Source organism: Bacillus sp. ISL-41 (assembly GCF_018613235.1).
GTDB lineage: Bacteria > Bacillota > Bacilli > Bacillales > Cytobacillaceae > Mesobacillus.
The window spans coordinates 1-230,686 of sequence record NZ_JAGGQP010000030.1 but is presented as its reverse complement, the minus strand read 5'-3'; the positions used below and the strand labels follow the sequence as shown (position 1 = coordinate 230,686).

Here is a 230,686-nt window from a genome sequence, read left to right as displayed (position 1 = left end):
TCATTTTTCGGATTGAATGTCTTGATCATTTTTGCCCAAATAAAGCGTGCAGCCCTCATCTTGGCCACTTCCATGAAATAATTCATACCGATTGCCCAGAAGAAGCTTAGCCGTGGTGCGAATGAGTCAATATCGATTCCAGCCTTAAGGCCAGTTCTTACATATTCAAGACCATCCGCGAGCGTGTACGCCAATTCGATATCCGCTGGAGCACCCGCTTCCTGCATATGATAGCCTGAAATACTGATTGAGTTGAATTTTGGCATATATTTTGATGTGTACTCAAAAATATCGGCAATGATCTTCATCGACATTTCCGGCGGGTAAATGTACGTGTTCCGGACCATATACTCCTTCAGGATGTCGTTTTGAATCGTCCCTGATAATTGATCCTGTGTTACGCCCTGTTCCTCGGCCGTCACGATGAAGAACGCCATGATGGGCAGCACTGCACCATTCATAGTCATGGATACAGACATCTGGTCAAGCGGGATTCCGTCGAACAGAATTTTCATATCTAAAATGGAGTCAATCGCTACTCCCGCTTTCCCGACGTCACCCTCAACCCGGGGATGGTCAGAATCATATCCCCTGTGCGTTGCCAGGTCAAAGGCAACAGACAAGCCCTTTTGGCCCATTGCAAGGTTTCGCCTGTAGAATGCGTTGCTTTCCTCCGCAGTCGAAAAACCTGCATACTGCCTTACCGTCCATGGCCGGTTGACATACATTGCTGGATATGGTCCCCTCGTATAAGGAGGGAGGCCAGGCATGCCTTCCATATGTTCTGAGTCCTTTACATCTTCTTTCGTATACACTGGTTTCACCTTGATCTGCTCATTCGTTTCAAATAACAAATCATCGATGTTCTCCTGTATGTGCTGATTCACTTGTTCCTTGCTGACTTCCTTCTCCTCAGCAAACAAACGGACTTTTCTAAAATCAGGCTTTTGCATTTTCTCCCACCTCCATTTCCTGAAGCATAGATGATAGAGTCTGCAACGCATTGCTTCTTACATGCAGGAACTCTTGTATTCCGGCAGTTTTCCATTCGCTTTGTTTTTCATCCGGGATACCTGCCAGGTAAAGCTTGACCTCGTGCTCACTTGTAATCTCCTGCGCCAGATTAGGCCCAAAAGAATTGTAGGTCTGCTGATCGCCGCATATAACAAACTGTTTCGCTTCACACGAGTTTATGAAATCAATGGCTGCTGAAATAGAGTCCACTTCCCCGCTTCTTTCAGCAAGGATTCCTCCGGCTGACAACAATCCAGAAATAAAATCTGCTCTTGCCTTATGATTCTTCAGATCACCCAGGCAAATCAAGCCGACCTTTGGCACTGAACCCTTTTCCTGCAGCTTCTTCGCCCTGAACCTCAATTCTTCATATGGCTCAGCTAATCTTTTTAAGTTCAATGGAGCAAAGCTTGGTTCCACTTCTTTAAAACTCTCAAACAGAGAGCTGCCTGACGAAATTTTATCGATGGCAGCATCAAGTGAGTCGCTCATGTAATGACTTTTAATCTCCTGGACTGCAGGTTTACTGATATTATCTGAAAGGTTGGCATAAACGTTCGTTCCGATCATGCTCTTTTTACGCGCAGCAATATCCTGTTCACGGGCTTCAGCTGTCTGGGCGATCTGCTCCTGGAGCCAACCTGAATTCAATGTTTCATATATACCGCCCTTTTGATCCATATCAAGGAATAATTCCCATGCCTTTTCAGCCAGTTCCTTTGTTAATGACTCAACATACCAGGAACCGCCTGCTGGATCGGCCACTTTTTCAAGATGGGCTTCAGATTTGAGCACCAGCTGCGTATTTCTGGCAACCCTTTCGGAAAAAGGGTTCACAGTTCCTGCAGGTTCATCAAAGCTTCCACTATGCAGGTACTGAATTCCTCCTAATACTGCAGCAAAGGATTCATTTCCAACCCTAAGCATATTCACGTATGGATCAAAAATTGTTTTTGAGAACTTCGAGGTTTCAGCTGATATGATCATTTTACGATCTTCAGACTCTGCTCCAAAAGCTTCTGCTGTTTTACTCCACAAGAGTCTGGCAGCTCTAAGCTTCGCAGTTTCCATAAAAAAGTTTGATCCGATCGCAAATTTGAATACAATCTTTGATAACGCTTTCTTTAATTCCCAACCATTGTCGAGCAGCTTTTGAAGGAGATAAGCACCTGTAGATACGGCAATAGCCAATTCCTGCACGGCATTAGCACCGCTATTATGGTATGGGACACTATTGACTAGTACAGTCTTAACTTCTGGCAATTGCTGTGCTGCTTCTTCAAGTACCTTTGCCCATTTCGTAAAAAATTCATCTTCCCCAGCTGGGAGTCCGCCAAGCAAGCCTGCTTCGGCAATTGGATCACCTGCCACGAAACCTGAAAGTCCTTCAGCACTGCCAGATTCCTTTCCGGCAACAGCCAAAGCTGCAAGCAATGGCGTCTGTAACAATCCAGCGTCCAGAGCTAGTGGATACTTATTTTTATAAGATGAAATGAAGGAAACCAATGCACGGTTATCGGAAAACAACCCCTGTTTTACGTCAAAAGCAATAGCGGTTTGTCCCTTTGATAGCGCATTGTCGAGTTTCTCTTTCAACTCGCCTATATTAGAGTAAAAAAGGCGGTTTGCAATCTGCCAGGGCTCAGACTGATATCCAAGAGAATGGATGCCTCTCCTATAATCAAGCTGACCAGGCAGTTCTCCTTCCAATTCAACTGGAAGATCCCCTTTGGTATAAAGCGGTTTTAGAGTAATATTCTCATATGTATTCGTATAAAGAGAATCAATTGGTTTGCCCTTTAATGAGGCTTCGGCTTTTTCCTGCCAATCTTCAAATGTTGCATCTTTGAACGAGGTAGCTTTCATATTATCAATCGTCATAAACCTTACTGTCCATAGTTCAGACAGCTTCCCCCCCTTCACAAAAATTGTAGTAAAATTCTAATTTTTATACTCTACTATATTTTAGTATACGAATCCTTTTCTAGCAACGAAGGACAATTTTTATGCGGTCGAGCCAAAATTAAAACGCCCAGGTTCTCCTGGGCGTTTTGCATATTTATTAATAGATGGACGTTGTCTCTTTTGATGTATTCTCTAGGATTTCCTTAACCCTTGCAAGGAAGCGGCCGCAAACCAGGCCATCGAGCACACGGTGATCAAGGGACAGACAGAGGTTCACCATATCACGGACAGCAATCATGCCATTATTCATGACGACAGGGCGCTTAACGATCGATTCTACCTGGAGAATCGCTGCCTGCGGGTAGTTGATGATTCCCATTGATTGAACGGAACCGAAGGAACCTGTGTTATTGACTGTGAATGTTCCGCCTTGCATATCCTCGGAACGAAGCTTGCCTGTGCGCACCTTTTGAGCAAGCTCATTGATTTCACGGCCAATGCCTTTGATTGTTTTTTCGTCTGCATTCTTGATGACAGGAACGAAAAGGGCATCATCGGTAGCGACTGCAATGGAAATATTGATGTCCTTTTTCTGGATGATCTTATCTCCAGCCCACATGGAATTAATCTGCGGGAATTCCTTCAATGCCTGGGCAACTGCCTTCACGAAGAAAGCAAAGAATGTAAGGTTGAAGCCTTCTTTCTTTTTAAAATCATCCCTAAGGCCATTCCTGTACTCTACAAGATTCGTAACATCCACTTCTACCATCGTCCATGCATGCGGAGCTTCGTGCTTGCTGCGAAGCATGTTAGCGGCAATCGCCTTGCGGACTCCAGTCACAGGTATCTCAATGTCACCGACAGCCACTGGTACTGAAGGTGCTGGGGCTGGTGCTGCAGACTGTGATGGGGCTGCAGCTTGAGTTTGTGTTGCTGGCTGTGATACTGCAGCTTGAGTTTGTGTATTTTCTTTTACTTCTTCTTTCTGTGCTGAAGCTTGTGGAATATTGCCAGATTCAATGATTTGCTTTATATCTTTGCGCGTAATCCTTCCGCCAGCTCCACTTCCATTGACCAGGGTTAAATCTATGTTATTCTCCTGAGCCAGCTTTAATACAGCAGGTGAATATCTAGCTTTGCTTCCTTCATCCGCTGCTTGTTCTGAAGCTGGAGCGGCACTTGCTGAAGTTGAAGCAGCTGCATCCGCTGCTGGTGCTGCATCAGAAGTTCCGCCTTCAATTTCAATCGTACAGATTATCTCACCAACTGCCAATGTATCCCCTTCACCCGCAATCAATTCTTTGATTGTACCCGAAAATGAAGATGGTACCTCAGCATTTACTTTGTCGGTCATGACTTCTGCAAGTGGATCGTATTTATTTACTTTGTCACCAACGGAAACCAGCCACTTGCTGATTGTCCCCTCAGTTACACTCTCACCTAATTGAGGCATTTTAATTTGTTCGATTGCCACAGATTGACCCTCCTTCTCCATCATTCTATATCCAATGTGACTATGTTAAAATTCGGCAAGCTCTCTCATTGCTTTTTCTACTTTATCAGGATTGATCATGAAATACTTCTCCATTGTTGGAGCGTAAGGCATAGCTGGTACATCCGGGCCAGCAAGTCTCTTGATTGGTGCATCCAATTCAAATAAGCAGTGCTCAGCAATAATCGCAGAAACTTCACTCATGATGCTGCCTTCTTTATTGTCTTCTGTCACAAGAAGGACTTTACCAGTTTTCGAAGCAGCTTCGATAATTGCTTCTTTATCCAATGGATATACTGTTCGAAGGTCAAGAATATGGGCGGAAATCCCGTCTTTTGCAAGTCTTTCAGCTGCCTGCAGCGCAAAGTGTACTGCCAGGCCGTAAGTAATGACCGTGATATCCTCGCCTTCACGCTTGACGTCAGCTTTGCCGATCGGAAGAACATAATCGTCTTCAGGAACTTCGCCTTTGATCAAGCGGTAAGCACGCTTATGTTCGAAGAATAATACAGGATCTTCATCACGGATCGCAGCTTTTAACAATCCTTTTACATCATAAGGAGTCGAAGGCATTACGATCTTCAAGCCAGGCTGGTTCGCAAAAACTGCCTCTACAGACTGTGAATGGTAAAGCGCTCCGTGGACACCGCCGCCATATGGAGCACGGATAACCATCGGACAGCTCCAGTCATTGTTTGAGCGGTAACGGATTCTTGCCGCTTCTGAAATGATCTGGTTTACAGCAGGCATGATGAAATCTGCGAATTGCATTTCAGCGATTGGGCGCATACCGTACATTGCGGCACCAATCCCGACACCTGCAATAGCGGACTCTGCCAGAGGTGCATCGATTACCCGGTCTTCACCGAACTTTTCGTACAAGCCCTGTGTCGCTTTGAATACCCCGCCTTTTTTACCAACGTCTTCACCGAGGACAAAAACTCTCGGGTCTCTTTCCATCTCTTCTTTGATTGCCAATGTAACTGCATCTATATAAGAAATTACCGCCATTTCCGTTCCCCCTTACTCTTCAGCATATACGTATTTCAGAGCATGTTCAGGCTCTGCATACGGTGCATTTTCAGCATAATCGGTTGCTTCATTGACCAGCTTCATGATTCGATCGTTAATTTCCTTTTCACTATCATCATTCATGATGCCATTTTCTTTTAAATATGCGCCGAAGGTAATGATCGGGTCCTTCGTCTTAGCCTGCGCAACCTCATCTGGAGCGCGGTAGCTTCTGTCGTCATCATCTGATGAGTGTGGAGTCAGGCGGTAGGATACAGCCTCGACAAGAGTCGGTCCTTCACCACGGCGTCCGCGGTCAGCAGCTTCCTTGACCACTTTATAAACCTCTAAAGGATCGTTTCCATCAACAGTGACGCCTGGCATGCCATAACCGATTGCACGGTCTGAAACCTTTTCAGCTGCGACCTGTCTCTCGTAAGGGATCGAAATCGCATATTTATTGTTTTCTACCATAAAAATGACTGGAAGCTTATGAACGCCGGCAAAGTTAGCACCCTCGTGGAAGTCACCTTGGTTTGATGAACCTTCTCCAAACGTAACGAATGTTACCAAATCCTTCTTCTCCATTTTGCCTGCAAGAGCGATACCGACTGCGTGAGGAACTTGAGTCGTAACAGGTGAAGATCCAGTCACGATCCGGTTCTTCTTTTGACCGAAGTGACCAGGCATCTGACGTCCCCCGGAGTTCGGGTCTTCCGCTTTGGCAAAACCGGAAAGCATCAGGTCTTTTGCAGTCATGCCAAAAGTTAAGACCACTCCCATATCACGGTAGTACGGAAGCACATAGTCCTTTTCACGATCCAGGGCAAAAGCAGCTCCTACCTGTGCCGCTTCCTGTCCCTGACAGGAAATAACGAACGGAATTTTTCCGGCACGATTCAACAGCCACATCCGCTCATCCAGCCGGCGGGCCAACAGCATTGTTTCATACATTTCCAAAACTTTTTCATCACTTAAGCCAAGTGCAGCGTGACGATTTTCTGCCATCTTTATACCTCCCAATTGTTCGTACAAGGCTCTTTTACCTGAGGTAAAAGAGCTCTTGTTCAAAATATATATTAAGAATGGATTGCTTTGCCATCCACAGCCAAGGCTGCTTCGCCGATGGCCTCAGACAATGTCGGGTGCGGATGGATTGTATGGGCAACTTCCCATGGTGTAGCGTCTAACACTTTCGCAAGTCCCGCTTCTGAGATCATATCTGTTACATGCGGGCCGATCATATGGACACCCAGAATATCATTGGTTTCCTTGTCAGCTACAATTTTCACAAAACCATCGGATTCACCATATACAAGCGCTTTTCCAATTGCCTTGAAAGAAAATTTGCCTATCTTTACATCGTGACCTTGTTCTTTTGCCTCGTCTTCAGTCAGTCCAACGCTCGCGGCCTCTGGAGAGCTGTAAATACATTTTGAGACGAGCGTATAATCGATTGGGTGTGGATTTTGATTGGCAATGTGCTCAACAGCCACTATACCCTCATGTGATGCCACGTGAGCTAGCTGCAAACCGCCAATCACGTCACCAATTCCATAGATGTGGGATTCCTTTGTCTGGAAGTATTCGTTCGTCTGGATGAAACCTCTTTCCAGCTGAATATCTGTATTTTCAAGGCCTATTCCTTCAACATTCGCCTGGCGCCCTACAGAAACAAGCAATTTTTCAGCAGTGAATTCTTTCATTTCGCCTTTAACCTCAGCACTGATCGTGACACCATCGCCTTTTTGCAGGGTCTCTGATAAGACTTTGGCGTTCGTTATGATTTTTACGCCTTTTTTCTTCATTGCGCGCTGCATTTCTCTTGAAACATCCTTGTCCTCAGTGGGAACGATACGGTCTGCGTATTCAATGACTGTAACCTGAGACCCAAAATCTGCAAGCATGGATGCCCATTCAATCCCGATTACGCCTCCGCCAACGATGATGATCGACTTAGGCAGATCCTCCATAACAAGCGCTTCATCAGAAGTCATCACGTATTGGCCATCCGCTTCAAGCCCAGGCAAAGTTCTTGGTCTTGAACCTGTCGCAACGATGACATTCTTCGGAATCAGCATCTCGTTTTCCTCGCCATTGTTCATCTCAACAGAAATGGTTCCTGGCATTGGTGAAAATATGGATGGACCTAAAATCCTTCCCAAACCTTCATAAACATCGATTTTGCCTTGTTTCATCAGGTGCTGTACACCACGGTGCAGCTGCTCGACGATTTTTTCTTTTCTTTCCTGTACCTTTGTGAAATTGACGCGAACTTCACCTGTCGTCACGCCAAAATCTTCACTTTTCTTTGCTGTGGCATAAACCTCAGCACTGCGGAGCAATGCCTTACTGGGGATACAGCCCTTATGCAGGCATGTTCCGCCAAGCTTTCCTTTTTCAACGATGGCAGTTTTCAAGCCAAGCTGAGAAGCTCTGATTGCTGCAACGTATCCGCCTGTACCGCCCCCGAGAATGACCAAATCATATTCTTGAGCCATCTAAATCCCTCCTCTATATATGGTTTATATCGTTTATTTGTTTACTGAGGTTCTGACTGATCCTTAAAGCCAGCCATCCTACCTGCCCGGATATTCTTTTACTTTTTCTTCACTTCGCAAAATACGAAGGGCTCCTTCAGCAAGGGCTTGCAATTCGTTTTCTCCCGGGTGGACAATGACGTCTGCAATCCAGTTGATCCGTTCAGAGATTTCCTGGACGAACTCTTTGCCATATGCAAGACCGCCTGTCAGAACAATCGCATCTACTTTCCCAGCAAGGACGGCACTGGCAGAACCGATTTCCTTTGCTACCTGGTAAGCCATCGCTTCGTATACAAGCTTTGCCTTCGAATTTCCTTGCTTGATCATCTTTTCGACCTTTATCGCATCATTCGTTCCAAGGTATCCTACTAGACCACCCTGGCCGACAAGTTTTTTCATGATTTCTTCCCTGAAGTAATCACCAGAAAAACATAATTCCACAAGGTCGCCTGCCGGTACTGTACCTGCACGCTCGGGACTGAAAGGACCATCGCCATGCAGACCGTTATTCACATCGACAACCCTTCCCATTTTATGGGCCCCTACAGTGATCCCTCCGCCAAGGTGAGTAATAATCAAGTTCAATTCTTCATATTTTTTACCTAGCTCTTTTGAGACCCTGCGTGCGACTGCCTTTTGATTCAAGGCATGGAAGATGCTTTTTCGTTCAATAAGGGAGAATCCTGACACTCGAGCTACCGGGTCAAGTTCATCGACCACGACCGGGTCGACGATAAAGGAAGGGATATTCAAACCAGATGCGATTTCATAGGCAAGAATACCTCCAAGATTTGAAGCATGCTGGCCAGAATAACCCGCTCGCAGGTCTTCGAGCATCTTATTATTCACTGCATATGTTCCGCCTTCGATTGGCCGTAAAAGCCCGCCGCGCCCACAAACAGCACTTAATTTTGAAATGTTGATTCCTTCCGTATCAAGCGTTTCAAGTATCGTATTCTTCCTGAATTCGTATTGGTCGATGATGGTTTCATAAGAGTTTATGACAGTTGAGTCATGCCGGATCGTTTTTTCAAATACGGATACCTCATTATCATATACTCCAATTTTCGTTGATGTAGATCCTGGATTGATGACTAGAATCCGATGTTCTGTTTGTTGCACAGTTAAACCTCCAATTAGCTTGCGGATACCCTAAAATCCGCAATACGTCAGTAGCATTTAGGAAACAGCAGAGGCGCCGAAACAAATATTCAGCGCTCTCTGCGGAACCTTTCATTAAGGCTGTTTTCGAATGTTGCTCTTTGCATAAAATTTCTTTTCACACAAGAAGCAACAAAGGTGACGAAAAAAGACTTAATTAACGGCGGCTTAGGATATGGTGGCCGTTTTGCAGGAATTGGCTGCGGGAGTTGCGCATTCTCTCAATACGCTCTTCTGCCATACGGTCAGCCGCTTTATAAGTAGGAAGTCCATCCCTCTTAGCAATTTCAATTACTTTTTCGATGTTGTTGTAAATCGTTTCAACCTTTTTCATTGCTCTCTCAGCATTATAGCCGTAAAGCTCATCTGCAACGTTGATTACACCGCCAGCGTTGATAACATAATCCGGAGCATAAACAATTCCCATTTCATGGATGATATCTCCGTGCTTTGTATCCTTGAGCTGGTTGTTAGCGGCACCAGCAATAACCTTTGCCTTTAACTGAGGAATTGTTTCGTCGTTGATTACCGCGCCTAATGCACATGGTGCGTAAATGTCACAGTCTACACTGTAGATCTCATCCGGTTCAACTGCTTTTGCACCGAATTCCTCAACCGCTCTTTGTACAGCTTCCTTGTTAATATCCGTAACAATCAGCTGGGCACCTTCCTCATGGAGGTGGCGGCAAAGATTAAATGCCACGTTGCCTACACCCTGAACAGCGATTGTTTTTCCTTCAAGCGAATCCGTTCCGAACGCTTCCTTAGCAGCTGCCTTCATCCCTCTGTACACGCCATATGCTGTTACCGGAGAAGGATTTCCTGATGAACCGAACGCTGGTGAGATACCAGTGACATAGTCTGTTTCCTCATGGATTAAGTCCATGTCTGCAACAGTTGTACCTACATCTTCAGCAGTAATATATCTTCCGTTCAAGCCCTGGATATAACGGCCGAACGCACGGAACATCTCTTCGTTCTTATCCTTGCGAGGATCTCCGATAATAACTGTTTTTCCGCCGCCAAGGTTAAGGCCAGCAGCAGCATTCTTGTATGTCATGCCTTTAGCAAGGCGAAGTGCATCCTCGATAGCCGCTTCTTCTGATGCATAAGTCCACATACGAGTTCCGCCCAATGCTGGTCCAAGAGTCGTATCATGAATCGCGATGATTGCTTTCAATCCTGATTGTTTATCCTGGCAAAATACAACCTGCTCATAATCGTACTGTTCTAGATACTTGAAAATTTCCATACCTAATTCCTCCCCTGGTTTATGTAATTATTTAGCAGCAGAGCATAACGCTAATGCAAGTGAGTATAGCTTGCTTTCAGCTGTGTCCGCCCTGGATGTTAACACGATTGGAGCTTTAGCCCCGGCAATGACAGCGCCAACCTTTGCGTTGGCAAAGTACATTAATGATTTATATAGAACATTTCCTACCTCGATTGCAGGGACTAAAAGTATATCCGCCTGGCCCGCAACCTCACTTTTGATTCCCTTGTGCTCTGCAGCAAGCTGTGACACCGCATTATCAAGGGCAAGCGGCCCATCCACAATGCAACCGGGAATTTGTCCTCTTTTGTTCATCATTGTTAATGACGCAGCATCTATTGTCGCCTGCATCGCTGGATTGACCACTTCTACGGCTGCCAGCGGTGCCACTTTCGGCATATCAATTCCGATAGAATGTGCTACCTTTACTGCATTCTTGATGATTTGTGCTTTTTGCTCAACGTCCGGTGAAATATTCATCGCTGCATCGGTTACGATTGTGAATCGATCGTAGCCTGGCACTTCAAAAACCGCCACATGTGAAAGTACCGTCCCGCTCCTCAGGCCATATTCTTTATTCAGGACAGCTTTTAAAATCACAGCAGTAGGTATATTACCTTTCATTAAGACATTGGCTTCTTTGTTCTTGACTGCTTTCACAGCCATTTCTGCTGCAGTATTATTATTTGACGCGGAAATGATTTCAATCCCCTTGCTGTCCGCAAGGTCTGGATGCTTCGCTGCGATCATCTGCTCTATTTCTTCCTTGTGTCCAAAAAGAAGAAAATGGGCAAGTTCCAGTTCGACAGCTTTGGCAACCGCTTCTAAAATCTCAGAGTCTTCTGCGGCTGCAACAGCTACTGTTTTCCTGCCACCTTGGGATGCCATGCTGATAAGTGAGTCTAGTTTCATGACTGTTTCAACCCTTTCTGTTCTTCTCGCATCACCACTAATTATATATGCAAGAACTGTGCCAACTTAAATTGTTGAAAACGCTTTACTTTTCCTGAAAAACATTGTGCAATAAATTGCAGGGTATGAAAATTATTGCATGCTATTTGCTTCAATGTTATATTTTTCGAGCTTGTAATATAAATTTCTTACCGACACCCCTAAAGCTCTGGCCGCAGCTGTTTTATTTCCTTTCACAGCCTTGAGAGTTGACTTGATTACCTTAGCCTCATACTTTTCCAGCTGGACTGCAAGAGTTTCAGCGGGGACAGCTTCGCCAAAGTGATCATCTTTTTCCTTCACTTGGCTGTTCTGCAAATCAGGTAAGTGCTCCATTCGGATAATTGTTTCGCTGTAGCTCAAGAATATGATGGCACGGCCAAGGACATTTTCGAGCTCCCTGACATTTCCGGGCCAATCATACGCCATCAGCCTCTTAATTGCTTCCTCAGAAACTCCTTCTACGTTACGACCATAATCTTGATTGATTTTTTGAATCAATCTTTCGCAGAGGAGCGGTATGTCTTCCTTCCTTCTTTTCAGAGGAGGAATATGAATCGGCATCCTGTTCAGACGATAATATAAGTCTTCTCTAAAACTGCCATTCGCAATCGCCTTTTCGAGGTTCATATTCGTTGCAGCTATGACCCTGACATTGATTGCTACAGGCTTCGTTCCTCCAACCCGGACAATCTCTCTCTCCTGCAAAACCCTGAGCAGTTTAGCCTGGGTGTTGGCAGGCAATTCACCTATTTCATCAAGGAAGATACTGCCGTTATTGGCTTCCTCGAAGAACCCTCGTTTCCCGCCGCGTTTGGCACCTGAAAATGCTCCTTCTTCATAGCCGAAGAGTTCGCTTTCGAGCAGTGATTCTGAAATCGCTGCGCAGTTTACCCGGATGAACTTGTTGAACTTCCGGTCGCTGGCATTGTGAATCGCATGGGCAAATAATTCCTTGCCTGTTCCTGACTCCCCGCGAAGGAGGACAGTCGCAGGAGTTTTTGCACCCAGCTTTGCCTGTTCAATCGGAATTGTCATTTCCTCTGATTGACCGATAATATCCTCGAACGAGTATTTCGCTTCAAGCGTCCTGATAATCTGCCTTGCTCGTGTCAGCTCCCGATTCAAGCTCTGGATCTCCGACATATCATGGATAACCCCGACACTTCCCTTTAACTTCCCATCTACTATGATAGGCGCAACATTGACAACAACCTCTTTTTTATTGGGTCCAACCCGCATCGCTGTACCACGGACCGGTCTTCTCGTCTTGAGCACCTTCATATGCATGCTCTCGCCTTCAGATATATCAGCGGTGGCCGGCTGCCCGATTACTTCCTCTTCCTGAAGTCCGGTTATCCTGGTATAAGCAGGATTGATCATGATTCCCCGTCCATCCTCATCTACTACAGAAATGGCTTCGTCACTGGAGTTTATGATGGCCTGAAGCATTGTTTGGATTTCTTTTAAGTTCGTTATCTCTTCCGCAAGATTCACAACTTCAGTTATATCCTTAAAAACAGAGAATGCTCCAATCAGTTGGTCATTTTCATCTATGATCGGTATCCTTGTCGTGATGATTTTAGACCCATTCGGAAGCATTAATTCCTGATTCGCCTCTATCTTCCTTGTATTCAGTACTCTTGGAAGCTTGCTGGTTGGTATGATTTCGGAGACATGTTTGCCTTCTGCATGTTCACTTGTTGTTCCTGTTATTTTTTCTGCGCTTTTGTTGAACAACGTTACGATTCCTTCTGTATTGATGACAACCATGCCATCACCAGAAGAATTAAATATCAAGTTATGTTCATATGTAATTTTCCTGAGAGTTTTTATCAATTCTTCTTTTTCTTCTAAAAGAGTGGCCAGTAGGAATGCGACACTACCCGGTATCAGCACAGTGTTTTTACCGCGAGCATCCCTTAATTCCTTAAAGACCTCTTCCTCACCTGTCACTTCAATGATAATATCCAACTGGTCAGACATATACGTATGCCAGTCTGTCCCGGTTTGAATGCCTTCATTTTGCGCTGCGATAATCCCTGGAGCATCAGGATTGAGATCCACCACTGCAACCACATCTGCAGTCTGCTTGAAAATGTCAAGAATGGCAGTTCCACCCTTACCCGCGCCTACAATCATTACTCTTTGCATAATATCCACCACATATCTAGAAAAATATTTCATGGAACAAATTTATAGTCTGCAAAATCTTTCACTATTATTGTAATTCTTTTTGAATGCGCTGACAAATTTCTTTGTTTTCAAACTCTTCTGCAGACAATTCCGTATGAGCATCTTATATTGCGAAAAAACACGGGGTTGAGTATACTTTTTAGATGAGGACACATAACGAGGGGAAACCAAATGATCAGGATCATAGCATTAATCATTATGTTGATACCAGGCGTCATTGCTGCTTTAGGGGTAAAACTGATGCGCGACATGGTGTTTGGGATTTTGCATGCACCTTTCCCATTCTTATGGCTCCAATTCCTGGCGGGACTTCTCTTTTTCCTGGCTGGATTGGGGTTCATCGCTGGTTTTATCCTGCATCGTGATCGAAAAAAAAATAAAGTCCAGGCATTTTTCCGAATTCCTGATAGCAATAAAAAGCAAAACAGGCCTTGAGATTATTAGGCCTGTTTTATTTTTTCTCTGATTCTTTTTGCCTTTGCTGGATCATCTGTTATGAGCGCACTGCAATTCACCATGAACAATCTTTCCAGCTCAGTCTCTTTATTTACCGTGTATGGTCTTACTTCGATTCCGCTCTCAAGTGAAGCCTTAACGATTTGATCAGGCGCAGCCCGCCAGTGCGGATGAAAGCCTTTCGCCTTGATTGACTGTGCGTAAATCCAGGGCATGTATAAGCCTTCAGAAAGCAGGGGTGCGATTTCAATCTCAGGAGCCAGTAAATAGCTATGGACAATGCTGTAGTGGTTGAAGGAGGAAATGATAATCCTGTCTGATAAATCGTACTCCCTCACCATATTGATTACCTTTTCTTCCATACCTTCATAAGGAATTATGCTGTTTTTTAATTCGATATTGCATACCATCGAGGTACCAGATAACCATTCCAGGACTTCGGCCAAAGAAGGAATCTGTTCTTTCTCTGGTGTTTCCTTAAATTTGAAACGGGCATCCAGCTTTCTTAAATCCTCGAATTTATAATCCATTACCAGTCCAGTTCCATCGGTAGTTCGATCGACCTTTTCATCATGAATCACGACCAGCTCACCGTCTCTAGTCATTTGGACATCGAGCTCCAAGCCATCTGCACCTGCTTTTTCTGCTTCTTTAAAGGCAAGCATAGTGTTTTCTGGATATTCTGCTGCATAGCCGCGATGTGCTAAAATAAGAGTCATAAACCATCACACCTATCTTTTTAAATTTGGAGGTAAAAACAATGAGACCATTACATATCTCTGCGGAAACCGCTGTTAAGCTTTCCGAAAAACTCGGTGTACCTATTGAACAAATCATGCATATGCCTCAGCATATCCTTATTCAAAAGTTAACGGAACTTGAAAAAGAGAAAGAAAAGTAGATCTCAAGACGCCTTTAAGGCGTTTTTTTAATCTACGCACCATTGTGTTATAGCAAAGCATCCTTAGTACATATACATGATAATATGCATACACAGGTTTCACCAAATTTCAAACATATAAAAACATCTTACTTTAGTACGGCAAAACCGTGATAAAGTAAGATGTTTATCCTAAAATGTTATGAATAAATAGCTAAAATGCCTAACTCTTTCAAGAAGCTTTGTGTTCAAGGCGCAGCTTGTCAGCGACCATCGCGATGAATTCCGAATTTGTTGGCTTTGCCTTCGACATTGAAACAGTATATCCAAACAACGAGGAAATGGAATCGATATTCCCTCTGCTCCACGCAACCTCAATCGCATGGCGGATGGCACGTTCTACACGGCTTGCCGTTGTATTGAATTTCTTGGCGATGTCAGGATAGAGGACTTTTGTGATCGAGCCAAGAAGTTCAATATCGTTATAAACCATGGAAATGGCCTCACGCAAATACATATAGCCTTTAATATGGGCAGGAACACCAATTTCATGGATAATGCTTGTAATGCTAGCATCAAGGTTTTTAGGCTTGTTTTCAGCATTTGCTCTGCCGTAATTGATTGATGAAGATGGTTTTCGGGCTACTGATTTTGCCTTGCCGCTTACCTGGCGGATATGTCCTGCCAGATGCTCCATATCGAAAGGCTTTAGAATGAAGTAGGATGCCCCTAGCTCTACTGCCTTCTTGGTTACATCTTCCTGGCCAAATGCTGTCAGCATGATAACATTCGGTATGATTCCCTTCTTCATATCACGAAGTCTTTCCAGGACCGCCAATCCGTCGAGGTGCGGCATAATAATATCTAAAAGCAAAACATCTGGATCTGTATCTTCCAGCATTTCTAAGCATTCCTGGCCATTATGGGCAACCCCTACAATCTCCATATCATCCTGTGAAGAAATATACTCTTCAAGAAGACCTACTAATTCTCTGTTGTCATCAACAACGCATACTTTTATTTTGTTCACTACTTGGTTCCTCCTCAATCCAATTATGATCACAAATATTATCTTCTCTAAATTCTATTCTAAATGACTAATTCGACAATGCAACAGAAATTCCTCTTATTTTTAATTTTTTCTTAAAAAAGTAATATTTTCTTATAAATGCTTCATTTTCCTTTGTTTTTCGACTAATTTCGTCAGTTGACAAAAAAAGGTTGGTGATTTTGTCGAATAATCTTCATATTCAGGGTTTCAAGATTGGTTTGTGCTGATTTCCGTTCAGGCACTTCACTTTCCTCGGAGCTGATTGTGAACCTCATAGACGAAAGCTTACCCCAGTTGTAATGGTTGCTGTCCCTCAACATAGCAGCTGATGATGGACACTTTTTCAGGATTTCCATGGGTTTTTGTCCGTCATGCCGGTGATGATGGAAACTTTTTCAGGATTCCCATGGAGTTTTGTCCGTCATGCCGGTGATGATGGACACTTTTTCAGGATTCCCATGGAGTTTTGTCCGTCATGCCGCTGATGATGGACACTTTTTCAGGATTCCCATGGAGTTTTGTCCGTCATGCCGGTGATGATGGACACTTTTTCAGGATTCCCATGGAGTTTTGTCCGTCATGCCGGTGATGGTGGACACTTTTTCAGGATTCCCATGGAGTTTTGTCCGTCATGCCGGTGATGATGGACACTTTTGCATGTTTATCATGCCATTTCTGTCCGTCATGCCCTCGAGAAAACAAAGAAAAGGCGGCTATTTGCCGCCGCCGAATTCCTGTGTTAACTTGCCTGCTCTCTTGGTTTTTCGTATATGTCGATGCCAGCTTCATTCAGCATCCACTCTATGTGAACTCCATATCCGCTTGTTGGGTCATTTACGAAGACGTGAGTTACAGCGCCTACTAGCTTGTCACCCTGGATAATAGGACTTCCACTCATCCCCTGGACAATTCCACCTGTCTTTTCCAATAACTCAGGGTCGGTTACCTTTATCACCATGCCCTTTGTTGCTGGAAACTTTTGAGGGATGGTGCTGACGATTTCTATATCAAAAAGGTTCACCTCGTCATTATTAACAACCGTCAGGATTTTCGCTGGACCTTCTTTTACTTGATGAGAAAGAGCTATAGGCAGAGGTTTATCAAATACTCCATTTGAAATATCCTTGTTCAGTTCACCAAAGATCCCAAAAGGACTGTTTCTTTTGATATTCCCAATGACTTCCCGGTCTGATGAAAAGCGAGCCAACTTTTCCCCCGGGTTCCCTTTTCCCCCTTTTTCGATCGAAGTAACAGTTGATCTCACAATTTGGCCATCCCCAACGACGATCGGTTTTTTCGTATCCATGTCAGAAATGACGTGTCCGAGTGCTCCATATTTTTTTGACTGCGGGTGATAAAATGTCATCGTTCCGATACCTGCAGCTGAATCACGTATATATAACCCTAGCTTATATGTGTTTTCATTTACGTCTTTTTCTGGCTGGAGTTTGGTTTTGACTTTTTCATTTTCCCTTTTGATTACAACATCCAAGGGCTTGCCGTTTTCTCCCGCTTGCTTTACAAACGGGCCAACATCTGCCATTTTTTCAATCTGCTGTCCATTGATTTCAGTGATAATATCACCTTTTTTTATGCCAGCTTTTTCACCTGGCGATACTCTTCCTTCATTAGCCTGCACCTGGTGATGTCCGACCACAAGGACACCTACCGTATTTAATTTTACTCCTATAGATTGACCGCCTGGCCTGACCTTGAAATCCTTCAGGACATTGACATCGACTTTTTTAACAGGGAAGCCCGCTAATTCAAGGACCATTTCATCCTTCCCATGCCTTTTCGCCTCAAGCGTCAAGGTTTCACCTTGTTGGTTCACTCCGATACTTGAGTCTTTTACTGGAGCAGTAACCTGTATTGCATTTGCCTGGAAATCAAGCTTTTGCCCCTCGAATAACGTTATATCTCCTGGAATAGACAAATATTCTTGTACTGGTTTTGCAAATCCTAAAGCAATTAATGAAACAAGGAGAATTCCACCAATAAATTTTCTGAGAAAATCTTTCTTCAATTCATTTCACTCTCCTCGCTTCTAGTCCACACACATCGAAATGGCTACATCTTTAATTTTGCCTCGACTCCCCGCATTTATAACCTGTATAAAAATAAAAAAGCTACCCTTTATGGATAGCTTTTCATGTTATAGCCTTCATATTCTGTGCAAGTCGCAGCAATTCTTCAGCATGCTGTTTCGTCAGGTCGGTAACTTCGACCCCTGAAATCATTCTGACGATCTCCTTTACCTTCTCAGATGGAGACAGCGGAGTGACGGATGTTCTGGTCCTTCCACTCTTTATCACCTTTGCGATATACAGATGAGTATCGGCCATCGCGGCAACCTGAGGCAAATGCGAAATGCAAAGAACCTGGGATCCAGTCGAGACATTGTAGATTTTCTCTGCAATTGATTGAGCCACGCGGCCGCTGACTCCTGTATCCACTTCATCGAAAATGATGGAGGTGACACCCTGATGTTTAGAGAAGATACTTTTCAGTGCAAGCATGATCCGGGAAAGTTCTCCGCCGGAAGCAATCTTTGACAAAGGTTTCAAAGGTTCGCCCGGATTTGTTGAAATATAAAATTCAACCTTATCTGCGCCGCTTTTATGGAAATGGTCTGTATTGGAGTCAATTCTCAGGTCGAATACTGTCTTCTCCATATACAGCTCTTTTAATTCTTTATGGATTAATTTCGTAAGTTTCTTAGCATATTTCCTGCGAGTTTGAGTCAAGTTATTGGCCTCGATGCGCAAATCTTTTTTAAGTGATGCTAGCTCTTTTTCCATCTGGCCAATATGTACTTCTTTATTCTGAAGTGTCTCGATTTCTTCCTCAATTTTTGAAGAATACTCCAGGATTTCTTCTATCGTACTTCCGTATTTCCGTTTCAACTGATTAATTTCGTTCAGCCTGTCCTCAATTTCATTCAAGCGCTGAGGGTCATATTCAAGAGAATCCAGTTCATTCCTGATTGTCCTTGCAGCATCTTCAAGCATATAAAAACTGTTCGCAACTGCGTCAGCAATATTCTTATAGTCAGGGTCCAATTCTGCTGCATTCTGAAGATTGTCCATGACCAGACCAATCCAATCAAGGCCCTTTTGCTCCCCCTGCAATGCTGTATAACTGGTCTGAATACTCTCAAAAATCTTTTCAAAGTTGCCAAGCTTGCGCTTCTCTTCGAAAAGCTCCTCATCCTCATTGATCCTTAAATCAGCCGTTAGGATTTCATCATGCTGGAATTGGATTAAGTCAAGTCTGTGAGCCATTTGCTGTTCATTTTCACTCAGGCTCTTCAGCTTTTTCTGTGTTTGTTCAAAAGATCGAAAGACGTGTTGATATTCCTGAAGTGCAGGCAGGATTTCCTCTGCTCCAAATTGATCAAGAAGAGTGATATGCTTCGTCTCATCCATTAATTCCTGGTGCTCATGCTGACCATGAATATCGATCAAAGTTGAGCCCACCTCACGCAAAACAGCAATCGTGACGAGCTTGCCGTTGATCCGGCAAACACTTTTCCCACTCGCTGAAATATCCCTTCTCAAGACAATCATGGCGTCTTCAATTTCAATGCCAAACTCAGATGCCTTCGCATAACTTGGATGATTTTCCCCTTCAAGATGGAACAAACCTTCAATTTCAGCCTTATCTTCACCATGGCGGACGAATTCGGCCGAGCCCCTCCCACCCACTAGAAGGTGGATGGCATCGATGATAATGGATTTTCCTGCGCCTGTCTCTCCGGTGAGTACGGTTAGTCCTTTATTAAAAGAAACGGATAATGATTCAATAATAGCAAAGTTTCGAATCGATAATTCATTTAACAAGCAAACGTCACCTCATTTACAACATTTCGAGAAAACGATTTGTGACTTGCTCAGTATCCTCTGGAGTACGGCAAATAATCAAGATGGTATCGTCCCCACAAATCGTGCCAAGAATATCTTCCCAATCGAGATTATCAATCAATGCCCCGATCGCATTGGCATTGCCAGGCAAGGTTTTCATCACTAGCAGGTGGCCTGCCTGATCGATGCGGATAAAAGCATCCATTAATGACCTTTTTAGTTTTTGCAAAGGATTGAAACGCTGGTCTGCCGGGAGGCTGTATTTGTATCTGCCATCGATCAAAGGAACCTTCACAAGATGGAGCTCCTTGATATCACGGGAAACTGTTGCCTGTGTAACATTAAAGCCGGCAGCTTTCAGCCTGTCCACCAGTTCATCCTGCGTCTCGATATCCTTGCTCGCGATCAGCTCGCGGATTTTTATATGTCGCTGTCCTTTATTCATTAATATCACCCCTGGATATATCCGAAACATTCATATACTCATATGTTAGCCGATTTCAACAGAATGTACAATCATTCGTGGACTTTCGGCAAAAGTTATCGGCGGAATTGACGAAGTGGTGAACTTCCTATAACGAGAAATTCAAGAAAAAAATGACACTTGTTATTTGGCTGTTGATTTTCGTTCCAGGCGCTTCGCTTTCCGCGGGCAGAATTATGAAAAAGCCCAACTGCCGGCTTTTTCAAACAGCAAATTCTTCCTTGCAGTCGGGGAGCCTTCTCGGCTCTTTATGCGTCTGCGGGTTCTCCCCATGTCTAGCTCTTCCCGTAGGACATTGATTGTGCTTCCTCGAACCTGCCCACGCACGATGGAAATGCGTTTGCATTTTCGGAGGAGTCTACGCGCCTTCCACTACAATCAACAGGAGCTTAAAAAAACATTGGGCTCTAAGAGAGCCCCCAAAACAACTATTAAGGTTTTTTAAACTGGAAAATTCTTTGGTGTATAGAATACCATTCCAGTAACTATTTAAATCACACAAAAAAGAACAGGCTGATCCAACCTATTCTTCCTCGCTAGTTTGCTTTGATTTTAGTTCATTATGCGCTGCGGTAACGACTGCTTCAGGCTGCGTATTCAGCAGCAGTTTCCCTTTTTCTTCTCCGATGCCGTTCCACTGCAGGTGAAGCAGGAATTCAATATTGCCATCTCCGCCGGTGATTGGCGAAAAGCTCAAATTGATCACATCATAGCCCTCTGCAATCGAAAAAGAAATGATCCTGTCCAGGACTTGTTCATGAACTTTCCTGTCACGCACGATTCCTTTTTTGCCGACCTGTTCTCTTCCCGCCTCAAATTGCGGCTTGACAAGAGCGACGATATCGCTGCCTGCTGTCAGCAGTGTTTTGAGCACGGGCAAAATAAGACGAAGGGATATGAAAGATACATCAATGCTTGCGAAATTCGGCATCCCTTTAATTAGATCCTCCGGTTTCACATAACGGAAATTTGTTCGCTCCATCACGACGACACGTTCGTCCTGACGCAGCTTCCAGGCAAGCTGATTGTAGCCAACATCCAAAGCATAGCTCATCTCAGCTCCGTTTTGAAGGGCACAATCGGTAAAGCCGCCGGTCGAAGCCCCGATATCCAGCAGTGTTTTCCCTTGGACATCAAGGTCAAAAACCTTTAATGCCTTTTCAAGCTTCAGTCCTCCACGGCTAACATATGGAAGGACATTCCCTTTTACCGTCAGGGGAATGTCACTGCTAACCTTTTCTCCCGGTTTGTCCAACCGATTTTCATTCGTGTAGACGAGCCCTGCCATGATTGTCCGTTTAGCTTTCTCCCTTGTCTCCGCAAGGCCGCGTTCAACAAGCAGTACATCTAATCTTTCCTTTTTGATTTTCATTTGCTACGCCCTTTTTTGTTTCTGTCTCGCAAGCTTTTGCATCCGCAAGACGACATCCTCTGTTGTCATTCCAATTTCATCAAGAAGCTTATCGACACTGCCATGCTCAATGAATTGATCCGGAATACCCATCCTGTCTATCTCTACATGCTGGTAACCCAGGTCATGCGACGTCTCGAGCACGAAGCTTCCAAATCCACCCTGCAGGACAGCTTCCTCGATTGTCAGGATCGGCATGTTTTTATTCAGGATGCCCACCAGCATCTCTTCGTCGAGAGGCTTGATAAAGCGGGTATTGACTACTTTTACTGATACGCCCTGCCTTGCAAGTATTTCTGCTGCTTCCATAGCCATCGGGATTGTTGTGCCAAATGTCAGGATGGCCGCGTCTTCACCTTCACGAAGTACTTCCCAGGTACCAATCGGGATTTCTTTCAGCTCTTCATCCATCGGTACACCTAGTCCATTGCCTCGAGGATAACGCATTGCAATCGGGCCCTCATCGTATTTTATTGCAGTGTATACCATATGCTGTCCTTCATTTTCATCCTTTGGCATCATCAATACCATATTAGGCAAGTGCCTTAAAAAGGCAATGTCAAATACGCCTTGGTGTGTTTCCCCGTCAGCGCCCACAAGTCCTGCGCGGTCAATACCAATGAACACATTTAAGTTCTGGCGGCAAATATCGTGGACCACCTGATCATATGCGCGCTGCAGGAAGGTTGAATAAATCGCCAGGAATGGCTTCATATTTTGCGTCGCCAGACCGGCTGCAAAAGTTGTCGCATGCTGCTCAGCAATCCCGACATCAATCATCCGGTCAGGGAATTCGCTGGCAAAACCCTCAAGCTTAGAACCGACAGGCATCGCCGGTGTCACAGCCACAATCCGTTCATCGGTCCTCGCGATTTTCCTTACTGTCTCACTAACCAGCTTACTCCAGGCTGGTGGTGAGAATTCTGGCTTGACAAAATCACCGGTTTCCATCTTATAAGGTCCGGTTCCATGCCATGTGCCAATTTTATCATTTTCAGCCGGGTTATACCCTTTGCCCTTTTTCGTAATGACATGCAATAATACAGGTCCTTCCTGCTTTTTTGCATATGCAAGGTTTTCAAACAGATCATCATAATCATGTCCATCTACTGGCCCAAGATATGTAAACCCTAATTCCTCGAAAAAGATTCCTGATACAAAGAGATACTTTAAGCTGTCCTTTATTCTTTCAGCAGTCGCCGCGAGCTGACCGCCAATAGCAGGCACCTTTTTTAACAAATATTCGAGTTCATCTTTTACCCAATGGTACTTACCGGCAGTCCGAAGGCGGCCGAGCACACTATGCAATGCGCCCACATTAGGGGCAATCGACATTTCATTATCATTCAAAATGACAATAAGCTTCTTTTTTTCATGACCGATATGATTTAACGCCTCTAAAGCCATGCCTCCTGTAAGGGCACCATCACCGATAATCGGAACGATGTGGGAGTTTTCGCCCTTCAGGTCCCGGGCAATTGCCATCCCCATTGCAGCTGAAAGTGAAGTCGAACTATGTCCCGTTTCCCAGACATCATGCTCACTTTCAACCATTTTTGGAAAACCGCACAGTCCTTTATGCTGCCTTAACGTGTCAAACTGACACGCTCTTCCAGTCAGGATTTTATGTACGTATGATTGGTGCCCAACATCCCAAAGAAACTTATCCTTCGGGCTGTCAAAACACTTATGGAGCGCAATCGTCAGTTCGACAACACCCAGATTAGGTCCGATGTGCCCGCCCGTAACTGATAACTTTTCAATCAAAAACTGCCGAATCTCCCCGCTTAACTCTTCCAATTCCTTAGTCGAAAGATTTTTCAAGAAGGAAGGGTCTTTTATTGATAAAAGATCCATTTCGGACCACTCACTTTCATTTCTGACTTATTATTCCGCACTTTTTATCCTATAACTAAAAAAGTTGTTAGTAATAACATATATTAAGTAAAGAATGGTTTTCAAGCTATACATAGAAATATCGCTTATTTATGTAGTGTTCTTTTCGTAATCTCTTATTTTGGACGGATTTGATCATTATTCCAGTTCAGAACTGTCCATATAAGTCTCGATTACCATTTAATAAACGGAGATGTATATGCTCGAAAAGCATGCTCAATGCGAATACAGCTTTATGTAAAAAAGCTGCCAACACTACCGTGCTAACAGCCAATTATAGCACACTATCGAACTATTCTCAATGACTGCTCTAATGATTACGCAGTCCGATTAAATCTGTGATCTGTTCAAGAATTCCCACCTCTAAACCGCTTTTGCTCAGGGATTCTTTCGCGCTCCGCAAATGGTAATCAAGTGCTTCTTTTGCCCCAGCCAATCCAAGCAACGCAGGATACGTGCTTTTTTCGTTTGCTGTATCGCTCCCAACAGGCTTGCCGATCATTTCCTCATTGCCCTCAAGATCGAGGATATCATCACGTATTTGGAATGCAAGGCCAATATGGTAGGCAAACTTGGACAATACTTCCTTTTGTCCGGCAGTCGCTCCGGCAATTTCAGCTCCGGCAAGGATACTGTATTCCAGTAGTCTTCCTGTTTTATTAATATGGATATATTCAAGCTGCTCAAGTGTGAGCTTCTTATTTTCCCCTTCCATATCTGCAACCTGCCCGCCCACCATACCGGGTGCACCAGCAGCAACAGATAATCCCTTGATCAATGCCAGTTTAACGTTAGCTGATGCCGATGCCTCAGGAATGTCTGCCAGCATATTGAAACTTAATGTCAAAAGAGCATCCCCTGCCAGGATGGCAGTCGCTTCCCCGAATACTTTATGGTTCGTCGGCTTGCCCCTTCTTAGATCATCATCGTCCATGCTTGGCAGGTCATCATGAATCAGCGAATACGTATGGACCATTTCGATCGCCGCGGCAGCATCGACTCCATTTTGCGGGTCTTTTCCAAATGCATCGATTACAGCGAATACCAGCAGCGGTCGAATCCTTTTTCCTCCAGCCTCCAGCGAATAAAGCATCGCCTTCGCAAGATTCTCCGGTGTCTCAAGGGCACCAACCGCTTCCCTTAACCGTTCCTCGACGAGAGTTTTATATTTTATGGTAAAAGAGTCAAGTGAAACAGGATGCAATACTATTCCTCCTCATTTATGGAGAATCCTTCAGTCCGTCCATCTTCTGTAATGATCTGGGCTAGCTGTTCTTCCACATTCTTTAGCTTATCATGGCAAAGTTTGGATAATTCCATTCCTTCTTTATAAAAAGAGATCGCTTCTTCCAAAGGAACATCGCCCTCTTCCAGCTTCTCAACAATGCTTTCAAGTTGGTCCATTGCCTGTTCAAAACTTAGTTTTTTTTCATCTGCCATCGTTATCACTCTCCTCGATATCTGTCACAATACATTGAATGCTTCCGTCAGAAAGCTTTACATTAATTTTCCGTTCGGGTTTTACCTGGGTGACTGTCTTAATCAGTTCCCCGTCGTCTGTATATGCCAGGCTATAGCCGCGGTCCATGATCTTCAGCGGGCTTAATGCTTCAAGTGTAGAAACGATCCCGTTGAACTCTTTTCGCTTTTCAGACAAAACGGAAGTCATCGCCCGGTTTAAAGCTCTAGTTGTCCTTATCTGTCTTTCAGCGGACAGCTTCCTCAGTTCTTCCGGGTGGCTTCGATCCAATCTCCTCTTCAGCTGAACAAGAGCATCATTTTTTGAAGCATATAGTTTCCCGGCTCCTCGGGTCAGAGATTCTGTCAGCTTGTCGACTTGTTCAAGCTTTTGCTCATACAGCTTCCTTGGATAGCGGAAAGCGTAAGACCTGATCAACCGCTGGTAGCGTTCCTGCTGGAAGAACACTTTCTCCCTCATCGCCCTCATCAGTCTGGTTTCCCTGTTCATTACCCTTTCGACCAGTTCCTGGATATGAGGGACAGCCAATTCAGCCGCACCAGTTGGCGTTGGAGCTCTCATATCTGCAACGAAATCAGCGATGGTGAAGTCTGTTTCATGGCCCACAGCAGAAATAATCGGGATTTTCGAGGCAAAAATCGCTCTTGCTACAGTTTCCTCATTGAAGTTCCAGAGTTCCTCAATCGATCCGCCTCCGCGTCCGATGATCAGAACATCAATGTCTGCCCTTTCATTCGCCTTCTCGATTGCCCTCACGATGGAAGGCCCTCCCTGGTCTCCCTGTACCAGTGCCGGGAAAATAAGCACCTTGGTAATGGGGTATCTTCTCTTGATTGTCGTTAATATATCGCGGATTGCAGCTCCCGTTGGCGAAGTAACAATGCCGACAGCTTTTGGATATTTCGGAATAGGCTGCTTGTACTTTGGTGAAAAAAGGCCTTCCTGCTCAAGCTTTTTCTTCAGCTGCTCATAAGCAACAAATAAGTCGCCCACTCCATCGGTTTTCATTTCTTTTATGTATACCTGGTACTGGCCACTGCCTTCGTACACTGAGATATCTCCCCTGACCAAGACTTTCATACCATTTTCAGGCTTGAACTTCATGGATCTGGCGGCTCCCGCGAACATGACCGCAAGGATTCTGGCTTTCTCATCCTTGAGAGTAAAATACATATGGCCGCTTGAATGCCTTTTGAAGTTGGAGATTTCCCCTTTAATATAAACGCCCTGAAGATGAGGGTCGGCATCAAATTTTCGCTTTATGTATTTGGTTAACGCGTTGATGGTTAGATAACGCTGATTATCCATTGGTAAACTCCTTTTGTGGAACATGTCAGTATCAAAAAAACTGCCCATATCCATTATAAATTTAGAATCCCGATTCGTCACTTAACATAAGTGGATTTTCAGTTTCTAACTTATAACAGATATGGACAGAATCACGCCTTATAGATTTGAATTTTGAAGTCTATTCATATGGTTCTTTGCAGACTTCAGAGTGTTGTACATCAGCATGGCGATGGTCATCGGACCAACACCGCCAGGCACAGGAGTGATATACCCGGCTTTTTCTTTGACTTCATCATAGGATACATCACCGCAAAGCTTGCCTAGGGCATTCCGGTTCATGCCAACATCGATGACCACAGCGCCTGGCTTGATATGGTCAGCTGTAATCAAGTCCGCCTTCCCGACTGCGGCTACGATGACATCCGCCTGTTTCGTGTGTTCCTTTAAGTCTTTTGTCCTCGAGTGACAATATGTAACGGTTGCGTTTTCGTTCAGGAAAAGTTGGCCTGCCGGTTTTCCGACAATATTGCTCCTGCCAACCACGACCACATGCTTCCCGGCAAGATCCATCTCTATCTCCTTCATCATGACCATTACACCATATGGCGTGCATGGTAAAAAAGCATCCTGGCCAGTCATCATCCTGCCGATATTGATTGGATGGAAGCCATCAACATCTTTTTCAGGGGAAATAGCTTCAATCAGGTTCTTTTCACTGATATGCTCTGGAAGCGGAAGCTGAACTAAAATCCCGTGAATATCTTCATCCTTGTTGAGTTCGTCTATTTTTGCCAGCAGCTCTTGCTCAGTAATGGAGACAGGATACTCAATCAGGACATTATGCATACCAAGTTCCCTTGCCGTTTTTTGCTTACTGGTGACATACGTTCTCGATGCCTGGTTATCACCGACAAGAATCACTGCCAGGCCTGGAATTACTCCCTGCTTTTTCAGCTCCTGGACCTGGTCAGCGATTTCTAGTTTTTTCTTTTTGGCAATTTCTTTTCCATCAATAATAATAGCAGCCATACTTTCTCCCCCTATATGATCAGGGAAGGTCCAACCTGCCTGCTTCCAATGGTTTTAGGAAATGCTCTGCTTTACTTTAGACAGAACACCATTAATAAATCGGCTTGATTGGTCATCCCCATATAATTTAGCTATTTCGATCGCTTCATCAAGAACGACATTCATCGGTATCTCTTCGTTGCAATACTTCAATTCGTATACAGCCAGACGAAGAAGATTCCGGTCAACAGCTGCTAATCGGTCGAGGGACCATTTTTCCAGGTACACCTTGATCTCCTCATCAATTTCCTGCATGTGCTGGACAGTGCCGTTCACAAGCTTGTTCAGATAATCATCCCCGGCTTCTTCTTCAAGCACATGCTCAATCGCGTCTGAAACTTCCACCTTGCTTATATCAATCTGGAATAAGGCTTGTAATGCCTTTTCTCGTGCTGTTCTTCTTTTCATTGAATTCCTTAGCTCCTTTATGGCTTGTCTGATTCTAACAAAATAATAGCATATCATATCTATTTACGCATGATTTCCTATTATTTTTCACTTTTTAGAAAAAAGTTAATCAAAACAAAAGAAAATATCTCATATAAGCTAAGAATTTCAGATGTAAGAATTGGTGCAGGAAGTGTTTTTGACAGATTTTGCTGGAGAGCTCGGGATTTTGTCCGAAACTGGGTCTACTTCGGCCAACTTTTCCTCTTCTGCACGAGTTTTTGTCCGAACCTGGGGCGTACTAAGGACAACTTCTGTTTAGCCCCATGAAATTTTGTCCGAACCTTTATCTACTTAGAACAACTGCACCATCTGCACTTGAGAAAACAGTACAAAAAAAACCAAAGGCATGCATATTTATGCCTTTGGTTTGATGATTAAACTTCTTGTTCGATTTCCGGTTCCACTTTTTGGTTTTCAAATTGGACGCCGACTACGTGGATATTGACTTCTGTTGCATCAAGTGCCGTCATGTTCAATAATGCCTGGCGGATATTGTCCTGGATTTTTTGCGCAACCACAGGAATCGATACGCCAAACTTCATGACACAATACACGTCAACCTTGATCCCTTCTTCTGCAAGCTCGACTTTGACACCTTTGCCGTGGTTCTTCTTACCAAGTCTTTCGACTACTCCAGCTGCAAAGCTGCCGCGCATTTGCGTGACACCTTCTACTTCGGATGCAGCGATGCTGGCAATGACTTCAATTACTTCAGGTGCGATTTCAACTTTTCCCAGACCATTCTCATCATGGCTCATTTCAAGTAAATGTTGCTGTTCGCTCATGGCTAGACCCTCCTATTATTCTTCTGACATTACATCATACATTTCCAGGAATTTCGTATTGAACTGCCCTTCCACGAATTTTTCATGGTTCAGCAGCTTAAGGTGGAACGGGATGGTGGTATGGATTCCTTCAACCACAAACTCACCAAGCGCTCTCTTCATGCGGTCAATCGCTTCTTCCCGGCTGCTTCCATAAGTAATGACCTTCGCGATCATTGAATCATAGTAAGGCGGGATTGTATAACCAGGATATGCCGCTGAATCTATTCTAACACCAAAACCGCCTGGAGGGAGATACATTTTGATTTTGCCTGCCGATGGCATGAAATTTTTCGCTGGATTTTCTGCGTTGATCCGGCATTCGATTGCCCAGCCGTTGAACTGCACGTCCTCCTGCTTAAGGCTAAGCCTTTCGCCGGATGCAATCTTGATCTGTTCCTTGATCAAATCGACGCCGGTAACCATTTCAGTTACAGGATGTTCAACCTGGATGCGGGTATTCATCTCCATGAAATAAAATTTGCGATTGCGGTAGTCATATATGAATTCTACCGTGCCCGCACCGGTATAATCAACTGCTTCTGCAGCCTTGACCGCAGCTTCGCCCATTTCTGCCCTGATTTCTCCGTCAAGCGCCGGAGAAGGTGTTTCCTCAAGCAGCTTTTGCAGGCGCCTCTGGATTGAGCAATCACGCTCTCCCAGGTGAATTGTGTGGCCATAACTGTCAGCAAGCACCTGAATTTCAACATGGCGGAAATCTTCAATATATTTTTCAATATAAACCCCAGGGTTCCCAAATGCTGTCATCGCTTCCTGCTGGGTAATATTGATACCTTTAATCATCTCTTGTTCAGTCCTGGCAACACGGATTCCTTTTCCGCCTCCGCCAGCCGTTGCCTTGATGATCACCGGATAACCGATGTCATTTGCCAGACTGACCGCATCCTCGGTACTTTCAATGATTCCCTGTGAACCCGGTACAATTGGTACATTGGCCTGCTTCATCGTTTCCCTGGCAACATCCTTCGTCCCCATCTTCTGGATTGCTTCAGGGGATGGACCGACAAACGTAATATTGCACTCCCTGCAAAGCTCCGCAAAATCGGCATTCTCAGCAAGGAAGCCGTAACCTGGATGGATTGCGTCACACCCAGTTAGCTTGGCTACGCTGATAATGTTGGTGAAATTCAAATAGCTGTCCTTTGAAGCCTTTGGTCCGATGCAGTATGCCTCATCAGCAAGCTGCACATGTAGTGATTCCTTGTCAGCTTCTGAATAAACAGCTACGGATTCAACACCCAATTCCCTGCAGGCACGGATGACCCGGACTGCTATTTCTCCTCTGTTGGCTATAAGTAATTTTTTTATCATCAATATCGCTCCTTATTCGGGCTTAACCAGGAATAAAGGCTGGCCGTATTCTACAAGCTGTCCATCTTTAACGAGAACTTCAACGATTTCTCCATTGACTTCTGCCTCAATTTCGTTGAAGAGCTTCATTGCTTCGACGATACATACAATCGAATCTTTGCTTACTTTTGAACCTGTCTTGACATATGCATCTGCTTCAGGTGAAGAAGATTGATAGAAAGTCCCGACCATCGGAGAAACAATCTTATGTAAGTTTGATGTATCCTGAACTTCCTCCTGCTTCACTTCCTGGACCGCTGCTGCCTCCATCTTTGGCTCAGGTTTCGGAGCTTCCTGTACGACTGGCGCTGGCTGCGGCGCTGGTGCAGATGCTGCAGGTTGTACATGCTCAACTACAGACTTCGCTGCTCCGTGCTTCTTCATTTTGATTTTTGATCCTTCATACTCATATGAAAATTCGTCAATGCTTGATTGATCTACTAGTTTGATTAACTCTCTGATTTCTTGTACTTTTAACATCTTTGGGCACCCCTTGTCCATTTCGATTATTAAGACTAGATACTAATACTATACGATAATACCATGTAAAACTTCAATATGTAACAATGTTTCTTGTCTTCCTTCTCTATTTTAATATTTTCTGAAAAAAAAGTGAATTCATACGACAGGAATCCCAAAATTTCTAGCGAATATTACATTAGCTGAATATGAGGAGAATACATTTCATGAAAAATATTGAAGAAATTAAAAAAGAGGATTTGGAAAGGAAAAATTCACTAATCGTCAAAGCCACTCTTGTATCTGTCGTGCTGGCAGCAGTAGTTGATATTACCATGCAAAAGGAACTTGCCGTAATCCTTTCAATCATCGTCGGCGGCGGCGCTGGCGTTGCAGCTGTCGCATTGCTCCACTATACCAAAAGGTTAACAACATTCATTCCTTACCTTTCCGTTATCATTGTATCTGCTGTTCTGTTCCTGATTATGGAAACAAGCGTTTCGCCGACTGCCTATACCCTTCTTTATTTTATCCTTGCTGCCGCAGCAATCTACATGAACAGGAGATTGCTTTTCATGGCATCCGGTCTTGGATTTATGCTTATTTCACTTTTCACTTGGCTGCATCATGATACACTGCCACTGGAAACAAAAAACTATGTAACGATCTATCTATTGTACATGCTGGTCACAGTCATGCTTAGTTTCCAGTTTTCTATTGCAAAAAAACTGGCTCAGACAATTGAGTCAGCAAAACAGGAAACGGAGGAACTCTTAATCAAGGATTTAGAGACAAGGAAAGTCATTGAAAGTAACACAAAGAGCATTGCAAAGCTGATTGATGAGGTGAAATTCAAGAGTAAGGAAAATTATCAATCTTCGAAGGAAATGACCCAGTCTGTGGCAGAGATATCTGCAGGGATCAATATCCAGTCAGATTCAGTCGTTGACATTACTCAATCTCTGGAAAAAACAAATCAGGTCATCACGAGAACATCGTCCCTTGTCGAAAAGCTGCACCAGGACGCAATGGCCGCCGAAAACGTTTCAGATAAAGGCGATGAGCTGATGTCCAGTCTAATTTCAGAATTGACAGCTTCCTATGAAAATATGCAGAATGTCAATTCACATATCTTATCTCTTTCCGCACTGATCAAGGAAACAGCCAGGTTTGCATCAGATATCCAGGGAATTGCTTCCCAGACCAATCTGCTGGCATTGAATGCATCCATCGAGGCAGCCCGTGCCGGGGACAGCGGCAAGGGGTTCGCTGTCGTTGCGGAAGAAGTAAGAAAGCTTGCTGACATCACCAGTCATACAGCGACACAGATTACCGAAAACTTAACAAGCGTTATGAGTGACACTTCCAAAACAAAAGATGGAGTCAACCTGACAGCTGAAAAACTTACAGACAACCTCGAATTAGCAGCAGAAACAATGGAAGCATTCGAAACGATTCATCAAACTTTCAGAGTTTTAAAGAGTGACATATCAGAGCAGGATGCATTAACAAGGACGATTCTGGAATCGTCCATGGCGATTGAAAGTTCAATTACCGGATTCAGCTCTGTCATCCAGCAGGCAAGCGCTGCATTGGAGGAAATATCATCAGCTGCAATTTCGCAAAGTGAACATCATGAGCAATTATTTAAATCTGTGGAAGCGGCGCATCATTCCTTAGATAACTTAATCAGGCTGCAGGAAAAATAAAGGGAAGGCCACCGCCTTCCCTTTAGTACTTCCCTCTTATTTTACAGGCTCAAATTGTACTGCTACATGCTGCATTGAGCCTAGCTCTGTACGGACCATCTGGATGATTTCGTTTGCGGCTGATGCTGAATGTTCCTTAGCTTTTACTGTGATTCTGACATTCTCTCCGTCCGCACGGACAAGCGCGTCATCATAGCCCATTGACTTGATCAATGTTTCAAGAGTGAATTCCTTTTGAGTTACTTCATCTAACTCGTTCATCTTTTCAATTGCATCGCTGCGGTCTTGAGCAGGCAGGTCTGTAGATGCTACAATTGCCTGAAGGTCTTCCTTCATTTTAGTGCGCTGTTCTTCCAGCTTCATGCGAAGTGCCTCGAACTTTTCATCGCTTGCGATGCCAGAGATAACTGTTTTGCCATCTTCGGATTCAGTTGCTGCCGTTTCTTTATCTTCAGCCTTCTGCTCCTCAACTCCTGCCAGATCCGCTTTTTGCTGTTCAGGTGAAGTGATATAGTAAACCGACAGCACCACTACAAGACTTAACATTGTTAACAACCACACTGTTTGCTTTTTCAATAACATCCATTATTCCCCCTTAGATTTTTTAGGCATGACTGCCACCCGATGGTTTGGTACATCCAAAGCCCTGGTGACGGCCTCGATAATCCATTTTTTCACTTGTATATTTTCCGCTCCCTTTGCTACAACAAGGACACCCCTGATTCCTGGCTTCTTTGTCTCAAGAACGATAGGACCCTCTTTTTCACCGTTGCGGATGATGACCAGCTGCTCATCCTGTGAAGCATCCTGGACATTGCGTTTGCCGCCTTCACGATCGGTTTCATCCGTCGTCTGTGACTGGATGACCGTGTTCTTCTCAAGAACCTTCTTATCAGTAGCATCCACGTTTACAAAAACGGTGACATCGCCGACGCCATTGATGCCTTCCAGCATCTCGGTCAATTGTGCTTCATAAGCCTCTTCATACTCGGAAATGACGTCATTCCCTGCCGATTTCTTTTGCCCGAACACTTCAGCATCCTCTTGAGTCTCTGCCTCCTTAGTGGCTGTAACCGCCATTTCAGGATTTTGGTCTCCTAGGATATTGCCTATGAGCATGATTGCGGCCCCGAACAGGACGACAATTATTAAGTATTGGTATTTGCCAGATTTCTTCTCTGGCGGCCCGTCTTTGCTGCTTATTTGTTTCTTAAGCCAGCTAAGTGGACCCTTCTCATTGTCCATGCTCGTCACTCCCCCCTTCTATCATGATTTGAATTGACTTTTCAGGAACATTCCATTTCTCTGACAGAAGAGAAGATATTTGATCTGTATTCTGAGAGGTTTGTTTTGATGGAAGGGGTGCGTTCGTATCAATTTCTACTTCTCTTACTACTGCCACAGTCTCTCCCTCATCTTCGGCTTTCTTCAGATGCACGATGACATACTCCAGGTTTTCAGGGAAAGGCCGCTGATCCTGATTATTTACTTCAAGCTCGATATTAGCAATCTCCATTCCTTGCTGCTCCATCAACTCCTCCTCTGCGGCTGTTTTCAGTTGGACAGCCATTGTTTCTAAAATATATGCATGCTGGGATGCTTGTATTTCTTTTTTCTGAAATTCTATTGAATTTTTTATCTTTTCATCCTCAAAACTACTGAATTGCCCCATCGATGCGATCGCTGTTTCAAAGTCTGAAGTGAATAATTTCAGTACTGGAGACAGGATGATGGCGATCAAAATCAAACCTGTGACGATTTTTGTGTATTTCTGGAAGCTCGAATTTGGCAGGAGCATGTCAAGGACAGTTGCCAGGAGTATGAAGATAATAATGTTGGTAATCCATTCTTTTAGAAAATCCACTTCTTCTCCCCCCTTACCTCACCATCATTGTTAGATTTCCAGCGGCAATAATGACCGTGATTGTCAGGAAAAACATCAAGGAAACAATCCCGAGCGCGGCAAAAACATAGATGATGCTTTTGCTGATGATATCGAGACAATTTATGACCGGTCCGCCACCAAGCGGCTGGAGAATCGCTGCTGCAAATTTATAGATAAAAGCAACCATCAGGATTTTCACTGCAGGAAAAGCTGCGATGATCAGCAGAATGGCAACTCCCGCGATACCGACCGTGTTCTTAAGCAGCATCGAGGCACTGATGACCGTGTCCGTCGCATCCGTGAACACCCGGCCAATGACCGGAACAAAGTTGCCAGTGATGAATTTAGCCGTCTTGACAGTGACTCCATCTGTCACCGCGGAGGATGCCCCCTGAACCGAAATGACACCAAGGAATACGGTCAGCAAAATTCCAAGCAGTCCGACGCTCCAGTTACGGAGCATGCTGGCCAACTGTGTGACCTTGTATTGCTCTGACAATATGCTGACGATGCTCAAGAGGGTGGAAAGGAATAAGAGCGGCAGCACGACATATTGGATGAACATTCCGCTAGTGTTCATCATGAAAATGATGACTGGATGGAAAAACGCAGCCGATATCAGACCGCCGGATGTTGCCATCAGCGCCAGCAGCAGCGGGATCAAGGCCAGAATGAATTGAATCATCGTTCCAATTGCATCATTTGTGTAATCAACGACCACATGAAAGCTATTGAGCGCAATAATAATGAGGACCATGAACACAATGGAATAGGCTACCTTGCTGATGGTGCTTTTTTCAAAAGAATTTTGCAGCGCCTGAAGAAACATGCTAAAAACGGTAAGCAAAATCAAGGAACCTAGTAATTTTCCATTGACGATAAACTCGTGGAAAGCGAAATTCATAATCCCTTTAAACCATTCCTTCAACGAAAACTTTTTTTCACCACTGATGAAATCATATAAACTGCCTTTCTGGCTTTCTGGTAGATAACCATCATATTTGTTGATAATGTCCTCCCAGAAACCTTTGAGTTCATCAATATTCAAGTCCTCAAGCTGAGCTGAGGCGATTTTATCCGGATTGATCATTGTGTTTGTTTTCTCCTCGTCACCAACAGCTTGTACAACCGGAAGGAAAAAAAATAACTGGATTAATACAATGCCAAGTATGAACTGCAAACGCTGCTTCAACTAAAGTCACCTCTTTAAAAAAGGCCCGCGATCAGCCCGGAATCAAGCGAATGATTGTTTCGATCATGACAGTGAGAATCGGAATGGCCATGGCGAGAATAAGAATTTTTCCGCCTAATTCAATTTTTGAAGCAATCGCCCCCTGACCTGCATCTTTTGTGATTTGGGCTGCGAATTCAGCAATATAGGCGATTCCGATGATTTTCAGGATCGTTTCTACATAGACGAGATTTACCTTGGCATTTGCTGCCAGCTTCTGGATCATTGAAATGATTTGATATATTTGGTCAACCAGAAATAAAAAGATAGCTGAACCTGTGAACACGATCAGCAAGAAAGCAAAGTTTGGCTTTTGTTCCTTGACAATAAGGGCCAGGAAAGTCGCGATCAGTGCTACACCTGTTATTTGAAGGATCTCAATGGCAAAGCCCTCCCCTACCCTTGAAATAGGAATACTGATTTAATTTTTTGAAAGAGGTCATCGACAATGGAGGCTACCATGAAAAGGATGTATATGAACCCAAATAAGGTTACCCACTGTGCATATTCTTTCTTTCCCACCTGATCGAGAATGGTGTGTAAAAATGCAACGACGATGCCTACCCCTGCGATTTTAAAAATAATATCCACTTCAAGACCCATCTTGTCCTCCTCCTAAACGCTACATCAATAAGATGATTAATAATAAGCCTGATAAAAAGCCAATACTTTTCACCATTTTTTCGTATTTCATTTGTTTTTCGCAGGCATCTGCTTCTTCTCTTTCCAGATGGGAGATAGTCAGCAGGATTTGTTTTTGCTGGGAATGACGGTCATGCCTGCCGAGCGTCTCACCAAATTGTTTCATGATTTCAAACTCACCCTGTTTAAAGGCCGTCATTTTCCAGACCTCTTTCAGGCTGTCTTCCCACGCTTCTTTCACCGTTGTATCAGTTTCTGTCAGCTTTTTTGAAAAAGCTTCGAAAAACCAGGATAAAGGCTTGGACATCTGGGCAGCGAGCTTTCTTGAGGCATCATGAAGCGGTGTATGCCCGTACATGATTTCGGCCTCCAATGATTGCAGAGCGGACTTCAGAAGCCTAAGCTGCCTGGGCCGCTCACTAAGGTGCCTGGATGCTTCGAAACCTGTCCAAGTCGTGGCCAGGATAATCAATATCGCACCGATTATTTTGATCATTTATGTCACTCTCACTTTATGGCGAACTTCTTTGCCGTTTGCTTCCCTTATTGAGGTGATGGTTCCCGGGCCAGAACTTCTTCCAAGCTCCACAAATCTATCGAATATCCCCATCTCCAAAATTGGTTTCAAAGTTGGCCTTTTTCGAATATCTTCCAGCGAATCTCCATGTGTGGTCATGATTAATTTAATACCTGCGTTAACCGCTTCAAGAATCGCTTCTCCATCTTCTTTTCGGCCTATTTCATCTACAACCAGGACATCCGGGCTCATCGAGCGGATCATCATCATCATCCCCTCGGCCTTCGGGCATGAATCCAGGATATCTACTCTAGGTCCGAATGTTAGCTGCGGGACTCCTTTTACGCATCCTGCTATTTCCGACCTCTCATCTACAATGCCTGCCTTAAGCGGGGGCAGTTTTTTTTCAGGAACCCCGCTGGATATCATCCTTGCTATATCCCTGAGCAGCGTGGTTTTTCCTGTCTGGGGCGGACCAATAATTATCGTATGTTTCCAGCCATTCTCGTAAATATAAGGAAGCAATGGTTCTGCAATCCCGATTTTTTCCCTCGCAATCCTAAAATTAAAGGATGAAATATCCCTGATTGCTTTAACAAAGCCATTTTCCAGGATCACCTTGCCTGCCAGTCCGACTCGATGACCTCCAGCAATGGTGATATAACCACGCTTTAATTCTTCCTCCAACGTATACATTGAAAAATGCCCAAGCTTGTTCAACAGCTGGACAGCATCCTCAGGCGGAATGATATACGGCAGGAATTGAGGCTTTCCTCTTACCGTTATTTCAAGCGGCCTGTTAATCCGTATCCGCACTTCTTCCATCCCTTCTTGATCATTAGGAGGCACTGCATCCAGCAATTCGGCAATTCGTTTCGGCAAAAAAGATAAGATATCCTCCATCATTAATCCTCCTGACAATACGCTTACTTAATATGTATGCCTGCTTGGACACTTTATGACCGGCAGATTCGCGAATGGCTGATAGACGGAATTTGTTTTGTGTTTATTTACGGATGGATTTTACATTTTGAAATGTTAGGAACTGAAATCGAGAGGAAATAATATCGCTTTTAAACGAAAAGAATAGTAAGGAAAGGAGTTGATAAATTTGAATGAGGATCACCAGAAGTTCCAAAAAGACCAAAAGGAAGATAGGGCAGTTTATCTTGGAGGCGGAAGAAGTCCAAAGGAATCACCGATGACTGACACAAAATACAACAATAAGAATGACACTGATAAAGCACCGGGAGCTGGCGAATAATCTCTAGTATTCCTTTTATCCTTTCTTTGCTTTTTTCTATGACCGTTATTTGTTCTTCAATGCCAACATAGTTATAGGTAATAGAAAAAGCAGTCTGGAGGGATAATGGATGGTAAATGGATTGTATACAGGCTACCGTGGCAACGGTACCGGGAATGGAAGGAAAATTACCGTTAGTGGAGAAGGTTCTGTGTTCGCTGCGCCAAACCGGGCGACAGCAACGATTGGGGTTCGCACCGAAAATCAAAACCTGCAAAGTGCCCAGGCCGAAAATGCAGAAAAATCTAATGCGATGTTAGCAGCCTTACGTAATCTTGGGATTGCAAAGGATGATATTAAAACGGCAGATTATCGGATTGATCCAATTTATACCTATGAAGACGGCAAGCAGTTATTCCAGGGATATCGCGTTACACACCTGTACAATATCACGATCAGGAATATTGCCCGGGCAGGATTGATCATCGACACCGCTGTTGAAAATGGTGCAAACGAAATCATGAACATACAATTTTCAGTTGCAGAGCCTCAGGAGTTGTACAATAGGGCACTTTCAATGGCAGTGGTCGATTCATACAACAAAGCTCAAACAGTAGCCCGGACCTTAGGAATCCAAACCTCCATTTCCCCTCTTACGATTACAGAAGAAACCCAGAAAGGTTCGCCCGGCCCATTCCTGGTCGCATCTTTAGATACTAGCAGCGGGAGCGGGACGCCGATAGAACCGGGGAAACTGGAAATCAAGGCGACTGTCACTGGGACATATATAAGTTCATAATTTTTCAAAAGTCAGGCGGATAGCCTGGCTTTTTTCTGGTATAAAGAAAGAGAGGGATTGAGTACCGATTATGTAAGCTTCTCCTGACACAATTTGTCTATATCCACTTGAATACTTTTAAGTTAAAATACCTATATAAGTATTATAAGGAGAGATCATCATGAAGAAATTATTTGCGGCATTTATGTTTATATTGTTGATTACCGGCTGTTCCGGCGGCGGTTCTTATACTGATGTTTCGGTCGATGAAGCAAAAGAATTGATCGATAGTGGAGAAGTCCAGGTTTTGGATGTACGTACTCCTGATGAATTCGCAGCTGGACATATTCCAGGAGCGAAACTAGTTCCATTGCAGGTCATTGAGAGCATGCTATCCGAGCTTGATCAAGACCAAAAATATCTAGTGGTCTGCCGCAGCGGCAACCGCTCCACACAGGCTAGCGGAATCCTCGTGGAAAATGGATTCAAGAATATTTACAATATGACCGGCGGAATGAATGAGTGGAAATATGAGATAGAGCAATAAGCAAATTATTTAAGCATCTCGGTCTTCGAGATGCTTTTTTCCCATATAAAAAACCTGCTTTTCAGCAGGTTTTTTTATTATCGATTACGCACGGGATACATAAGATGCATCTGTTGTGTTGATAACAAGTTTGTCGCCCTGGTTTATGAAGAATGGAACCTGTACTGTAAGGCCGGTTTCCAATGTCGCAGACTTAGTACCGCCAGAAGACGTGTCACCTTTGATACCAGGTTCTGTTTCTGTTACTTCAAGTTCTACAGAGTTTGGAAGCTCAACACCTAGAGTTTCGTGGCCGAATTGCATAATGTATACTTCCATGTTTTCCTTAAGGAATTTCAACTCATATTCAATAGAAGAGCCTGGCAATTCGATTTGCTCGTAAGACTCATTGTCCATGAATACGTGCTGGTCGCCGCTTGCATATAAGTATTGCATTTTGCGGTTCTCGATTTGTGCTTTTGCTACTTTTTCACCGGCGCGGAAAGTTTTTTCCTGGATCGCCCCAGTACGAAGGTTGCGAAGCTTTGAGCGCACAAACGCAGCTCCTTTTCCTGGCTTAACGTGTTGGAAATCAAGTACACGCCAGATGCCATTGTCCACTTCAATTGTTAAACCTGTACGGAAATCGTTAACTGAAATCATTATTTGTCCTCCTAATGTGTCCTATAATATGATGAGTTCCTTAGTAGAATGTGTCAGTGACTCATTATGGTCTTTTGTTATAACAGTATCGTCCTCTATTCTTACTCCGCCAAGGCCAGCTATGTAGATCCCCGGCTCGACAGTCACAACCATACCAGGTTCAAGAACAGTATCAGAACGGAAAGACAGACCAGGTCCTTCATGTACTTCGAGTCCGATACCATGGCCTGTGGAGTGGCCAAAATACTCTCCGTACCCTTTTTCGGTGATTAAGTTGCGGGTAAGCGCATCAGCTTCCCTTCCTGTCATGCCCGGCTTAATGCCTGCCATCCCGCGAAGCTGGGCTTCTAAGACGATATCATAGATTTCCCTAAGCTTGTCTGAAGGGCTGCCTACAGCTAATGTACGGGTAATATCCGATACATACCCATTATAATAGGCACCATAATCAAGGGTGACGAAGTCTCCTGTTTCAATCACCTTGTCACTTGCTACTCCGTGCGGAAGTGCTGAACGATAGCCTGAAGCTACAATAATATCGAATGAAGAAGATGTTGCACCCTGTTTTCTCATGAAGAATTCCAGTTCATTAGATACTTCCAGCTCTGTCCTGCCCGGACGGATAAACTCAATTATATGTGTAAACGCAGCATCTGCGATGGCTGCTGCTTCCTTTAATATCTTAATCTCTGAATCAGTCTTAATCAAGCGTAACTTTTCAATTTCGCCTGATACGGGCACTAGTTCTGCTTCCACGCCTTTATCAAAGGTTTTATAAGCAGAATATGTAACATGATTTTCTTCAAAGCCAAGCTTGTTGATCCCCAACTTTTTAGCCTGCTCTGCAACCTCGTCCTGAATCAGCCCTTTGTGCAGGACTACTTCATAGCCTTCGCATTGTTTCGCAGCCTGCTCAGTATACCTGAAATCCGTGATGAATAATGCTTTTTCGGCACTGATCAGCACCATGCCTGCAGAACCAGTGAACCCTGTCATATATCTGCGGTTGAAATCACTAGTGACCAGCATTCCATCGATTCCGAGTCTTTGAAAGCTCTCACGTAATTTTTGAATTTTCTCCATAAACCTATTCCTCCCCTTCTGCACCTCTTTTGAATGCTTCAAGCGCCAATTCATAGCCAAGAAAGCCTAGACCGGCAATCTGCCCAGCAGATACTGGAGCAATCACTGATTTGTGCCTGAATTCCTCTCTTTGATAAACATTTGAAATATGTACTTCGATAACGGGACAATCAATTCCTGCAATCGCATCCCTGATACCATAACTATAATGCGTGAAAGCCCCGGGGTTAAAAATAATGCCATCGATATCAGTGTCTTCAGCCTCATGGAGTTTGTCAATCAGTTCTCCTTCATGATTCGATTGAAAGCAAATAACCTCAACCTGGCTTTCCGCACCAAGATGGATCATCCGTTCTTCCAAATCCTTCAAAGTTCTGGCACCGTAAATCCCTGGCTCTCTTTTTCCCAAACGATTCAAATTTGGACCGTTGAGCATAAGTATTTTTTTCATGGCAGGCTCCCGTAAAAAAAGAATGTTCAATAAGAACATTCTATCATAATTGATTTCCTTAAAACTACCTTGAGAGCCTTAAGAGGTAACTTCCTCCTGATTTTTTTCACTGTTGCGATTTTCATTTTCCTCATATGATATTGAATAACCAACAAACACACCATACAAAACATAAAAGCAAATCGATGTAATTAACGTGTTCCTTGACAGGTCCCAGAATGGTTTAATTCCAGGAAAAAGCGGATTGAGAACATAAAAAACAAGGAAGAACAGCGCCAGCCCAAATGCTGCACCAGCCCAAATGGATTTTAGCTTTCTCATTGCAGCATAGTACACAAGTGCCGCACCAGTTGAAAAAAGACCAATCGCGATAATGGAAATTACTGTACCCAGCCATTGCTCCTTCCAATCTCCCAATGCCCATGGCTCAAGAATGACATTTGGACGGATTTCTGTAAAGTTGAAGATATAAGCTAAATAGGCAAGCGCACTCCAAAAAATCCCTCCAAATAACCCGGTGATTATGCTCATCGTAATGAAAGACATTGGTTTTTCCCTTTGATTTTGTTCAAGGTTTTCATGATTTTCTGCCATTAGTTGCACCTCCACCGTTAGTATGTCCCGGACGGACCAATCAATTGCACATCAGGAAAAATTGTTCAGGAAGCAACCTTCATATAGAGGTTTGTGCTAATTTTTAGTAAAATGAAACTAACAGAACAAATGGACCGAATAATCTTGAAAATGCAAATCACTCGTTTAAAGCACTTTTAAAAAGGAAAAAGTAGCAGGAGAAGAGTATAAAATCGGAGAATTTGTATAAAGTAATCGTTGGCAAGTTTAAAAGCTGGAATAATTGCTCATGATGCTAGTAGGGAGGTGGCTTTCAATGAATCGTGCTTCTAAATATATTGTTTCAGGACTGATCGTTCTTGCAATCTTTGGTTTTGCCTTTCAGTTATTTACCGATCCTTTAAGTATCCTTACCATGCTTGCAACAATCGCCCTGGTCGGTGCCTTAATTTATTTCCTCGTGACCCGCTTGACAAGTTCAAGCTCAGGACGGCAGCAGCAGCGTGCATTTCAAAAAGCAGCAAAGCGGTCTAAAAAACGGTTCCAGACAAAAGACACTAATGTCTCCTCTAAACGTTCTAAAATAAGGTCGCTCGCATCCGCGCGCAACAAAAAAAAGAATGCGTCACATTTAACGGTCATAGACGGTAAAAAAGGCAGAAAAAAAAATCGGGCTTCGTTCTAAGCTCGATTTTTGTGTTTTATTAAGATTCTTTTCGGATTAGGGCTCTTTTCGAGAAGACTTCTGAATAAAGGTAGCCTTGGAACTCGTAAAAACTCAGGTGATGGTTTTTACTTTTGGTTGAGGAAGCAACAAAGTTTACGAAAAGAGCCTTAGTTAATAACACCAGGATTTAAAAAACTTCTCCGCGCTCTTTTGGCCCAGGTCGATCAGTTCTTGTTTCTTTTCATCCGAAAGCTGGAATTCAGTAGTCAAGTTCCCTTCCGTCGGAATGAAAATGATATTCTTTTCATGTTTCCTTGAGATATACCGGGAGTCATGGGCATCCTTCATCGTTTCAAACAAAGCTTCGAACATATTAAGTGCGTTCTTGATTTTGTTGGTAGGCTGCTGGATCAAATTCTGGCTGAGCTTGACACCAAGTACAGGCCGGACTTTTTTAACATTATCCTTATCAAATAACCACATTGGAAAATTACTTAACACTCCTCCATCAACTACGATATTCACGCCGACCCTGTCACGCAGCTTTACCGGTTCGAAAAAGAATGGGAGACTGCAGCTCATTCTGATTGCTCTTGCTACAGGAAATGTTCTCGGGTCAACACCATATTTCGGTAGATCATCAGGGAGGATCAGCAGCCTGCCGTTGGTGAGGTCTGACGCGATAATTCTTAATGCATCAGGGGCGAGGTCACCAAAAGTGCGCAAACCTCTGGCAGCAAGTTTTTCACCGATCCAGCACTCCAATTCGTCCCCTTTATAGAGTCCCAGCCGCCAGTATACAAAAAGCCATTTCGTCAAGGCTGATGGGATGATTGTTTTCCTTGAGTCGAGAAATTTTTTTAGGTCAAGATCATCCAAGATGCCGGCCATTTCAGCGCTGGTATATCCAGCTGCAAGCAAGCCAGCAATCAATGAACCCGCACTGGTCCCTGCGACCCTCTTAAAACGGAACCCCCGCTCCTCAATTGCCGCACATGCACCTACCAATGCTAATCCCTTAATTCCTCCGCCGGAAAAAACGCCGTCAATGTACATATGAGCCACTCCCGTCGATGTAATCCCATCTTTACATCTTTAAGCGCTTCATTTGTAAAATAGTACGGCGTACAAGTTAAAAAATTTGTGCTTATGTGAAATATTGAATCTCTGCTTCTGGAAAAAACGAATGAATATATCCTCGAATCGTTTCTTCAAGATCCTTCGCTTCATCCTTCTGGTAGACGTACTTACCAATGCCGTAACGTCCCCATTTATATTTTCGTTTTTCTTCATCCATCTCGAGCTTGGACTTAGGATATCTTTTTTGGATCACATTTTTAGCCGGCTTGGTAAAACGGTGCTGGATGAGCTCGAAGCTTAAGCCTGTCAGGTCGATTCCTTCAAGGGAATGGCTCAGTCTCTCAAATAACTCATGATAGCCCTCCCTCCAGCCTTCATGGATATAAATTGGCGCTACGATGAAGCCAAGCGGGTATCCGGCTTTTGCTACCTTTCTCGCCGCCTCCAGCCTCTCATCAAAGGATGATGTACCAGGCTCGAAATTTTTAATAACATAACGGGCATTGACGCTGAAACGGAATCTGGTTTTGCCATTATGCTTTGCATCGAGAAGGTGATCGACATGATGGTACTTTGTTACAAACCTTAATTGCCCATATTCCGACTCCCCGAAAAATTCGATTGTTTTCTTTAGTGCGTGGGTTAAATGGTCAATCCCGACGATATCCGATGTACAGGCAGCTTCGAACCGGGTGATTTCTGGTTTTCTTTCATCCATATATTTTTGCGCCTGGTCGAAAATTTCATCCAGGTTCACATAAGTACGGATATAAGGCTTGCTTCCAAGCGTAGTCTGCAGGTAACAATAATGGCAATGTCCCATGCACCCGGTCGCAAGCGGGATTGCATATTCAGCGGACGGCTTGGAGGTATCAAATTTAAGTGTCTTTCTTATGCCTACAACAAGTGTCGATTTAGCATTCCGGTATTGCTGAAGTTCATTGTCACCAGGGATACCGCGAACCTGATTATGCGAAGTCGTCTCCCGTATCTCCAGTCCCATTTTTTCAAACTTTTCCTTTAGTTCCCGGCCCAGCGGGTATTCCAGAGCCCTCGGCTCAATATATACAAGCTGTGGTACAAAAGCTTTCATAAGTCATTTCCTCATTTCATTCCATTAGTCAGTATTGTTAGTATGGGCAGAAATGAAAAAAGAGGATGGAAAAAATATTTCCATCCTGGACTGTTACTGTACCTATAAATATATTTGGTTAAGAGGAGAGATGGGTCTGTTGATTTCCGTTCCAGTCGCTTCGCTTTCCGCGGGGCTGGAGGTGAGCCTCCTCGTCGCCGTTTGCGCCTGCGGGGTCTCACCTGTCCAGCTGATCCGGCAGGACATTGATTATGCTTCCTCGATTTTGCCCACGCAGGATGAAAATGCGTTAGCATTTTCGGAGGAGTCTACGCAACTTCCACTCCAATCAACAGGTCTTCAAAACTTAATTCATTTTATCTAAGCAAGGACCCCTCCTAATTTTTATAATCCACACTTGAGCTGTGCGTTACAGTTTGTGCATGTATTGCAGCCGCCGATTTCTTTTACCTCGCCTTTGCGGCAGACAGGGCATGTATTGCCCACTTCAGAGCCGATCGTTACGTTGGTAGAACGCAATTCATTAATCGTGTCGACAAGGACAACATGCTGCTTTTGTCTTTCTTTCTTGTCGACTTCCTCTTCCATCGTGTTTTCTTCCGCTTTAAGCGTCAATACTTGAGAATCGCGGGAGCCGTCAACATAAACGGTACCGCCCTTCGCTCCGCCTTTATACAGGCGCTCATATACCTTTTCAACCTGCTCTACGCTGTAGCCCTTCGGTGCGTTGACCGTCTTGCTGATCGAGCTGTCAATCCAGCGCTGGATGACACATTGGACATCAGCATGTGCCTCAGGTGCCAATTCCATTGCTGATACGAACCAGTTAGGAAGGTTCTCAGGATCAGCATCCGGATTGCGGTCAAGATATTCCTGGACGATATCAGCCTTCACTTCAATGAACTTGCCAAGACGGCCGCTGCGGAAGTAAGAGAAGCTGAAGTAAGGCTCAAGGCCTGTTGAAACGCCAACCATTGTTCCAGTTGAGCCCGTCGGAGCAACAGTCAGCAAGTGTGAGTTGCGAATTCCGTTTTCAAGAATTGACTCGCGAATATCTTCAGGCATTTTTTTCATGAAACCAGTGTTCGTGAATGCCTGGCGAAGTCTGTTGGTTTCTTCTTCTGTACCGCCTTGAAGGAATGGGAAGCTTCCTTTTTCCTTCCCAAGTTCAACAGATGCACGGTAAGCAGAAGTCGCAATTGTTTCAAATACTTTATCTACAAGCTGGTTTCCTTCTTCAGAACCGTATTCTGTTTCACAGTAGATCAGAAGGTCATGAAGTCCCATTACTCCAAGACCAACACGGCGTTCACCCAGTGCTTGTCTCTTATTATCTTCAAGGAAGTAAGGAGTCGCATCGATGACATTGTCCTGCATACGCACGCCGACTTCTACTGTACGCTTCAATTTTTCAAAGTTAACTGTCTTTGTATCCTTGTCCGCCATTTCAGCAAGGTTCACTGCAGCGAGGTTGCAGACAGAATTTGGTGCGAGAGGCTGTTCCCCACATGGGTTTGTAGCAACGACCTTCTGCCCATATGCCTGTGCGTTTGTCATGTCGTTGGCATTGTCGATGAAGAAGATGCCTGGTTCTGCTGAGTATGTCGCACAGATATTGATTAGGTTCCATAGCTCTTTTGCTTTGATTTTTCTATAGGTACGCACTTTATAGCCGAGCTTTTCCCACTCGCGAACGTCACCGATTTTATGCCATTCTTCGTTATACACCTTCATTGTCTCAGCATCATAGCTTTCCACATCAGGGAAACGAAGTTCATACTCAGCATCTTTTTCAACTGCGTCCATGAAATCCTTTGTCAGAGTAACTGAAATATTTGCACCCGTAAGGAATTCTGAGTTATGGACGGTATACGTTCCGCCTGTTGCAAGTTTTTCTTCAGCTGCTTTGATGATATCTGCGCTGAATCCACCGTAACCCGGGATGCTCTTATAGTTAACGATTCCCTGGTACATTGCTTCTTCCTGCAACGTCAGAGGAGTGAATTTCAATTTTTCCTTCGCCATTTTCTTGATTGACTCATCGTTTGTGTTTTCAATCAAGAAGCGAAGGATCCTTGGGTTTTGCATCTTTGAAATGATGAATTCTACAATGTCAGGATGCCACGTACATACCGTTCCTTTCGGAATATTTCGCTGCTATGCAGCCGGACTAGACTATATCATCACCCTCAGCATTATCTGTTAGGGGCCGGGCGCTTGTGAGAGTTTATTGTTGGGACTCACTCTCTAGTCGTTGAACCTTCGCCATTACCTTTGCCCAATGACGCTTGGCTGCAGATTGTCCAATGCAAGCAATTTTTAGGCCATCACGCTCACCGTTTCCAGTCACGTTGTGGCTTGCCTGCCTCTAAGGAGTTCCCTGCAATTCACCCGATTTTCTAGCCGTTCATTTTCTGAACGACGCGGACTAGTGCATCTTTCAATCCGCTAACATTATCATTTGTGCTCCACGCTTTTTGTTACTCGTTCAAAGAACGGGCCTGGTCATTTCTGCCAGACTCTCACACTTTCATGCGAGATCAGACTATATCATCAAAGAAGAAAATTTTTCGAATTTGCGATTAAGTTTTAAATTTCCATTGCGATAAAGGTAACCATAAATCTCTTTCGCATCACCAATGCTCGAAAAGTATAAATCATAACAACCCTGTTTAGGACAAATTGCATTAACTTTTAAGCCAATATTATGAGATTTTATAAAACCCAAGATCGACTCCATCATATATATGGATCCAGTAAAGCCTATTCTTACTTTAAGAAACCCATTCCGTCGATAAACTCTTATATGTCCATCTGCATCAAAGAAACCTCTTAGAAAAGCCCATTGAAGATTAATATTGTTGAAGTCTATCCATTTCTCATTACCTGTTTTTCTAGGTGTTATACCAAGATTTATTAAGTCGTTACAAATCTGGGTAGAACTTATTGGTAATGAATATTTATTTTGTTCTCTTAATGTGTTAGACTTCCGGAACTTAACTTGATTTACCATGTTTAGTTCCTTAGCTATATCAAAAATCAATTGTTTATCTACTTCAGCTAAGCTTAATACTAATCGTTTAGATTTCTTTCGATCAATTAGAGTACCATCGCCCAAAATGTATCCAATAAGATAAGCTTGATTAGGAGTACTTATATAAGAAAAATAATTTTCATCATAATGATGAATTTTATTTTTCAACTTCCCCGCATCCCCAGGTGATCTTGGTGTTAAAAAATTCAACTCTTTGTTCCATCTCAAAATTGTTCCACGGCTTAAATTAAGTTTTTTTGCAATTTCGACTTGGCTATACCCTTTATCGTGATAATTAGTAATCGCTCTTATCAATTCTTCCTTGTCTCGTGCCCCATAAGGTCGTTGCCGACTCTCATGGTTTACTCTCACCATAGATTCCATTAAAGCTACCTTCCCTCATATTGTTTATGAAATTAGCTGTTTATCCTTAGGTGATTTCAATAGTCGTTGAACGTTCATCTTTGTTTCCAAAGATGCTTCGCTGCTGATTGCCCAATCCATATTATTTTTCAACATTCACGCTCACCGTTGCCAGTCACGTTTTAGTTAATATGGCTCTAAGGGTGTTCCAGCAATTCACGAGATTTTAATCCCGCCATGGTTTTAACGGGACCCGCCCTGCTCAACTAAATGTGTCAGCTTGGCGATGTCATCTAGCCATGAGACGGAGCCGGATGATTTTCCGTTTACTCCCTTGGCAAGTGTGTTGCGGGGTCTTAGTGTGGAACCGTTCGTTCCGACTCCGCCGCCGCGGCTCATGATTTCCATGACCTGTTTTCGGTGCTCGGAGATTCCTTCGCGTGAATCTTTTACAAAAGGCATGACGTAACAGTTGAAGTAGGTTACATCTGTTTCCGCGCCTGCTCCGTAAAGAACACGGCCTGCAGGAATGAAGTTCATCGATACTAGCTCCTGGTAGAACTTCTCAAACCATTCCTGGCGCTTTTCCTCTGTTTTTTCAACAGCTGCAAGCCCCGTCGCATTCCGCTTTGCGATTTGCTCATAAAATACTTCTAGCGGCTTTTCGATGACGTCCAGTGACTTTGTGATCACGCCGGTTGCTGCTTCTTCCGGGTCATCCAGCACACCGCGGAATTCTTCATCTACAAGCACTTTAGCTGTTTTGTTCTCCCAATCAATATCTAGTATGAATCCAAGTCCACGGGCAGGAAACTTTGGATCTTCTTTGATGGTGAGAACGACGAAATCACCATTTGATAGAGTGATTTTTTCAGTGTCTTTAAAAGTATAGCGGTCCAGCATGACTAATCGGGAAACGCCTTTGTGTGTAATTTTCATGTCAGAGGTAATCGGGTGAACCTGCGGGAACAGCTTAATATCCTTGTTCAGGCTTTCTACATCCAGGCTCATTTTTTGTCCAATAGTTACAGACATTTCTACAACTCCTTCTAAGGTTTTAAATCTTTCTCTAATGTTTTACTAGAAGTATGTAATTCTAGCTGCATTTTTGAATTACCCTTACGTTATCATATCGAAACATCAAAAATCAATATATAGTGTATTTTAAATTTTCGACAATACTATATATGGTGTTAAGGTCAAGTGATAAAGATTTTGTCAAACATGAAAACTATTAAAAAATCGAGTTATAGAGAGAGAACGATAGAATATCTCCAGTAAATGATAAAAAACAACAAATTTCGAGGGTTGCACTTTTTTTAAATCTTAAGAACCTAGAAAATACTGGATAAAAATAAAAAAAGCGGAAAATCCGCTTTAAAATATTTTTCATCTTTTAAAATTCCACTCATCAGATTCGTACTTATTTTTGGCCAGTGTATTTACATAATCCAATTCTTCCTGGCTCAATGTGTATGGTTCTAAAATAATTCCCAGGCCATCCTCAAAACCTTCCTTGAATGCTTTCTTCGCTTCCTCAAGGTTAATTTTGCGGCTGCTGATCTCATTGATTGCTACCGCCTTAGTCTTGAAGGCTCTCTGCATTCTTTCCTTGACTCTGTCATTCGGATACTTGAACAGGCTGAAAAGCTTATCCTCATCCAAATCAAGCAGAATGGAACCATGCTGAAGGATAACACCTTTTTGCCTGGTTTGGGCACTTCCCGCCACTTTTCGGCCCTCAACAACAAGCTCATACCAGCTTGGTGCATCGAAACAAACTGCTGACCGCGGGTTTTTCAAGGCTTCTTTATCAGCAGAGGTTTTAGGCACAGCAAAATAAGCTTCGAGACCCAACTTCTGGAAACCCTGTAATATGCCTTCAGATATAACCCTGTAAGCTTCTGTTACCGTCTTTGGCATTTCCGGGTGCTCTTCAGTAACGATAACGCTGTATGTAAGTTCATGTTCATGCAGAACGCCCCGTCCGCCAGTAGGTCTCCTTACAAAACCAAGACCGTGCTGCTTCACAGCCTCCATATCAATTTCTCTTTCAATCTTTTGGAAATAGCCAACTGAAAGTGTCGCCGGGTTCCATCCATAAAAACGGACCACCGGAGGAATCTTTCCTGCACCATGCCAATCAAGCAAGGCCTCATCAAGTGCCATATTGAACGAAGGTGAACAGTCTCCAGAATCAATAAATCCCCATACCTCTTTATTCATAAAAATTTAACCCCATTTAAAAGCTAAGATTTTTTTAGTCTAACAAAATAAATTTCAAAAGCAAAGCAAGTTGATTTAAAGAAATTTACTAATTTCCTTTGCTCTCTGACATGAAGGCTTATATAATTATAAGTGGCTCAGCTAAGCTTGAAAGGAGAAATATGTTTTGGATACACTTATCTTTTTAATCGTCCTGACAGTTGCGGTAATTCTATACTCTGTGTTTATGTATTTCCGCCAGAAAAAAATCCTCAATACCCTTACAGAGGAAGAATTCAAAGCTGGTTATCGTAAAGCGCAATTAATTGATGTCCGTGAACCGAATGAATTCGCCGGTGGACACATTTTAGGCGCCAGAAATATCCCGCTTACCCAACTAAAGACTCGCCTGAAGGAAATCAGGCCGGACAAGCCGGTCTACCTCTATTGCCAGAGCGGTTCCCGCAGCGGACGTGCTGCACAGCTGCTTTACAAAAAAGGCTATAAGGACCTTAATCAACTGCAAGGCGGCTTCAAAAAATGGGGCGGCAAAGTAAAAGCTAAGTAAGCAATATTCCCATAAAATTACCCCTCAGCATAACTGCTGAGGGGTTTAGCATTTTAAATAATGAATTTTGGGTTTGCACCAGGTTCAGACAGAGTTTCATTAATTCCCTCCAAACCTTTCCGAAGCCACCCTAAAAAGAATCAACACAAAACAAAGTCCTGCCAATAACAAACCGGCAGGACTTCTATGTTTCTATTCAGCTTTCTGATAGCGCAGGATTGGCTTCCTTGCAGCTGTTGTTTCATCCAGACGGCCTACAACTGTGGAGTGTGGAGCTTCCTGGACGATTTCAGGATTCTCTTCCGCTTCTCGAGCAATTTGGATCATTGCGTCGATGAAAGCATCGAGTGTTTCCTTCGATTCTGTTTCTGTCGGCTCGATCATGATCGCTTCTTCTACATTCAATGGGAAGTAGATGGTTGGCGGATGATAGCCAAAATCAAGCAGACGTTTTGCGATGTCTAATGTACGGACGCCAAGCTTCTTCTGACGCTTGCCGCTTAGGACGAATTCGTGCTTGCAGTGTCTGTTGAATGGCAGGTCATAGTACTCTGCAAGTCTTCTCATCATATAGTTCGCGTTCAGTACAGCGTACTCCGTAACAGCTTTCAAACCATCTGGACCCATTGTGCGGATATACGTATAAGCACGGACATTGATGCCGAAGTTGCCGTAGAAAGGCTTAACCCTTCCGATTGACTGTGGACGGTCGTAATCGAACTTATAGACGCCATCCTGCTTTGTCACGATTGGCTTTGGCAGGAATGGAATCAAATCTGCTTTTACACCGACTGGTCCTGAACCAGGTCCGCCGCCGCCGTGAGGGCCTGTGAATGTCTTATGAAGGTTCAAGTGGACGACATCGAAGCCCATATCGCCAGGGCGTGCCTTGGACATAACAGCATTAAGGTTCGCTCCATCATAGTAAAGCTTGCCGCCTGCGCCGTGGACAATCTCAGCCATCTCGAGAATGTTTTCTTCGAATAAGCCGAGTGTGTTCGGGTTGGTCAGCATTAGTGCAGCTGTATCTTCCCCAACAACCTTCTTAAGGTCTTCTAAATCAACCAGACCGTTCTCATCCGATTTTACAGTGATTGTTTCAAAGCCAGCCACTGTTGCTGAAGCTGGATTGGTTCCGTGCGCTGAGTCAGGGACGATGACTTTCGTACGGTTGTGATCGCCGTTTGCTTCATGATATGCACGGATCATCATCAAACCCGTCCATTCACCGTGTGCACCGGCTGCCGGCTGAAGGGTAACTTCATCCATACCAGTGATTTCAATCAGGTGTTCCTGCAGATCGTACATCAATTCAAGAGCACCCTGGACAGAGCTTTCATCCTGCAATGGATGCAAATGGGCAAAACCGTTGAATCGTGCTACATTTTCATTCATCTTAGGATTGTATTTCATCGTACAAGATCCAAGCGGATAGAACCCGGAATCCACACCGTGGTTGCGCTTCGACAATGCTGTGTAATGGCGCATGATATCAAGCTCGGAAGCTTCAGGAAGTTCTGGCTCTTCTTCGCGCAGGAAACCTTCTGGCAAAAGTTCTGATAAATCGGTTTCCGGAACATCCATTTCCGGAAGGCTGTAGCCGACACGACCTGGTGTGCTTAATTCAAAAATGAGTGGCTGATCTTCCTTATGCATTGATATCCCCCATTTCCTTTACAAAAGTATCGATTTCTTCTTTTGTTCTTAACTCCGTTACGGCAACAAGCATATGGTTTCCGAGGTTGGAATCATCACGTCCAAGATCATAACCGCCGATGATGCCCTTTTCCAGCAGCTTTTGATTCACTTCTTTTACTGGTTTATTCAGCTTGACGACGAACTCATTAAAGATTGGACCTTCAAATGCGATTTCAAAGCCATTCTCTTTAAAAGCCTTTTTCGCATAATTTGCTTTTTGGATATTGGCAACAGCCATTTCACGAACGCCTTTTTTGCCAAGAGCTGTCATTGCTACTGAGGCAGCAAGAGCATTCAGGGCCTGGTTTGAACAGATATTGGATGTCGCTTTGTCGCGGCGGATATGCTGTTCCCTCGCCTGGAGCGTCAATACGAAACCGCGGCGTCCCTGGTCATCCTTCGTCTGGCCGACAAGTCTGCCTGGAACCTTTCTCATTAGCTTTCCAGAAACAGCGAAGTATCCACAGTGAGGACCGCCGAAAGCAGTCGGGATACCGAATGGCTGGGCGTCTCCGGCCACGATATCAGCACCGAACTTGCCTGGAGGTGTCAATGCCCCTAATGCAAGAGGGTTGCTGGAAACAACAAACAATGATTTATTTTCATGGGCGATCTCTTCGATTTCCTTCATCGATTCGATGCCGCCGAAGAAGTTTGGATACTGGACAATAACAGCAGCAACTTCTTCACTGGCCATATCCTTAAGTGCTTCAAGATCAGTAACGCCATCCTTGTGAGGTACTTCCACCACATCGATATACTGGCCCTTCGCATAAGCTTTGACTACATCCTTGTATTCAGGATGAACAGCACTTGAAATCAATACTTTCTTTCTTCTTGTATGTCCTGCACTAAGCATTGCCGCTTCAGCCAAAGCAGTGCCGCCGTCATACATGGAGGAATTCGCAACTTCCATGCCAGTCAGTTCACAAATCATTGTCTGGAATTCAAAGATAGCCTGAAGTTCACCCTGAGAGATTTCTGGCTGATATGGTGTATAGGCAGTGTAAAACTCTGAACGCGAAAGGACATGGTCAACAATTACGGGAATGTAATGGTCATAGACACCTGCACCGATAAATGAAGAATTCATTTTCAAATCAGCATTTTTCGCAGCCATCTGTGCCAGCTCTTTCATTAATGCTGTTTCAGACTTGGCTGGTTTAATGTTGTATTCTCCGGCAAAACGGACTTTTTCAGGAATATCGCTGAACAATTCATCAATCGATGAAACGCCGATGCTTTCCAACATTGCGTTTTTATCACTTTCAGTCAGCGGTAAATAGCGATGCTTCATAACTTTAACCCCTCTCCGGCTTTTACTTTTTATCTCTTTTATAAAAAGGTGTAGCTGAAACGGCAGCTTTTAAGCGCTTTCCGCGGATTTCAACTTCCACTTCATTACCTAACTCAGTTTCTTTTGCATCAATCAGCGCAAGCCCGATATTTTTCTTAAGGGTCGGGGATTGCGTGCCTGTAGTGACTTCACCAATCTGAGTGTCCCCTTTATAAACAGGATACCCATGGCGCGGGATTCCTCGGTCGATCATCTCGATGCCGACAAGTTTTCTAGGCAGGCCATCTTCTTTTTGCTGCTTGAGTGCTTCTTTTCCAATAAAGTCTGCTTCTTTATTCAGCTTTACCGCGAAGCCTATTCCAGCTTCAAGCGGGCTGATTTCTGATGAAAGCTCCTGGCCGTACAATGCCAGATTCGCTTCAAAACGTAATGTATCCCTGGCACCAAGGCCACATGGGATAACTCCATCATCTTTGCCTGCTTCAAGGATTTCCTTCCAGAGGCTTACAGCATCCCCGGCATCGCAATAGACTTCAAATCCATCTTCTCCTGTATACCCTGTTCGTGATACAAGCGCTTTCTTGCCGTTCAGGTCGACTTCTTCACTGAACTTGAAAAATCCGATTGTGCTCAGGTCATGATCCTTTGCCAGTTTTTGTAGGACTCCCTCAGCAAGCGGGCCCTGTAATGCAAGCTGTGCCATGCCTTCTGACAGGTTTTCGATTTTCACATTGCCCTCAAGATGATCCTGCATCCATTCAAAATCTTTTTCGATATTGGAGGCATTCACAACAAGCAGGTAATGCTCTTCCTCAAGTTTATATATCAATAAATCATCAACAGTGCCGCCTGTCTCGTAACACATGGCAGTGTATTGGGCGCCGCCGTTCTTAAGCTTTGAAACATCATTCGTCATCATCTTTTGTAGATAGTCCAGACTATCGGGGCCTTTCACTTCGACTTCTCCCATATGAGAAACATCGAATAGACCAGCTTTTGTCCTAACTGCTTCGTGCTCTTCCTTGATGCTCGAAAACTGGACAGGAAGTTCCCAGCCTCCAAAATCAACCGTTTTCCCACCGTATTCCTTGTACACTTCAAAAAGCGGTGTTCGTTTTAACTCAGTCATTATGTATCCCCCTTCGTCCTATAGCTAAAAAATCAGTTTGCGATTCACCTTTTAGGCAGACAAACTCTCTGTCAATGAAGCCATAAAAAAGGACAGAGCACCCCCTCTGAATCTGAGAAGGTCTCTGTCCTTTCACCTGAAAGTTTACCTGTAAAGGCTTTCCCCTTTGGTGGCTCCCACTAAAAAAGCGCTCTCCAGAGATGCGTCAAACAAGAGTTCTTTTGCCTGAGAGATTCACAAAGCCTGCTTGCTCCTTCGGCGCTACTAAAGTAGTCTCTCCCCTTGTTGTCATCCGCATTTATATTATTTTCACAATTGGGCATGCTAGACGTTATTACACATGTCTGCAAACTGACTATTTAAGACTATAAAATGACAAATTTCAAAACATTCAAAAGCTAACTTCATCCTACCATTAGAGAGCTAATTTCGGCAATATATTTATACTTTAAAAGAGGTGGATAAAATGACTCTGCAAATCAACTTTGATTCTTCCTGGCAGGACGAAATGGCTGAGAGAATTGAAAATGACGGACCCTGGGGAAATTGGGAGCTGTACAAGCTTGCCGTGGAGATAGAAAAACATACCATCATACCGGAATTTGAGGGTCTTCAGGCACCGGCGCATCTCCCAGAACTTACTCCTCTGCCGCATCAGCTGGAGGTAGCAAAGCAGGTTGTTGAAAACATGAACGGAAAAGCCATACTTGCCGATGAGGTGGGCTTAGGAAAAACGATCGAGGCTGGCTTGATTTTAAAAGAATACATGATCAGGGGCCTGGTCAAAAAAGTATTGATACTTGTTCCTGCTTCCCTAGTATCACAGTGGGCCATGGAACTTAATACAAAATTCCATATCCCCGCCATTGCTCAGAAGAAGAGTTATGTATGGGAGCAATGTGATGTTGTCGTCTCCTCAATCGACACAGCTAAACGGGCGCCCCACAGGGATATCATCAACAACTTAAATTATGACCTTATCATAATTGATGAAGCTCATAAGCTAAAAAATAACAAAACAAAAAACTATGAATTTGTCCAAAATCTCAAGAAGAGATTTTGTCTGCTGCTGACGGCCACTCCGATACAAAATCGGATTGAAGAAATTTTCAACCTTGTATCCCTTTTGAAACCAGGACATCTTGGCTCTGAAACGGCATTTTTTGATAAATATAAAAAGGACGCCAGATCAGTAAATGATGACGAACACCTTAAAGAACTAGTCAATAAAGTAATGATTCGCAACAGGCGCTCTGATACTGGTATCGAATGGACGAAGCGCCATGTAGAAACCATTCCTATTCAGTTTTCCGATCAAGAACGGGCACTGTACGATTCGATTCAGTCATTAAGAGGTTCCGAAAGCGGTCTCAGCTCCAGTCAATTCTCTTTAATGACGCTTCAGCGGGAAGCTTGCAGCAGCAGGGAAGCAGTTTTCTACACACTCAGAAACATGCTTCAAAGACAGGAGAATCCCTCAGTCGGTTTCCAGAATACGATCGCAAAGCTGATCAAACGTGTAGAGGCAGTAACAAAGAATTCCAAGGCTGAAAAAGCGCTTGAACTAATTCAGCAGATTGATGACAAGGTCATCATTTTTACCGAATACAGGGCCACCCAGCTATACCTTCAATGGTTCCTTAAGCAGCATGGCATCACCTCTGTGCCGTTCCGGGGAGGATTCAAACGCGGCAAAAAGGACTGGATGCGGGAACTGTTCCAGAAGAATGTCCAGGTCCTGATTGCAACGGAGGCAGGAGGCGAAGGGATCAACCTGCAATTCTGCAGCCACATCATCAATTTTGACCTGCCCTGGAATCCTATGCGGCTTGAACAGAGAATCGGAAGGATTCACCGCCTCGGCCAGGAGAAGGATGTAAAAATATATAATTTCGCAACAAAAGATACAGTCGAGGAACATGTACTGAAGCTGCTATACGAAAAGATCAATCTGTTCGAGAAAGTCATCGGTGAACTTGATGATATCCTGACAAAATTGGAGTTTGGCAATATCGAGGACCATTTGACCGATATTTTTGGAAAGTCGGCATCTGAAGGCGAAATTCGGATCAAGATGGAAAACCTGACCTCGATGATCCAGTTCGCAGAGGAAATGAAGGAGGGAAATCAGCGTGCAGCAACAGGAAATCCATAACTTTCTCGAAAAATATTTCACCGCGAATAACTGTGAATTGCTTGAAAATGACAAGGGGTATATGACAGTCCAGCTGACGATCGATCTTGACAAGGAGCTGATGAACCGTCCGTTTTACTGGCATTACCTTGAGAAGACAGGCGGCGTTCCCAATCCGATGAAGCTGACCTTGATCACGAATAAACAGCAGGCGCCAGAAGATATGAAAGGTGAGGTCATCCACTTTGGCTCACCACGGCTTCATCAAATCTTTGCATCGACTAAGAACCTGGCCGGTTATATCCGGTTATATCAAAATAATCAATTTCCTGCCCAGACACCGCTTATACCCTGGATAGGGCTGAATATGAAAATATCGTATCAATGTGACAGGAAACGCGATGTTTTCCATTCAATCGGGCTGCAGCTGATCAACGGAAGGATGGAAGAAGACTTTCATGATAAATTATTGAAGCTACCATTGAGTACAAAAATACCAGATTACGCCTATACACTTTCTCCATTAATCAAGCCAAAAAGCGGTGTTAACAGAATCCAGTCTTTTTTGAATGCAAGGGTTGAACAAGAGGACCATACCTGGGCAGAAGATGCAAGAAAACGCTGGCAGAAGGATTTGCAATTGCTGCATCATTTCTATGAGAATGAAGAAGAAGAATCTGATAGCTATAAAACCGAAAAATCTGCACTGCAGGAGCAATATGAACCAAAAATAAAAATCGAAATCGTCAACGGCGGATTGTTTTATTTAACAGAAAATGCTTTATGATTCTGAACAAAAAAACAAACCCGGCTCCTATTAAAGCCGGGTTTGCTTGTTATTTCTTTTTCTTTTTGATACTCGACATCAGCATGAATGGCAGAATGCCAAACCACCTGAACATAAAAGTGGCTTCTGCGTCTTTTTTTTCCTGCTTCATTCTCTGTCGTTCTTCTTTGGGCTGATCAATATATTTTACTACGGTCTGGGTTAGGTATTTTACGTAATCATTTGTTTTCATGGCTACACCATCCTTCGTTCCTTATCAAGTATAACCATGAGTTATTTTTTCATACGCTGGATGATTTCATCGACAATCCTTGAAACAGCTTTCCCGGAGGTATCTATTTCGATAGTAGCGGTCTCTCGGTATAACGGCAGCCTGCTATTGTATAGTTTTTCTGCAGCTTCTCTACTGTCTTTCCTTAATAATGGCCTGGTATCGTCATCTTTGAGCCTATCCATGATGACACGGACCTCAGCATGAAGGAAGACAACCACTTTTTCCTTTAAGAACAACCTGTTCTTTTCTGACCCAATAATTCCACCACCAGTAGCGACAACGACATCTGCTTCCGGCATCGAATACAATACCTCGGTCTCCAAGCGTCGGAATCCATCTTCACCATCAATGGCAAAGATTTCAATGATCGTCTTTCCGGCCTTTTGGACAATTTCCCGATCTGTATCGTACACTGGTACTTCCAGTTTATTGGCCAATTCCTGTGAAACGGTTGTCTTTCCCGAACCCATAAACCCAATTAGATAGATAGCATTCATTTCTTTAAATCACCTGTCACTTCTTTTCCCTCCATCTTACCATTGCGCCGGTATCCTTGTCATATTGGGCTATACCAAGAGTCTTTTCCCCGCTGGTGAGATTAAGGGTGAAGATGACTTCTTCCACACTCGCTGATACATCCCGTGTTTGAAAGGAAACATCTCCTGACCGATACTTCAATATACCTGAAGCCGGCAAGGAACCTTCACTCCTCATGGATTCAGTCTGTTTGACCGAACATAGCAAATAATACTCCTGCAGCAGTATCGTATCTGTTTCTTTTGTGAATTTTTTTCCGGCAATATAATTCTCAGTCAATATAAGCAAAGAAAATGACATCAATAGTAAAAAAATCATCGTCAGCGGATAGACAAAACCTTCTTGATTTATGGTTCCACACCCCCAGTTTGATAAAATTGATGGACCCTGACCTGATAATCCCTTCCTTTTAAATCCCTTGCCTTTATCTCTACTCCATCAGCTATTTTGCCAAAACTGAAGCTTGAAAGGTTTTGTACCAAGATTTCATGTCCCTGGAAATCCACCCTTCTCCGCATGCTGGAATTATACTTTTCATAAAGTATAATTTGACCATCAATCTTCATAAACAGCCTGTCAGGCTGGACAGTCATTTGCTGTGCTGAACGGATTTCTCTTTTTACCTGGCTGCTGAAGACCTCCCACTCCATTTGCCGCTCTAACGTCTCAGCAACACGATGTTCAAGGATGATTTTCATACCTAATGGCAGCATGGAGGCAATCATCAAAAATAGCATGACTGATAAAAGCATCTCAGCCATAGTGAAGCCTCTTTCACTCTGAAGAAGCACATTTTTTTTGGTCATCATAATGGACACAAACCTCCCACAAAGAATCTCCCCCATTCTTTGTGACATTAATATAATACCGGTCGCCATTCTGAGTAATATTTCCTCTGCCTGAACCGGTCCCAGTAATTTTTAAGTACATCAGTTCGTCATATAATAAATGGCTGGCTATCACATTTCTTTCGGACTCCATTGTCTGGTTGATGACATGTATGGCAATCGGAAGCAATACCGCAGCACCCATGAAAAACGCGGCCAATGATAGCAGCATCTCACTGAGAAAAAACCCATCATTCCTCCATAACATAAAATCTGCCCTTTCCAATCTGGATCATCATCTTATATTTTCTTGATCCTGCAGTGATATAAATAGATCCAAAGCTATCGATATTCCCATCAGGCTTATATTGGAACATTAAATTCAACGTCCCTCTTTCCACTTTGATGTCAGAAGAGTAATGTCTTTCGGCCAGAAATGGAGCATAATAATCCATTCTGTGGATATGGTAGGAATTATTTTCAGGCGTGAAATGGAAAGTAACCGTCTCTTGATGGGACATCGCGTATTGCTGGCTGTACAGAAGGTCGGATTTTAATTGTGAAAAGAATAGCTCTTTTTCGAGCATATCTTTTTGGGGTGTAAACAGGAAAGCAGATGTGAAGGAGAGCATCAAGAATGCCGAAAGCACAATCAGCATTTCGACCATCGTAAAACCGCCAGAGTGGTTCATTGGGTGGTTGCAGTGATCTCTTCTTTCCTAATCACCGCACCTTCAGGAGTAATCACAATGTCAGTACCGTCTGGACATTTGGAGCCTGTGTTTTTCAGGTATTTGCCCGTTTGAAGCTGTTCAAAGGTAGGAATTGCATTGTTGTCGATTTTATATGCCTGCACCTGTGCCTCGACCATTTTTATATAACCTTCACAACCCTTCGTATTTATTTTTGAACTATGTGAAGAGATATTCGGGACTGTAATAATCAGAAGAACAGAGATCACGAGCAAAACTATCATCATTTCAATTAAAGTGAAACCCTTTTGATTTTTCATTGTTCATTCTCCTTTATTTCTCATCTTTAATAAATGCTTATATGCCTTTCATCATCTGAAACATCGGTAGCAATATGGCTAGGTACAGTGAAACGACAAGCAGGCCAATGAAGCTGTACAAAATCGGCTGCACTGTTTTCATCGCACTTTCCGTTTTTTCTTCGAGTTCTTTCAGGCAATGCCTGCTGTAAAAATAAAGTTCCTGATCCAGCTTGCCGTTCTTCTGCCCATGCCTGATGATCCTCGGCAGCTCTGCTTCTAAAAACAAATACTCTCCAGCTGCCTTGTCAAAATCCTGGCCTGCAGCCAATTTTGAAATCATATCTTTCCCCAATTCCCTTGAAAAAGGTTCATGAAGGTTTTGTTCAAACACCTTCAATGCAGCTAGAACGGAAAGGCCTCCAGAAAACAAATAACTCAACTGTACTGAGAAATAGTGCGAGTAAAGAAGCCTGACAAATTTGCCGGCAACCGGAAGCTTCACAAGCATCGTTATTTGTTTTAGAGGATGGATGTTCTTAAAACTGATGAAGTAGTATAAAACGAGAAGTGTAATGGTACCAAGAAGGCCATATAGCAAGTATGGAAGAATAAAGGCTGCCGCCCCGATGGATTGCATGAATATATTCGGAGCCAGATTCATGTCTAAAAATAGGGAGTTGAATTTCGGAAGCAAAATCCTGTTGACGAAAAAGAATAAACTGAATGTAAGCATCAAGAGCACTACTGGGTATCCAGCAAGTCTTTTTAACCTCTGGTAGTCAGCGTCCCTCTTTATGACCATGTCACTGCCCTCAGTCAGGGTACGGGCCAGCCCGCCATGCTGTTCGGCAAAATAAACATAGCTGACTAGGTCCCTTTTAAAATTTAATTCTTCAAGAATCAGATATAGAGGAAATCCTTCACGCAGCTTTTCAAGGCTTCTTTTGACCTCCGCTTTTCTTTTCTTCTCTAAATAAAAGGTCATCGACTCAATCGCTTCTGCGAGAGAATAACCGCGCGACAGCAATTCTCCCGTCCTTTTGAGGAACCTGGCCTGTTCGGCGACAGGCCACTTACTCTCCATCATTGAGAACCCACCTCTGGTACTCTGACTCCTTGATGTACCCCAGTGCGATTCCTTTCCGGATTGCATCTTTGAGCGTCTTGTATCGATAGTTTTGCTGCTCCCCCTTTGCTTCCTTTAGAACAGCGGATAAATCCTTCCCCGTAAGGATTTCGAAGATATTTCCTCTTTTGCCGCTGCCTGATGAATAGCAAAACGGCGAGCAAGTTCCTTCGCAATACGGACACGTCAGTTCAACGAGCCTTTGTGCCGTTACTGCAATCAGTGTCTGTTCAATCTCAAGCCAATTGATCCCGAATTCAATCAGCCTGTAAATCGCTCCTCTTGCATCCCTTGTATGCATCGTTGTCAGGACGAGATGTCCTGTCAGCGAAGCTCTTATCGCCGTTTCGGCAGTTTCTTTATCCCGAATTTCCCCAACCATGATAATATCCGGATCATGCCGTAAAATGGCCTTTAAGCCAGCGGAATATGAAATTCCAGCCCGTTCATTGACCTGGACCTGCAGTACTGTGTCGCTCGGTTTTTCAATCGGATCTTCAAGGGTGATGACATTGCGATTGACTAAACCCGAGGTTTCAGAAAGCATGGAATAAAGGGTAGTCGTCTTGCCGCTGCCCGTCGGTCCAGTAAAAATGATCAAACCATGTGCGTGTTTTAAAAGGGAAATCAGTTTTTTTGATGTGGATGGAAATAATGAAATTTGGAAAGAAGGAGATTGATTTTGTTCGGGAAGGAGTCGAATGACCATGCTTTCACTCTGGTAGGCTGGAAGCGTGGATATCCTTAAGCCAATCTTCATTTCTTGGTATCGATAGGTAAAAGCACCGCTTTGGGGCCGTCTTTTTTCACCAATATCCATCGAAGCTGTGAATTTAAAGTGGGAAATGAGCCGCTCACAATCAGCCTGTTCAAGCGTATACCGGGGGAGAAGCTGATTGCCTAGCCTGAATTTAATCAGTGTGTCTTTCTCGCGAGGAATAATATGGATATCCGACGCGCCGCTTCGTAAAGCATCTTTCAAGACATTTTCCACTAACTGTTCAATTGATTTGACAATAATCATGCACCACCTTTTAAGTTATAGAAAAGGAATTCGCCAAACCCCCTTCTCTTCCTGCAAAAAATCGAACTTAAATATGTATAAAAAGTGACAAATCTATTTATAATAACTACCGTAACGTCAGCAAGTCATATCAATGGGCTATAGCCAAGCGGTAAGGCAACGGACTTTGACTCCGTCATGCGTTGGTTCGAATCCAGCTAGCCCAGCTAACCAAAAAAACGGAAGCGCGTGCTTCCGTTTTTTTGTTGACTATGGTTGTATTAACCCAACTCAAGCACTTGTCGGGGCTGACCAAGGCGCTTGCGCTTTTTGTTGTCCAGCTACAGCGCCTAGCCCCTCGAGTCACTTCGGTCCGCCCAATGAAGTCAAAGAGCGACTTCACCGATCGGCCCTCCAGCGCTTGTCGGGGCTGACCAAGGCGCTTGCGCTTTTCTTCTTATTTCGTTATTTTTTTTAAAGCATCAGGGTTAAAACCAACAATTAGCTTTTTCCCGTCTGTCAAAATCGGTCGTCTAAGCAGCTTCGGCTCCTCAATGACAAGCTTGATTACCTCTGAAAGGGGCAGTTCTTCCATATCCATCCCCAGATTTTTATAGGTTTCTCCTCTTGTGGCAAGCAGTTCATCCAAGCCTTCTGTCGTCAGTGCTAAAATCTGCAGTAATTCTTTTTTTGATGGAGTATCTTTGAACATATGACGTTCATTGAATTTCACGCTGTTTGAAACCAGCCACTTTTTTGTTTTACGGCATGATGTACAGCTAGGATAAGAATAAAACGTCAGCTCTTCCATTTAAGTTACCTCCTGGCGAACAAAATTATCTTATATACATATTGTATAACTTTTGTATAACATTTGTACACTACTTTGTCATCATTTCGCCATTTAGTTGTGAACATTTTCTAAACATATAGTGTAAACAGTGTAAACCTTATTTTCCTCTGTATTATAATGAAGGCAAATTAGTGGTCTGAGGTGAACTAAGGTGGAGCAAACATTAAAAATTACAAGTGTATTGTCTGACCCAACGCGTTATTATATTTATCAATACATCACAAAAAGGCATAAGGATGTTACTGTACAGGAAATCGCCGATAATTTTGATATCCATCCAAATGTAGCAAGGTTGCATTTATCAAAACTTGAAGATGTGAACATGCTGATATCCGAAACTAAAAAAACCGGCAAGGGCGGCCGCCCAAGCAGATTGTACCGCCTTTCAGATGAAGTGATCCAGCTGCACTTCCCATTCCGTGATTATCAGCTATTGTCAAAAATCGCAATGACAACAATGATGTCACTAGGAGAAGCTGGTAAAAAGGCATTATACATGACAGGAAAACGCTTTGGTGAAGAACTGATGGACCAAGAAATATCCCGCCATCCACAAATGTCTGCTGAAATGACGTTTGAACATAAATTGAATTCAATTAAGAATGCTGCGACTCTTGCTGGATTTTACCCCGAATTCGAACCTAACAGCGAAAAGACAAGGATTTACTTCCAGATCTTCAATTGTCCTTTTAAGGAAGTAGCAATGGAGCATACAGAAACAGTCTGCAATATGCACTATGAATTCTTGCGCGGAATGTTCGAATCCCTCTTTGGTGAAATCGAGCTGATCGAAAAAGAGAATATGTTCACAGGCTGTGACTCTTGTTCATATCAAGCTGTTATTGCACAATAATCAATCCTTGTTTACTTTTCACTCCACTTTACTTTATAATATGATAGTGATGGACTTGTAGGGTAAAGGAGGGATATCTTTGGATCGTATGTACAGAGTTTTAGGATTCTGGACGGGAATCTTTGCTGTCATGTTTTTCTTGGGTGACATGTATACGACGTCCTTGATTTTCTTTGGTCAAACTGGATTTTTCTTGTTATTAAGTTACTTGAAACTGTCTGAGCGTATGTACATTTACGTCTTCGGCGCATACTTAACGATTTTCTTTGCTGGATTTACTTACTGGTCAACATTTATGATGCCATTAGGTGGAACTGGACATTGATCAATTGTTACGCTCAAGTAAGAAAAGCGCAAGCGCCTTGGTCAGCCCCGACAAGCGTTGGAGGGCCGACCGGGGAAGTCGCTCTTTGACTTCATCGGGCGGAACGAAACGTCGCGAGGGGCTAGGCGCTAGAGCTAGACACTAATCTAAGTGGAAAAAATTATACTTTCTTATGCAGTAAAAAAGCGATGGATATCCATCGCTTTTTTTATTTTCTTTCGTGTATATTAAAATAGTTTTTCATTCAGGCTGCCCATTCCCTTTTCCTGGATGAGGACATCAAACGACTGGCTGATCCCTCCTGGCAGGATCAGGCTTCGGATTGCGCGATTGCGCTTGCTAGCTTCAGAAAACGGATTAGTATCGTGGTGTTCCGCCAGCTCATCCAATATCCCTGCAGCCATCAGGAACTCATCCTGTCTCATCTTCCGCACGAAATTCAGGCCGTATTCTTCACCAATGATTTTAAGCGCGTCAAAATGTACATGACTTGTCAGATCCATCTCCCCTGGATGCTGCAAAACATCATGAATCATCTGGTGCTGGTAATATCCCCTCAAGCTGCCGCGCCTGCGCGTTGTGTGCATCCACTCTTCCTTCGTATAACCGTAATCCACAGTCACCATGATTCCCTTCAAGAAGTGCTCTGCGATCGATTTCATGAATGGTTCATACGTAAGGGGTATCTCCATCCTTTGACCTTCAGTCAGTTCAATTTCCTGGTCGTTTAAGAAAGCGGTAATTCGATTATCCATTACCGGAATCATGATCTCTTTTAATTGACCATTATCATGGCCAATGAAAACTTCTTTTACAACACTCTGGCTTTTTTCGACGACATGAACAGGAAAAGCATCAAATAATTCATTTGAGAAAATCAGCCCTTGTTCCATCCCTGTTTCTTCATATGTATCTGCATGAAGGATGTCCACATTTTCCAAGCCGTCCAATTCAGCTGCCTGAAGCTTTCGATGATATGGACTCGCTTCAACAATCCAATAGCTAAGGCGTTCATCATTCAATTCACTCCAGCCTTGTATAAATGCCCGGGCAAAGCGTCCATTACCAGCTCCTATTTCACAAACAGACGGCGGCAAGCCTAGCGTTCCAGAATTTTTCGCAAACCATTTCCCGATCAACTTGCCAAATATATCAGCTACATTGCTCGATGTATAAAAGTCTCCCTTTTTGCCGATTTTCTGGCGTTCTTTTATGTAATATCCTTCCTCCGGATGATAAAGGGCAAGCTCCATATACTGTGCATAAGAAATCATTTTTTCCGGGGAGGCTTCAATAAACTCTTTGATTATTTCTTTCATAATAACTCCTTGAAAAAAAGTTTTCACTATTGACATAGTGTTTTCGATATTATATTGTTTTAGTAGTAGCTTAACTATATCCCCTCCCATGATATGAATAGAACATCCCCCAGGAAAGCCCTTCTCTTTGAGAAGGGCTTTCCTAGTTTCTCTTTAAATCATTCTGTCCTTTAAAATCCGTTTAAAAAAGGATTAGAATCCATCTCTAAACCAATAGTGGTTGTCGGTCCGTGTCCGGGAAGCACCTCTGTTTGTTCCGGCAATGTCAGGAGCTTATCATGAATGCTTTTGATTAATTGATTATGATTGCCGCCCGGCAAATCCGTCCTTCCGATGCTTCCATTAAATAGAGCGTCTCCCGCCAGGACAAACTCCGCATCAGAAAAATGAATCGATATGCTGCCAGGAGAATGCCCCGGTGTTTCAAACACTTCGAATTTAAAGCTGCCAAGTGACATGACACCTTCGTCTTTGATCAAGTGGTCAGCAGGACGCGCTTTGATCGGCTGGTTTAGCATGAAATGCCTGGAACCATTTAAGGCAGGGTCCGATAGCCAGTCCTTTTCTTTTTCATGGATATATACCTTGATTCCGTATTTATCCCTAATTCTATCCACCGCGCCGATATGATCGAAATGAGCGTGTGTCAGCACAATTGCTTCCGGTTTTAATTCAAGCTGTTCAATCACTGTTGCCAGCTTTTTCGGATTGTCACCTGGATCGACAATCAGGCAAGATTTATTTTCATCATACACAATATAGCAATTTGTTTGTAAAGGACCTAAGGGAATCTGTTTCCATTTCATTAAAAATAGCCTCCAGCTTCTAGTGGTATTATTCATATATTTATTTTACACTATTGTCAGGCAGGTTTTCAGTATTTGCGGATGAAAAGCTTATAAGCCTTGATAAAACTCAAGGCAGGGGCTGGAGTCGGAAAACCGGTTTCAAATAAAAAATGGAGGAGAGTGTAAATTGCAAACTTTCATTGGGGTTGAGGCAAACTCTATACTTTCTGAACTGCCTGAATTTGAACAGTTTCTTCAGTCAGCAGTCCCTCCTCATTTTGTCCATGGAAATATATATATTTACGGACAGCAGCAAATGGCAGATGCAGCTTCAGGATTGCTGTCAGAAGCCGATCTCTTTGAAGAAACGCATCAAATGATAAAAGTGGAAGGAACATCTGGAGCCGATTTTTACGATTATGGGTTCTCTGCTGGACCTGATACTTATTTGTACACTACTGATTTGTCAGCCTTCAGGTTGACAACAGGCGATAACACCCAGCTTGAAATGGCTCTTATTCAGCTGGAAGAACATCTTGTTTATACGTCTGCAGAAGGGATTTATTTTACATTAGACCATTATACTGACCTTGTAATGGGTATAGTAAAGGCATATAAGGTGAAAGTTGAGTTTTTAGACCTCGACAAATGGTGTAAAAAAATATAAAATATAAAACGAGTGTATGCTTGTCATTACATAACAGGCTGCCGCCTAAATTTCAATCAACTTATTCAACAAACAGGCTTAATGTCTGCCTAATTATGAAGGGGGCTTTATCATGGGATTGGCAATTATCTTCGCTTTAGTCACACTGCTTGCCGGTTATGCAACTTTCTCGGCGCTTAAAAACAAAAACATTCTTGGAATCGTTTTTGGTGGAGGAACTTTCTTGGTTATTGGCTGGTTCACAGTCATGACGGTCCTTAACTCTGGATTCCCAGTAGCGCATTAATTTTAGACACAGAAAAAGACCACCCGTTATAGGTGGTCTTTTTCATTTAGTCCTTTTTCAATAATTCATTTACCCTGTCTACCTTATCCTCCATCCTTCTTTTCACGTCACGCCTGTCGTCAATCCGGATATTTGTAGCTACTCTCTGGATCCCGGCATTGAAGGGCGCTTCGTGGATGGCCTGGATTACCTCAAACAAGACGGGCAGTTCTCCTTCAATCAAAGTGTTCATTGGCGTAAGTTGGTAATGGATTTCTCCTCGTTCCTCATACTGCTTAAGAATTTTTTGGATATCTGCTACATATGAACTCACACTTGGCGTCTGAGTTCCGATTGGTATAACTGTTACATCAACGATTGCCATCAAAATCTCTCCTTGGAAACTCAATTAGTTAACTAGACTAAAAATCTCGTTTGTCTCGATATTCAAGACTTTTTCGAGCTGGAAACCATACAGGCACATCTCTCCGGAAGGTGAGCAGGAAAGTGGTTCATTGGCCAACTCGTTAAACACAACTTCCTCTTTTTCGGTATCTATATGATAACGCATCAAGTTAAATCCACCTTCATAAAGGTCAGCATCTCCCTGACTGTTTGCTCTCAAATAGATAAAATCCTTCCCATTTTCCATTAAATCATAAAAAGGAACGACCCATCCAGAAAAAGAGGTTAATAGCGGCGCTGTAAATTCAGCGACCGGTTTGCCGCCATCCCTGATGAATGTATACAATCCCTCTTCATTATCATTGACTTTGACAGTCATTAAATACGGCCCAAAGGAATCGAACTGGTATACATTTTCATATAAGGTTTCAATCTTTTTTCCCTTAAAAGAAAACGAATTTAATGGTGCCGTAAGAGACATCCCTTCTTCTTCCCATTCCTGATAGACAAGGACATCCTCAGATATCCATCTTACAAATGGTTCGGGAAGTTTGACTTCATTGAGCTTATTGTTCCTTAAATCAAGTAAGTAACTGATGAAATCCCAATCTGCTGTAAAAGCAGAGATCGCTAATAAATTCTCATCGAATGGGTTCCACTCGAAAGTTATTTCATAGGATTGAATGCTGGTAGAATACATCTCTTCACCTGACAAGTCAATAATAGTCAGGTGTCCTTCTTCTGATGCCCCGCTATGGATCAGCACCTTGGTTCTTTCTGGACTTGGTACCGCGTTTATGATTGGCTGCGCACTTGTATATAGTAATGTCGCTTTTCCTGTTCCAAGATTGTAGGAATATAATAAGGAGGTACTTTCTCCTTTATTTGTAACATAGAGGATTTCTGAATCACTAAGCCAGCCTGCTGATTTATAGAATTCCTCCTGCTCGCCAATACGAATCGGAAAAATATCCGCTCCCAAAAACGAAGGACCTGGGTGTTCCTTCACCCTTTTCAAACTATGACCAGCTCTTTCGTGCAATGAACCTTCAAGTTGTTGAGAGCAGCCAGAAAAGATTGATGCAGAAGTGATGATGATCATCATCGCCCATATAACATAAGGTGTATGATATGTACTTACCTTATTGCCCTTCACCTCTACACCCCCATTTTTAACCATGTATATATCTGTACGTTATAAACCAATAAATGTTTCAATGAATTATGAAAAATCAGCAAAAACATTGCCCGGTATTTTTAAAGCCGGAAACCAGCTATTGCGCACTATGTAATATCTCATTGATTCAGGCAAATTACTACTCTTATTTTGTATCTTCCATAATAAAAATCCTGCACCCATAATATTAAGGTGCAGGTTTTAAAGAATTTCACTTATTGGATTTAGGGGAACCATTTTCTTTGTTTGCATCTTGCTCGTCATAAAATCTCAGCAAGTCTCCATAAATGATTTTATCGGAGAACTCAAGCTCGTTCTTTGCTTGTTCAAAGAAAGGCTCACAAGCTGCTTTGTCGGTCGGCTCGCCAGTTGTCTTATCGTAGCAAGTTTCTCTTGTGAATACATAATCCTTAGTGATGAAACTGCCATCTCGCAGAACAGCGAAATCACGTCGGTTCTTCGAGAATAGATCGGAACCAAAATCGATGTTATTCTTAGTGTCGATTCCCAGCAGGTGAAGGATCGTCGGCTTAAGGTCAATCTGTCCGCCAACCGTAGGCATTGTCTTGCCCTCATGGCCAGGAATGTGGACGATCAACGGCACTTGTTGCAGCTGAGTGCTTTCAAAAGGGGTAATTTCCTTGCCTAGATATTCACCCATCGCCTTATTATGATTCTCCGAGATCCCATAATGATCACCATATAAAATGATGATTGAGTCTTCGTAAAGTCCTTCATCTTTCAATTCTTGTATAAACAGTTTAAGAGCCTCATCCTGATAACGAACAGTTGGGAAATAATTATTGACTGTCTTATCATTTGACGTATATGGTTCGATAAGGCGGTCTTCCTCATTCAGTTCGAAAGGGAAATGGTTCGTCAATGTAATGAACTTAGAATAGAATGGCTTCGGCATAGCCTTCAAATGATCAACTGATTGTTGGAAGAACTCAATATCTTTCATGCCCCAGCCTACTGAATTTCCTTCTTTCACTTCATAATCAGGAAGCGAATAGAAGCGCTCGTATCCCAGTGATTGATACATGATATCACGGTTCCAGAAACTCTTGTTATTCGCATGCAGAGAAGCAGTGAAATATCCGTTTTCATTCAAAATTTCAGGTGTTGCTGTATATTCATTTCCGGAATGCGTAAAGAATACTGCTCCTCTGCTTAGTGGATACAGTGAATTCTCAACCAGGAATTCGGAATCTGAAGTCTTTCCCTGACCGGTCTGGTGATAGAAATTGTTGAAGTAATAACTTTCTTTTATGAAATCGTTCAGGAAAGGCGTAATTTCTTCTCCATTTACAGTTTGGTCTATGACAAAATCCTGTGTGGATTCCATGGAGATGAGTATCACATTTTTGCCTTTAGCAGCACCAAACATCTCATCGTCCGGCGGTAAATAATTTGCACGAACATAGTTGTCGATGTCAGCGAGCTCACTGCCATCAGCCATTGCTCTCTGTGCGGATGACTTCGATTGCAGGAAAGCATCATATAAGTGGTAATTGTAAGTCCCGATATTTTTTACCAGCATTTCTCTGTCGAAAGTTCTAGTCAACAGCTGTGGACGCTCAGTTTCAGCCATTCCAAGATTAAAGAATGCAATCGCGATCGCCACAAGGAAGAACGCTCTGCGGTCCACTTTGGAATACTCGCGGAATGTGATGACATTTGGCTTGATTTTTAATAAAATGGCCAACGCGAGCAAATCAGCAAAATAAAACAAGTCACTGATGTTGATTAATTCGGTGACGCTGCTGCCCAAATCACTCATATTACTCGTCTGGAAAAGCACGGGAATCGTCAGGAAGTCATTGAAGAAACGGTAAAACACAACATTAGCGAACAAGACTGCTGAAACTATGAAACTTGTTATCAGAATGTAGCGTTTCTGGGCCTTTTCCTTCATGAACATGCTGATTCCAAGGATGACCATCAGGAAACTTAAGGGATTCATGAGCAGGATAATTTCCTGTCTCCAGTTCTCAATTTTTATATCAAAGCTAGTTTTATAGGCAATATAAGTCTTTAGCCAAAGCAGGATTGTCGCAATCGCAACAATAGATGCTTTAGTCCAGGTATTCTTCTTCATTTGCTTGTTACCTCCCTGTCAAAAATAACAGATATGGGGATTTTTAGGTTATTTTTTCCACTTGCTCAAGAATCAAAGATAATCTTAATACTTTTTTTTCTAAAAAGCAAACAAAATCAAAGTAACAAAGCATAGACCAATTACTGTGATTTTCCACTATTTTAGACGAAATAAACCTATAAAAGTTTCAGGAATGTCCAAATTCCGAAAATTGAAACTTTATACACATAAAAAAACAGGGAGTTTTCTCACAGAAAGCTCCCTGTTACCAGTTATTCTTGCCCAATTTTGTTCTTGACCAGCCATGCTGCGCCAATCACACCTGCATCATTACCCAATGTGGCGATACTGATTTCAGTTGATTGCGCTACTCGAGGAAAAGAGTTGCGCAAAAATTGTTCTTTTATTGGATTGAGAAGGATGTCACCAGCTTTTGAAACTCCGCCGCCAAGCACGATTTTTTCCGGATTCAGGGTATTGGCGATATTTGCAAGTGCAATTCCCAAGTGCAAAGCCACTGAATCAATGACCTTCATAGCCAATTGATCGTTTCTTTTTGCAGAATCGAAAACATCTTTAGCTGTAACATAGCCAGTTTCCTTATATACTGCTGCCATTTCTCCGGTTGAGGCTCCATCGTTCAATGCTTCAGTGGCAATCCTGACAATTCCAGTTGCGGAAGCAATAGTTTCAAGGCACCCTGTTTTACCGCAGTTACACGGCGCTCCACCTTCAGCCAGTGAAGTGATATGGCCGATTTCACCAGCAGCACCGCTTACCCCATGAACGATATCCCCATTCGTGATCACACCGCCGCCTACCCCTGTTCCCAGGGTGACACATACAAGATCCTTGGCGCCGTTTCCTGCACCTTTCCACATTTCTCCCAATGCCGCACAGTTAGCATCATTATCAATTACGGCCGGAAGCGAGGTTTCTACTTCAAGCAAGTCTTTCAAAGGATAAGGTTCTCTCCATCCAAGGTTCACTGCTTCAAAAATCACACCAGTCGTAAGATCCACTGGACCAGGAGCACCCATGCCGATTCCGATGATTTCACTCTTTGAATGACCTAATTCCTCAAGTTTCGCATCAATCGCCTTAGCAATATTGACGGTTATATTCTTCCCTTCGTCTGAAACATCTGTTGGGATCTCCCATTTATGCATAATTTCACCGTACATGCTTATGAAAGCAAGTTTGGTTGTTGTACCTCCTAAATCTACACCTACAAGCCATTTCTCAGCCATTTTCTGTCACCTTTTCTTATTTACGTTTTTTTCTGTTTCCATCCGGATCTCCTGCCGTAAAAGCAAAATCGCAGTCTGGTAATCTTTTGTCTCAATCAATTGGGAATTATAAAGTTCTTTCAGTTCGGCGGTCATGAGTTCTAAATCCGCCACTCTGTCACCTATGTAAATAATTGTCCCGAATTTTTTCAGGAACTGCTGGATGTCATAAATCGTTTTCAAAGTAATCCCCTCAATGTTTGTGAAAATAAGAGCATGTTTCCATTACTTAAGTATAAAGGATACTCCATGCCTCCTCAAGTATACTGGAGAAGATTTTATGACAAATACGAAAGCGTTTTATCCATTTTCAAGCTTTTCTATATCAAGCTAAATACGATTAGCACCAAATGTACCCTTATGGGAGGCGATGAGTCTTCAAAAGGGTACGATTCTTGCCTTATTGTACCCTTATAGACTGGGATTGCCCTTCATAAGGGTACGATTCTTGCCTTATTGTACCCTTATAGACTGGGACTGCCCTTCATAAGGGTACGATTCCCGACTAATTGTACCCTTATATACTGCTATTCCCCTTCATAAGGGTACGATTTCCGCTTAATTGTACCCTTATCGAAGGCTATGACCCTTCATAAGGATACGATTCCCGCCAATAAGCTCTTTTATAGATAAATAAACACCTGACAATGATGTCAGGTGTTCAGGCTGTAGTTGATTTCGATGAGAATCTTATTGCCATAAGGTAAAAATCCGTAAGCGCTGTTTTTATCTTACCGATCTGGATCCTGAGGTTTCAGGATCCGCGGCCGCCTGTTCTTTAGCGGAATGGGTGACCGGACGAGGACGTCACGGAACGCTCTTGGGTTGAACGGAATGAATGGCCACAGGTAAGGTACACCGAAGGATTTCATTCTTGCGAGCAATATGATGAACAACACGATCCCGATCAGGAATCCGTAAAGCTGGAATGCTGCAGTCAATATAAGCAGGAATATCCTTACAAGCCGGTTTGCCAGGCTCATTTCATAACTTGGAGTTACGAAGGTTCCAATTGCCGCGATTGCAAGGTAAAGGATGACTTCATTTGTAAGAAGGCCAACTTCTACCGCCACTTGCCCAATCATCAAAGCAGCGACAAGTCCAAGCGCCGTTGCCAGGGAGGTCGGTGTATGGATCGCGGCCATCCTGAGTATATCGATTCCAATTTCAATCAGGAAAAACTGTAAAAACAAAGGAATTTGACCAGGATCATTCGGTCCAATAAAGGCCATTTTTTCTGGCAGCAATTCGGGTTTGACTGCGAACAGGTACCATAAAGGAAGCAAAAACAAAGATGCCCAGACAGCCATAAACCGCACCATTCTCAGATAAGCGCCGACAAGCGGCTTATTTCGGTACTCCTCGGCATGCTGTAAATGATGCCAAAAGGTTGTCGGAGTAATCAGGACACTGGGTGATCCATCAACAATGATGCAGACATGCCCTTCATACAAATGTGTTGCCGCAGTATCTGGACGCTCTGTATACCTCACTGTGGGAAATGGATTCCAATGCTGGCCCGAGATAAACTCCTCGATTGTTTTCTCCCCCATTGGCAATCCGTCCGTATCAATCTTACTGATGGAGTCCTTTACTTTCTTAACCATTTCAGGATCGGCAATATCTTCTATGTAACAGACAACTATATCCGTTTGCGACCTCCTGCCTACCTGCTGGTACTCCATTCTTAAAGTGCGGTCACGGATTCTCCTTCTTGTAAGTGCAGTATTGAAGACCAATGTCTCGACGAATCCGTCTCTCGAACCTCTTACTACCCTTTCTGTATCTGGTTCCTGCGGTCCCCGGACAGGATAGGTTCTCGCATCAATCAAGATGATTTCCGCAACTCCATCTACCGCCAGTGCCGTAGGGCCAGCCAACACCATATCCGCCACCTTATCAAGATCGTCAGTTGTTTCTACCTCTACATAAGGTATGTACGTCTTGACTAGCTTCTTGAGGGTTTCCACGTCCAAAGCTCCTGGCTCAAGCTTCGCCAGTAATTGCATGATATAGAGCAGGATATCATCTTTTACAAATCCATCGACAAGAAACAATGCCATTTCTCTGCCAGCGTACTCGACGTCCAGCTGGATGACATCAAAACTTTTGCCAATTCCGAGTTCTTCTCTTAAAAACTTAATATTTTCTTTCAGATTCTCATGTACGGGATGCTTCACTTTTTCTGACATATTAACCAAACACCTTTCATTAAGGCTCATCTATAAACTTTGTTGTTATATTCAAAGAGCTTATCGCAACTGGATCAGGAACGAATCGAAAAAATAATTGCGCGAGCAGTCAGTTTATAAATGCTGCCCATTATTTTCCTGTCCACTTCTTTCACCATCTTAGACAAATAAAGAGAAAATCATACTTAATTGCATGTGTTCCGGACAAGTATCATATAGTGGTTATACCGACTCCTGACAATATGAAAAGGGTGAGCTAATGAAAAAGTATTTATTTTTGGGGATTAGTGCACTGGCTATAGCAGTCTCTGCTTTGATGATCCAGCTCCAGAATACAAACAGTACGGAGGAGACCATCACTTTCTTCCCATTGAATGATGCAGTAAAGTATAAAAGCGCAAGCACGTCGTTAGCGTTACAAAAAGATAAAAAGAATAATAAACATGTAGTTGATTGGAAGGTACAGTCAACTTTGGACCAGGATGCATACTTGAGACAGGATATGGGGCTCTTGTTTGTAAATGGTCTATTGAAAGGAAAGTTTGCCAAGTGGGAGCAGGAGACAGCGGATTTAGAGCAGCAAGATTCCATTTCACGCGGGGAAAGCGCAAAATATGACGCCATCACTTTTCATTATTCGGAACTTCATGGTGACGGGGATAGAATCACAAGCTCGCAGAGGATGTCTGATGATATGCTATATGTAATTGATTCTCCTTTTAGCCCACTTCAGTCCTTTTCGGTCGCTAAAAGCAAACAGGAGAAAGAATGGAAGAAAGTTCTTGACCAGAGCGTAAGTAACACCCTTTATAAAAGCTTAAGCAAGGCTGAAAAAACGTATGATTTTAAAGCTGTGAATTATATAACTGTACCACTCGATACAATCAGACAGTACGAAGACCAGCCTCTAAAAGGTTTTACACAAAAGGAAACTGCCAATATCCTCGGGAAGCTCTGGGAAGGATTGTATAAGAATTATTACCTGGGCATAAAAAAAAGCAATGGCACTGTCGTTGATCCGATTGACAGTACCATGCCTATGATTCTGGTTTCAAGAGATAAAAGCCATCTGCTTGTTGTAACGCAAACTGCTTCTGGTGAGGGCATCGTGCTTAAGCAGCTTCTTCAAGGTAGCGATTGATCTGCTCAAGTGTTGTACGGTAACTTTCTTGCCCTGGATTTAACTCTACCGCTTTTTCAGCATAAGTTTTGGCTTCCTTCAGGCTCTTTTCATCAAAATAAATCAAGGCCAGATTATAATAAGCTTCGTGGAAATCAGGAGCCAATTCAATAACCTTTAGAAGATTACTTTCTGCTTCTTCAAGCTGGCCCAGCTTTATTTCTGTATAAGAAAGCATAAATAATGATTCTGCCGAAAGTGTTTCCTGCTGGCGAAAATCTGTCAGCAGCTTATTGGCCTGCTCATACTCTTCCGCTTTTACATGCTGTTGTGCAAGAACCAATATGGATCTTTCATCTACTAAATTTGCTTTTCCGCTGAAACCAAACTGCAATGATAAAAAAATGGCCGCAACGGAAATAACCAGGAATGCTCCTTGAAGCATTGGGCGTTTCTTTTTAGGAAGGTGAAAAATGCCAGCTGTTGCGAATCCGCCAACAAGTCCCCCTATATGTCCTGCATTATCGATTCCAGGAATGGTAAAGCCAAAAGCAAGGTTGATGCCAAGAACAACAAGAATATTCAGTCCCAATGTCCTCCAAAAAAGCCTTGGCTTGGCGACACCAAAATAAAGTAAAGCGCCAAAGCAGCCAAAAATCGCGCCGCTCGCTCCTGCAGAAAGATTCGGACTGAAGATGAAGCTGGCCAGCACACCGCTGAAGCCAGAAATAATATATATAAACAAAAATCTCATATTGCCGTATAGCCGTTCAACCATCATCCCTAAATAGTATAAAGCGAGGGTATTCATGAACAAGTGGAGGAATCCAATGTGGATGATAATCGGTGTGAAAAAGCGCCACCACTCTCCCTCAAGTATCAGCGGGTTGAACTTTGCGCCGAATTTTATCAACGTTGATGTATCCGTGCTTCCTCCTGCTGCCTCAAGAACCAGGAACATCAGCACCTGGACAGCAATAAATAGATAGGTGAAAAAGGGTTTTCCATAATTAAATACAGATTGTTCTTCTTTAGCTCGGCCAACCGCTTTGGAGAGGGCATTTCTCTTAGTAGACTCTACATCATCCACAGTAAATTCCTCTGCCAGCTCAATCTCGATTTGGCCGTCAAACCTATTTTCTATTTTAATTAATGCTTCTGACGCATTGGCCCTATCCACTAAAATAGACTCAACCGTTACCTTGCCATTATCAGAAAGTGCCGGTTCGGCGATCCTGAACTCATAGTCATCAACTGGGGGATAGACACTAAAATAAAGATTGAGAATCTTCAAGTCCCCTTTAGCCAGTTTCCTGCGGATTCTGTCTCCATTCTCCGCAGTCATTCCAATATCGCGAAGCAGCCAGTTGCTCCAATCAAGATTATAATGCAGCAGGCGAACAACCTGCGAATGCTTGTTTTCTGTCTTTTCCAGCCACAGCTCTCCGTGTTCCTGAGATATCTGGAGGATACGATACTCCTTCTTCACAATCAGGAATTCCGCGACCTTCCATAACAAATACTCTTCCAAAAAAGCCAACTTCTCCCCTACTTTCCTGCTCCGGTCCCAGCCGTTAATATGTATTTTCTTTTTCCTCTATTTAATTATTATAAACTAAAGCTTCAATACCCAGATATTAATAGCCCTCCGAAACAGAAAAAGACCCGACAAGGTCTTTTTACTGATACTCTGAAGGTCCTGAGAACAATGAATCCATCATTCTGCTCCTAATACCAGGCATGCCCATGATTGAACCCACAGCCACCCGGCGTAAAAACCTGTTGCCAAGAAGCATATTCATGAGCCTGTACCTATTCTCAAAAACAAAATATCCTGCCAGTCCAAGCATGAAGATTGAGAGCATTTTCCTTGCCATATATATCCCTCCCTTTTTATTTTGGTAATAAACCCATTTTTTTATCCACTCAACTTTAAAATCCACTGTAACAAAATGTGTATATATAATAGAAGAAAGCGGTTGCAAAGTATTGAATATGAAAAAATAGGCTGCAGTAATCAGCAGCCCATTTTTCTATCCTTTTATGACCGGTTCCATCACTTTCCTTAAAACTTCTACAGAATGGTCAAATTTCTTTTGTTCATCTTCATCCAGAGACAGTTCGACTATTTCCCGGATGCCGTTGCGATTGACGATAGCTGGAACTCCGATATAGATATCTTCATGGCCATATTCACCGCTTAGGTGTGCTGAAACGGTTAATATTGAATTTTCATCCTGGAGAATCGCTTTAGTCAGTCTGACAAGCCCCATGGCAATTCCATAGTAGGTAGCACCTTTACGCTGGATGATATGATAGGCAGCATCACGTACATTCGTAAAAATTTCCTCGAGGTCATCGTGCTTATAATGTTCCTGATCTTTCATCATTTTGGCGATCGGCTTACCGCCTATATCAGCATGACTCCATACAGGCAATTCTGTATCACCATGCTCTCCTATGATATAGGCATGGACGTTCCGAGTATCTACCTTGAAATAGTCTCCTAGCAGGAAACGGAATCTTGCGGTATCGAGTATTGTCCCTGAACCTATTACGCGTTCCTTTGGCAGGCCGGAGTATTTCCATACAGCATAAGTAAGGATATCGACAGGGTTTGTTGCAACAAGGAAAATCCCGTCAAAACCGCTGGCCATGATTTCATCGACAATGCTTTTAAATATTCTTGCGTTCTTTTCCACAAGGTCGAGCCTTGTTTCTCCAGGTTTTTGATTGGCCCCTGCACAAAGTACAACCAAATCTGCATCTTTGCAATCAGCATACGAACCAAACCAGATTTTCGTCTGGGAAGGAGCGAACGCCATGCCATGATTTAAGTCCATGGCGTCCCCTTCTGACTTTTCCTTGTTAAGGTCAACAAGCACTAACTCTTCCGTTACTCCCTGATTAACCATCGCAAATGCATAACTTGAACCAACGAAGCCTGTTCCAACCAGGACAACCCTGTTTACATGATTTTTCATCCAGATACCACCTTGTTTAATTTACTCTTTAATTAGATTGTACTTTTTCTTAGCAACTGAATATATGGCTAATATTCTTAGTAAACGTTATCATTATAAACATTTTGTTACATTTCAATTCTATTAGTTTTCCTTGATTGCAGCTTCTACGCCTGAATCACTTGACTTCTAATAAACCAGATGAAAGAAATTAAAGAATGTTATATAAAGACATTCCCATAATAGCCACTGTAAAACCTGAGATGAAATTCACAGCGTCGTTGTTTATTCTGCTAAAACCTGATATCTGCTTAGTTGGAGTGGAGCAATGGATCATTTTTTCAGTAGGCAAATGACAGCGTACACATTGGAATCCTGCCTGAAGGTAGGCACCAAGCAATGTATCCAGCAGCGACCCTGCCACCCCGAATAAAAACACCAAGAACACCCATCCAGATTCCATACCGAATAGATATCCAGCGGTTAAGGCAATCACCAGAGACCCTGCGGCAGTAGCTGCTGTTCCAAATCCTGAAACTGCACCCGAGGTTCCACTCGGCACCCTTTTAAAGGATTTGATCGATACTGGCTGTTGTTTGCTTAACACGCCCAGTTCTGATGCCCATGTATCTGCATTGGCACTGGCGATGGAAATTGCAAGGACAATGAGCCAAACCGGGTCGGGTGAAATAAAATTGGCCAGACCCGCTAATGCTGCGGTTCCCCCATTTGCAGCTACCTGGGCCCAATCCCTTGCCGAGTCCTTTTCATGTATTTCTACGAGGTGTTCCTTCCTAATACTGTTATACCTGGACAGGAGGCTGGAGGTGAGAAAGAAAACCCCCAATAAGATAAGTCCCTTTAAATCGAAGCCAGCCCATATTAACAGCCCTGTCAAAAAGGCGGCAACAGCTCCCGATGGTTTCAAAAATTTAAAATATCCTGAAGCTGCCGAGAATATTGCAATAAATCCAATTACCAAGAGCTGGTCAGTCTCCAATGATGATAACTCCCTCGCTGGTGATTATTTTCGCGACCGCAATATCATGGTTTTCAACGGGAACCTTAGAAAGAATCTGGTCTTTAAACGCCAGAGAAACCGTTTTTCCCTGATAGTTTGCCAGAAAACGATCATAGTATCCTCCCCCGAATCCAAGCCTATAGCCGTTCTTTGAAAAAGCGAGTCCTGGGACGACCACTAAGTCTATCTCATCAGGGTTCACTGCATTCGTTTCGGAAACAATTGGCTCCAATAAACCATAATAGACTGATTCAAGTTCAGAAAATCGCTTCAGTTCCCTGAAATCCAATTTCCGCGGATTTGGTTCGCACTTTGGGACGACGATCCTTTTTCCCTGCTCCCAGCCCTTCCGGATAATTTGGAAGGTATCTACTTCTGGAGCTTTCGAAACAGTTACCGCTACTGTTGAAGCTTCCATCCATTCGTCAGTTTTAAATAGCTGCTGCGCAACCTTGTAAGACAGGTCTTCGTATTGAGGCAGGCTAATCTCTGATAACTTTGCTTTAATGCTCTTTCTCAGATCTTTTTTTGCATCCATTCATGCTTCCTCCAAACGTTATAGTCTATTTTATGTATTTGATCTCTGCACATCTGTATGAATTATATATATTAACATTACCATTCCTGCCAGCATCGGAGAAATGATTTATAGGTTTTTAGACAAACAAAAAAGCAGCTGGGAAAAATCCCGCTGCTTATTTTGTTTCGCGATGTGTAGTTGCGCGCTTATCTCTAGAGCAGTATTTCTTAAGCTCAAGACGATCTGGGTTGTTACGCTTATTTTTTTTAGAAATATAGTTGCGCTCTCCGCATTCTGTGCAAGCTAATGTAATATTTACACGCATGTAATTTCCCTCCAAACTATTCGAGCTAGGTTCGTGCATACGACTTTTCTATAATATCACTTTTTGTCGGGAATTGCTAGTGTGTTTTTTAAAAGCATTGCATTCAAATGAACAACTGTGTTTTTTTCACTTCCTTCGATCATCCAGCAGCTGCTTTTTTGTGTTTCACGGGGGTTCATTTTCAGATCGAGCGAAAACAGGCTGGCTGCAGATCCCTTTGCCATTGGCTGATAATTAAGTTTCCCCGACTTCCGGCAATTCCAAAGCCGTTCAGTGCTAACATTCCATATCGGCTGAACTGTACACTGTTTCATCCTCCCATTGCTATTCAAACCATTTACGAGGTAAACCCTTTTATCTGCAAAATGGAAAATGACATTTTCATTTGGTGAAACAAAGCTGAATTGTTCATTGGCACTTTCTGCATGGCGCTGCATCAGTATTAATCTCGCTTCTTTGCCAACTTTGGAATGGTTCGTCACATAAAGATCGAAAAAATCAACCTTAGAATGAACATTTGCCTGTTTGATTCTTATCGATAAATCTTCCTGCGGCAGGAGTTTCTCCGTCATATTCCCAAGCCAATACACTTTTCCATTCACCCATATGCCTGGACTAAAAATCAATGGTTTCCTGCTCCGTCCGAAGTCCTCTTCATTGTCGATCTGGAGATAAGCATTCGTCTTCATTTAATACCCTCCTTTTGGCAATTGTTTGATAGCGCTCTTATATACAGTGTATCTGTTGCCTTTGCATTTTGTGACCAACTGAATTTCTCATTGATGGATTCCATAGCGTTTCGGGCGATTTCCTGAGACCAAGCTTCATTTTCAAGAATCCCTTCGATAATGCGGACAAGATTTTTTTCATCCCCTGGCTGCATATAGAAACCCGTTTTATAATCTTCTATCAAAGTTTGCATGCCTCCGGTTTTCGCGACGACAGTCGGGACACCTGCAGCAAGTGTCTCAGCAGCAGCAAGTCCAAATGGTTCATAACTGCTGGCAAAAACAGCGATATCGGCCCTCATCATCAAGCTGTTCCGTATTTCTTCATTAACGAAACCGATAAAATGGACAAACCCTTCCAGCTCTAGCTCCCTAACCTTTTCCCTGTACCAATCTAGTAAAGGCCCATTACCTGCAACCACAAAGCATATATCCTCGGCTTTCGTCTTCAACAGGTTGGCTGCGGCAATCAGAGTTTGAAATCCTTTTTCCTTAACAATTCTTCCTATGGAGTAAACCATTTTCTTTCCTTTTAAAAACGGAAATAACTCTTCAATATCGAAATGGGTTTGCTCCACTTTTTCTGACACTGCCCCATTCGTAATGACCGAAATCTTTTCATTGGGGACTTTAAATAATGAGAGGATCTCAGCTTCCATAAAGTCACTGCATACGATAATTTCATCAGCACAATGGCAAAGTTCATTCTCTTTCTTTGAAATAAATTGCTGAAGCTCGGTAAAAACTCCTTTATTACGGCCAAATTCCGTACCATGCACTGTTGCAATCAGTGGTATCTCCAATTTTCTGCTGAGAAACTTTGCAGCGGGACCTGTCATCCAGTCATGGGTGTGGACAAGATCAAATTCAATATGGTTGGCGATCTTCAATGCTTCTTCAATGATTGCTAGATTCAACCCGGCCATCCAGGAGAGGAAGTCCGTATCCTGGTCATTAATTGGATTTACCCGGTGGATATGTACATTTCCTTGTTGTTCATATTCTCGGCTTTCATTAGGTCTGCTCGTTAAAACGTGAATTTGCTGATTTATTTTGCCAAGTTCAGTTGCCAGTGCATGTACATGTCTGGCAAGCCCGCCTATTATATGGGGGGGATATTCCCATGAGAGCATCAAAATAGTTTTCTCATTAAGATTCTCGATGTCTTTCACTTGCGGATGCTCCCTTCCAGATTCTCATAATAGGTGTAGGTGCTCACCTTTCCAGCCCAACGTGGCGAAGGCGGCTGGTCCGACGTTAACTGGAAATCGTCATCCTGAATAATCGAGTTTGATCTTAGTAATGGCACAAATGTCTCTGGACTGCGTTTAACTCCCAACTCAACATAATAATTAACGTCTGGCTTGATTCCTTTGAATATCCAGTTTGACACTCCTTGAGGAAGAACGGCCTCATGGAGGACTCTGCTGGAACCATGCTCAATTAAGCGCAGGCTCTTTATGGCCTGATCTTCCGGCATATAAAAGTATTCGCAAATGAACCGAACTTTTTCATCCTGCAGCTGCCAGTAAACCAGCAGCTTTCCAGTCGAAAGGATTCTCGCAACTAACTTGTCCTGAAGCTTGTATATATTATGTTTCTTCTCCGTCACGATGCACCCCCAAATGAACCATTATATGAATAGAATGGAAAATATATTCGTTAAATTTATGTTAGCACGTTCCTCTTCCAGCCACAATGAACGCAAATTGTCGCAATTTGCAGCTTGCTGGATACTCTGTGCCGAACTCTTCAATTATTTTTCAATAGTCTTATTGGATTACAAATATGGCGGGGATTCGACAGCCTTTACAACCATTGGAAATCATAATAAGACAAAACTATCATTTTTTTTCAGGAAAAAAATATAAATCGAATTTTCCTGCCTTGAATGGTAAACTAATTCTATGTGTTCTAATAACAGCTCGGGAGGAATATCAGATGGGCTACATAATCATCAGCCTTTTTGTCCTGGCCGCGCTTCTTTTCGCACTTTCTTTCTTTTTGAAAGATCCATACAAAGAATTGCGCGAAGAAATCGACCAGCTGACAATCCAGCAAATCCAGGATTTATACCAGATCAAGAAGAAGCTTAAGGTACTGGAGGAAGAACTGCTCGTAAACGATTCAACTCTGGAAAAGCAATCTTCTTTCAGTACTGGCAAAAAGCAAATCCACGATATCATAAAAAATCAGGTATGGTCGCTTGCCCAGCAAGGGATGGATATAAACCAAATTGCAAAGCAATCATCCCTTACGAACCAGGAAGTTCAGGAGATCATTAATGAATTTGTTGATAAAGGACAGATCGTATGAATAAACGAACAGCGCAAGCATTCGCATTAGGACTCATTTTTGCAGCGATTTTTCTCTGGGCAGGCAGCAGCGTGATCGCTGAAAAAGAACCAAAGAAGAAAGTTGTTGCGGTGTCAGATGCAACGAAGATACTTGAAGAAAAGGGCTATAAGGTGTTGAGCAGCGCCGAGTTTGCCGAACTAAACGAGAAAAAAGCAGAAGTTGTGAAAGAAGAAAAGCCGAAAGAAGAAGCCACTGAAGAAAAGGTCGAGGAAGTTAAAGAGGAGAAGCCATTTACCCTCATTATCGCTGGAGGCATGTCACCTGGTGATGTCGCAACGATGCTGGAAAGTCAAGGGATTATCGATGACGAAGCCAAATTCGAGCGATTCCTTATTGATAAGGGTTACCATACAAAGGTACAAATCGGCAAGTATGAATTGAAAAGCGGCCTTGATTACCACCAAATCGCGAAAATCATAACGAAAAATAGATAATGATAATGAACTGTAGGCCCTCTTTTGGAGGGTCTTTTTTTGTGCACAAAAAAAGAGAGGGGATTCCCCTCTCCTTCAAATGGCTTATTGATTCAGATCGTAACGCTTGCCTTTTACAAGGTAAAATACATTTTCAGCGATATTCGTAACGTGATCTGCTGAGCGCTCAAGGTAACGGCTGATAAATGAAAGCTGAGTGATTTGCGCCAGCTGTTCTGGCTTCGTTTGGGCAAGGCTCAAAAGTTCCTTTATTGTCTCTCCATAAAGGTCGTCAACCTGGTCATCCATTTGCGCCACCTGTCTTGCTTTACCAAGATCCTCTTCATTATAGGCTTCTAACGATAACTTTAGCATCTCAACTGAGATATTGTGCATCTGCTTGATATGGACAATGGGTTTAACAAGCGGTTCTTTACCAATCCTGATTGTAGACTTGGCGATATTGACGGCAAAGTCCGCCATTCTCTCGATATCAGTCGCAATTTTAATCGCAACAATCAAACGTCTTAAATCTACAGCAACTGGCTGCTGTTTAGCGATCAATAAAATCGCAAAATCATTGATTTCTTCTTCCAGTATATTAGCTTCCGCATCATCTTCAAGGATTTTCAAAGCAAGTTCAATATCCTTGTTTTCAAGAGCTTCCAACGAATGGTTAAGTGCGTTGACCGCAAAGTTTCCGAGCTCCAGCAATTTTTCGTGCAATGTCTTCAAGTCTTCTTCAAACTTCCCTCTAACTACCATGCATCCTCATCCTTCCAATGAAATTTCAAGATAAAAAATCAACCGAATCGTCCAGTAATATAATCTTCTGTCCTCTTGTCCGATGGATTGGAGAAGATCTTATCCGTCTCGGCAAATTCAATGACTTCTCCATTCAGGAAGAATGCAGTCTTGTCAGAAATTCGGGCAGCCTGCTGCATATTATGTGTAACGATAATGATACTATAGTCTTTCTTCAATTCCTGTACCAGTTCTTCGACCTTCAAAGTTGAGATCGGGTCAAGTGCTGATGTAGGTTCGTCCATCAGGATGACATCTGGTTCAATAGCGAGGGCACGTGCGATACAGACACGCTGCTGCTGTCCGCCTGACAAGCCGTATGCATTCTGGTTCAAACGGTCTTTAACATCATCCCAGATTGCAGCACCTCTTAAGCTCTTTTCAACAATTTCATCAAGGATTTTCTTATCGCGGATTCCATGGATCTTAGGGCCATAAGCAATATTGTCATAAATGGATTTAGGGAATGGATTCGGTTTTTGGAACACCATGCCGACACTTGTTCTTAAATCCTCAACCTGATAGGACTTTTCAAGGATATTTCTCCCTCTGTATAAAATCTCTCCGGAAATCTTAACAGTAGGAACCAGCTCAACCATTCTGTTCAATGTTTTGATGTATGTCGATTTACCACAGCCGGAAGGCCCAATAATTGCTGTTACTTCATTCTCATTAATCGCCAGGTTAATATTTTTCAACGCGTGACCTTCTCCATACCATAGGTTAAGATCCTTTGTTTCATATACCACCTTTTGAGAATCCTCTTTCGCCAAGTTTACATTTACAGTCGTTTTCGCCTTATCTGTTACTAATGATGACATAAGTTAAAACCTCCCAGACTAATATCTCTTTTGGAATTTATTACGGATCAAAATGGCAATTGAGTTCATCACAAACAAAACGAGCAACAGAATGACAATTGTTGCAGCTGCCAGGTTAGCATACTCAGCAACTAGTGCAGAGTCAATTGTCCAGTAATAAATTTGCACTGGCAATATCGTGAATTTATCAAAGATTCCGTCTGGAATAGGTATTAAGAGTGCAGGAATGCCTATAACGACAAGTGGTGCAGTTTCCCCAATAGCACGTGACAGTGCAAGAATAACGCCAGTAAGAATCCCAGGCAATGCAGCTGGCAGAACGACATTTTTGATTGTCTGCCATTTAGTAGCGCCCATGCCAAAAGATGCTTCCCGGAGGAATTGGGGTACAGCCCGAATCGCTTCCTGACTTGCGACTACAACAACTGGCAGTACAAGCAATGCCATCGTCAATCCGCCGGCCAGTACAACTGAACCTAAATCAAGGGTCCTTGCAAACACAGTCAAACCAAGGATTCCAAAAACAACGGAAGGAACCCCAGCCAGATTAGAAATGTTAGTCTTAATAAAAGAAGAAATACGGCCTTTTGTTGCGTATTCTTCTAGATAAATGGCTGTTCCGATTCCAAGGAGCATCGTTACAGGAGCTACTACAACCATTAACCATAGGGTTCCGGTAATCGCTCCCCATATACCGGCTCTTTCTGGGTCAGTCGATAGTCTATTCATCAGAAAATCCACGTTGATCCATGGTAATCCATCTTTTAATACACGATAGATTAAGACAACCAAAACGATCAGGCCAAAAAGAGTGGCAAGCAGGAATAGTCCTTTTGCAAGGTTGTTTGCCATTAACCTGGAACCCATTTTTTTCTGGACTTGATTCGTATCTACATATTTCATCCTAATATTCCTCCCTGAACTTGCGAGAGATATACTGAGCGATAAGGTTCATGATCAGCGTGAACACAAATAATGTCATGGCAACAGCATAAAGACTGTAGTATAAGGTTGTGCCGGCAGCAGCCTCGCCGCCAGTTACTTCAACAATATACGCCGTCATTGTCTGCATCGATTGTGTTACGTCAAAGGTAAAGTTCTTTGAGCTGCCGCTGGCAATCGCAACAATCATCGTTTCGCCAATTGCCCTGGAAATTCCAAGCACAAATGAGGCAATGATTCCTGAAATGGCTGCCGGGATGACAACCTTCCATGTTACCTCAAGCTTTGTCGCACCGAGAGCCAATGCACCTTCCCTCATAGCGTTCGGTACAGAACTCATTGCATCCTCCGATAAAGAAGCAACCATCGGAATGATCATGATTCCCATTACGATACCCGGGCTCAATATATTTGTCGGTTCCAGGCCGGGAATAAATGATCTCAATAGCGGTGTTACAAAAGTAAAAGCAAAGAAACCATAAACGATGGTCGGAATCCCTGCCAAAATTTCAAGGATTGGCTTTAAGAACCTGCGAGTCTTCTCAGAAGCATACTCACTCAAGAAGATCGCTGTCATCAGTCCAACCGGAATAGCTACAAGCATCGCAATGACAGTAGAAATGAGGGTACCCGTAAGCAAAGGTAATACGCCAAAGACTGCATTTTCACCAAGAGGCTTCAATTTAGTGCCTGTAAAGAAGTCTATAAAAGGAACAGCCCTGAAAAAGGCGATTGTTTCGGTCAATAATGTAAGTACAATTCCAATTGTCGTAAAAACTGAGATTGCAGCAATTCCAAATAATATTTTTGGTATTAATTTTTCAGTTGTATTTGTGATGCTTTTGGTTCTTTTCTTTTCCTGTATGATTTCACGAACATTCAACTCTTGACCGTGATTTCGAACAACGCTTTTTGCCACGCGAATAACCCCTTTCATCCTTCTCATCCAAGGAAGGACTTTTCCTTATAGTACCCAAGGGTAAATAAAGTAACATATTCACACGCAAGAAGATGAGAAGCTTAGACCCCTCATCTCCTCATGTGCCTGGTTTTACTTCTTCATGCCATTCAATGTATCAAGAACAGCTTTTACATCTTCGTCAGCTAAAGGCGCGAAGCCAGTTTCTTTGGCAACATCCTGTGCATTGTTCATTGTGTAAATAGCATAATCAAGTACTTGCGGTTTTTCTTTAGCATTGTTCACGTTTAGATAAGTGAACACCGGACGTGTGAATGGAGCATAGTCACCATCTTCCTTGATTGTGTCCAGGGACGGCTCTACAGGGCCATTGCCGAAGTCCACTTTTACCGCAGAAAGCTTGTCTTGGTTGCTTTCATAGTAGCCATAACCAAAGAAACCAATTGCATTCTTATCTTTAGAAACAAGGTCCACTAGAGTTGAGTAGTCTTGCTGAAGGTTAATGTCTTCCGGAAGATCTTGTTCTTCAAGGATTGTTTCAAACATGAACTCGTAAGTTCCATGGTTTTCGTTAGGGCCGTATGTCTTGATTTCTTCATCCGGGAAATCAGCACGGACATCAGACCATTTTTTCTTTCCTGCGCTAGCAAGGAAAATATCTTTTACTTCTTGTTCAGTAAGTTCAGCAGCCCAGTCATTATCTTTATTGATGACAATTGTAATCCCATCAAGTGCAACTTTCATTTCTTGTACTTCAATACCAAGTTTTTCAGCTTCCGCTTTTTCTTCTTCCTTAATCTGGCGTGAAGCATTGTTGAAGTCTGTTCCATCTTCTGCAAGGAATTTCTTGAAACCAGCAGATGTTCCCGAGCGGCTTACTTCAACTGAGACATTTTCTTGTTCTCCCATATAGTTTTCAGCCATACGTGCCATCAATGGATAAACTGTTCCAGAACCGTCGATGACTACGCTGCCCTCAAGCTCCTCACCGTTTCCACCTTCGTTATCTCCACCGCCACAAGCTGCAGCGAATACCATAACAGCTGACAGCATTAAAAACATGCTCATCTTTTTAAGACTTTTCATTTTTGAATTCCCCCTACGAGATGTGGATGTTATGTCCTACAGAAATAAGAATACTTTTTTTCTTTTAACGTTGTTTTAACTTAATGTAAAGGTTTTGTAAATTCGGATGAATTTTGTGTAATTCTGTCGATTTACATTAACAGATTGTCCAGTTGCTGATAGTATACCCAGTATAAAAAAAAAAAACTGCCTCAAAAGAGACAGTTAAAATCTTTCATTATTGTTCTGTTTCATCTTCTATTTCCTCTAACAGCTCCGTTCCTTCTTCTTTTTCTTCAATTTCCTGGATCGGCTGCTCAGGATTCATGTTTCCTTCAAGACGTTTCTTTTTCAATTCAAAATAGGTATCAAGGACTCGTCGTCCAATATCATTATTCGCATGGTGCCCCTGGTTGCCTTCATATGCCCACGGAACCATGACAGCCATCGCAATTTCCGGGTTTTCATATGGTGCATACGCAACAAGACTCAAATTCATTACTTCCGGCGGCTTATCATAATTCTTTCTTTTCGGACCATCATAAAAAGCTTGTGCCGTACCCGTTTTGCCAGCCGGTTTGTAATCGGCAGTATAAAATGCCCCGTAGGCTGTACCGCCCTTCTCCTGCATGACCCTTCTGAAACCCTCCTGGACTCTGTCAAACCATTCTGGTTTCGCGTCCACTTTATTGAGGATGACTGGCTCCATTTCATTCAGTACAGGACCTACCTCATTATTTTTCATAACAGGTTCCCGAATTTCCTTTACAACCCTTGGCTGAAGTCGCGTACCGCCATTCGCAATGGTTGAAACATATTGTGCCAATTGCAGTGTTGTATACGTATCATACTGGCCAATCGCAAAGTCAAGCAAGAGACCAGGTCCTCGATCTGCCCCTTTGAAACCGACCATTTCATTTGGCAGGTCTATGCCTGTCCTTGCACCAAGGCCAAACTGACTGAAATAGTTCCTCATCGTGTCAAAGGCTTGTGGCTCAAGGTACAATGGCTGATCATATCTGTAATTCCCTTTTCCGATATTGATTGCTGTCATGAACATATATACGTTAGATGACACCTTAAGGGCATTGCGGTCGTCAAGGGTACCCAATCCAGCTTTCCAGGACTTTTTTGGATTGGTTTTTGCTATCTTAACCGGTGTATCATAAAACTGCGTGCCCGGACTGATTGCCCCGGTGCTGAATCCTGTTAAAACGGTTGCTCCTTTAACAGCAGACCCAACATTATAAGAAGTTGTAAAGTTACCGCTGGCAAAATCCTGCATCGAGGTTTTACCTGTTTCTTCATCTTTAACGATCTGCTTTCCAGCAAGTGTTAAGACCTCTCCAGTATTAGGATCCATCAATACAACAAATGCCCTGTCCAGGAGTCCTGTTCTAGGCTGCTGCTTCGCATTCGCCAACTCTTCTTCAATAATTTTTTCAACAGCCAGCTGGAGGTCCATATCAATTGTCAGGACCAGGTCCTTGCCTCGCTGTCCTTCGGTAATTATCTGTGTATCCAGGACGTTTCCGCCCTTGTCAGTAATGTTTTTCACCTTTGCCTTCTGACCGTGCAGCACATCTTCATATTGCTGCTCGATATAACTTAAACCAACCCTGTCATTCCGGCTGTACCCGCGTGCCAGATAATACTCCAGCTTTTCTCTCGGAAGCCCCTTCTCGGAATCACTTACTTTTCCCAAGATTGATCCTAGTGTCTTATCGAAGGCATATTGTCGCTCCCAGTCGGTGGTAGTGTCGACGCCTGGAAGCATATCCAGGTTTTCACTGACAATCGCGAACTCTTCAGGGGTTACATTTTTTTTGACGATTTGCGGCGATAGTGCGTATCCGCTCATCATTTCACGCAAGATAGCGAGTATTTCCAAATCCGCTTTTGATAATTCTTTCAGTTCTTTTTCGGTAATTCGTTCAAGCTGGAGATTATAAAGAGCCTTATCATCCAGCTTTTTCTCATCATACTGTGCCCATTCAGTTTCTTTGATTTTTTCTCTGGCACGTTCTTCATTTCTTAATATCCAGTAATCCTTTTTATCCCTTTCCCTGACTTTCTTTAAATCATCTTTTGAATCCTTTGAGATCAGTTTTGCGAGTCGTTCTGCGACCATGAGCATTTCCTTTGTATCAGTACTCTGGCTCTTTGTATACGTTATAGCCTTACTAGCTATATTATCTACGATTGTTTTCATGTTCCTGTCATACATTTTCCCTCTTGGAACAGGATTGTTCACGGTCACATCTTCCGTTCGCTCAATTTCCCGTTTAAAATCCTCTCCATAAACAATCTGAACAATCCCAAGTCTTAATATCAGCATTGAAAATAACACAAAGACCGCGAAAAACAACATATTCAGCCTGAATGGCACATGCGTCTTCTTTTTCTTCTTATTCAAGCCTCTCCCACCTCTTCAGTCTGTATGTCTAAAATATGCACTATATATTATATTATCGAAAATGGACATCTTTTTCTATCAATAAACTAATACAGAAATATTTTCCATTAGATTTATATTAATAATGGAAAGCTTGAACTCCTCGGTCAGCCTACTAATGCGCTGAACTGAATTACGGAATGTAATTTTCCACAGCTAAACCATTTTTCTTATCAAAGAAAAAACCGGGAGTCATCCCGGTTATGTTGGAGCTTTCAACTGAATTTTCCTGATAAAAAGGTAAATCAAAGTATGTCCGCTCCCAAGAATGACGAGGAGGACTGGTATTGCCTGTTCTTCGTTGAAAATATGGATCGCTGCCAGGAATAATAATATAGAAGCAACTCGGCCAAGATTCAAAAATAATTCACGGACAACTATATATTCGATTCTCATTTCAGCCGCCTTCCAGCCGCGTCCTATAACATCATAGGTCATTGAAGCATACGGGACTAGAAGCAAAGGATAAGCGACTGCAATCAGAGCCGCATACAGCAGCAGACGGAAATAGCTAACCTGGAAAACAATCAGGAATATGGCCAGGAAAAGAATGATTCCTCCCACCAGGATCGCTTTTTTCCTGTGTTCCTTTTTCAGCATTCTCGAGACAAAATAATAAGCCAGAAATGATATCCCTGAATTGATCAGTCCGTAAGTGCCCAACGCCATTTCACTGTCTGTGGCAATGAATACAAAAACCGAAACAATGAAAACAAATACGCCCTCTCTCATGCCTTGAAAAAAATGAGCATTTGTAACCATTCGCCAATTTTTATCATACTTTCTTTCAGCTATAATCCGCTGAAACCAGTACTTCCCGTGGGCAGGTCTGCGTTTCAGGAAGAAACTCAGCAATACCGCGATTGAAAAAAGCCCCAACGAAAGTCCAAATACTACTGTATAGCCAGTCAACTTTTCAAGCCTGGATATGATAAACCCAGCGGCTATCGGTCCAATCATGCCGCCGACGGAACCGAGGATGCCAAGAAAGCCATTAAAGAAATCACGTGTTTCCGGTTCAGTTATTTCAAAAGTGAGGACGTTGTAAGCAAGCCAATAAAAACCATAGCCAATTCCCAGGAGCACACCTAATAGGAGTAAAAAATCGGAAGCTTTCGTTCCTACCAGCAAAACTGTTACATAAAACAACGCCAGAAAAATGACACCGATTCGAAGGACAATGACCCTGTCTACCTTCTTAGCCCACCTTCCCGCAAGGATAAAGGTGAGCGGCTGGGCCACGACAATCGATAAATTATACATGGCGAGATCGGCAAGTTCGCCGGATTGCTTCCATAAATAAATGTTAACAAAGGTATTCGAAAGGGCAATGCTCAATGAGTACAATCCCCCAATAATCAATAGGAGCGCTAAATCCTTTGTCAGTTCAATGTCTCCTAATAATTTGTTTACTTTGCTCATGATCGACTCCCCTTTTCTCTTGGGTAGTTTCTAACAAAGTAAAGGGGGTTATTCAGTTTTTCCCGAGGGTCTTTTCAAGATAGAGCAGCCGAAACAAAAAAAGAGAGGCTGCATTCAATTGCAGCCCCTCTAACGATCATTGATTATTTTGCAGAAGCGTAACGCTTGCTGACTTCTTCCCAGTTAACAACGTTCCAGAATGCACCAATGTATTCCGGTCTTCTGTTTTGGTAGTTCAGGTAGTATGCGTGCTCCCAAACATCAAGTCCAAGAATTGGAGTCTTGCCTTCCATTAATGGAGAGTCCTGGTTTGGAGTGCTAGTCACTTCAAGTTCACCATTATTAACAACAAGCCAAGCCCAGCCAGAGCCGAAACGAGTAGTTGCTGCTTTAGAGAACTCTTCTTTGAAGCCTTCGAAGCCGCCGAACTTAGAGTTGATCGCATCAGCTAATTCACCAGTAGGCTCGCCGCCTCCGTTTGGAGAAATGACTTGCCAGAATAGTGAGTGGTTAGCATGTCCGCCGCCGTTGTTGCGTACAGCAGTGCGTGCTGCTTCAGGAACAGCATCCAGGTTAGAAACTACTTCCTCAACTGTCTTTGACAGAAGTTCTTCGTTTCCTTCCAGTGCATTGTTAAGATTTGTTACATAAGTGTTGTGGTGCTTTGTGTGGTGAATATTCATTGTTTCTTTGTCGATGTGTGGCTCAAGTGCATCATATGCATAAGGTAATTGTGGTAATTCAAATGCCATTTTTAACATCCTCCTATGTATCGTGTTTCACTCCCAGAACAAGACCTTTCACATAATTCTGTTATTAGAATTGTTCTAAAAGTGCTTCTTGTTTAGATTACCAAAGAACGGTAATCGTTTCAAATAAAATGCTTTCATATAACGTGTTTAAAATCCCCTTTTCTTCGACGTTATATACATTTTATTTTCAATAAGTGCATCATCAACGAAAAAAGCTTCAAAAATTGGGTTGGGGTCAAGCTGATAAAATACCGAAAGTGACCTTTCGAGAAAGTTTCAGAAAATCGTCAATATTGCTCAAATGCAGTCCTGTCAACGATATAAGTCGCATCCAAATCACAACTGTTCCAATTATTCCCAATGTACCGTTGACACAGTAACAACAATTCTTTTAAATCAAAAGTATAGAAAGGCTTAATAAGGAGACGACCTTGATGGACAAAAATATATCATTATACAGCTTAATACTGCAAAATTTTATTGACCGGGAAACAATTCAAAAAATCAAGCCGGATACGATCCTTTTTCAAGAGGATGAAAATGTAGAGAATGTTTATATCATCCTGAGTGGAAGTGTTTCAGTTGGCCGTATCCATATGAAAGGAAAGGAATTCATCCTAAAAATCCTGAATGGCGAAGAAATGGTCATAGAATATGAACTGTTCAAACATAATCCTCGGTATCACTTTTCAGCCAAGACACTAACAGAATGTGAAATCCTCATGATTAAGAGAGAGCAATTCGAGGAATTCATTATCAATGACAGAACCGCTATGAATGCAATGGTCAACTGGCTCAGTACCAGATATCTCAAAGCCCAGATGAAGTGTCAGGACCTGATTATGAACGGGAAGAAAGGCGGTTTGTACTCCATTTTGATCAGGTTATGCAATAGCTATGGCGTGATGACAGATGAAGGGATCCTGATCGATTTGCCCCTCACCCATCAGGAGCTGGCGAATCTCACGTATGGAACGCGTGAAGTTATCCAAAGGATGCTCAAGGAACTGCGCGAGAAAGACATCATTGCTTATGATCAGCTTAAATTCACGGTAAAGAACCTCGCTTATCTAAAAAGAGAAGTCGATTGCCAGAATTGTTCATTTGAAATTTGCGGGCTAAATTAAAGAAACGTTCTATAGATAATAAATGTTCCCATATGACAGGCCGGAACACGGCATAAGGGTACAATTAGCTCCTAAATGTATCCTTATCGAAGGCGATACTGCCACATAAGAGCACGATTAGCCCCTAAATGTACCCTTATCGAAGGCGATACTGCCACATAAGGGCACGATTAGCCCCTAAATGTACCCTTATCGAAGGCGATACTGCCACATAAGGGTACGATTAGCTCCTAAATGTATCCTTATCGAAGGAGATACTGCCACATAAGGGTACGATTAGCTCCTAAATGTATCCTTATCGAAGGCGATACTTCTGCATAAGGATATGATTAGCCCCTAAATGTACCCTTATCGAAGGAGATACTGCCACATAAGGGTACGATTAGCTCCTAAATGTATCCTTATCGAAGGAGAAAATTGCCACATAAGGTGATGTAAATACCCTTAAGGCCGAAACAGCCGTCCTTATAAAAAATCGTGCTCCAGCAGCACGATTTTTTTATACAAGGATGAAGAAATATACGAGCATGATTGTCATGATGATTCCTTTTGTCACCACACTGCTGACGAAACCGACGACAGAACCAAAGCCAACCTTGACCGCTTCATTTAGATTTTTTTTATTAACCAGCAATTCAGCTAGGGCCGCTCCTAAAAATGGACCAATCAGAATTCCAATGATCGGGATGACAAAGGGACCGACAAGTAAACCGATAGTGCTCCCCCACATTCCTGCCTTGCTGCCGCCATATTTCTTTACTCCTATTATATTGGCTATATAATCAGCCCCAAACAGCAGGGCAACAAAAAGCCCTTGGATTGTCCAAAATAGCCAGTTAAAAGGCTCGAATGAAAAAAACAAACCGTAAAGAATAAAACCGCCAAACATTAAAAGTACCCCTGGCAAGATTGGAACAACCAGACTGGCAAAAGCTCCAACGAATAATAACCCAATGATTACCCAATAAACTACATCCATCTAATCCATCCTTTTTACCTTAGAATACAAAAAAAATAAGCAAAGGTTTCCCTTTGCTTATTTTACCACTATTTCTGTTCTCCTAAAACGTACTCAGCGATGTTTACTGCATGATCGCCGATTCGCTCCAGGTTACTGATGATGTCGACGAACACAATACCCGCCTGTCCAGTACACTGTCCCTCATTCATGCGAAGAATGTGCTGCTTTCTAAGCGTCCGTTCCATGCTGTCAATCTCATCTTCTTTTGTTACTACTGCTCTTGCAGCGTCAAAATTCTTCTGATCTAATGCTTGAAGTGCCTCTTCTACTGTACTTACAGTCAGGTTGAACATAACTTCCAGATCTTCCATTGCTGTGTCAGTTATCTTCACTTTATTGGCCTGCTGGTACTCGATTAGTTCAATAATATTTTCGAAGTGGTCTCCGATTCTTTCAATATCTCGTACTGTATCGATCAGCATACTATGCTCTTCAGATTCATGCTCTGACAACGAGCTTGTTGCCAGGTTTACAAGATAATCTGTAATCTTGCGGTCAAGATTATTGATTGCTTCCTCGAGCTGATAAGCATTGTTGGAATGCTTTGTATTTTTGGTCTTTAAGAATTCATTCGTTTCTTCAAGTCCTTTTAGCGCGAACTTACCCATGCGCAGGACTTCTTCCTTCGCCTGTCCAAGCGCAATGGACGGAGATTGCTCGATGAAAACAGGGTCAAGATGTTGAGCCTTGTAATCAACGATAGAATCTTCACCAGGAATCAATTTAGTCACAATCAATGCCAAAATAGCGATGAAAGGTAACTGGATTAATGTATTAGTTGTGTTAAAGATACCATGAGCGAAAGCGATAGTCATCTCAGGATTCAAGTTAAGGTTATCTTTAATGATCTCAATTAGTGATGTAAATGGTCCCAGGATTATTAAAAACAGGGTAGTTCCTATAAGATTGAACAAAACATGTGTTGCAGCTGCTCTCTTAGCCGCTACTGAAGTACCAATCGCAGCCAAAACAGCTGTAATGGTTGTACCGATATTGTCACCGAACAGAATTGGCAATGCTCCCTGTATATTAATCATCGACTCAGCATGCAAGCTTTGTAAAATACCAATCGTTGCACTTGAGCTCTGGACAATTACAGTAAACACAGTACCAACTACTACACCAAGAATAGGGTTTGAACTCATTTCCACTGTAAGGTCATGGAATGATTCAAGGCTTCTCAGTGGTTTCATACCACCGCTCATAAGTTCAAGGCCAAAGAACAATGCCCCGAAACCAAAAACGATTTGTCCAATATTATGGACTTTTTTGCTCTTGAAGAAAAATAACATAATGGAACCAACTGCAATAATCGGCAGAGCATACTCGCCTATGTCGATCCCAATGATAAAGGCAGTGACAGTTGTACCGATATTGGCACCCATAATGACCCCAATTGCCTGCCTTAGCGTCATAAACCCGGCACTTACAAGCCCTACAGTAATAACAGTGGTCCCACTACTTGTTTGTAAAAGGACTGTAACAAAAATACCTGCTAGTACACCCATAAGTGGATTAGTGGTAAAGCGGTCCAGAATATCACGAAGTCGGTCACCAGCTGACTTCTGCAAACCATCACCCATGAATTTAATGCCGTATAAGAAGATACCAAGTCCCCCAAAGAACTCAAACAGCATTTCTTGTAAATTCAATTCCATTTTTTCAACCCCTAGATTTATTTCGACAAACATCTACAAACATGATTATTATGAAGGAATTATTAATCAAAAGTAAACAATTTAAGCTTCGAATTTACAATACCTTAACATTTCTAAGTTATATTACAGAAATGTTACAAGACGAACATGAAATGGTTGTTATTCTACTATCTGAACAGCTAAAATAGAGATTGTAACTCTATCAAAGGACGTGTATTCATGAATATTTTTGCTCAAATTGGAAAAAGCATCTATTCGCCCAAGGATATAGCAGATACAAGGTTCCAGGGAATAGGCAAAACCATCTTGTTTTTATTCACGCTGACCCTTATATCCATTCTGCCTGTAGTCTACTATATGTTTATTGGGATATCTGAAGCTGTCGGTACAGCAAAGCAATCTATCCAAACCGATCTTCCCTCCTTTACGATTGAAGATGGAGTTCTGCATTCAGACATTAAAGCACCTTTAACCATCAAGAATGGAAGTTTCACGTTAATTTTTGACCCTACCGGCGCGATTGACCAGGAAGATATGACTGGCATGGATGCGAACTTTGCTATGCTCCAGAATGAAATCGTTCTTGCTGCCGGCGGAGAAACCAACGCTGTTCCTTACTCACTATTCTCAAATGAATCTATGACGAAGGATGATATCATCTCACTGATCGATACGGCTGAATCCTCGCTTCCTGTATTGCTGGGACTGCTATTTATTGTCGTCTATGTTTTTTCCAGCGGAATGAAATTCATCGAGGTTTCTCTAATAGCTCTATTTGGCCTGCTATTGAAAAGGCTCGCCGGCAGAAATCTTCAATACAGACACTTATGGAGAATGGCTGCATATAGTACAACACTCCCTACTATATTTTTTACGATTATGGCCTTCTTGAGAACAGAAGTGCCCTTCAGTTTCTCCGTTAATTGGTTCGTTGCCTCTATGATGCTTCTGTTAGCTATTAAAGAACTGCCAGGCAAGACTCCTGCCGAAAGTTAAAAATACGCCGCCTTTGGCGTATTTTTTTCGCTTTCATGCCTTACTTTATGGTTTTCTCTTTTTCTGCCCCATTATGTACCTTCATAAACAAATACATTCTCTCAAATTGAAACGACCCTTTTTAAAATTCCTTTTTAAAAATATTTTCTCTATCAAAATTGTTCTTAATTCTATTTCAGCTGCATAAATAATGATATAAGCATTAAAGGAGGAAGGTCCTATGAAAAAACTGGCAGGTTTATTAGTTTTTTTGATAGTAGCTTACGCAGTGTACAATGATTTGAGCATCGGGACTCTTCCAGCGGCAAAAATGCAGGAGCCAGAAATATCGAATGAACAAAAGGAAGAGAAGGATGCAAAACAAACCACACAGGAAATCCCCTTTTTTGAGCACGAAGTACTGCCGGGAGATACAGTACTGTCCGTCATTGACAGGTATTTGGACAGCCCGCTGGACGTTCCTGTCTCACAGGCAGTGGAAGACTTTAAAAGGTTGAACGATGGAATAGATCCCCAGAAGATCAAATTCGGCAACATCTATAAATTCCCGGACTACAGCAGCCAAAATTAGCAAAGGCTAACAATTGAAGTCTTTCCTTGTCAATTTGAGCAAAAGATTGATAAAATGGGGTTATGCATCTTTAGGAACATATTCATGAATTCCATTTTTCAAAGGAGCGAATCACTGTTGAGTGAAATTATACATCGTACCAAAACCCGCCCAATTAAGGTTGGGAATTTAACCATTGGAGGCAACAATGAAGTTGTCATCCAGAGTATGACGACAACGAAGACGCATGATGTCGAAGCGACTGTTGCTGAAATCAAGCGCCTTGAAGAAGCAGGATGCCAGGTTGTCCGTGTTGCTTGTCCGGATGAAAGAGCGGCAAATGCCATTTCTGAGATCAAAAAAAGAATAAACATACCACTTGTTGTTGATATCCATTTTGATTACCGCCTTGCCCTAAAAGCAATTGAGGGCGGAGCTGATAAAATCAGGATCAATCCAGGTAATATCGGCAAGCGTGAAAAGGTAGAGGCTGTTGTAAAGGCCGCAAAAGAACGCGGTATTCCTATCCGAATCGGTGTAAATGCTGGTTCTCTCGAGAGAAGGATCCTAGAAAAATACGGCTATCCAACAGCGGACGGAATGGTAGAGAGTGCTCTGCACCACATCAAAATCCTTGAGGACCTTGATTTCCATAATATCATCGTTTCCATGAAAGCATCTGATGTTAACCTGGCAATTGAGGCTTATGAAAAAGCTGCAAAGGCTTTTGATTATCCGCTACATCTTGGAATTACCGAATCAGGGACTTTATTTGCAGGTACTGTTAAAAGTGCTGCTGGACTTGGAGCGATTCTCAGCAAGGGAATCGGCAATACTGTCAGGGTATCATTAAGCGCCGACCCAGTTGAGGAAGTCAAGGTCGCAAGAGAGCTGTTAAAGTCGTTTGGACTTGCAGCAAATGCTGCGACTTTAATTTCTTGCCCAACATGCGGACGAATCGAAATTGATTTGATCAGCATTGCCAATGAGGTTGAAGAGTATATTTCAACGATTAAGGCGCCGATCAAGGTTGCTGTCCTTGGATGTGCTGTAAACGGACCTGGCGAAGCACGTGAAGCTGATATCGGCATAGCAGGTGCAAGAGGGGAAGGTCTTCTTTTCAGAAAAGGAGAGATCGTCCGTAAAGTGCCGGAAGAAACAATGGTAGAAGAACTTAAAAAAGAAATCGATAAAATTGCTGAAGAAAAGATTCGTGAAGCTGCTCTTCAGAAGTAACCATTCAAAATGCCCGGGATATCATCCCGGGCATTTCTTATTGGCTATCTCTGTTCACCGTCAGAAGAACGGCAATATAAAGATGCCGACTAAAATGGAGATTGTCCCTATCCCAATTGCCCAGCTTCCGATAGCGGATCCTCTTCTGCGAGCCATGAAGCCAAGGACAATTCCGGCGGCTCCGAAAAGAACAGGTAAAATAAACAGCGACAAGATCGATAGGGCAAGAGCTGAGTATGCAAGCCCTCGTCCACCAGTTGTACTTTCCTCTTCTGACCTTCTTGTTATCGCAGGCGGGGCAGGAGCAGCAATTTCGGCCGCAGTTTCTTCCTGGTACTGTTCATTACTTCCAGGTCGGGCAATTGCAGTCATCTCCTGGTAGTGCTCGTCACGTCCAGGTCCAGCGATTGCCGTCATTTCCTGATAGTGATCCTCGCGTTCAGGTCGGGCTATCGCCGTCATATCCTGGTAATGCTCATCACGTGCAGGAGAGTACAGTTCTGTTGCTGTTTCTTCCTGGTATATTTCATCACGCGCATCCCTGATCGTGATGACATCCTGCTTAGGTTCAGTAATATATTCGGTACCTCTCTGATTTCGTTCTTGGTCTGCCACTTTAATCCCTCGCTTTCTTAAGTGGAGCATTTATTATTGTTTACGAGTGAGAAGGATTTCATCATGGCAATGTTTGTCTAAGACTTTTTTGGATACTTAGAACCATGAGTGACACTTATACCAAGAGGAAATATTCAAGAACGCAGATTGAGAAAAGTAAATCTTTTGCGGTCATTCACTATTTGGTAAGATTAAATAAAGATTATGTTGAAGGAGCAGATTGATGAAAAAACGTTTTGGCATAGACATCGATGGTACAGTCACTTGTCCCACTACATTTGTACCTTATTTAAATGAAGGCTTCAATTTGAATATTACACTGGATGATATCAAGCAATATGACTTTATGCCCCTTGTATCCGTATCTGAAAAAGAGTTTGCTGCCTGGTTCAAAAAAATGGAGCCTGAAATTTATTCTAATTCACCATTAGCAGAAGGTGCCAGGGATATTTTAAAGAGCTGGGAGAATGAACATGAATTATATTTCATTAGTGCCAGAGGAACACATTTACTAGACCTGACTAAAGAATGGTTTTCTGTCAATGAACTTAACTATCATGACATCCATCTGATCGGCTCACATGATAAAATTGAGGCAGCACGGAAATACGAAGTGGATATATTTTTCGAGGACAAACACGATAATGCAGTCAATTTGCACGAGGAGTTAAGGATTCCAGTGATCCTTTTCAATACTCCTTATAACCAGGAACCGATTCCTGAAGGAGTTATACGCGTGAATAATTGGAAAGAAGCAAATAAATGGGTAGAAAATTGGATTAAAGATAATTAAAACGGCCATTTGCATGGCCGTTTTTCAGTTTTACTCGTCTATAGTTTCTTTCCGTTTATTGAACACAATCCGGGCAGCGGCCATATATTTCAAATTTATGTCCGGAAATATCATAGCCTTTGAAGCTTGCCTCGATATTCCTCATCGGACAGGTCTCAATTTCCTTCGTTTTGCCGCAGTCAAGGCAAATGAAGTGATGATGATGCTCTTTATGTGAGCAGGTAAAGCGGAAGTGCTTTTCACCCGAGAGCTCTGTCATTTCAAGAATCCCCAGTTCAGCAAACACGCTCAAATTCCGGTAGATTGTATCGAAGCTTAAGCCCGGATAATTGCCCTTCATCTGTTCAAGTACATCGCGAGCAGTCAAATATTTGTCATTATCGGAAAATAGCTGGAGCATATCTTCGCGTTTTCCGGTATGTTTGTAACCCTGTTCCTTCAGCAGGCTCATTGCTTCATTCACATTCATGAAATCACCCCGTTAGATGGATCTAGTTGCTGCACGTTTTCTAAGCCAAATGGCCAGCACAAGGATAAGTACCGCAATCATCACAATCGTTCCGCCAGGAGCAAGGTCCAGATAGTAGGAAAGGAACAAACCGCCCAGTACTGATACCTCACCAAACAGGATGGAATAGAAAATGGTTTGCTTGAAACCCTTCGCGAAACGGATGCTCGCTGCAACTGGCAGTGTCATCAGGGAAGAGACCAGTAAGATTCCAACGATTCTCATCGATGCCGCAATCACCAGTGCCACCATGACGATGAATATAAAGTGAAGCGTCTTTGCGGCAATTCCAGTTGCCCTTGCATATTCTTCATCAAATGATAATAGGAAAAGTTCTTTATACAATAACACAACAAGCGCTATTACAAGAATGCTGATAACCAGGATTGTCCAAAGGTCAGTCCTGCTCACCGCACTAACGCTGCCGAATAAATAGCTGAACAAGTCAGTATTGAAGCCATCAGCAAGTGAAATGAAGATGACCCCAAGTCCGATTCCCCCGGAAAGGATAATCGGAATAGCCAATTCCTGATAATGTTTATACACGGAACGCAGCTTTTCAATAAATAGTGATCCGCCTACTGAGAACGCCATTCCCATGTAAAGTGGATTCAAGCCGCTGAACAGCATAAACTTTTTCTCTAGCAGAAGGCTTGCGGCAATTCCCGCCAATGTGACATGGCTGAGAGCATCTGCTATGAGGGACAGCCGTCTTACTACGATGAAAACGCCTAGAAGCGGGGCAATCACCCCAATGATCATGCCGGTTAAAAAAGCATTCTGCAAAAATTCATATTGCAACAGTCCGCTAATCATGAAGGTGCCCTCCTCCGTGATGATGGTGATCGTGAGTCAGGACATGGACATCATGACCGTAGATTTCTGAAACATCATTAATCTTCAGCTGTTCGAATTCCTCTGCACTTCCATGGAAATGCATATTTTTATTCAAGCAGGCTACATTTGTAACCTTTTCTGAAATTGTACCAATGTCGTGGGTTACCAGGAGCAAAGTAATCCCTTTCTCCTTATTGAGTGTTTCGAGCATCTCGTAAAAGGAATTGACATTCTGAACATCTACCCCTACCGTTGGTTCATCCAGAATCAGCAATTCCGGTTCACTGACAAGTGCCCTTGCAATGAAAACCCTCTGCTGCTGACCTCCGGATAGTTCTCCAATGTTCCTGTCGAGGAATTTTCCCATCCCTACGGAGTCGATTGCTTGCTTTATTTTTGCATGGTCACTCTTCTTCAGAAAATTAAATAGGCCAAGCTTCTTTGTCAGTCCGCTGGCCACTACCTCAAAAACGGTAGCAGGGAAGCCAGTGTTGAAAGAATTGGCTTTTTGAGATACAAAGCCAATTTTGTGCTGTTCTCTAAACTTGCTGATATCCTGTCCGAACAGACGGATTGAGCCTTGCTGCGGCTTGATCAGACCAAGCATCAGCTTAAGAAGTGTTGACTTGCCGGAACCGTTCGGGCCGACAATCGCTAAAAAACTGCCCTTTTCGATAGACAGATTTATATTTTCAAGAACATTTTCTTTATCATATCGATAATAAAGGTCCTGTACCTGGACGATGTAATTATTAGTGTCCATTTTATCACCCGCAAAATAAGAATCATTCCGATTTACTTTTAGTAGTATATCTCTTACTGACGATAATGTAAATAAAAGAACTCACAATCCAAGAAAATTGTCACGAATCCAGAACTGGGCACATACCCTACTATGAAGGAGTGATGATCTTTTGGCTATTTTCGAAAACATCATTAATCATAAGATAGGCAACATCACGGCTGATGAACTGCTGAAGTACGCCTCTCAATTTAATATTTCCATTACAAAGGCACAGGCAGAGAAAATCGCCGGATACTTACGCGGTAAAAAAGTAAACATCTTTATTGATTCAGAGAGAACGGCATTGATCAAACAAATAGCAAGAATCACCAGCCCTGAGACAGCAAAAGAAGTTAACAAGCTGTTCGTGAAATTCACCAAATAAGAGATGTGTCCGTCATGATTCCTATGACGGACACTTTTTTCTTTTTCCAGATCATTTCTGTCCGTCATGCCCCTTATGAGGGACACTTTTTCCTTTTCCCCGATCATTTCTGTCCGTCATGATATTTATGACGGACACTTCTACCTTTTTCTCAGTTATTTCTGTCCGTCATGACCCTTATGACGGACACTTTCTTCTTTTGCCCCGCCAATTCTGTCCGTCATGACACCTATGACGGACACTTCTACCTTTTTCTCAGTTATTTCTGTCCGTCATAACCCTTATGACGGACACTTTCTTCTTTTGCCCCGCCAATACTGTCCGTCATGACACCTATGACGGACACTTCTACCTTTTTCTCAGTCATTTCTGTCCGTCATGCCTGTTATTATCATTCCACCTTGTGAATCCCCTATAACCGGCAGCTATCTTTATCCACAAAAAAAGCTGTGGAACTCGTCCACAGCTTTCGTTTAGCCATTCCTGATGATATCAAGCAGGTTTTCTTCGAATTGTTTGCTTTTCAGCATGTCAATTTCATATTTGTAAGGCGCTTTTTTACTGTTCTTGTCCTCACCGACAAATGGAGTTTCGAGGATTTTAGGAACATGTGTCAACTGCGGATGGTGGACAATGTAGCTTAATGCCTCAAAGCCGATATGTCCAAACCCGATATTCTCGTGGCGGTCTTTCCTCATCCCGACCTCATTTTTGCTGTCATTGATGTGAAGTACTTTCAGTCTGTCAAGACCGATGATTTTGTCAAATTCATTCAGGACACCATCAAAATCTTCAACGATTGCATAACCAGCATCATGTGTATGGCAAGTATCGAAGCAGACAGACAGCTTGTCGTTATGGGTTACTCCCTCGATGATCATCGCGAGTTCTTCGAAGGATTTTCCGCACTCGGATCCTTTTCCAGCCATCGTTTCAAGAGCGATTTGAACCTTATCATCGCTTGTAAGAACTTCATTCAGTCCTTCGATGATTTTTTCAATGCCCTTTTCTGTTCCGGCTCCAACATGCGCACCTGGGTGCAGCACGATTTGCCTGGCTCCGATTGCTTCTGTTCGGTCGATTTCGCTCCGCAAGAACCTTACTCCTAAATCAAATGTATCAGGATTCTGCGTGTTCCCGATATTGATGATATAAGGAGCATGGACGACGATTTCATTAATGCCGTTTTGCTCCATATGCAGGCGGCCTGCTTCAATATTCAGGTCCTCGATTTTCTTTCTTCTTGTGTTCTGAGGTGCCCCTGTATAGATCATAAAAGTATTTGCACCATATGAGACAGCTTCCTCACTGGCAGCTAGCAGCATTTTTTTGCCGCTCATGGAAACATGTGATCCAATCAACATCTTGATCTCTCCCTAAACATTTACAGTTTGATTACTTTTTCTTATTCAAACGATTTTCACGTTTTTTTATTTTGTCCATTTCCCACTGCATCTTTTTCTTGTATCCTGGTTTTACCTTCTTAGGCTTGGAAACGAGCGACTTTGCCTTCGCCTCGCCAGTAGTTTCTTTTTTCTTTCTGTTCTGGCGTCTGTTCCGCTCTTCGATTTCGGTGAATTCACCTTTTTTTAGATCAATGTTTTTAAAAGTGATGCCCATCTTTTCAAGGCGGACCAATGCATCTTCATCACGCTGCTCATAAACCGTCAAGGCAATACCTGATGAGCCGGCACGTGCCGTCCTTCCTACCCTGTGGATATAAAAGTCTAAATCAGTAGGCAGCTCATAATTGATGATATGGCTGATTCCCTGAATATCAATTCCTCTTGCAGCCAGGTCAGTAGCGACAAGATACTGGAACTCAAGGTCCTTGATTTGCTTCATGACACGCTTACGTTCGCGTGGGCTCAGGTCTCCATGGATACGGCCAACCTTCAGTCCTTTTTGGATTAAACCATCGGCTACTTCGTCAACTTTCTTCTTCGTGTTAGCAAATACAATTCCCAAATATGGGTTGAATGCAACAAGAGCCGAATGAACAAGCCCGATTTTATCACGATGCCTTGCTGGCAGAAGAATATGTTCAATCTTCTCTGCCGTAGCCTGTTTAGGATCGATTTGTACAAATTTTGGGTTTTCCATGTACTTTTTCAGGAATGGTTTTAATTTTTCAGGAATCGTTGCTGAAAACACAAGCATTTGCAGCTTTTCTGGCATACGGGACGCAAACTGGTCGATATCCTCGATAAAGCCCATATCCAGCATTAAGTCTGCCTCATCGATCACGAGCATGTTCGCTGTATGCACAAATAGCGCGTTTTCCTTGACCAGGTCGTTAATCCTCCCCGGTGTGCCAATGACGATTTGTGGCTGTGTCTTAAGCTTCTCAATCGTTCTTTGCTTGTCCGTTCCGCCAATATAGCAGCGGGCTGTAATCTGTTCTCCCTGAGGAGCGTGTTCAGCAATCTTAAGAACTTCATGGTAAATTTGATTGGCAAGCTCACGTGTTGGGGCAGCGATTACTGCTTGCACCTCATTGCGTGATGGATCAAGCTTATCCATAATTGGCAGTACATAGGCATGCGTCTTTCCTGTACCGGTCTGGGATTGCCCAATGGCACTCTCACCCTTCAGGATTGTAGGAATAAGACGTTCCTGGATTTCAGTCGGCTCATGAAAACCTAGTTTATTGATCGCATCTATAATGAACGGTTTCAATTCATAACGATTAAATTTTGTTTCACTCATTGAAAATCTCCTTCTTTCGTCCTGTTCCCTGGATAATCGGGGATTACAGCTCGTTCCGTAAGCTGATTTCTTCAGGTTCATCCTGTAATTATAATAAAGATTGCAGAAAATCTCCAATCAGTACTATCTTAACCTTTCCTTATAAAAAAACAAACCTGTTTCATCAATATCCTAATTTCTTAAACCAAACCTGACTTCCTGCATACTCTAATAGGAGATGAAATATTGGGAAAGGAGGGGTCACGATGCTACAAGGACCCCGTATGAATACCCGCGGAATGCATAATCCCTTTCAGGGCCCCAGTATGATGGGAGGTCCCCGAATGGGCCAGCACCAGATGTATTCGAATCGATTTGGTCCTGGACCTATGATGCCACAGAGCCAGATGCCGCGGATGTCAGGAAGGAATCCCCGCTCAAGACAAGGCGGCGGACTTCTTTCGAAGATACTGGGCAAAGGCAATAGCCAGCGGAATAGTCCATCCGGTTTATTATCTGGAGGAAATACAGCAGCACGAGGAGCAGGCTCAGGCGGCGGTATCCTGAAAACTCTCGCTGATCCATCTGCTTTGAATGGATTTCTCACCAACACTCAAAAAGTTCTTAACACTGCACAGCAATTCGGACCAATGATCCAGCAATATGGTCCTCTCGTCCGAAATTTGCCTTCAATGTGGAAACTGTACAGAGGATTGAAAGACCTCCCGGATGCTGAAGAGCAAACGGCTGAAACAGAAACGAATGAAAAAACAGAGAAAAAGCAAAAGACAAAAAAATCCAAAAGGGCTGGCCAAACTTCCCCGACACAAAAAAAGTCCGCGCAAAAACAAAGCAATAATGCAGCTTCTACTCCTAAATTATTCATATAAATAGGCTCTTTTCTCATACTTTGTTGCTATTGACTACAAAATAGGATTGAATTTCCTAAGTTTCTACACAAAATTAACGCTTATTATGAGAAGAGTGCTTGTAAACTTAGAACTGACTTACAAAATGGCTTTTTAATCGGCTTAAGGATTTTAACAACAATTTTTACGAAAACAGCCTATAAATACGACAACAGTTAATTCATTCCTTCTGGAAAGTCGCTTTTGTATTCTTTCTGCAAGTCTTATATAATAAAAGAAAGAATCAGAGGTACTCTTAGGAGGATGACTCAATGAATGTAATTAAAATATCGCCACGCGGTTATTGCTATGGTGTAGTGGATGCCATGGTCATTGCACGCAATGCTGCATTGGATAAAAGCCTGCCGCGTCCAATATATATACTCGGGATGATTGTCCATAATAAGCATGTCACTGATGCGTTTGAAGAGGAAGGCATCATTACATTGGATGGAAACAACCGAAAGGAAATCCTTGAAAAAGTTGAAGGCGGAACAGTTATCTTCACAGCCCATGGCATTTCACCGGAAGTCAGGGAGCTTGCCAAGGAAAAGGGGCTTGTTTCGATTGACGCAACATGCCCTGACGTGACAAACACCCATAACCTGATCAGGGAAAAAGAAAAAGAAGGTTTTGAGGTTATTTATATCGGCAAAAAAGGGCATCCCGAACCTGAAGGAGCTGTAGGTGTCGCACCAGGGATCGTTCATCTTGTGGAAACGCCAGCGGATGTAGAGGCATTGGATCTGCAGGCTGAAAAATTAATCGTAACCAACCAGACAACGATGAGCCAGTGGGACGTTGCCGACATCATGAAGAACGTAAAGGAAAAGTACCCTCATGCGGAAGTCCATAGAGAAATTTGCATGGCTACACAAGTCCGCCAGGAGGCTGTCGCCGAGCAGGCTAAAGAGGCAGATGTGCTAATTGTGGTTGGCGACCCTAAAAGCAATAACTCAAATCGTCTCGCACAGGTATCAGAAGAAATAGCCGGAACAAAAGCATATCGAATTGCCGATATCACCGAGCTTGATATCGAATGGATAAAAGAGGCTGATACAGTCGCAGTCACATCTGGAGCATCGACTCCAACTCCTATTACAAAAGAGGTCATTACCTTCCTCGGACAGTTTGACAAAGAAAACGAAGAAACCTGGGTAAAAGAGAAAAAGGTACCTCTTCATAAAATCCTGCCAAAGGTCAAAAAAACCGAGGCCAACGTAAAATAGGAAAGCAGCCTGAATTAACTTCAGGCTGCTTTCTTGTTTCCTTCAAAACCTTATACCGCACTCGATTTCTTGCTAGATAAAGGTGAACGGATCTGTTCCTATCTCAGATGGAATGAATTTAACATCAAACCCTTTTTCTTTACATAATCCCTCCATCACCGTGGCGACTCCCTTTTTCATGATTTTTTCGACATTATGTCCAGGATCAATCATATTCAATCCGGCCATCAGGGCATCGTGTGCTGTGTGATAGTAGATATCCCCGGTAATATAAACGTCTGCTCCGCGGAATTTCGCCTGTGAGTAATACTTATTTCCGTCACCGCCAAGGACAGCCACTTTTTTCACCCTCGCGTTCAAGTCCCCGACGACTCGGACTTTATCGACTCCCAAAGCTTCCTTTACTACTTTAGCATATTCAGAAAGGGTCGTCTCTTCGACTTGCCCGATTCTTCCAAGTCCAAGTTGTTCTCCCGTATTATCAAGTCGATATATATCATAGGCGACCTCCTCATAAGGATGGGCCTTGATCATAGCCTGGATGACTTTCTTTTCAATACTCTGCGGAAAAATCGTTTCTACTCGCACTTCATTGACTGCTTCAAGCTTCCCTTGTTCGCCGATATGAGGATTTGTATTTTCTCCAGGCAGGAAACGTCCTTCCCCGGCCCCGGAGAACGAACAATGGCTATAATTGCCGATTGCTCCGGCTCCTGCATTTCCTAATGCATCTCGCAATCGCTCTGCATCTTCCTCAGGCACGAAAACGACAAGCTTTTTCAGTTGATCCTCATAGGTAGGTACAAGCACTTGAGGGTTCTTTAAACCAAGAGCAGCAGCCAGGAGGTCGTTTACGCCTCCCTTTGCCACATCCAGGTTTGTGTGTGCCGCATAAACTGCGATGTCATGCTTGATTAGCCTGGCAATCATTCGTCCGGCAGGAGTGTCCGTAGCGATGTTTTTCAATGGCCGGAATATCGGCGGATGGTGGGCGATGATTAATTGAGCGTTCCGGTTAATCGCCTCCTCCACCACTTCCTCTGTTACATCAAGAGCCACGAGAACGTTCTCGACCGGTTGGTTCAGGGCCCCGATTTGCAGGCCGACCTTATCGCCTTCCACTGCAAATGCCTTGGGTGAAAATTGTTCAAAAACCTGAATTACTTCATGTCCATTCACTTTTTTCACTGTAACGCCTCCTCTGCCATCTTTAGTTTCGTTTTCAGTTCCTGTCTCTTGCTTCCTGTCTCATCATTCTGCACAGCCTCATCCAGCTGCTTTAAGATTCGCTCCCAATTTCTCTTCTCTGCACTCCACTTTTCTTTGAACACTGCAGTCTTTTCCTTTAGTAAAAATGGACCAAACAATATTCCAAGTTCCACATCGAGATCCTGATAAGGCTTCAGCGGTTCACCCTTTTCTGCAACAAGGACCTCATAAATTTTCTTGTCTTCTTCAAGGATTTCTTCTTTAACCAGTTCCCACCCATTGTCAATCAGCCATCTGCGCACTGAAAAGCTGCCAACATTAGGCTGGAGGACAAGCCTGCTTATTCCTTCTAGTTTCGATTTTCCTTGTTCCAGGATTGTGGAAATCAATGTACCGCCCATGCCGGCAATGGTTATACAATCTACCTCTCCAGCTTCAATAACTTCAAGGCCGTTCCCTTTTCTGACGGAAATCTTGTCTGTCAGGTTTTCCTCCTGAACTTGCTCAAGGGCAGATTGAAACGGCCCTTCTGCGACCTCACCAGCAATCGCCGTCGGGACGGTTCCTTTTTTCACAACATTACAAGGAAGATAGGCATGATCAGAACCGATATCGGCCAGTCTCGCCGCCAGAGGAATATTATTTGCAACGGCTTCAAGCCGGTCTGAGAGTTTTTCAGTATTCATAAACGTCACCCACTAAATCGTATTTTGCTTTTTTAAGTATATGAAACACCATGCCTATTGTCCAATTATCCTAAAAAAAGCAAAGGCCCTTTGCGGATGCAAAGAGCCTTTACAAAAATTACTTCAATTCATTGACAATCCATTCTGCCATTTCTGCTTCCTTGCCAGCAGCCAGACCAGGAGGCATAGCTCCTTTACCATTAGTTAAAATGTCCTGGATTTCTTCTTTGGAGTACTTGCTGCCTACACCTTTCAATGAAGGACCTGAAACGCCTTCATACTGGTTTCCGTGGCACATCGCGCAGGATTGCTGGTAAAAATCCTCTGGGTTTGCTTCAGCAGTTTCTTCTGTCTTTTCACCGCCGCCTTCTTTTTCCTTAGCAAGATCCTTGGAATCCCCAATACCTTTAAAAGAAAGCAGGAACATCAAGCCGATCCCCATCACCATGATCAACACGAACGGGATAATTGGATTACGATTCATCATATACCCTCCTTTATGTACAACATCAAATCTTAAATAATGATTTCACACAGATATTATTTTACTTGAAAAACGTTTACAGGGAAAGTAAAAAAGCAAACTTTGTCACACTTGTTCACAATTTAGACAAAAAACTCCATCGTTAGATGAAGTTTTTCTGTACAAAGCATATTTAGGATACCCTTTTAGCAGCCAATTAATCTGGCAATCACCATTCTTTGGACTTCTGAAGTGCCTTCACCAATCTCCAGTAGCTTCGCATCCCTCATGTATCTTTCTACTTCGTACTCTCTCATATAGCCATAGCCGCCATGGATCTGAACAGCCTGGTCAGCCACTTCCATCGCGATCTCTGAAGCATAAAGCTTGCACATTGAAGCTTCCTTGGAGAATGGGCGCCCTTGGTCCTTCAGCCAGGCAGCCTTATAAACCATATTGCGGGCAAGTTCAACTTTCATTGCCATATCGGCAAGCTTGAACTGGATAGCCTGGAACTGTGAGATCGGTCTGCCAAACTGCTGTCTTTCCTTAGCATACTGGAGTGCTTTTTCATAAGCAGCCTGAGCCACTCCAACAGCCATCGCGCCTATGCCGATTCTGCCGCCGTCCAAGGTTACAAGGAATTGCTTGAAGCCTTCCCCTTTCTTGCCAAGCAGGTTCTCAACGGGAACTTGAACATCCTCCATCACCAGCTGAGTGGTATTCGATGCATTCAACCCCATCTTTTCATAATTGTCAATGACAGAAAAACCTGGTGCATCAGTTGGTACGATAATCGCACTGATTTCCTTTTTACCATCCACATTGCCAGTGATCGCCGTCATTGCGAGATGTTTGGCATAACTGGCATTTGTGATAAAGTTCTTGCTGCCATTGATGATGTATTCTCCATCCACTTCCTTGGCTGTTGTCTGTGTTCCTCCTGCATCCGAGCCTGCATTTGGTTCTGTCAGTCCGAAAGCTCCCAGTGACTCGCCTGTACAGATTGGTGCCAGGTATTTCTGTTTCTGCTCCTCTGTACCAAATAGATTGATAGGAGCGCCTCCAAGAGATATGTGGGCAGAGTATGTAATCCCAGTTGAGGCGCATGCTTTACTTAATTCCTCGGTCACAATCGCAAAACTGACCGTATCAGCTCCTGCTCCGCCGTATTCCTCCGGGAATGGCAAGCCCAGCATCCCAAGCTCCCCAAGCTTTTTGAAAATTTCTGTCGGGAATTGTTTTGTTTTATCTCTTTCAATCGCTCCAGGAGCAACTTCTTCCTCCGCAAATTCTCTGATTGTCCTTTTAATCATTGCCTGTTCTGATGTTAAATCGAAATTCATTTCCATCCCCCTTAAAACATTGAATGCGTTTACATTCTTCATTATAAAGGTGAATAAACAATTTTCTCAACATTTAAAAACTTTTAAATTATTAAAAATTATATAAATATAGTAATTAGCAGGACAATTAACCCGATGATTCCTGATAATTTGAAGCTTACCATCTTCCACCTCGTCCCTGCTGTAATCCACAATAAGCAGTTAAGACCAGCTATGATGTAAAGCATGACGGAATGGTCTGGAAATATTATTTCAGCTGCCTGAACAGATGTGATTAATAAAAGAAGTGCAGAAGCGAGTAATGGGATCAAATCAAAAAAAGATTTTTTCACCATGTAAATGGCTGCTGAAAGGGTACTAATACCAAAAAAAATAATGAAGGCAGTTTGCAAAAAGAGCGACAATTCAGTAAAATAAAATAAAAAAACTGAAAGCGATAACAAGCCAGCCAAAATAAAACTAATCAATCCTGTCATGCCTTTCGGTCCTTTTCCTTGAGGCAATTCGACTTCAGTGCCTCCTTCTGTATATAAGTTCAATAGAAAGTCACAGTAGTGCTCCGGCAGCATCCTGTTTTGTTTCCAGTACTTAATCTCATTGGTGATAATTTTCCTGCGATGATCATCCATAGTTGGGCACATCCTGTCTGATTGGTTTCCTTGATAAAAGTTCATAAAAAAAGGAATAATTTACTTTTATTTTAAAAAGTAAATTATTCCTTGGCAATCCTATTCTAAAAAGTCTTTCAAACGTTTGCTGCGGCTTGGGTGCCTTAGCTTGCGAAGTGCTTTAGCTTCGATTTGACGAATACGCTCGCGTGTAACGCCAAATACCTTGCCCACTTCTTCCAGAGTGCGTGTACGTCCATCATCAAGACCGAAACGGAGTCTAAGGACATTCTCTTCACGGTCAGTAAGAGTATCAAGGACATCCTCCAGCTGTTCCTTCAAAAGCTCATAAGCAGCATGTTCTGAAGGAGATGTAGCATCCTGGTCCTCGATGAAATCCCCAAGGTGAGAATCATCTTCTTCCCCAATTGGCGTTTCGAGGGATACCGGCTCCTGGGCAATCTTCAGGATTTCACGTACTTTTTCAGGGGACAGGTCCATGTCTTCACCGATCTCTTCAGGTGTCGGTTCGCGTCCTAAGTCTTGAAGGAGCTGCCTTTGAACACGAATCAATTTATTGATTGTTTCCACCATATGGACAGGAATCCTGATTGTCCTTGCCTGGTCAGCGATGGCACGAGTGATGGCCTGACGAATCCACCAGGTAGCATAGGTACTGAATTTAAATCCTTTGCGGTAATCGAACTTTTCGACAGCCTTGATCAAGCCCATGTTTCCTTCCTGAATCAGGTCAAGGAATAACATGCCACGGCCAACATAACGTTTCGCGATACTTACTACAAGTCGAAGGTTGGCTTCGGCGAGTCGTCTTTTGGCTTCCTCATCGCCTTGTTCAATTCGTTCTGCCAGATTGATCTCTTCTTCTGCAGAAAGCAGGTCAACTCGGCCAATCTCTTTTAGGTACATCCTTACCGGGTCATTAATCTTTACTCCCGGCGGGACACTTAAGTCATTCAAGTCGAATTCTTCATCGTCTTTGGCAAGCTGTTTGATATCAGGGTCTTCTGCTTCATCGCTTTCGCCTACGAGTTCAATCCCTTGTTCACCAAGGAACTCATAGTATTCATCCATCTGATCGGAATCAAGGTCGAAGCTTGATAGCCTTTCTGCGATATCATCATAAGCAAGGACACCTGTTTTCTTGCCAATTGCCGTTAACTGGTCTTTTACTTGTTCAACTGTCACTTCATTTTCGGTGACTTCTTTAGAACGGGCTGACTTTTCAGCCATATGTCCCCCTCCTTCCAAAAATCAAAAACAATCAGCATAAGCTCTATAAGGTCTTGCGCAAGTGTATTATTTCCGTGGCGATTGCCGCAGCGCGCAAGAAATCGTTTTGTCGTTCTGCCTGTTTTTGTTCTGCCATTTTTTCCTTTATTTTTAACATTTTTTGATAATTCAAGACCTGCTTGATATAATCAGATAATTCCTGGTCACTGATCTCCTCGTTAAGAGGCATCATTTCTATATCAGCAACGACCCTTTTTAGCTTATTATCCTGGAGATAATTTAAGAACGCTCCCGGGTCAGGATCATGTCCTTTTTCATAGTATGCAAATAAATAAGTAATAATAGCCTGGTGTTCGTCAATGTTTAATGAACTTCCTGCAAGCATTTCCTGTACCTTATAGGCGATATCGGCATCTCTCATCATATGATAGATCATTCGCCTTTCGGCCGTATGGTAGGCAGGCTTTAAGTCTGACTTCCTTGTATAGCTCACAGGTCTTGATTCTGGCCGCGGTTGATTTTGCCTTTTTGGCGCGGATACCTGAATCAGCTGATTGAGCTGTTGGACCAGTGCATCAAGCGAAAGCGAAAACTCATTCGCAAGCTGTCTCAAGTACAGATCCTTTTCTACTGCTTTCTCGAGAGTGCTGATTTCTTTAAGTACTTCTTCGATATATTGCAGGCGATCTCCTTCATTCTGAAGGTTTTTCCCACGGCGATAATATATTAATTTAAATGCCATCAAAGTGGCACTGGAACCAATTATATCGTTCCGGAATTTTCCCTCGCCATGTATCTTTATGAAATCGTCTGGATCCATTCCATCAGGCATCGTTGCAACCCTGACATTCACCCCTGCTTTGGAAAGCATGCTTGATGCCCTAAAGGCTGCTTCAATGCCGGCTTTATCCGAGTCGTAACAAACCGTTACAGCTTGAACATTTCTTTTCAGCAAGGAGATATGTTCCTCTGTCAAGGATGTTCCCATCGTGGCGACACCATTTTCAACGCCTGCACGATTAGCGGAAATAACATCCGCAAAGCCTTCAAAAAGTACAGCCTGCTGCTGTTTCCGAATCGAGCCGCGGGCGAGATGAAAATTATATAAAGTTTTACTTTTATTGAAGATTTGCGTTTCGGGACTGTTCAGATATTTGGGCTCTTCGTCCCCCATTGCTCTCCCTGAAAACGCAATCGTATTACCCTGATGATCCAGGATCGGAAACATGATCCTGTTCCGGAACCTGTCAAAGTAGGTACCATCGTTTTCCCGCTGAATGACCAATCCTGCTTTCACAATCAGTTCCAGCGAAAACCCCCGTTTTTCGAGCAGCTTAACCGCAAAATCCCATGAAGGCAGTGCATAGCCTATTTGGAAGCGGTCAATTGACTCCTGGGTGAACCCTCTGTTAAGAAGGTATTCCAGGGCATCCTGACCCTCTTTTGTGTTTACAAGCAAATGATGGTAGAATTTACGCAATAGTTCATGCGCTTCAATCATTTGCTTTGATCCTTCAGGTAGCTGTGTATTTCTGCCTGCAGCCTGCCCTTCAAGCTTCAGTTCAATGTTAGCCCGATCAGCTAGCTTCACTGCAGCTTCTTGAAAAGACAGTCCGTCAATATCCATCAGGAATGAAAATACATTCCCGCCGGCTCCACAACCAAAGCAGTGATAAATCTGCTTATCAGGTGAAACGGAAAATGACGGAGAGTTTTCCCCATGAAATGGACAAAGCCCAAAGTAGTTCCGGCCTTGTTTTTTCAATTGGACATAATCACCAATGACATCGACTATTTCAACCGCTTGCCGGATTTCATTTACTTTTTCCTCGGCAATCCTCTCTGCCATAAGCATGACCTCTAACTAGTTGTGATTCGTTGAACATACCTTACAATTCAATAAAAGCATGTTCAATCCCTTTATAAACTTTTCCCTGTCTTTTTCAGTAAAGGGTTTTGGCCCTTTTCCGTAGGATCCCTGCCTTCTAGCTTTGGCAGAAAGATATCTTAAGTCAAGAGCAGTCTGAATGTCCTTTTCTTCAAATAAATTTCCCCTTGGAGAGATGGCATAAACCCCTTTCGCAATAAGGGTAGAGGCAAGACCAATGTCCTGCGTCACCGCAAAATCACCTTTTTTTACGTGATTCATTAAATAAAGGTCTACAGCCTCCTTATGAGAATCGACAAAAACCCAGTTTTGCCCTTGAAGATCATTCTTCATATGGGCATATGAAGCCACAAAAACAGCTTCGATGGAAAACTTCGAAGCGATTTCGACAATTTCCTTAATGACCGGGCAAGAGTCTGCATCAACAAAAAGGGTCTGACTGTTGATTTTACTAGTATTAATTCTACATCACTCCGCATATTCCTTCTAAAGGAATGGATTTTTTCAAGGGAATTTTGTCGAATTTTTTCGCGGTCAATATCTTGACAACTGATAGTAAATAGTTTATTCGTAATCTGTCCAGTCTAAACCTAAACAGATACATTTTTATCACAATTTTTTATTATAGTATAAGAAAGGCTATTTTTCCATTATTTTTTCTTGGTTAATGCATTAATCCGGTAAAGAGAACTGTCAAAAAGAAAAGCACATAAAAATATGTGCTACTCGTCCATCTTCTTGTTACGGACCATATTCAGGATGACATTTGCCGTTTCTTCAACCGCTTTGTTTGTTACATCAATGACTGGACACCCTATCTTTTCGACAATCCCATCGAAATATTCGATCTCTTCCTTGATTCTTTCGATATTGGCATAAATCGCCTGATCGTTCAATCCGAGTGAAATTAATCTCTCACGGCGGATTTGGTTCAACTTATCCGGGGTGATCCTAAGGCCGAAACATTTTTCCTTTGGCACAAGAAACAATTCTTCAGGCGGGTCGACTTCCGGGACCAGTGGTACATTCGCGACTTTGTAGCGCTTATGGGCCAGGTATTGAGATAGTGGGGTTTTGGATGTTCTCGAGACTCCCACGAGAACAATATCCGCTTTCAGTATTCCTCTTGGGTCGCGGCCATCATCGTATTTTACTGCAAATTCTATTGCTTCAACTTTTTTGAAATAATCTTCGTCAAGTTTCCGGACAAGACCAGGTTCGTATAACGGGGTCTCACCGCTAAGGGTTTGAATTTGCTTCATGAGCGGGCCGATGATGTCACAAGCATATATCCCCTCTCTAGCAGCAGACTCCTGAAGATAATCGCTGATATCAGGCTTGACCAGTGTATAAGCGATCATCCCTCCATCATGCTTCGCCATCGAAATAACTTCATCAATATGTACCTTATCCTCAACGTAAGGGAACCTTTTAAGTGAAACATCCAAGTGTTCGAATTGGCTGATGGCAGCCTTCGTAACGAGCTCTGCTGTTTCTCCGACTGAATCAGAAACCACATAAATAATAGGTGTTTTACTCATCTTTGATCAACCCCTTCTATTTGCTTCATTATTCCTCAGCCAAGGCCACAAAAGCCTTTGTAATGTTTGTCTTGGTCAGCCTTCCTACCAGCTCGTAGCCATCATCTGTATCTTTGATGATTGGAAGTGCATCTATCTGCTTTTCAATTAATTCCTTGGCAGCATCAATAAGCAGGTCATCACGGCGGCAAACAGTTATATTTGGCATTCTTGTCATGATGATATTGACTGGCAATGTCGTCAGCTCCTGCTTCCCAATGCTTGCTCTTAATAAATCTTTGCGAGAAAGGACACCTACCAGCTTTGAAACTTTATCGACAACAAATAAAGTGCCTACATCTTCAAGGAACATCGTTACGATCGCATCGTATACAGATACATTTTCAGGAACAACTACAGGGATGGACTGATAATCCCTGACGAGAATTTTTTTCAGGTTCTCTGAAAGCAGCTGATTTCCAGATTTGCCTGTGTAAAAATAACCTACACGTGGTCTGGCATCCAAATATCCCGACATCGTCAGGATGGCAAGGTCTGGCCTGAGGGTAGCCCTTGTCAGATTTAATTTTTCAGCTATATGCTCTCCAGTGATTGGTCCGTTATCCTTTACGATTTGCAGAATCTGTTCCTGGCGTTTATTCAGTTCGATTGTCCTCACCACCCATCGGGAGATTTTAATAAATGCTGTTTCCGATCGTTATTAAGCACCAAGCTATCTATCTGTTTTTACTGGATTAATGTATTTAGCAAGGTTGTATTGGTCCATGGACTCAGCAGTAGACAGACGATACAGTGCCTCAGTGCTAAAAAGCCTGATAAAATCATTATATACTACACTAGGTAATAAACAGGGAATAATTATTCTGAACTAATTAACATTTCATGACGATTTTTTCTTCCCCTAGCACAATGTACTTGTTAAAGTGCCTTCCTGTGCAGGAAGGCACCCAATAAAATCAGTTTATTTATGCAATGTTTTACTTTACGACAATATCATTTACTTTCGCGAGCTTCATGATCAGCACTGCCAATGCAGCCATTTGATTCAAACGGTTATCGCGGACATCCTGGTTATCAGACATGACCATTGTATGCTCAAAATAGTCATTGATTTCAGGTTTAATGTTAACCAAAAGCTGATAATATGAAGCGGCATCCATTCCATCCTCAGCCTTCTTTCCTAGCTCCAGATACTTTTCATACAGCCGCTGTTCATATTCATTTTCAAAACGATCCGGATCGATATCACCAAGTACCTCTTTCTTGCTTGCTATGTTAAGAACCCGGCTCAATGCTTCCATGCTTTCTTTAAAGCCCTCACTGCTGCTTGCAGCCTGCAGTGCTTCTGCCTTTTCGATCAGTCCGGATACAATACCGATCTCTCCTCCAAGTACGGCATCAATTAAATCGTAGCGGATTGCCCGCTCCTGTAACAAATGCTTGACTCGTAATTTAAAGAATTGGATAAGGTCATGGTAAACTTCTTCGTCAGTGCGCTTTGTAATTCCTGCTTCCGAAACGAGATTCAGAGAAAGGCCGACAAGATTTTCAAGTGAAATGTTCCACTTCTTCTCAATCAGGGTCTGCACGATTCCCGTCGCCTGTCTTCTCAATGCATAGGGATCCTGAGATCCGCTAGGAATGATGCCAAGCGAGAAGAACGCAACGATTGTATCGAGTTTATCCGCTATTGCCACCAACGCTCCCGCAGGAGATGCAGGAACTGAATCATCAGCATTGCGAGGCATATAATGCTCATTGATTGCTGCTGCTACTTCTGGGCTTTCGCCTTTTTGCAAGGCGTACTTTTCACCCATTATTCCTTGCAACTCAGGGAACTCATAGACCATTTGTGAAACCAGATCGAATTTGCTGATTTTGGCAGCTCGGTCCGCAAACCTTGTGACATCCGGCGAAAACTCCAGTCTATCAGCAATCAAGCCAACAAGCTTGCGCACTCGTTCTGACTTTTCAGCAATTGATCCGATTTCTTCATGGTATACAACATTTTTTAACTTTTCCAATGCGGCATCAATCTGCATTCTTTGATCTTCTTTATAGAAAAATGCAGCATCCGCCAATCGTGCTCTTAGAACTTTTTCGTTTCCGCGGGCAACCTTTTCAATATGAAGGTGGTCACCGTTCCTGACTGTGATGAAATGAGGCAGCAAGTCTCCGCTCTTGGATTTCACAGGAAAATACCTTTGGTGCTCTTTCATCGAAGTTATCAGGACTTCTCCTGGGATTTCCAGGAACTCCTCCTCAAATCGTCCATATAATGCAGTTGGATATTCGACCAGGTTATTGACTTCCTCCAGCAGGCCTTCATCAACAGGAACGAGCCAGCCGTTCTCTTCCTCAATTTTTTCAAGCTGGGAAGTTATAGCATCCTTCCGCTTTTGTGCATCAGCAACAACGTACTGCCCCAACAATGCTTCTTCATATTCCTGGGGATCGGATAATTGAATGTCACCTTCACCAAGGAATCGATGGCCTCTTGTTACGTTACCAGTTTGGACACCAGCTATATCAAATGGAATGATTTCATTTCCGAACATCGCAACAAGCCATTTGATCGGCCGGACGTAACGAAGCTCAAGGTCTGCCCAGCGCATGTTTTTCGGGAAAGCCAATCCGGACATGATCGCTTTCATTTCAACGAGCAAGTCAGAGGTTTCCTGTCCTTTAATGAATTTTTTAACATGGGCATACTCAACACCGTTGATTTCTTTAAAATATATATCCTCTACCGTTAACCCCTGGCCGCGTGTGAAGCCAATCGCTGCTTTGGACCACTCACCCTCCTCATTAAGGGCAATTTTTTTAGCAGGGCCCTTTGCTTCTTCCTCGCTGTCTTCCTGACGCTCATCAACATTCAGGACAAGTAACGCTAGCCTGCGCGGAGTGGAATAAAGCTTGATTGTATCAAAACCAATATTGTTCGTGTTCAGCCAATTCTCCACCTTGGAAGCCAGCTGGTTAATGGAGTCGGTAATAAACCTAGCAGGCATTTCTTCCAAACCGATTTCAAGCAATAAATTCCGTTTAGTCATTTTCCACCTGCTCCTTCCTTTTAATGATTGGGAAGCCCAACTTTTCTCTTTCTTCATAGAACGTTTTCGCTACTTTCTTAGCAAGGTTTCGAATTCGGGCAATATAGCCGGTCCTTTCAGTCACAGAAATCGCTCCGCGTGCATCAAGGATATTAAATGTATGGGAACACTTGAGAACATAGTCATATGCGGGATGGACAAGGCCTTCATCCATCTGGCGATTTGCTTCTTTTTCATAAATATTGAAAAGGTTAAATAGCATGTCTTTGTCAGATGTTTCAAATGTATACTTAGAATGCTCGTATTCCGGCTGTCCAAATATGTCCCTTACTGTAAAACCGTTTGTCCACTCAAGATCAAAGACATTTTCTTTATCCTGAATATAGGACGCCAGTCGTTCGATTCCGTATGTAATTTCCACGGAAACTGGTTTGCAGTCTAGTCCGCCTACTTGCTGGAAATAAGTGAATTGCGTGATTTCCATGCCATCAAGCCATACTTCCCAACCCAGGCCTGCACAGCCCAGGGATGGATTTTCCCAGTTATCTTCCACAAAACGGATATCATGTTCAAGAGGATCAATACCCAATGCTTTTAGCGAATCAAGGTAAAGTTCCTGAATATTGTCCGGTGAAGGCTTCATGATTACCTGGAATTGATGATGCTGATAAAGCCTGTTTGGATTTTCTCCGTAGCGGCCGTCAGCCGGACGTCGGGATGGCTCTACGTACGCGACATTCCATGGTTCAGGGCCAATTGCCCTTAAAAACGTGTAAGGACTCATCGTACCTGCACCCTTTTCGGTGTCATATGCCTGCATAAGGACGCATCCTTGTTCAGACCAGTGTTTTTGCAATGTTAAAATCATATTCTGGATATTCATCTTTACACCTCCGAGTTTTTTTAATCTTGTTTTTTACCTTTCAAAAGTTCTTGCTTTGCTGCACAAGGGCTTCTTAGCATAAAATTATCGAATAATAGACTGAATTGAAATAAAAAAAACTCTCGCCCCCTATGCATCCATTCATGCATAGGGACGAGAGTTTACCCGCGGTTCCACCCTATTTGCTGCAAAAAGCAGCCTCTTTAAAAGTGATGTCGCTCCGGAACGCCTTCCTTAATTTCTGCAATCCGGCTCACACCGTACCCGGACTCGCTAATACAGAGGGATTTAAGTACTCTTTTCCTTCACTGCAACATATGTAATTATCATGAGATCTTCTCCTTGATGATGGATTACGCTTACCATCGGAAAACAGGAAAAGCTTTTGATTTGAATAATAGCGAAATCAAGAAACAATGTCAATAGTTATAGTTGGTCCCTGAATGAATCCATTTGGTCGAGGAATTTCCTTGTTTTCAAATAAAGTCCGGAATATTCATCATAATAAGCGGAAATGACTTTTTTCAGCTCGGCTTTTGTCTCTGGCTTAACTGAAATATTGCCAAGACGGCTTAGATCTAACAAGTAGAATAAGCGAAGCAGCCTCACAGTACCTGGCAAGGTTCTGATCCTGTATGGATCGATTTCAAAACAGCGATGGCAAAGCAGACCGCCTTCCCTGATTGAAAAATGAAAATCCCCCTCTGTATTGCCGCAGTTTGCACACTTGTCCAATATCGGATATAGCCCCTGGACATTCAGCATTTTCATTTCATATATGAAAGTCAGAATCTCCATATCGTAGCCTTCATTCATATAGTTGAGCGACTGAAGAAGCAATTCAAACAAAAAAGGATTGGATTTCTTTTCCTCTGTCACTTTATCAGTCAAATCAACAATATAGCTGGCATGCGCAGTAAGGAAAATATCCTCCCGGATTGACCGCATTGAAGAAATCATTTCCCCCTGCTGCAGACTGCCCAGCCCTGAACTGGCCTGAAAAAGAAACTGTCCGTAAGTAAAAAGCTGGGTGACAGCAGCAAGCCTGCTATTAGGCTTTTTAGCACCTCTTGCCATCACACCAACTTTACCAAATTCCCTTGTATATAGGGTAACTATTTTATTGTTCTCGCCATAATTTGTCGTTCTAATGACAATGCCTTCACATTTCTGCAGCATTTGTTGTCACCATCCATTACTACAGACAAACCTATGAGATTGGAAAATCAATTTCTGCTAGTTCATCCTCCTGATAACCGGGTATTTCTTGATTGTCTTTCTCTAATTCCTTAAAGAGAAGATATGTGTCAATGTTACCTGTCTGAGAAAACACCTTCCAGGTAAAATCCAACATCGAAAACCCCACCTTTCGTTTTTTCACTAGCAACTTTATCTATCCCAAATCCTTATGAATATCATAGCCTGTCAATCAGATTTTCATGTCACGTAAAAATTGTAAATCCTATTTATGAATAATATTTGCTTCCCGTTAATATGTTAATGAGGGAGCATTTGCCAAACAGGCTTAATACTCATCTTCCCTGAACCCAAAATCACGAAGCTGAGTGGCTTTGTTTCTCCAATCCTTCTGTACCTTTACCCACAATTCCAGAAACACTTTAGTACCGAGCAGATTCTCGATATCAAGACGTGCCCTTTTGCCGATTTCCTTCAGCATACCGCCCTGCTTGCCGATGATGATGCCCTTCTGAGAGTCCCTTTCCACAATGATTGTAGCCATGACATGCACCATTTCCTTTTCAGGCTGGCGTTCCATTTTTTCAATTACTACAGCAAGTGAATGAGGAATTTCTTCCCTTGTCAAATGCAGCGCTTTTTCCCTGATCAGTTCGGAAACAATAAAACGTTCGGGATGGTCCGTGACCTGGTCTGCAGGATAAAACTGTGGCCCTTCCGGCATTTTCTCCTTGATTTGCTCAAGGAGCTTTTCAACATTGTTGCCTTCTAATGCAGATATCGGGACAATTTCAGCGAAATTGAACTTTTCATTGTAGGACTCGATTAGTTTGAACAACTCATCCGGATGGATTAGGTCGATTTTATTGATGACTAGGAAAACTGGTGTTTTTACATTCTGAAGTTTCTCAATGATAAATTCCTCGCCGCGGCCATATCCTTCCTGGGCATTGACCATAAACAATACCAGATCGACTTCTTTTAGAGTATTCTGTGCTACCTTCATCATGAAATCGCCCAGACGATGTTTCGGTTTATGGATTCCTGGTGTGTCTATGAATATCAGTTGTGAATCTTCAAGCGTAAGGACACCCTGCACCTTATTCCGGGTCGTTTGCGGTTTATCGCTCATGATCGCAATCTTTTGCCCGATTACCCTGTTAAGAAAGGTCGACTTGCCTACATTTGGCCTTCCAATGATGGAAATGAAGCCGGATTTGTGAGATTTGCTGTTACTGCCTTGATTATTAAAGTTCATACTGTATTTCCCTTCTCCACTTTATTTTAACTTATTTTCAGTGTGATTTCATCGTTTGTAGCAAAAATGAAATATAAAATTTTAAATTTTCTAAAAACATACAAGCACTGTTTTTACACTGTGATGATATTTTACTTAAGTTTTTCCCTGTTTTCAAATTGGTTCAAACATATTGGTCAGACCTGCAAGGTTTTTTTAGAGGTGATGCGCGTGCTAATGCTGTTTTTCACAGAAGAATCATGCCAAAAAAAAGTTGCCCTGAACGGACAACTAACTAAACCATGTTAATAATCTTGGCAGAAAAATAATTAATCCGATCATGACACTGGCAATCGCAAAAACCAGGACAGCACCGGCCGCGATATCTTTTGCCTGTTTGGCAAGCGGGTGGTATTCTTTCGTATACAAATCAACTGTTCTTTCAATTGCCGTATTCATCAGTTCCATCGAAATCATCCCGCCTATGGATAAAATGATGGCGATCCATTCGTACTTGCTTATCGAAAAAATAAACCCAGCTAAAATTACAAAAATTGAAATCCCTATATGGATTTGGACATTTCGCTCTTTTGCTGCCGCTGCTGCGATTCCCTCGAAACCAAATTTGAAGGAGGAAGCAAGTGGATGCTTCCTCTGTTTATCAGCGTCCAAGCCCATACCCATCAAGGATTTCTTTTTGTCTGTCAAACATCTGTTTTTCATCCTGCTCATTCATATGGTCATAACCTAATAAATGCAGGAGGCCATGGACCGCAAGGAAACCAAGTTCCCGCATGAATGAATGGTTATATTCTTCTGCCTGTTCCCTTGCTTTCGGAATGGAAATGATGATGTCACCAAGGATCCTCGGAATACCTTCCCCGACAATCTCCAGTTCTCCTTCTCCCATTTCCTCGAGGGCAAAAGAAATGACATCTGTCGGGCGATCCTTGTCACGATATTCTCGGTTTATTTCCTGGATTCTTTCATTCGACACGAATGTAACGGAAAGTTCACTGCCTTCCTGGACATTCTCCTTCTCGGCCGTATAGTTTAGCAATTTTTCAATTTCATTTATTTCATGCTCTGACAATTCATTTGTTTCATCCAAAAAATCAATTTCTAAACTCATGCCTGCTTCACCTTCTGCTTATTCATTTCTGGATATTCAATTCTCGAGTGGAATATTCCCTTTAGCGTTTCACAAAGTGTATCAGCGACGGTATCCAGCTCCTTCAACGTGATATCACACTCACCCAGCTGGCCATCCTGCAGCCGGTCTCCAATAATATTGTGTACCAGATTTTCAATTTGTTCATGTGTAGGGTGCGCCATCGATCTCACAGCGGCTTCCACACTATCCGCGATGCCAATGACAGCAGACTCTTTTGTTTGCGGCTTAGGCCCAGGATAACGGAAATCCTCTTCTTTAACCTCATGCCCGCTTTGCATCGCCTTATGATAAAAGAATTTCAATAATGTTGTACCATGGTGCTGTTCTGCGATATCAATGATTTCTTTTGGCATCCTGTGCTTACGGAGCATCTCTGCTCCATCGGTAGCATGGGCGATTATAATGTTCTTACTGGTCAACGCCGGCAATTTATCGTGTGGGTTATCCATATTAATCTGATTTTCAATAAAGAATTGAGGCCGTTTCGTCTTCCCGATGTCATGATAATAACAGCCGACCCTGGCCAAAAGCCCGTTAGCTCCAATCGCTTCACATGCCGCTTCTGATAAATTGGCCACCATGACACTGTGATGGTAAGTACCAGGAGCTTCTGTGAGAATTTTTCTTAAGAGCGGGTGGTTTGGATTGGAAAGCTCGATAAGCCTTAATGTAGACAGGATGCCAAACCCTGCTTCAAAAAACGGCAATAATCCGATCGTCAATACAGCTGAAACGATACCGGAAACAAATGCAGCAATAAAATAAAAACCGTATTCCAGACCTGAATATTGGCTGTTCCTTAAAAACAGAATCGAAAGGATCACAACCAGGTTAACCACCGATACAAACATCCCCGCCTGGAGGATTTTTGAACGTCGATTCTGTTTCTGCAGGAACAAAATGGCTGCCAGACCGCTGATTAAAATATAGATCCCGATTGTCACATTCAGTGTTCCAGTAATGCCTTCATTAAAGATGATGGAACCTGTAACAGCCAGGATAGCCATTTGAAACAGTGCCAGTCTTTCATTAATCAGCATCTTGATTAGCATTGCTCCCATTGCCGCCGGGAAAAGGTAACCAATCTCCGAGTATTCGAATTCATCGAACAGACTGACCAGCTTCATCAATAAGATAGATGTAATGAATATGATGCTGAAAATCAACAGATTCTTCTGCTTTTTATCGGCGTTTTCCATTTCGTTGAAGATGACATACAAGGAAAAAAGGATCAATGCTACAAGCATAGCCAGCCCGATAAAAGGCTTATAGGAATTTTCACTCTCTAAAAGCCCTACAAGCTGGAGCTTTTTATAGACATCCCTGCTGATAAGCTGACCTTCATCCACAAGAATTTGCCCCTCGAGGATTCTTACGGGTTCAACACTGTCCATGGCTTGCTGGCGCTGATCCTCAGTTGCTTCAGGATCGTAGAACTCATTCTGGACTACTGCATAGCGGCCGAGTTCGATAGCAGATCTCTTTAAACCGCTGCTCAAACTTGTATACTTCAATTCTTCCTCTACATTTAATTTTGCATTCTCCACTTCATCCGCGGGGACACTGTGCTTCATCGTATTATTTATAGCCGTAACCGTGAGGTCCTTGGCAACCAGCAGCTCTTCCTTCGGTGCTTGGAGCAGAGCAATGAATACTTCATCAGATAAGCTTTTTGTTTCACTCTCGGTCAACTTCGTTTTTAACATGGCCAGTTTTTCTTCCTTCGAAGGACCTTCAGGAACAGGCTTATCTTCCACATCTGCCTCTTCAGCTGCTTTTTTCTTCTGGTCTATTTCTGCCTGCACTTCCTCATTGACTTCTGAAACCGAACCGAAAATGGAAGTGACTAAATCAACCCTGTTCTGGGCATATTCCCTTTTGACCCTGTATACATCGTTGACACGCTCGACCGCTTCCCTGCGGTTCGCTTCCGTGCTCTCTTTATCCTCAATTGTAATAGGAGACCGGATGGTTTTCTCCGCCAAAGAGTGTAACTCCAAATTAAGCTTTTCAGGTTTTACATTGCTGTACATCGCTGAATACATCACAACACCTATCAGCAAAAATAACAAAACCCGGAAAATCTTTATATTCAACAAATTCAATATGGCAGTTAATTGGACCTGCAGCTTATCCATATACAGCCCCTCCTACTAGAAAAGCGTAAGCGCCTTGACCAGACACTTCTTAAAAGCCGAAATATAGACTTGATTATTAAAAAGAACCAGTTTGAGAATAACTGGGAAATATACTAACTTTATGTACCATCATATCAGTTTTCACCGTAAGTTTCACCTCTATTTGAAATTACTGCTTTCAATATCAGTTCTGAAGCAGTTTCATCCTCAGTAAAGGCAAAAGCCCGCCCTTGTTTTACCAAGAGCGGACTGAGATGTTATTCAGTTTTACCATAGGCCTCGATGATCCGGCCGACAAGTGGATGTCGCACTACATCGGCCTGTTCAAGGTGCACAAAAGATAGTCCGGAGACATCCTTCAGGACTTTTTCTGCTTCAACCAACCCTGATTTAGCACCTTTTGGCAAATCAATCTGTGAAGTATCCCCAGTTATGATCATTTTAGATCCAAATCCCAATCGAGTCAGGAACATCTTCATCTGGGCTTGAGTCGTATTCTGCGCCTCGTCCAGGATTACAAATGCATCATCTAGAGTTCTTCCTCTCATATAGGCAAGAGGCGCAATTTCAATTGTGCCTCTTTCAATCAAACGCGAAGTATGTTCCGTGCCAAGGATATCGTGAAGGGCATCATATAATGGGCGAAGATAAGGATCCACCTTCTCCTTCAAGTCTCCCGGAAGGAAGCCAAGGCTTTCTCCTGCCTCTACAGCCGGTCTTGTAAGAATGATTTTTGACACAGTACCATTTTTAAGTGCCGTGACTGCCATTACGACTGCAAGATACGTCTTACCAGTACCAGCTGGTCCAATACCGAAAACCAGGTCGCGGCTTTTGATGGCATTAACATAGTGTCTTTGGCCAAGAGTCTTGACTCTGATCGATTTACCCTTTACATTTTTGCTGATTTCTTCATCATATAGATCCTTGAAGTATTCCAAGGTACCTTTTTCAGCCATTTGTATAGCGTAAACAGCTTCTCTCTGGCTAATGCTGATTCCTTTGCGGATCACGGCCAGCAGATTCACCAGAACAGCCTGGGCCAACTCCACCTTGTCCTCAGGTCCGGAGATTCCTACTGACTCTCCCCTGGTTACAATCGAGACACCAAGCTCATGTTCAATCAGCTTTAGGTTCATATCTGCATTGCCGAATAATGAAATTGCTTCAGTTGGGTTCGCTAGTTGTATTTCCATCGTTTTTAAGTCTTCTGTCATTCTCAGTCTCCTTGATAATTGGTTGTCCTTCTGCTATATCTTCAATAATCGTAAAATGTGTGGTTAGCTTTACTTTATCATTCTCGATTGACTGATGTAAAATTTTTTCCCCTTTAATGATAGCATTTTCAGGAAGGTAGTTTTTTATATCCTTTCTCGCCAAATCTTTTGCACTTTCGACCGCTTCCTGCCTCGAATAAATACGTGTTACCTGTTCCCGCTCCCGAATGGTCTTTTTTTCGACCTTTAAAGGGAGTTCCCACTTGAAGAATCTCACCGGCTGTTCAGTCACTTCGGTTTCATATTCACTGAAGTCAGCTTTTCCGAATCCCCATACAGGCAAACTCCTGCCGGCGACTACTAGTGAATATTTCTTTTTTTCATTCCCGTTATAAACCTGAAATGTACTCTTCAACGGTAATTCCACCTTCGTTGAATACCAAGTTTCACCGAGAATTTCTCCTGTGGCTGCCACAACTTTCATATCATCTTCCTTGCCATAAAGACCGGAAACAAGAAGCTGGCCTGGCATAACGTAGTCATTCACTTCAACCACCGGTTCGCCTTTTTCCACAAATATTTTGACAATGGCAGCCTTTCTTTTAGCTACAAGGTGCCTCGGCCCTATTACTTCGGCTTTTTCCGGCTCACTCTTTTCTACAGCCTGAAAATGATAGGTCGTCCCTTTTAGCTCCACACCAATCCAGGTCAGGGCCCCAACTTTATCTGTCAGTTCCTTTTGGATACTTTCCACACTATCTATAGATAACTGCAATTTACCGATTCCAATCCCCATTCTGTCCAATTCCTTGCGAATCTGGTGTTCAGTTGCCGGGCTTGCTCCTTTAATCTCTATACCCCATACCATGTTCGAAAGAAGCATCATCAAACCTAAGAATAAGAATGCCCCGGCCAAAAACCCACTGTTTGTCCATAATTTCTTTAAAAAGAAAGGGCCCCCAGCCCTCTCTAAAAACCTGATTTTACAGTTGCTGTCTCTTGCTGGAATCCTTAGTTTTTTTACATCCTTAAGATCGACATAAAAGGTGACGGCCTCTGATCCATGTTTTTTGACGTTCCATATCGAAACACCATTACGTGTCAGCTGATTTAAAAATCTTTCTATTCCCTTTCCAGTCAACTTTACTTTTACTGTACCAGAAAAGGTGTGTATCCATTGGTTTTTCATTGTGCTCCCCCTCAATCAATCGTTTATATAAATAACCTGATCTATTTTTCCTTCGAGCAAGATTTCCTCAGGTAATATTGTCTTGATCACAAACGCTTTTCCCTTGACGAGAAGCTGGCCCCCTTTAATCATCAGGCGCACTTCGCCATCAGAAAATGCCAGCAAACCCCGGTGATTCTCTATATAAATATGGACATGCCCAATCATCGTGATTCTAGGGAGATCCATCATGACATCTTGAGGAAGATCCATTTTTTGTGTCATCCATTTGCGTACATACTGGCCCCATTTTTTTGCCATAAAAAAAAGAACCCCCTTTCATCTCATATGTATGAGAAAAAGGGAGGTTCTAGCACCATTTTTAACTTTATGGATATGCATTCTTTCAAAACCATTGCAGGAAGGCAAATTCTTTGCCTAATTTCTCCTGACAGGGTTGTATGGCCTTTTCGCCCTTGGTTTGCCAAGGACTTCGGCCCAAATAATTCCTTCTACCAGAGTGTCCCTGTCTGGCTCGAAGACAACTTCAGGTTCTTCTTGCTCTCTCTTTTGCTTCAAACGGCCTGATGATTCACCAGCAGACATCCTGCCTTTACTTGCTCTCTCTTTGTTCATCTGCTCCTCAGACTGAAGCTTTCTTTCCAGATAAACCTTCTGGAGATCATTAATGATTTCCGCACCAGTTTCACCAGAGACCTGTTTTTCTGAATCCCTGCTTCTAGTTGATTCTCTGCGATTATCCTTTTCAATTTCAGATCGAGACTCAACCCTGGCCTCTGCCGGCTGTCTCCTGGCAGGGGCAGGACGAGGCTGCCTTGCTGGTCCAGGCTGTTGCATCGGACCGGGCGGCCTGACCGGACGGCGCTGTGGCGGCTGGCCGTCCGACTTCTTTTTGTTGAAAAGACTGGAGATGACCCCGATCAGAATAAACAGGGCTATAGGATTACTGAACAATTCAAATAAAATTTCCATGATGAGCCCCCCTTTCTTTTAACGGGTTCTCGCATCAATTATTATTTTTGTCATCTTTTTTATTATTGTTTGAAAGCTTGCCAATGGAACCTCTCATATCTGTGTCTGCCTCGATATTCTGGATATTCATATAATCCATCACGCCGATGTTGCCTTCACGCAGTGCTTCTGCCATTGCCAACGGTACAGTTGCTTCCGCCTCGACAACTTTCGCTCTCATTTCCTCGACTCGGGCCTTCATTTCCTGCTCTTGTGCTACAGCCATAGCGCGGCGCTCTTCAGCCTTCGCCTGGGCAATCTTCTTATCAGCTTCCGCCTGCTCTGTCTGGAGCTCGGCACCGATGTTTTTGCCGATATCAACGTCCGCAATATCAATCGATAAGATTTCGAACGCTGTACCTGCATCCAGACCTTTTGAAAGGACTGTTTGCGAAATCATATCCGGATTTTCCAGCACTTTTTTATGGTTGTCAGAAGAACCGATTGTCGATACAATCCCCTCACCAACACGGGCAACGATTGTCTCTTCACCAGCACCCCCGACAAGTCGGTCGATGTTCGCTCTTACTGTGATTCTTGCTTTAGCTTTTACCTCGATACCATCCATAGCCACACCAGCGATGAATGGCGTTTCAATTACCTTCGGATTAACACTCATTTGTACCGCTTCCAGTACATCACGGCCTGCAAGGTCAATCGCTGCCGCTCTTTCGAATGAAAGCTCAATATTCGCACGGTGCGCAGCAATCAGGGCATTTACTACCCTGTCAACATTACCGCCGGCAAGATAGTGGCTTTCAAGCTGGTTCGTTGTTACACTTAGGCCTGCTTTGTGCGCCTTGATCATCGGATTGATGACCCTGCTTGGGATAACCCTTCTTAATCTCATACCAATCAGCGTGAAAATGCTGACCCTGACACCTGCTGCTAATGCTGAAATCCAGAGCATTACCGGTACGAATGTCAGCAACACACCAAGGAAAATGATCCCGAGTGCAATAGCTACTAAAACAAATGCTGTACTTGCATCCATATGAACTGCCTCCTAAAAATATTTTTCCAAGGTCCTTGAATCTTCTTCATTTTACAAATTCAATTCAAAGACCTGGTGTTTATCTCTACTTGTTGCTTCACCGATTCGTCGTGGCAAGAATACCTCAATGAACAATACAATGAAAGAACAAATTAGATATCTTTAATCTCCCTGACCACAATTCTAGAACCTTCCGTTTTTACAATCCTAACTCTCTTGTCCTTTGCAATAAATCCACCCTCACTGACTGCATCAATGCGCTCATCATCAACAATGATCGTTCCAGAAGGTCTGAGGGGAGTGAGCGTAATTCCTTCTACCCCAATAAGTTCCAGGCGGTTTTTATTGGATACATAACCCTTTTCAGTGCTTGTTGAATCTGTCAGTATGATTCTTCTGAAAAATTTCATCTTTTTTCCAAACACCCTTATCATTAAAATAGATAAAACGATGGACGCAGTCAAGGCTATCAATAACGATATTCCCATATGGACCACATTATCTGATGCCATAAAAAAGCTTGCAATAATTGCTAATAACCCGATTATGCCGGCTATTCCTCCAGGGATGAATAACTCGAGCAATATTAGCCCAACACCAAGCGCGAACAGAATCAATGTCTCGAAACCTGCCAGGCCGGCAACCATATGCCCATAGAAGAATAAAAGCAAAGCAGACAAGCCGGCAATTCCCGGCAGACCAAACCCTGGAGAATACAGCTCAAGAACCAGCCCTAAACTGCCGATTGTCATCAAAATCGGGATAACGACTGGATGCGTGATGAATCTCGCCAGTTTTTCAGCGAAAGTCTCGTTCACATTTCGGATTTCCGCATCCTCATAGCCTAGTTTTTTCAATAACTCATCGAGATTTTTGACAGTCCCCTCGGAATACCCAACCTCGAGAGCCTGCTCCGCCGTCAGGGTAAGCAGCTCCCCTTTGCCTGCACCAAGCTCCGGAAGGTCGATGCTGTCATCTGCCATTGCCTGGGCATATATCGGATCCCGCCCGCTTTCAACCGCTGCTGCTTTCATGGCAGCAAACCAATAGGACTCCGCTTTTTTTCCAGCGGTATTGCCTTGCTGGTCAATGATTGCAGCTGATCCCATTGTAGAACCGGGAACCATATAAATTTCATCAGTATTCAGGGAAATATATGCACCTGCGGATAATGCCTGCTTATTGACGAATGCTACAGTTTTTAGGTCAGTGCCTGTCAGCAGCTTGCCAATACCGCCAGCCGCGTCAACCGCCCCGCCAGGTGTATTCACATCAAAGATGATTGCTTCCGCACCAGCCTCTTCTGCCTCCTCAACCGCCCTCTCCAGGAAGGCAAGCAGGCCCTTCTCCACAGTTTCTTCAATCGGCACCACATAGACCACTTTTTGATCAGCATCTGCAGTGAACGGGTAGATCCAGCTGGCCAGTGACAAGAGGATGATGATGCTCGCAACCACTGATTTTATTTTCAATTCGGCACCTCCATTCATTAAAATAAGGCCATAGTGGTAATACGCATTCGCGCACCAAAAGGTTTCATAGATTTTTTACAGATTTCCGAAAAAATTCATGTAGTGAATTTTTAGTTTTGCTTTATTAAAATCTAGGGAATCTACCATTCGGGCGGAGTCTCGTTTTGTGGCTCATAAATTTTTTCTATGGGACCTTTTGCAGGGGTGTGCCCTCTTTGTGCTTATAGAATCTTTCTATGTGACCTTTTGCAGCGGCGGGCCCTCTTTTTGGGCTTATAGAATATCTTTTATGCAACCGTTTGTGGACCAACGGCCTCTTTCTGGCTTATAGAACGAGGTAAACCGATTGGGTTATCACCAATATGTATATTAATCAACATAACACAAAGCATCATCCCAGGACACATTTTAGTATGAGCTAAAAAGGCCGCAAGAATATCCTGCGGCCTTCGAGCTTTTTATGAAAGGTGTTGTTGTACAAGTTTATTAACGAGAGATCCGTCTGCTTTACCTTTTACTTTAGGCATAAGGACAGCCATTACTCTACCCATATCGGCTTTAGATGCCGCACCGGTCTCTGCGATAGCTTCTTTGACGATTGCCGTCACTTCTTCTTCGCTAAGCTGCTGTGGCATGTAAATTTCGACATGCTTTAATTCTGTTTGTATCTTTTCAACGAGGTCTTGACGACCAGCTTTTTCAAATTCCTGGAGGGAATCTTTGCGTTGTTTCACTTCACGAGAAAGTACAGTTAACTCTTCTTCTTCGGATAATTCCTGCTTGCCGAACTTGATTGCTTCGTTTTGCAGGGATGCTTTGACCATCCGAATCGTCGTGAGTCTGTCCTTTTCTTTGTTCTTCATCGCTTGTTTCATATCATTATTTAAACGCTCGAGCAGGCTCAAGTTGATTCCACCCTCTCTTAGAACTTGCGTTTTCTAGCAGCTTCAGACTTTTTCTTACGCTTTACACTAGGTTTTTCGTAGAATTCGCGCTTTCTAGCTTCTTGGATAGTACCTGATTTAGATACAGTACGTTTGAAGCGTCGAAGAGCATCTTCAAGCGATTCGTTTTTACGAACGACAGTTTTAGACATTCTCTTTCCCTCCCTCCGAGCACAACACACTAACACCAAAACACATGGAAACCATGTACCTTGCAATTATAATATATCACTGGCAGGAGGTCAACTGTAATTAGCCCTTGTTTTTACATTATGTACTTTTGCAGGATATCATTCAGACTAAAAAATTTATTAGCATGTCCTGCACTCCTTTTCATACATTTAAATGGGAGGGGGTGTCCTATGGTCTATCTATTATTTTTCCTATTGTTTCTCGCTGTTTTCATCGGCGGAATGACATTGCTTCGGAAAGGCTTGTTCGAACTTTCCGCAAGCAGAATGAAGAACTGGCTGACCATCATGACTGATACACCACTTAAAGGATTGTTGGCCGGTACCATAGTTACGGCCCTTTTGCATAGCAGTTCAGCTGTCATGGTGATTACGATTGGATTGATTTCTGCCGGACTGCTGAAATTCTCACAATCAATCGGGATTATCCTTGGATCAAATATAGGAACAACCTTCACCCTTGAAATCATCACTTTCAACATCGATGCATTTATCGTGCCTTTCGCTGTTATTGGTGCGATTTTAATGGTAGCGCGAAATAAAACATGGCAAAACATCGGTGCTATTTCTTTTGGGATTGCTGCAGTTTTCGCTGCAATGCGCGGCTTCACTTTCCTTGCTGATCCTGTGACCAGCTTGCCAATTGTTGAGGCTGCGCTCGTAAATTTGAACAACAGCCATTTGATCAGCATTCTGACAGGCACGGTTGTAACTGCCATGATCCAATCAAGCACAGCGATGACAGGGATCATCATGGGATTTTTGTCTGAAGGCACATTAAGCATGAATTCAGCAATTGCGGCGATGCTCGGTGCGAATATAGGCACTTGCATTACTGCCATGCTGGCGTCGATTGGTGCCGGCAAAGAGGCCAGGCTTACAGCGTTTGCACACGTATGGCTGAATATTGCTGGAGCAGCAGTCTTCTATCCCTTCATCGATCAAGTTGCTTCACTTGCTCCAATGACAGCCGCAAGACCCGAAGTTCAGCTGGCGCATGTCAGTGTCGTTTACAACATCATCGCTTCATTGCTCGTTCTTCCTGTTGCCGAGAAATTCGGCAGGATGATTGAATTCATTCATGGGAAAGAAGAATCTAGTTAGTAAACTTCATTTGGACGAAAAAATCGGAAATGCTACGATATGCTTTATTTTCCGCTTATATATTCTTAAATATGGTCGATATACGCTAAAAACATGGTCGATAACTTACTAAATCGGTCCTTACATTCAAAGAAAGAGCTGGCATTTTGCCAGCTCTTTCACATTGACTATATAACAGCTTGTTCAGCTAAAATTTCATCTTCAAGTACTCGGACAAATTGCCCTTCATTGTAAGGATAGCCTGCTTTCGCAATCTTGACCTTCACAATTTTACCGATCATCTCTTCAGTAGCAGGGAAAACAACTTTCAAATAGTTGTCTGTATAACCTACATATAGTCCGCTGTCTGGCTCTTCCTTATAGATTTCTTCAGGAATCACTTCAAGCACTTCATTCTCAAAATGTGAGGCATATTCCTTAGCAAGCTGATTGGAAAGCTCAATCAATCTGTGAACGCGTTCGTTTTTCACGTCTTCATCCACCTGGTCTTCCATTCTTGCAGCAGGAGTGCCTGTCCGTTTTGAATAAGGGAAAACATGCAGCTCTGAGAATTGATGCTTTTTGATGAAACTATAGGTTTCCATGAACTCTTCTTCTGTTTCACCTGGGAAACCGACAATGATATCAGAGGTAACTGCAAGACCTGGCAATACTTCCTTAAGCCGGTCTAGACGCTCTCCAAAAAATTCCATTGTGTATTTACGGCGCATACGCTTCAATACTGTGTCAGATCCTGATTGGAGCGGGATGTGCAAGTGACGGACAATAATATTCGATTGATCGATTACCTCAATCACTTCGTCTGTGATCTGACTCGCTTCAATAGAAGAAATACGCAGGCGCTTAATGCCTTTAACTTGTGCCTCAAGGTCTCTAAGCAGTGCAGCAAGGTTGTAGTCCTTCATGTCTTCACCGTAGCCGCCTGTATGGATACCAGTAAGGACGATTTCCTTGTATCCAGCATCAACAAGCTGCTGAGCCTGGCGAATGACCTCCTGTGGATCACGGGATCTCATCAAACCGCGTGCCCATGGAATGATACAGAAGGTGCAGAAGTTATTGCATCCTTCCTGGATTTTCAAAGAGGCTCTTGTGCGGTCAGTAAATGCCGGTACATCAAGTTCCTCATAAACTCGGTTCTTCATGATATTGCCAACAGCATTAATCGGCTGGCGCTCTTGCTTGTACTGTTCAATATACTCTAGCATTTTTACGCGGTCCTGGGTTCCGACAACGATATCAACTCCAGGAATCGCCATGATTTCTGCCGGCGATGTTTGCGCGTAGCAGCCGGTAACACAAATAACAGCATCCGGATTCTTTCGCACAGCCCGGCGGATGACCTGACGGCTTTTCTTGTCCCCTGTATTCGTTACCGTACAGGTGTTGATGACATAAACATCTGAAGTAGACTCAAATTCTACTCTATCGTACCCTTGTTCCTTAAATAATTGCCAAATGGCTTCTGTTTCGTAATGGTTAACCTTACAACCTAATGTATGAAAAGCAACTGTAGGCATTATCTTCACCCCAATAATTCAAAATGATAAGAAACAGCAGACAAGGCATATAGCGGCGCTGTTTCTGTACGCAAGATGCGCGGCCCGAGACCACAAGCTAAAAATCCATTCCTATTTAAAAGGTCAACTTCAGCAGAGGTAAGTCCTCCCTCTGGCCCAAATACAATCAGGAGGCTGTCGCCTTCCCCCAATTTCGCCAGAGTAGAAGAAAGGACCGAAGCTTCACCTTCCCTCGCTTCTTCCTCATAAGCAACTAGCTTATAAGTATACTCACCGCTTGCTTTGATCAGTTCTTTAAGACTGACCGGTTCTTTCACTTCTGGAACATAACTGCGGTGCGACTGCTCAGCAGCTTCCTTGGCAATCTTCTGCCAGCGTTCAACCTTTTTGGCAGCCTTCTTGCCGTCCCATTTAACGATTGAGCGGGATGCGGTAAAAGGGACAAATTCATAGGCACCGAGTTCGGTACCCTTCTGAATAATTAATTCGAGCTTATCCCCTTTGGGCAGACCGCTCGCAATCACGACATGGACCGGGAGCTCAGTAGTCCCTTCCTCCCATTTTACAACGTTTGCCACAACGATTTCATCGGTAATTTCTGCAATCTGGCAAACCGCGCTTTTTCCCGCGGGCGTGACACAGATGATTTCGTCACCTGCCTTCATCCTCATAACACGTACAATGTGATGATAATCATCGCCGCTAATATGGAACTGTTCCATATTACCTTGTCCATCAATAAAATATCGCTGCATCACAACACCTGCTTTCTGAAAAGCGTGAGCGCCTGGATCAGCCTCGACAAGCTTACGGGGAACTAGGCGCTGGAGCTAGACATTTCTCAGAGTAAAATAGACAGAAAAAAGGGGATTTACTTTCCCCCTTTTCCACATTATTTCTTTTTGCTGATGATCGCAGCCCAGTCTTCCATAGAAATTATCTCTTCTATTTCAAACCCTGCGTTGATCATTGCATCCTTGACGACTTCTTTCTTCTGCTGGATGATGCCAGAAGTAATGAAGTATCCGCCATTTTTTACGACCTTGCCTGCATCATCAGCAAAGCGCAGAATGACTTCTGCGAGGATATTCGCCACTACAATATCCGCTCCTTCTTCAACACCGTCAAGAAGGTTGTTTTGTGAGATGGTTGCGACATCGTGGACTTTGTTGAGCTTGAGATTGAGTTTTGCAACCTGCACGGCTACATCATCAAGGTCCATCGCTTCTACTTTTCCTGCACCGAGTTTAGCTGCTGCAATACTGAGAACACCTGAACCTGTTCCAACATCCACGACTCGGTCGCCAGGCTGGACAGTTCTTTCCAGCGCCTGGATACACATGACCGTTGTCGGGTGTGTTCCAGTGCCGAATGCCATGCCTGGATCAAGCTCGATGATCAATTCGTCCGTGTTGACGGGAGTGTAATCCTCCCAGGTCGGGACAATTGTGAATTTCTCGGAAATTTTAACAGGATTGTAGTACTTCTTCCAGGCAGTTGCCCACTCTTCCTCATTCACTTCACTGATTGATACTTTATTCAACCCGATATCAATATTGTAGATTATCAGGTTATTGATCGCTTCTTTTATCTCATCAACCGTTTCTCCAAGGAAACTGTTTACCGGCAGATAAGCTTTTACAATGACTCCTTCTTCCGGATAATCGTCTGGATTAAGCTGGTATATTTCTCCGAACTGGTCCTCTCTCTCCTTCTCAAGCTCCAGCGGATCTTCAATAACCACTCCGCTCGCGCCTGCTTCGTGCAGGATATTGGAAATCGGCTCAACCGCTTCATTTGTAGTTAAAATGCTGATTTCAGACCATTTCATTTATACCAACTCCATTCGATTAATCACCTTTAAAGGCACGTTTTACTTTTGAAAAAAAGCTTTCCTCCTGCTCCCCAAGTGGAGACTGTCCGCTTACTTCAGCAAACTCACGGAGAAGCTGCTTTTGCTTTTCAGACAGTTTTGTCGGGGTCACGATTCGAACAAGGACATGCTGGTCTCCCGTACCATATCCGCGGACATTTGGGACACCTTTGCCCTTCAGGCGGAACTTTGTGCCCGTCTGTGTTCCAGCAGGAACTTTCAATTTAACTTTGCCGTGCAGTGTAGGGACTTCGACTTCATCACCCAGTGCTGCCTGGACAAATGTAATCGGCATTTCGCAATAAATATCATCGCCGTCACGCTCAAAGAATTCATGCGACCTGATGTGGAATACAATGTAAAGGTCGCCTGCAGGGCCGCCATTGATACCGGCTTCGCCTTTTCCTGCTACTCTCAGCTGCTGGCCATCATCGACACCAGCCGGGATTTTAACATGAATTTTATTCCTTCTGGTAACCTTCCCGGTGCCAGAGCAAGTTGAACATTTTTCTTTGATTTCCTTACCTGTTCCATTACAGTAATGACACACACGGCGGTTAACGATACGTCCAAATGGCGTGTTTTGTTCCACGCTGATTTGTCCGCTGCCATGACAGTGTTTACATGTATCAACTTTCGTCCCAGGCTTTGCACCAGTTCCGTCACACGTATCGCACTCTTCTTCACGAGGGATCTCGATATCTGTTTCCTTGCCAAATACAGCTTCCTCGAACTTCAAGGTCATTGTGTACTGAAGATCGGCACCCTGTCTTGGCGCGTTTGGATCACGGCGTCTGCCGCCTCCGCCGCCGAAGAAGGAATTGAAAATATCTTCGAAACCTCCAAAACCGCCGCCGAAATCACCGCCGCCGCCAAATCCCTGGTTAGGGTCGACATGGCCAAACTGGTCATAATGAGCTCGCTTTTGATCGTCGCTCAATACCTCATACGCTTCTTTTACTTCTTTAAACTTTTCATCTGCTCCCGGCTCTTTATTGATGTCCGGATGGAATTGTTTAGAAAGCTTGCGGTAAGCCTTCTTTATTTCATCCTTCGAAGCCGAATTACTGACTCCGAGGACTTCATAGTAATCCCGTTTACTCATGATTACCACTCCCGAATCTTTTCACATAAAGATAATTCTAACATTCCCGTACATTCATACGCAATATTTAAAATATCTGGTTATGCGGTATTTTGTGTCTTTTTATTAATTCATTGGCTGTGTTTAATTAGCCAGTTGGCATTAAAAAAGCCAAAGCCAAGTATGACCTGACTTTGACTTTTTGGGTGGCTTGTTATACAAGGCTGTTGATTTTCGTTCCAGGCGCTTCGCTTTCCGCGGGCAGTCCGCGAGCCTGCTCGGCGCTTTCAGCACCTGCGGGGTCTCCCGTGACTTACTAATCCCGCAGGACTTTGAAAAGCTTCTTCGAGTTCGCCCACGCACGATGGAAATGCGTTAGCATTTTCGGAGGAGTCTTCGCGCCTTCCACTACAATCAACAGAGGTGTAAGAATCAATATCGAAATATAACAGCCTTTGATTATTTATTGCATTTTATTTATCGTCATTTACTTCTTCGAATTCTGCGTCTACGACATTGTCGTCGTTCTTTCCTTCTTGACCTTCTGCGCCTTGTTGTGCCTGCTGTTGCTTGGCAGCTTCTTCGTAAAGCTTGACGCTTAGGTTTGTAACGATTTCTTGAAGAGCATCCTTCTTAGTACGGATTTCTTCAATTTCGCCTTTTTCGATTGCAGCCTTCAGCTCATCTTTAGCTTCGTTTGCCTTCTTGACTTCTTCTTCATCTACCTTGCCTTCAAGGTCCTTCAAAGTCTTTTCAGCAGTGAATACTAACTGATCCGCTTCGTTGCGAAGTTCCACTTCTTCTTTAAGCTTCTTGTCAGCTTCAGCGTTTTCTTCCGCCTCTCTTACCATGCGGTCGATTTCTTCATCAGATAGTCCTGTAGAAGACTTGATTGTGATTTGCTGTTCTTTGTTTGTACCAAGATCCTTCGCGCGTACGTTTACGATACCATTCTTGTCGATATCGAATGTTACTTCGATTTGAGGTACTCCGCGTGGTGCTGGCGGGATATCAGCCAACTGGAAACGGCCAAGTGTCTTGTTGGCAGAAGCCATTGAACGCTCACCTTGAAGCACGTGGATATCAACGGCAGTCTGGTTGTCAGCGGCTGTTGAGAATACCTGTGATTTTGAAGTAGGAATTGTTGTATTGCGATCGATCAGCTTTGTGAATACGCCGCCCATTGTTTCAATACCAAGTGAAAGCGGAGTAACGTCAAGAAGAACGACATCCTTTACATCACCAGAGATAACGCCGCCCTGGATCGCTGCACCCATTGCTACAACTTCATCAGGGTTTACGCCTCTGTGTGGATCTTTTCCAGTTTCTTTTTTGATTGCTTCTTGTACAGCCGGGATACGTGTAGATCCGCCGACAAGGATAACTTTATCCAGTTCAGATGGGCTTAAGCCAGCATCTTTAAGCGCCTGGCGAGTTGGTCCCATTGTACGCTCTACCAAATCTGCAGATAGCTCTTCGAATTTAGCGCGAGTCATGTTCACTTCAAGGTGAAGCGGTCCAGCTTCCCCAGCCGTGATGAACGGAAGTGAAATCTGTGTAGAAGTTACCCCGGAAAGGTCCTTCTTCGCTTTTTCTGCAGCATCCTTCAAGCGCTGAAGAGCCATTTTATCTTTTGAAAGGTCAATGCCATTTTCTTTCTTGAATTGTTCTACCAAGTAGTCAATGATTACCTGGTCAAAGTCGTCACCGCCTAGACGGTTGTCACCTGCAGTAGATTTTACTTCGAACACGCCATCGCCAAGTTCCAGGATGGAAACGTCGAATGTACCTCCGCCAAGGTCATAAACAAGGATCGTCTGGTCTTCATCCATTTTATCAAGACCGTAAGCAAGTGCAGCAGCCGTTGGCTCGTTGATGATACGCTCAACTTCAAGGCCTGCAATTCTTCCAGCATCCTTAGTTGCCTGGCGTTCTGCATCGTTGAAGTATGCAGGAACTGTAATAACTGCTTTTGTTACAGGCTCACCAAGATAATCTTCAGCATAAGACTTCAAATATTGAAGTATAACAGCCGATAGCTCCTGTGGGGAGTACTCTTTGCCTTCAGCTTCAACTTTATGGTCTGTTCCCATGTGACGCTTGATTGAAATAATTGTATTAGGGTTAGTGATTGCCTGGCGCTTTGCCACTTCACCAACCTGGCGCTCGCCATTTTTGAACGCGATGACAGAAGGAGTCGTTCTGTTGCCTTCTGGATTTGGGATTACCTTTGGTTCGCCGCCTTCTAGTACGGCAACACAAGAGTTAGTTGTTCCTAAGTCAATACCAATGATTTTACTCATTTTCAAATACCTCCTGGTTCTTTTATGTAGGCTCTTTTCGTAAACTTTATTGCTTTCTGAAGCAAAAGTAAAAAACGGCACCTGGTTTTTTACGAGTATGAATTCAATCTTTATTCAGAAGTCTCTTCGAAAAGAGCCCTGATACCAATGTTATTGGTTCACTTTCACCATTGCTGGACGAATGATGCGGTCCTTGAGCATATAGCCTTTTTGGAACTCTTCAACAACAATGTTAGGACCGAAATTTTCATCTTCAGCCTGCATAACAGCCTGGTGAAGATGCGGATCAAATTCCTTGCCAACAGCTTCTATTACCTCAACGCCTTCATTTTTAAGCGCATCAAGCAAGCTGCGGTACACCATTTCCACTCCCTGCTTAAGGGATTTCGCCTGTTCATTATCCACGTCCATCTTTAAAGCACGCTCGAAATTGTCAATAGCGGGCAGAAGATCCGTAATAATGCTCTGGGCTCTATATTTAGCGCTCGCTTCAAGTTCAATCCTTGAACGGCGGCGGAAGTTATCAAAATCAGCCTGAAGGCGCAAGTAACGGTTTTCGGCTTCATCAAGCTTCCCTTGCAGTTCAGCCACTTTCTTCACCATCGGATCTTGTTCTTCCTCTTGAGCTGGCATCTCTTCAGTTTTTTCAGAAGCTTCATTTTCAGCAAAAACTTCCTCAACCGTTTCTTCATCCATCTGGCTGTTCAATTCTTGCTCAGTATTTCTCTCTTCTGTCACGTTAACTCACCTCCCTCAAAGTATCGCGGCCATGTAGTGCCGCTGTTCCAGGTGGTCTGGATTGGTTTATATTTCAACGAAGCAAACATGCTTCAGTAGAAAACACATGAATTCAGGATGGAACAGGCTGCTCCACCCTTAATCAATATTTCCATGCTTATTTATTTTGATACAACTGTGTCAGTACCTTGGACAAATCGGTACTGATCAATTGGAGCAAGCTGATGACTCTCGAATACTCCATTCGTGTCGGTCCCAAAACCGCGATGGACCCTAACTTTTCTTCACCCATGGAATAAGTCGCAGTAATCAGGCTGCAATTTTCCATTGCAGAGTTATCATTTTCTGTTCCAATCTTGACATTGATTCCAGCCGGGTTTTGCCTGATCAGATGGTATAAACCATCTTCGTGTTCAATCATATTCATCAGGTTACGGATCTTCTCGACATCATTGAACTCTGGCTGGCTGAGGATATTCGTCTTCCCGCCAAAGAACACCTTCTCACTGGCCGGCATGTTCAATGTATCCATGATGGTATTCAGGAGTGTGTCATAACTGCTGATATGCTGTCGGAGCAGCATGGCGATCTCCTTGTAGATCTTGGAATTCAGATTGGTAAGCGGAACGCCTGCCAACCGTTCATTCAGTATATTGACCATTTTTTCAACATCTGATGGATCAATGCTGGTTGGGAAATGGAACATTCTGTTTTCTACATGACCTGTATCCGTTATGATGATGGCGATTGCCGTATCCTTGTTCAAGGGAACGATCTGCAATTTTTTCAGTCTGTTATCCTTCACAGCAGGTCCTAAAACAATTGACGTATAATTCGTCATTTCAGATAAAATTCTCGCTGATTTTTGGACGATTTTTTCCAATTCGTAGATCCGTTCAGCAAAAATCGATTTTATAGCAGCCATATCTGAATGATTCACTTTTTGTGGCAGCAGAAGGTTATCCACATAAAATCGATACCCCTTCTCGGATGGAATCCTTCCAGAGGATGTATGGGTTTTTTCAATGAATCCCATATCCTCCAAATCCGCCATTTCATTCCGGATTGTCGCCGAACTGAAATTTATTTCTTCCTTTTTCGACAAGCTCCTTGAACCTATCGGTTGAGCTGAACGAATAAAGTCATCAACAATCACCTGCAAAATGAGCACCTGACGATCTGTTAACAACATCATCACCTCTGTTAGCACTCTATAAGAACGAGTGCTAATTCTAAAAATAATTTATCAATAAATGCTGAGGATGTCAATGATTTGATACCCCGATGAAGGATTGAAAAACTTCATTACCGAGAAGGCGCCCCTGTCTTGTTAGACAGATGGTGTCATTATCGGTTTTCAGCAGGCCTTTCTTCGTCCAATCGTCAATTTGACTGGAGAATATTTGCATTGGATTTGTGCCGAATTTTTCTTCGAATCGTCGAACACTGACACCTTTTGTCTTTCTGAGACCCAGGAACATTTCTTCTTCCATCGACTCTTCAAGCGTTACCTTATGGGAGTCCATGATCGGCAGTTCACCCACCGAAATAGGTTCCATATACTTTTTAAGCGGTCCATAGTTCGACTGCCTCATCCCTTTTACGTAACTATGGGCTCCTGCACCAAAGCCATAGTATTCATCATTATTCCAATAGGTTAAATTATGTCTGCTTTCGTATCCAGCAACTGCAAAATTGCTGATTTCATATTGATGGAGACCGCTTTTTTCCATATGCTCCATGAGTGTTTCATACATTTCTGCTTCGGCATCCTCACCTGGAAGTGGCAGCTTGCCTTTTTGCATTAAATTATAAAACACTGTCTTTGGTTCAATGATCAATGAATATCCAGAATAATGAACTAACCCGAGGGAAAGAGCAGTATTGATCGATTCGATGAAATCATGCTTTGTCTGGCCGGGAAGGCTGTAGATCAGATCAATGCTGATATTTTCAAAGCCCGCTGTTTTCGCATTTTCAATTGATTCAAACACATCTTTAGCCCGGTGGCTGCGTCCTATTTTTTTCAAAAGCTCATCATTAAAAGTCTGGACTCCGAAACTCAGGCGATTGACACCAGCATCTTTCAGGATGGCCAGCTTGTCTTTTGACAGGTCTCCTGGATTCGCTTCAAATGTATACTCCGTTTCACGGTTGAAGTTCAGCTTATCCTGGATTGACTGAACCAATTTTCCTAATTGTCTTTCATCCAGCGCAGTCGGAGTCCCGCCGCCTACAAAAATCGTATCGAGGAGATCCTGATCGCCTTGCACAGTCAGTTCCATTTCTTTTGCGAGAGCATCAAGGTAATCATCGACAGGCTGGCCTTTCATAAAAACTTTATTAAAATCGCAATAATGGCAGATATGATGGCAGAAGGGTATATGGATATATGCTGATTTCATCATTGATTCACTTCCTATGAGGCAACTTTGCCTTGATTATTGAAAAAAGAGGCCAGAATCGCTTGGTTTAACAAGCACATCCAGCCTCCCCTGCTATTTTATTATTTTATTTCTTCGTATTGTTATCGTCCATCTTGAGGACTGCCATGAAGGCTTCCTGCGGCACTTCGACAGAACCAACCTGCTTCATGCGCTTTTTACCTTCTTTTTGTTTCTCAAGAAGCTTACGTTTACGTGAGATATCCCCACCATAACATTTTGCCAATACGTTTTTGCGCATTGCCTTGATTGTCGAACGGGCAACGATTTTCTGGCCGATGGCCGCCTGGATTGGCACCTCGAATTGCTGGCGAGGGATTAGGTCCTTCAATTTTTCAACAATGACCTTACCTCTTTCATAGGCAAAATCATTATGAACGATGAAACTCAAAGCATCAACTTTTTCAGCATTCAGCAAGATATCCATCTTCACAAGCTTGGAAGGTTTGTAGCCAATCAGCTCATAATCGAAGGAAGCATAGCCTTTCGTGCTTGATTTCAGCTGGTCGAAGAAGTCATAAACGATTTCTGATAACGGAATTTCATAGACAATGCTGACACGCGTTTCATCCATATATTGCATATCGATGAAGATGCCGCGCTTTTCCTGGCAAAGCTCCATGATCGCGCCGACATAATCATTCGGGGCCATCATTGTTGCTTTTACATAAGGCTCTTCAACACGGTCGATCTTCTGAGGATCCGGCATGTTAGACGGGTTGTCTACCTTCAATTCAGTTCCATCTGTCATGATGACATCATAGATAACACTTGGCGCAGTCGTAATCAGATCAATCTTGAATTCACGCTCGATACGCTCCTGAATGATTTCCATGTGCAGAAGTCCGAGGAATCCGCAGCGGAAACCGAAGCCTAACGCCTGTGAAGTTTCCGGTTCGAACTGAAGCGCTGAATCGTTTAGCTCCAGCTTTTCAAGAGCTTCCCTTAGATCATTGAATTTCGCTGAGTCAATTGGGTACAGACCGCAATATACCATTGGGTTCAAACGGCGGTAACCAGGAAGCGGCTCAGCAGCTCCATTCTTCGCGTTTGTAATCGTATCACCAACACGTGTGTCGCCAACGTTTTTGATCGCAGCAGTCAAGAAACCTACATCTCCGACAGTCAGTTCTTCTGAAGGAGTGGCTTTCGGAGTAAACACTCCAACCTCTGTTACTTCAAACTCTTTGCCTGTTGCCATCATCCTGACTTTGTCGCCAACTTTTACCGTTCCATCGACGACTCGGATATAAGCAACTACGCCGCGGTATGCGTCGTATAATGAGTCAAAAATCAAAGCCTTCAAAGGTGCGTCCGGGTTCCCTTGCGGCGCCGGAACCTTTTCAACGATTTGTTCTAGGATTTCCTCAATTCCGATTCCTGCTTTTGCAGACGCAAGAACAGCTTCAGAAGCATCCAGACCAATTACTTCTTCAATTTCATTTCTTACACGCTCAGGATCCGCACTCGGCAAATCAATTTTATTGATGACCGGCACAATTTCAAGATCATTGTCGATTGCAAGGTAAACGTTCGCCAATGTCTGCGCCTCGATTCCCTGGGCAGCATCGACAACAAGGACCGCTCCCTCACATGCTGCAAGGCTTCGGGAAACCTCGTACGTGAAGTCTACGTGACCAGGAGTATCAATTAAATGGAATGTATAAACTTCTCCATCCTTTGCCTGATACTTCAATTGTACTGAATTCAGCTTTATCGTGATTCCTCGCTCACGCTCGAGGTCCATGGAGTCCAAAAGCTGATCCTTCATTTCACGGGCAGTCAATGCATTCGTCTTTTCAAGGATACGGTCAGCCAGCGTTGACTTACCATGGTCAATATGGGCGATGATCGAAAAATTTCGTATTTTACTTTGTCTATTAAGTCTATCTTCTCTGTTCATTGCGTTCACTCCTACTTTACTCGCGCATGTACACTATTGTTGATTATATCAGCAGGAATATCAAGATTCAATAAATAATAGAGGAAGTCTCGCGGACAGCAGCCTGAACTGGGCTGGACTTGGAGTCCACAGAACGTTCACAGAATATTGGGAACTTATTAGGTAAAATGAACTGTAGAAAGGATGTGGATTATGTTTATTAAGAATCGCTCTGAATCCGAAGAGTTGAGAATGCTGAAGGCGCTGAATCCAAGAATGGAGTTAGCAGCGAAGGAGAAACAATATTATTTCAATCTAAAAAAAGGATTTGAAGGAGAGGTGATATTTGATGGGTATCTGAAACGTATCGTCATTCAATCATTAATTCTGAATGATTTGCTGTTTGAACAGAATCAGTCACATTTCCAAATAGACTCACTGATGATTTCACAAAGTCTCACCTATTTATTTGAAGTGAAAAATTTTGAAGGTGAGTATTATTTTGACGGTGATACATTCAGGAAAATTAACGGGACCGAAGTTAAGAATCCACTGCTTCAACTCGAAAGGAACGTATCTCTGTTAAGACAATTTTTCAATAGTATCGGATTTAAAATCCTCATTGAACCCTATCTAATTTTTGTAAACCCAGATTTCACATTGTACCAGGCTCCCCTCAACAGGCGAATCATCCTTCCGACCAACCTTAATCGGTTTATCCACCATATCAATAACCAGAAGTCTGATTTAAATTATCAACATTCCAGACTGTCCGAAACATTACTATCCTCTCATTTGACGAAATCTCCATTCTCGAAAATACCACGATATGAATATGCACAGCTGCGGAAGGGAGTGTTTTGCCATTCTTGTGGGGCGGTTATGGAGGAGTATAGTGGGGTTATACTAACTTGCAAGAAATGCGGGAGACATGAAAATACCAAAGAAGCTTTATCACGAAGTATTGAAGATCATCGAATCTTAAGTCCGACTAAAAAGATTTCTACGAATACCATCTATGAATGGTGTGGTGAAATATTACCTAAACCAGTAATAAGGCAGGTTTTAAAGGAGAATTACAGCGTTTCAGGGTATGGTCAATGGTCGTATTATGAATAAGTATCTTATAAATCACTAATGCCTTAGTCGTTAGTGATTTTCTTTTTTGTTTTTTTAGGAAGCTTTAATCTCTTTACCACCAATTGAAGAAAATTAATGTCAATCAACTATACTTTGGCAAAAGTTCCTTAATATGGATCCTACTGTTACCAATACTCCTTATTGGTGCCCAGGTTTCCCTTATTCTGGATTTTATTGCTACCAATACACCTTATTGGTGATGAGATTTCCCTTAATCTGGATTTTACTGCTACCAATACACCTTATTGGTGACGATATTTCCCTTAATCTGGATTTTACTATTACCAATACGCCTTATTGGTGATGGGGATTTCCTTATTCTGGTTTTTACTGTTACCAATACACCTTATTGGTGCCAATATTTCCCTTATTCTGGATTTTGCTGTTACCAATACACCTTATTGGTGATGGTAATTTTCTTAATCTGGATTTTACTGCTACCAATACACCTTATTGGTGATGAGATTTCCCTTAATCTGGATTTTACTGCTACCAATACGCCTTATTGGTGATGGTAATTTCCTTAATCTGGATTTTACTGTTACCAATACGCCTTATTGGTGATGGTAATTTCCTTAATCTGGATTTTACTGCTACCAATACACCTTATTGGTGACGATATTTCCCTTAATCTGGATTTCGCTGTTACCAATACGCCTTATTGGTGATGGTAATTTCCTTAATCTGGATTTTACTGTTACCAATACGCCTTATTGGTAATGAGATTTCCCTTATTCTGGATTTTATTGCTACCAATACGACTTATTGGTGATGAGATTTCCCTTATTCTGGTTTTTACTGTTACCAATACGCCTTATTGGTAATGAGATTTCCCTTATTCTGGATTTTATTGCTACCAATACGACTTATTGGTGATGAGATTTCCCTTATTCTGGTTTTTACTGCTACCAATACGCCTTAATGGTGATGGTAATTTCCTTAATCTGGATTTTACTTCTACCAATACGCCTTATTAGGGCCATCTTTATTGGAATATCCCAATAACCTCTAAACAAAAAACAGCGGGCCAAAGCCCGCTGCTCTACTCACTTCCCTGCAATCAATTCAACTGTTTTCTCGACGATAGTGGATACTCCATCAGCGAGTTGTTTTCCTAGTGATGAAAAGAGGTTGAATGCTTTCATTTCTTCTAGTTTTTTCCGTTTTTGTTCGAGGTCATGGCTGGAAATGTCATTTCCTAGAATGGCGGTTTCAAAGCTCCCGTTTTCGTTTTCGTTGATGCTGAATGCACTTTTGAATTCAGGGTCTTCGTAGCCTTTCATTTTATGGATGCCTTCATTTGCCTGCTGCATGCCAAACAATACGGATATGAACATTAAAGAAGCAAGCATGAAGCTTTTAAGCATGAACATTTTCATCTCGATCACCTTACCGATTTTTTATTGTTTGTCAGGAGGTTCCTGTTTTGGGGCATCTACTTTTTCCGCCTGCCAGTAGAATTCGCTGAAAACATCTGCAAGTGCGTCGGCGGACCGGTTCAGCTCTTCGAAGGTGTTGTCAACTCCGCCAAACTCTATTAACAATGCATTCCCGGACAAGTCCTGATTGAACTTTCCATTTGTCGAGGCACCCTTTTTCTCGATAATCCCCCTGCTTAAGCCCTTGCCGTATTTTTTATCAAGGAGACTGTGCAGTTCCCTTGCGAGAGCAAGGTTTTTTTCATAATTGGCATTTTCCCCGCCAATGACAAATGCCAGTTTTGCGTATGGCTTGCCGTTGATCTGAATCGTCGTTTTGTCTTTGCGGTAACCGTCTCGATGGATATCAATAAAGTACTGAAGGTTCCGGTCCCCAGCCATCGCGGCTTGCACAACCGGTCGTGATTCCTGATAGGCTTTTCCAAACCCAAGACCTTTTTTGCTGAGATTAGCCATTACATCGGTTTTATCTACCGTTGTTCCAATACCGCGCTGCTCCAGGCTCGACTTCAGCTGGTCGCCGATCTTCGTGACATTCACCTGCGAGTGGTACGCCTTATTCGGATCGGTCACTCCCTTTAAATATGGAAGGTATGATTCTCTAGTATGTGTAAAGTAAATATAGACTGATTTGCGGTCTCCAGTTGATAGCGGAGGTGCCGCTGTAATTCCCGGGGACCCTGATGTAAGGTCTTCAGTATTTTGCAAGGCTGCTTCCTGCTCTGCCATCAATACATCTACTGGAGGCGCCGATTCCATTGGCATATTGGTATAATTCGTTCCTTCACCGGCTACTAGAATCTTTCCGTCAAAAAGTGAAAAACCGGGGAGCTCCCTGCCAAGCAGGCTCCGTGGATCATCCAGATTAATATTGGTTGAAAGCTTGAACATGACGTTCGACAGCTTCGGTGTCTCATAGTCCTCTGGCAGCGCCTGAAGGAATTGATGGTTTTCCCAGCCCATCAGGCTGAATAGCAGCTGGCCATTCAGGTTGGTCGCGGCCTGATTAACAGAATCTGAGGTGATTCGATATTCAGGCCGCAGTGAAGTCATCGCTCCGCTTATTGAAAAAATCCCAATGAGAAAAAACACAAATGCTAAAGCCGCTTTTACAACTTGAGTCCCTTGGACAGCTACAATTATTCCGGGTCGTTTACTAAGTCTCATTGTTCCACCTCTCTAGTGCAAGTCTAGTAAATGTTATGACTTTACTAGAGAAGATAGAACATCGAATCCATTCGTAATATATTTGAAACAAACCTATCAAATGAAATAGCCCTAGTGCGTGTACATCCCCGTATTATCCTGGTCAATATTCGAATGAAGCGCAGAATTGAGCCCGCTGGCAATCAAATTTGCCATGTCATCTATGAACACATCCACTTCTTTAGGAGTCACCATCAGGTTGTGGCCCAATGGAGACAGAACCTCATAAATCAGCTTCCGCTTTTCTTCGTCATCCAGCGTTCCTATCATTCCGAGGAAGGTTTGACGTTGCTCTGCTTCCGGCAGGTCCTCTTCTGTCAGTTTCTTTCTTTTGCCGAAACTCATCCCGGCCGGCACAAGTGATCTCGAAGGCTTATCACCTTCTCTCATTTCCTTTCCAAAATGTTTCAAAATGAAGTCAATCGTATCACTTGTAATCGAAACAGCATCTACTACTGTCGGAACTCCGATAGCAATTACTGGAATACCCAGCGTCTCTTTGCTTATTTCCTTCCTTTTATTACCTACGCCCGACCCAGGGTGAATACCAGTATCTGAAATCTGGATTGTCGAATTGACTCTTTCGATTGAACGGGAAGCGAGCGCATCGATTGCAATGACAAAGTCAGGCTTCGTTTTCTCGACGACCCCAAAAATAATATCAGAGGTTTCAATACCCGTTAAACCCATTACCCCTGGAGAAAGTGCACTGACCGAGCGATAGCCTTCTTCTACGCTTTCAGGCTGAAGATCGAACAGGTGCTTAGTCACCAATAAATTTTCACATACAAGCGGCCCTAAAGCATCAGGAGTAACATTCCAGTTCCCCAAACCAACTACAAGACAGGATGCATCTTCCTTAATCCCGGATTGTTTGATAAAATGGGCAAATTCGTTAGCGAATACTTTCTCCACTTTTCCTTGCAGCTCGGTGTCCTGCTGGCGTATGCCGACTACTTCGATTGTCAAATACTGCCCCTGCTTTTTGCCAAGGCTCTTTTCTCCTTCAGCGGTCACCTCAACCAGGGAAATTTTTATATCATTTTCTTCTTTTTCCTTTATGATGACGCCTTCAATATGGGAGAGATTTTCTTGGGTATGGACAGTTGCCGCCTGGTCTGCCAGCACCATCTCCCTCGCTTCCACAGCCAGGTCAGTCCTGATTGAATACATGCTCAAGTCTACCGGTTCCTTCATTGTCGCATTCCTCCCAACACAGTTTGGCTGCTAAACAGCATACTATTGCCTATCTTTTCCTTTTACATAAAAAAACATTCACGATACACTAGACTTAAATTAATGCAGAGTATTGCATTATTACCCCCTGTTTGATAAAATATCATTTGTTCTTAATAAATAAGAAATGTACTGGAAATGTCGAGTTCCATAAAATCTCGATGCTTTTTAGGAGGTGAACGGAATGCCAAACATTAAATCTGCAATCAAACGTGTGAAAACTAGTGAAGCGAGCAAAGCTCAAAACATTACTGTAAAATCTTCTATGCGTACAGCAGTTAAAAAAGCTGAATCAGCAATCGTAAACAACGATACTGATGCAAAGGCTTCATATGCTCAAGCAGCTAGCAAGCTTGATAAAGCAGCAGCTAAAGGTCTTATCCACAAAAACGCAGCTGCCCGCAAAAAAGCCCGTTTAATGAAAAAATTACAAGCTAATGGCTAATTTTTTTTCATACTGCTAATAAAAAAACGACCTTTTCGGGTCGTTTTTTTATTTTGCCTCCTATGTAAAGGCTGTTTTTGTATAGATGTTGTTAAAATCCTAAAGCCGATTTTAACGTAATATAAGGCATTTTGCTGGTTTGCATGCTCTTTTCTCATTAGAAGCGTCAACTTTACGAAGATATACAGGTAAACCAATCCAATCTTGTATTCAATAACAACCAAATCTGAGAAAAGAGCCTATGTAAATAATCATTTCCTGCCATTGATCTGGAACAAAATCATTTCAATCAGCATTTCTTTTTTCATGCCGCCGGTTTTCATCTGGTAATCAGCGCCTGCCAGAAGCTTCATAATCCTGGTCAATTCCTCATCAGAAAATGCACCTGCCTGTCCGGCTGCCAGTTTTACCCTAAACGGATGGATCTTCAAAGCCCCTGCGATCTGCTGCTGCCCATAACCCTTTCGAGCCAGCTCCTTCACCTGATAAATCAGCCTGAATTGGCCCGTAATCACGGCCAGAATCTTAATCGGTTCCTCGTTTTGTTTTAACAGATCATAATAAATCCTCAAGGCAGACTCAACATTTCGGTGGACAACCTTGTCGACGAGTGAGAATATATTCTGTTCCAACGATCTTGCAGTCAGACGATCGACAATCTCCCTGCTGATTGGCTGGTTTTCTCCGGCATAAAGTGCCAATTTATCAATTTCAGAAGTCAGCATGAACAAATTCGTCCCTGCAAGCGTCAATAGAAGCTCGATTGCATCGCTATTGATCACAGCTCCATTTGCCTCAGCGCGTTCTTTTACCCAGGCTTTTGTTTCTTGTTCACTCAGCTTCTTGGCTTCTATGACCGTTGCTTTCCGCTTTAACTCCTTCGTTACCTTCTTTCGTTCATCCAGTTTTTCGTATGGGGCAGAGAAAACAACGATTGAATAGGGCGCAGGCTGGGAAAGATATTCCTCCAGCTTCGCTAAGTTATGTTCGACCTTACTTTTCGACTTTTCCGAAGTCAAAAACACTGGATTTTGCAGGATGACCAATCTTTTTTCTCCCATAAACGGGAAAGTTTCAGCATCTTCCAGCGCTGCCTCAATTGGCGTTTCTTCTAAGTCGTAAACTGAGAAATTAAAATCTTTTTCTTCTTCATTCAATACATGGTCCACAAGCATCTGCTTTGTTTCATTTATCAGGAAGCTTTCTGTTCCAAACATTAAGTAAACAGGGTCAACCTGTTTTTTGCTGATTTTTTTCCAAATGTCCAATACCACTTTTTTCGCTCCGTTCAATCCAGTTTTGCCATATATCTATCGTAAAGAAGCTTGGACATTTTGACAAGCATTCTAAGGGAATTGACCCCAGGTCCGGGCCAATTCCCCTATTTATATTGAACGCTGAGATATAAGGCCTAGGATACTTAAATCTCAGCGGTGCATCGAAGTTAAGATTATTTTAGCCGCAGGCGGGAAAAGTATTTGTGACAACTCTTGGTACATGGCACAAAATAGAGGAAAGCCTGCAGAATTGTTCTTATCTCTTCATTTCGAATGCTAAGCAGACAAACACTGGATTTTTTAATTTGAATCGCTTATACTATTATAGAATTAATAGGGGGGATTGACTGTGAATCAATTCGAAGAAAATGTCCAAAGCAATCGTAATGACGCTGTTGACTCAGGTGTTGGATTCATCGTTTCTTTTGGATTCTTTGCAACAATGTTCATTATTGCGACAGTCGTGCAGTTAATCGGGAGTTAATCACGGCTACATAGGATAAACTTTTGGAGACTGCATTTACTTAAATGCAGTCTCTTTTCATGTTTCGTGATTATCAGGGGAGAAAACTTTTTGTTCCTGCTATATACTATGGAAATTGAGTCGTAAACGTTCCTGAATTGCCTGTAAACTTATAAATGATGGCGCCATCTTTATCGGTCCTGAAAATCAGGATGCCACGCTCTTCTAACCTTTTGATGACTTCCTCACCAGGATGCCCATACCTATTTTTCTCTCCAACGGAAATGACTGCAAAGTCCGGGTTTGTCCTCTCCAGGAAAAGATCCGAACTGGAATATTTGCTGCCATGATGCCCTACCTTCAAAACGTCGATGTCAAAATCAGTGATTTTCCGGGCCATTGCGTTTTCTCCTTCAATGCCCAGATCGCCTGTAAAAAGCCATTTCTTTCCTCCAATTGCTGCTTGAAGAACAATTGACTGGTCGTTTCGATCTCCCATGCTTTCACTGGGGTTAAGAATCAAGAAATCTCCTTGGGCAGTTTTCCATCCAGTGCCCATCCCTGCTAAATACACATCTATACCTTTCTCCCTGGCAATATTAATTATACTTTGCTCTAAATCAGATCGGTCCGATATACGCGGTATGATCAGCTGCTTTACCCCTATTTCCTCCAATATAGCATTAGCTCCCCCTATATGGTCCGCGTCTCCGTGGGTTAAAATCATTTTGTCCAAAGTCCTGATCCCTTCACTTTTTAAAAATGGAACGACAATTTTTTTACCGGGGTCAAAAGAACTTCCCCTCTGCTGCCAGTTTTCCTTTTCAAAAGGCATGACACCGCCTGTATCGATAAGGTAATTTCCCTGATTATATGGCATCTTAATGAAAATGCTGTCACCCTGACCGACATCCAGGAATACAATCTGCCCATAAGGGTTCAAATAGGGCAAGACGCCTTGGATTAAAAGCGGTATAACCGGAATTGCAAAAATCCAGAGAGGTGGCTTTAATTTTTTCATCACAAATCCTTCCCAAATGAAAAAAAAGAATGGAATCAAAATGATTAGCAAAATCTGCAAAATTGGTTCCAGCTTACCGATTATGATTGTCGACACCGGAAGCTTTGATAATTGAATGGCCACAAAATTCACCAGGTGGATAAGATTCTCCAGAAGGTTTAAGAAGAATACAGGCAGCTCTCCCAAAATTGACAAAATAATATAGGATAATAACAAAATCGGCAGCAGAACAAATGAGAATAGCGGCACAAAAAGGAGATTGGCGAAAATCGAAATCGCAGAAACTTCATAAAAGGCGGCAAGGATGACCGGAAGACTTGAGAGCTGGGCTATAAAAGAAGCCCCGGCTGTTTGTTTTAGAAATGATGATGAGGATTTGAGTATAACCGGTGCTGAAATGATAAGGGAGAAGCTGACAGCGAAAGAAAGCTGAAATCCGGCATCAAATACAATGAGGGGCTGGAAGAGCACCATGATCATGAAGGCTGCCGATACTGCGTCGAGCGGAGTCATTCGCAGCGCTAAACGCCTTGAGCCGATCAGCATCATTAACATGGCTGCCGCCCTGACAACAGGCGGAGCAAGGCCGGTCATAATAGAATAAATTGGCAGGAATATCATTAGCAGTATTTCCGTTTTTTCCTTCGTCACTCCCACCCTGATTAAAATGAAATAAATCATACCTGTAAGCAACCCAACATGAAGGCCGGAGATCGCCAGTAAATGCACGATTCCGATTTTCTGATATGAACGTTCTGTTTCGGGATTGAAGAGAATCCTTTCACCAAATATCAACGCTGCTGTTAGAGCAGAGGTTTCCTCAGGCATGGAATATTTGATCCTGGCAATTTCTCTATGCCTGAAAGCTTTTAGTGCTGTTATAATACCTGTTTGTTGAGAGCAGGTTTCCAGTGAAAGTGTATCGACATTTAAAATCCAGGAAATTTTGTTTCGTTGAAGATACTGATTGTAATCAAACGCATTGGGATTTCGCGCAGGTGATGGACGATTAAGGGTCCCTGAAGCTTGACAGTATATCCCGGGGATGAGGAGTTCTTGAATTGATTGTTGTTCCGTTAATGACTTGATTTTATATCTTACGGAAAGCCTTTCATGGGTGGGCATTGCTAGAGCGTAAGCAAAAAGGAGGTCGCCATCCACTTGGATTTCATCATCAAAAAAAATGAGGAAGCCTTTTTCCCTGCCGGTAAATTGTGTTTCAAATTGAACGGAATCAAAGTATCCTGCAGCTAAAAATAAGAAATAGCAGACGGTCATCAACATCAGATGGGTAGCAGGAAGTTTTTCCAACTTTCTTAACAGGATGATGCCGAACAGAAACAATGCCATGTATGCGAGCTGTTTTTCAGTGATTGTCAGCAGACCCAATAAGGAGACAGCCGCCAAGAAAAACAGCTGCCCTTTCATTGGCCCAAATCGAATTGGCTTCATATTTTTTTAGTCCTTAATCTCATTATTTAGATAAGTGGACAACCTCTACATCCCTTAAGAACAGTTCATTATACTTGTTAGGATAGGCGCTGCGGTACACGATCCTTGAAACCCCTGATTGCGCAAGTGTCTTGGAGCATTTTTCGCAAGGCTCATGAGTCACAAAGGCTGTTGCACCCTTTAGAAGACCTCTGTCTGCATGGATGACTGCGTTCTCTTCCGCGTGCAGGGTCCTGATGCATCTTCCTTGCTCGTTGATCAGGCAGCCGACGTCCTCACAGTGGTCATGCCCATGTATAGAACCGTTGTAGCCAGTTGACACAATGTGCTTGTCCTTTACAATGACACACCCAACATGCAGCCTCGGGCAGGTAGAGCGCGTGCCTACTTCTTCTGCGATATCCAAAAAGTATTGATCCCAACTCTTTCGTTCCATGCTGTTTTCCCCCTTCAAAGACTCAAAATATGTAAAGGCATTATTAATAAGCCCTTTCCCTGTCTCTAATTTTAATACTTATCATCAAAGAGTCAATTTCCATGCAGTTACTTAACTGAAATCAGGTCCTTCAGTTTTTCGAATGTTTTATCCCCTATCCCGCTGATTTCCTTTAAGTCTTCGATTGATTTGAACGGACCGTTGGTTTCCCGGTGCTTAATAATTGCGTCTGCTTTTGCAGGTCCTATCCCGGGTAAAGTCTGCAGATCGCTGGATTCGGCAGAATTAAGGTTTACTGTCCCTTTCCCTGCACTCTCCTCCAACTGGGCTGGCAAAACTGCCTTAACCTCCTCGCCGATCCTCGGTATGTATATCGCCATTTCATCATGGACATACAGCGCAAAATTGATGGCAGCCGTATCAGCATCCTGTTCAAGGCCTCCAGCCAGTTCGATCAGGTCAATTACCCTTCCCCCTTCATTGATCTGATAGACGCCCGGATTGACGACAGCTCCTTTGATATCAGCCATCATCGGTTTTGCTTCTTCATCGACTATGGTTTTGTTGTTTTCAATTGTGTCAGTTTCTTCGTTGACAGCCACAGCCAAAGCTTTTTCATTCATTTCGGTCATCTCTGCTTCTTTATCGAAGGAGGAATAGAGAAAAAATAATAAAGCGCTCATTCCTGCTATAATATAGATTTTGTTTTCCTTGATCCAGTCCATTAAATGTCAACACCTTTCTATATGTCATAAACTGAAATTTGAAATCATATGGATATAGGAGAATAAATGTGTGAAGGAGGGAAGGGTTATGAAAATAGGGATTATAGGCACAGGGAATATGGGGAGAATTCTCGCCGAAGCTCTCATTGATGGGAATGCCGTTTCCCCTTCTTCAATGATGATTACAAACAGGACCTTATCAAAAGCGATAGAGATTCAAAAAATATATCCAGGCTTATCAGTTGGAAAGAATGCTGCAGAAGTTGCTGAATACGCTGACGTCATTTTCGTCTGCGTGAAGCCTCATCATGTTTTGGGAGTCCTCGAGACCATTAATCCTGTGCTTACAAGGGATAAATGCGTAATCTCGATAACAAGCCCAATCAGTGTGGAACAAATTGAAAGCATTGTGGATTGTTCTGTCATGAGAATAATACCAAGCATCACGAACAGGGCGCTGGCCGGTGTTTCACTATTCTCATTTGGAACCCGATGCAAGACAGAATGGAGGGAAGCACTGTTTACCCTATTTAAAAAGGTTTCTGTTCCTCTGGAGATCGAGGAGAATATTACAAGAGTGGCGTCCGATATTGTCAGCTGCGGTCCAGCATTCTTCAGTCATCTCGTGCAGAGTTTTATCAATGCAGCTGTCAAGGAAACGGAAATTGACCAGGAAACTGCCACCAAGCTTTCAAGTGAGATGCTAATCGGTTTAGGAGAACTTCTGAGCCAAAATCATTATACTTTACAAACATTGCAGGAAAAGGTTTGCGTTAAAGGCGGTATAACAGGAGAAGGAATCAAGGTATTGGAAAGTGAAACGGGAGATATGTTTGAACAACTGTTTCAAGCCACACATAAAAAATTCGCAAAAGAACTGGAGAAAACGAAGGAACAATTCGGTCCTTAAAAGATTTCTCTGTCGGTCTTAATAATCCTCCTATATAAATGTGACAAATTTAGTACAGAAAGGCTCCCGAAGAATCGGGAGCCTTTTAAATTCACTTCTTGATCATAGCAATAAACAATCGCTCAGCTGTTGGCTCGGGGGCTTTCATAGAGTAGTCCCCGGTGACCTCGATACTCGCAAAGCCTGCCTGTTCCAGCCATTTCACATAAGAATTCTCTGGATATGTACGCTGGTAATGAGCTTCATCGACTCGGTCATATTTACCTGATGATTCATCACGGACGAAGAAAGTGAGCTCATGTTCAACACTGTGCGCACCTTCTCCTTTGAAGCTATTCCAAATATAAGTGATGTCTTCATCATCCCAGGTAAATGTCGCGTCGGCAAAAATTTGTTCCATTTTATAGACAGAATGGACATCAAACAGAAATAAGCCCCCTTTTTTCAAGAGGCGGTGCACCCCTTCAAGGGTCTGCCGGACTGCCTGTTCATCCTCCAAATAATTCAGGGAATCACAAAAGATGCCAATGATATCAAATTCACCTAATTCATCAAGTTCCGTCATGTCCTGCTGGAAAAATTGAATTGGCAATGACATCTCCTGAGCTTTTGCCTGGGCTACTGAGAGCATATCCGTTGATAAATCCGCGCCGGTGACATCAAAGCCTTTTTGCGCAAATCTTACAGATAGCTCCCCGGTGCCGCATGCGAGATCGAGGAGCTTCATTCCGTTCACTTGAAATTTCTCTTTGTATGCCTCTACTATTGAAACCCATTCATCATAGGGAACGTCCTGCATAAGCTCATCATACAAATAAGCGAAACGTTCGTAAGACATTAATTCAACTCACTCTGTACGTTTTCGATCGGAGCATCTCCCCATAGGCGCTCGAGATTATAGTAGCTTCGCTCTTCTCTGTGGAAGACATGGACAACCACATCACCGATATCAATCAGCACCCATCTTGCTTCATCAAAACCTTCCATCCTCTTCAGGCTATGTCCCTGTTCTTCAGCCTTCTCCCTGATTTCTCGGGCAATCGCCTGTACCTGCTTATCAGAATTCCCGTGGCAAATGATGAAATAATCGGCTATCAATGATATGCCTTTCATGTTCAGTACCATAATATCTTCTGCTCTTTTATCATCCGCTGCTTTTACCGCTGTCATTAATAATTCGCGATCACTCATTAAATCAACCTCCTGAATTTTGTACGATGTTGTTGTATGCATTGAAAGTATCCGGAAAGACCGGCTGGTTTTTCTTCATTAAAAATTGAATGGTATTTTTCATCGATTGGACCAATGCAATGTCCAAATCATCTTCTGCCATCTTCCTGACTTCGTCCACTCCAGGAAAATGACGGCCTGGTTCAATATAATCAGCCAGATAGATGACCTTATCAAGAAGCGTCATACCAATCCTTCCTGATGTATGATACCGGATTGCATCAAGGATTTCCTTGTCATTGATGCCCGCTTCTTTTTCTGCAAGATACGCTCCTACTGGCGCATGCCAGAGTTCACTGTTAAACTCGAGCAGGATTGCCGGCATTTTTTGTTCCTCGATGATCTGCCTCATTTCATCCTTTGGGCGAAATTTAGCGTAATCATGAAAAATAGCAGCCAGTTCCGCTTTCTTTGTATCTGCTCCATATTTCCCGGCAAGCTTGATGGCTGTCTCCATCACGCCAAGAGTATGCTGGTAACGGTGTTCAGTTAGTTGCGGCTTCACAATCTGAAGTGCTTGTTCACGTTCCATATAAGCCATGCTCCTCTATATAAACCCTGACAGAATCGGGCAGCAGATAGCGAATGCTCTTTCCACCCTTTACTCTTTCTCTAATCATACTTGATGAAATGTCCATTTGCGGTGTTTCTGCATAAAGAATATCGTAAGAGGTTTCTGTACTGTAAGAAGGTCTGCTGACACCGACAAACTTGACCATTTTCACTAATTCATCAATTTTATGCCATTTTGGCAGATATTCAACCATGTCTCCGCCAATGATAAAATGAAAGTCAATTTCTTTATACATATCTTTTAATATTTTCATCGTTTCATACGTGTAAGATGGACCACTTCTGTCGAGCTCTGCTTTTTCAACCCTGAATTGCTGGTTATCAGCTACGGCAAGATCGAGCATAGCCAGCCTGTCTGATTGGCTGATTGGCTCATCCACTGTTTTATGAGGCGGCACCTGATTCGGCATGAACCAAACCTCATCCAGCCCATAGGCATGCAGCACTTCATTTGCAATCACTAAATGTCCGGTATGCGGCGGGTTGAAGGTTCCGCCTAAAATGCCAACCTTTTTCAAACAGGCACCTCCCAGTAATTATCTTGGAAGAACGATTTGCTTATTTTCTCGGGACTCTTTATATAAAACAATTGTATTGCCGATTACCTGGACAAGCTCTGCTTTGGCACCGCGGGAAAGCTGTTCAGCCACAGTGTCCCTGTCCTCATCACAGTTCTGCAGGATGCTAACCTTGATCAATTCTCTCGCTTCAAGCACATCTGCGATTTGCTTGACCATATTTTCATTTACCCCACCTTTTCCAACTTGAAAAATCGGAGTGAGATGATGGGCTTTCGATCTTAAAAAACGTTTTTGCTTACCTGTTAACATATGTTAACCTCCTAAATTTCTTAAAACATTCATTTCCATTCTATAAACGTCAGGAAAAATCCCTGTCCATTTTTCAAAAGCCAGCGCTCCCTGGAAAACAAACATTCCTACACCATTCTGGATTTCAGCTCCCTTTTTGGAAGCTTCTTTTAAAAACTCTGTTTGCAATGGATTATAAATTATATCACTAACTATCGTATTTTGGGCTATGTTTTCAGGAGACAGCGGCAAACTTTTTGTATCTGGCACCATACCTATAGAAGTTGTCTGTATGATCAGCTGGTATTCAGCCAGTGATTTTTCAGCTTCTTTGCGGCCAAGAACATTTGTATTCACCTTGAAAGGGCAGGATGCTGCAAGTTCCTCAGCTTTTTCAGGTGTGCGATTATAAAGGTCTATTCGCTCAACTCCTGCCTGGGCCATCGAAAAGTAAATCGCCCTCGAAGCTCCACCTGCACCAATAATCAAAGCTGATCTTGAACCAAGATCAGCAGCCATATATTCAAGCCCTTTAACAAAGCCAGGACCATCCGTATTATAGCCTACCAGAAGGCCATTTTCGTTTTTGACAGTGTTGACCGCTCCTATTGCTTTTGCCAGTGGATCAACTTTATCAAGGTGCGCCATGATCTCTGTTTTATGCGGAATGGTTACATTGAATCCGTTCACACCCAGCGCTTTCAAACCTTTTACAGCATCTGCCAGATTCCCTTTGCTTACATGGAAAGGCAGGTAAACAGCATCGATTCCATAAAGCCCGAATAAATCATTGTGCATGGCAGGAGACATCGAATGCGCAATAGGATCACCGATGACACCGAACAATTTTTTCAATTCCTCTCCCGCCCTTTCTATTTAAGTTGGATCGCGTAACATTTTAATGACGGCCATTACATGGCTCTAAATAAGTGACCTTCTCAGCATAACATGAACGCCTTTAGGGACGTGCGCGGCGATTTTGGCGCCTGCGTCATTGACCGTTACCCAGCCAAGCCCCGAAAAAACAACATCCGTTTTTGCTTCCTTGATGGTGAACTCATGACGGACAAGTTCAGGGAATTCATCCATCTGCTCACGGCGCGGCGGTGTCAGCAGCTCACCAGCATGATTCTTATACAGCTCATCCGCCTTTTCAAGCTTAGTCCGGTGTATGTCGATTTCATTCGGCACATAACAGGAGAAGGATCTCCTGCCGCCGGATATATAATCAAAACGGGCCAGACCGCCAAAAAACAGGGTTTGCTGTTCATTTAACTGGTATACCTTCGGCTTGATCTCTTTTTTAGGTGTAATGAACTTTAAATCACGCTTATCCACGTAGTGCGCCATCTGATGATGGTTTATGATACCTGGTGTATCAACAATCGCTTTACCATCCTCTAGCGGAATTTCTATCATATCAAGGGTAGTTCCCGGAAAGTGAGAAGTCGTGATGATATCTCCTTCCCCTGTCACTTCCTTGATGATCCTGTTAATAAACGTAGATTTCCCTACATTTGTACAGCCTACAATATAAACATCCTTGCCATTGCGATATTCATCTATTGCCGCAGCAGCTTCCCTGATATTATATCCTTTTGCAGCACTGACGAGGGATACATCAATCGGATTGAGCCCCAGTTCCCTGGATTCCTTCTTCATCCAGTCAATCAATTTCCGCTGCTTGACCGATTTAGGAACAAGATCGGCCTTATTGCCAATCAGTAATACTGGGTTTTTTCCGGCAAAACGCTGGATTCCTGGCAGCCAGCTCCCATTGAAGTCGAAAATATCAACAATCTTGACAATCAGGGCATCCTTGCTGCCCAGTTCATTCAATATTTTTAAAAAGTCGTCATCCGTCAGGCTAACATCCTGAATTTCATTATAATTTTTCAAACGGAAGCATCTCTGGCAGACGACAACCTCTTTTTCCAATGAAGATGCCGGGGCATATCCCAATTCCTCTGGTTTCTCCGTCTGTATTTTTACTCCACAACCTGTACAGTTAAATTGCTCACTCAAATCTTAGTCCTCCCAATTAAGCTTTCCTTGTTTCCTGAACCAATTTAAAATTCTTCTTTCTACTTTCCTGTTGAACCTGGTCACAAACCCATCCGTCTGTGCAACCGGAACAACGAGAATCGTATGAAAACCGCTTCTGTTTCCGCCAAGTACATCGGTTAAAAGCTGGTCACCAATCACGACAGTTTCTTCTTTGCGTAACCCCATTTGTTTTAATGCTTTATTAAATGCACGGGTCATTGGTTTTCTAGCCTGAAAGATAAACGGTATTTGCAAGGGATCCGAAAATGCCCTGACTCTTTTTTCATTATTGTTCGAGACAATCGTTACGAGAATTTCATGTTTCCTCATATTATCAAACCACTCGATAAGCTTTGGGGTCGCACTCGGTCGGTCCCATTCAACGAGTGTATTGTCGAGATCTGTTATGATGCCCTTTACGCCCTTTTCCTTTAAGCTCTCAGGCTGGATTTCAAATATACTTTTCACATGCTGGTCCGGCAAAAAATGCTTTAGCAATTTCATTACACCTCATTAAATAAATTCCTATCATACCGTTAACATCATACCCAATTTTATCCTCGTATTCAAAACAAACATATAAATAGATTAGAAATAAAGAATTTAACCCGCTAAAGGTCGACAAAAACACTATCTATTCGCCAGTATTCAAAATCTTTTAAAAAAATCTCAAAAAACTTTTCGACAAAATCCAACCATTTCCAGTCCTGTGGATAACCTTATACACAAAATACACATTGATTTTATTAATAATTTCCCATTTATAAACAAATTAATCACAGGTTATCCACTGCCGTTTGTGGATAATTAGAACAGTTGTTCTCTAAGTTTCATTCTGATAAAGTAAGGGTAGAACAAAACAACTTACAATTATATGCAATTCGCATCTGTTTTAGAAGATCCTTTTGGGGGTGAATGACTGGAATGCGTAAACTGTCGGACGAGCTGTTGATCGAGTCATATTTTAAAGCAAGAGAGTTGAATTTAAGCTACGAGTTTATTCGTTTGATTGAAACCGAAATACACCGGCGTTCATTATCTAACCGAATTAAAGCCTCATCCTGACAGCCCCTAAAAGGGCTTTTTTTTTGCAATTTTAGCAGCCGTATACATTAATATTTTAAATGGCTAAAGGCACAGATTCATTCTGTGCCCTCGCCTTTTAGTCTTGTCCTTTTTTTAATGTGCCTATTTTCTCTCCATACTTAATATGATAGGGAGGCGTGATTTCCGGCAGCAGATCAATGGAATTTTTCTCGAACAATAAGACTACAGTTGAACCAAAGGTGAAGTATGCCATTTGTTGACCTTTCTCCAGCTTCTGCCCGTCGTGGGTTGTTTCAATCGAATTGACGAACATGGCGCCTACTTTGATTACAGCTGCCATACCCGCTTCATGTTTGATTTCAGTTATCTTCCGATAGTTTTTAGACAATGGATAGTTTCCATATTTCAATCCCATTTTATTAACAGGGTGAGACTTCTTTCCCAATGTCCACTGATTAACGACCTCACCAGTCACTGGGCTATGAATTTGATGGTAATGGCTCGGGCTAAGGTAAAAAATCATATAAGTTCCCTGCTCATACCTGGCCATCGCTTCGTCATTACCGAGCATTTCGGATATAGAATAGACCTTCCCTTTTACCGTGATCGTATGATCAGCATCAATTTGGCCCACTTCTTCGATTACCGAATCTACTGGACTAACTACTGAAAGAGAATCCTGATCTATCTTCCTTGAGCCCTCTTTCAGGTTCCGGATGAAAAATTGATGGAGACTTTCATACTCCCCAATCGGCTTTTCCATTTCCTCCTGGTTGATATTATACGTTTTAGCAAAGGAAGAAATAATCCTTTTGCTGCTTTTGGATTTTGCGAATTTATGAAGAATGGCTGAAGTCCACTTCCCATTTGTCAATTCGATGAGCAGACGATATATAGATTGTAACAATGCTATTACCTCCGATAATTATCTATGCGCTTGCACCGAATAGATTGTTTGTTTTGCTTAAATTGATTAAAATTTCCGAAAAGTATTATAAAGAAATCTTTACGAAAAAGCATAATGAGCTTAGAATTATATATTATTATATAATAACCCAATGTGCCAGTTCCCTTTTCTGATTATGAGGAGTGAAAATATGTTTTTGCATGATGTACTTGACACTACTGTTAAGAAAGTAAAATCCCAGACAGCCAATCTACTGACACTGACCAATCTTTCTTTAGGCGGATTCGCGATTATCTTTGCCATCAATGGCAACCTGAATTTAAGCCTTTTACTGATTTTCATAGCTGCCCTGGCTGACCGTTTTGATGGCATGGTCGCAAGAAAGCTCAATATCGAATCCGATCTTGGAAAACAGTTGGATTCCATGAGTGATATTATATCATTCGGGGTCGCGCCTGCACTATTAATCTATCAGGGAATTTTATCCGATTTTGGTGCTCCCGGAGCTTTCTTCATCGTTTTCTATATAGGCTGCGGTGCCTTCCGCCTGGCACGATTCAATATCACCGAGAATACCGGGTATTTCACAGGATTGCCGATTACAGCAGCAGGAGTGCTGGCAACACTGAGCTTCCTGGCCATCCCCCTTCTTCCACCGCAGACATTCCTGTTCATTATGATGACCCTCAGCCTGCTGATGGTCAGTCCCTTCAACCTGAAAAAAGTATAAAAACCCAGCCTGACAAAGGCTGGGTTTTTGTATGTTTTATAGCTTTAGACGCGATTCCTCTCAAAAAGGCTATATCAATTGCCAGTTTGGAAATCTGCTCAGGCAGCAAAATTACTCCTCAATCAGAGCCATAAACTCCTCGACATCCTCCACACACATACGGACAGCTTTTTCCCAGAAATCCTTTTTCGTGAGATCGACGTTCAGGTGTTTTTGTGCCAGGTCCTCGACCGTCATGGAAGCAGAGTCCTTCAACAGAGCGATATATTTTTCTTCATATCCCTTGCCTTCTTCCTGGGCCATCGCATAAATGCCAAGAGAGAATAAGTAACCGAATGTATACGGGAAGTTATAAAACGGTACTCCAGTGATAAAGAAGTGCAGCTTTGAAGCCCAGAATAATGGGTGATACTGATCCAGCGCGCCGCCGTATGCTTCTGTCTGTGCATTTTCCATCAATTCACCCAGTCTTTCTGCAGTGACAACTCCTTGCTTGCGTTCTTCGTAGAATTTTGTCTCAAACAGGAACCTCGAATGAATATTCATTAAAAGTGCAACAGAACGCTGGATTTTATCCTCCAACAGACTGAGTTTCTCTTCTTTTGTTTTTGCGTTTTTGACAGATGCATCAGAAACAATCATTTCTGCAAAAGTAGAGGCAGTTTCGGCAACGTTCATCGCATAATTACGATTCAGCAAGTGTAAATCCCTCATCGCATATGTGTGGAATCCATGTCCAAGCTCATGTGCAAGTGTAGAAACATTTGATGGAGTTCCTGAGTAAGTCATGAAAATACGGGATTGGCTGCTCTCAGGGAAGAAGGTATGGAATCCGCCTGGAGCCTTTCCAGGGCGATCCTCCGCCTCAATCCAGTTGTTTTCAAATGCCATCTTAGCAAAGTCTGCCTTCTCCTTGCCAAATTGCTCAAAATTCTCGATGATAAACTCTGCGCCTTCCTGATAGGACATTTTAGACTCGGTACCGCCAATCGGGGCATCTAAATCATACCAGCTCAGCTTTTCAAGTCCAAGAAGCTTTGCTTTCCGATTCAGGAATTGAACAAATGGCTCCTTATTGTCGGAAATGACCTCCCACATGGCATCAAGTGTTTCTTTTTTCATCCGGTTAATATCAAGCGGCTCTTTCAATACATCTTCCCAGCCGCGAAGTTTATAGACATTCAAACGAAAGCCTGCAAGATGGTTAAGAGTTTTTGCAAAGGCGTCCTCATTCTCTCCCCAGGCTTTTTCCCATTGAGCAAAAATTCCCTTACGGACAGAGCGGTCAGCATCGGAAAGCTTATTGGCTGCCTGGCCGACAGATAAACTTTCCTCTTTATAATTGATTTTCGTATTTCCAACAAGTAGGTCATACATCTGGCCCCAGCTATGGTATCCGTCTACACTCAAGGCATTGATTGCGGATTCTTCTTTTTCGGAAAGTTTTTCCGCAGCACGCTCGCGTCGCTCTGTCAGTACAAAACGCAGCTCCTGCAGCAATCCTTCCTGGACAAGCTCCTCCCAAATACTTTCAGAAAAGCTGGATAGCTTCTGGTCAAAGATCGTCAGCGCTGTTTGCAATGAAGCACTCAGTTCTGTGACTGCCGATTTTAATTGTCCGGCTTTTTTATCAGCAGTATTCTGAGCATGCAAACAGCTTACAAAAGCCCCAGCCTGCCTTACCTTCCTGGCTGCTCCATCAAACATTTCAACAAGACTCGCAAGCCTTTCTCCCTCGCTTTTCTTGTCGGCTGGCTGCCAGTTCTCAACTTCCTTCTTAAAACTTGCGATATCTTTACCTGCAGACTTAAGGTGCTCAGCAAATGCGGGTGAATCACTTCCCCCTTCAAAAAACACGTCTAAGTCCCAAACTTCAGAGTATGTATTGGACATTGAATAGTACCCCCTTTTTTTTCTATTATATTATTATAATGTTATTTTTCTAAAATTTCTATTTTTTCAAATGTTTTTCAAGATATGATTCTAAAGGATGCTGCAGAAAATGTGTTTATGCTTATGAACCTGATTAAAAATTAAATTATTCGTAGGGAGATAATGAAAGCAAGAATCAAAATAATAAAGGCTTACCCTTGATTGCAGGATAAACCTTTCTGCCTTCTATCCGTAGAAGTACCACCAGCCGCCAAAGATCAGGACTATGACTAGCAGGATGATGAACAGTGCAAACCATACACCACTTCCGCCGTAATATCCCGGATAACCCCCATAAGGTGCACCGTATGGTGGATAGTAACCGTAAGGCATACTTTCACACTCCTTTTCTATATCCTATTATTACTTTATGGGATTCTGTCCATTTTGGTTTGGGCTTTTGGCTAACCTTTTCAAAAATGTTATGTAAAACTCGTTATACGTGCACAGTTTTTCCAAACTTTTAGGGTAGGATTAACCTAACAATTATATTTTCAAGGAGTTTTTTATATGGCTACGATTTTGTTAGTAGACGATGAAACACGAATGCTTGATTTGCTTGCACTGTATTTAACACCATTAGGATATAACTGCATAAAAAAAACTTCAGGCAGTGAAGCCATCAGCTTTCTCGAGGACGACAACGCTGATCTCGTGTTGCTTGATGTCATGATGCCTGAGATGGATGGCTGGGAGACATGCAATGAAATTCGCAAACATTGGGATATTCCCGTCATCATGCTTACTGCCAGGAGTGAAAAGCCTGACATTGTCCGAGGCTTGAAAATTGGAGCTGATGATTATATCACCAAACCGTTCGATGAAGGTGAATTAGTTGCTAGGATTGAGGCAGTGCTGCGGAGACAAACTGCCCAAAGTCCCCTTCTCTCTTTCAATGGTTTAAAACTTAATATAGATTCCTATGATGTACAGTTTAACGGAACTTTAATTCCGCTAACCCCAAAGGAATTTGCCCTGCTCAGCCTTTTCCTGCAAAACGTCAACAAGGTCTTTACAAGGGAACACCTAATTACCACAATATGGGGATATGGTGTTGATACAGAAGACCGTACGATCGATTCACATGTAAGGAACCTTAGAGATAAACTTCGGAAATCCGGTTTTGCCGCGGACAATCATTTGTCTACCGTTTGGGGTGTAGGGTATAAGTGGACTGATTGATTGAATTTTTGCTATAAATGGTTTCATTCATAACCCTTTGGATAAAGAGAGATAATAGTGACGTTAACTTTTAGTCAGGAGGAATATAGAATGGAAACATTATACGATCGTCTGGGCGGACAGGCTGCCATTTCAAAAGTAGTGGATGTATTTTACGAAAAGGTACTGGCTGATGAAACAGTCAACAAGTTTTTCGAGGAAACGGACATGGAAAAACAGCGCCGGCACCAATCATTGTTCATAAGCTGGGCATTAGGCGGTCCTAACCAATATTCCGGAAGAAGCATGGAACTTGCGCATAAAGGCATGAATCTTAATGATGAGCATTTTGGAGCCATCGCCAATCATCTTGCAGCAAGCCTGAGGGAATTCAATGTATCGGAAGAAGACATCAATCAAGTTCTGGCAAAGCTGACAGAAATGAAAAATGATATTCTCTATAAATAAGAAGAAGAAAGGAGAAGGGAAATCCCCTCTCCTTTTCTATTTATTCAATTGTCGAGGCAGATTTTGCAGGAAAGAAATCATCAAGGTCATGCCTTCCCTGGTTTCTTTCTGTGTAACTGCCTTCATCAGCTGCATGGACGACAACGGTTCTTTATCCTTTGTTTGCTCTTGAGCATCATGGAACGCAGTGAGCATACCGTCTACCAAGTCAATAGCACCAAGCTGGACGAAGGAGTCTGCAAGTTCTACACCTTTGATTGCCTTCTCGGCCATCTCCGTCACCATCGGACCAGTCATCGCACCCTTCATGGCAGCTGCCATATCTGCAAGCTGCATCAAGGATTTCAAGACGCCTGTTTCTTCCATGCGTTTTACTTCCATTAAAGTACGCTCCAGGTTTTCTGCCACCTCAGGAAGGGCCTTTAATAGGGAAAGTGTTTCAGGCTGAAGCAGATCATCAGCCATCTCGACCATCTTTACGCCTGTTTCGGCAATCGTCGAGACCATTTCACCGGTTACCGCATTCATGGCTGCATCGGTGAAACTGACGAGTTTATGTTGTTCTTTTTGTTGAGCTTGAGGTGTTTCTGTAGCCATCTCAACCACCCCTTCTATAAAATCCCTTTGGCATTTAACCAGTAAAGCTCATTGTATACAGCTTTGAACCAGTGCAGCAGGTCAGAAGTTTCTGCAGGCTGCGGCGGGTTGTTGTAATCAAATGTAATCATGCTCGCATCTTCAAGACTGTTTTCAAGGAAGCAAGCGACCTTGCCATTGTATACAGCAGTTTCCGGACGTCCTGTCAGTCTGCTGATGATGTTGGCAACAAGTGATTCAGACTGGTAGTGCGCTGTTGATCCAGCTTTGCTGATTGGAAGATTCGTAGCATCACCAATTACATATACATCATCCTGGCCAATCATTTTCAATGTTGAACGGTTTGTCGGAATGAAGCCTGATTCATCGCCGATGCCAGAATCAATCACTGCTTTTGCTCCTGTATGTGCAGGAATCGTGATGAGCATATCATACTCGTGTTCCGAGCCGTCCATTGTAATCGCGACTTTGCGCTTTGGATCCACTTCTTCAAGATTGAAGAATGTCTCGTATTTGATATCGCGCTTTTCGAATTGAGGAAGTCCCCATTCTGCAACTGGAACCAATGAATGGATACGGCCGATAGGATAAGCGTATTTGATTTCGATGTCCTTGCGGCGGCCATTCTTGCGGTAATAATCATCCAGCATCAATGCCAGCTCAAGTGGTGCAGCAGGACATTTATGCGGCACATCGATGGTGATCAGGATTTTTCCTTTTTCCATCGCTGCCAGATCATCACGCAGGCGTTCAGCGCCATCAAGCGTATAGAAATTGTGCGCTCCTTCTCTTAAACCAGGCACGCTGTCGAGGTCAGGATGTGATCCAGTTGCGATGACAAGGTAGTCATACTGGTACTGCTTCTTGCCTTTGACCGTCTTCTTCTCGACATCGATTTTTTCTACATCATCGTATACGAGGTCCACATGACGATGAACGAGTGCTTCCTGTTTTCTAATGAAGTGCTCAGATGGCTTTTCATTGAAAGCGATGAATAAGTATCCTGGCTGGTAGATATGCTTTTCTGTATTGGAAATCAAAGTGATTTCGACTTCACGCTTCTTGATTTCTTCCCCAAGCTGGCGGGCTAGTCTGTTTGCGACCATTGTACCCGCGCTGCCGGCACCAAGAATAACAATTTTCTTTGTCATTTGGTCCACACCTCTTTACTGGATTCTTTGATGAAGGCTGTTATCTGAACAAACAGCGATCGATTACTTAACCTTTTTAACTGCGATTTTGAATTCATCGCCTTCATTTTCAAGGTAGGCAATTTCGTGGCCCATTTTGTTTACCCATTCAGGAATATCGACTGCTGAACCTTTATCAGTTGAAAGAACTTCTACAACATCGCCAACTTGAGCTGTCTTGATTCCTTTTACCAATTCCATTAAAGGACCTGGGCAATATGCTCCTCTTGCATCGATTGATTTAGTTACTTGTACTTCACTCATGATTTTTTCCTCCTGTATAGTTAAGTTCTATGTTAAAATTAGAAAAGATTTTTTATTTTTGCATGAAGGGGAAAAGGTTGAAAGGCCTGCACGCCGTACCACTTTTTCCTGCTTCTGCAGCTTACATTGTAATTACTGTTGCTCCTTGAGTCATTCCAAGGAATTTTGTAACCCCAATTACTCCATCGAATACATCAATCATGTCTTCTTCTTGCCAATCCATGATGTCCATCGCCAATGCGCAGCCGTAAATATTAAGTTCTCCCATGTCCTTTCCTTCTTGTAAAAGTGAATCAAATAATGGGATCTTTTTAGCCAGCATTTCCTTTCCGATTGTACCAGTAATGAAATCAGTAGTTTCAAAGCTGTCTTTGCGGAAAGATTTCAAAGCGTTCATTGTGACGAAAACATTCACAGTCATGCCTGACATTGATGCAACTGATCCGACCAATGCACCAGCATGCAGTTTCTCAAGATCTTCTGATAATAAAATAACGGCTAAAGATGGAGCTTGTTGTTCCATAATTTATTTCCTCCTAATAAATTCGAATGATTTACCTTACACCTGAATTATACCTATACCCCTATGTCTATGTCTGTTTCTTTTATGTGAACGTTCTTAGTCTAAAAAGTGACAAAACAAGGTGTTCATAGAAATATCTCTTGCTTCTTCAGAATATTATTCTGGATTAAATTTCCAAATAAAATATTTAAGCGGACAGACACAATCGTCCCCCTTCAGACATAGGAATTTATTATAGGCGAAAGCCTAAAAAAGCGGGGGTGGAAACATGTCGGGCATACTAACAGCACTCGGGTACTTAGTTAAAGAAGTGATCCTTCTTGTTTCGTATGTTAAAAACAATGCATTTCCTCAACCGTTATCTGCAGCTGATGAGCGAAAGTACTTAAGGTTGATGGCTAATGGAGATCCACACGCAAGAAACATGCTGATTGAGCACAATTTGAGGCTTGTCGCACATATCGTGAAAAAATTCGAAAACACCGGCGAGGATTCGGAGGATTTGATTTCTATCGGAACAATCGGCCTGATCAAGGCTATTGAAAGCTATTCGGAAGGCAAAGGCACCAAACTGGCAACATATGCTGCCAGATGCATAGAAAATGAAATCCTCATGCATTTAAGAGCATTGAAAAAAACCAAGAAGGATGTATCATTGCACGATCCCATCGGCCAGGACAAAGAAGGAAATGAAATTTCGCTCATCGATGTCCTGAAGTCAGAATCCGAAGATGTCATTGATACCATCCAGCTCAATATGGAGCTTGAAAAAGTAAAAGAATATATCGATGTCCTCGATGAGCGTGAAAAAGAGGTCATTGTTGGCCGATTTGGCCTTGATTTAAAGAAGGAAAAAACACAGCGTGAAATTGCGAAAGAACTCGGCATCTCAAGAAGCTATGTTTCCAGGATCGAGAAGAGGGCATTGATGAAGATGTTTCATGAATTTTATCGGGCCGAAAAAGAAAAGAAGAAGAATAAAGGGAAGTAACGCAGAAACCCGGGCCTACGCTCCGGGTTTTCGCTTTTTTACAAGGCTCTTTTCTCATACTTTGTAGCTATTGACTACAAAGTATGATTGAATGACCTATGTTTCTTCACAAAATTAAAGCTTATTAATGAGAAAAGAGCTTGCACACTTAATACCGAACTGCAAAATGGCTTTTTATCACGTTAAAATCGGCTTTAGGATTTTAACAACAATCTTTACGAAAACAGCCTTTAACAAAAAAAAAGGCATCAACCAATATTGGTTGATACCTTTTTAACACTCTATTCCACGCTTACTTCTGCAGCAACAACGAGACCGACAGCGCCGCAGATTACCAATCCCATGACAATCAAGAACATGCCTATCACCCCTTCAGCATTCACCCGTGTTTACACCAAATTTACCATATAATGACGGTGCTAAAAGGAAGAGGTTGTGAACATTTTGTTAACGATGGGATTTCTTTTTCCTGAATATTAATGTTAACAGCAATACGTGCAGTGACATACAGATTACCTCCCGACTCCGTCGTTAGGTGGTGTCCTTCTCCACCCATAAGCTAGCCAGTCTTCTTTGAATTAGATAAATCATTTTTATTCATTCCACCTTTCTTTAGTTGATTATTCAAATGAATTAAAACGGGCGCAGCATTGTTTGACGAGTTTTATTGTCTTCCACCATTTTTTCTACCATTTCGTTATGGCGAATTTCTTCTAAAGACATCTGGCGTTTGTTAATTGTAATTGTAAAGAACAAGATATTTAAGGTCATGATCGGTTCACCTCCTTTTTATTTCCACCCCAAAAAGCCGCAAGGATTCCTCCCCTGCGGCAAAATGGGCACAAAAAAGCCACAGGGCACGATTCTCCCTGCGGCCATGGATGTATAAGTGTCAAAAAAACAGCTTAAATAATCCAGTCCGATCCGGTCGAATGCGTATTGCAATATGAAGTTTGTGCGTTATTCCAGTATCCATTCATGATCATTTCACTCGACCTCCTTTTGAATTATTTAACCACATTGGTAAGTATATCCACTTTACTTTAATTTGTAAACCTTTTTATGGCCGATTTTTCCAAAAAAGTATTCGTCAAAATCCAACAAAAAAAACGCCCCTAAGGACGTTTTTATTTCTTCATCAATAATTCCTGGCCTTCTTCTGACTCAATCAGCTCGTTGCGGTATTTTTTCGCAAAAGAAAAGAATACGATTGAACCAGCAAGAAACACGATGGACGCACCAGTAGCAATATATATATCTGTCATCACTTTCGTTTCAGACGGAAGGATCGTACCAAGATAAAAGAAAACTCCTACAGCAAGCAGGACTGTCGCAAACTGTTTAAAATCAACCATTTTCTCATAGAGTTGCTTAGCCTTCATTAATATCACCTGCATTTTAATAGACTTAACCACAACCCTACTGTAACATCTTTTAAACATGTTTTATTCATGTAATATTTGGAAAAAGGGTGGGAGTTGAGATATTATGTGAGGTGATTAAGGTCTTTTCAGATGTACCAGAGCTGCTGCTTCAGACAAAACTAGCTGATTCCCTGTGATTTTGTTCGAGCTTGTGGCTACTTAGGACAAAACTAGCGGGTAGGTATGTGATTTTGTCTGAACCTGGGACTACTTCGGACAAGTCTGGCTGCTCCAGCTGTGTTTTTGTCCGAACCTGCGCCTAATCTACTGTTTCTTCCTCCAGACCAGTTACTACTCTTAACCTTATATCCCAACAAAAATAAATAGCGTGGAATAAATTCCACGCTAAAAAAGCTTCGCTTTTCACATGAATTATATCTTCCAGTTCTTGACCATCTCATTGACGATCTCGAAAGAATTTTTTGAAGCGAGTTTCGTAAATTCCAGGAAGTTAACGTCTGCTGAGCCATCTGCCTGGTCAGACATCGACCGGATGATCACGAATGGGATGCTGTTCATGCTGCATACTTGTCCTACTGCTGCCCCTTCCATTTCTGTACAATACCCATTAAGTTCCTCATATAGAAACTTTACTTTATCTCGGTCGGCGATGAACTGATCACCTGATAGAATCCTGCCGCTGATAATTTTCTTATCCTCAACAATTTCTTTGCTTGCTGAAATCGCCAAATCCACCAATCGCTCGTCGGCTTTAAATACAGAGACATCCGTATAAGGGATTTCCCCTAGTTTGAAACCCAGTGCACGAACATCCATATCATGCTGCAAACAATCAGTGGAGATGACGATATCTCCAATTCTCAGGTCAGGGTTCACAGCACCCGCTACGCCTGTAAAAACAATCTGTGATGCAGAGAATTCATCAATCAGGATTTGAGTACATACACTCGCATTCACTTTTCCTACCCCAGATTTACATAGCACAACGTCATACCCATGGAAGGTGCCGACATAGAAAGTAATGCCTGCTTTCTTTTTTTCATCATAATCCTTCATAGCGTCGAGGATATGCTGTATTTCTTCATCCATTGCACCAATAATACCGATTCTGCTCATCATTGTGTCCTCCAATTTATAATAAGTTCTAATCTAACTTCCGGTTTATTCTCTCCTGGCTTCAGGCGACTGATTTTCTTCCGATCCCCTATGCCCATTTACTAGAATGAAAAATTTTACGACAGGAGTTTCGACATTCGATTTCCCTCATAAAGCACTCTTTCTTCATCTATCGTTGTAAACTGTCCGCTGGCAAGAATTTGTTTTCCCTGTACATAGACATCCTTCACATCACGTCCAGACCCAGAATAAACAAGGTGGGAAACTGGATTATGCTTAGGATAAAAGAAAGACTGATTGGAATTTACGACAATAAAATCTGCGTCTTTGCCTGCTTCAAGAGATCCAATCCGATCATCCAGCCAGAGGGATTCTGCTCCATGGATCGTAGCCATCCTCAAAGCTTCCTGAGCGGTAATGATTGTCGCATCCTGGGCGAATCCTTTATGGATCGTCGCCGCAGCTTTCAGCTCTTCAAATAAGTCGAGATTATTGTTGGAAGCTGCACTGTCTGTCCCAAGGCTGACGGTCACTCCCTTTGCCAGCATTTTGCCAACCGGGGCAATGCCGCTCCCCAATTTGAGGTTACTAATGACATTATGAGATACTTTCACATCTTTTTCCGCGAGGATTTGAATATCTTCGTCATTCACATGCACCGCATGGGCGACAAGTGAAGGCCGGTCAAAGAATCCTAGCTTTTCCAGGTGGCGTACCGGTGTAGCGCCGTATTCCTCAATATTCTTCTCAACTTCAAATTTCGTTTCGGACATATGAGTATGCAGCGGAACATTCAGCTCAGCTGATTTATCAATGATCTGGGAGATATACTCTGGTGAGCAGGTATACGGAGAATGAGGCGACAGCATTGTCGTAATCCTTCCATTAGCGCCGTTATTCCAGCTCCTCGCAAAATCTGCCGCTTCCTTAAGCTTGCTCTGTCGAACTTCCTCCGAACCAAAGCCTATCACACCCCGGGTCAGTACTCCACGGATGCCAGCTTCGTCAACAGCCATTGCGATTTCATCCATATTGTCATACATATCAACAAAAGTAGTTGTACCCGTTCGGATCATTTCAAGGATAGAAAGCTTTGCACCCCATCTTGCATGCTCTTGTGTATATTTAGCTTCAAGCGGCCAAATTTTGTCTTCCAGCCATGTCTGCAAAGGCAAATCATCACCATAGCCTCTCAGCAGTGACATCGGGGTGTGTCCATGGGTATTGACCAGGCCGGGGAGCAGGATGTTCCCTTTTAAATCTACTTTTTCCACATAAGAGGTTAAATCATCAGGCGTGATGCCCACATAGATAATTTTCTCCCCTTCAATGCCAATAGCCCCATTCTCGATCACTTCATGATCTGTGTTACTCGTAACAATCGTTCCATTATAAAATATCTTTCTTGTCATATTGATCTCTCCTATGTAAGAACACTTACTTACTAGAATCTGGTGCTTGTCCTTAAAATATGCCTGCCGTTTTAATTTATCAAAATTAGTTTCATTTTTATAGAGAATTTGCTATTTTATTTTGTGTAGATACAGTTGAATGCAAAAGGAGAACGATTCTATGGATTTCCAATTTGAACTAATAGAAGACAAAGTTGAATTTTTTGAAGCGGTCGATTTGAAAACTCTTGAACAAAAAATCAATAAGCAAATCGAAATCAATAAAGCGATCATGCTGTCCGTCCATCATGTGTCCCATCAGATGCATCTAGACGATAAAGGCAGGCTGTTCTATTCGGCGGTTGTTCACTTCAAGGCAAAAAAATAAAAGGGGGACGCTGCTTCATCCCCCTTCCAACTTTACGATGGTTTTTGATCATTTTGAATCAGTTCTTCCACTTTTACCGGTTTCCAGCCTTCGCCGTCCACCCACTGAATCCAAACCCTGAATGTCTGGTCACTGCCCTTCTCAGAGATTGTTCCAACCGCTGTATTAGGCGCACCGCCATTTCCATTAAACCATACTGTCATGTTATCTTTATCGATTCCTGTAGCATAAGAATAGGCCAGAATCATTTCCTGCCAATCCACTGCATTTTGGTCGAATACAGTATTATGTTCGCCGGATTGGGTCGTACCAACCGGTTTCCATTCAGGATTCTCGATCGTTTGTTTCACGTTGGCATCACTGCCGCCTTCTGTCACGATTGGATCGGACAATTCTTCCTGTTCTTCAGACTCATCAGCAGCCTCTTCTGACTCTGATTCATCTGCTTCCTTTTTATCGGATTCCTGGCTATCGTCTTTTTTGCCAGCACCCTTGCTGTCCTCTTTTTTATCCGGAGAGGCTGCGTCCTGATTCTTCTCAGCCGCTACACCGTTTTGGTCGGCTGCCCCTTCATCATTGCTGAAGAAAATGTTAAATGAGACAATTCCAATCAACAAAACGACGACAACAATCAAGCTATTTAAAATAAGGTTCGTTTTTCTGCGCTTAGCCCTTATTCGTGAACGTGTCCCCTCATTTAGGTTATCATAATCATCGTGCTTCAAGATCTTTCCCTCCCTTATAAGGTTGTCAACATTCTACCATGACTGGGGGCAAACTTGAAGGATTTTATATTCATCTAATGATGGCTCAATTGTTTTCAGGACCATCAGCATGGTTAAATGCATAAACCTCTTTTACTATATCTGCAAAAAGGGGATTCACCCCGCCCTCATCTTCAAAAACACCTAAGTTGACAGTTACAAGCGCATACTTTGGGTTTTCGTAGGGAAAATATCCGGAGAACCATTTATTGTGCAGCTGTTTGTCACCTTTGTATATCCCGGTTTCGGCCGTACCTGACTTTCCAGCCACAGCATATGGCAAGTCCCTGAACCACCTCCCCGTACCCTTCTCATTCACGACAACCTCCCGTAAAAGCTTTTGCAGTTTCATCGCGGTGAATGGAGATATTTTGTCTCCTTCAAGCTTCTGACTAGGGAATTCAGTCATTTCAGCACCATTTTGATACTGAATGGACAGAACAGCCCTGACCATGTCTTTTTCTCCGCCCCTGGCAATCGCAGCCATCATGTTCGCAACAGCAAGGGGAGACACCCTTACTTCATGCTGGCCTATCCCCGATAAACCTGCAAAATTTTTATCCTTCCGTGCTTCATCCGATAAAAAGACCCTTCCCTTTTCCTCGTCCTGTAGCTGTTTGAAATCTTCAAGATGAAAAATATCCCCCTGCCAACCCACACCCCCGGTAATTGACAGCTTCTCTGCGTATTTTTCGAGCTTATTGGGGTCTTGCTCCTGAAGCTCCCTGGCCAGTTCTCCAAAAGCCCTGTTGCAGCTTACTGCAAAGCTATCAGTGAAATTGAGCATTCCATAGTCATATTTCAAATCTGGAGCACCGCTGATCGTCTTGCTGCAATCAAATTTCCTGGCAGGATCATCCAGCCCCTGCTCAATCGCTGCCGCCGCGACAACCGTTTTAAAGACGGATCCGGGGATATGCTGCTTGACCATCATATTTTCTATTCCTTCATCATCGAAGGGTTTTGCCTGATTTATGGCAGGCCTAGACACCATTGCCAGTATACTATTCGTTTCAATATCGAGAAGCACCACACCGCCCCTGTTGATGTTGTGCTGATCAACTTGATCCTCTAAGAGCAATTGCAGGTCTTTGTCTATCGATGTCTGGAGGTTGATTGGATAAAATGGATTTGCGGGATCTATGTATTTCACATTAATCCCAAATAATGGTGCTCCTTCTCCGTCAACATGATAAACCAGCTTTGATTTCCCTTCGGCAACAAGGAACTCGTCAAAGCTCTTTTCCAATCCGGAGAGACCAATCAAGGTTCTTGGGAAGAAATCTTTCTCACCATACCTTGATTTCAGAAGTGCTTCATTCTCGCCTATGATACCCAGAAGCTGGGCAGCCGGCACTTTTTCCATTGGATACTTCCGCTCAACAGCAAATACTCCCGGTATTTCCAGCTCATTAATGATTTCCATCTGACTCTTTGTCAAAATCACCGGATCCGGGTCGCCAAAAGCAAATGGTTCCTTCGACTTTTCCACTGCTTTTTGCAAAGAGTATTCAGATATGCCTAAAGTACTCGCGACCTTATTTGCTTTCCAGTCCATCTTCTTTAAAAAAGGGAACAGGACGAGAACGGATGAAGTTTCATAGGAAAGAGGGTCTCCTGAGCGGTCTAGGAAGTTACCTCTCCCATTATCTACCACCATTTCCTGCGACCTTTGCTTGACGCTTGCCTCTATAAGATTTATTTCATGCCTGGAAAAGGATTCCGTTTCAAATAACTGCAGCTGGGCCAGCCTTAACAGCAGCAGACCAAAGGCAGCTATACAAATGGAGATCCACGCCACCATTCTTTTTTTACGCATAAAAAACACCTCGTCAAAAGTGTTGACGAGGTGCTCATGTTTCAAACATATGGTATTTACTTTATTGTCGTGATGCGAACGTTCATTTCACCGCCAGGAGTCTGGACAGTCACTTCGTCGCCTACTTTTTTGCCCATCAGGCTTTTCGCAATCGGAGAATCGTTCGAGATTTTGCCCTCAAACGGGTCAGCTTCAGCGCTTCCTACTATTGTATAAGATTCTTCATCGCCATCAGGAAGCTCGACGAAAGTCACTGTTCGGCCAAGGCTGACTGCATCTGTGCTCACTTCATCTTCCTGAATGATTTTTGCATTGCGGATCATATTTTCAAGAGTCGTGATACGTCCTTCTACAAAGGCTTGTTCCTCTTTTGCGGAATCGTACTCAGAGTTCTCTGAAAGGTCGCCAAAGCTGCGAGCGATCTTGATTCTCTCAACAACTTCTTTTCGTTTGACAGTCTTTAATTGTTCCAATTCTTGTTCCAGCTTTTCTTTTCCTGCCTGTGTCATAGGAAACACTTTTTCTGTAGCCAAAATACTTCACTCCTTCTAGTCTTCACAAATCCCCAATAAAATAGATTGTGTAATATTATATTATGTATCCTGAAAAATATACAGGAGCGCGTCCTTGGGCAGGGCGCGCGAATTAAATAGAGCCATTTCAGGCCATTTATTTCTCATTGGACAAAAGGAAGCACTTTATTCAAGTACTTCCATGTCCACATTATCTATGCTATTGTGTCACAAAAATGATTTTTGTTCAAGAATTGTTTGAATTTTTGTTACCATCAGGTCGATCGCAACATGGTTGTGGCCGCCTTCCGGAATGATCACATCTGCGTATCGCTTGGTCGGCTCGATGAACTGGTTGTGCATCGGCCTGACTACATTAACATACTGTTCGATGACCGAGTCCATTGAACGGCCGCGCTCCTTGATGTCACGCAGCAGCCTGCGGATGATGCGCAGATCGGCATCTGTATCGACATAGAGCTTGATATCCATCAAATCGCGCAATCTTTCGTCCTCAAGGATCAGGATCCCTTCAAGGATGATAACATCCTTCGGTTCAACATGGACCACTTCGTTAGAACGAGTATGGATGGCATAATCATAAACTGGCTTCTCAATCGCCTCATGGCGGAGCAGCTTTTGGATATGCTGGATCAACAGATCATTGTCAAATGCCAACGGATGGTCATAATTTGTCTTTAGACGTTCTTCCATTGGCAGATGGCTTTGGTCCTTGTAATAGTAGTCTTGCTCAATCATCAGGATTGATTGACTCTTAAAGCTATCATATATTGCTTTTGTAACGCTTGTCTTTCCTGAGCCGGAGCCGCCGGCTACACCAATTACAACAGGTTTGCGGTCCATTGATTTACTTCTCCTTCCGCATCATGTTATTTGGGTAGACAGGCTTGTCCATCTTGAACTTGACGATTTGCAGCGGGTGGCGGGCAACATCCAGTTCATTGCCATCTTCATCCCAAATCTTATCGACAACATGAGTGAAGTTCTCGATTTCCGGTCCAAAGAATTCAACCTCGTCGCCAGGCTTGAAGTAGTTCCTTTGCTGAAGTGTCACCATTTGTGTCTCAGCATTGTAATCAAGCACAAGGCCGGCAAAATCGAAAGTTGTCTTTTTGCTATGGTTTCCAAACATTTGCTCTTTATACCCAGGAACTCCTTCAAAGAAGGCAGTTGCTGTCTCACGGTTCGCACATTTGTCCAATTCCTCAAGCCATTCCTGCTTGATGACGAAGTTTTCAGGGTCCGCGCAATAAGCATCAATTACTTTGCGGTATACACTTACTACCGTTGCGATATAGTGGATCGACTTCATGCGGCCTTCGATCTTAAGGCTGTCGATGCCAAGCTCGATCATGCGAGGGATAGACTCGATCAGCTTAAGGTCCTTAGGGCTCATCGCGAAAGGTGAGTCGCCTTCTGTAAACAATGCGTTCTCGTCATTTCCTTCAAGTGTATACAAATCATAATCCCAGCGGCAGGACTGGCAGCAGCCGCCACGGTTAGAATCACGTGCTGTCATGTGATTGCTCAATGTACAACGTCCTGAGTAGGCAATACACATTGCGCCGTGGATGAAGGTTTCGATTTCGATGTCGACTTTTTCCTTCATTTCCTTGATTTCATCTGCACTAGTTTCACGAGCAAGAACAACACGCTCAAGTCCTTCTTCCTTCCAGAACTGGACAGCCTTCCAGTTTGAAAGGGACTGCTGTGTGCTTAGGTGAACTTCGATCTCTGGAGCGACCCTGCGGCATGTTTCGATAATCAGAGGATCAGCGACGATGATACCGTGCACGCCTGCTCCCTTCAAGCCTAATAGATAGTCTTCAAGACCATCGATATTTTCGTTGTGGGCAAAAATGTTTGTTGTAACATATATTTTTGCTCCGTATTTCTTGGCGAACTCAACGCCTTCCTTCATTTCTTCAAACGTGAAATTATCTGCGTTCGAGCGCAGGCCATACTCCTGCCCGCCAATAAAAACGGCATCTGCACCATATTGGACGGCAATCTTCAACTTCTCAAGATTTCCGGCTGGCGCAAGCAGTTCTGGCTTTTTCACGATAACACGCTTACCGTCAACAATCTGCGAGATATTATCTGCTACTGCTGTCATTACGCAACCTCCTTATAGTTCTTACTGTTAATAAACCGTCTCTTTGAAAAAGAATCCTGTATCAAGCGGGCGGTTTGGCGGCTGCAGTTCTTCTGCTGCTTCCAGCAAGCCGTCTTTTTCTTCGTCGTATTGGTCTGGATCTTCAACAGCCAGGTCAATGGCTTTTCGGTAAAGTTTCGTGACTTCAAGAATATATTCAGGGCTCTTCAGGATGCCGTCAATTTTAAAAGAATCGATCCCTGCTTCCACTAGCTCCGTAAGTTCATCAATGATGCAAATATCATTAGGACTCATGATATGAGTTCCATTTTCATCCTCGAAGATAGGATATTTATTCTCGCGTTCTTTATCGTGAAGGAACATATTGCGTTCTTGTTTGCGGTTCTCCACTTCAAGCGCTTTGCCTTGATATTCAAAGTAATGTCCGAGCAATGGACGTTTAGACTGGAACATGTTCATCATTCCGTGAACCTGCACCTCGATTTCCACCTCGGCATTTTCCTTGATTTCAACAATAGCGTCCATATTGATTTCCCTTGCAAGAACGGCTCGTTTTGCACCTTTTCTGCCCCAGTAGTTGCAAGTATACCAGTTCGTGCCTGTTGTTTCCGTGCTCCAGTGAAGCTTCATTTCCGGAGCATATTCCTTTGCGGCCATCAATACAGCAGGGTCGCCGAATGTGACTCCGTCCGCATTGGCATCCTTAAGGAAAGTCAGGTAATCACCAAGCAAGTCCACTTTTTCATTGTGGAATAACGCATTCATAGCGACATACACTTTTTTGCCTTTTGAATGGGCCAGTTCGATCGCCTGCTTTACGTCCTCACGGTTAAATTCGCCAGCTAAGCGCAGCCCGAATTTCTGTTCACCAATCAAGAAAGCATCTGCTCCTGCCTCCGCCAGTGGAATAATATCCTCAACACTCTTTGGAGTTACCAATAATTCAGGTTTATTCATTCCGTTCACCTCTTCTTACTAATCGCTATTCCATCGCCAATCGGCAGGATGACCGTATCATACTCCTGATTGGCTGCAAGCCAGCGATTGAATTCGTCAATTTTTTTTACCAGGCTACGAAGTCTTCTGCTATCAGCTTCCTGATTATATACAAGCCCTTTAAAAAGGACGTTATCCGTAATGATCATTCCTCCCGGTTTCAAGTACCTGGAGTACATTTCGAAAAAGCGCTTATACTGCCCCTTGGCAGCATCAATAAAAATGGCATCAAACGGAGCATGGCCGGCAACTTCCTCTTCCAGCTCAAGCGCATCACCACTGATTTGGATGATCTGCTGCTGCCTGTCTGCCCTTTTAATGTAATCAACAGCAAGCTTAAACCGTTCCTCATCACGTTCCAAAGTGACGATCTTTGTTTTCGGCAGAGCGAATGCCATCCTTAGTGCGGAATAGCCAATTGCCGTTCCTACCTCAAGGATCGCTTCCGGCTGCTGTATCCTCAAGAGCTGGAGCATGGTTTCAATACCTGCCGGCTCCATGATCGGGACACCATTTCGATCTGCATATTCCTCCATCTCTAAAAGGAGGCCATTCCTGGGTTGTATTAAAGAATCTATATAACTTTGCAGCTCTTGACTCAGCAAGCTGCTTCACCTCTATTCAAAGACTTTCTCTCAGCCAGAGTAGGTATATGGATGACTGTCCGAGCATGAAAAAAATAGCGTTCACAGGTTAAGAGGAACACCTTCAGGCAATGCTGCCTTACAGGTTCATAAGCTAAAAGCCACAACTCCTACATCTGCAATACACGCTATCAAATGAATCTGAGCCCCCATCGAGAGCCCACACTGGACAGTAATATTACTACAAAAAAACACTTGTATTATTTTATCACAATAAGAAGGGAAATGCTAACCTTTATGCATTTCCCTTTAATTTACTGCTATTTTTTATTTGTGATATGTTCATTTACTTTGCGATTGTGCTCTGCCAGTGTCTTGGAGAATAGCACATCCCCTGTCGAAGTAGCAAGGAAATACATATCATCTGTATCAGCCGGAGCGAGAGCCGCTTCGATTGACATTACCCCGGGATTGGCGATCGGGCCCGGAGGCAATCCCTGTATCTTATAGGTATTATATGGATCATCGATTTCAAGATCCTTGTAAAATACCCGATCTTTATGTTCACCATGCGCATACAGAACAGTTGGGTCTGTCTGCAGCATCATTCCGTCTTCAAGTCGATTGTAGAACACGCTGGCGATTTTATCGCGGTCTACTTTCTCAGTGGCTTCCTCTTCGATGAGCGATGCCATAGTCATCAATTCATGTGTCGTCATTTCCTTTTCTTCCATCTGGCCCCTGAATTCACCTAGAACTTCTTTAGTTTTAGTCAGCATGACAGTAACGATCTCCTCGACTGTCGGCTTTTCAGAATAAAACGGATAAGTTGCCGGGAACAGATAGCCTTCAAGTGGATACTTCACATTTTCTTTCAGGATATCCTCTGTAAGTACATCCGGATATTTGCCCATCAATTTATTGATGAACTCTTTATCGTTCAGCTGTTTGAAAATCTCTTCCTCGTCCTGCTGTGTCTTTTCGGCAATAATTCCAGCGATTTGCTTTAATTGCTTACCCTCAGGAATCGTTATTTTCATGACAACTTCCTGCATGACTTTTCCTGTCTTCAAGCTAGTGATGATTTCAGGAAGTGTCATGGATGGCTTCATTTTATAATCGCCCGCCATAAAGCCCGCTTCGTTTTTAAACTTCACGTAATATTTAAAGACTCTCGCATCCCTGATGATCCCCTGATCCTCGAGAATCTGTCCGATTCCAGTCGTTGACGAGCCTATCGGTATATTGACATTCACAGTTTTTTTGCTGTTCTCATCCACTGGTTTCAGGGCTTCCTTGACATAATAATAGCCGCCCCCGCCAATTGCCCCAATGAGCAGAATCGCCACGATTGAGGTGATGAAAACAATCTTCCTAACGATTCTCGCTTCCTTCTGCTGTTCAACCAGCTTTTCAGAAATCAGTTGCTTTTTATCTGTTTTCGAATCTTTTATATTCTTCTCGTCTGACATAGTTCCCCCTCCAGTTAACAAAAAACTTCCTTCCTGGATACTCTCTAATATCACATCTCGAACCATTATACTATATTTTCTATTTCTATTTGCAAATAATTACGAAAAAATACCGCAGACGACAAATATACTAAAAATTCGACAACTGAACTTGTAGGATAAAATACTAGTTATTGCTTTTTTCGTGGGAGAGAGCCATCCCTGTATTATTGGAGTTGATCTATCGGGCACATCGCGGGGATTCTTCACTCAATTTGGGTCGATAGAGCCCTTCTATCAGACACTTCCACGTACTTCTTCCCCCTGTTTGTCCGATAGAGCCCTTCTATCGGACATTTCCACGTACTTCTTCCCCCTGTTTGGTCGATAGAGCCCTTCTATCGGCAATTTCCAAGGAATATTCTATTTTCACGGCCAATAGGTGATCCATTGAAAAATAAAAAGACCAGGCGTCATTCGCCTGGTCCCAGTTCGTCTATTTTATTCTTCGTCTTGCTCAGCAAGGAATGTTTCTAGCATTTCTTCGATCATGTCCCATTCTGCGTCAGTTTCGATTGGCATTAGTTCGCCATCTTCATTGTCTTCTGAAGGGTTGAATGCGGAAGCGTGGATTTCGATTTCTTCGTCATCGTTTTCCTCTGCACCTACTGGATAATACAGCACATATGACTTGCCGAATTCTTCTGAGTCAAATGTGAAAAGTACTTCGCATAATTGTTCATTGCCGTTTTCGTCTACTACTGTGATGTTGTTTTCGCCGTGGTCCATTATAGTCACCTCAATTTAATTTTGGCTGTTTAAATAGCCTTGTAAAATCATTACTGCAGCCATCTTATCAATGACCTTTTTCCTTTTTTTTCGGCTCATGTCCGCTTCGAGCAAAACACGCTCTGCAGCCACTGTCGTCAGACGCTCGTCCCAAAGGATGGCGGGGATGCCGAACCTTTCTTCCAATTCACGGGCATAGAATTGGCTCGCCTCTGCGCGAGGGCCGATTGTGCCATTCATGTTTTTAGGCAGCCCGACGACAACTTTGCCGACTTCATACTCTTTTATTATTTTACCAATTTCATCAAAACCAAACACATTTTCTTCTTCGTTGATTTTCAATGTTTCAAGCCCCTGAGCTGTCCATCCGAGTTCATCGCTCAGTGCAATGCCGACTGTTTTCGAGCCGACATCGAGTCCCATGATCCGCAATTTATTTCCCCTCTCGATGGTTCCTTAAATAGGATTTAACCAGTTCCTCGATAATTTCATCCCGCTCCAGCTTGCGGATGATGTTGCGGGCATCCCGATGGCGTGGAATATAGGCCGGGTCGCCGGAGAGCAAATAACCGACAATCTGATTGATCGGGTTATATCCCTTTTCCTGCAATGCTTCATACACCTGCAGCAGGACTTCGTTGGCATCATGCTCAAAAGGCTCTTCGGGAAAATTAAATCTCATCGTCTTGTCAAACGAGCTCATCGAATGCACCTCACTTTTAAAAAATGGCCGGTAAAATTTTCTTCAAGATACCTTCATTCTACACTACTTTACTTTTATATCAAATTGATTTTACCCATTCTTCGGCAAATTGAAGCGCATTGTCGAGTTTTGAAGGGTCTTTTCCGCCAGCCTGGGCCATATCCGGACGGCCTCCGCCGCCTCCGCCGCAAATTGCCGCTGCTTCCTTGATCAGTTTCCCAGCCTGATAGCCTTTCTTGATCAGGTCATCCGTCACTGCTGCAATCAGATTCACTTTACTGCCGTCGGTCATGCCAAGGAGGATGACTGCTGAACCAAGCTTCTGCTTCAAGTCATCAGCCATATTTCGCAGGCTGTTCATATCAGCTGCTTCGACACGCGCTGCCAGCAGTTGGACACCATTCACTTCTTTGACCTTGGAAGTCAGGCTTCCTGCTTCAATATTACCCAATTTTGCCGAAAGGGATTCATTTTCGCGCTGAATCTGCTTCATTTCAGCAAGCATGGAGTCAATTCTGTTCGCAACTTCTTTAGGAGATGTCTTCAATTTGGCTGCAGCATCTTTCAGTATGCCGATTTGATCATTCAGCACTTTGTAAGCTGCTTCGCCTGTTACTGCTTCAATCCTTCTTGTTCCTGCTCCGATGCCGCCTTCAGAAACAATCTTGAACAGTCCGATGACGGATGTGTTTGGAACATGGCAGCCGCCGCAAAGCTCCAGGCTGTAATCGCCGACTTTTACGACACGGACAATATCGCCGTATTTTTCACCGAATAATGCCATCGCGCCCATAGCTTTTGCTTCAGCAATCGGCTTGAAGCTGGTCTCAACCTGAATGCTTCTCCAGATTTTTTCGTTGACGATTGTTTCTACTTGCTCAAGCTCTTCTGCAGTCACCTGACCAAAATGAGAGAAGTCGAATCGCAGTCTGTCAGGCTCGACAAGAGATCCTGCCTGGTTTACGTGACCTCCGAGCACATCCTTCAATGCCTGGTGGAGCAAGTGTGTCGCTGTATGGTTCTTGATGATTCGAGCACGATTTTCCTGGTCAACCTTAGCTGTCACTTCAAGGCCTTTGGTTACCTTGCCTTCTTCTACAACTGCATGGTGAAGATTTTGCCCGTTCGGAGCTTTCTTTACATCCTTTACAGATACCTTAATTCCATTCGCTGTAAGGGTTCCTTTATCGGCAATCTGGCCGCCGCTTTCTGCGTAGAAAGGTGTAACATCAAGGATGAAATGGATCTCATCGCCGGCATTCGCTTCTTCAACTAGCTCGCCTTCCTTGACCAATGCAACAATCTTGCTGTTTGTTTCAAAATTATCATAGCCGACGAATTCACTGCTCTCTTTAATTTCGCCAAGAATACCGCCTTGAACCTGCATGGAACCTACGTCCTGACGTGCAGCACGTGCTCTTTCACGCTGCAGCTCCATCTCTTTTTCAAAGCCTTCATGGTCGACTTTCAAGCCTTCTTCCTCAGCATACTCTTCTGTCAATTCGACAGGGAAACCATAAGTGTCATAAAGGCGGAATACATCCTCTCCCTGAACCATGCCGCTGCCTTTTTCCTTCTCCTTCTTGATCAGCTCAGAAAGAATCGCAAGTCCTTCATGAAGTGTTTCATGGAAACGGTCTTCTTCATTCTTGATGACCTTCTGGATGAAGTCTGTCTTTTCTTTTACTTCCGGATAGAAGTCGTGCATGATTTCACCAACCACTGGTACAAGCTCGTACATGAATGGACGATTTATGTTCAGCTTTTTCGCATAACGTACAGCGCGGCGCAATAGTCTGCGAAGTACATAACCGCGGCCTTCGTTTGAAGGAAGTGCACCATCGCCGACAGCAAAAGCTACCGTACGGATGTGGTCAGCAATAACTTTAAACGCCTCATCCTTCTCCTTGGACTTTCCGTATTTTTCACCGGAGATTTCTTCAGTCGCATTGATGATTGGCATGAACAAATCTGTTTCAAAGTTAGTCGGAACGTCCTGAACAACAGAAGCCATACGCTCAAGCCCCATACCTGTATCAATATTTTTCTTCGGCAGCGGAGTATATGTTCCGTCAGGATTATGGTTGAATTCAGAAAACACAAGGTTCCAGACTTCTAAATAACGGTCATTTTCTCCTCCAGGATACAATTCCGGATCTTCAGGATCATTGCCGTACTCAGGTCCTCTGTCGTAGAAGATTTCTGTGTTCGGACCACTTGGACCTTCACCGATATCCCAGAAGTTTCCTTCAAGGCGGATGATACGCTCTTCAGGAACACCGATTTTCTCTCTCCAGATATTGAAGGCTTCGTCATCTTCCGGATGAATTGTCACCGAAAGCTTTTCAGGATCAAAACCAATCCATTTTTCATCAGTAAGGAATTCCCAAGCGAATTCAATTGCTTCCACCTTGAAATAATCACCGATCGAGAAGTTTCCAAGCATCTCAAAGAAAGTGTGGTGGCGCGCTGTTTTGCCGACATTTTCGATATCGTTCGTACGGATCGATTTCTGCGCATTTGTGATACGCGGATTTGCCGGGATCACACGGCCGTCGAAATACTTTTTCAATGTGGCTACACCACTGTTGATCCAAAGAAGGGAAGGATCATCGTGAGGTACAAGCGATGCGCTCGGCTCGATTGCGTGGCCCTTTTCCTTGAAAAAATCAAGATACATTTTTCTAATTTCAGCACCTGTCAGTTTTTTCATAAAACTAACCTCCTAAACCCAAGTGAAATTTAAGCTTTCAGGGATTTTAGGCAACAAAAAAAGCCCTCATCCCTGGACAGGGACGAGAGCTTGCTCGCGGTACCACCCTGATTATGGACGCAAAAACGCACGCCCATCTCTCAAAAACGCTTTAACGCAGCTGCTACGGCAGGTTTTGCCTGCACTCCGGAATAGCCTTCTGTTATCCTTCACCGGGAATTCTTTCAGCCTGGGAATCCCTCTCTTGACGATGGTCTATAACATACTCGTTCCTTCTACATTTTTCGAATTATTAATCTATAGCCGAATTATATATAGCCTGTTGCGGTTTGTCAAACGACTTGGCAAAAATTATGAATGGTGTTCTTTCTTTCTCTCAAGGATGATATGGTCTTTTGCATGAATCAATGCAGCCCTCAATACAACCAGGACGGGAACCGCAAGAATCAATCCAAGGATGCCGCCAACCTCTTCCCCCGCCAGGAGCGCAAACATGATCATCAGCGGATGCATATGCAGGCTTTTGCCGACAATCAGCGGGGACAGGATATTTCCCTCAAGGAATTGCAGAGAAAAAACAATTACAAGTGAAAGAATCACCATCTTCACCGACATGGTCGCTGCAATGATCACGGCTGGAATAGCTCCAATGATTGGGCCAAAATAAGGGATTACATTGGTTATCCCAACGATTGCTCCTAACAGCAGCGAATACTTGATGCCCGCCATCCAAAAAAACAATGAAGACAGGACACCAATGATAAGACATATGAGCAGCTGGCCCCGGATATAACTCCCGAGCGACTTGTCGACTTCGTGCAGGAACTTTGTGCCTGGCTGTCTCCACTGCCGCGGTGTCAGATACCATGCTGCTTTTTTCATGACATCGAAATCCTTCAGCATGTAAAAAGCGATAAACGGAATAACCGCTATCGTCAAAATTGAATTTATGATATCCATCAGGAATGTCATCGTACCTGCGAGCACACCATCAAGCCATTGCTCCATCCGGGTAATCCCATCCTCGATTCTTTCGTGGATACCTGCCGGCCAAGTCGAGGTCTGGTCAACAATATTATTGACCATTTGCCTATATTGCTCAGCAAAATACGGAGCATTCTCCGCCAGGTCGCCCAGCTGGCGGATCAGCGCTGGTACGCCTTTGTAAAAAGCAAATCCAGCTCCGCCAAAGAACAAAATATAGATGATCAGGATCGAAACCCCTCGGTGAAGCCCCTTTTGATGAAGGGCCTCAACAATAGGATTGAGCAAATATGTAATAAACGCTGCAACGGAAAAAGGTACAAGCAATGATATCAATACTTCCAAAAAAGGGACCCAAATGGACTGCAATTTAATAAAAACAAATAGCACAATTAATAAAAGGAGAAGAAATCCGAGCCGGTAATACCATTTCATCTGGATATTCAATATCTTCACCCACCTTCCTGTTTATTCTTGAAAGAAAGGTGGAGGATTATGCATTTTTTGGCCTTTTGAGGATATTTTACAAGCTTATTGAGATTTTTTTGGAGATTATGTAGGTATTTATCTTATCTGTTAGGTTATTTTTTCCTGCGTAATGGTTTTCGTTTTGTTTTTTTGTAAAATGAATCCAGAAAAGTGCAATTGGAAAAATCATTCTCTTAATAATCGAACATAATTAAGCAAAAAAAAACAGATAATCTCCCAAATATAATCCCTATTTGAGCAATAAAAGCTGATAATCATGCCGTCTGCATAAATTTAGAAAAAACAAAGCTTTTTTCCTGCTAAGCAGTAAAGAAACCCCTGCAAAAAATTACAGGGGTTTATCGATAAGACTGTTGCAGCATATTAAAATAAAGCTTTCGTCATTTTCCTGCCAAGCTTCTTCATTTTTCTGCCTGACATCATATTATTGTTGGACGTATAGTTGTAAGCTGCCATGCCAGCACCAAAAGCGATTATGGAGGTTAACATTTTATTCAATGTGCTTCACCTCTTCTATTTATTTTATATGCCGTATTGACGTTGATCTTCTTCAAATAAATCATCAAGTGAGCTCAATGTTCCATCTTCTTCGACTTGATGGGTATGAATCAAGCCTTTGTTCAGAGACAGTTCGATGAAGCAATTCCAGCAGTAATATTGGTTGATGCCAATTTTACCGATATCCTTGCTCCTGCAATTGGGACAACTTAACATAAGGACACCTCATCTCGATTTGACAGTGACGACGATGGCATCCTTTCCGATTGCAGGCGGACCAGTGGTCTTAATGACACGCTTCCCATTCGCGATATCCGAAAAAAAGCCATCCGTTAATTCGTACCCTACAATCGTGCCCACTTCTTCCATAAAATATACATCCTCCAGCAAGCCGAGCTGCTCCCCTTCCTTCGAAAGAAGCTTTTTCCCAGCGAGGCTTTCATTATGCTCGAATGTATATTCAGGCTCTGTCTCCAATCGCTCCAAGGCTGACTTGTCTTTCACCATGACCCCATCTTCACCAAATGATGAAACCTGGTTCACTTTGACCTGAAACGTTTTCTTGATGAACGCACCCTTTTTTACAAGTAAGCCTACTACGCTTCCATTGCCTGAAATGCTCACATCACAAACTTCGCCCAGTTTTTGACCACTCGCCAATTCATATACAGGCAGTCCCTTTAAAAGTGAAAATGTCCGCAAAAGAGTGTCCCGCCTTTCCGAACACTCTTAGTTTCCACTGACTGCAGGCAATTCATGAGGTGTAAGGTTTTCCATGGAAAATTAAAAAAGAATCCGCAAATAATTGCAGATTCTTAAGCCTCATTTTCCTCCATGAAATCATAAGGAGTCAGGTTTCCCATTCCAATCATCGGATCAGCTTTTTTGATGATGTCGATATAATCCACTTCATCATCTTTACCGGTAAGTTGTTCACTTTGAATTACCGACCGCTGCTTGCTTTGTTCCTTTGCCGCTTCACCATTCAATTCAGGCAGCATTTGTACAAGCTTCTCAACGAGTGTAGTATTCCTTGCTGTATCACTACCGCGTTCAATCCCCATTTTCAATGCTTCTTCTTCACCAACAAGAATAAGGAATTGCTTACTTCTGGTGATCGCTGTATAAATCAAATTCCGGCGCAGCATCCTGTAGTAGCTTTTTACCACTGGAAGGACAACAATCGGAAATTCACTTCCCTGGGACTTATGCACTGAACAGCAATAAGCATGTGTGATTTGCGACAGGTCCGGCCTGTTGTAAGTGACTTCGATGCCGTCAAAGGAAACAATCAGCTGATCTTGTTTTTCCGTGTTTTCCTTTGCGTAAAAAATCGCGACTACCTCACCCATATCCCCATTGAATACATTGGCTTCCGGCTGATTAACTAGCTGGAGGACTTTATCGCCGATACGGTATTTCACATCGCCAAACGCCAGCTCTTTCCTGGTGCCATCCGCATTCGCATTGAATAACTCCTGCAGCAGCTCGTTCAAACGGTCGATACCGGCAGGACCTCTGTACATCGGTGCCAGCACCTGGATGTTCCTAGGCGAATACCCTTTCTTTTTGGCATTTGCGACTACCTTTTCAACTACCTGTGGTATCTGGCTGGTCGTACATTTTATAAACGATCGGTCTGGCTGTTGTGCGGAAATATCGTCTGGCATATAGCCATTCTTAATCTGGTGGGCTAGTTCAATGATCGAAGAACCTTCAGCCTGCCTGTAGATATCCGTCAGCCTGACGGTCGGGACCCTTCCTGAATCCAACAAATCCTTCAGTACCTGGCCGGGACCTACTGATGGGAGCTGGTCTTCATCTCCCACTACGATGACCTGTATATTGTCAGGGAGCGACTTGAACAATTGATGAGCCAGCCATATATCAACCATCGAGGTTTCATCGATGATCAAAATCTTCCCTTCAAGTGGCTGGTCTTCGTTATGGTCAAAGCCTTCTGCCCCATTCCAGCGCAGCAGCCTGTGGATGGTCACGGCAGGCAGGCCGGTTGATTCCGTCATCCTCTTAGCCGCACGACCGGTCGGAGCCGCAAGCAAGAACGGATATGGCTCTTCTTTTTTATAATCCTTCGGGTCCAGGGAACAGCCATGCAGCTCTGCATATAGCTCAACAATTCCCTTGATGACTGTTGTTTTCCCGGTGCCGGGTCCGCCTGTCAGGATCATCATTGGTGACATGAGCGCAGTCTGGATCGCTTCCTTCTGACTTGGCCCGTACTGGACACCCAGGCGCTCCTCTAGATTACCGAGAGCCAGCAAAAACTCTGACTCAGGAAATTGATTTTCATATTCATCCTGGTCGAGAATCCTTTTTATGTTCATAACCAGGCCTTTTTCGGAGTAATAAAGGGACGGCAGATAGATCCTCTGTTCTTCGGGAACCAGTTTTCCTTCTTCACCGAGCTTGATGATTTCGTTGGAGATATCAGTGAATTCAATCTCGATATTCTGATTGTCTTCAAGGAGCTTTTTTACCTCGACAAGCAAATTCTCCGCATCCATGAAAACATGCCCGCCCTGGATGCTTGAACTCTCGAGAGTAAAGAGACAGGCCGCCTTGATCCGGTCAGGATGATTACCTGTCAGACCAAGCTGGCTTCCCAGTTCATCCGCCCTTCCGAATCCAATGCCTTCGATATCCTCCACCAGCTTATAAGGGTTTTTCTGGATGATGTCGATCGCTGATTCTTTGTAGACCTGATATATTTTCATCGACAACTGAGGGCCAAAGCCATATTCGTTCAATGCGACCATGACTTGTTCAAGGCCTTGATGCTCCATCAATGTGTCATATAGTTCCTTCGCTTTTTCAGGAGCAAGCTTTGGAATCTGGTCAAGTACTGAAGGGGTCTCAATGATTCGCGTTATCGCCTTTTCACCAAGTGTATCAACGATTTTCTCAGCCGTTTTTTTTCCGATTCCTTTAAAGAGATCACTTGATAGGTAACTGATGATCCCCTGCTTCGACTGTGGCAAATCCTTGCGGAAATGTGTGGCATGGAATTGGGCGCCGAATTTAGGATGCTCTTTTACCTCACCAAAGAAAATATAAGTCTCCTGCTCATGAATCCGGGGGAAATAGCCTGTTATGACTGCTTCCTTATCCTCGTACTGCTCATTCGTTTCCTCAACCCTGATCCTCAGGACTGTGTAAAGATTTTGTTCATTATGAAAAATAGTGACAAGATGCTTTCCTTTCATGAACTTACCCTGTTCTGAAAACAAATCAAGCGAGTCCTGTTTGTCCAAAGCACTTCCCCCTTCCGTCCAATGACTTTTAATTGATGACTGTTTTCGCATTGAATCTTGCTTCAGCCGGATGCTGTAAGACATAAAAATCATAAAGGATCAACAGCAAATGTTTCTCAAAGCAATAAAATTTACGAAAACAGGCTAATTAATGGAGATCCTGACCCTCAATCAATTTTTTGCCGTGTCCTGCAAGCAAGTGATCTGGCTGGACTTCCAATGCACGATTGAACATTGCGAGTGCCTTGTCGCCATCTTCTTTGTACCCATAAGCTACCCCAAGATTATAAAGTGCGTCCGCATGCTCCGGGTCTAGTTGGATTGCCTGTTCAAGCGCAATAATCGCTTCATCGATAAAAGCTTCCCTGGCCAGGCATAGGCCATATTGGAAATGGGCTTCAGCATCATATTCGAGTAGCTCCGTGCTGCGCTGTAAATATGGCAGAGCCAGCTTGCTGCTGCCCAACTGCGCGAGACTCATACCCAGCATAAAAAAATTGTCTCCATTGTCCAGCCCTTTTTTCATAGCCAGCTCAAACATCTTTCTGGCTTCATCGAAATCCTGGTTATCGTAATAAACACTGCCCTTGCTGTAGTATGCTGCTGTAGCATATTCATCAAGGCCGATCGCCTTATCGTAAAAATTCATCGCTCTTTCCGTATCGCCTACCGCGGTAAGAACATTTCCAAAGTTTATGTATGCAACGGGATCCTCAGGATGGTCGTCGATCGCTTCAGCAAATGCCTTGGCAGCCTCTTCCCATTTGCCTTCTCTCATAAAATCAATACCAATCTGGTTTTTATCCATAATTAACACTCCATTCTCCATGAAAGTATACCATATTAAGGGGTATTTTAGGCTCTCTTCTAGTACTGCTGAACTTTACTCTTGGTTTGTAAAAGCGAAAGTTTTCAAAAAGAGCCAAATCCAAAACAATCCCCGGCGAAGCTGGCCCGCCGGGGATTTGATCAGGATTAGCCGACATATGTCAGTTTGCTTCCGTTCTTGAAAATCTCGTCAATCGTTCCACCGCCAAGACATTCATCACCATCATAGAAAACGACGGCTTGTCCTGGTGTCACGGCACGGATTGGTTCTTTGAACAGGACTTTTGCGGTTCCATCGTCCTGGAGTTCGACCGTAACAGCATTATCTGGCTGGCGGTAACGGAATTTTGCTGTACATTCGAAAGTCTTAGGCTTTTCCCTGTCAGATACAAAGCCGACATTAACCGCCGTGATGCTGTCTGAATACAGCAGTTCGTTGTGGAAACCTTGTTCAACAAGCAAGACATTGCGTTCAAGATCTTTGCCGACAACAAACCAGGGTTCACCTGAACCGCCAATGCCAAGACCCTGGCGCTGGCCGATTGTGTAATACATCAGACCGTCATGTTTTCCTTTTACCACACCGTCCATTGTCTCCATATTGCCTGGCTGGGCCGGCAGGTAATTCCCAAGGAACTCCTTGAAATTCCTTTCACCTATGAAGCAGATGCCTGTACTGTCTTTTTTGGTTGCCGTGGCAAGGTCTGCCTCCCTGGCAAGCTCCCTGACCCGGGATTTTTCCAGATTCCCGATCGGAAACAATACTTTTTCAATCTGGCTTTGACTCAATTGGTTCAAGAAATAGGTCTGATCTTTATTCTCGTCCAGTCCGCGAAGCATTTTTCGCTCCCCATCCCGGTCCTCCACTCGTGCATAATGGCCTGTCGCCAAATAGTCAGCTCCAAGGTTCATCGCATGCTCAAGGAATGCTTTGAATTTGATTTCCTTATTGCACATGACATCTGGATTTGGCGTCCTGCCTGCTTTATATTCATCTAGGAAATAAGTGAAAACCTTATCCCAATATTGTTTTTCAAAATTGACCGCATAATATGGAATGCCAATCTGGTTGCAGACTCGGATCACATCCTCGTAATCCTCGGTCGCCGTACAGACTCCGTTTTCGTCGGTGTCATCCCAGTTCTTCATGAAGATGCCGATCACATCATATCCCTGCTCTTTTAATATGAGCGCAGCAACTGATGAGTCAACACCACCGGACATCCCTACCACCACTCTTGTATCCTTAGGTGATTTTTCCATTATGCTTCACCTCTTTTCTCTTCCTTTAAAACTTATTCTTCCCTTAAACCTGGCTATTTTTCTAAAACAAGCTATTTTTCGCAAGCCGGCTGACAATTTTCGCAGTATCCTCAGCTGCTTTTTCAATCTGTTCCTTCGTATTGTGCAGCCCAAAGCTAAAACGGATGGAATTGGTCAGCTTATCATCTTCTTTTCCGAACATCGCCACCAGCACATGCGAAGGATCGATTGATCCAGCCGTGCATGCTGAACCGCTTGAAGCAGCAATGCCAGATAGGTCAAGGTTGACCAGCATCGCTTCGACATTCGTGCCCGGAAAGCTTAAGTTTAAAATATGAGGAAGTGATTTATCAAGCAATCCGTTCAGCTGGAAAGAGATTCCGCTGCTTTTAAGTTGTTCGATAAACAAATTCCTTAAATCATTATAGAAGCTTCGCTTTGTTTCAAGCTCCGTTTGGGATAGCTGAACAGCTTTGCGGAACCCGGCAATCGCCGCGACATTCTCGGTTCCGGCACGGCGTTTCCGTTCTTGTTCACCACCGAATATCTGCCTGGACAGCTTGATTCCATCCCGGATATAAAGAAAACCAATCCCCTTAGGACCATTGATTTTATGGGCTGAAACAGAAAGCATATCAACCTTCAGTTCTTCGACATCCAATTTTTCAATGCCATAAGCCTGGACAGCATCTGTATGGAAAACAGCTTGATGCTCAGCTAGCATTTCACCAATCTCTTTGATCGGCTGGATGGTGCCAATCTCATTGTTTCCGTACATGATTGTCACAAGGATCGTATCATCACGTAATGCCTCATCCAATTTTCCCAAAGAAACCAGGCCATTTTCATCGACCGGGAGATAAGTGACCTCAAATCCACGCTTCTCCAATTCCTCACAGCTGTGCAGGACAGCATGATGTTCAATCTGTGTCGTGATGATATGTTGACCTATAGAGCGATTGCTTTCCGCATAACCGATGATGGCCAGGTTATCTGCTTCAGTGCCGCCGCTCGTAAAAATAATATTATTTCCCTTCGTCCCGATGCTTTTCGCTAGTTCATCGCGGGTATCGTCGAGGATCTTCCTTGCCTCACGACCGAAATGATGGATGCTAGAAGGGTTGCCGAATTCTGCTTCCATTACCTTGACCATTTCGGTCAGTACGTCCGGATGCATTGGTGTAGTGGCTGCATGGTCCAAATAGATTCTTTCCAAAGTCTTACCCTCTCTTCAGAAGTTTTTTTTGAATTGACTCTGTAAAATTCGGCTGTTGATTTCCGTTCCAGGCGCTTCGCTTTCCGCGGGAAGTCGGGGAGCCTCCTCGGCGCTTTAAGCGCCTGCGGGGTCTCCCCATGACTTTCTCATCCCGCAGGACATTGATTGTGCATCCTCGAACCTGCCCACGCACGATGAAAATGCGTTAGCATTTTCGGAGGAGTCTTCGCGCCTTACACTACAATCAACAGGTTATAAAAACCTCGATGGGATATAACAGAGCCACTAACTTTCATAAACTATGCTGCTTAATCATCCGAAAATTTCTGAACCAGAACAAGCAGCATTCTATACTACAGGCTTTATATATAAAACATATAAGCGTCGGACTCGCCAAAGTTGTCGGAATGATTGGCGAGATCTTCGATTGTTGTATTGTCAAGTACGTCCTTCACGGCATCCCTGATTCTTGTCCAGAGCTCGCGCTTGGCAGGTTCCTCATCCTCGATACCCTCGACGATGCTGATCGGGCCCTCGAGTACACGGATAATGTCTCCAGCCGAGATGGTTGATGGTTCTGAACTGAGAATATACCCTCCATATGCTCCTCTGATGCTTTTCACCAGGCCGGCATTTCTGAGCGGAGCAACCAATTGCTCCAGGTAATGCTCTGATAAATCATTCGTTTGCGCAATGGACTTTAGTGATATCGGACCTTCACCATATTTTTTGGCCAGCTCGATCATGATCGTCAATCCGTAGCGTCCTTTCGTCGATATTTTCATATTGCACCTCTATTCCAATTTTCTTAAAAAGTTAGCTATTATTTTCAGATATATTCATAATGCCCCATATGGCATTCTCTCACTATAAATAGTACCAAAATCCTCAGTCAATAGGTAGGCTTTTGCAATTATAGCACAAATTGCGTGTCCCATGCGCAAGTCCCCCGTTCGTGTTATTGTATATATACGAAATATGCGTTATTGGAGCGATGAGCATGAATCTTAAACCTCTTGCTTTCAGGATGCGGCCGAGGACGATCGAGGAAGTGATCGGCCAGTCACATCTAGTAGCTGAAGGAAAAATCATAAACCGGATGGTCAAGGCTCGGCAATTATCATCGATGATCCTTTACGGCCCGCCTGGCATTGGAAAAACATCGATTGCCAGCGCCATTGCGGGAAGCACGAATTTCGCGTTCAGGACACTGAATGCTGTTACGAATAATAAAAAGGATATGGAAGTAGTCGCCGCTGAGGCAAAAATGTCCGGAAAGGTGATTCTGCTTCTAGATGAGGTTCACCGTCTCGACAAGGCGAAACAAGACTTCCTGCTCCCTTATCTTGAAAACGGAATGATTGTCTTAATTGGAGCGACGACAAGCAATCCTTACCACGCAATCAATCCTGCAATCCGGTCAAGATGCCAGATTTTCGAACTGAAGCCGCTTGAACCAGATGATATTAAAACCGCATTGCGCCGGGCTATTGCCGATGAAGAAAGAGGCCTTGGAGACTTGAAGATCGAGATTACCGATGAGGCGCTTACCCATTTTGCGACAGCTTCAGGCGGTGATGTCAGAAGCTCATTGAATGCTCTTGAACTCGCAGTACTGTCCACTGAACCAGATGGAGCCGGGGTCATCCATATAGATGAAGCCGCTGCAGAAGAATGCATGCAGAAAAAAAGTCTCTCGCATGATAAAGACGGTGATGCTCATTACGATGTACTGTCAGGTTTCCAAAAATCCATCCGGGGCAGCGACGTGAATGCCGCCCTCCACTATCTTGGCAGATTGATAGAAGCAGGCGACCTTGTCAGCATTAACCGCAGGCTCCTTGTCATTGCCTATGAAGATATTGGACTGGCTAGCCCGCAGGCAGGACAAAGGACTCTGGCAGCCATCGAAGCAGCGGAAAGGGTTGGCTTTCCGGAAGCAAGGATCCCACTGGCCAATGCAGTTATAGAATTATGTCTGTCACCGAAGTCCAATTCTGCTTATGTTGCTCTTGATTTGGCACTGGCTGACATCCGTTCCGGAATCAGCGGGGAAGTTCCCGACCACTTAAAGGATGCCCATTATAAAGGGGCAAAAGACCTGGGAAGAGGCGTTGATTATCTATATCCGCATGATTATGAAGGCGGGTGGGTCAAACAGCAGTATCTCCCGGACAGGATCAAGAACAAGGTCTATTACAAGCCCAAGAAAACCGGTAAATTCGAACAGGCCATTGCTGCAATCTATGAAAAGATTACAGGGCAAAAAAAATAACGGAAGGGCCGACTTCGGCTCTTCCGCTTTTTTAGCTATTCACACGTTCAATTTCAATATCCTTTAACAGCTCCCTGACAACATGACTTGCCATGATGAGCCCTGCTACTGACGGAACAAAGGCATTGGAAGATGGCGGCATCTTCGCTTTCCGGATTTCCGCATTATCATTGCCGACCTCTTTTCGGACATCTTCCCGGATCACGATCGGGCTTTCATCTGAAAATACGACCGGTATCCCCTTTTTGACTCCTTCTTTGCGCAAACGGGTACGAATGACTTTAGCAAGCGGGTCAGTGTGTGTTTTGAAAATATCAGCAATCTGGAAACGTGTCGGATCCATTTTGTTAGCTGCTCCCATGCTCGAGATCATTGGGATGTCACGCTTGATTGCTTCTTTGATCAAATGGATTTTGTAAGAGATTGTATCCGATGCATCAACAATAAAATCCAGATCATAGCCAAAAATTTCTTCATATGTTTCTTCTGTATAGAACATTTTCAACGCAATGACTTCGCATTCAGGATTTATATCCATGATTCTGTCACGCATCACTTCTACCTTCTGCTTGCCGACAGTGGAAAGAAGAGCAATAAGCTGTCGGTTGACATTCGTGATATCCACATCATCCTTGTCAATCAAGATCAACTTGCCAACTCCCGACCTCGCCAGGGCTTCTGCCGCAAACGAACCAACTCCGCCTATTCCCAAAACAGCGACGGTACTGTTCTTCATTATATCAAGGCCTTCCTTGCCAATGGCCAATTCATTACGAGAAAATTGATGAAGCATCCATACTCACTCCAAATTTAAGATTAATGTTACTATCTATACCCGCTTTTGAATATAACATACCCTTCATTAATTTCAAGTATTTTTATAGGAATTAAAGTATATATTAGCGCTGACTGTGCCGATATACTGAATGAACGCCTAGTATAAGAGTTTTTTCGGATAACAGAAGCGGGAAATTCTGAAATGTGGCCGTTAGAAGGCTCTATCGGAAAAACTGAAGGAGTAAATCCTTAAAAGTGTCCGTTAGAAGAGCTCTATCGGACAAACTGAAGGAGAAAATCACCAAAAGTGTCCGTTAGAAGAGCTCTATCGGACAAACTGAAGGAGAAAATCACCAAAAGTGTCCGTTAGAAGGCTCTATCGGAAAAACTGAAGGAGAAAATCACCAAAAGTGTCCGTTAGAAGAGCTCTATCGGACAATAAGAAGACCAAGATTACAAAAGCTGTCCTTTAACATTTAGTCTCGTATATGCCCGAATATCCCTTTATAAGAATGATCTTTAAGGCATCAAAAAAACCATGCATTTCCGCATGGTTTTTGGTTACGTATGTAGGAAGAGTCCCAATCGTGCCGTCGTGTTGGTTGCCTTCGTCTTGAACCCGCTCTCAGCAGGTGGGTGCCCTGTTCCGGATTTCTGTAAGTCCTCTAGCCAGAGGCATTTACGCGGCCCGGAAACGCGAACTCCCGAAGGATAGATGTTAGGTCAAAACTTCAGGTTAAACAACGAACACATCAGGACTCTTCATCTGTTGTTATTATATTACCACAGGCCTGAATGAACTTCAAGGATATGACTAATGGATATTACTGGTCTTTTTTAACATTTAATGACAAGTGAAGTTCGTCCAGCTGAGATCCGCTTACCTCGCCAGGAGCGTCTGTCAGCAGGTCGCTTGCGCTTGCTGTTTTCGGGAAAGCAATCGTATCGCGCAGGTTTGATCTGCCAGCAAGGAGCATTACCATTCTGTCCAAGCCAAGCGCTATTCCGCCATGTGGAGGCGTTCCATATTCGAATGCCTCAAGAAGGAATCCAAACTGCTCGACTGCCTGTTCCTTTGTGAAGCCCAGAACGGAGAACATTTTTTCCTGGACATCTCTTTCAAAAATCCTTAGTGATCCGCCCCCAAGTTCATAGCCGTTCAGGACAAGGTCATACGCTTGTGCCTTGACACTTGCCGGATCGCTCTCGAGTAAAGCCAGGTCTTCGCGCGCTGGCATCGTGAATGGATGGTGAGCGGCGAAATAGCGATCTGCTTCCTCGTCGAACTCCAATAGCGGCCAGTCTGTAATCCAAAGGAAATTGAATTTGCTCTGGTCAATCAACCCAAGCTCTTTTCCAAGCTTTAAGCGTAAAGCACCAAGCGCATCTGCTACAACAGACTTCTTATCGGCAACGAACAAAAGGAGGTCTCCAGCTGAAACTTCCAGCTTGTCCTTAAGTGCCGCTTGTTCTTCTTCCCCAAAGAACTTGGAGATTGGCCCTTTAAGTCCATCTTCTTCTGCTTTCAGCCAGGCAAGGCCTTTGGCACCGTACACAGAAACAAACTCTGTCAAAGCATCAATATCTTTGCGGGAGTAGTTAGCTGCAGCACCTTTTACATTGATGGCCTTTACCTGCCCGTCGTTTGCGACTGCAGAAGCAAATACCTTGAAGCCAGAGTCCTTAACCGTTTCCGATAGATCGACAAGCTCCATCCCAAAACGAGTATCCGGCTTGTCAGATCCAAAGCGGCTCATTGCTTCTTCATAGCTCATACGCGGGAATTGCGCAGGAACATCTATGCCTTTTACATCCTTCATGACCTTTTGCATCATTTGTTCAGTAAGGCCCATGATTTCTTCCTGGCTCATGAAGCTTGTTTCAATATCGATTTGCGTGAATTCGGGCTGGCGGTCAGCTCGCAAATCCTCATCACGGAAGCAGCGGGCAATCTGGTAATAACGCTCAAAGCCGCCAACCATCATCAACTGCTTAAAAATTTGTGGTGATTGAGGAAGAGCATAGAACTCACCTGGATGGACACGGCTTGGTACTAGATAGTCACGCGCTCCCTCAGGTGTACTTTTCGTTAAAATCGGCGTCTCTACATCAAGGAAGCCTTCTCCATCAAGGAAGTCACGAATCGCTTTTGTAACCTGGTGCCTCATCTTGAATGTTTCGAACATGACCGGACGACGGAGATCAAGATAACGGTATTTCAAGCGCACATCTTCTGATACATCCGTTTTATCAGCAATCACGAAAGGAGTTGTTTTCGCTTCATTTATGATTGTAAGCTCTTCAGCCTGGACTTCAATTCTGCCAGTCTTTAAATTTTCATTGATGCTTCCTTCACTGCGGGCGATAACCGTCCCTTTCACATCAAGAACGTATTCCGTACGAACTTTTTCAGCAAGCGCCAGCGCCTCTGGGGACACATCAGGATTGAAGACAATCTGTACAAGTCCTGTCCTGTCACGCAAGTCGATGAAAATCAGCCCGCCTAGATCCCGGCGCTTCTGCACCCAGCCTTTCAGCGTTACCTTTTCACCGATTGCTTCTTCTGTTACTTCACCGCAAAAATATGATCTCCCAAACATCGAAACTCCCCCTCTACTTACAAATATCCTTGAATTTTTCAACAAAGCTCTCAAGCGGCAGTTGAATTTGCTCCCCATCCGCCATTGATTTCAGGTTAATCTTCTTCTCTTTTAATTCGTCTTCTCCCAGCACTGCTACATATCTAGCATTCATCCTGTCAGCAGCCTTGAACTGGGCTTTGATTTTGCGGTCTTGATAATCTCTTTCCGCAGAGAAACCTGCCATTCTCAAGTTGTGGAGCAAGCCGACAGTATAATCCTTTGCTTCGTCCCCCAATGAAACGAGGTAGCAATCAATTTCTTCTTTTACAGGAAGCTCAATCCCTTCCGCCTCCAGTGCTGCAAGCAATCTTTCAACGCTTAACGCAAAACCAATACCCGGTGTTTCCGGTCCGCCGATTTCTTCGACAAGGCCATTGTATCTGCCGCCGCCGCAAAGAGTCGTAATTGCCCCAAACCCTTCAGCATCACTCATGATTTCAAATGCTGTGTGGTTATAGTAGTCCAGTCCGCGTACTAGATTGGCGTCAACCTCGAATTCAATCCCGAGATCAGTCAAATACTTCGTCACTTTACTAAAATATTGAGCAGAGTCATCAGTCAGGTAATCAATGATCGATGGTGCCGACTTCATCAGTTCATGGTCCCGGTCGGCTTTGCAGTCCAGAATGCGCATTGGATTCTTTTCAAGGCGGTTCTGACAATCGCTGCAGAATTCCCCGATTCTAGGCTGGAAATGGCTCACTAAAGCATCCCTGTGAGCTTTTCTGCTTTCCTTATCACCGAGACTGTTCACGACAAGCTTGAGCTTTTTCAATCCAAGTTCCTGATAAAGGGACATGGCAAGGGAGATCACCTCAGCGTCAATCGCCGGGTCTGCACTGCCCATTGCCTCGACACCGAACTGGACAAACTGGCGGAAACGTCCAGCCTGCGGGCGTTCGTAGCGGAACATCGGTCCCATGTAGTAAAGCTTCACTGGCTGATTAGGACTTCCGAACATTTTATTCTCGACAAAAGAGCGAACAGCCGCTGCCGTACCTTCAGGACGGAGCGTCAGGCTGCGGTCACCTCTGTCAGTGAACGTGTACATTTCTTTTTGGACGATATCTGTTGTATCACCAACGCTTCGCTTGAAAAGGTCTGTATGCTCAAAAATCGGAGTCCTTAATTCCCGATATTGATATCTTTCACAAAGTTCTCTCGCCTTCGCTTCTATAAGCTGCCATTTCTCTGTCTGGCCTGGCAAAATGTCCTGTGTACCGCGTGGGATATTGATTTGATTAGCCACAGTGCATCCTCCTCCATTCATTTCAAATCATTACTTTATAGGCGTTTTCACCTTTTCGTTACTTTTAACGGGTTCGGGAATTTTTCGAATAAAAAACCCTTACTGAAAGCAACATTCCAATGCAAAACCGGCCTTATGTAAAAAAAAGAATACAAAAAAGCCCCCAATCCCTTGCTATAATAACAAGGGACGAGAGCTTTGAATTCCCGTGGTGCCACCCTAATTGAAGCGCTTGAATGCACTTCCTCTTTAACAGTTAACGCCTGATTACGTCTCCTCCTAATGATGGGGCAGCCCATGTTCAGAGAAAATCCTACGGAGTGTTCATTCACCAGGTCATCGTGCAGAAATGCTTTCAGCCAGGGCATTCCCTCTCTTTTCACTTGTTTCTTGGCTACTATGCTCCATCAACGGTATGTTTTCTATATAACATTTTATTTATATTATAATACGGAGTCCAAATGGCCTTGTCAAGCACAATTCAAGAACGTTCAATCTGTTTTTTCAGTTTTCGGACATCACGGAGAGAAAGCCCAAATTCCGAAGCTAATTCTACCGTGTTGGAGCTTTGTTCCTTTTGGATAAAATCGTGAAAATCCACTCCAAATAATTGATTCTCCCCGAATGATGCAGAATTTCCTTTGTCACTGAACCGCATGGTATCACCTTCCAATGTTTATTGCTAACTATTCTGCCCACCTCTGAGAAAACTTTTCATGATTTTAAGATATTCTTCAACACTTGAATTTTTTTCGTTCTTTACCGATATAAGAGAAAAGTCCTCGTGATTTTACCGGAAAAATCCGGTAATATATTTTTTAGAGAGAGTAAGAGAGGGAGGGAGAGCATTGCCCAGAAATAAAGTGGTTCCGATCATCCTTTGCTTGATGCTCATTTTCGGGAGCCTTCCAGCTTTAGATTCGGCTCGGGCGGATAATGGAAGTGTCTCGATTACTGCCACAAGCTTGAATGTAAGGTCGGGACCGGGACTAAGTTACCCGGTAACAGGAACAGTCAAAAAGGGAGAAAAGTTTTCAATCGTAAAGGAAGAAGGCGATTGGATACAAATCAGCATTGACGGCAGTAAAAACGTATGGGTCGCTGAATGGTTTACTGCTAAGGAATCTCCCAAGACAGCAGTTTCACCAGCTGTATCGGCAAATTCCAGTGGCACAGGCAGCATCACCGTCAATGGGTTAAGAGTAAGAAAAGGACCAGGCACCAACCACCAGGTCATTGGATCTTTTAACAGTGGACAAGCTGTCGAAATTCTTGGATACAATGGAAATTGGGCGGAAGTGCGCACTAGTAACATAAGCGGCTGGGTCTCAAAGGAATACATATCGGTAAAAGAAAGCAAGGCTTCAGAAGCACCGACAGCAAGCACTAAAACAAGCGGGACGGTCACAGCTACTTCCTTGAATGTTAGAGAAAAGCCTTCATTGAACTCTAGCAAAGTGGGGCAATTAAGTTATGGAGCTGCAGTGACTGTTCATTCACAGTCCAATGGCTGGGCCGAAATTACATACGAAGGGAAAAATGCCTGGATAAGCGCTGAGTATGTGAAAATCGGAGGAAAACCAACGGCTGACAGCAGCAAGCCCTCAACCCCTGCTGATCAGTTCACAGGCACAGTAACTGCCTCACAGCTCAATATCCGGGATAAGAATTCACTGGATGGCAGCGTCATAGGTTCTGTATCAAAGGGACAAAGCTTCAGGATTCTCGATGAACAAAACAATTGGGTCCAGATTGAATACCAGCCTGGCAAAACAGGCTGGGCAGCCGGCTGGTTTTTCGAAAAAAAGAAAAATGGACCAGCAGCAGCACCCAGCCAGTCAGTTCAAAACAGCAGCGTCTCTATGCTTCACAACGGGACAAATATACGTAAAGGACCAAGCACAGGCACACCAGTCATTTACCGTGCCAATCAGGGTGACAGCTTTGAAGTTATAAGCGTCGAGAAAGATTGGTATAAGATTGCGCTGCCCAATGGGACTAGCGGGTTTGTTGCCGGCTGGATTGTTTCGGTAAAGGGTACTGCGCCGCAAATAGAAAGACCGGGAGCGGAAAAGCACACCAAAAACAAAACAATCGTCATTGATCCTGGGCACGGAGGCAGGGATAATGGGACAACAGGTGTAAGAGGAACCCTGGAGAAGACGCTTACCCTGAAAACAGCCCAGCTTTTATATGACAAACTAAGAGCTGCCGGCACAAACGTCATCCTGACCAGGAACAATGATCAATATATTTCACTAGGTTCAAGAGTCAGCAGCTCCCATTACCATAATGCCGACGCGTTTATCAGTATCCATTACGACAGCATTAACGATCGGACCGTCAGAGGCATGACGACTTACTATTACAATTCAAAGCAAAAGCCTTTGGGTGAACAAATCCACTCTTCGGCCATAAGCAAAACGATGTTGAAGGATCGGGGCACTCGGTTTGGCGACTATCACGTCATCAGGGAAAACAAGCAAACAGCCGTCCTCCTGGAATTAGGCTATTTGAGCAACCCTGCCGAAGAGATGCTAGTCAATACACCTCAATATCAGGAAGCAGTAGCAAACGGGATATTTGAAGGACTTGCACGCTATTTTAAGAATAATTAAGCAGACCGACTGAAGACATCCAAACTGTCTTCAGTTTTTTTGTGTTGTAAAAGTGCCTTTATGACTTCGAATCCTTTTCCATAAGAGAATCTATAGGCATGACAAGTCCCCTATATACTAAAAAAAGGAATCCCGCTATTGGGATTCCTTCTTTGAATTATTTGCTGTCAATGATTAATGTAACCGGACCGTCATTTGTCAATTGAACGTCCATCATGGCGCCGAACACACCAGTTTCAACCTTGATTCCCTTTTCGGAAAGGAAACGGTTGAATGCTTCATAGACAGCTTCTGCGTGGTCTGGCTTTGCTGCGTCCATGAAGTTTGGACGGCGTCCCTTGCGGCAATCACCATACAGGGTAAACTGTGAAACGGAAAGAATCTCTCCTCCTACATCGAGGAGGGACAAGTTCATCTTTCCTGCATCATCTTCGAATACCCGTAAATTCGCAGATTTCTCGGCAAGAAAGGCTGCATCTTTTTCTGTATCCTCATGTGTAACTCCGACAAGAATCACAAATCCCTTATTAATGGAGCCTGTTACTTCCCCATCAACCGTCACTTTTGCTTCTTTGCTTCTCTGTATCACTAAACGCATCGGTAATCTCCTTACACATCGGTTTCACCATTTGTTGCTGCATGACTACTAAGTATGCTTAACTCATTACCCTTCTAACCGCATAGATATCAGGGATTTGCTTAATCCTGTCGACGACTCTCTGCAGATGGCTGACATTATGGATGGCGATGGACATATTGATGGTTGCCATTTTATTTTTGTCAGATTTTCCGGAAACGGCTGTAATGTTCGTCTTTGTTTCATTTACCGCCTGCAGGACTTCGTTCAGCAAGCCCCTTCGGTCATAGCCGCTGATCTCGATATCCACATTATATTCTTTGCGGTCATTCAAGCCGGTCTCCCATTCTACCGGAATCAATCTTGCCTGCGCATCCTCAGTGTGGATGTTTGTGCAGTCAGAACGGTGAACAGATACACCCCTGCCTTTTGTGATAAAACCTACAATATCATCCCCAGGTACAGGGTTACAGCAGCGGGATAGCCTGATCAGCAAATTATCGATACCCGACACTCGGACTCCAGACTCTCGCTTTTTAGCAGGTGAAAATGATTTAAGCTCGGAAACAGCATTCGAAATATCCTTTTCCTGTTCCAGGTCACGCTGCTTGCGGAGCTTTTCTGTCAGCCTGTTCGCTACCTGGAGAGCTGTTATTCCGTTGTACCCGATTGAAGCAAACAAATCTTCATCATTGGTAAAATTATATTTCTCAGAAACCTTTTTCAGGTTTTCGGTTGTCAAAATCTCTTTAACATCAAAATCCATATTGCGGATTTCTTTTTCCAGAAGCTCACGGCCCTTTTCAACATTTTCATCCTTCTGCTGCTTCTTGAAGAATTGGCGAATCTTGTTTTTAGCCTGGGAGGTCTGTGCAAGCTTTAACCAATCTTTGCTCGGTCCATAAGAATGTTTTGAAGTAAGGATTTCGATGATATCCCCAGTTTTCAATTGATAATCCAGAGTCACCATCTTGCCATTGACCTTGGCACCGATTGTCTTATTGCCGATTTCAGAGTGAATTCGATAGGCAAAATCGATTGGCACTGAACCAGCTGGCAACTCGATGACATCGCCTTTCGGTGTGAAAATAAACACCATATCCGAGAAAAGATCAATTTTTAGAGACTCCATGAACTCTTCTGCATTTGCAGTATCATTCTGGAATTCAAGAATTTCACGGAACCATGATAGCTTTGTTTCAAAATTGGATCCGTCAGTTGGTTTGCCCTCTTTATATGCCCAGTGGGCCGCAACCCCGAATTCCGCGATCCTGTGCATTTCATCTGTCCTGATCTGGACTTCCAGCGGATCACCTTTAGGGCCGATCACTGTAGTGTGCAGGGACTGATACATATTAGGCTTTGGCATCGCGATGTAGTCTTTGAATCTGCCTGGCATCGGTTTCCAGCATGTATGGATGATTCCCAGGATTGCATAGCAGTCCTTGATGCTGTTGACGACAATACGGACAGCCAGCAAATCGTAGATTTCATTGAACTGCTTGTTTTGCAGTACCATTTTCCGATAGATGCTATATATGTGCTTTGGCCTTCCTGAAATTTCAGCCTTGATTGAAACCTCATTCAGCCTTTCCTTTACTTCATCGATGACTTCATCAAGATATTGCTCGCGTTCTGCCCGTTTCTTTTTCATCAGGTTGACGATACGGTAATATTGCTGGGGATTAAGATAGCGTAAAGCAGTATCTTCAAGTTCCCATTTGATTTTTGAAATACCGAGCCTGTGAGCCAACGGCGCAAAAATCTCCAGCGTTTCATTCGAAATCCTCCGCTGTTTTTCACTCGGCAAATGCTTCAAAGTCCTCATGTTATGAAGGCGGTCAGCAAGCTTGATCAAGATGACACGAATATCCTGTGCCATTGCAACAAACATCTTCCGGTGGTTCTCTGCCTGTTGCTCTTCATGCGACTTATACTTGATTTTACCAAGCTTCGTGACTCCATCAACAAGCATGGCCACTTCGTCATTGAACGCCTTTCTTATATCATCAAGAGTCACGTCCGTATCCTCGACGACATCATGAAGAAAACCAGCTGCGACCGTCGCCGGATCCATCTCCAGGTCAGCGAGAATCCCCGCTACTTGGATTGGGTGGATGATGTACGGTTCCCCGGATTTCCTGAATTGATCATGATGAGCCTGTCTGGCGAACTCATATGCCTCTTTTACCATTTCAACATGTTCATCATTCAAATATGATTTTGTACAGTCAATGACTTGTTCTGCGGTCATTACCTGGTCATTCGCCATAGGATCACCTAATTTAATTTCTTTATATTAACCCGCATTTTCTCTCCAGCGGGAACCAAGGAAAAGTGGACATCAAAAAAATTAAACCTTTATATACAATAATTATTCTTATAAAGGATTGTTACTATTATCAAAGAAAAAATCGAAGATGTAAAGAGAAAGGAAGAGATTTTACAGCAGAAATTAAAAAAATTGTCGAAAGATATTTAATTTCATTCAATTATAGGTTTATTTTAGCAAACCTGCCTGCGATTGGATGTGTTTCTTCTTATAAAGAGCTGTTTTTGTAAAGCTTGTTGTTAAAATCCTAAAACCGATTTTAACGTAATAGATGGCCATTTTGCAGGTCGGTATAAAGTTTGTAAAAGAGTTAACCTTTCGAAAGAAAGTCATTCAACCTATTTTTTAGTCAATAGCAACAAGGCTCGAGAAAAGAGCCTTATAAAAAAAGGGCACTTCGCAATGAAGCACCCTGTCCGTTTAATATTGCATCAAGGTTAAAACATCATAGCCATCCAGCTTTTGACGGCCATCGAGATAAGTAAGTTCAATCAGGAAGGCGATTCCTGCCACAACTCCACCTAGTTCTTCAACTAGCTTGATCGTTGCTTCAATCGTTCCGCCAGTTGCCAGCAGGTCATCGGTGATCAGGACTCTTTGTCCTGGCTTGATCGCATCTTTATGGATCGTCAAGACGTCACTGCCATATTCAAGACCGTAATTGACCTTGATTGTCTCGCGCGGAAGCTTCCCTTCTTTTCTTACAGGAGCAAAACCTACTCCATGTGCGTAAGCAACCGGGCAGCCGATAATGAAGCCGCGAGCTTCAGGTCCGACAACAAGATCTATTTGTTTTTCACGGGCATAGGCCACGATTTGGTCTGTTGCATATCTATAAGCATCGCCATTGTCCATTAAGGTTGTGATGTCCTTAAATTTAATGCCGGGCTTTGGCCAATCGGGAACGATTGTTACAAATTGTTTCAAATCCATTGAATAATTGCCTCCTCATTTTTCACCGACTCTTGAATGAATTGGTCAAACCAGTTCTTCAATTGCTCATACGATGAGTAGAGCAATTCATTTTCAAGAGTGAATGCTTGCACCTTGTGCTGATATGTTTTGGATTCAGTCAGATCCCTTTTGGGGACATTTTCTTCTAGTGAAATAAACCCATTGTTTATTTTAACAAAATCCAGTTCAAAAAACACCTTCGACATGAAATCTATTGTTTCTTTTGTCCACCCTCGATGCTTGGCCAAATCGTCGCCATACCGTTTAAGATCAAATGGCCCTTTCTTGGCGAGGAATGCGTAAAACCATTTGAAATGCTCCCTCGTTGGCATCGTCGTGAAGAAATCGCTGCTTTCTTTATAAAAATGGACATAGACCCTTCCCGGATTTTTTTCGGAAAATAACTTCTCCAGGATTTCTTTGGATGGCGGCAGGTCCAATAGAACAACATACGAATGATCGAGATTCAGCTGTTCAGCTTGTTCATCGGTGGTTACCAGTTCCAATGAGTCTCCGATAATAGGAGAAAACTTATTTTTCAAATCAGCGTTAAAGAGAACCCATTTAATATGATCCCCTGGAATCATTTCAGGAAGCTTTTCCAGTCTTTTAAGACCGCGGAAATCGAATAGCTGCCAGGACTTGACCGCGACATCCCTGAGAAAAATTTGCGGCTTCCTGATATTGTTCCATTCGTTAATGGACAGTTCACCGATGACTGACAGCTTCGAGCTCGGCGAGATATGGTCATGGAGATGGCCAAACCCGAATCCAATTCCATCAATAACCTTACCTTCCTCTTCCAGTGCCAGCTTAAGATGGGACTGATCTGCCCCAATCTTTCTGAGGGTTGATATATTAGCTCCATCAATCAGGACCTTGGGTTTTGGGTTGCTGACTCCATATGGAGATAGGAGCCCTAGTTCGTTTATGGTCTCAATCGTAATCTCTTTAACATCTATTCTCGCATCGATGTGGGAGACAGGAATTAAGTCTTCTTCTTTCAGCTGCTCTTTTGCCAGTGCATTCAATCTTGACCTTAATTCATCCATATTATTAAGATTCAACGTCATGCCCGCAGCCATCGGATGCCCGCCAAAATGCGGAAGAATTTCTCTGCAGGTTGATAGATTTTTGAAAAGATCGAAACCAGCGATACTACGTGCCGACCCTTTCGCAAGCCCCTTTTCTTTGTCAAAACTAAGAACGATTGTTGGCCGGTAATATTTTTCTACAAGCTTGGATGCTACGATGCCGATGACCCCTGCGTTCCAGCCTTCCTTACCAACAACAAGGACTGAATTTTCATGGATTGGATAATTCATTTCCACTTCAGAAACAGCTTCTTCGGCAATTTGTGAAACGATGTTTTGCCGCTCTTTATTGATAGAATCTATTTCTTCCGCAAGCATCATCGCTTCTTCCGGATCATCTGTCATCATTAATTGCACAGCTGGATCTGCACTGCCAAGTCTCCCTGCTGCATTGACCCTCGGTCCAATCATAAAACCTATTGTTTCTTCATCAATGGACGATCTGTCCGTTTTCGCGAGTTTAAGCAGCGCATTCAAGCCAGGCGTCTGGCTCGACTTCAACTTCTCGATTCCCCTCAGGGCAATCAGCCTGTTCTCTCCCATCAGGGGGACAAGGTCGGCAATGGTTCCGATAGCCGCGAACTCTAGCAAATGCTCTGGGACTCTCCCCAGCAGGGCATGGGCAACCTTAAAAGCGACACCCACACCAGCTAAATCCTTGAAAGGGTATACACTGTCGTCCAGCTTTGGATGGATGATCGCAAATGCATCTGGCAGGACCGGTCCAGGTTCATGGTGGTCTGTAATGATCAGGTCAATACCCACCTCTTTGGCAACATCTGCCTCATGGAGAGCAGAAATACCCGTATCGACAGTGATGATCAAGCCTACTCCGCTGTCTGCGACACTCCGGAATGCTTTTTCATTAGGACCATATCCTTCTGTAAAACGGTTCGGTATGTAATAGTCGGCGTTCGCCCCAAGTTCAGCCAGGGCTTTCATCATGACCGTCGTACTGCTCACACCGTCTGCATCATAGTCACCAAACACCAGAATGGGCTCTTGCGTTTCTATTGCTTTATTGATCCGCTCAACTGCCTTATCCATGTCCTTCAGCAAGTAGGGGTCGTGAAATTCGCTTTTTTGCCCAAACAAAAAATACCGGGCATCTTCCACGGTATCCAGTCCGCGATTGACTAGCAGTGAAGCAGTCAGATGATTGATGTTCAATTCCTTGGCGAGTGAATCTATTACTGTCTGGTCGGATTTTTTTACAATCCACCTTGATTTTGGCTTTAACATACGTTCACCTCTCAGCTTATTCATTATACAAAAGCGGAGAGTGTGTTTCAATGACAATGAATGTTAATAAGGGACTTTCGAGTAAGGAAATGTGATGAATTAAAATGGCAGCATAATTGTATGCTGCCATGAGTGCTGGATTAATGGATATCTTCGATTTGTTGTTCGTTCGCTGTTTCTTCCTGGGCTGTATCTTTTTGGGCCAGCTGCTCTTCTAATGAATTGTTTTTCTTCCTCAAAGATTTTACTTCTCTTTGAAGCACAAACATCCTGAACAGACCGACAGAGCCAACGATAATCCCGCCCATCAATACAGAACCTAATATGACCAAGATTAACGGCCATTCTGACTCCCCAAATAAATAGTTCACTGTTACTGGATCAACATTGATGACGGCGAAAACAGCCACAATCAATGCAAAAGCAAGTCCCAGCAGCAATGTCCATTGAAACTTCATTCTATCTCCTCCCCTGAGACTTATTGAATATCTACACCATCCTCGGAATTTCCACTCTCATTGAACGGATTTATATGGACCAGAACATTTTGGACATTTTTATTTTCCATCAGTTTCTTTTTCACACTTTTTCCAATCCGGTGGCCCTGTTCCACGGTGATATGTGGATCGACAGATATTTTCAAATCAATGATAACATAGTGACCATGCTCTCTGGCATGTAATTCATCCAGTTTTTTCACTTCTGCAATTGACTGCACAACAGTCTTGAATTCTTCTGTATCCTCATCATGAAGCACATGGTCAAGTGTGTTATGGATTGACTCCTTGCCAAGCTTCCATGCCATCCTGATGACCAGTAAGGCTACTAGCAGTCCCGTCACCGGGTCGGCGTATTCCAGCCATCCAATTCCAAATATACCGCCAAGCACAGCCGCGCTGATTCCTATTAGTGCTGCTATGGAGGAATAGACATCCGATCTATGCTCATATGCATTGACGATCAGCGCATCACTATTCAATTGCTTTCCCAATTTGTATTTGTACCTGAACATTCCCTCTTTTACTATGATTGAAACGACAACAGCCACAATCGCCACTGATTTGGGAGGTTCAATAGGATGAAAAAATGCTTCGAACGATGATCTGCCGATTTCGACTCCCACAAGCATTAATAATACTGCCACGATGATGGCAGCAATTGATTCAGCCTTACCATGACCATAAGGGTGATCTTCATCCGGCGGAGCTTTCGCCGCCTTGAGACCTATGTATACAGCTAATGAACCCACTACATCAGAAGCAGAATGGACAGCATCGGCTACAAGCGCTTTACTGTTAGCATAGATGCCGACCCCCCACTTCAAGCCAGCAAGTATAATATTGCCAACAACGCCTACCATTGCGGCAAATTCAGCTTTCTTAAAACGAACATCTTTTTCCAATAGCAAAACACCTCTCTGTAAAGAGCTTTTATTCCGTGTTTTTATTTTTCAACCATAATTAGTCTGTCGGCATTCCTTTTATTTTATCCTGAAAAATGGTTGTTCTAACCAGAAATAAAAAATACCACGAAAAATTCCGTGGTATTTTGAATGCACTTATTATTAAACTTGCGGCTCATCTGAGTAGACTTTCTTTTCCTTGTAAGTCTTGATGGTGCCTTTTTTCTTAAGCTCTTTATTTTTCCATACATACCACAGCTGTGCTGCGATGAAAATGGAGGAATACGTACCGGCAATCAGGCCGATCAGGAGAGCAAAAGAGAAATTCCAGATTGATGCACTGCCGAAGATCAACAGAGCCACGACTGTTATGACAACAGTCAGAATGGTGTTGACTGAACGACCGAGCGTCTGGCGAAGAGCAGTATTTACTACATCTGCAATGTCTTGTGGCGTTTTCAAGCGTTTCTTCTTCACCATATTCTCACGCATCCTGTCAAAAGTAACAATCGTATCATTGATTGAATAACCAACAATTGTCAGGACGGCTGCGATGAAGGTAATATCTACTTCAAGCCTTGTGATACTGAATAAGACAATGATGAAGAATGCATCGTGAAGCAATGCGATAATGGCAGCAAGCGCCATGTAAATCTCAAATCGAACCGTTACGTAAATAATGATCCCGACTGAAGCAATCGCAACAGCAATCATGGCATTCTTCGCCAGTTCTTTACCGATTGTTGGTGAAACTGTTCCAACATTCGGCTCGGCACCGAATTCTTCCTTGAAGTGTGATTTAAGCTCAGAGATCTCATCTTTGGATAGAACTGTTTTAAATCTAGCAACGCCAATTTCACCATTATCGCCAGAAATGACAATATCGTTCGTTTCCAAATCAACTTGCTTAAGCTCAGCTTTTAACTGTTCGGCTGTAAGCTTGTTGTTAGACATGACTTCTACCCTTGTCCCAGCCGCAAAATCGATTCCCAGATTCAGGCGGAACACGAGGATTGTAATCAGTCCAACACCGACAAGAACGGCTGATGCAATAAAGAACTTTTTACGGCTTTTGATGAAATCGAATCGATCGAATTTAGTTTTTAAATCCAGCGAATCTAAACCTTCAGAGATATCATGGACTTCACTAGGTTTTACGCCAAACAAGCCTGGTTTGTTTTTGAACAATCCGCTGTTCACGAGCAATCCAAGGAACAAGCGTGCACCAAAGACTGCTGTGATAAAGCTCGCAAGGATACTGATGATCAGCATGGTCGCGAAGCCTTTTACTGAGCTTGTCCCATACGCGAATAATACGATTGCCGCAAGCAATGTCGTGATGTTGGCATCAAAGATCGTAGACAGGGAGCCTTTGCTGCCCGCGTCAAATGCTGCTTTGATATTACGGCCAACCTTCAGTTCTTCTTTAATCCGCTCATACGTGATAATATTCGCATCGACCGCCATACCGACACCGAGGATCAAGGCAGCGATTCCAGGAAGTGTGAGTACACCGTTCATCCAATCAAATACAAGAAGGATGAGGTAAACGTAAATAGATAACGTAATAACGGCAACAATTCCAGGGATACGATATAAAGCAAGCATGAATACGAAAACAGCAAGAATACCGAGGATTCCGGCAAAGATCGTTTCATTTAATGCCTGTTCACCGAACTTAGCCCCTACTGAAGTAGAGTAGGTTTCTTCAAGATTAACAGGCAATGATCCCGCATTAAGAAGTGAAGCAAGCTGCTGGGCTTCTTCAATTGTAAAATTACCAGTAATCTCAACATTCTTTTGGTTCAGGATCTTATCAACATTAGGATTGGAAAGGAATTTAGGTTCAGGCTTCATCCTTTCTTCCTTATAGGAATCTACCCCTTCTTCGAAATCAAGCCAGATGATTAGCTGATTCTCCGGGTACATATCACGGATTTCCTTTGTGATTTCCCCGAATTGATCCCCATCTTTAAGTGTGATTGAAATGCTCGGCTTGTTTTGCTGGTCGAAGCTTTGTTTAGCGCCATTTTCTTCGAGGTCACTGCCGTCCATCATGACGCGGTCGTTCACGTCACGGAAAGTAAGATTCGCTTCTGTAGAAAGAATTTCACGCGCTTTGTTCTGGTCTTTTACGCCAGCCAGCTGTACGCGAATCCGGTCATCTCCTTCAATCTGGATGTTCGGTTCACTGACACCGAGGACGTTGACCCTGCGCTCAAGAGCCTCAGCAGTACTCTTCAGTGTTTCACGGTCAACTTTCTCGCCCTTTTTTCCATTTAGAGGCGTGACTTCATAAAGAACCTCAAAACCACCCTGCAGGTCTAGGCCGAGCTTGATATCTTTCAATATATTCTGGGTTGTTGCACCCATGGCACTTCCGATTAAAATAACCAGCAAAAAGAAGGCCACGATGCGGCTGCGTTTTACCATTATGTATAAATCCTCCTTATTCTTCGCGCAAACATGCTGCCAGACAAATAAAACATAAGACTAAGAAATTAAACAGTAGCCAATTTATAGCATTCTAATTATGTAACAGTTTAAAAAAACTGTCAATTAAGCATTTCCGTTATCTGCATATAGAAAGTCTTTCACTCTAGAAAAAAGCGGTTCTGGATTTTTTCGGGTATCATTATCCGATATAGACATTTCAAGGGTGTTATCTGTTCAAAATGTCTATTAAAGACCTCTTTTTAGACATTTCTCAGGGGTACCTCGCTCAAAATGTCCAATAAACCATATAAAGGAGATATCAGCAATACCTATGAACTTTTAAGGTAAAAAGCTTCATTATTTAAACAGTGCTTTTCGTTCCTCTTCGTCATCCATCGTAAAATCGCCTAATTTGAAGGCTTCAACGGTGGTGAAATTCATTACGTCTCCGATTTTCGCGGATAAAATATCAGCGACGATTTCATACATTTGTATTTCTTCTTTCGGTTTCTTCCACTTTTTCTTCGTGAGATAATCCCATAATTCTTTTTCTCTAACTTGTTCATACCCGAATATTTTGAATTCTTCGATTTTACTTTCCAGAGCGGGCTTTACTTGCTTGTAAAACCGTCCATATTGATGGCTTTGATTCATTACCTGGCCTCCTCGTCCAATTTTCCAGTCTTTTAATGTCTTAACCTTGTCATGCTTTGTCCACTTTCTTGCATATAGTTAATTGTATATGAAATATGCATTTTTGAGAAGGCAGGGAGCGGAATGTCGAAGTTTTTAAAAGGAACATTTATTTTGTTAATGGCCGGGCTCGTCACGAGGGTGCTTGGTTTCATAAATCGGATTTTCATTGCCCGTTTCATTGGCGAGGAAGGTGTTGGCCTTTACATGATGGCCTTCCCCACCATGGTGCTTGTCGTTACGATTACTCAGCTAGGTCTCCCAGTTGCGATTTCAAAAAATGTGGCTGAAGCTGAGGCAAGAGGCGACTTCCGAAAAATCAAGAAAATCCTTGTCGTTTCCCTTGCCACCACAATATCTCTATCGATTGTCTTTACACCGGCACTCATTCTCCTTGCTCCATACCTGTCCGAGACATTGTTCACGGATCCAAGAACACAATGGCCGCTGCTTGCCATTGCACCAATTGTTCCAATCGTTGCAGTATCATCGGTTCTCCGCGGCTACTTCCAGGGAAGACAGAATATGCGGCCATCCGCGATTTCACAAGTGATCGAACAGCTTGTCAGAATCACGTTGATTGCTGTTTTGACAAAGGCCTTCATGCCGTATGGAATTGAGTATGCGGCAGCAGGTGCCATGATTGCGTCAGTGATAGGGGAACTTATCTCATTGATTTATTTAATGACGACCTTTAAGCTTAGAAAAAAATTCAGGCTGCGAAAAAACTTCTTTCAGTTCGTCCATTCTGGAAAATCGACTTTCAATGATTTAATGGGGATTGCACTGCCAACAACGGGTTCAAGACTGATTGGATCTGTTTCCTGGTTTTTTGAACCGATCGTCGTTGCTCATAGTCTAGCGCTTGCCGGTGTAGCTGCCGTCGCTGCCACCAAACAATATGGGGCATTGACTGGCTTTGCCATGCCCTTGCTGTTATTGCCTTCCTTCATCACCTATTCTTTGTCCACTTCACTTGTACCTGCTATTAGTGAAGCGAACTCCCGTAAAAACATGAAGGTGATAGAACATCTTCTGCAGCAATCTTTGCGATTTTCCCTGTTGACCGGGGGCCTGGCGATCGTCGTTTTATATGTACTGGCTGAACCATTAATGACGTTGATGTACGGGACTTCCAATGGTGCACAATTCATCAAGCTGATGGCTCCATTCTTCCTTTTCTACTATTTGCAGGGGCCCCTGCAGGCAGCACTGCAGGCTCTTGATTTGGCCAGGGCTGCGATGATCAACAGCCTGATCGGAAATCTTGCTAAGACCGCTGTGATCTTCCTGTTGGCAAGCCAGCCTGCTTTCGGCATAAACGGCGTAGCCCTCGGAATGGTCATGGGGATCGTCCTGATCACTCTCCTCCATTTCGCGACCATGCTGAAGGCTGTTTCGTTCACCTTTTATGTAAAAGATTATGTGAAGGTTTTGGCTGTAATCATACTCACGGGATCTCTGGGTTTCCTACTATGGGATAGGCTTGATGAAAATCTCTCATTGGCACTCAGGATTCTTTTAAATGCAGGGACTGTAAGCATACTATACGTATCGCTATCTGTTGCCCTTGGATTGATCAGGCAAAATGAGCTTTCAAAAATACGATCCTTACTAACTTCCTTCTTAAAAAAAGGCAAGTAAAAAAACGTGGGCGTTGGTTCCACGTTTTTATTTATCCTTTAAATCGATATAGAATTTTCCATTTTGAAAGCTGCAAAAAGAAATCTCTCCTGGATCTTCGTACCCTTGTTCCCTCAGCTGCATTAACAGCCAGGAACGCGATTTGTCTATCATACCTAAATTATCTTCCTGGATTTCCCCATCAATGATTAACGGTAGTGCAAGGCTGCTGCTGTCCTGCTGTCCTTCCTGCTCACCCTGTTTCTTTTGAAAAATGGACAAGGTCCCTGATGGCTCCAAGATGGCATACTCCACATCTGCAATATCCCCTACATCCTTTTCACGCAATTGAAGCAGCAAATCGTCAAAATTATATCTTTGCGATCGCATGGCTTTTTCATCGATTTTCCCATCATTAATAATGATTGTCGGCTTCCCATCGACGAGATCCCTGAACTTTTTGCTTTTAAGTGAGAGCATCGCCAAGGTGATTTGAATGATGACAAAAATACCGATTGGGAGAAGAGTGTTAATCAAAGGATCTTTCGTATTTTCAATCGCCAACGATGCCATTTCAGCGATCATGATATAGACAACCAAGTCCAGTATACTCAATTCACCAATTTCCCTTTTTCCCATTAAACGAAAAATCAACAGGATCAATAAGTAAAGAAAAACTGTCCTAAAAAGGATGATGAAATATTGTTCCACTTTTCCCCCGCCCTTCACACAGCATTCTTCTTTAGTCTTTTACTTACAACTAAATTAATACTTATTGTTTCAGCATTTTTTAAAGGAAATTCCCGAATAAAAACTGATTCTATTTGTCCTTTTTCGTGAATATGCTTGTACTAGGCAATTCCCGTTTAAAGGGATTAGATCAGAGAGGAGAGGGGTTAATGGAATCCAAAAGTTTAGGAAGGGCCGTCCTGTACGGGGTAATCGCAATATTTCTACTGGCAATCGTGAGCAGTTTGATATTTTCTCTTCTTTTAAAATTCACTTCCGTCCAAGAATCTTCACTTCAGTACGTCATGACATCTATTTCTTTTTTATCCATTTTCATCGGCGGCTTTATTACTGGCGGGAACGGAAAAGAAAAAGGATGGATGATCGGAGGAGCAACAGGCCTGGTTTATTCTTTAATTATATTCCTGTTCCAATACCTGGGTTATGACAGCTTATTTTCACTCGAACAAATCATCTACCACATTTGCTATATTCTCACAGCTATGATGGGCGGCATACTCGGTGTGAACATCGTTGGCGGTCCTTCAAAGGCATAAAAAAGAAGCGAACCGAGAGTTCGCTTCTTTTTCGTTTGGATTATACTCCTGCTGCTGATTCTTTCACGTCGCGGATTGCCGCGCGATCATATGTAAGACGGCTTCCGTCTCCACATTTGATGACAACAGTACCTTCATCAAGTGCATCGACAATTCCATGCAAACCGCCGATTGTTACTACTTTATCACCTTTTTGCAGGTCGCCTTGCATTTGCTGAACCGCTTTCTGCCTCTTTTGCTGAGGGCGGATCAACAAGAAGTAGAATAGTACAAACATCAGCAATAGCGGGAATACTGTACCTACTAATCCTTCCATTCATTTCCCCTCCTTTCATGTTTAAGGCTAATGACGCTATGCGAGAGCAGCCTTATTAAAAAGCAGTTTATTTAGAAGTTTTTGGCATTCGGCTTATTGTAGCCATATTGCTCAAAGAACTCTTCTCTAAAATCCCCCAGACGGTCTTCACGGATCGCCTGTCTGACCTGCTCCATTAATTTTAGCAGAAAATAGAGATTATGGTAAGAAGTAAGTCGAATTCCAAACGATTCATCCGTTTTAATCAGGTGACGAATATAGGCTCTGCTGTAATTTTTGCATGTATAGCAATCGCAGTTAGGATCCAATGGTCCGAAGTCTCGCGCAAATTTCGCATTCTTGACCACCAGTCTTCCCTCACTTGTCATCAATGTGCCATTTCGGGCGATACGAGTAGGCAATACACAGTCAAACATATCAATACCGCGGATGGCACCATCGATCAAGGAATCCGGAGAACCAACCCCCATCAAGTAACGAGGCTTATCGGATGGCAGCCATGGTGTGGTGAATTCCAGCACTCTGTCCATGACATCCTTCGGTTCGCCGACTGAAAGGCCGCCGACAGCATAGCCAGGGAAGTCCATAGAAACCAGGTCTTTTGCGCTTTGCTTTCTTAATTCCTCATATTCTCCGCCCTGGACGATCCCGAATAATCCCTGGTCCTGTGGACGCTGATGGGCTGTAAGGCAGCGCTCTGCCCAGCGGGAGGTCCGCTCGACCGATTTTTTCATGTAATCATATTCAGCAGGGTATGGCGGACATTCATCGAATGCCATCATGATATCTGAACCAAGCGCGTTCTGGATTTCCATTGCCTTTTCTGGTGATAGGAAAAGCTTGTCTCCATTTAAGTGATTGCGGAAATGCACGCCTTCTTCTTCGATTTTCCTGAACTCGCTCAAGGAAAATACCTGAAAACCGCCTGAATCGGTGAGAATGGCACGGTCCCAGTTCATGAATTTATGCAGGCCGCCTGCCTCCTTGACAATCTCATGGCCTGGCCTCAGCCAAAGATGATAGGTGTTGCTCAGGATGATCCCTGCACCCATTTGGACCAATTCCTCGGGTGACATCGTTTTGACGGTTGCCAGTGTACCAACGGGCATGAAGACTGGAGTTTCAAAAGAGCCGTGCGGTGTATGCACACGCCCAAGTCTTGCTCCTGTCTGCTTACAGGTTTTGATTAATTCGTAACGGATTGCTGACAATGTATAAGCTCCTTCCAGAAGTCCAATTTCAATTAAGTGTATATTTTACAATGATAGAACTATAAGATCAGCATCGCATCGCCGAAACTGAAAAAGCGATACCTTTCCTCTACAGCTTTATTATAGGCATTAAGGACATTTTCTCGTCCAGCCAGGGCACTTACAAGCATAATCAATGTCGACTTTGGCAAGTGGAAATTCGTAATCATCCCATCGATCGCCTTAAACTCATATCCAGGATAAATGAAGATGTTTGTCCAGCCATTTTCAGCGACAAACTTACCATCATTGGCTGTCGCAATCGTCTCGAGGGTACGTGTCGAAGTCGTTCCAACAGTGATGACCCTGCCGCCCTGCTCACGAACGGTGTTCAGCAGCAAGGCCGTTCCTTCAGTCACCTGGTAAAATTCAGAGTGCATATCGTGTTCTTCAATCGAATCCACGCTGACAGGCCTGAAAGTTCCCAGCCCGACATGAAGGGTAATGAAGGCGATATGGACGCCCATCTCCTTGATTTCTTCCAGCAGTTCCTCGGTAAAATGCAACCCGGCAGTCGGTGCCGCCGCCGAACCTCTTTCCCTTGCGAACACAGTCTGGTATCTGTCCTTATCCTCCAGCTGCTCCTTTATATAAGGTGGAAGCGGCATTTCACCCAGCTGTTCCAGCACTTCATAGAAGATGCCTTCATATGTAAACTTGAGATTCCTCCCGCCGTGTTCCGCTTCCCCGGTGCATTCTGCTGTCAAAAGGCCGTCTCCAAAGATAATTTTCGTGCCTTCCTTCACTCTTTTTGCCGGTTTCACAAGTGTTTCCCACTCATCCCCCTCAAGCTGCTTCAGGAGAAGGACTTCAACTTTAGCTCCCGTGTCCTCTTTCATGCCAAAAAGCCTTGCCGGAAGAACTTTCGTGTCATTCAGGACGAGGCAGTCACCCGGCTCCAGATGGCTTTTGATGTTCTTGAAAACATCATGTTCTATATTGCCCGATTCTTTATTCAGGACCATCACCCTGCTTTCCGCTCTTTGTTCAAGCGGAGTCTGGGCAATCAGTTCCTCAGGTAAATGGAAATCAAACAAATCTACTTTCATGTTGTCACCCTTACTAAGTTTCTATTTATTTTGTTCATGGGCCGGTCATCTGAATCGGCCGATAAAGTAAAAGATCGCAGATAAGATAATACTTGCCAATATGGATGTCACAATTGGGAAGTAAAAGGTCGTGTTGCCTTTTTTAATGACGATGTCTCCTGGCAGCCTTCCCAAATTGACAAACTGCATGATAAAGCCAATGATGAAAATGACTGCCCCGGCGATCATCACGAATTTAGCTGCACCTGTCATCGTTCAGGCGCCTCCATTTCAAAATGCCGGTATACTGCCTCCGTTACAATTCTTCCCCTTGGTGTCCTCTGTAAAAAACCGATCTGCAATAAATATGGCTCATACACATCTTCAATTGTCTGCGATTCCTCTCCGATGGTTGCGGAAATCGTCTCTAGTCCAACCGGTCCGCCGCGGTATTTTTCAATGATGCCTTTGAGCAATTTATGGTCTATATGGTCAAGTCCCAGGCGGTCTACTTGCATCAGTTCCAATGCCTCCTGGGCAAGAGTTTCCTCAACAGCGCCATTGCCACGCACCTGCGCAAAGTCGCGTACTCGCTTCAATAGGCGGTTGGCGATTCTCGGCGTCCCTCTCGATCTCCTCGCAAGCTCCTGAGCGGCAGGCCAGTCGATGTCAGTTTCCAGAAGCTCAGCTGTCCTGACGACAATATCAGTAAGCTGGTTCTCATTATAGTATTCCAAACGACTCAAAACTCCAAACCTGTCTCTTAATGGAGCTGACAACGAACCAGCGCGGGTTGTCGCACCAACAAGCGTGAACGGCGGGAGATCAAGCCTGACAGATCGGGCACTTGGCCCTTTCCCTATGACGATATCAAGGCAAAAGTCTTCCATAGCAGGATAGAGTACTTCCTCAATCGTCCTTGGGAGTCTGTGAATTTCATCAATGAACAGGACATCTCCAGGTTCCAACGCCGTCAGGATGGCTGCCAGGTCCCCAGGCCTTTCGATCGCCGGTCCGGATGTCGTCCTGAGGTTGACTCCCATTTCATTGGCGATGATTGCTGCCAGTGTCGTCTTGCCCAAACCAGGCGGTCCGTAGAGCAGCACATGGTCCAGCGTTTCACGCCTCATTTTGGCCGCTTCAATAAATACCTCAAGATTTGCTTTCACTTTATCCTGGCCGATATATTGCCTGAGTGTCTGCGGACGCAGGCTCTGCTCAAATGAAACATCCTGGTCGCCCGCTTCACTGGAGATGATTCGCTCTTCCATCAGTTTCTCACCCTTCTAATAAGCTGGTTGACCGATCTCCTCAATGGTATCGGTCTATTTTAACTCAGCATTACTTTAATAGCTTCTGTAAGGCTTTCTTTATATATTGATCTGTCGTCAATGTTTCCTTCTTCAAATCTGGAGTAATTTTGCGGATTTCCTTTTCAGAATAACCCAGCGCCTTAAGTGCCAAAACCGCCTCATCAAATTCGGCTGACTGGCTTATTGTGGCAGTAACCTCGTCCGAATTGAAAAGATTTGGAAAGTAATCTGGCACAAGGTCATGCAGCTTTCCCTTCAGATCGAGGATCATTTGTCTGGCGGTCTTCTTCCCTACCCCAGGGAATTTGACCAGGAACGACTCATCTTCATTTTCAATTGCCTGAACCACCTGACCAGGCTCACCCGATGCCAGGATGGCCAGAGCCCCTTTCGGACCAATTCCCGAAACATTCAAGAGCCTTGTGAAAAGCCCCTTTTCTTCTCTATTCTTGAATCCGTATAGAGCAATGAGGTCTTCTCTGACATAATGATATGTAAAAATACAAATCTCTTTACCTGCTTCTTTTGTAAATACGAATGGGTTTGGTGTCATGATTTGATACCCAATCCCGCCATTTTCAATCACTATATATTCAGGACCGACGAAATCGACGGTACCCTTTATGAATTCATACAATTCTCTCGCTCCTCTGCTTTGCTGTAACTCATTTTAACATACTCCTTTTAAAGGTATGAATAAAAATATGCAAAAAGGCGAACGTATGATCATTTTTATAAGAAAAGCGCAAGCGCCTTGGTCAGCCCCGACAAGCGTTGCCCCCCTATAACGCCACGCCACGTCCTGTGGCTGGCGGGTCTAGCACATCGTGTGTCTCAGAGGGCCGATCGGTGAAGTCGCTCTTTAACTTCATTGGGCGGACCGAAATCGAAAAGTATAGCCGCCTGTCCAGAAACGCAGAAACTGGAGACTCCGACAAAGAAGCGCTTTTTGCTTCTGCCGGCGGAGTTAAAGTTTCGAAGTTTCTAGGAGGCGACACTAGACAAACGTCTCGAGGAGTTAGGAGCCTCAGCTAGACAAGCGACTAGAGCTGCTTAAAGCTAACGCTTCTCGCAAGATACTCGGGGAGCGAATTCAGGGATGAAAACTGGTAGGCGCTAGAGCTAGACACTAATCTAAGTGGATAAATTAATAATTTCTTATCCAGTAATAAAATCTCTCCGAAACCTCGGAAAACACAAATAAGAGCCAGTCAGCCCGGCTCTTCACTGTTTTCTCTTACTGTATATGGTTTAAAAGTCTCCAATACCTCTTCATAACATTGTTTATTCCGGATTGGTATGCCTTTTTTCAATTGATCACGCTTAATACTTTCAAGTCTGCCAAGGTCAATCTGAAAGAAGGATTGGATAATATTCGAACCATCCGGCCTTCCATTAAAAATAGTAAGAACTCCTTCATCTGACAGCCCAAAATATCCATTTGCCTTCAATAGCGGCGAAATATCATCATATTCCTGCCTGAATACTGCCTTATTCGCTTCCATATCTACTAGCTGCCATTCGTCATATTTTGCCCAAAAGTCCTCCATAGACCAAATCGTTTCCTGAATCCGTTCCTCACTCATTTCACCATCAAGATAGACTCTTTGCAAAATGATGGTGACCTTAAGAGGTTCGTTGATTTCATAAACTGCTTCTTCAGGCTTCTCAGCAAAAACTGGCTCTGTCTGAAGTACTAAACTGTATCCCGATAGACTGATTAGGAGCATAACAGCTGAGCTTAATACTTTTAATAATTTGTTTGAAGCCATTGCTGTCCACCTCTCTTATTTGCTAAAATTTGTTTCTTTTTCACTAATAGTGTAGCCAAAATGTTCTTATTTATCCTTTCTAAAAAAGGATGTTTTCGAATGGACTGTTGCTATTCGAATAATAGTACTTAGCCGCATATCACTAGGCTTCAGGGTTCTTTTCTTATTGCTCCTTACCGACGAAGACAAGAAACTCGTAAAAATCCAGCAGCCATATTTTACTTTTGGGTAAAGAAGCGACAAAGTTACGAAAAGAGCTTTAAATAAACATAAAAATAGAAGGCTAGAGGTTACTCTCTGCCTTCTATCTTGCTTACGGATTGAAGTTGATGCTTTCCCTTGGATTTCCATTCTTCCGGTCATAATCAATATTCCTTGATCTGCTGAAAGTTCCTTCATCCTCGATGATTCGAAGTTCTCTGTCTTCGGTATATGGAAGGACAGCCTGTTTGATTTTCTTGTCTGTCTGTTTTTTCTGTGACTTGTCCTTATAGGTCACGGCAATTTCTACTTTCCTGCCAAATAAAACCGATCTTACCTTATCAACATTATCGACAGACTCAGCAGCAATTCCTACTTTGCGGGCCAATCTGTTATCTTGTTCAGAATTATTGTAGATTCTTGCCTGACCGCTTCCCCTGTTCTCACTCAGGTGTCCATGGTAATTTAAATCACCACGGCTGTATTTATTATCTCTTTGGAAAAAGTTATGGTCATGGTCAGAACGCGGGACGGTTGGATTCGGAGGATTGCCATTTTCATCTCTGGATTGAAGCATCCTCCGTTGCTCGTTTTCTGCAGCTATTCCCTCTTTTCCAAAATTATGGTCAAAAATTTCCGTGATCGCACCCTCTCTGTCATCCATCACGTCAATTTCATTCCCTTTTTCGTTCGAGTAATAGCCAAGTGGCTGCCCACCGTTGGCATTCCTGTCCTGTACAGCGGCTTCCTCATTTCCATTACAAGCCGTCAGCCCGATTGTGAGCAAGGAAGCTATAGGTAAGAACAACATCCTTTTGTTCAATCGAAAAACCCCCATCCTAGCTAAAATGAGCAATGTTATATGCTCATTATTAGAGTGCGGATGGGGCTGGATTTTCATTCTGACAGATACGTCCAAAAACCTAATCATCCAGTCTGGATTTAACCTCTTCCTGAAATCGTTTCCTTTGCTGATACTGGCTGACAGTCATTTCAACGATTGGTGCCAGACTATATGGATTGGACTGATTTCTGTCTCTCAACAAGCGGTTCCACTCCCTTAGAATATCAGCAGGGTACAATAGCCCGCATAAGAAAGCATCAAAGTGCAACCATTTATTTAAATGATTTATTTTTTCCAGTGACTCAAACTGCCAATCCAGGAATGGCAGAATCCGATTTGCGTACTGCAGCATATCATATGCTCTCGATCCAGTGCTGATCAAATCGAAATCAATTATGATCAGCTTCCCAGCCTTCGAACGCAGAAAATTGTGATGGGCTACATCCCCATGTAGGATGACTGGCGGCTCTGTTTCAAGCTCATTTTTCAACTTCACAAAATTCGTCAGGGAAAAATCCGCCCATTCGAGCAGCTCATTGGTCAAGCTTTTATTTACATAGCGATTAACTGCAGGGAGGTTTTTCGTGAATTCATTCGTTCGATGCCGCCACTTTCTCGCTAAATCCGTTTTCGGCAGCATAGCAGCATACGAAGGAACAAGAACGGAAGTATGATCATGGAACCTATTCAGCAGTTCAACGCCTTCCTCTCTGTCCTTTTGGACTCCATAATCAAAACGCTGTTCATGGTGGTCAATAAACTCAATACAACCATAGTATGACCCATGGAAATGAAGCGGATCTTTATTTTGATTATAAAATCGGTAGGATTGGTCAAAACCCGATTTTCGTAAAGATGAAGCAAATGTTTCTTGAATTTTTAATTTTCGCAGATCCTTATATCCTTTTATAATAATTTTTTTGCTGACCGTTTCAATAAGATAGACATTCCCTCTCAGATGGGTCATACCTTTGATTTCCACATCTAGTTCTCTGGATAAATAAGAGAAGAGACGATTGAAAAAGAAATCGTCTCCACCCCTCTTGATGTTAATATTCATTGCTCTCTTCATCATTGAAGCGAGGCATTGGCATTCCGTATCCTCCACCCATTGGACCAGCTCCATAAGGATTCATGAACCCCTGCGGACCCATGCCCATTTGATATCCATGGTGCGGGTGAGGATGCATACCCGGAGCACCGGCGAAGCCGTGGTGCATCATATGCTGAGGATGGTGCATGCCTGCTCCCATCATACCGTAAGGATTACCCATTTGACCTCCGCAGCCACAATCATTGCCGGCACCCTGGACTGCCTGCTTAGGCATCATCGGAGGCTGCATCATGCCGCCTACTTGAGGCATTTGGTTATCCATCATTCCACCAACCTGCGGAAATTGGTTATCCATCATTCCGCCCACCTGTGGCATTTGATTTTCCATCATTCCGCCTACCTGCGGCATCATTGGCATCTGGCCCTGCATCATTCCTCCAACCTGCGGCATTTGATGCGGCATCTGGCCCTGCATCATCCCTCCGACCTGTGGCGGCATTTGATATGGCATCTGATTATCCATCATTCCGCCTGCCTGCGGCATCATTGGCATCTGCCCCTGCATCATTCCTCCGACCTGCGGCATTTGATGCGGCATTTGGCCTTGCATCATTCCGCCTACTTGTGGCGGCATTTGATATGGCATCTGATCATCCATCATTCCGCCGACCTGCGGCATTTGATTATTTTCCATCATTCCGCCTACCTG

At 43.3% G+C, this 230,686-nt stretch carries 233 protein-coding genes, 1 tRNA gene, 1 other RNA gene, 2 pseudogenes, 1 riboswitch and 3 other annotated features (1 of these 241 cut by a window edge); of the genes and pseudogenes, 43 read left to right on the top strand and 194 right to left on the bottom strand.

Translation table 11 applies throughout. The features are described from left to right. The 10 genes from scpA to J7I80_RS16610 all read right to left on the bottom strand — a co-directional run. On the bottom strand, nt 1-953 hold the start of the coding sequence (gene scpA, locus J7I80_RS16655; protein ID WP_214739576.1) for a methylmalonyl-CoA mutase. The gene continues 1,228 nt to the left of window position 1, outside the view; 953 of the gene's 2,181 nt are visible here — the first part of the coding sequence; its start codon is at nt 951-953; its stop codon lies off the left edge, out of view. Then, complete coding sequence (locus J7I80_RS16650) at nt 940-2,895, bottom strand: methylmalonyl-CoA mutase subunit beta (RefSeq protein ID WP_214739574.1); 1,956 nt, start codon at nt 2,893-2,895, stop codon at nt 940-942. The genes scpA and J7I80_RS16650 overlap by 14 nt, the downstream gene beginning before the upstream one ends. Nucleotides 2,896-3,076: 181 nt before the next feature. Then, nucleotides 3,077-4,393, bottom strand: a complete 1,317-nt coding sequence (locus J7I80_RS16645) for a dihydrolipoamide acetyltransferase family protein (RefSeq protein ID WP_214739572.1) — start codon at nt 4,391-4,393, stop codon at nt 3,077-3,079. A 45-nt stretch (nt 4,394-4,438) separates the two neighbouring features. Then, nucleotides 4,439-5,422, bottom strand: a complete 984-nt coding sequence (locus J7I80_RS16640; RefSeq protein WP_144476445.1) for an alpha-ketoacid dehydrogenase subunit beta — start codon at nt 5,420-5,422, stop codon at nt 4,439-4,441. A 12-nt stretch (nt 5,423-5,434) separates the two neighbouring features. Further along, complete coding sequence (locus tag J7I80_RS16635; protein WP_214739570.1) at nt 5,435-6,430, bottom strand: thiamine pyrophosphate-dependent dehydrogenase E1 component subunit alpha; 996 nt, start codon at nt 6,428-6,430, stop codon at nt 5,435-5,437. Between the two features lie 71 nt (nt 6,431-6,501). Beyond that, nucleotides 6,502-7,923 carry a dihydrolipoyl dehydrogenase gene (gene lpdA / locus J7I80_RS16630; protein WP_214739568.1) on the bottom strand — a complete coding sequence of 474 codons (1,422 nt, stop codon included), beginning with the start codon at nt 7,921-7,923 and terminating at the stop codon, nt 6,502-6,504. A gap of 78 nt (nt 7,924-8,001) precedes the next feature. Next, nucleotides 8,002-9,087, bottom strand: a complete 1,086-nt coding sequence (buk, locus tag J7I80_RS16625) for a butyrate kinase (RefSeq protein WP_214739566.1) — start codon at nt 9,085-9,087, stop codon at nt 8,002-8,004. Between the two features lie 196 nt (nt 9,088-9,283). Continuing rightward, the gene (gene bcd, locus J7I80_RS16620; RefSeq protein WP_192470720.1) at nt 9,284-10,378 is read right to left on the bottom strand and encodes a branched-chain amino acid dehydrogenase; all 1,095 of its coding nucleotides are present in this window, start codon (nt 10,376-10,378) and stop codon (nt 9,284-9,286) included. A 27-nt stretch (nt 10,379-10,405) separates the two neighbouring features. Continuing rightward, nucleotides 10,406-11,311, bottom strand: coding sequence for a phosphate butyryltransferase (gene yqiS, locus J7I80_RS16615; RefSeq protein WP_214739564.1), 906 nt, complete (start codon nt 11,309-11,311; stop codon nt 10,406-10,408). 132 nt (nt 11,312-11,443) lie between these two features. After that, nucleotides 11,444-13,504, bottom strand: a complete 2,061-nt coding sequence (locus J7I80_RS16610) for a sigma-54 interaction domain-containing protein (RefSeq protein ID WP_214739562.1) — start codon at nt 13,502-13,504, stop codon at nt 11,444-11,446. A 213-nt stretch (nt 13,505-13,717) separates the two neighbouring features. On the opposite strand from J7I80_RS16610, the gene J7I80_RS16605 reads away from it, so the two are divergent. Then, nucleotides 13,718-13,981, top strand: a complete 264-nt coding sequence (locus J7I80_RS16605; protein WP_214739560.1) for a DUF2627 domain-containing protein — start codon at nt 13,718-13,720, stop codon at nt 13,979-13,981. A gap of 5 nt (nt 13,982-13,986) precedes the next feature. On the opposite strand, the gene J7I80_RS16600 is transcribed toward J7I80_RS16605, so the two are convergent. Then, entirely contained in the window at nt 13,987-14,721 is a 735-nt protein-coding gene (locus J7I80_RS16600; RefSeq protein WP_214739558.1) for a glycerophosphodiester phosphodiesterase, read from the bottom strand. A gap of 41 nt (nt 14,722-14,762) precedes the next feature. Here J7I80_RS16600 and J7I80_RS16595 point away from each other — a divergent pair, with 41 nt between their 5' ends. Beyond that, the gene (locus tag J7I80_RS16595) at nt 14,763-14,903 is read left to right on the top strand and encodes a YycC family protein (RefSeq protein ID WP_023627393.1); all 141 of its coding nucleotides are present in this window, start codon (nt 14,763-14,765) and stop codon (nt 14,901-14,903) included. A gap of 211 nt (nt 14,904-15,114) precedes the next feature. Here J7I80_RS16595 and spo0A read toward each other — a convergent pair whose 3' ends face one another. The 14 genes from spo0A to accB form a co-directional block, all read right to left on the bottom strand. Then, on the bottom strand, nt 15,115-15,912 hold the full coding sequence (spo0A, locus tag J7I80_RS16590; RefSeq protein WP_214739556.1) for a sporulation transcription factor Spo0A: 798 nt from the start codon (nt 15,910-15,912) through the stop codon (nt 15,115-15,117). A gap of 760 nt (nt 15,913-16,672) precedes the next feature. Continuing rightward, the gene (gene spoIVB, locus J7I80_RS16585) at nt 16,673-17,959 is read right to left on the bottom strand and encodes a SpoIVB peptidase (protein ID WP_214739554.1); all 1,287 of its coding nucleotides are present in this window, start codon (nt 17,957-17,959) and stop codon (nt 16,673-16,675) included. Nucleotides 17,960-18,083: 124 nt separating this feature from the next. Beyond that, complete coding sequence (gene recN / locus J7I80_RS16580) at nt 18,084-19,775, bottom strand: DNA repair protein RecN (RefSeq protein WP_214739552.1); 1,692 nt, start codon at nt 19,773-19,775, stop codon at nt 18,084-18,086. Between the two features lie 16 nt (nt 19,776-19,791). Next, nucleotides 19,792-20,241 carry a transcriptional regulator AhrC/ArgR gene (gene ahrC / locus J7I80_RS16575; protein ID WP_041967930.1) on the bottom strand — a complete coding sequence of 150 codons (450 nt, stop codon included), beginning with the start codon at nt 20,239-20,241 and terminating at the stop codon, nt 19,792-19,794. Between the two features lie 562 nt (nt 20,242-20,803). Next, the gene (locus J7I80_RS16570) at nt 20,804-21,652 is read right to left on the bottom strand and encodes a TlyA family RNA methyltransferase (protein ID WP_214739550.1); all 849 of its coding nucleotides are present in this window, start codon (nt 21,650-21,652) and stop codon (nt 20,804-20,806) included. 3 nt (nt 21,653-21,655) lie between these two features. Then, on the bottom strand, nt 21,656-23,548 hold the full coding sequence (dxs, locus tag J7I80_RS16565; RefSeq protein ID WP_214739548.1) for a 1-deoxy-D-xylulose-5-phosphate synthase: 1,893 nt from the start codon (nt 23,546-23,548) through the stop codon (nt 21,656-21,658). Nucleotides 23,549-23,897: 349 nt separating this feature from the next. Continuing rightward, nucleotides 23,898-24,791 (bottom strand): polyprenyl synthetase family protein, encoded by an 894-nt coding sequence (locus J7I80_RS16560; protein ID WP_214739546.1) that lies wholly within the window; start codon nt 24,789-24,791, stop codon nt 23,898-23,900. A 2-nt stretch (nt 24,792-24,793) separates the two neighbouring features. Next, nucleotides 24,794-25,027 carry an exodeoxyribonuclease VII small subunit gene (locus J7I80_RS16555; RefSeq protein WP_167831504.1) on the bottom strand — a complete coding sequence of 78 codons (234 nt, stop codon included), beginning with the start codon at nt 25,025-25,027 and terminating at the stop codon, nt 24,794-24,796. Further along, nucleotides 25,017-26,375: an exodeoxyribonuclease VII large subunit gene (gene xseA / locus J7I80_RS16550; protein WP_214739544.1), complete on the bottom strand. Its 1,359-nt coding sequence runs from the start codon at nt 26,373-26,375 to the stop codon at nt 25,017-25,019. The genes J7I80_RS16555 and xseA overlap by 11 nt, the downstream gene beginning before the upstream one ends. A gap of 138 nt (nt 26,376-26,513) precedes the next feature. Further along, nucleotides 26,514-27,386: a bifunctional methylenetetrahydrofolate dehydrogenase/methenyltetrahydrofolate cyclohydrolase FolD gene (gene folD, locus J7I80_RS16545; RefSeq protein ID WP_214739541.1), complete on the bottom strand. Its 873-nt coding sequence runs from the start codon at nt 27,384-27,386 to the stop codon at nt 26,514-26,516. 54 nt (nt 27,387-27,440) lie between these two features. Then, on the bottom strand, nt 27,441-27,833 hold the full coding sequence (nusB, locus tag J7I80_RS16540) for a transcription antitermination factor NusB (RefSeq protein ID WP_214739539.1): 393 nt from the start codon (nt 27,831-27,833) through the stop codon (nt 27,441-27,443). 416 nt (nt 27,834-28,249) lie between these two features. After that, nucleotides 28,250-28,660, bottom strand: coding sequence for an Asp23/Gls24 family envelope stress response protein (locus J7I80_RS16535; RefSeq protein WP_192470733.1), 411 nt, complete (start codon nt 28,658-28,660; stop codon nt 28,250-28,252). Nucleotides 28,661-28,675: 15 nt separating this feature from the next. Further along, the gene (gene accC / locus J7I80_RS16530) at nt 28,676-30,031 is read right to left on the bottom strand and encodes an acetyl-CoA carboxylase biotin carboxylase subunit (protein ID WP_214739537.1); all 1,356 of its coding nucleotides are present in this window, start codon (nt 30,029-30,031) and stop codon (nt 28,676-28,678) included. 12 nt (nt 30,032-30,043) lie between these two features. Next, nucleotides 30,044-30,550, bottom strand: a complete 507-nt coding sequence (accB, locus tag J7I80_RS16525; protein ID WP_214739535.1) for an acetyl-CoA carboxylase biotin carboxyl carrier protein — start codon at nt 30,548-30,550, stop codon at nt 30,044-30,046. A 188-nt stretch (nt 30,551-30,738) separates the two neighbouring features. On the opposite strand from accB, the gene J7I80_RS23545 reads away from it, so the two are divergent. Further along, nucleotides 30,739-32,238: a methyl-accepting chemotaxis protein gene (locus tag J7I80_RS23545; RefSeq protein WP_483297710.1), complete on the top strand. Its 1,500-nt coding sequence runs from the start codon at nt 30,739-30,741 to the stop codon at nt 32,236-32,238. Between the two features lie 36 nt (nt 32,239-32,274). Here the strand turns inward: J7I80_RS23545 and J7I80_RS16515 are convergent, their stop codons facing one another. The 8 genes from J7I80_RS16515 to spoIIIAA are packed head-to-tail and all read right to left on the bottom strand — an operon-like array spanning nt 32,275 to nt 37,416. Next, nucleotides 32,275-32,820, bottom strand: a complete 546-nt coding sequence (locus J7I80_RS16515; protein ID WP_214739531.1) for a SpoIIIAH-like family protein — start codon at nt 32,818-32,820, stop codon at nt 32,275-32,277. 3 nt (nt 32,821-32,823) lie between these two features. After that, nucleotides 32,824-33,483 (bottom strand): stage III sporulation protein AG, encoded by a 660-nt coding sequence (spoIIIAG, locus tag J7I80_RS16510; RefSeq protein ID WP_214739529.1) that lies wholly within the window; start codon nt 33,481-33,483, stop codon nt 32,824-32,826. Then, a complete protein-coding gene (spoIIIAF, locus tag J7I80_RS16505; protein WP_214739527.1) occupies nt 33,473-34,102 on the bottom strand; it encodes a stage III sporulation protein AF in 630 nt (209 codons plus the stop codon). Before spoIIIAF ends, spoIIIAG begins: the two co-directional genes overlap by 11 nt. A gap of 13 nt (nt 34,103-34,115) precedes the next feature. Continuing rightward, on the bottom strand, nt 34,116-35,315 hold the full coding sequence (gene spoIIIAE, locus J7I80_RS16500) for a stage III sporulation protein AE (RefSeq protein ID WP_214739525.1): 1,200 nt from the start codon (nt 35,313-35,315) through the stop codon (nt 34,116-34,118). A gap of 31 nt (nt 35,316-35,346) precedes the next feature. After that, nucleotides 35,347-35,736: a stage III sporulation protein AD gene (gene spoIIIAD / locus J7I80_RS16495; RefSeq protein ID WP_173401223.1), complete on the bottom strand. Its 390-nt coding sequence runs from the start codon at nt 35,734-35,736 to the stop codon at nt 35,347-35,349. Nucleotides 35,737-35,750: 14 nt separating this feature from the next. Then, a complete protein-coding gene (gene spoIIIAC, locus J7I80_RS16490; protein WP_009794945.1) occupies nt 35,751-35,957 on the bottom strand; it encodes a stage III sporulation protein AC in 207 nt (68 codons plus the stop codon). A gap of 19 nt (nt 35,958-35,976) precedes the next feature. Next, nucleotides 35,977-36,492 (bottom strand): stage III sporulation protein SpoIIIAB, encoded by a 516-nt coding sequence (gene spoIIIAB / locus J7I80_RS16485; RefSeq protein WP_214739523.1) that lies wholly within the window; start codon nt 36,490-36,492, stop codon nt 35,977-35,979. Beyond that, a complete protein-coding gene (gene spoIIIAA, locus J7I80_RS16480) occupies nt 36,493-37,416 on the bottom strand; it encodes a stage III sporulation protein AA (RefSeq protein ID WP_214739521.1) in 924 nt (307 codons plus the stop codon). A 208-nt stretch (nt 37,417-37,624) separates the two neighbouring features. On the opposite strand from spoIIIAA, the gene J7I80_RS16475 reads away from it, so the two are divergent. The 3 genes from J7I80_RS16475 to J7I80_RS16465 all read left to right on the top strand — a co-directional run bounded on the left by J7I80_RS16475 (nt 37,625) and on the right by J7I80_RS16465 (nt 39,081). Further along, nucleotides 37,625-37,777, top strand: coding sequence for a hypothetical protein (locus J7I80_RS16475; RefSeq protein ID WP_214739519.1), 153 nt, complete (start codon nt 37,625-37,627; stop codon nt 37,775-37,777). Between the two features lie 109 nt (nt 37,778-37,886). Further along, a complete protein-coding gene (locus J7I80_RS16470; protein ID WP_214739517.1) occupies nt 37,887-38,555 on the top strand; it encodes an SIMPL domain-containing protein in 669 nt (222 codons plus the stop codon). Between the two features lie 160 nt (nt 38,556-38,715). After that, nucleotides 38,716-39,081, top strand: coding sequence for a rhodanese-like domain-containing protein (locus J7I80_RS16465; protein ID WP_214739515.1), 366 nt, complete (start codon nt 38,716-38,718; stop codon nt 39,079-39,081). A gap of 84 nt (nt 39,082-39,165) precedes the next feature. Here J7I80_RS16465 and efp read toward each other — a convergent pair whose 3' ends face one another. The 4 genes from efp to J7I80_RS16445 all read right to left on the bottom strand — a co-directional run bounded on the left by efp (nt 39,166) and on the right by J7I80_RS16445 (nt 41,851). Then, a complete protein-coding gene (efp, locus tag J7I80_RS16460) occupies nt 39,166-39,723 on the bottom strand; it encodes an elongation factor P (RefSeq protein ID WP_192470745.1) in 558 nt (185 codons plus the stop codon). 21 nt (nt 39,724-39,744) lie between these two features. Continuing rightward, nucleotides 39,745-40,806 carry a M24 family metallopeptidase gene (locus J7I80_RS16455; protein ID WP_214739513.1) on the bottom strand — a complete coding sequence of 354 codons (1,062 nt, stop codon included), beginning with the start codon at nt 40,804-40,806 and terminating at the stop codon, nt 39,745-39,747. 4 nt (nt 40,807-40,810) lie between these two features. Next, nucleotides 40,811-41,257 (bottom strand): type II 3-dehydroquinate dehydratase, encoded by a 447-nt coding sequence (gene aroQ, locus J7I80_RS16450; protein ID WP_214739511.1) that lies wholly within the window; start codon nt 41,255-41,257, stop codon nt 40,811-40,813. 78 nt (nt 41,258-41,335) lie between these two features. Next, nucleotides 41,336-41,851: a YqhR family membrane protein gene (locus tag J7I80_RS16445; protein WP_214739509.1), complete on the bottom strand. Its 516-nt coding sequence runs from the start codon at nt 41,849-41,851 to the stop codon at nt 41,336-41,338. 295 nt (nt 41,852-42,146) lie between these two features. Between J7I80_RS16445 and J7I80_RS16440 the strand changes: the two genes are divergently transcribed. Beyond that, nucleotides 42,147-42,515: an SA1362 family protein gene (locus tag J7I80_RS16440; RefSeq protein ID WP_214739507.1), complete on the top strand. Its 369-nt coding sequence runs from the start codon at nt 42,147-42,149 to the stop codon at nt 42,513-42,515. 153 nt (nt 42,516-42,668) lie between these two features. Here the strand turns inward: J7I80_RS16440 and J7I80_RS16435 are convergent, their stop codons facing one another. Together J7I80_RS16435 and splB are read right to left on the bottom strand one after the other, a co-directional pair. Then, complete coding sequence (locus J7I80_RS16435; protein WP_214739504.1) at nt 42,669-43,553, bottom strand: patatin-like phospholipase family protein; 885 nt, start codon at nt 43,551-43,553, stop codon at nt 42,669-42,671. Nucleotides 43,554-43,644: 91 nt separating this feature from the next. Then, nucleotides 43,645-44,670 carry a spore photoproduct lyase gene (splB, locus tag J7I80_RS16430; protein WP_214739502.1) on the bottom strand — a complete coding sequence of 342 codons (1,026 nt, stop codon included), beginning with the start codon at nt 44,668-44,670 and terminating at the stop codon, nt 43,645-43,647. Between the two features lie 52 nt (nt 44,671-44,722). Between splB and J7I80_RS16425 the strand changes: the two genes are divergently transcribed. Further along, nucleotides 44,723-45,034 carry a hypothetical protein gene (locus J7I80_RS16425; protein WP_214739500.1) on the top strand — a complete coding sequence of 104 codons (312 nt, stop codon included), beginning with the start codon at nt 44,723-44,725 and terminating at the stop codon, nt 45,032-45,034. A gap of 20 nt (nt 45,035-45,054) precedes the next feature. Here J7I80_RS16425 and J7I80_RS16420 read toward each other — a convergent pair. The 4 genes and pseudogenes from J7I80_RS16420 to J7I80_RS16405 form a co-directional block, all read right to left on the bottom strand. After that, nucleotides 45,055-46,803, bottom strand: a pseudogene (locus J7I80_RS16420) (vitamin B12-dependent ribonucleotide reductase); the annotation flags it as partial. Between the two features lie 412 nt (nt 46,804-47,215). Next, entirely contained in the window at nt 47,216-48,088 is an 873-nt protein-coding gene (locus tag J7I80_RS16415; RefSeq protein WP_214739498.1) for an LAGLIDADG family homing endonuclease, read from the bottom strand. 225 nt (nt 48,089-48,313) lie between these two features. Further along, nucleotides 48,314-49,102, bottom strand: a pseudogene (locus J7I80_RS16410) (ribonucleotide reductase N-terminal alpha domain-containing protein); the annotation flags it as partial. Between the two features lie 354 nt (nt 49,103-49,456). Beyond that, nucleotides 49,457-50,293, bottom strand: a complete 837-nt coding sequence (locus J7I80_RS16405) for a lipoate--protein ligase family protein (protein ID WP_214739494.1) — start codon at nt 50,291-50,293, stop codon at nt 49,457-49,459. A 166-nt stretch (nt 50,294-50,459) separates the two neighbouring features. Between J7I80_RS16405 and J7I80_RS16400 the strand changes: the two genes are divergently transcribed. Then, nucleotides 50,460-50,840 (top strand): rhodanese-like domain-containing protein, encoded by a 381-nt coding sequence (locus J7I80_RS16400; RefSeq protein WP_214739492.1) that lies wholly within the window; start codon nt 50,460-50,462, stop codon nt 50,838-50,840. A gap of 192 nt (nt 50,841-51,032) precedes the next feature. Here J7I80_RS16400 and gcvPB read toward each other — a convergent pair whose 3' ends face one another. Genes gcvPB through gcvT form a run of 3 tightly spaced genes read right to left on the bottom strand, consistent with a single transcriptional unit; the run spans nt 51,033 to nt 54,964 of the window. Beyond that, entirely contained in the window at nt 51,033-52,496 is a 1,464-nt protein-coding gene (gene gcvPB, locus J7I80_RS16395) for an aminomethyl-transferring glycine dehydrogenase subunit GcvPB (RefSeq protein ID WP_214739490.1), read from the bottom strand. After that, nucleotides 52,489-53,835: an aminomethyl-transferring glycine dehydrogenase subunit GcvPA gene (gcvPA, locus tag J7I80_RS16390; protein ID WP_214739489.1), complete on the bottom strand. Its 1,347-nt coding sequence runs from the start codon at nt 53,833-53,835 to the stop codon at nt 52,489-52,491. Before gcvPA ends, gcvPB begins: the two co-directional genes overlap by 8 nt. Nucleotides 53,836-53,857: 22 nt before the next feature. Beyond that, nucleotides 53,858-54,964 carry a glycine cleavage system aminomethyltransferase GcvT gene (gene gcvT, locus J7I80_RS16385; RefSeq protein ID WP_214739488.1) on the bottom strand — a complete coding sequence of 369 codons (1,107 nt, stop codon included), beginning with the start codon at nt 54,962-54,964 and terminating at the stop codon, nt 53,858-53,860. A 203-nt stretch (nt 54,965-55,167) separates the two neighbouring features. Continuing rightward, nucleotides 55,168-55,256: riboswitch (glycine riboswitch) on the bottom strand. Between the two features lie 174 nt (nt 55,257-55,430). Between gcvT and J7I80_RS16380 the strand changes: the two genes are divergently transcribed. Together J7I80_RS16380 and J7I80_RS16375 are read left to right on the top strand one after the other, a co-directional pair. Next, nucleotides 55,431-57,119, top strand: coding sequence for a DEAD/DEAH box helicase (locus tag J7I80_RS16380; RefSeq protein WP_214739487.1), 1,689 nt, complete (start codon nt 55,431-55,433; stop codon nt 57,117-57,119). Then, nucleotides 57,097-57,885 (top strand): YqhG family protein, encoded by a 789-nt coding sequence (locus J7I80_RS16375; RefSeq protein WP_214739486.1) that lies wholly within the window; start codon nt 57,097-57,099, stop codon nt 57,883-57,885. Before J7I80_RS16380 ends, J7I80_RS16375 begins: the two co-directional genes overlap by 23 nt. 49 nt (nt 57,886-57,934) lie before the next feature. Here J7I80_RS16375 and J7I80_RS16370 read toward each other — a convergent pair whose 3' ends face one another. Genes J7I80_RS16370 through comGA form a run of 9 tightly spaced genes read right to left on the bottom strand, consistent with a single transcriptional unit; the run spans nt 57,935 to nt 62,667 of the window. Then, nucleotides 57,935-58,117: a YqzE family protein gene (locus J7I80_RS16370; protein ID WP_192470912.1), complete on the bottom strand. Its 183-nt coding sequence runs from the start codon at nt 58,115-58,117 to the stop codon at nt 57,935-57,937. Between the two features lie 41 nt (nt 58,118-58,158). Beyond that, the gene (locus J7I80_RS16365; RefSeq protein ID WP_214739485.1) at nt 58,159-58,656 is read right to left on the bottom strand and encodes a shikimate kinase; all 498 of its coding nucleotides are present in this window, start codon (nt 58,654-58,656) and stop codon (nt 58,159-58,161) included. A gap of 16 nt (nt 58,657-58,672) precedes the next feature. Next, nucleotides 58,673-58,984 (bottom strand): competence type IV pilus minor pilin ComGG, encoded by a 312-nt coding sequence (gene comGG, locus J7I80_RS16360; RefSeq protein ID WP_214739483.1) that lies wholly within the window; start codon nt 58,982-58,984, stop codon nt 58,673-58,675. A 59-nt stretch (nt 58,985-59,043) separates the two neighbouring features. Next, entirely contained in the window at nt 59,044-59,502 is a 459-nt protein-coding gene (comGF, locus tag J7I80_RS16355) for a competence type IV pilus minor pilin ComGF (protein WP_285289156.1), read from the bottom strand. Then, nucleotides 59,471-59,791: a hypothetical protein gene (locus J7I80_RS16350; RefSeq protein ID WP_214739479.1), complete on the bottom strand. Its 321-nt coding sequence runs from the start codon at nt 59,789-59,791 to the stop codon at nt 59,471-59,473. The genes comGF and J7I80_RS16350 overlap by 32 nt, the downstream gene beginning before the upstream one ends. After that, a complete protein-coding gene (gene comGD / locus J7I80_RS16345) occupies nt 59,775-60,191 on the bottom strand; it encodes a competence type IV pilus minor pilin ComGD (protein ID WP_214739477.1) in 417 nt (138 codons plus the stop codon). Before comGD ends, J7I80_RS16350 begins: the two co-directional genes overlap by 17 nt. Before the next feature lie 20 nt (nt 60,192-60,211). Further along, entirely contained in the window at nt 60,212-60,535 is a 324-nt protein-coding gene (gene comGC / locus J7I80_RS16340) for a competence type IV pilus major pilin ComGC (protein ID WP_214739475.1), read from the bottom strand. 37 nt (nt 60,536-60,572) lie between these two features. Continuing rightward, nucleotides 60,573-61,604 carry a competence type IV pilus assembly protein ComGB gene (gene comGB, locus J7I80_RS16335; protein WP_214739472.1) on the bottom strand — a complete coding sequence of 344 codons (1,032 nt, stop codon included), beginning with the start codon at nt 61,602-61,604 and terminating at the stop codon, nt 60,573-60,575. Further along, nucleotides 61,591-62,667 (bottom strand): competence type IV pilus ATPase ComGA, encoded by a 1,077-nt coding sequence (comGA, locus tag J7I80_RS16330; protein ID WP_214739470.1) that lies wholly within the window; start codon nt 62,665-62,667, stop codon nt 61,591-61,593. Before comGA ends, comGB begins: the two co-directional genes overlap by 14 nt. A gap of 134 nt (nt 62,668-62,801) precedes the next feature. On the opposite strand from comGA, the gene J7I80_RS16325 reads away from it, so the two are divergent. Then, nucleotides 62,802-62,873: transfer RNA gene (locus J7I80_RS16325), tRNA-Gln, on the top strand. 230 nt (nt 62,874-63,103) lie between these two features. Here the strand turns inward: J7I80_RS16325 and J7I80_RS16320 are convergent. Further along, complete coding sequence (locus J7I80_RS16320; RefSeq protein ID WP_214739468.1) at nt 63,104-63,457, bottom strand: Spx/MgsR family RNA polymerase-binding regulatory protein; 354 nt, start codon at nt 63,455-63,457, stop codon at nt 63,104-63,106. 193 nt (nt 63,458-63,650) lie between these two features. On the opposite strand from J7I80_RS16320, the gene J7I80_RS16315 reads away from it, so the two are divergent. Further along, nucleotides 63,651-64,352, top strand: coding sequence for a helix-turn-helix transcriptional regulator (locus J7I80_RS16315; protein ID WP_192470902.1), 702 nt, complete (start codon nt 63,651-63,653; stop codon nt 64,350-64,352). Nucleotides 64,353-64,431: 79 nt separating this feature from the next. Next, nucleotides 64,432-64,677 carry a DUF2626 domain-containing protein gene (locus J7I80_RS16310; protein ID WP_023627332.1) on the top strand — a complete coding sequence of 82 codons (246 nt, stop codon included), beginning with the start codon at nt 64,432-64,434 and terminating at the stop codon, nt 64,675-64,677. Nucleotides 64,678-64,904: 227 nt separating this feature from the next. Here the strand turns inward: J7I80_RS16310 and J7I80_RS16305 are convergent, their stop codons facing one another. Beyond that, nucleotides 64,905-65,996, bottom strand: a complete 1,092-nt coding sequence (locus tag J7I80_RS16305; RefSeq protein WP_214739466.1) for a class I SAM-dependent methyltransferase — start codon at nt 65,994-65,996, stop codon at nt 64,905-64,907. Between the two features lie 170 nt (nt 65,997-66,166). Beyond that, nucleotides 66,167-66,802, bottom strand: coding sequence for an MBL fold metallo-hydrolase (locus tag J7I80_RS16300; RefSeq protein WP_214739464.1), 636 nt, complete (start codon nt 66,800-66,802; stop codon nt 66,167-66,169). Between the two features lie 169 nt (nt 66,803-66,971). On the opposite strand from J7I80_RS16300, the gene J7I80_RS16295 reads away from it, so the two are divergent. Continuing rightward, a complete protein-coding gene (locus J7I80_RS16295) occupies nt 66,972-67,451 on the top strand; it encodes a hypothetical protein (RefSeq protein ID WP_214739462.1) in 480 nt (159 codons plus the stop codon). Nucleotides 67,452-67,563: 112 nt separating this feature from the next. Beyond that, nucleotides 67,564-67,737 (top strand): DUF2759 domain-containing protein, encoded by a 174-nt coding sequence (locus tag J7I80_RS16290; protein ID WP_214739460.1) that lies wholly within the window; start codon nt 67,564-67,566, stop codon nt 67,735-67,737. Nucleotides 67,738-67,783: 46 nt separating this feature from the next. Here the strand turns inward: J7I80_RS16290 and J7I80_RS16285 are convergent, their stop codons facing one another. From J7I80_RS16285 to J7I80_RS16260, 6 genes are all read right to left on the bottom strand, one after another. Then, the gene (locus J7I80_RS16285) at nt 67,784-68,101 is read right to left on the bottom strand and encodes an MTH1187 family thiamine-binding protein (RefSeq protein WP_214739458.1); all 318 of its coding nucleotides are present in this window, start codon (nt 68,099-68,101) and stop codon (nt 67,784-67,786) included. A gap of 24 nt (nt 68,102-68,125) precedes the next feature. Then, a complete protein-coding gene (locus J7I80_RS16280) occupies nt 68,126-69,277 on the bottom strand; it encodes a YqgU-like beta propeller domain-containing protein (RefSeq protein WP_214739456.1) in 1,152 nt (383 codons plus the stop codon). A 232-nt stretch (nt 69,278-69,509) separates the two neighbouring features. Further along, nucleotides 69,510-71,399 (bottom strand): LTA synthase family protein, encoded by a 1,890-nt coding sequence (locus tag J7I80_RS16275; protein WP_214739454.1) that lies wholly within the window; start codon nt 71,397-71,399, stop codon nt 69,510-69,512. Nucleotides 71,400-71,671: 272 nt separating this feature from the next. Further along, entirely contained in the window at nt 71,672-72,649 is a 978-nt protein-coding gene (locus J7I80_RS16270; protein WP_214739452.1) for an ROK family glucokinase, read from the bottom strand. 6 nt (nt 72,650-72,655) lie between these two features. Continuing rightward, complete coding sequence (locus tag J7I80_RS16265) at nt 72,656-72,871, bottom strand: YqgQ family protein (RefSeq protein ID WP_214739450.1); 216 nt, start codon at nt 72,869-72,871, stop codon at nt 72,656-72,658. A gap of 548 nt (nt 72,872-73,419) precedes the next feature. Further along, a complete protein-coding gene (locus tag J7I80_RS16260; RefSeq protein WP_214739448.1) occupies nt 73,420-74,880 on the bottom strand; it encodes a spore germination protein in 1,461 nt (486 codons plus the stop codon). Nucleotides 74,881-75,139: 259 nt separating this feature from the next. Here J7I80_RS16260 and J7I80_RS16255 point away from each other — a divergent pair, with 259 nt between their 5' ends. Then, nucleotides 75,140-76,021, top strand: a complete 882-nt coding sequence (locus tag J7I80_RS16255) for a hypothetical protein (RefSeq protein WP_214739446.1) — start codon at nt 75,140-75,142, stop codon at nt 76,019-76,021. Here J7I80_RS16255 and J7I80_RS16250 read toward each other — a convergent pair. The 9 genes from J7I80_RS16250 to J7I80_RS16210 all read right to left on the bottom strand — a co-directional run bounded on the left by J7I80_RS16250 (nt 75,993) and on the right by J7I80_RS16210 (nt 83,169). Continuing rightward, entirely contained in the window at nt 75,993-77,531 is a 1,539-nt protein-coding gene (locus J7I80_RS16250) for a rhomboid family intramembrane serine protease (RefSeq protein WP_353050124.1), read from the bottom strand. The two genes, J7I80_RS16255 and J7I80_RS16250, sit on opposite strands and share 29 nt — an antisense overlap. A 148-nt stretch (nt 77,532-77,679) precedes the next feature. Further along, nucleotides 77,680-77,877: a hypothetical protein gene (locus J7I80_RS16245; protein ID WP_214739442.1), complete on the bottom strand. Its 198-nt coding sequence runs from the start codon at nt 77,875-77,877 to the stop codon at nt 77,680-77,682. A gap of 156 nt (nt 77,878-78,033) precedes the next feature. Further along, complete coding sequence (locus J7I80_RS16240) at nt 78,034-78,984, bottom strand: L-lactate dehydrogenase (RefSeq protein ID WP_214739440.1); 951 nt, start codon at nt 78,982-78,984, stop codon at nt 78,034-78,036. A 190-nt stretch (nt 78,985-79,174) separates the two neighbouring features. Beyond that, nucleotides 79,175-79,963, bottom strand: a complete 789-nt coding sequence (locus tag J7I80_RS16235) for a DUF92 domain-containing protein (RefSeq protein WP_251027806.1) — start codon at nt 79,961-79,963, stop codon at nt 79,175-79,177. Beyond that, nucleotides 79,953-80,522, bottom strand: a complete 570-nt coding sequence (locus J7I80_RS16230; RefSeq protein WP_214739437.1) for a 5-formyltetrahydrofolate cyclo-ligase — start codon at nt 80,520-80,522, stop codon at nt 79,953-79,955. Before J7I80_RS16230 ends, J7I80_RS16235 begins: the two co-directional genes overlap by 11 nt. Nucleotides 80,523-80,679: 157 nt before the next feature. Beyond that, nucleotides 80,680-80,829, bottom strand: coding sequence for a 50S ribosomal protein L33 (rpmG, locus tag J7I80_RS16225; protein WP_192470885.1), 150 nt, complete (start codon nt 80,827-80,829; stop codon nt 80,680-80,682). 56 nt (nt 80,830-80,885) lie between these two features. Beyond that, on the bottom strand, nt 80,886-81,518 hold the full coding sequence (locus tag J7I80_RS16220; protein WP_214739435.1) for a hypothetical protein: 633 nt from the start codon (nt 81,516-81,518) through the stop codon (nt 80,886-80,888). Beyond that, nucleotides 81,515-82,729: a glycosyltransferase family 4 protein gene (locus J7I80_RS16215; RefSeq protein WP_214739433.1), complete on the bottom strand. Its 1,215-nt coding sequence runs from the start codon at nt 82,727-82,729 to the stop codon at nt 81,515-81,517. The genes J7I80_RS16220 and J7I80_RS16215 overlap by 4 nt, the downstream gene beginning before the upstream one ends. Further along, a complete protein-coding gene (locus J7I80_RS16210) occupies nt 82,726-83,169 on the bottom strand; it encodes a DUF4912 domain-containing protein (protein ID WP_214739431.1) in 444 nt (147 codons plus the stop codon). The genes J7I80_RS16215 and J7I80_RS16210 overlap by 4 nt, the downstream gene beginning before the upstream one ends. Before the next feature lie 329 nt (nt 83,170-83,498). On the opposite strand from J7I80_RS16210, the gene J7I80_RS16205 reads away from it, so the two are divergent. After that, nucleotides 83,499-83,873 carry a hypothetical protein gene (locus J7I80_RS16205; protein ID WP_214739429.1) on the top strand — a complete coding sequence of 125 codons (375 nt, stop codon included), beginning with the start codon at nt 83,499-83,501 and terminating at the stop codon, nt 83,871-83,873. Beyond that, entirely contained in the window at nt 83,870-84,349 is a 480-nt protein-coding gene (locus tag J7I80_RS16200; protein WP_214739428.1) for a hypothetical protein, read from the top strand. Before J7I80_RS16205 ends, J7I80_RS16200 begins: the two co-directional genes overlap by 4 nt. An 84-nt stretch (nt 84,350-84,433) precedes the next feature. On the opposite strand, the gene phoU is transcribed toward J7I80_RS16200, so the two are convergent. From phoU to J7I80_RS16160, 8 genes are all read right to left on the bottom strand, one after another. Next, nucleotides 84,434-85,093, bottom strand: coding sequence for a phosphate signaling complex protein PhoU (gene phoU, locus J7I80_RS16195; protein WP_214739425.1), 660 nt, complete (start codon nt 85,091-85,093; stop codon nt 84,434-84,436). 38 nt (nt 85,094-85,131) lie between these two features. Beyond that, on the bottom strand, nt 85,132-85,953 hold the full coding sequence (gene pstB / locus J7I80_RS16190) for a phosphate ABC transporter ATP-binding protein PstB (protein ID WP_214739423.1): 822 nt from the start codon (nt 85,951-85,953) through the stop codon (nt 85,132-85,134). Nucleotides 85,954-85,971: 18 nt separating this feature from the next. After that, entirely contained in the window at nt 85,972-86,856 is an 885-nt protein-coding gene (pstA, locus tag J7I80_RS16185; RefSeq protein ID WP_214739421.1) for a phosphate ABC transporter permease PstA, read from the bottom strand. Between the two features lies 1 nt (nt 86,857). Beyond that, nucleotides 86,858-87,832: a phosphate ABC transporter permease subunit PstC gene (pstC, locus tag J7I80_RS16180; RefSeq protein ID WP_214739419.1), complete on the bottom strand. Its 975-nt coding sequence runs from the start codon at nt 87,830-87,832 to the stop codon at nt 86,858-86,860. 114 nt (nt 87,833-87,946) lie between these two features. After that, complete coding sequence (locus tag J7I80_RS16175; protein ID WP_214739417.1) at nt 87,947-88,900, bottom strand: PstS family phosphate ABC transporter substrate-binding protein; 954 nt, start codon at nt 88,898-88,900, stop codon at nt 87,947-87,949. Nucleotides 88,901-89,117: 217 nt separating this feature from the next. Beyond that, nucleotides 89,118-91,250, bottom strand: coding sequence for a peptidoglycan D,D-transpeptidase FtsI family protein (locus tag J7I80_RS16170; protein ID WP_413632902.1), 2,133 nt, complete (start codon nt 91,248-91,250; stop codon nt 89,118-89,120). 285 nt (nt 91,251-91,535) lie between these two features. Next, entirely contained in the window at nt 91,536-92,756 is a 1,221-nt protein-coding gene (locus J7I80_RS16165; RefSeq protein ID WP_214739415.1) for an MFS transporter, read from the bottom strand. A 143-nt stretch (nt 92,757-92,899) separates the two neighbouring features. Further along, complete coding sequence (locus tag J7I80_RS16160; protein WP_214739413.1) at nt 92,900-93,508, bottom strand: superoxide dismutase; 609 nt, start codon at nt 93,506-93,508, stop codon at nt 92,900-92,902. Nucleotides 93,509-93,942: 434 nt separating this feature from the next. Between J7I80_RS16160 and J7I80_RS16155 the strand changes: the two genes are divergently transcribed. Next, nucleotides 93,943-94,635 (top strand): Crp/Fnr family transcriptional regulator, encoded by a 693-nt coding sequence (locus J7I80_RS16155; RefSeq protein ID WP_225649957.1) that lies wholly within the window; start codon nt 93,943-93,945, stop codon nt 94,633-94,635. Between the two features lie 499 nt (nt 94,636-95,134). Here J7I80_RS16155 and J7I80_RS16150 read toward each other — a convergent pair whose 3' ends face one another. Both J7I80_RS16150 and J7I80_RS16145 read right to left on the bottom strand, forming a co-directional pair. Then, nucleotides 95,135-95,614, bottom strand: coding sequence for a DUF456 domain-containing protein (locus tag J7I80_RS16150; protein ID WP_214739411.1), 480 nt, complete (start codon nt 95,612-95,614; stop codon nt 95,135-95,137). A gap of 68 nt (nt 95,615-95,682) precedes the next feature. Next, nucleotides 95,683-97,314 carry a Na/Pi cotransporter family protein gene (locus tag J7I80_RS16145; protein ID WP_214739409.1) on the bottom strand — a complete coding sequence of 544 codons (1,632 nt, stop codon included), beginning with the start codon at nt 97,312-97,314 and terminating at the stop codon, nt 95,683-95,685. 219 nt (nt 97,315-97,533) lie between these two features. Between J7I80_RS16145 and J7I80_RS16140 the strand changes: the two genes are divergently transcribed. From J7I80_RS16140 to ispG, 3 genes are all read left to right on the top strand, one after another. Then, entirely contained in the window at nt 97,534-98,310 is a 777-nt protein-coding gene (locus tag J7I80_RS16140; RefSeq protein WP_214739407.1) for a DUF1189 domain-containing protein, read from the top strand. A gap of 220 nt (nt 98,311-98,530) precedes the next feature. After that, a complete protein-coding gene (locus J7I80_RS16135; protein ID WP_214739405.1) occupies nt 98,531-98,881 on the top strand; it encodes a LysM peptidoglycan-binding domain-containing protein in 351 nt (116 codons plus the stop codon). 84 nt (nt 98,882-98,965) lie between these two features. Beyond that, nucleotides 98,966-100,096, top strand: coding sequence for a flavodoxin-dependent (E)-4-hydroxy-3-methylbut-2-enyl-diphosphate synthase (gene ispG / locus J7I80_RS16130; RefSeq protein WP_192470867.1), 1,131 nt, complete (start codon nt 98,966-98,968; stop codon nt 100,094-100,096). A 60-nt stretch (nt 100,097-100,156) separates the two neighbouring features. Here ispG and J7I80_RS23355 read toward each other — a convergent pair whose 3' ends face one another. Continuing rightward, nucleotides 100,157-100,711 (bottom strand): DUF4190 domain-containing protein, encoded by a 555-nt coding sequence (locus J7I80_RS23355; protein WP_353050123.1) that lies wholly within the window; start codon nt 100,709-100,711, stop codon nt 100,157-100,159. A 223-nt stretch (nt 100,712-100,934) separates the two neighbouring features. Here J7I80_RS23355 and J7I80_RS16120 point away from each other — a divergent pair, with 223 nt between their 5' ends. Then, a complete protein-coding gene (locus tag J7I80_RS16120) occupies nt 100,935-101,504 on the top strand; it encodes a hypothetical protein (protein ID WP_214739404.1) in 570 nt (189 codons plus the stop codon). A 55-nt stretch (nt 101,505-101,559) separates the two neighbouring features. On the opposite strand, the gene zur is transcribed toward J7I80_RS16120, so the two are convergent. Genes zur through J7I80_RS16105 form a run of 3 tightly spaced genes read right to left on the bottom strand, consistent with a single transcriptional unit; the run spans nt 101,560 to nt 103,612 of the window. Then, a complete protein-coding gene (gene zur / locus J7I80_RS16115; RefSeq protein ID WP_214739402.1) occupies nt 101,560-101,973 on the bottom strand; it encodes a zinc uptake transcriptional repressor Zur in 414 nt (137 codons plus the stop codon). A gap of 12 nt (nt 101,974-101,985) precedes the next feature. Then, on the bottom strand, nt 101,986-102,828 hold the full coding sequence (locus J7I80_RS16110; protein WP_214739400.1) for a metal ABC transporter permease: 843 nt from the start codon (nt 102,826-102,828) through the stop codon (nt 101,986-101,988). Further along, on the bottom strand, nt 102,821-103,612 hold the full coding sequence (locus J7I80_RS16105) for a metal ABC transporter ATP-binding protein (RefSeq protein WP_214739398.1): 792 nt from the start codon (nt 103,610-103,612) through the stop codon (nt 102,821-102,823). The genes J7I80_RS16110 and J7I80_RS16105 overlap by 8 nt, the downstream gene beginning before the upstream one ends. Before the next feature lie 151 nt (nt 103,613-103,763). Between J7I80_RS16105 and J7I80_RS16100 the strand changes: the two genes are divergently transcribed. Beyond that, nucleotides 103,764-104,018, top strand: a complete 255-nt coding sequence (locus J7I80_RS16100; protein WP_192470862.1) for a DUF2624 domain-containing protein — start codon at nt 103,764-103,766, stop codon at nt 104,016-104,018. Between the two features lie 473 nt (nt 104,019-104,491). On the opposite strand, the gene J7I80_RS16095 is transcribed toward J7I80_RS16100, so the two are convergent. Together J7I80_RS16095 and J7I80_RS16090 are read right to left on the bottom strand one after the other, a co-directional pair. Then, nucleotides 104,492-105,382 carry a deoxyribonuclease IV gene (locus J7I80_RS16095; RefSeq protein ID WP_214739396.1) on the bottom strand — a complete coding sequence of 297 codons (891 nt, stop codon included), beginning with the start codon at nt 105,380-105,382 and terminating at the stop codon, nt 104,492-104,494. A 31-nt stretch (nt 105,383-105,413) separates the two neighbouring features. Then, the gene (locus J7I80_RS16090) at nt 105,414-106,727 is read right to left on the bottom strand and encodes a DEAD/DEAH box helicase (protein ID WP_214739394.1); all 1,314 of its coding nucleotides are present in this window, start codon (nt 106,725-106,727) and stop codon (nt 105,414-105,416) included. Nucleotides 106,728-107,050: 323 nt separating this feature from the next. On the opposite strand from J7I80_RS16090, the gene J7I80_RS16085 reads away from it, so the two are divergent. Together J7I80_RS16085 and J7I80_RS16080 are read left to right on the top strand one after the other, a co-directional pair. After that, complete coding sequence (locus J7I80_RS16085) at nt 107,051-107,596, top strand: YqfQ family protein (protein ID WP_251027805.1); 546 nt, start codon at nt 107,051-107,053, stop codon at nt 107,594-107,596. A gap of 290 nt (nt 107,597-107,886) precedes the next feature. Continuing rightward, on the top strand, nt 107,887-108,843 hold the full coding sequence (locus J7I80_RS16080; protein ID WP_214739392.1) for a 4-hydroxy-3-methylbut-2-enyl diphosphate reductase: 957 nt from the start codon (nt 107,887-107,889) through the stop codon (nt 108,841-108,843). A gap of 72 nt (nt 108,844-108,915) precedes the next feature. On the opposite strand, the gene J7I80_RS16075 is transcribed toward J7I80_RS16080, so the two are convergent. From J7I80_RS16075 to rpsU, 26 genes are all read right to left on the bottom strand, one after another. Further along, complete coding sequence (locus tag J7I80_RS16075) at nt 108,916-110,031, bottom strand: Nif3-like dinuclear metal center hexameric protein (RefSeq protein WP_214739389.1); 1,116 nt, start codon at nt 110,029-110,031, stop codon at nt 108,916-108,918. Further along, complete coding sequence (locus J7I80_RS16070; RefSeq protein WP_214739387.1) at nt 110,028-110,738, bottom strand: tRNA (adenine(22)-N(1))-methyltransferase; 711 nt, start codon at nt 110,736-110,738, stop codon at nt 110,028-110,030. The genes J7I80_RS16075 and J7I80_RS16070 overlap by 4 nt, the downstream gene beginning before the upstream one ends. 118 nt (nt 110,739-110,856) lie before the next feature. After that, on the bottom strand, nt 110,857-111,222 hold the full coding sequence (gene cccA, locus J7I80_RS16065) for a cytochrome c550 (RefSeq protein ID WP_214739385.1): 366 nt from the start codon (nt 111,220-111,222) through the stop codon (nt 110,857-110,859). A 185-nt stretch (nt 111,223-111,407) separates the two neighbouring features. Further along, a complete protein-coding gene (locus tag J7I80_RS16060; RefSeq protein ID WP_214739383.1) occupies nt 111,408-112,547 on the bottom strand; it encodes an acyl-CoA dehydrogenase family protein in 1,140 nt (379 codons plus the stop codon). Between the two features lie 98 nt (nt 112,548-112,645). Beyond that, the gene (locus J7I80_RS16055) at nt 112,646-113,176 is read right to left on the bottom strand and encodes a hypothetical protein (RefSeq protein ID WP_214739382.1); all 531 of its coding nucleotides are present in this window, start codon (nt 113,174-113,176) and stop codon (nt 112,646-112,648) included. Nucleotides 113,177-113,275: 99 nt separating this feature from the next. Next, nucleotides 113,276-114,406: an RNA polymerase sigma factor RpoD gene (gene rpoD, locus J7I80_RS16050; protein WP_192470854.1), complete on the bottom strand. Its 1,131-nt coding sequence runs from the start codon at nt 114,404-114,406 to the stop codon at nt 113,276-113,278. A 43-nt stretch (nt 114,407-114,449) separates the two neighbouring features. Next, nucleotides 114,450-116,255, bottom strand: a complete 1,806-nt coding sequence (dnaG, locus tag J7I80_RS16045) for a DNA primase (RefSeq protein WP_214739381.1) — start codon at nt 116,253-116,255, stop codon at nt 114,450-114,452. Nucleotides 116,256-116,270: 15 nt separating this feature from the next. After that, entirely contained in the window at nt 116,271-116,678 is a 408-nt protein-coding gene (locus J7I80_RS16040; protein WP_483297712.1) for a DUF188 domain-containing protein, read from the bottom strand. Between the two features lie 338 nt (nt 116,679-117,016). Next, complete coding sequence (locus tag J7I80_RS16035) at nt 117,017-117,835, bottom strand: pyruvate, water dikinase regulatory protein (RefSeq protein WP_214739380.1); 819 nt, start codon at nt 117,833-117,835, stop codon at nt 117,017-117,019. Between the two features lie 28 nt (nt 117,836-117,863). Continuing rightward, nucleotides 117,864-118,493, bottom strand: coding sequence for a transcriptional regulator CcpN (gene ccpN, locus J7I80_RS16030; protein ID WP_192470921.1), 630 nt, complete (start codon nt 118,491-118,493; stop codon nt 117,864-117,866). A gap of 319 nt (nt 118,494-118,812) precedes the next feature. Continuing rightward, nucleotides 118,813-120,888, bottom strand: coding sequence for a glycine--tRNA ligase subunit beta (gene glyS, locus J7I80_RS16025; RefSeq protein ID WP_214739379.1), 2,076 nt, complete (start codon nt 120,886-120,888; stop codon nt 118,813-118,815). Continuing rightward, the gene (glyQ, locus tag J7I80_RS16020) at nt 120,881-121,771 is read right to left on the bottom strand and encodes a glycine--tRNA ligase subunit alpha (RefSeq protein ID WP_214704565.1); all 891 of its coding nucleotides are present in this window, start codon (nt 121,769-121,771) and stop codon (nt 120,881-120,883) included. Before glyQ ends, glyS begins: the two co-directional genes overlap by 8 nt. A 146-nt stretch (nt 121,772-121,917) precedes the next feature. Next, nucleotides 121,918-122,089, bottom strand: a binding site (T-box leader). A gap of 108 nt (nt 122,090-122,197) precedes the next feature. Then, nucleotides 122,198-122,950 (bottom strand): DNA repair protein RecO, encoded by a 753-nt coding sequence (recO, locus tag J7I80_RS16015; RefSeq protein ID WP_214739378.1) that lies wholly within the window; start codon nt 122,948-122,950, stop codon nt 122,198-122,200. Nucleotides 122,951-122,981: 31 nt separating this feature from the next. After that, complete coding sequence (locus J7I80_RS16010) at nt 122,982-123,125, bottom strand: YqzL family protein (RefSeq protein ID WP_084221752.1); 144 nt, start codon at nt 123,123-123,125, stop codon at nt 122,982-122,984. Between the two features lie 171 nt (nt 123,126-123,296). Then, nucleotides 123,297-124,226, bottom strand: a complete 930-nt coding sequence (gene era, locus J7I80_RS16005; protein WP_192470849.1) for a GTPase Era — start codon at nt 124,224-124,226, stop codon at nt 123,297-123,299. A gap of 270 nt (nt 124,227-124,496) precedes the next feature. Next, nucleotides 124,497-124,883, bottom strand: coding sequence for a diacylglycerol kinase family protein (locus tag J7I80_RS16000; protein ID WP_225649970.1), 387 nt, complete (start codon nt 124,881-124,883; stop codon nt 124,497-124,499). Continuing rightward, the gene (ybeY, locus tag J7I80_RS15995) at nt 124,867-125,337 is read right to left on the bottom strand and encodes an rRNA maturation RNase YbeY (RefSeq protein WP_214739376.1); all 471 of its coding nucleotides are present in this window, start codon (nt 125,335-125,337) and stop codon (nt 124,867-124,869) included. Before ybeY ends, J7I80_RS16000 begins: the two co-directional genes overlap by 17 nt. Next, nucleotides 125,334-127,517 (bottom strand): HD family phosphohydrolase, encoded by a 2,184-nt coding sequence (locus J7I80_RS15990; protein WP_214739374.1) that lies wholly within the window; start codon nt 127,515-127,517, stop codon nt 125,334-125,336. The genes ybeY and J7I80_RS15990 overlap by 4 nt, the downstream gene beginning before the upstream one ends. Before the next feature lie 257 nt (nt 127,518-127,774). Beyond that, complete coding sequence (locus tag J7I80_RS15985; protein ID WP_214739372.1) at nt 127,775-128,734, bottom strand: PhoH family protein; 960 nt, start codon at nt 128,732-128,734, stop codon at nt 127,775-127,777. After that, nucleotides 128,685-129,923 carry a sporulation protein YqfD gene (gene yqfD / locus J7I80_RS15980; RefSeq protein ID WP_214739370.1) on the bottom strand — a complete coding sequence of 413 codons (1,239 nt, stop codon included), beginning with the start codon at nt 129,921-129,923 and terminating at the stop codon, nt 128,685-128,687. Before yqfD ends, J7I80_RS15985 begins: the two co-directional genes overlap by 50 nt. Before the next feature lie 15 nt (nt 129,924-129,938). Beyond that, nucleotides 129,939-130,223, bottom strand: a complete 285-nt coding sequence (yqfC, locus tag J7I80_RS15975) for a sporulation protein YqfC (protein ID WP_214739368.1) — start codon at nt 130,221-130,223, stop codon at nt 129,939-129,941. A gap of 117 nt (nt 130,224-130,340) precedes the next feature. Then, entirely contained in the window at nt 130,341-130,895 is a 555-nt protein-coding gene (locus J7I80_RS15970) for a hypothetical protein (RefSeq protein WP_214739366.1), read from the bottom strand. Nucleotides 130,896-130,929: 34 nt separating this feature from the next. Continuing rightward, nucleotides 130,930-131,928, bottom strand: a complete 999-nt coding sequence (gene floA / locus J7I80_RS15965; protein ID WP_214739364.1) for a flotillin-like protein FloA — start codon at nt 131,926-131,928, stop codon at nt 130,930-130,932. A gap of 152 nt (nt 131,929-132,080) precedes the next feature. Beyond that, entirely contained in the window at nt 132,081-133,394 is a 1,314-nt protein-coding gene (locus J7I80_RS15960) for an NfeD family protein (protein WP_483297711.1), read from the bottom strand. 464 nt (nt 133,395-133,858) lie between these two features. Then, nucleotides 133,859-134,305, bottom strand: coding sequence for a GatB/YqeY domain-containing protein (locus J7I80_RS15955; protein WP_214739360.1), 447 nt, complete (start codon nt 134,303-134,305; stop codon nt 133,859-133,861). A gap of 17 nt (nt 134,306-134,322) precedes the next feature. After that, the gene (gene rpsU, locus J7I80_RS15950; RefSeq protein ID WP_015595024.1) at nt 134,323-134,496 is read right to left on the bottom strand and encodes a 30S ribosomal protein S21; all 174 of its coding nucleotides are present in this window, start codon (nt 134,494-134,496) and stop codon (nt 134,323-134,325) included. Between the two features lie 210 nt (nt 134,497-134,706). Between rpsU and J7I80_RS15945 the strand changes: the two genes are divergently transcribed. Continuing rightward, complete coding sequence (locus J7I80_RS15945) at nt 134,707-135,639, top strand: Na/Pi symporter (RefSeq protein ID WP_214739358.1); 933 nt, start codon at nt 134,707-134,709, stop codon at nt 135,637-135,639. Between the two features lie 167 nt (nt 135,640-135,806). Here J7I80_RS15945 and mtaB read toward each other — a convergent pair whose 3' ends face one another. The 9 genes from mtaB to lepA form a co-directional block, all read right to left on the bottom strand. Further along, nucleotides 135,807-137,159, bottom strand: a complete 1,353-nt coding sequence (mtaB, locus tag J7I80_RS15940) for a tRNA (N(6)-L-threonylcarbamoyladenosine(37)-C(2))-methylthiotransferase MtaB (RefSeq protein ID WP_214739356.1) — start codon at nt 137,157-137,159, stop codon at nt 135,807-135,809. A 5-nt stretch (nt 137,160-137,164) separates the two neighbouring features. Then, nucleotides 137,165-137,914: a 16S rRNA (uracil(1498)-N(3))-methyltransferase gene (locus J7I80_RS15935; RefSeq protein WP_214739354.1), complete on the bottom strand. Its 750-nt coding sequence runs from the start codon at nt 137,912-137,914 to the stop codon at nt 137,165-137,167. Between the two features lie 137 nt (nt 137,915-138,051). Further along, nucleotides 138,052-138,990 (bottom strand): 50S ribosomal protein L11 methyltransferase, encoded by a 939-nt coding sequence (gene prmA, locus J7I80_RS15930; protein ID WP_214739352.1) that lies wholly within the window; start codon nt 138,988-138,990, stop codon nt 138,052-138,054. 19 nt (nt 138,991-139,009) lie between these two features. Continuing rightward, nucleotides 139,010-140,137 (bottom strand): molecular chaperone DnaJ, encoded by a 1,128-nt coding sequence (gene dnaJ / locus J7I80_RS15925; protein ID WP_214739350.1) that lies wholly within the window; start codon nt 140,135-140,137, stop codon nt 139,010-139,012. 452 nt (nt 140,138-140,589) lie between these two features. Continuing rightward, on the bottom strand, nt 140,590-142,419 hold the full coding sequence (gene dnaK / locus J7I80_RS15920) for a molecular chaperone DnaK (protein WP_214739348.1): 1,830 nt from the start codon (nt 142,417-142,419) through the stop codon (nt 140,590-140,592). Nucleotides 142,420-142,569: 150 nt separating this feature from the next. Next, the gene (grpE, locus tag J7I80_RS15915; protein WP_214739346.1) at nt 142,570-143,157 is read right to left on the bottom strand and encodes a nucleotide exchange factor GrpE; all 588 of its coding nucleotides are present in this window, start codon (nt 143,155-143,157) and stop codon (nt 142,570-142,572) included. A gap of 157 nt (nt 143,158-143,314) precedes the next feature. Beyond that, entirely contained in the window at nt 143,315-144,346 is a 1,032-nt protein-coding gene (gene hrcA, locus J7I80_RS15910; protein WP_214739344.1) for a heat-inducible transcriptional repressor HrcA, read from the bottom strand. Nucleotides 144,347-144,422: 76 nt separating this feature from the next. Further along, nucleotides 144,423-145,565: a radical SAM family heme chaperone HemW gene (gene hemW / locus J7I80_RS15905; protein ID WP_214739342.1), complete on the bottom strand. Its 1,143-nt coding sequence runs from the start codon at nt 145,563-145,565 to the stop codon at nt 144,423-144,425. A gap of 103 nt (nt 145,566-145,668) precedes the next feature. Further along, complete coding sequence (gene lepA / locus J7I80_RS15900; RefSeq protein ID WP_214739340.1) at nt 145,669-147,504, bottom strand: translation elongation factor 4; 1,836 nt, start codon at nt 147,502-147,504, stop codon at nt 145,669-145,671. Between the two features lie 192 nt (nt 147,505-147,696). On the opposite strand from lepA, the gene J7I80_RS15895 reads away from it, so the two are divergent. Beyond that, nucleotides 147,697-148,602, top strand: a complete 906-nt coding sequence (locus J7I80_RS15895) for a nuclease-related domain-containing protein (protein WP_214739338.1) — start codon at nt 147,697-147,699, stop codon at nt 148,600-148,602. A gap of 1,067 nt (nt 148,603-149,669) precedes the next feature. Here the strand turns inward: J7I80_RS15895 and J7I80_RS15890 are convergent. From J7I80_RS15890 to gpr, 3 genes are all read right to left on the bottom strand, one after another. Further along, nucleotides 149,670-150,002, bottom strand: a complete 333-nt coding sequence (locus J7I80_RS15890) for a YqxA family protein (RefSeq protein ID WP_214739336.1) — start codon at nt 150,000-150,002, stop codon at nt 149,670-149,672. A gap of 21 nt (nt 150,003-150,023) precedes the next feature. After that, nucleotides 150,024-151,229 carry a stage II sporulation protein P gene (spoIIP, locus tag J7I80_RS15885; protein WP_214739334.1) on the bottom strand — a complete coding sequence of 402 codons (1,206 nt, stop codon included), beginning with the start codon at nt 151,227-151,229 and terminating at the stop codon, nt 150,024-150,026. Between the two features lie 111 nt (nt 151,230-151,340). Beyond that, nucleotides 151,341-152,465 carry a GPR endopeptidase gene (gene gpr / locus J7I80_RS15880; RefSeq protein ID WP_214739332.1) on the bottom strand — a complete coding sequence of 375 codons (1,125 nt, stop codon included), beginning with the start codon at nt 152,463-152,465 and terminating at the stop codon, nt 151,341-151,343. Between the two features lie 223 nt (nt 152,466-152,688). Between gpr and rpsT the strand changes: the two genes are divergently transcribed. Continuing rightward, entirely contained in the window at nt 152,689-152,949 is a 261-nt protein-coding gene (rpsT, locus tag J7I80_RS15875) for a 30S ribosomal protein S20 (protein ID WP_214739330.1), read from the top strand. A gap of 251 nt (nt 152,950-153,200) precedes the next feature. Here the strand turns inward: rpsT and holA are convergent, their stop codons facing one another. After that, nucleotides 153,201-154,223: a DNA polymerase III subunit delta gene (holA, locus tag J7I80_RS15870; RefSeq protein WP_214739327.1), complete on the bottom strand. Its 1,023-nt coding sequence runs from the start codon at nt 154,221-154,223 to the stop codon at nt 153,201-153,203. Between the two features lie 352 nt (nt 154,224-154,575). On the opposite strand from holA, the gene J7I80_RS15865 reads away from it, so the two are divergent. Next, entirely contained in the window at nt 154,576-154,710 is a 135-nt protein-coding gene (locus J7I80_RS15865) for a YqzM family protein (protein ID WP_023627242.1), read from the top strand. Nucleotides 154,711-154,816: 106 nt separating this feature from the next. Here the strand turns inward: J7I80_RS15865 and J7I80_RS15860 are convergent, their stop codons facing one another. From J7I80_RS15860 to J7I80_RS15850, 3 genes are all read right to left on the bottom strand, one after another. Next, complete coding sequence (locus J7I80_RS15860) at nt 154,817-157,162, bottom strand: DNA internalization-related competence protein ComEC/Rec2 (RefSeq protein WP_214739325.1); 2,346 nt, start codon at nt 157,160-157,162, stop codon at nt 154,817-154,819. A 22-nt stretch (nt 157,163-157,184) separates the two neighbouring features. Continuing rightward, the gene (locus tag J7I80_RS15855) at nt 157,185-157,598 is read right to left on the bottom strand and encodes a deoxycytidylate deaminase (protein WP_214739323.1); all 414 of its coding nucleotides are present in this window, start codon (nt 157,596-157,598) and stop codon (nt 157,185-157,187) included. Between the two features lie 107 nt (nt 157,599-157,705). After that, entirely contained in the window at nt 157,706-158,323 is a 618-nt protein-coding gene (locus tag J7I80_RS15850; protein WP_214739321.1) for a helix-hairpin-helix domain-containing protein, read from the bottom strand. An 88-nt stretch (nt 158,324-158,411) separates the two neighbouring features. Between J7I80_RS15850 and comER the strand changes: the two genes are divergently transcribed. Next, nucleotides 158,412-159,233: a late competence protein ComER gene (gene comER / locus J7I80_RS15845; protein ID WP_214739318.1), complete on the top strand. Its 822-nt coding sequence runs from the start codon at nt 158,412-158,414 to the stop codon at nt 159,231-159,233. Nucleotides 159,234-159,324: 91 nt separating this feature from the next. On the opposite strand, the gene J7I80_RS15840 is transcribed toward comER, so the two are convergent. From J7I80_RS15840 to J7I80_RS15805, 8 genes are all read right to left on the bottom strand, one after another. Then, a complete protein-coding gene (locus J7I80_RS15840; RefSeq protein WP_214739316.1) occupies nt 159,325-160,071 on the bottom strand; it encodes a class I SAM-dependent DNA methyltransferase in 747 nt (248 codons plus the stop codon). Then, nucleotides 160,071-160,424, bottom strand: coding sequence for a ribosome silencing factor (gene rsfS / locus J7I80_RS15835; RefSeq protein WP_192470822.1), 354 nt, complete (start codon nt 160,422-160,424; stop codon nt 160,071-160,073). The genes J7I80_RS15840 and rsfS overlap by 1 nt, the downstream gene beginning before the upstream one ends. A 4-nt stretch (nt 160,425-160,428) precedes the next feature. Then, a complete protein-coding gene (gene yqeK, locus J7I80_RS15830; RefSeq protein WP_214739314.1) occupies nt 160,429-160,995 on the bottom strand; it encodes a bis(5'-nucleosyl)-tetraphosphatase (symmetrical) YqeK in 567 nt (188 codons plus the stop codon). Next, nucleotides 160,985-161,554 (bottom strand): nicotinate-nucleotide adenylyltransferase, encoded by a 570-nt coding sequence (locus J7I80_RS15825; RefSeq protein WP_214739312.1) that lies wholly within the window; start codon nt 161,552-161,554, stop codon nt 160,985-160,987. Before J7I80_RS15825 ends, yqeK begins: the two co-directional genes overlap by 11 nt. Nucleotides 161,555-161,572: 18 nt before the next feature. Beyond that, a complete protein-coding gene (gene yhbY / locus J7I80_RS15820) occupies nt 161,573-161,866 on the bottom strand; it encodes a ribosome assembly RNA-binding protein YhbY (protein WP_192470819.1) in 294 nt (97 codons plus the stop codon). Between the two features lie 3 nt (nt 161,867-161,869). After that, nucleotides 161,870-162,700: a shikimate dehydrogenase gene (gene aroE / locus J7I80_RS15815; protein ID WP_214739310.1), complete on the bottom strand. Its 831-nt coding sequence runs from the start codon at nt 162,698-162,700 to the stop codon at nt 161,870-161,872. 66 nt (nt 162,701-162,766) lie between these two features. Next, complete coding sequence (yqeH, locus tag J7I80_RS15810; protein ID WP_214739308.1) at nt 162,767-163,870, bottom strand: ribosome biogenesis GTPase YqeH; 1,104 nt, start codon at nt 163,868-163,870, stop codon at nt 162,767-162,769. A gap of 3 nt (nt 163,871-163,873) precedes the next feature. After that, nucleotides 163,874-164,389: a YqeG family HAD IIIA-type phosphatase gene (locus tag J7I80_RS15805; protein WP_214739305.1), complete on the bottom strand. Its 516-nt coding sequence runs from the start codon at nt 164,387-164,389 to the stop codon at nt 163,874-163,876. A gap of 426 nt (nt 164,390-164,815) precedes the next feature. Between J7I80_RS15805 and sda the strand changes: the two genes are divergently transcribed. Further along, the gene (gene sda / locus J7I80_RS15800) at nt 164,816-164,956 is read left to right on the top strand and encodes a sporulation histidine kinase inhibitor Sda (protein WP_102265137.1); all 141 of its coding nucleotides are present in this window, start codon (nt 164,816-164,818) and stop codon (nt 164,954-164,956) included. 97 nt (nt 164,957-165,053) lie between these two features. Here sda and J7I80_RS15795 read toward each other — a convergent pair whose 3' ends face one another. Further along, nucleotides 165,054-165,845, bottom strand: coding sequence for a phosphatidylserine decarboxylase (locus J7I80_RS15795; protein WP_214739303.1), 792 nt, complete (start codon nt 165,843-165,845; stop codon nt 165,054-165,056). A 190-nt stretch (nt 165,846-166,035) separates the two neighbouring features. Here J7I80_RS15795 and pssA point away from each other — a divergent pair, with 190 nt between their 5' ends. Continuing rightward, nucleotides 166,036-166,575 carry a CDP-diacylglycerol--serine O-phosphatidyltransferase gene (gene pssA / locus J7I80_RS15790; RefSeq protein WP_214739302.1) on the top strand — a complete coding sequence of 180 codons (540 nt, stop codon included), beginning with the start codon at nt 166,036-166,038 and terminating at the stop codon, nt 166,573-166,575. A 111-nt stretch (nt 166,576-166,686) separates the two neighbouring features. Here the strand turns inward: pssA and J7I80_RS15785 are convergent, their stop codons facing one another. Both J7I80_RS15785 and J7I80_RS15780 read right to left on the bottom strand, forming a co-directional pair. Continuing rightward, nucleotides 166,687-168,468 (bottom strand): M3 family oligoendopeptidase, encoded by a 1,782-nt coding sequence (locus tag J7I80_RS15785; protein WP_214739300.1) that lies wholly within the window; start codon nt 168,466-168,468, stop codon nt 166,687-166,689. Nucleotides 168,469-168,693: 225 nt separating this feature from the next. Beyond that, complete coding sequence (locus J7I80_RS15780) at nt 168,694-168,840, bottom strand: hypothetical protein (RefSeq protein WP_170029993.1); 147 nt, start codon at nt 168,838-168,840, stop codon at nt 168,694-168,696. Nucleotides 168,841-169,017: 177 nt separating this feature from the next. Here J7I80_RS15780 and J7I80_RS15775 point away from each other — a divergent pair, with 177 nt between their 5' ends. After that, nucleotides 169,018-169,689, top strand: coding sequence for a response regulator transcription factor (locus J7I80_RS15775; RefSeq protein ID WP_214739298.1), 672 nt, complete (start codon nt 169,018-169,020; stop codon nt 169,687-169,689). Nucleotides 169,690-169,779: 90 nt separating this feature from the next. Next, nucleotides 169,780-170,136 carry a group I truncated hemoglobin gene (locus tag J7I80_RS15770; protein ID WP_214739296.1) on the top strand — a complete coding sequence of 119 codons (357 nt, stop codon included), beginning with the start codon at nt 169,780-169,782 and terminating at the stop codon, nt 170,134-170,136. 36 nt (nt 170,137-170,172) lie between these two features. Here J7I80_RS15770 and J7I80_RS15765 read toward each other — a convergent pair whose 3' ends face one another. The 4 genes from J7I80_RS15765 to J7I80_RS15750 all read right to left on the bottom strand — a co-directional run bounded on the left by J7I80_RS15765 (nt 170,173) and on the right by J7I80_RS15750 (nt 172,710). Next, nucleotides 170,173-170,733 (bottom strand): helical membrane plugin domain-containing protein, encoded by a 561-nt coding sequence (locus J7I80_RS15765; RefSeq protein ID WP_214739294.1) that lies wholly within the window; start codon nt 170,731-170,733, stop codon nt 170,173-170,175. 14 nt (nt 170,734-170,747) lie between these two features. After that, nucleotides 170,748-171,884 (bottom strand): NAD(P)/FAD-dependent oxidoreductase, encoded by a 1,137-nt coding sequence (locus tag J7I80_RS15760; RefSeq protein WP_214739292.1) that lies wholly within the window; start codon nt 171,882-171,884, stop codon nt 170,748-170,750. A 63-nt stretch (nt 171,885-171,947) separates the two neighbouring features. Further along, nucleotides 171,948-172,187, bottom strand: a complete 240-nt coding sequence (locus J7I80_RS15755) for a sulfurtransferase TusA family protein (RefSeq protein WP_023627220.1) — start codon at nt 172,185-172,187, stop codon at nt 171,948-171,950. Between the two features lie 121 nt (nt 172,188-172,308). After that, entirely contained in the window at nt 172,309-172,710 is a 402-nt protein-coding gene (locus J7I80_RS15750) for a DsrE/DsrF/DrsH-like family protein (protein ID WP_041965171.1), read from the bottom strand. Between the two features lie 268 nt (nt 172,711-172,978). Here J7I80_RS15750 and sigK point away from each other — a divergent pair, with 268 nt between their 5' ends. Next, nucleotides 172,979-173,701 (top strand): RNA polymerase sporulation sigma factor SigK, encoded by a 723-nt coding sequence (gene sigK / locus J7I80_RS15745; RefSeq protein WP_192470806.1) that lies wholly within the window; start codon nt 172,979-172,981, stop codon nt 173,699-173,701. 633 nt (nt 173,702-174,334) lie between these two features. On the opposite strand, the gene J7I80_RS15740 is transcribed toward sigK, so the two are convergent. The 4 genes from J7I80_RS15740 to J7I80_RS15725 form a co-directional block, all read right to left on the bottom strand. Continuing rightward, complete coding sequence (locus J7I80_RS15740) at nt 174,335-174,472, bottom strand: YrzI family small protein (protein WP_102263671.1); 138 nt, start codon at nt 174,470-174,472, stop codon at nt 174,335-174,337. A 356-nt stretch (nt 174,473-174,828) separates the two neighbouring features. Beyond that, nucleotides 174,829-175,083: a YrhC family protein gene (locus J7I80_RS15735; RefSeq protein WP_251027804.1), complete on the bottom strand. Its 255-nt coding sequence runs from the start codon at nt 175,081-175,083 to the stop codon at nt 174,829-174,831. Between the two features lie 414 nt (nt 175,084-175,497). Then, entirely contained in the window at nt 175,498-176,205 is a 708-nt protein-coding gene (locus tag J7I80_RS15730) for a 5'-methylthioadenosine/adenosylhomocysteine nucleosidase (protein WP_214739290.1), read from the bottom strand. A gap of 113 nt (nt 176,206-176,318) precedes the next feature. Beyond that, nucleotides 176,319-177,614 (bottom strand): amidohydrolase family protein, encoded by a 1,296-nt coding sequence (locus J7I80_RS15725; RefSeq protein ID WP_214739288.1) that lies wholly within the window; start codon nt 177,612-177,614, stop codon nt 176,319-176,321. A 160-nt stretch (nt 177,615-177,774) separates the two neighbouring features. Between J7I80_RS15725 and J7I80_RS15720 the strand changes: the two genes are divergently transcribed. Next, a complete protein-coding gene (locus tag J7I80_RS15720; RefSeq protein WP_192470803.1) occupies nt 177,775-177,981 on the top strand; it encodes a YrzA family protein in 207 nt (68 codons plus the stop codon). A 32-nt stretch (nt 177,982-178,013) separates the two neighbouring features. On the opposite strand, the gene J7I80_RS15715 is transcribed toward J7I80_RS15720, so the two are convergent. The 21 genes from J7I80_RS15715 to cymR form a co-directional block, all read right to left on the bottom strand. Then, on the bottom strand, nt 178,014-178,706 hold the full coding sequence (locus tag J7I80_RS15715; protein WP_214739286.1) for a YrrS family protein: 693 nt from the start codon (nt 178,704-178,706) through the stop codon (nt 178,014-178,016). An 85-nt stretch (nt 178,707-178,791) separates the two neighbouring features. Beyond that, entirely contained in the window at nt 178,792-180,564 is a 1,773-nt protein-coding gene (locus J7I80_RS15710; RefSeq protein WP_214739285.1) for a peptidoglycan D,D-transpeptidase FtsI family protein, read from the bottom strand. Between the two features lie 56 nt (nt 180,565-180,620). Further along, the gene (gene greA, locus J7I80_RS15705; protein WP_041967730.1) at nt 180,621-181,097 is read right to left on the bottom strand and encodes a transcription elongation factor GreA; all 477 of its coding nucleotides are present in this window, start codon (nt 181,095-181,097) and stop codon (nt 180,621-180,623) included. Between the two features lie 207 nt (nt 181,098-181,304). Next, a complete protein-coding gene (udk, locus tag J7I80_RS15700) occupies nt 181,305-181,940 on the bottom strand; it encodes a uridine kinase (RefSeq protein WP_214739283.1) in 636 nt (211 codons plus the stop codon). Between the two features lie 4 nt (nt 181,941-181,944). Beyond that, nucleotides 181,945-183,213 (bottom strand): peptidase U32 family protein, encoded by a 1,269-nt coding sequence (locus J7I80_RS15695; protein ID WP_214739281.1) that lies wholly within the window; start codon nt 183,211-183,213, stop codon nt 181,945-181,947. 27 nt (nt 183,214-183,240) lie between these two features. Beyond that, nucleotides 183,241-184,170 carry a peptidase U32 family protein gene (locus J7I80_RS15690; protein WP_214739279.1) on the bottom strand — a complete coding sequence of 310 codons (930 nt, stop codon included), beginning with the start codon at nt 184,168-184,170 and terminating at the stop codon, nt 183,241-183,243. Nucleotides 184,171-184,175: 5 nt separating this feature from the next. After that, nucleotides 184,176-184,814, bottom strand: a complete 639-nt coding sequence (locus J7I80_RS15685) for an O-methyltransferase (protein ID WP_214739277.1) — start codon at nt 184,812-184,814, stop codon at nt 184,176-184,178. Nucleotides 184,815-185,113: 299 nt separating this feature from the next. Next, nucleotides 185,114-186,265, bottom strand: a complete 1,152-nt coding sequence (gene mltG / locus J7I80_RS15680) for an endolytic transglycosylase MltG (RefSeq protein ID WP_214739275.1) — start codon at nt 186,263-186,265, stop codon at nt 185,114-185,116. A gap of 480 nt (nt 186,266-186,745) precedes the next feature. Continuing rightward, on the bottom strand, nt 186,746-187,033 hold the full coding sequence (locus J7I80_RS15675; protein ID WP_214739273.1) for a DUF1292 domain-containing protein: 288 nt from the start codon (nt 187,031-187,033) through the stop codon (nt 186,746-186,748). A 15-nt stretch (nt 187,034-187,048) separates the two neighbouring features. After that, nucleotides 187,049-187,465 carry a Holliday junction resolvase RuvX gene (gene ruvX, locus J7I80_RS15670; RefSeq protein ID WP_192470794.1) on the bottom strand — a complete coding sequence of 139 codons (417 nt, stop codon included), beginning with the start codon at nt 187,463-187,465 and terminating at the stop codon, nt 187,049-187,051. Nucleotide 187,466: 1 nt separating this feature from the next. Beyond that, nucleotides 187,467-187,736: an IreB family regulatory phosphoprotein gene (locus tag J7I80_RS15665; RefSeq protein WP_023627198.1), complete on the bottom strand. Its 270-nt coding sequence runs from the start codon at nt 187,734-187,736 to the stop codon at nt 187,467-187,469. Nucleotides 187,737-187,815: 79 nt separating this feature from the next. Beyond that, entirely contained in the window at nt 187,816-190,449 is a 2,634-nt protein-coding gene (gene alaS, locus J7I80_RS15660) for an alanine--tRNA ligase (protein WP_214739272.1), read from the bottom strand. A gap of 75 nt (nt 190,450-190,524) precedes the next feature. Further along, nucleotides 190,525-190,736: a binding site (T-box leader), on the bottom strand. A 64-nt stretch (nt 190,737-190,800) separates the two neighbouring features. Further along, a complete protein-coding gene (locus J7I80_RS15655) occupies nt 190,801-191,880 on the bottom strand; it encodes an AI-2E family transporter (RefSeq protein ID WP_214739271.1) in 1,080 nt (359 codons plus the stop codon). 405 nt (nt 191,881-192,285) lie between these two features. Then, nucleotides 192,286-192,411 (bottom strand): YrzQ family protein, encoded by a 126-nt coding sequence (locus J7I80_RS15650; RefSeq protein ID WP_251027810.1) that lies wholly within the window; start codon nt 192,409-192,411, stop codon nt 192,286-192,288. Between the two features lie 33 nt (nt 192,412-192,444). Further along, nucleotides 192,445-192,636 carry a hypothetical protein gene (locus J7I80_RS15645; protein ID WP_023627194.1) on the bottom strand — a complete coding sequence of 64 codons (192 nt, stop codon included), beginning with the start codon at nt 192,634-192,636 and terminating at the stop codon, nt 192,445-192,447. A 9-nt stretch (nt 192,637-192,645) separates the two neighbouring features. Continuing rightward, complete coding sequence (locus tag J7I80_RS15640; protein WP_214739269.1) at nt 192,646-193,122, bottom strand: PRC-barrel domain-containing protein; 477 nt, start codon at nt 193,120-193,122, stop codon at nt 192,646-192,648. 113 nt (nt 193,123-193,235) lie between these two features. Next, complete coding sequence (gene recD2 / locus J7I80_RS15635; protein WP_214739268.1) at nt 193,236-195,692, bottom strand: SF1B family DNA helicase RecD2; 2,457 nt, start codon at nt 195,690-195,692, stop codon at nt 193,236-193,238. A 148-nt stretch (nt 195,693-195,840) separates the two neighbouring features. Then, nucleotides 195,841-196,500, bottom strand: a complete 660-nt coding sequence (locus tag J7I80_RS15630) for a tetratricopeptide repeat protein (RefSeq protein ID WP_214739267.1) — start codon at nt 196,498-196,500, stop codon at nt 195,841-195,843. A gap of 167 nt (nt 196,501-196,667) precedes the next feature. Next, a complete protein-coding gene (gene mnmA / locus J7I80_RS15625; protein ID WP_214739266.1) occupies nt 196,668-197,783 on the bottom strand; it encodes a tRNA 2-thiouridine(34) synthase MnmA in 1,116 nt (371 codons plus the stop codon). A gap of 61 nt (nt 197,784-197,844) precedes the next feature. Next, a complete protein-coding gene (locus J7I80_RS15620; protein ID WP_214739265.1) occupies nt 197,845-198,999 on the bottom strand; it encodes a cysteine desulfurase family protein in 1,155 nt (384 codons plus the stop codon). 362 nt (nt 199,000-199,361) lie between these two features. Continuing rightward, nucleotides 199,362-199,784, bottom strand: coding sequence for a cysteine metabolism transcriptional regulator CymR (gene cymR, locus J7I80_RS15615; RefSeq protein ID WP_041967745.1), 423 nt, complete (start codon nt 199,782-199,784; stop codon nt 199,362-199,364). Nucleotides 199,785-199,999: 215 nt separating this feature from the next. On the opposite strand from cymR, the gene J7I80_RS15610 reads away from it, so the two are divergent. Beyond that, nucleotides 200,000-201,274: a replication-associated recombination protein A gene (locus tag J7I80_RS15610; protein WP_214739264.1), complete on the top strand. Its 1,275-nt coding sequence runs from the start codon at nt 200,000-200,002 to the stop codon at nt 201,272-201,274. A gap of 31 nt (nt 201,275-201,305) precedes the next feature. On the opposite strand, the gene J7I80_RS15605 is transcribed toward J7I80_RS15610, so the two are convergent. The 4 genes from J7I80_RS15605 to hisS all read right to left on the bottom strand — a co-directional run bounded on the left by J7I80_RS15605 (nt 201,306) and on the right by hisS (nt 205,942). Then, a complete protein-coding gene (locus J7I80_RS15605) occupies nt 201,306-202,067 on the bottom strand; it encodes a tRNA threonylcarbamoyladenosine dehydratase (RefSeq protein ID WP_214739263.1) in 762 nt (253 codons plus the stop codon). A 558-nt stretch (nt 202,068-202,625) separates the two neighbouring features. Beyond that, nucleotides 202,626-202,813: non-coding RNA, 6S RNA (gene ssrS / locus J7I80_RS15600), on the bottom strand. Between the two features lie 62 nt (nt 202,814-202,875). Continuing rightward, complete coding sequence (gene aspS, locus J7I80_RS15595) at nt 202,876-204,651, bottom strand: aspartate--tRNA ligase (protein WP_214739262.1); 1,776 nt, start codon at nt 204,649-204,651, stop codon at nt 202,876-202,878. A 13-nt stretch (nt 204,652-204,664) separates the two neighbouring features. Further along, nucleotides 204,665-205,942, bottom strand: coding sequence for a histidine--tRNA ligase (gene hisS / locus J7I80_RS15590; RefSeq protein WP_353050117.1), 1,278 nt, complete (start codon nt 205,940-205,942; stop codon nt 204,665-204,667). A gap of 182 nt (nt 205,943-206,124) precedes the next feature. Next, nucleotides 206,125-206,362 (bottom strand) — a binding site (T-box leader). A 428-nt stretch (nt 206,363-206,790) separates the two neighbouring features. On the opposite strand from hisS, the gene J7I80_RS15585 reads away from it, so the two are divergent. Continuing rightward, nucleotides 206,791-208,560 carry an N-acetylmuramoyl-L-alanine amidase family protein gene (locus J7I80_RS15585; protein ID WP_214739260.1) on the top strand — a complete coding sequence of 590 codons (1,770 nt, stop codon included), beginning with the start codon at nt 206,791-206,793 and terminating at the stop codon, nt 208,558-208,560. A 157-nt stretch (nt 208,561-208,717) separates the two neighbouring features. On the opposite strand, the gene dtd is transcribed toward J7I80_RS15585, so the two are convergent. The 8 genes from dtd to J7I80_RS15545 all read right to left on the bottom strand — a co-directional run bounded on the left by dtd (nt 208,718) and on the right by J7I80_RS15545 (nt 219,251). Beyond that, on the bottom strand, nt 208,718-209,158 hold the full coding sequence (dtd, locus tag J7I80_RS15580; RefSeq protein WP_214739259.1) for a D-aminoacyl-tRNA deacylase: 441 nt from the start codon (nt 209,156-209,158) through the stop codon (nt 208,718-208,720). Between the two features lie 58 nt (nt 209,159-209,216). Beyond that, complete coding sequence (locus J7I80_RS15575; RefSeq protein WP_214739258.1) at nt 209,217-211,409, bottom strand: RelA/SpoT family protein; 2,193 nt, start codon at nt 211,407-211,409, stop codon at nt 209,217-209,219. Between the two features lie 480 nt (nt 211,410-211,889). Then, nucleotides 211,890-212,402 (bottom strand): adenine phosphoribosyltransferase, encoded by a 513-nt coding sequence (locus tag J7I80_RS15570; protein WP_214739257.1) that lies wholly within the window; start codon nt 212,400-212,402, stop codon nt 211,890-211,892. After that, nucleotides 212,393-214,759, bottom strand: a complete 2,367-nt coding sequence (recJ, locus tag J7I80_RS15565; RefSeq protein WP_214739256.1) for a single-stranded-DNA-specific exonuclease RecJ — start codon at nt 214,757-214,759, stop codon at nt 212,393-212,395. The genes J7I80_RS15570 and recJ overlap by 10 nt, the downstream gene beginning before the upstream one ends. 140 nt (nt 214,760-214,899) lie before the next feature. Then, nucleotides 214,900-215,217, bottom strand: coding sequence for a LapA family protein (locus J7I80_RS15560; RefSeq protein WP_214739255.1), 318 nt, complete (start codon nt 215,215-215,217; stop codon nt 214,900-214,902). Between the two features lie 20 nt (nt 215,218-215,237). Next, nucleotides 215,238-216,119: a cation diffusion facilitator family transporter gene (locus J7I80_RS15555; RefSeq protein WP_214739593.1), complete on the bottom strand. Its 882-nt coding sequence runs from the start codon at nt 216,117-216,119 to the stop codon at nt 215,238-215,240. 204 nt (nt 216,120-216,323) lie between these two features. Then, the gene (gene secDF / locus J7I80_RS15550) at nt 216,324-218,594 is read right to left on the bottom strand and encodes a protein translocase subunit SecDF (protein WP_214739254.1); all 2,271 of its coding nucleotides are present in this window, start codon (nt 218,592-218,594) and stop codon (nt 216,324-216,326) included. Between the two features lie 360 nt (nt 218,595-218,954). Beyond that, a complete protein-coding gene (locus J7I80_RS15545) occupies nt 218,955-219,251 on the bottom strand; it encodes a post-transcriptional regulator (RefSeq protein WP_214739253.1) in 297 nt (98 codons plus the stop codon). A gap of 123 nt (nt 219,252-219,374) precedes the next feature. On the opposite strand from J7I80_RS15545, the gene spoVB reads away from it, so the two are divergent. Next, the gene (gene spoVB, locus J7I80_RS15540) at nt 219,375-220,934 is read left to right on the top strand and encodes a stage V sporulation protein B (protein ID WP_214739252.1); all 1,560 of its coding nucleotides are present in this window, start codon (nt 219,375-219,377) and stop codon (nt 220,932-220,934) included. Nucleotides 220,935-220,961: 27 nt separating this feature from the next. Here spoVB and J7I80_RS15535 read toward each other — a convergent pair whose 3' ends face one another. Next, the gene (locus tag J7I80_RS15535; RefSeq protein ID WP_214739251.1) at nt 220,962-221,624 is read right to left on the bottom strand and encodes a DUF421 domain-containing protein; all 663 of its coding nucleotides are present in this window, start codon (nt 221,622-221,624) and stop codon (nt 220,962-220,964) included. Between the two features lie 188 nt (nt 221,625-221,812). Between J7I80_RS15535 and J7I80_RS15530 the strand changes: the two genes are divergently transcribed. Continuing rightward, on the top strand, nt 221,813-222,199 hold the full coding sequence (locus tag J7I80_RS15530) for a TIGR04086 family membrane protein (RefSeq protein ID WP_214739250.1): 387 nt from the start codon (nt 221,813-221,815) through the stop codon (nt 222,197-222,199). A 40-nt stretch (nt 222,200-222,239) separates the two neighbouring features. Here J7I80_RS15530 and yajC read toward each other — a convergent pair whose 3' ends face one another. From yajC to ruvA, 6 genes are all read right to left on the bottom strand, one after another. Then, on the bottom strand, nt 222,240-222,515 hold the full coding sequence (gene yajC, locus J7I80_RS15525; RefSeq protein ID WP_214739249.1) for a preprotein translocase subunit YajC: 276 nt from the start codon (nt 222,513-222,515) through the stop codon (nt 222,240-222,242). Between the two features lie 71 nt (nt 222,516-222,586). After that, nucleotides 222,587-223,726: a tRNA guanosine(34) transglycosylase Tgt gene (gene tgt / locus J7I80_RS15520; RefSeq protein ID WP_214739248.1), complete on the bottom strand. Its 1,140-nt coding sequence runs from the start codon at nt 223,724-223,726 to the stop codon at nt 222,587-222,589. A gap of 59 nt (nt 223,727-223,785) precedes the next feature. Continuing rightward, entirely contained in the window at nt 223,786-224,814 is a 1,029-nt protein-coding gene (gene queA / locus J7I80_RS15515; protein ID WP_214739247.1) for a tRNA preQ1(34) S-adenosylmethionine ribosyltransferase-isomerase QueA, read from the bottom strand. 45 nt (nt 224,815-224,859) lie between these two features. After that, on the bottom strand, nt 224,860-225,066 hold the full coding sequence (locus J7I80_RS15510) for a DUF2905 domain-containing protein (protein WP_214739246.1): 207 nt from the start codon (nt 225,064-225,066) through the stop codon (nt 224,860-224,862). Beyond that, nucleotides 225,063-226,064 carry a Holliday junction branch migration DNA helicase RuvB gene (ruvB, locus tag J7I80_RS15505; protein WP_214739245.1) on the bottom strand — a complete coding sequence of 334 codons (1,002 nt, stop codon included), beginning with the start codon at nt 226,062-226,064 and terminating at the stop codon, nt 225,063-225,065. Before ruvB ends, J7I80_RS15510 begins: the two co-directional genes overlap by 4 nt. A 70-nt stretch (nt 226,065-226,134) precedes the next feature. Next, a complete protein-coding gene (ruvA, locus tag J7I80_RS15500) occupies nt 226,135-226,743 on the bottom strand; it encodes a Holliday junction branch migration protein RuvA (RefSeq protein WP_214739244.1) in 609 nt (202 codons plus the stop codon). A gap of 212 nt (nt 226,744-226,955) precedes the next feature. Here ruvA and J7I80_RS15495 point away from each other — a divergent pair, with 212 nt between their 5' ends. Continuing rightward, complete coding sequence (locus J7I80_RS15495) at nt 226,956-227,141, top strand: hypothetical protein (RefSeq protein WP_214739243.1); 186 nt, start codon at nt 226,956-226,958, stop codon at nt 227,139-227,141. Between the two features lie 176 nt (nt 227,142-227,317). Here the strand turns inward: J7I80_RS15495 and J7I80_RS15490 are convergent, their stop codons facing one another. The 4 genes from J7I80_RS15490 to J7I80_RS15475 all read right to left on the bottom strand — a co-directional run. Then, nucleotides 227,318-227,878, bottom strand: coding sequence for an intercompartmental signaling factor BofC (locus J7I80_RS15490; RefSeq protein ID WP_251027802.1), 561 nt, complete (start codon nt 227,876-227,878; stop codon nt 227,318-227,320). Between the two features lie 313 nt (nt 227,879-228,191). Beyond that, nucleotides 228,192-228,902 carry a YhcN/YlaJ family sporulation lipoprotein gene (locus J7I80_RS15485; protein ID WP_214739242.1) on the bottom strand — a complete coding sequence of 237 codons (711 nt, stop codon included), beginning with the start codon at nt 228,900-228,902 and terminating at the stop codon, nt 228,192-228,194. A gap of 100 nt (nt 228,903-229,002) precedes the next feature. Next, entirely contained in the window at nt 229,003-229,983 is a 981-nt protein-coding gene (locus tag J7I80_RS15480) for a phosphotransferase (protein WP_214739241.1), read from the bottom strand. Continuing rightward, a partial coding sequence (locus J7I80_RS15475) for a hypothetical protein (protein WP_483297709.1) occupies nt 229,973-230,686 on the bottom strand: 714 nt, incomplete at its 5' end. The genes J7I80_RS15480 and J7I80_RS15475, both read right to left, overlap by 11 nt.

Bases quoted from the DNA above. Each gene is read 5' to 3' on its own strand.
- accC (WP_214739537.1), bottom strand. From the start codon at position 30,031: ATGATAAAAAAATTACTTATAGCCAACAGAGGAGAAATAGCAGTCCGG.
- spoIIIAB (WP_214739523.1), bottom strand. From the start codon at position 36,492: ATGATCAAAATAATCGGTGCGATATTGATTATCCTGGCCACGACTTGG.
- alaS (WP_214739272.1), bottom strand. From the start codon at position 190,449: ATGAAAAAACTGACAGGTGCTGAAATTAGAAAAATGTATCTTGATTTT.
- J7I80_RS15555 (WP_214739593.1), bottom strand. From the start codon at position 216,119: ATGGTAGGCGTTGTTGGCAATATTATACTTGCTGGCTTGAAGTGGGGG.
- J7I80_RS16140 (WP_214739407.1), top strand. From the start codon at position 97,534: ATGAATATTTTTGCTCAAATTGGAAAAAGCATCTATTCGCCCAAGGAT.
- J7I80_RS15650 (WP_251027810.1), bottom strand. From the start codon at position 192,411: ATGTTAACCTCCATAATCGCTTTTGGTGCTGGCATGGCAGCTTACAAC.
- folD (WP_214739541.1), bottom strand. From the start codon at position 27,386: ATGGCTGCTATTATTATTGATGGAAAAGAAATTGCCAAAAAGAAAAAA.
- J7I80_RS16605 (WP_214739560.1), top strand. From the start codon at position 13,718: ATGATCAGGATCATAGCATTAATCATTATGTTGATACCAGGCGTCATT.
- pstB (WP_214739423.1), bottom strand. From the start codon at position 85,953: ATGTCATCATTAGTAACAGATAAGGCGAAAACGACTGTAAATGTAAAC.
- dxs (WP_214739548.1), bottom strand. From the start codon at position 23,548: ATGGATCTTTTATCAATAAAAGACCCTTCCTTCTTGAAAAATCTTTCG.
- dnaJ (WP_214739350.1), bottom strand. From the start codon at position 140,137: ATGAGTAAACGGGATTACTATGAAGTCCTCGGAGTCAGTAATTCGGCT.
- J7I80_RS16110 (WP_214739400.1), bottom strand. From the start codon at position 102,828: ATGATTAGCGGACTGTTGCAATATGAATTTTTGCAGAATGCTTTTTTA.
- J7I80_RS15750 (WP_041965171.1), bottom strand. From the start codon at position 172,710: ATGGAACAACAAGCTCCATCTTTAGCCGTTATTTTATTATCAGAAGAT.
- J7I80_RS15895 (WP_214739338.1), top strand. From the start codon at position 147,697: ATGTTTATTAAGAATCGCTCTGAATCCGAAGAGTTGAGAATGCTGAAG.
- J7I80_RS16570 (WP_214739550.1), bottom strand. From the start codon at position 21,652: ATGAAAATCAAAAAGGAAAGATTAGATGTACTGCTTGTTGAACGCGGC.
- J7I80_RS16135 (WP_214739405.1), top strand. From the start codon at position 98,531: ATGAAAAAACTGGCAGGTTTATTAGTTTTTTTGATAGTAGCTTACGCA.
- J7I80_RS15970 (WP_214739366.1), bottom strand. From the start codon at position 130,895: ATGGAAATTTTATTTGAATTGTTCAGTAATCCTATAGCCCTGTTTATT.
- queA (WP_214739247.1), bottom strand. From the start codon at position 224,814: ATGAAAGTAGATTTGTTTGATTTCCATTTACCTGAGGAACTGATTGCC.
- J7I80_RS16085 (WP_251027805.1), top strand. From the start codon at position 107,051: ATGGGCCAGCACCAGATGTATTCGAATCGATTTGGTCCTGGACCTATG.
- spoIIIAC (WP_009794945.1), bottom strand. From the start codon at position 35,957: ATGGGTCTTGAAGTGGATATTATTTTTAAAATCGCAGGGGTAGGCATC.
- J7I80_RS15935 (WP_214739354.1), bottom strand. From the start codon at position 137,914: ATGCAGCGATATTTTATTGATGGACAAGGTAATATGGAACAGTTCCAT.
- comGA (WP_214739470.1), bottom strand. From the start codon at position 62,667: ATGATTATTGTCAAATCAATTGAACAGTTAGTGGAAAATGTCTTGAAA.
- J7I80_RS16370 (WP_192470912.1), bottom strand. From the start codon at position 58,117: ATGAAAACAAATGATTACGTAAAATACCTAACCCAGACCGTAGTAAAA.
- comGD (WP_214739477.1), bottom strand. From the start codon at position 60,191: ATGGTCGAAATGCTGATTGTGCTTTCGGCATTCTTGATGCTCTCCTTC.
- J7I80_RS15755 (WP_023627220.1), bottom strand. From the start codon at position 172,187: ATGAGTGAAGTACAAGTAACTAAATCAATCGATGCAAGAGGAGCATAT.
- J7I80_RS16070 (WP_214739387.1), bottom strand. From the start codon at position 110,738: ATGAATACTGAAAAACTCTCAGACCGGCTTGAAGCCGTTGCAAATAAT.
- J7I80_RS16010 (WP_084221752.1), bottom strand. From the start codon at position 123,125: ATGTTGGATTTTACCTGGAAGGTGTTTTCTCAGACAGGTAACATTGAC.
- yqfC (WP_214739368.1), bottom strand. From the start codon at position 130,223: ATGGCAAAAAAATGGGGCCAGTATGTACGCAAATGGATGACACAAAAA.
- J7I80_RS16535 (WP_192470733.1), bottom strand. From the start codon at position 28,660: ATGAGCGAACAGCAACATTTACTTGAAATGAGCCATGATGAGAATGGT.
- floA (WP_214739364.1), bottom strand. From the start codon at position 131,928: ATGGATGCAAGTACAGCATTTGTTTTAGTAGCTATTGCACTCGGGATC.
- J7I80_RS16200 (WP_214739428.1), top strand. From the start codon at position 83,870: ATGAATAAACGAACAGCGCAAGCATTCGCATTAGGACTCATTTTTGCA.
- J7I80_RS16515 (WP_214739531.1), bottom strand. From the start codon at position 32,820: ATGTTATTGAAAAAGCAAACAGTGTGGTTGTTAACAATGTTAAGTCTT.
- J7I80_RS15605 (WP_214739263.1), bottom strand. From the start codon at position 202,067: ATGCTTCATCAATTTTCTCGTAATGAATTGGCCATTGGCAAGGAAGGC.
- spoIIIAA (WP_214739521.1), bottom strand. From the start codon at position 37,416: ATGGAGGATATCTTATCTTTTTTGCCGAAACGAATTGCCGAATTGCTG.
- sigK (WP_192470806.1), top strand. From the start codon at position 172,979: ATGTCGGGCATACTAACAGCACTCGGGTACTTAGTTAAAGAAGTGATC.
- phoU (WP_214739425.1), bottom strand. From the start codon at position 85,093: ATGGTAGTTAGAGGGAAGTTTGAAGAAGACTTGAAGACATTGCACGAA.
- J7I80_RS16380 (WP_214739487.1), top strand. From the start codon at position 55,431: ATGACTCTGCAAATCAACTTTGATTCTTCCTGGCAGGACGAAATGGCT.
- comGC (WP_214739475.1), bottom strand. From the start codon at position 60,535: ATGAAAAATCAAAAGGGTTTCACTTTAATTGAAATGATGATAGTTTTG.
- secDF (WP_214739254.1), bottom strand. From the start codon at position 218,594: ATGGTAAAACGCAGCCGCATCGTGGCCTTCTTTTTGCTGGTTATTTTA.
- J7I80_RS16635 (WP_214739570.1), bottom strand. From the start codon at position 6,430: ATGGCAGAAAATCGTCACGCTGCACTTGGCTTAAGTGATGAAAAAGTT.
- xseA (WP_214739544.1), bottom strand. From the start codon at position 26,375: ATGGATAATCAGCGTTATCTAACCATCAACGCGTTAACCAAATACATA.
- J7I80_RS16290 (WP_214739460.1), top strand. From the start codon at position 67,564: ATGGGATTGGCAATTATCTTCGCTTTAGTCACACTGCTTGCCGGTTAT.
- J7I80_RS16105 (WP_214739398.1), bottom strand. From the start codon at position 103,612: ATGGACACTAATAATTACATCGTCCAGGTACAGGACCTTTATTATCGA.
- J7I80_RS16150 (WP_214739411.1), bottom strand. From the start codon at position 95,614: ATGGATGTAGTTTATTGGGTAATCATTGGGTTATTATTCGTTGGAGCT.
- dnaG (WP_214739381.1), bottom strand. From the start codon at position 116,255: ATGGCAGAGAGGATTGCCGAGGAAAAAGTAAATGAAATCCGGCAAGCG.
- J7I80_RS15710 (WP_214739285.1), bottom strand. From the start codon at position 180,564: ATGCGTAAAAAAAGAATGGTGGCGTGGATCTCCATTTGTATAGCTGCC.
- J7I80_RS15630 (WP_214739267.1), bottom strand. From the start codon at position 196,500: ATGGATAAAAACCAGATTGGTATTGATTTTATGAGAGAAGGCAAATGG.
- J7I80_RS16425 (WP_214739500.1), top strand. From the start codon at position 44,723: ATGAAAAAAGAGGATGGAAAAAATATTTCCATCCTGGACTGTTACTGT.
- ybeY (WP_214739376.1), bottom strand. From the start codon at position 125,337: ATGAGTTTAGAAATTGATTTTTTGGATGAAACAAATGAATTGTCAGAG.
- J7I80_RS16160 (WP_214739413.1), bottom strand. From the start codon at position 93,508: ATGGCATTTGAATTACCACAATTACCTTATGCATATGATGCACTTGAG.
- nusB (WP_214739539.1), bottom strand. From the start codon at position 27,833: ATGAAAAGAAGAACAGCACGAGAAAAGGCATTACAAGCCTTATTCCAG.
- aroQ (WP_214739511.1), bottom strand. From the start codon at position 41,257: ATGAAAAAAATACTTATGCTCAACGGTCCAAATTTGAATCGTTTGGGA.
- J7I80_RS16170 (WP_413632902.1), bottom strand. From the start codon at position 91,250: ATGTTGTTTTTCGCGGTCTTTGTGTTATTTTCAATGCTGATATTAAGA.
- yqeK (WP_214739314.1), bottom strand. From the start codon at position 160,995: ATGGAACGTGAACAAGCACTTCAGATTGTGAAGCCGCAACTAACTGAA.
- gpr (WP_214739332.1), bottom strand. From the start codon at position 152,465: ATGAAGGAACCGGTAGACTTGAGCATGTATTCAATCAGGACTGACCTG.
- J7I80_RS15945 (WP_214739358.1), top strand. From the start codon at position 134,707: ATGGTCTATCTATTATTTTTCCTATTGTTTCTCGCTGTTTTCATCGGC.
- J7I80_RS15850 (WP_214739321.1), bottom strand. From the start codon at position 158,323: ATGGACTGGATCAAGGAAAACAAAATCTATATTATAGCAGGAATGAGC.
- J7I80_RS16465 (WP_214739515.1), top strand. From the start codon at position 38,716: ATGAAGAAATTATTTGCGGCATTTATGTTTATATTGTTGATTACCGGC.
- J7I80_RS16095 (WP_214739396.1), bottom strand. From the start codon at position 105,382: ATGTTGATTGGATCACATGTTTCCATGAGCGGCAAAAAAATGCTGCTA.
- J7I80_RS15985 (WP_214739372.1), bottom strand. From the start codon at position 128,734: ATGACAGAAGACTTAAAAACGATGGAAATACAACTAGCGAACCCAACT.
- sda (WP_102265137.1), top strand. From the start codon at position 164,816: ATGCGTAAACTGTCGGACGAGCTGTTGATCGAGTCATATTTTAAAGCA.
- J7I80_RS15575 (WP_214739258.1), bottom strand. From the start codon at position 211,409: ATGGCGAATGACCAGGTAATGACCGCAGAACAAGTCATTGACTGTACA.
- J7I80_RS16255 (WP_214739446.1), top strand. From the start codon at position 75,140: ATGAAAAAGTATTTATTTTTGGGGATTAGTGCACTGGCTATAGCAGTC.
- accB (WP_214739535.1), bottom strand. From the start codon at position 30,550: ATGTTAAAAGTACAAGAAATCAGAGAGTTAATCAAACTAGTAGATCAA.
- J7I80_RS15675 (WP_214739273.1), bottom strand. From the start codon at position 187,033: ATGGACCACGGCGAAAACAACATCACAGTAGTAGACGAAAACGGCAAT.
- J7I80_RS16320 (WP_214739468.1), bottom strand. From the start codon at position 63,457: ATGGAAGAGCTGACGTTTTATTCTTATCCTAGCTGTACATCATGCCGT.
- comGF (WP_285289156.1), bottom strand. From the start codon at position 59,502: ATGACCAAAAAAAATGTGCTTCTTCAGAGTGAAAGAGGCTTCACTATG.
- mtaB (WP_214739356.1), bottom strand. From the start codon at position 137,159: ATGCCTACAGTTGCTTTTCATACATTAGGTTGTAAGGTTAACCATTAC.
- ahrC (WP_041967930.1), bottom strand. From the start codon at position 20,241: ATGAATAAAGGACAGCGACATATAAAAATCCGCGAGCTGATCGCGAGC.
- J7I80_RS15480 (WP_214739241.1), bottom strand. From the start codon at position 229,983: ATGAATATTAACATCAAGAGGGGTGGAGACGATTTCTTTTTCAATCGT.
- J7I80_RS16640 (WP_144476445.1), bottom strand. From the start codon at position 5,422: ATGGCGGTAATTTCTTATATAGATGCAGTTACATTGGCAATCAAAGAA.
- J7I80_RS15695 (WP_214739281.1), bottom strand. From the start codon at position 183,213: ATGACAGCAGTAGCAGATAATATCTCGCAGATTGTTGACGGTAAGCGT.
- comGB (WP_214739472.1), bottom strand. From the start codon at position 61,604: ATGATGGAGAGTAAGTGGCCTGTCGCCGAACAGGCCAGGTTCCTCAAA.
- J7I80_RS15890 (WP_214739336.1), bottom strand. From the start codon at position 150,002: ATGAAAATGTTCATGCTTAAAAGCTTCATGCTTGCTTCTTTAATGTTC.
- J7I80_RS16260 (WP_214739448.1), bottom strand. From the start codon at position 74,880: ATGTCAGAAAAAGTGAAGCATCCCGTACATGAGAATCTGAAAGAAAAT.
- mltG (WP_214739275.1), bottom strand. From the start codon at position 186,265: ATGTCAGACGAGAAGAATATAAAAGATTCGAAAACAGATAAAAAGCAA.
- J7I80_RS16230 (WP_214739437.1), bottom strand. From the start codon at position 80,522: ATGGATGCAAAAAAAGATCTGAGAAAGAGCATTAAAGCAAAGTTATCA.
- splB (WP_214739502.1), bottom strand. From the start codon at position 44,670: ATGAAAGCTTTTGTACCACAGCTTGTATATATTGAGCCGAGGGCTCTG.
- prmA (WP_214739352.1), bottom strand. From the start codon at position 138,990: ATGAAATGGTCTGAAATCAGCATTTTAACTACAAATGAAGCGGTTGAG.
- mnmA (WP_214739266.1), bottom strand. From the start codon at position 197,783: ATGGAAAAATCACCTAAGGATACAAGAGTGGTGGTAGGGATGTCCGGT.
- J7I80_RS16445 (WP_214739509.1), bottom strand. From the start codon at position 41,851: ATGGCAGAAAATCATGAAAACCTTGAACAAAATCAAAGGGAAAAACCA.
- rsfS (WP_192470822.1), bottom strand. From the start codon at position 160,424: ATGAGTGATCGCGAATTATTAATGACAGCGGTAAAAGCAGCGGATGAT.
- J7I80_RS16035 (WP_214739380.1), bottom strand. From the start codon at position 117,835: ATGAGTAAAACACCTATTATTTATGTGGTTTCTGATTCAGTCGGAGAA.
- recJ (WP_214739256.1), bottom strand. From the start codon at position 214,759: ATGTTAAAGCCAAAATCAAGGTGGATTGTAAAAAAATCCGACCAGACA.
- J7I80_RS15760 (WP_214739292.1), bottom strand. From the start codon at position 171,884: ATGACAAAGAAAATTGTTATTCTTGGTGCCGGCAGCGCGGGTACAATG.
- dnaK (WP_214739348.1), bottom strand. From the start codon at position 142,419: ATGAGTAAAATCATTGGTATTGACTTAGGAACAACTAACTCTTGTGTT.
- J7I80_RS16055 (WP_214739382.1), bottom strand. From the start codon at position 113,176: ATGGATGATCATCGCAGGAAAATTATCACCAATGAGATTAAGTACTGG.
- J7I80_RS16285 (WP_214739458.1), bottom strand. From the start codon at position 68,101: ATGGCAATCGTTGATGTAACAGTTATACCAATCGGAACTCAGACGCCA.
- gcvT (WP_214739488.1), bottom strand. From the start codon at position 54,964: ATGACTGAGTTAAAACGAACACCGCTTTTTGAAGTGTACAAGGAATAC.
- J7I80_RS15690 (WP_214739279.1), bottom strand. From the start codon at position 184,170: ATGAATAAACCTGAATTATTGGTAACTCCAAAGAGTGTTGAGGATATT.
- J7I80_RS15570 (WP_214739257.1), bottom strand. From the start codon at position 212,402: ATGGATTTGAAACAATTTGTAACAATCGTTCCCGATTGGCCAAAGCCC.
- J7I80_RS15730 (WP_214739290.1), bottom strand. From the start codon at position 176,205: ATGATGAGCAGAATCGGTATTATTGGTGCAATGGATGAAGAAATACAG.
- hemW (WP_214739342.1), bottom strand. From the start codon at position 145,565: ATGATGAAATCAGCATATATCCATATACCCTTCTGCCATCATATCTGC.
- dtd (WP_214739259.1), bottom strand. From the start codon at position 209,158: ATGCGTTTAGTGATACAGAGAAGCAAAGAAGCAAAAGTGACGGTTGAT.
- J7I80_RS16080 (WP_214739392.1), top strand. From the start codon at position 107,887: ATGAATGTAATTAAAATATCGCCACGCGGTTATTGCTATGGTGTAGTG.
- J7I80_RS16300 (WP_214739464.1), bottom strand. From the start codon at position 66,802: ATGAAATGGAAACAGATTCCCTTAGGTCCTTTACAAACAAATTGCTAT.
- J7I80_RS16350 (WP_214739479.1), bottom strand. From the start codon at position 59,791: ATGTTATGGAGGAATGATGGGTTTTTTCTCAGTGAGATGCTGCTATCA.
- zur (WP_214739402.1), bottom strand. From the start codon at position 101,973: ATGAATGTGAATGAAGCAATGAGCCTGCTGAAGGAACAGGGTTACAAA.
- pstA (WP_214739421.1), bottom strand. From the start codon at position 86,856: ATGAAATATGTAGATACGAATCAAGTCCAGAAAAAAATGGGTTCCAGG.
- J7I80_RS15665 (WP_023627198.1), bottom strand. From the start codon at position 187,736: ATGAGCTCGTTTGACAAGACGATGAGATTTAATTTTCCCGAAGAGCCT.
- aspS (WP_214739262.1), bottom strand. From the start codon at position 204,651: ATGTTTGGGAGATCATATTTTTGCGGTGAAGTAACAGAAGAAGCAATC.
- J7I80_RS16205 (WP_214739429.1), top strand. From the start codon at position 83,499: ATGGGCTACATAATCATCAGCCTTTTTGTCCTGGCCGCGCTTCTTTTC.
- J7I80_RS16365 (WP_214739485.1), bottom strand. From the start codon at position 58,656: ATGAATGCTATCTATCTAATTGGGTTTATGGGTTCGGGAAAGACAACC.
- J7I80_RS16470 (WP_214739517.1), top strand. From the start codon at position 37,887: ATGGTAAATGGATTGTATACAGGCTACCGTGGCAACGGTACCGGGAAT.
- J7I80_RS15765 (WP_214739294.1), bottom strand. From the start codon at position 170,733: ATGGCTACAGAAACACCTCAAGCTCAACAAAAAGAACAACATAAACTC.
- J7I80_RS15560 (WP_214739255.1), bottom strand. From the start codon at position 215,217: ATGAAGTTTCAATGGACATTGCTGCTGGGACTTGCTTTTGCATTGATT.
- efp (WP_192470745.1), bottom strand. From the start codon at position 39,723: ATGATTTCAGTTAACGATTTCCGTACAGGTTTAACAATTGAAGTGGAC.
- spoIIP (WP_214739334.1), bottom strand. From the start codon at position 151,229: ATGAGACTTAGTAAACGACCCGGAATAATTGTAGCTGTCCAAGGGACT.
- spoVB (WP_214739252.1), top strand. From the start codon at position 219,375: ATGTCGAAGTTTTTAAAAGGAACATTTATTTTGTTAATGGCCGGGCTC.
- J7I80_RS15510 (WP_214739246.1), bottom strand. From the start codon at position 225,066: ATGACAGGTGCAGCTAAATTCGTGATGATCGCCGGGGCAGTCATTTTC.
- J7I80_RS15720 (WP_192470803.1), top strand. From the start codon at position 177,775: ATGGATTTCCAATTTGAACTAATAGAAGACAAAGTTGAATTTTTTGAA.
- era (WP_192470849.1), bottom strand. From the start codon at position 124,226: ATGAACTTTAATAATCAAGGCAGTAACAGCAAATCTCACAAATCCGGC.
- J7I80_RS15785 (WP_214739300.1), bottom strand. From the start codon at position 168,468: ATGTCCAATACATACTCTGAAGTTTGGGACTTAGACGTGTTTTTTGAA.
- yajC (WP_214739249.1), bottom strand. From the start codon at position 222,515: ATGGAAGGATTAGTAGGTACAGTATTCCCGCTATTGCTGATGTTTGTA.
- J7I80_RS16435 (WP_214739504.1), bottom strand. From the start codon at position 43,553: ATGTACATTGACGGCGTTTTTTCCGGCGGAGGAATTAAGGGATTAGCA.
- comER (WP_214739318.1), top strand. From the start codon at position 158,412: ATGAAAATAGGGATTATAGGCACAGGGAATATGGGGAGAATTCTCGCC.
- J7I80_RS16145 (WP_214739409.1), bottom strand. From the start codon at position 97,314: ATGGAATTGAATTTACAAGAAATGCTGTTTGAGTTCTTTGGGGGACTT.
- yhbY (WP_192470819.1), bottom strand. From the start codon at position 161,866: ATGTTAACAGGTAAGCAAAAACGTTTTTTAAGATCGAAAGCCCATCAT.
- J7I80_RS15860 (WP_214739325.1), bottom strand. From the start codon at position 157,162: ATGAAGCCAATTCGATTTGGGCCAATGAAAGGGCAGCTGTTTTTCTTG.
- glyQ (WP_214704565.1), bottom strand. From the start codon at position 121,771: ATGAATATCCAGAATATGATTTTAACATTGCAAAAACACTGGTCTGAA.
- rpsU (WP_015595024.1), bottom strand. From the start codon at position 134,496: ATGTCTAAAACTGTCGTTCGTAAAAACGAATCGCTTGAAGATGCTCTT.
- cymR (WP_041967745.1), bottom strand. From the start codon at position 199,784: ATGAAAATATCGACGAAAGGACGCTACGGATTGACGATCATGATCGAG.
- J7I80_RS16245 (WP_214739442.1), bottom strand. From the start codon at position 77,877: ATGGCAAGGAAAATGCTCTCAATCTTCATGCTTGGACTGGCAGGATAT.
- J7I80_RS16650 (WP_214739574.1), bottom strand. From the start codon at position 2,895: ATGACGATTGATAATATGAAAGCTACCTCGTTCAAAGATGCAACATTT.
- J7I80_RS15740 (WP_102263671.1), bottom strand. From the start codon at position 174,472: ATGACCTTAAATATCTTGTTCTTTACAATTACAATTAACAAACGCCAG.
- J7I80_RS16555 (WP_167831504.1), bottom strand. From the start codon at position 25,027: ATGGCAGATGAAAAAAAACTAAGTTTTGAACAGGCAATGGACCAACTT.
- J7I80_RS16595 (WP_023627393.1), top strand. From the start codon at position 14,763: ATGAGACCATTACATATCTCTGCGGAAACCGCTGTTAAGCTTTCCGAA.
- cccA (WP_214739385.1), bottom strand. From the start codon at position 111,222: ATGAATCGTAATCCAATTATCCCGTTCGTGTTGATCATGGTGATGGGG.
- J7I80_RS15725 (WP_214739288.1), bottom strand. From the start codon at position 177,614: ATGACAAGAAAGATATTTTATAATGGAACGATTGTTACGAGTAACACA.
- J7I80_RS16220 (WP_214739435.1), bottom strand. From the start codon at position 81,518: ATGAAGACGAATGCTTATCTCCAGATCGACAATGAAGAGGACTTCGGA.
- spoIIIAG (WP_214739529.1), bottom strand. From the start codon at position 33,483: ATGGACAATGAGAAGGGTCCACTTAGCTGGCTTAAGAAACAAATAAGC.
- J7I80_RS15840 (WP_214739316.1), bottom strand. From the start codon at position 160,071: ATGTCTTACGAACGTTTCGCTTATTTGTATGATGAGCTTATGCAGGAC.
- J7I80_RS16275 (WP_214739454.1), bottom strand. From the start codon at position 71,399: ATGAAGAAGAATACCTGGACTAAAGCATCTATTGTTGCGATTGCGACA.
- lepA (WP_214739340.1), bottom strand. From the start codon at position 147,504: ATGAACAGAGAAGATAGACTTAATAGACAAAGTAAAATACGAAATTTT.
- J7I80_RS16440 (WP_214739507.1), top strand. From the start codon at position 42,147: ATGAATCGTGCTTCTAAATATATTGTTTCAGGACTGATCGTTCTTGCA.
- J7I80_RS15490 (WP_251027802.1), bottom strand. From the start codon at position 227,878: ATGGCTTCAAACAAATTATTAAAAGTATTAAGCTCAGCTGTTATGCTC.
- rpsT (WP_214739330.1), top strand. From the start codon at position 152,689: ATGCCAAACATTAAATCTGCAATCAAACGTGTGAAAACTAGTGAAGCG.
- J7I80_RS16455 (WP_214739513.1), bottom strand. From the start codon at position 40,806: ATGGAGAAAATTCAAAAATTACGTGAGAGCTTTCAAAGACTCGGAATC.
- glyS (WP_214739379.1), bottom strand. From the start codon at position 120,888: ATGACTAAACGGAATTTATTGCTTGAAATCGGTTTGGAAGAAATGCCT.
- gcvPB (WP_214739490.1), bottom strand. From the start codon at position 52,496: ATGCATAAGGAAGATCAGCCACTCATTTTTGAATTAAGCACACCAGGT.
- J7I80_RS23545 (WP_483297710.1), top strand. From the start codon at position 30,739: ATGAGGAGAATACATTTCATGAAAAATATTGAAGAAATTAAAAAAGAG.
- pssA (WP_214739302.1), top strand. From the start codon at position 166,036: ATGTTTTTGCATGATGTACTTGACACTACTGTTAAGAAAGTAAAATCC.
- J7I80_RS15990 (WP_214739374.1), bottom strand. From the start codon at position 127,517: ATGGATAAGCTGCAGGTCCAATTAACTGCCATATTGAATTTGTTGAAT.
- ispG (WP_192470867.1), top strand. From the start codon at position 98,966: ATGAATTCCATTTTTCAAAGGAGCGAATCACTGTTGAGTGAAATTATA.
- J7I80_RS15530 (WP_214739250.1), top strand. From the start codon at position 221,813: ATGGAATCCAAAAGTTTAGGAAGGGCCGTCCTGTACGGGGTAATCGCA.
- J7I80_RS15545 (WP_214739253.1), bottom strand. From the start codon at position 219,251: ATGAATCAAAGCCATCAATATGGACGGTTTTACAAGCAAGTAAAGCCC.
- gcvPA (WP_214739489.1), bottom strand. From the start codon at position 53,835: ATGAAGCATCGCTATTTACCGCTGACTGAAAGTGATAAAAACGCAATG.
- J7I80_RS15770 (WP_214739296.1), top strand. From the start codon at position 169,780: ATGGAAACATTATACGATCGTCTGGGCGGACAGGCTGCCATTTCAAAA.
- yqiS (WP_214739564.1), bottom strand. From the start codon at position 11,311: ATGAAACTAGACTCACTTATCAGCATGGCATCCCAAGGTGGCAGGAAA.
- J7I80_RS16305 (WP_214739466.1), bottom strand. From the start codon at position 65,996: ATGAAAGAAATAATCAAAGAGTTTATTGAAGCCTCCCCGGAAAAAATG.
- J7I80_RS16090 (WP_214739394.1), bottom strand. From the start codon at position 106,727: ATGAGTGAAACAAAATTTAATCGTTATGAATTGAAACCGTTCATTATA.
- J7I80_RS16405 (WP_214739494.1), bottom strand. From the start codon at position 50,293: ATGAATAAAGAGGTATGGGGATTTATTGATTCTGGAGACTGTTCACCT.
- J7I80_RS16165 (WP_214739415.1), bottom strand. From the start codon at position 92,756: ATGAGCAAAGTAAACAAATTATTAGGAGACATTGAACTGACAAAGGAT.
- J7I80_RS15780 (WP_170029993.1), bottom strand. From the start codon at position 168,840: ATGCCTTACGGTTACTATCCACCATACGGTGCACCTTATGGGGGTTAT.
- J7I80_RS15855 (WP_214739323.1), bottom strand. From the start codon at position 157,598: ATGGAACGAAAGAGTTGGGATCAATACTTTTTGGATATCGCAGAAGAA.
- J7I80_RS16600 (WP_214739558.1), bottom strand. From the start codon at position 14,721: ATGACTCTTATTTTAGCACATCGCGGCTATGCAGCAGAATATCCAGAA.
- J7I80_RS16120 (WP_214739404.1), top strand. From the start codon at position 100,935: ATGAAAAAACGTTTTGGCATAGACATCGATGGTACAGTCACTTGTCCC.
- J7I80_RS15645 (WP_023627194.1), bottom strand. From the start codon at position 192,636: ATGTTAAGTTGTCCCAATTGCAGGAGCAAGGATATCGGTAAAATTGGC.
- rpoD (WP_192470854.1), bottom strand. From the start codon at position 114,406: ATGGCTGAAAAGTCAGCCCGTTCTAAAGAAGTCACCGAAAATGAAGTG.
- pstC (WP_214739419.1), bottom strand. From the start codon at position 87,832: ATGAAAGGGGTTATTCGCGTGGCAAAAAGCGTTGTTCGAAATCACGGT.
- J7I80_RS15775 (WP_214739298.1), top strand. From the start codon at position 169,018: ATGGCTACGATTTTGTTAGTAGACGATGAAACACGAATGCTTGATTTG.
- lpdA (WP_214739568.1), bottom strand. From the start codon at position 7,923: ATGGCTCAAGAATATGATTTGGTCATTCTCGGGGGCGGTACAGGCGGA.
- J7I80_RS15735 (WP_251027804.1), bottom strand. From the start codon at position 175,083: ATGAAGGCTAAGCAACTCTATGAGAAAATGGTTGATTTTAAACAGTTT.
- J7I80_RS16270 (WP_214739452.1), bottom strand. From the start codon at position 72,649: ATGGCTGAGAAATGGCTTGTAGGTGTAGATTTAGGAGGTACAACAACC.
- J7I80_RS16175 (WP_214739417.1), bottom strand. From the start codon at position 88,900: ATGAAAAGTCTTAAAAAGATGAGCATGTTTTTAATGCTGTCAGCTGTT.
- udk (WP_214739283.1), bottom strand. From the start codon at position 181,940: ATGGACCGCAAACCTGTTGTAATTGGTGTAGCCGGCGGCTCCGGCTCA.
- bcd (WP_192470720.1), bottom strand. From the start codon at position 10,378: ATGGAAATTTTCAAGTATCTAGAACAGTACGATTATGAGCAGGTTGTA.
- J7I80_RS16000 (WP_225649970.1), bottom strand. From the start codon at position 124,883: ATGGGCTTGGACGCTGATAAACAGAGGAAGCATCCACTTGCTTCCTCC.
- yqfD (WP_214739370.1), bottom strand. From the start codon at position 129,923: ATGAAAAACCAATGGATACACACCTTTTCTGGTACAGTAAAAGTAAAG.
- J7I80_RS16415 (WP_214739498.1), bottom strand. From the start codon at position 48,088: ATGGAATCTATGGTGAGAGTAAACCATGAGAGTCGGCAACGACCTTAT.
- J7I80_RS15610 (WP_214739264.1), top strand. From the start codon at position 200,000: ATGAATCTTAAACCTCTTGCTTTCAGGATGCGGCCGAGGACGATCGAG.
- J7I80_RS16155 (WP_225649957.1), top strand. From the start codon at position 93,943: ATGGACAAAAATATATCATTATACAGCTTAATACTGCAAAATTTTATT.
- J7I80_RS16060 (WP_214739383.1), bottom strand. From the start codon at position 112,547: ATGAATTTCGATTTAACATCAGAACAGGCAATGATTAAAAGGACAATC.
- recO (WP_214739378.1), bottom strand. From the start codon at position 122,950: ATGCTGCAGAAATGTGAAGGCATTGTCATTAGAACGACAAATTATGGC.
- J7I80_RS16240 (WP_214739440.1), bottom strand. From the start codon at position 78,984: ATGAAAAATCATGTAAACAGGGTTGTCCTGGTTGGAACAGGCTTCGTT.
- rpmG (WP_192470885.1), bottom strand. From the start codon at position 80,829: ATGCGTGTAAATATTACATTAGCTTGCACAGAATGCGGAGAGCGCAAC.
- ruvB (WP_214739245.1), bottom strand. From the start codon at position 226,064: ATGGAAGAGCGAATCATCTCCAGTGAAGCGGGCGACCAGGATGTTTCA.
- J7I80_RS16610 (WP_214739562.1), bottom strand. From the start codon at position 13,504: ATGCAAAGAGTAATGATTGTAGGCGCGGGTAAGGGTGGAACTGCCATT.